The sequence below is a fragment of the Hyphomicrobiales bacterium genome (genome assembly GCA_002869065.1).
GTDB lineage: Bacteria > Pseudomonadota > Alphaproteobacteria > Rhizobiales > Rhodobiaceae > Rhodobium.
On the sequence record PKTR01000001.1, the window covers coordinates 573,532 to 804,217 of the forward strand.

At 62.2% G+C, this 230,686-nt stretch carries 189 protein-coding genes, 2 tRNA genes and 5 pseudogenes (2 of these 196 running past the window's edge); 96 read left to right on the forward strand and 100 right to left on the reverse strand.

From position 1 onward, the window contains the following. From C0606_02505 to C0606_02515, 3 genes are all read left to right on the forward strand, one after another. On the forward strand, nucleotides 1-497 hold the 3' portion of the coding sequence (locus C0606_02505; protein PLX39410.1) for a lactoylglutathione lyase. It extends 385 nt beyond the left edge of the window; the window shows 497 of its 882 coding nt (coding positions 386-882); its start codon lies off the left edge, out of view; it ends in the stop codon at nucleotides 495-497. Next, nucleotides 494-1,342: a 3-deoxy-8-phosphooctulonate synthase gene (locus tag C0606_02510; protein ID PLX39411.1), complete on the forward strand. Its 849-nt coding sequence runs from the start codon at nucleotides 494-496 to the stop codon at nucleotides 1,340-1,342. Before C0606_02505 ends, C0606_02510 begins: the two co-directional genes overlap by 4 nt. A gap of 187 nt (nucleotides 1,343-1,529) precedes the next feature. Then, a complete protein-coding gene (locus C0606_02515; protein ID PLX39412.1) occupies nucleotides 1,530-2,804 on the forward strand; it encodes a phosphopyruvate hydratase in 1,275 nt (424 codons plus the stop codon). 54 nt (nucleotides 2,805-2,858) lie between these two features. Here the strand turns inward: C0606_02515 and C0606_02520 are convergent, their stop codons facing one another. Genes C0606_02520 through C0606_02530 form a run of 3 tightly spaced genes read right to left on the reverse strand, consistent with a single transcriptional unit; the run spans nucleotide 2,859 to nucleotide 5,256 of the window. Next, nucleotides 2,859-4,232, reverse strand: a complete 1,374-nt coding sequence (locus C0606_02520) for a sensor histidine kinase (GenBank protein ID PLX39413.1) — start codon at nucleotides 4,230-4,232, stop codon at nucleotides 2,859-2,861. Further along, nucleotides 4,229-4,894 carry a DNA-binding response regulator gene (locus C0606_02525; GenBank protein ID PLX39414.1) on the reverse strand — a complete coding sequence of 222 codons (666 nt, stop codon included), beginning with the start codon at nucleotides 4,892-4,894 and terminating at the stop codon, nucleotides 4,229-4,231. Before C0606_02525 ends, C0606_02520 begins: the two co-directional genes overlap by 4 nt. Beyond that, nucleotides 4,891-5,256 carry a hypothetical protein gene (locus tag C0606_02530; protein PLX39415.1) on the reverse strand — a complete coding sequence of 122 codons (366 nt, stop codon included), beginning with the start codon at nucleotides 5,254-5,256 and terminating at the stop codon, nucleotides 4,891-4,893. Before C0606_02530 ends, C0606_02525 begins: the two co-directional genes overlap by 4 nt. A gap of 162 nt (nucleotides 5,257-5,418) precedes the next feature. Between C0606_02530 and C0606_02535 the strand changes: the two genes are divergently transcribed. Together C0606_02535 and C0606_02540 are read left to right on the forward strand one after the other, a co-directional pair. Beyond that, complete coding sequence (locus C0606_02535) at nucleotides 5,419-5,703, forward strand: PepSY domain-containing protein (GenBank protein PLX39416.1); 285 nt, start codon at nucleotides 5,419-5,421, stop codon at nucleotides 5,701-5,703. Next, nucleotides 5,703-6,260: a cytochrome B gene (locus tag C0606_02540; GenBank protein ID PLX39417.1), complete on the forward strand. Its 558-nt coding sequence runs from the start codon at nucleotides 5,703-5,705 to the stop codon at nucleotides 6,258-6,260. Before C0606_02535 ends, C0606_02540 begins: the two co-directional genes overlap by 1 nt. Before the next feature lie 79 nt (nucleotides 6,261-6,339). Here C0606_02540 and C0606_02545 read toward each other — a convergent pair whose 3' ends face one another. From C0606_02545 to metC, 3 genes are all read right to left on the reverse strand, one after another. Next, on the reverse strand, nucleotides 6,340-7,977 hold the full coding sequence (locus C0606_02545) for a BCCT transporter (protein ID PLX39418.1): 1,638 nt from the start codon (nucleotides 7,975-7,977) through the stop codon (nucleotides 6,340-6,342). A 90-nt stretch (nucleotides 7,978-8,067) separates the two neighbouring features. After that, complete coding sequence (locus C0606_02550; protein PLX39419.1) at nucleotides 8,068-8,481, reverse strand: universal stress protein UspA; 414 nt, start codon at nucleotides 8,479-8,481, stop codon at nucleotides 8,068-8,070. 259 nt (nucleotides 8,482-8,740) lie between these two features. Beyond that, nucleotides 8,741-9,919 (reverse strand): cystathionine beta-lyase, encoded by a 1,179-nt coding sequence (gene metC / locus C0606_02555; protein ID PLX39420.1) that lies wholly within the window; start codon nucleotides 9,917-9,919, stop codon nucleotides 8,741-8,743. A 248-nt stretch (nucleotides 9,920-10,167) separates the two neighbouring features. Between metC and C0606_02560 the strand changes: the two genes are divergently transcribed. The 5 genes from C0606_02560 (at nucleotide 10,168) to C0606_02580 (ending at nucleotide 15,412) form a co-directional block, all read left to right on the forward strand. After that, the gene (locus C0606_02560) at nucleotides 10,168-11,184 is read left to right on the forward strand and encodes an amino acid ABC transporter substrate-binding protein (GenBank protein PLX39421.1); all 1,017 of its coding nucleotides are present in this window, start codon (nucleotides 10,168-10,170) and stop codon (nucleotides 11,182-11,184) included. Between the two features lie 192 nt (nucleotides 11,185-11,376). Then, nucleotides 11,377-12,570, forward strand: a complete 1,194-nt coding sequence (locus C0606_02565) for an amino acid ABC transporter permease (GenBank protein PLX39422.1) — start codon at nucleotides 11,377-11,379, stop codon at nucleotides 12,568-12,570. Between the two features lie 12 nt (nucleotides 12,571-12,582). Continuing rightward, a complete protein-coding gene (locus C0606_02570; GenBank protein ID PLX39423.1) occupies nucleotides 12,583-13,920 on the forward strand; it encodes an amino acid ABC transporter permease in 1,338 nt (445 codons plus the stop codon). A 63-nt stretch (nucleotides 13,921-13,983) separates the two neighbouring features. Further along, nucleotides 13,984-14,778 carry an ABC transporter ATP-binding protein gene (locus tag C0606_02575; protein PLX39424.1) on the forward strand — a complete coding sequence of 265 codons (795 nt, stop codon included), beginning with the start codon at nucleotides 13,984-13,986 and terminating at the stop codon, nucleotides 14,776-14,778. A gap of 211 nt (nucleotides 14,779-14,989) precedes the next feature. Further along, a complete protein-coding gene (locus C0606_02580; protein PLX39425.1) occupies nucleotides 14,990-15,412 on the forward strand; it encodes a hypothetical protein in 423 nt (140 codons plus the stop codon). Between the two features lie 240 nt (nucleotides 15,413-15,652). Here the strand turns inward: C0606_02580 and C0606_02585 are convergent, their stop codons facing one another. The 3 genes from C0606_02585 to C0606_02595 form a co-directional block, all read right to left on the reverse strand. Beyond that, nucleotides 15,653-16,495, reverse strand: a complete 843-nt coding sequence (locus C0606_02585; GenBank protein ID PLX39426.1) for a 3-mercaptopyruvate sulfurtransferase — start codon at nucleotides 16,493-16,495, stop codon at nucleotides 15,653-15,655. 127 nt (nucleotides 16,496-16,622) lie between these two features. Further along, nucleotides 16,623-17,354, reverse strand: coding sequence for an Ala-tRNA(Pro) hydrolase (locus tag C0606_02590; protein PLX39670.1), 732 nt, complete (start codon nucleotides 17,352-17,354; stop codon nucleotides 16,623-16,625). 65 nt (nucleotides 17,355-17,419) lie between these two features. After that, the gene (locus C0606_02595) at nucleotides 17,420-18,454 is read right to left on the reverse strand and encodes a cysteine synthase A (protein PLX39669.1); all 1,035 of its coding nucleotides are present in this window, start codon (nucleotides 18,452-18,454) and stop codon (nucleotides 17,420-17,422) included. A 546-nt stretch (nucleotides 18,455-19,000) separates the two neighbouring features. Between C0606_02595 and C0606_02600 the strand changes: the two genes are divergently transcribed. From C0606_02600 to C0606_02610, 3 genes are all read left to right on the forward strand, one after another. After that, nucleotides 19,001-20,398 carry an exopolyphosphatase gene (locus C0606_02600; protein PLX39671.1) on the forward strand — a complete coding sequence of 466 codons (1,398 nt, stop codon included), beginning with the start codon at nucleotides 19,001-19,003 and terminating at the stop codon, nucleotides 20,396-20,398. Nucleotides 20,399-20,415: 17 nt separating this feature from the next. Beyond that, nucleotides 20,416-21,180, forward strand: coding sequence for a 23S rRNA methyltransferase (locus tag C0606_02605; protein PLX39427.1), 765 nt, complete (start codon nucleotides 20,416-20,418; stop codon nucleotides 21,178-21,180). A 140-nt stretch (nucleotides 21,181-21,320) separates the two neighbouring features. Further along, entirely contained in the window at nucleotides 21,321-22,823 is a 1,503-nt protein-coding gene (locus C0606_02610; protein ID PLX39428.1) for an IMP dehydrogenase, read from the forward strand. Between the two features lie 83 nt (nucleotides 22,824-22,906). Here the strand turns inward: C0606_02610 and C0606_02615 are convergent, their stop codons facing one another. The 6 genes and pseudogenes from C0606_02615 to C0606_02640 all read right to left on the reverse strand — a co-directional run bounded on the left by C0606_02615 (nucleotide 22,907) and on the right by C0606_02640 (nucleotide 29,875). Further along, nucleotides 22,907-23,653, reverse strand: coding sequence for an arginyltransferase (locus C0606_02615; protein PLX39672.1), 747 nt, complete (start codon nucleotides 23,651-23,653; stop codon nucleotides 22,907-22,909). A gap of 50 nt (nucleotides 23,654-23,703) precedes the next feature. Further along, the gene (locus C0606_02620) at nucleotides 23,704-25,503 is read right to left on the reverse strand and encodes an SLC13 family permease (protein PLX39429.1); all 1,800 of its coding nucleotides are present in this window, start codon (nucleotides 25,501-25,503) and stop codon (nucleotides 23,704-23,706) included. Nucleotides 25,504-25,610: 107 nt separating this feature from the next. Then, entirely contained in the window at nucleotides 25,611-26,114 is a 504-nt protein-coding gene (locus C0606_02625) for an RDD family protein (GenBank protein ID PLX39673.1), read from the reverse strand. Between the two features lie 89 nt (nucleotides 26,115-26,203). Further along, on the reverse strand, nucleotides 26,204-27,451 hold the full coding sequence (locus C0606_02630) for a threonine ammonia-lyase (protein PLX39430.1): 1,248 nt from the start codon (nucleotides 27,449-27,451) through the stop codon (nucleotides 26,204-26,206). Further along, nucleotides 27,448-28,839 carry a branched-chain amino acid ABC transporter permease gene (locus C0606_02635; GenBank protein ID PLX39431.1) on the reverse strand — a complete coding sequence of 464 codons (1,392 nt, stop codon included), beginning with the start codon at nucleotides 28,837-28,839 and terminating at the stop codon, nucleotides 27,448-27,450. The genes C0606_02630 and C0606_02635 overlap by 4 nt, the downstream gene beginning before the upstream one ends. A 19-nt stretch (nucleotides 28,840-28,858) precedes the next feature. Next, a pseudogene (locus C0606_02640) lies at nucleotides 28,859-29,875 on the reverse strand (porphobilinogen synthase). 223 nt (nucleotides 29,876-30,098) lie between these two features. On the opposite strand from C0606_02640, the gene C0606_02645 reads away from it, so the two are divergent. The 28 genes from C0606_02645 to C0606_02780 all read left to right on the forward strand — a co-directional run bounded on the left by C0606_02645 (nucleotide 30,099) and on the right by C0606_02780 (nucleotide 59,848). Continuing rightward, on the forward strand, nucleotides 30,099-31,238 hold the full coding sequence (locus C0606_02645; GenBank protein ID PLX39432.1) for an acyl-CoA dehydrogenase: 1,140 nt from the start codon (nucleotides 30,099-30,101) through the stop codon (nucleotides 31,236-31,238). A gap of 8 nt (nucleotides 31,239-31,246) precedes the next feature. Beyond that, the gene (locus tag C0606_02650; GenBank protein PLX39433.1) at nucleotides 31,247-31,618 is read left to right on the forward strand and encodes a hypothetical protein; all 372 of its coding nucleotides are present in this window, start codon (nucleotides 31,247-31,249) and stop codon (nucleotides 31,616-31,618) included. Further along, on the forward strand, nucleotides 31,615-32,670 hold the full coding sequence (locus C0606_02655) for a 3-hydroxyisobutyryl-CoA hydrolase (GenBank protein ID PLX39434.1): 1,056 nt from the start codon (nucleotides 31,615-31,617) through the stop codon (nucleotides 32,668-32,670). The genes C0606_02650 and C0606_02655 overlap by 4 nt, the downstream gene beginning before the upstream one ends. A 79-nt stretch (nucleotides 32,671-32,749) precedes the next feature. Beyond that, nucleotides 32,750-33,145 carry a hypothetical protein gene (locus C0606_02660; protein PLX39674.1) on the forward strand — a complete coding sequence of 132 codons (396 nt, stop codon included), beginning with the start codon at nucleotides 32,750-32,752 and terminating at the stop codon, nucleotides 33,143-33,145. Nucleotides 33,146-33,166: 21 nt separating this feature from the next. Beyond that, the gene (mmsB, locus tag C0606_02665) at nucleotides 33,167-34,054 is read left to right on the forward strand and encodes a 3-hydroxyisobutyrate dehydrogenase (GenBank protein ID PLX39435.1); all 888 of its coding nucleotides are present in this window, start codon (nucleotides 33,167-33,169) and stop codon (nucleotides 34,052-34,054) included. A gap of 166 nt (nucleotides 34,055-34,220) precedes the next feature. Then, entirely contained in the window at nucleotides 34,221-34,733 is a 513-nt protein-coding gene (locus tag C0606_02670; GenBank protein PLX39436.1) for a MarR family transcriptional regulator, read from the forward strand. A 336-nt stretch (nucleotides 34,734-35,069) separates the two neighbouring features. Continuing rightward, on the forward strand, nucleotides 35,070-36,425 hold the full coding sequence (locus C0606_02675; protein ID PLX39437.1) for a murein L,D-transpeptidase: 1,356 nt from the start codon (nucleotides 35,070-35,072) through the stop codon (nucleotides 36,423-36,425). Nucleotides 36,426-36,541: 116 nt separating this feature from the next. Next, nucleotides 36,542-36,742 (forward strand): serine hydroxymethyltransferase, encoded by a 201-nt coding sequence (locus tag C0606_02680; protein PLX39438.1) that lies wholly within the window; start codon nucleotides 36,542-36,544, stop codon nucleotides 36,740-36,742. Nucleotides 36,743-36,883: 141 nt separating this feature from the next. Beyond that, a complete protein-coding gene (gene glyA, locus C0606_02685) occupies nucleotides 36,884-38,167 on the forward strand; it encodes a serine hydroxymethyltransferase (GenBank protein ID PLX39439.1) in 1,284 nt (427 codons plus the stop codon). Between the two features lie 45 nt (nucleotides 38,168-38,212). Then, nucleotides 38,213-38,695, forward strand: coding sequence for a transcriptional regulator NrdR (locus C0606_02690; protein ID PLX39440.1), 483 nt, complete (start codon nucleotides 38,213-38,215; stop codon nucleotides 38,693-38,695). Nucleotides 38,696-38,706: 11 nt separating this feature from the next. Then, nucleotides 38,707-39,858: a bifunctional diaminohydroxyphosphoribosylaminopyrimidine deaminase/5-amino-6-(5-phosphoribosylamino)uracil reductase RibD gene (gene ribD / locus C0606_02695; GenBank protein PLX39441.1), complete on the forward strand. Its 1,152-nt coding sequence runs from the start codon at nucleotides 38,707-38,709 to the stop codon at nucleotides 39,856-39,858. 31 nt (nucleotides 39,859-39,889) lie between these two features. Further along, nucleotides 39,890-40,495: a riboflavin synthase gene (locus C0606_02700; GenBank protein ID PLX39442.1), complete on the forward strand. Its 606-nt coding sequence runs from the start codon at nucleotides 39,890-39,892 to the stop codon at nucleotides 40,493-40,495. Nucleotides 40,496-40,598: 103 nt separating this feature from the next. After that, nucleotides 40,599-41,051 carry a 6,7-dimethyl-8-ribityllumazine synthase gene (locus C0606_02705; GenBank protein PLX39443.1) on the forward strand — a complete coding sequence of 151 codons (453 nt, stop codon included), beginning with the start codon at nucleotides 40,599-40,601 and terminating at the stop codon, nucleotides 41,049-41,051. A gap of 5 nt (nucleotides 41,052-41,056) precedes the next feature. Continuing rightward, nucleotides 41,057-41,566, forward strand: a complete 510-nt coding sequence (locus tag C0606_02710) for a transcription antitermination factor NusB (GenBank protein PLX39444.1) — start codon at nucleotides 41,057-41,059, stop codon at nucleotides 41,564-41,566. After that, the gene (gene thiL, locus C0606_02715; protein ID PLX39445.1) at nucleotides 41,566-42,573 is read left to right on the forward strand and encodes a thiamine-phosphate kinase; all 1,008 of its coding nucleotides are present in this window, start codon (nucleotides 41,566-41,568) and stop codon (nucleotides 42,571-42,573) included. The genes C0606_02710 and thiL overlap by 1 nt, the downstream gene beginning before the upstream one ends. A gap of 28 nt (nucleotides 42,574-42,601) precedes the next feature. Next, nucleotides 42,602-43,249 carry a nucleoside/nucleotide kinase family protein gene (locus C0606_02720; protein ID PLX39446.1) on the forward strand — a complete coding sequence of 216 codons (648 nt, stop codon included), beginning with the start codon at nucleotides 42,602-42,604 and terminating at the stop codon, nucleotides 43,247-43,249. An 81-nt stretch (nucleotides 43,250-43,330) separates the two neighbouring features. Beyond that, nucleotides 43,331-44,548 carry an MFS transporter gene (locus C0606_02725; protein PLX39447.1) on the forward strand — a complete coding sequence of 406 codons (1,218 nt, stop codon included), beginning with the start codon at nucleotides 43,331-43,333 and terminating at the stop codon, nucleotides 44,546-44,548. A gap of 236 nt (nucleotides 44,549-44,784) precedes the next feature. Further along, a complete protein-coding gene (gene hppA, locus C0606_02730) occupies nucleotides 44,785-46,908 on the forward strand; it encodes a sodium-translocating pyrophosphatase (GenBank protein PLX39448.1) in 2,124 nt (707 codons plus the stop codon). A gap of 207 nt (nucleotides 46,909-47,115) precedes the next feature. Next, a tRNA-Lys gene (locus C0606_02735) sits at nucleotides 47,116-47,190 on the forward strand. Nucleotides 47,191-47,318: 128 nt separating this feature from the next. Then, nucleotides 47,319-47,912 carry a two-component system response regulator gene (locus C0606_02740; protein ID PLX39449.1) on the forward strand — a complete coding sequence of 198 codons (594 nt, stop codon included), beginning with the start codon at nucleotides 47,319-47,321 and terminating at the stop codon, nucleotides 47,910-47,912. Nucleotides 47,913-47,914: 2 nt separating this feature from the next. Beyond that, the gene (locus tag C0606_02745) at nucleotides 47,915-49,156 is read left to right on the forward strand and encodes a nitrate transporter (GenBank protein PLX39450.1); all 1,242 of its coding nucleotides are present in this window, start codon (nucleotides 47,915-47,917) and stop codon (nucleotides 49,154-49,156) included. A gap of 395 nt (nucleotides 49,157-49,551) precedes the next feature. Further along, nucleotides 49,552-50,919: a nitrate ABC transporter substrate-binding protein gene (locus C0606_02750; protein ID PLX39675.1), complete on the forward strand. Its 1,368-nt coding sequence runs from the start codon at nucleotides 49,552-49,554 to the stop codon at nucleotides 50,917-50,919. An 81-nt stretch (nucleotides 50,920-51,000) separates the two neighbouring features. Beyond that, the gene (locus C0606_02755) at nucleotides 51,001-52,089 is read left to right on the forward strand and encodes a nitrate ABC transporter permease (protein ID PLX39451.1); all 1,089 of its coding nucleotides are present in this window, start codon (nucleotides 51,001-51,003) and stop codon (nucleotides 52,087-52,089) included. 10 nt (nucleotides 52,090-52,099) lie between these two features. After that, nucleotides 52,100-53,875: a nitrate/sulfonate/bicarbonate ABC transporter ATP-binding protein gene (locus C0606_02760; protein PLX39452.1), complete on the forward strand. Its 1,776-nt coding sequence runs from the start codon at nucleotides 52,100-52,102 to the stop codon at nucleotides 53,873-53,875. A gap of 9 nt (nucleotides 53,876-53,884) precedes the next feature. Continuing rightward, the gene (locus tag C0606_02765) at nucleotides 53,885-54,304 is read left to right on the forward strand and encodes a hemin receptor (GenBank protein PLX39453.1); all 420 of its coding nucleotides are present in this window, start codon (nucleotides 53,885-53,887) and stop codon (nucleotides 54,302-54,304) included. A gap of 20 nt (nucleotides 54,305-54,324) precedes the next feature. Beyond that, nucleotides 54,325-56,772 carry a nitrite reductase large subunit gene (locus C0606_02770; GenBank protein ID PLX39454.1) on the forward strand — a complete coding sequence of 816 codons (2,448 nt, stop codon included), beginning with the start codon at nucleotides 54,325-54,327 and terminating at the stop codon, nucleotides 56,770-56,772. A 9-nt stretch (nucleotides 56,773-56,781) separates the two neighbouring features. Then, the gene (gene nirD / locus C0606_02775) at nucleotides 56,782-57,111 is read left to right on the forward strand and encodes a nitrite reductase (NAD(P)H) small subunit (protein PLX39455.1); all 330 of its coding nucleotides are present in this window, start codon (nucleotides 56,782-56,784) and stop codon (nucleotides 57,109-57,111) included. Nucleotides 57,112-57,151: 40 nt separating this feature from the next. Then, a complete protein-coding gene (locus C0606_02780; GenBank protein ID PLX39456.1) occupies nucleotides 57,152-59,848 on the forward strand; it encodes a nitrate reductase in 2,697 nt (898 codons plus the stop codon). 317 nt (nucleotides 59,849-60,165) lie between these two features. On the opposite strand, the gene C0606_02785 is transcribed toward C0606_02780, so the two are convergent. The 7 genes from C0606_02785 to C0606_02815 all read right to left on the reverse strand — a co-directional run bounded on the left by C0606_02785 (nucleotide 60,166) and on the right by C0606_02815 (nucleotide 68,239). Then, on the reverse strand, nucleotides 60,166-60,984 hold the full coding sequence (locus tag C0606_02785; GenBank protein PLX39457.1) for a phosphoribosyl 1,2-cyclic phosphodiesterase: 819 nt from the start codon (nucleotides 60,982-60,984) through the stop codon (nucleotides 60,166-60,168). Next, on the reverse strand, nucleotides 60,985-61,797 hold the full coding sequence (locus tag C0606_02790; GenBank protein PLX39458.1) for a LuxR family transcriptional regulator: 813 nt from the start codon (nucleotides 61,795-61,797) through the stop codon (nucleotides 60,985-60,987). It lies immediately after the preceding gene. Beyond that, complete coding sequence (locus C0606_02795; protein ID PLX39459.1) at nucleotides 61,797-63,353, reverse strand: methionine--tRNA ligase; 1,557 nt, start codon at nucleotides 63,351-63,353, stop codon at nucleotides 61,797-61,799. Before C0606_02795 ends, C0606_02790 begins: the two co-directional genes overlap by 1 nt. 39 nt (nucleotides 63,354-63,392) lie before the next feature. Then, nucleotides 63,393-64,478, reverse strand: a complete 1,086-nt coding sequence (locus C0606_02800; protein ID PLX39460.1) for a DNA polymerase III subunit delta' — start codon at nucleotides 64,476-64,478, stop codon at nucleotides 63,393-63,395. After that, nucleotides 64,475-65,137 carry a dTMP kinase gene (locus C0606_02805; GenBank protein ID PLX39461.1) on the reverse strand — a complete coding sequence of 221 codons (663 nt, stop codon included), beginning with the start codon at nucleotides 65,135-65,137 and terminating at the stop codon, nucleotides 64,475-64,477. Before C0606_02805 ends, C0606_02800 begins: the two co-directional genes overlap by 4 nt. 42 nt (nucleotides 65,138-65,179) lie before the next feature. Next, entirely contained in the window at nucleotides 65,180-66,391 is a 1,212-nt protein-coding gene (locus tag C0606_02810) for a D-alanyl-D-alanine carboxypeptidase (protein PLX39462.1), read from the reverse strand. Between the two features lie 147 nt (nucleotides 66,392-66,538). Then, complete coding sequence (locus C0606_02815; protein PLX39463.1) at nucleotides 66,539-68,239, reverse strand: septal ring lytic transglycosylase RlpA family protein; 1,701 nt, start codon at nucleotides 68,237-68,239, stop codon at nucleotides 66,539-66,541. Nucleotides 68,240-68,705: 466 nt separating this feature from the next. On the opposite strand from C0606_02815, the gene C0606_02820 reads away from it, so the two are divergent. Then, nucleotides 68,706-69,539: a nucleoside triphosphate pyrophosphohydrolase gene (locus tag C0606_02820; protein ID PLX39464.1), complete on the forward strand. Its 834-nt coding sequence runs from the start codon at nucleotides 68,706-68,708 to the stop codon at nucleotides 69,537-69,539. 123 nt (nucleotides 69,540-69,662) lie between these two features. On the opposite strand, the gene hflX is transcribed toward C0606_02820, so the two are convergent. From hflX to C0606_02875, 11 genes are all read right to left on the reverse strand, one after another. Continuing rightward, nucleotides 69,663-71,081: a GTPase HflX gene (gene hflX / locus C0606_02825; protein ID PLX39465.1), complete on the reverse strand. Its 1,419-nt coding sequence runs from the start codon at nucleotides 71,079-71,081 to the stop codon at nucleotides 69,663-69,665. A 12-nt stretch (nucleotides 71,082-71,093) separates the two neighbouring features. After that, nucleotides 71,094-71,339, reverse strand: a complete 246-nt coding sequence (locus tag C0606_02830) for an RNA chaperone Hfq (protein ID PLX39466.1) — start codon at nucleotides 71,337-71,339, stop codon at nucleotides 71,094-71,096. Between the two features lie 176 nt (nucleotides 71,340-71,515). Next, nucleotides 71,516-72,379 (reverse strand): D-amino acid aminotransferase, encoded by an 864-nt coding sequence (locus C0606_02835; GenBank protein PLX39467.1) that lies wholly within the window; start codon nucleotides 72,377-72,379, stop codon nucleotides 71,516-71,518. Nucleotides 72,380-72,557: 178 nt separating this feature from the next. After that, nucleotides 72,558-74,024, reverse strand: a complete 1,467-nt coding sequence (locus C0606_02840; GenBank protein ID PLX39468.1) for a hypothetical protein — start codon at nucleotides 74,022-74,024, stop codon at nucleotides 72,558-72,560. A 10-nt stretch (nucleotides 74,025-74,034) separates the two neighbouring features. Beyond that, complete coding sequence (locus tag C0606_02845) at nucleotides 74,035-75,411, reverse strand: Trk system potassium transporter TrkA (GenBank protein ID PLX39469.1); 1,377 nt, start codon at nucleotides 75,409-75,411, stop codon at nucleotides 74,035-74,037. Between the two features lie 176 nt (nucleotides 75,412-75,587). Then, nucleotides 75,588-77,564: a hypothetical protein gene (locus tag C0606_02850; GenBank protein PLX39470.1), complete on the reverse strand. Its 1,977-nt coding sequence runs from the start codon at nucleotides 77,562-77,564 to the stop codon at nucleotides 75,588-75,590. Nucleotides 77,565-77,915: 351 nt separating this feature from the next. Beyond that, nucleotides 77,916-79,280 (reverse strand): sigma-54-dependent Fis family transcriptional regulator, encoded by a 1,365-nt coding sequence (locus tag C0606_02855; protein ID PLX39471.1) that lies wholly within the window; start codon nucleotides 79,278-79,280, stop codon nucleotides 77,916-77,918. Then, nucleotides 79,273-81,525, reverse strand: a complete 2,253-nt coding sequence (locus C0606_02860) for a PAS domain-containing sensor histidine kinase (GenBank protein ID PLX39676.1) — start codon at nucleotides 81,523-81,525, stop codon at nucleotides 79,273-79,275. The genes C0606_02855 and C0606_02860 overlap by 8 nt, the downstream gene beginning before the upstream one ends. A 250-nt stretch (nucleotides 81,526-81,775) precedes the next feature. Further along, complete coding sequence (gene ntrC / locus C0606_02865; GenBank protein PLX39472.1) at nucleotides 81,776-83,218, reverse strand: nitrogen regulation protein NR(I); 1,443 nt, start codon at nucleotides 83,216-83,218, stop codon at nucleotides 81,776-81,778. Further along, a complete protein-coding gene (locus C0606_02870; GenBank protein ID PLX39677.1) occupies nucleotides 83,218-84,303 on the reverse strand; it encodes a two-component sensor histidine kinase in 1,086 nt (361 codons plus the stop codon). Before C0606_02870 ends, ntrC begins: the two co-directional genes overlap by 1 nt. A gap of 57 nt (nucleotides 84,304-84,360) precedes the next feature. Further along, nucleotides 84,361-85,401, reverse strand: coding sequence for a tRNA dihydrouridine synthase DusB (locus tag C0606_02875; protein PLX39473.1), 1,041 nt, complete (start codon nucleotides 85,399-85,401; stop codon nucleotides 84,361-84,363). A gap of 126 nt (nucleotides 85,402-85,527) precedes the next feature. On the opposite strand from C0606_02875, the gene ispDF reads away from it, so the two are divergent. Then, a complete protein-coding gene (gene ispDF, locus C0606_02880) occupies nucleotides 85,528-86,748 on the forward strand; it encodes a bifunctional 2-C-methyl-D-erythritol 4-phosphate cytidylyltransferase/2-C-methyl-D-erythritol 2,4-cyclodiphosphate synthase (protein PLX39474.1) in 1,221 nt (406 codons plus the stop codon). A gap of 11 nt (nucleotides 86,749-86,759) precedes the next feature. Beyond that, nucleotides 86,760-87,251 carry a damage-inducible protein CinA gene (locus C0606_02885; GenBank protein ID PLX39678.1) on the forward strand — a complete coding sequence of 164 codons (492 nt, stop codon included), beginning with the start codon at nucleotides 86,760-86,762 and terminating at the stop codon, nucleotides 87,249-87,251. 13 nt (nucleotides 87,252-87,264) lie between these two features. Here the strand turns inward: C0606_02885 and C0606_02890 are convergent, their stop codons facing one another. The 13 genes and pseudogenes from C0606_02890 to glmU form a co-directional block, all read right to left on the reverse strand. Then, the gene (locus C0606_02890; GenBank protein PLX39475.1) at nucleotides 87,265-87,738 is read right to left on the reverse strand and encodes a ubiquinone-binding protein; all 474 of its coding nucleotides are present in this window, start codon (nucleotides 87,736-87,738) and stop codon (nucleotides 87,265-87,267) included. Between the two features lie 14 nt (nucleotides 87,739-87,752). Beyond that, a complete protein-coding gene (gene lipA / locus C0606_02895) occupies nucleotides 87,753-88,721 on the reverse strand; it encodes a lipoyl synthase (GenBank protein PLX39476.1) in 969 nt (322 codons plus the stop codon). Nucleotides 88,722-88,832: 111 nt separating this feature from the next. Then, complete coding sequence (locus tag C0606_02900) at nucleotides 88,833-89,081, reverse strand: GlsB/YeaQ/YmgE family stress response membrane protein (protein PLX39477.1); 249 nt, start codon at nucleotides 89,079-89,081, stop codon at nucleotides 88,833-88,835. A gap of 119 nt (nucleotides 89,082-89,200) precedes the next feature. After that, nucleotides 89,201-89,659, reverse strand: a complete 459-nt coding sequence (locus tag C0606_02905; GenBank protein ID PLX39478.1) for a hypothetical protein — start codon at nucleotides 89,657-89,659, stop codon at nucleotides 89,201-89,203. 94 nt (nucleotides 89,660-89,753) lie between these two features. Then, nucleotides 89,754-91,169, reverse strand: coding sequence for a dihydrolipoyl dehydrogenase (lpdA, locus tag C0606_02910; GenBank protein PLX39479.1), 1,416 nt, complete (start codon nucleotides 91,167-91,169; stop codon nucleotides 89,754-89,756). A gap of 86 nt (nucleotides 91,170-91,255) precedes the next feature. Next, on the reverse strand, nucleotides 91,256-92,626 hold the full coding sequence (locus C0606_02915; protein PLX39480.1) for a pyruvate dehydrogenase complex dihydrolipoamide acetyltransferase: 1,371 nt from the start codon (nucleotides 92,624-92,626) through the stop codon (nucleotides 91,256-91,258). Between the two features lie 3 nt (nucleotides 92,627-92,629). Then, nucleotides 92,630-93,115 (reverse strand): hypothetical protein, encoded by a 486-nt coding sequence (locus C0606_02920; protein PLX39481.1) that lies wholly within the window; start codon nucleotides 93,113-93,115, stop codon nucleotides 92,630-92,632. 14 nt (nucleotides 93,116-93,129) lie between these two features. Then, nucleotides 93,130-94,533, reverse strand: a pseudogene (locus C0606_02925) (pyruvate dehydrogenase complex E1 component subunit beta). A 12-nt stretch (nucleotides 94,534-94,545) separates the two neighbouring features. Next, nucleotides 94,546-95,613: a pyruvate dehydrogenase (acetyl-transferring) E1 component subunit alpha gene (pdhA, locus tag C0606_02930; GenBank protein PLX39482.1), complete on the reverse strand. Its 1,068-nt coding sequence runs from the start codon at nucleotides 95,611-95,613 to the stop codon at nucleotides 94,546-94,548. A gap of 180 nt (nucleotides 95,614-95,793) precedes the next feature. Next, the gene (locus C0606_02935) at nucleotides 95,794-96,117 is read right to left on the reverse strand and encodes a septum formation inhibitor (protein PLX39483.1); all 324 of its coding nucleotides are present in this window, start codon (nucleotides 96,115-96,117) and stop codon (nucleotides 95,794-95,796) included. A 213-nt stretch (nucleotides 96,118-96,330) separates the two neighbouring features. Then, entirely contained in the window at nucleotides 96,331-97,095 is a 765-nt protein-coding gene (locus C0606_02940) for a hypothetical protein (protein PLX39484.1), read from the reverse strand. A gap of 130 nt (nucleotides 97,096-97,225) precedes the next feature. Then, nucleotides 97,226-99,052: pseudogene (glmS, locus tag C0606_02945) on the reverse strand (glutamine--fructose-6-phosphate transaminase (isomerizing)). Between the two features lie 165 nt (nucleotides 99,053-99,217). Beyond that, complete coding sequence (glmU, locus tag C0606_02950) at nucleotides 99,218-100,585, reverse strand: bifunctional N-acetylglucosamine-1-phosphate uridyltransferase/glucosamine-1-phosphate acetyltransferase (protein ID PLX39485.1); 1,368 nt, start codon at nucleotides 100,583-100,585, stop codon at nucleotides 99,218-99,220. Between the two features lie 257 nt (nucleotides 100,586-100,842). Here glmU and C0606_02955 point away from each other — a divergent pair, with 257 nt between their 5' ends. Together C0606_02955 and C0606_02960 are read left to right on the forward strand one after the other, a co-directional pair. After that, nucleotides 100,843-102,075 (forward strand): hypothetical protein, encoded by a 1,233-nt coding sequence (locus C0606_02955; protein ID PLX39486.1) that lies wholly within the window; start codon nucleotides 100,843-100,845, stop codon nucleotides 102,073-102,075. 162 nt (nucleotides 102,076-102,237) lie between these two features. After that, nucleotides 102,238-103,140 (forward strand): EamA/RhaT family transporter, encoded by a 903-nt coding sequence (locus C0606_02960; GenBank protein ID PLX39679.1) that lies wholly within the window; start codon nucleotides 102,238-102,240, stop codon nucleotides 103,138-103,140. A 75-nt stretch (nucleotides 103,141-103,215) separates the two neighbouring features. Here the strand turns inward: C0606_02960 and soxB are convergent, their stop codons facing one another. From soxB to C0606_02990, 6 genes are all read right to left on the reverse strand, one after another. Further along, nucleotides 103,216-104,916, reverse strand: coding sequence for a thiosulfohydrolase SoxB (gene soxB / locus C0606_02965; protein PLX39680.1), 1,701 nt, complete (start codon nucleotides 104,914-104,916; stop codon nucleotides 103,216-103,218). A 189-nt stretch (nucleotides 104,917-105,105) separates the two neighbouring features. Continuing rightward, a complete protein-coding gene (gene soxA / locus C0606_02970; protein PLX39681.1) occupies nucleotides 105,106-105,885 on the reverse strand; it encodes a sulfur oxidation c-type cytochrome SoxA in 780 nt (259 codons plus the stop codon). A 174-nt stretch (nucleotides 105,886-106,059) separates the two neighbouring features. After that, the gene (soxZ, locus tag C0606_02975; GenBank protein ID PLX39487.1) at nucleotides 106,060-106,386 is read right to left on the reverse strand and encodes a thiosulfate oxidation carrier complex protein SoxZ; all 327 of its coding nucleotides are present in this window, start codon (nucleotides 106,384-106,386) and stop codon (nucleotides 106,060-106,062) included. A gap of 35 nt (nucleotides 106,387-106,421) precedes the next feature. Continuing rightward, complete coding sequence (soxY, locus tag C0606_02980) at nucleotides 106,422-106,874, reverse strand: thiosulfate oxidation carrier protein SoxY (protein ID PLX39488.1); 453 nt, start codon at nucleotides 106,872-106,874, stop codon at nucleotides 106,422-106,424. A gap of 50 nt (nucleotides 106,875-106,924) precedes the next feature. Beyond that, entirely contained in the window at nucleotides 106,925-107,368 is a 444-nt protein-coding gene (soxX, locus tag C0606_02985; GenBank protein ID PLX39489.1) for a sulfur oxidation c-type cytochrome SoxX, read from the reverse strand. Nucleotides 107,369-107,536: 168 nt separating this feature from the next. Continuing rightward, nucleotides 107,537-108,085, reverse strand: a complete 549-nt coding sequence (locus tag C0606_02990; protein ID PLX39682.1) for a thioredoxin — start codon at nucleotides 108,083-108,085, stop codon at nucleotides 107,537-107,539. 174 nt (nucleotides 108,086-108,259) lie between these two features. On the opposite strand from C0606_02990, the gene C0606_02995 reads away from it, so the two are divergent. Next, nucleotides 108,260-108,988 (forward strand): hypothetical protein, encoded by a 729-nt coding sequence (locus C0606_02995; protein ID PLX39490.1) that lies wholly within the window; start codon nucleotides 108,260-108,262, stop codon nucleotides 108,986-108,988. A gap of 110 nt (nucleotides 108,989-109,098) precedes the next feature. Here C0606_02995 and C0606_03000 read toward each other — a convergent pair whose 3' ends face one another. Next, on the reverse strand, nucleotides 109,099-109,878 hold the full coding sequence (locus C0606_03000; protein PLX39491.1) for a cytochrome C biogenesis protein: 780 nt from the start codon (nucleotides 109,876-109,878) through the stop codon (nucleotides 109,099-109,101). A gap of 144 nt (nucleotides 109,879-110,022) precedes the next feature. Here C0606_03000 and C0606_03005 point away from each other — a divergent pair, with 144 nt between their 5' ends. Both C0606_03005 and C0606_03010 read left to right on the forward strand, forming a co-directional pair. Beyond that, nucleotides 110,023-110,397 (forward strand): hypothetical protein, encoded by a 375-nt coding sequence (locus C0606_03005; GenBank protein PLX39492.1) that lies wholly within the window; start codon nucleotides 110,023-110,025, stop codon nucleotides 110,395-110,397. A 276-nt stretch (nucleotides 110,398-110,673) separates the two neighbouring features. Continuing rightward, nucleotides 110,674-110,967 carry a transcriptional regulator gene (locus tag C0606_03010; GenBank protein ID PLX39683.1) on the forward strand — a complete coding sequence of 98 codons (294 nt, stop codon included), beginning with the start codon at nucleotides 110,674-110,676 and terminating at the stop codon, nucleotides 110,965-110,967. An 18-nt stretch (nucleotides 110,968-110,985) separates the two neighbouring features. Here C0606_03010 and C0606_03015 read toward each other — a convergent pair whose 3' ends face one another. From C0606_03015 to C0606_03035, 5 genes are all read right to left on the reverse strand, one after another. Further along, complete coding sequence (locus tag C0606_03015; GenBank protein PLX39493.1) at nucleotides 110,986-111,828, reverse strand: hypothetical protein; 843 nt, start codon at nucleotides 111,826-111,828, stop codon at nucleotides 110,986-110,988. Nucleotides 111,829-111,835: 7 nt separating this feature from the next. After that, nucleotides 111,836-113,173 (reverse strand): aspartate aminotransferase family protein, encoded by a 1,338-nt coding sequence (locus C0606_03020; GenBank protein ID PLX39494.1) that lies wholly within the window; start codon nucleotides 113,171-113,173, stop codon nucleotides 111,836-111,838. Nucleotides 113,174-113,261: 88 nt separating this feature from the next. Further along, on the reverse strand, nucleotides 113,262-113,690 hold the full coding sequence (locus C0606_03025) for a universal stress protein UspA (protein ID PLX39495.1): 429 nt from the start codon (nucleotides 113,688-113,690) through the stop codon (nucleotides 113,262-113,264). Between the two features lie 12 nt (nucleotides 113,691-113,702). After that, the gene (locus C0606_03030) at nucleotides 113,703-116,495 is read right to left on the reverse strand and encodes a C4-dicarboxylate ABC transporter (GenBank protein PLX39496.1); all 2,793 of its coding nucleotides are present in this window, start codon (nucleotides 116,493-116,495) and stop codon (nucleotides 113,703-113,705) included. 170 nt (nucleotides 116,496-116,665) lie between these two features. Next, on the reverse strand, nucleotides 116,666-117,631 hold the full coding sequence (locus C0606_03035; GenBank protein PLX39497.1) for a C4-dicarboxylate ABC transporter substrate-binding protein: 966 nt from the start codon (nucleotides 117,629-117,631) through the stop codon (nucleotides 116,666-116,668). 122 nt (nucleotides 117,632-117,753) lie between these two features. On the opposite strand from C0606_03035, the gene C0606_03040 reads away from it, so the two are divergent. After that, a complete protein-coding gene (locus tag C0606_03040) occupies nucleotides 117,754-118,680 on the forward strand; it encodes a hypothetical protein (GenBank protein PLX39498.1) in 927 nt (308 codons plus the stop codon). A 128-nt stretch (nucleotides 118,681-118,808) separates the two neighbouring features. Next, entirely contained in the window at nucleotides 118,809-121,022 is a 2,214-nt protein-coding gene (locus tag C0606_03045; protein PLX39499.1) for a hypothetical protein, read from the forward strand. Nucleotides 121,023-121,216: 194 nt separating this feature from the next. Here the strand turns inward: C0606_03045 and C0606_03050 are convergent. The 3 genes from C0606_03050 to C0606_03060 all read right to left on the reverse strand — a co-directional run bounded on the left by C0606_03050 (nucleotide 121,217) and on the right by C0606_03060 (nucleotide 127,764). Next, nucleotides 121,217-121,306 (reverse strand) — tRNA-Ser (locus C0606_03050). Nucleotides 121,307-121,450: 144 nt separating this feature from the next. Next, on the reverse strand, nucleotides 121,451-125,743 hold the full coding sequence (locus C0606_03055; GenBank protein ID PLX39500.1) for a hypothetical protein: 4,293 nt from the start codon (nucleotides 125,741-125,743) through the stop codon (nucleotides 121,451-121,453). Further along, nucleotides 125,743-127,764, reverse strand: coding sequence for a hypothetical protein (locus C0606_03060; protein ID PLX39501.1), 2,022 nt, complete (start codon nucleotides 127,762-127,764; stop codon nucleotides 125,743-125,745). Before C0606_03060 ends, C0606_03055 begins: the two co-directional genes overlap by 1 nt. Nucleotides 127,765-127,922: 158 nt before the next feature. Here C0606_03060 and C0606_03065 point away from each other — a divergent pair, with 158 nt between their 5' ends. The 6 genes from C0606_03065 (at nucleotide 127,923) to C0606_03090 (ending at nucleotide 134,905) form a co-directional block, all read left to right on the forward strand. Further along, nucleotides 127,923-129,389, forward strand: coding sequence for an amidase (locus C0606_03065; protein ID PLX39502.1), 1,467 nt, complete (start codon nucleotides 127,923-127,925; stop codon nucleotides 129,387-129,389). A gap of 73 nt (nucleotides 129,390-129,462) precedes the next feature. Next, nucleotides 129,463-130,554 (forward strand): spermidine/putrescine ABC transporter ATP-binding protein, encoded by a 1,092-nt coding sequence (locus tag C0606_03070; GenBank protein PLX39503.1) that lies wholly within the window; start codon nucleotides 129,463-129,465, stop codon nucleotides 130,552-130,554. Nucleotides 130,555-130,557: 3 nt separating this feature from the next. Further along, a complete protein-coding gene (locus C0606_03075; GenBank protein ID PLX39504.1) occupies nucleotides 130,558-131,490 on the forward strand; it encodes an ABC transporter permease in 933 nt (310 codons plus the stop codon). Continuing rightward, nucleotides 131,483-132,316, forward strand: a complete 834-nt coding sequence (locus C0606_03080; protein ID PLX39505.1) for a spermidine/putrescine ABC transporter permease PotC — start codon at nucleotides 131,483-131,485, stop codon at nucleotides 132,314-132,316. The genes C0606_03075 and C0606_03080 overlap by 8 nt, the downstream gene beginning before the upstream one ends. 26 nt (nucleotides 132,317-132,342) lie before the next feature. Beyond that, nucleotides 132,343-133,374 carry a putrescine/spermidine ABC transporter substrate-binding protein gene (locus tag C0606_03085; protein ID PLX39506.1) on the forward strand — a complete coding sequence of 344 codons (1,032 nt, stop codon included), beginning with the start codon at nucleotides 132,343-132,345 and terminating at the stop codon, nucleotides 133,372-133,374. Nucleotides 133,375-133,462: 88 nt separating this feature from the next. Continuing rightward, nucleotides 133,463-134,905, forward strand: coding sequence for an amidase (locus tag C0606_03090; GenBank protein PLX39507.1), 1,443 nt, complete (start codon nucleotides 133,463-133,465; stop codon nucleotides 134,903-134,905). Here C0606_03090 and aguB read toward each other — a convergent pair. The 3 genes from aguB to C0606_03105 all read right to left on the reverse strand — a co-directional run bounded on the left by aguB (nucleotide 134,869) and on the right by C0606_03105 (nucleotide 137,743). Next, complete coding sequence (aguB, locus tag C0606_03095; GenBank protein PLX39508.1) at nucleotides 134,869-135,750, reverse strand: N-carbamoylputrescine amidase; 882 nt, start codon at nucleotides 135,748-135,750, stop codon at nucleotides 134,869-134,871. The two genes, C0606_03090 and aguB, sit on opposite strands and share 37 nt — an antisense overlap. Further along, on the reverse strand, nucleotides 135,743-136,774 hold the full coding sequence (locus C0606_03100) for an acetylpolyamine amidohydrolase (protein PLX39509.1): 1,032 nt from the start codon (nucleotides 136,772-136,774) through the stop codon (nucleotides 135,743-135,745). The genes aguB and C0606_03100 overlap by 8 nt, the downstream gene beginning before the upstream one ends. Nucleotides 136,775-136,861: 87 nt before the next feature. Then, nucleotides 136,862-137,743 carry a MurR/RpiR family transcriptional regulator gene (locus C0606_03105; GenBank protein ID PLX39510.1) on the reverse strand — a complete coding sequence of 294 codons (882 nt, stop codon included), beginning with the start codon at nucleotides 137,741-137,743 and terminating at the stop codon, nucleotides 136,862-136,864. A 171-nt stretch (nucleotides 137,744-137,914) separates the two neighbouring features. Between C0606_03105 and C0606_03110 the strand changes: the two genes are divergently transcribed. From C0606_03110 to C0606_03140, 7 genes are all read left to right on the forward strand, one after another. Next, on the forward strand, nucleotides 137,915-138,391 hold the full coding sequence (locus C0606_03110; protein PLX39684.1) for a C4-dicarboxylate ABC transporter permease: 477 nt from the start codon (nucleotides 137,915-137,917) through the stop codon (nucleotides 138,389-138,391). A gap of 5 nt (nucleotides 138,392-138,396) precedes the next feature. After that, a complete protein-coding gene (locus C0606_03115; GenBank protein PLX39685.1) occupies nucleotides 138,397-139,674 on the forward strand; it encodes a C4-dicarboxylate ABC transporter permease in 1,278 nt (425 codons plus the stop codon). A 49-nt stretch (nucleotides 139,675-139,723) separates the two neighbouring features. Next, complete coding sequence (locus tag C0606_03120) at nucleotides 139,724-140,764, forward strand: C4-dicarboxylate ABC transporter substrate-binding protein (GenBank protein PLX39511.1); 1,041 nt, start codon at nucleotides 139,724-139,726, stop codon at nucleotides 140,762-140,764. Nucleotides 140,765-140,856: 92 nt separating this feature from the next. Beyond that, nucleotides 140,857-142,068, forward strand: a complete 1,212-nt coding sequence (locus tag C0606_03125; protein PLX39512.1) for a diaminopropionate ammonia-lyase — start codon at nucleotides 140,857-140,859, stop codon at nucleotides 142,066-142,068. Nucleotides 142,069-142,070: 2 nt separating this feature from the next. Then, nucleotides 142,071-143,306 (forward strand): Zn-dependent hydrolase, encoded by a 1,236-nt coding sequence (locus tag C0606_03130; protein ID PLX39513.1) that lies wholly within the window; start codon nucleotides 142,071-142,073, stop codon nucleotides 143,304-143,306. Between the two features lie 25 nt (nucleotides 143,307-143,331). Further along, nucleotides 143,332-144,252: an N-carbamoyl-D-amino-acid hydrolase gene (locus C0606_03135; GenBank protein PLX39514.1), complete on the forward strand. Its 921-nt coding sequence runs from the start codon at nucleotides 143,332-143,334 to the stop codon at nucleotides 144,250-144,252. Between the two features lie 92 nt (nucleotides 144,253-144,344). Then, the gene (locus C0606_03140; GenBank protein PLX39515.1) at nucleotides 144,345-145,664 is read left to right on the forward strand and encodes a 30S ribosomal protein S12 methylthiotransferase RimO; all 1,320 of its coding nucleotides are present in this window, start codon (nucleotides 144,345-144,347) and stop codon (nucleotides 145,662-145,664) included. A 5-nt stretch (nucleotides 145,665-145,669) separates the two neighbouring features. Here the strand turns inward: C0606_03140 and C0606_03145 are convergent, their stop codons facing one another. The 9 genes from C0606_03145 to C0606_03185 all read right to left on the reverse strand — a co-directional run bounded on the left by C0606_03145 (nucleotide 145,670) and on the right by C0606_03185 (nucleotide 156,920). Further along, nucleotides 145,670-146,890, reverse strand: a complete 1,221-nt coding sequence (locus C0606_03145; GenBank protein PLX39516.1) for a peptidase M20 — start codon at nucleotides 146,888-146,890, stop codon at nucleotides 145,670-145,672. Nucleotides 146,891-147,344: 454 nt separating this feature from the next. Then, nucleotides 147,345-148,415: a BMP family ABC transporter substrate-binding protein gene (locus C0606_03150; protein PLX39517.1), complete on the reverse strand. Its 1,071-nt coding sequence runs from the start codon at nucleotides 148,413-148,415 to the stop codon at nucleotides 147,345-147,347. Nucleotides 148,416-148,529: 114 nt separating this feature from the next. Then, nucleotides 148,530-149,444: an ABC transporter permease gene (locus C0606_03155; protein ID PLX39518.1), complete on the reverse strand. Its 915-nt coding sequence runs from the start codon at nucleotides 149,442-149,444 to the stop codon at nucleotides 148,530-148,532. Then, nucleotides 149,437-150,528 (reverse strand): sugar ABC transporter permease, encoded by a 1,092-nt coding sequence (locus C0606_03160; protein ID PLX39519.1) that lies wholly within the window; start codon nucleotides 150,526-150,528, stop codon nucleotides 149,437-149,439. Before C0606_03160 ends, C0606_03155 begins: the two co-directional genes overlap by 8 nt. Continuing rightward, complete coding sequence (locus tag C0606_03165) at nucleotides 150,518-152,278, reverse strand: ABC transporter (protein ID PLX39520.1); 1,761 nt, start codon at nucleotides 152,276-152,278, stop codon at nucleotides 150,518-150,520. Before C0606_03165 ends, C0606_03160 begins: the two co-directional genes overlap by 11 nt. A gap of 134 nt (nucleotides 152,279-152,412) precedes the next feature. After that, entirely contained in the window at nucleotides 152,413-153,390 is a 978-nt protein-coding gene (locus tag C0606_03170) for a quinone oxidoreductase (GenBank protein PLX39686.1), read from the reverse strand. A 146-nt stretch (nucleotides 153,391-153,536) separates the two neighbouring features. Then, a complete protein-coding gene (locus C0606_03175; GenBank protein ID PLX39521.1) occupies nucleotides 153,537-154,736 on the reverse strand; it encodes a hypothetical protein in 1,200 nt (399 codons plus the stop codon). 272 nt (nucleotides 154,737-155,008) lie between these two features. Next, complete coding sequence (locus C0606_03180; GenBank protein ID PLX39522.1) at nucleotides 155,009-155,725, reverse strand: phosphatidylcholine synthase; 717 nt, start codon at nucleotides 155,723-155,725, stop codon at nucleotides 155,009-155,011. A 253-nt stretch (nucleotides 155,726-155,978) separates the two neighbouring features. Beyond that, nucleotides 155,979-156,920 carry a metal-binding protein gene (locus tag C0606_03185; protein ID PLX39523.1) on the reverse strand — a complete coding sequence of 314 codons (942 nt, stop codon included), beginning with the start codon at nucleotides 156,918-156,920 and terminating at the stop codon, nucleotides 155,979-155,981. A 230-nt stretch (nucleotides 156,921-157,150) separates the two neighbouring features. Between C0606_03185 and C0606_03190 the strand changes: the two genes are divergently transcribed. From C0606_03190 to C0606_03200, 3 genes are read left to right on the forward strand one after another with little or no spacing between them, the layout of a single operon-like run. Continuing rightward, nucleotides 157,151-157,606, forward strand: a complete 456-nt coding sequence (locus tag C0606_03190; GenBank protein ID PLX39524.1) for a hypothetical protein — start codon at nucleotides 157,151-157,153, stop codon at nucleotides 157,604-157,606. Then, nucleotides 157,603-158,082: a hypothetical protein gene (locus C0606_03195; protein ID PLX39525.1), complete on the forward strand. Its 480-nt coding sequence runs from the start codon at nucleotides 157,603-157,605 to the stop codon at nucleotides 158,080-158,082. The genes C0606_03190 and C0606_03195 overlap by 4 nt, the downstream gene beginning before the upstream one ends. Nucleotides 158,083-158,130: 48 nt before the next feature. Continuing rightward, the gene (locus tag C0606_03200) at nucleotides 158,131-159,345 is read left to right on the forward strand and encodes a 2-octaprenyl-6-methoxyphenyl hydroxylase (protein PLX39526.1); all 1,215 of its coding nucleotides are present in this window, start codon (nucleotides 158,131-158,133) and stop codon (nucleotides 159,343-159,345) included. 33 nt (nucleotides 159,346-159,378) lie between these two features. Here the strand turns inward: C0606_03200 and C0606_03205 are convergent, their stop codons facing one another. Beyond that, complete coding sequence (locus C0606_03205; GenBank protein PLX39527.1) at nucleotides 159,379-160,497, reverse strand: CoA transferase; 1,119 nt, start codon at nucleotides 160,495-160,497, stop codon at nucleotides 159,379-159,381. A 121-nt stretch (nucleotides 160,498-160,618) separates the two neighbouring features. Continuing rightward, nucleotides 160,619-161,578, reverse strand: coding sequence for a malonate transporter (locus C0606_03210; protein ID PLX39528.1), 960 nt, complete (start codon nucleotides 161,576-161,578; stop codon nucleotides 160,619-160,621). Nucleotides 161,579-161,709: 131 nt separating this feature from the next. Here C0606_03210 and C0606_03215 point away from each other — a divergent pair, with 131 nt between their 5' ends. The 3 genes from C0606_03215 to C0606_03225 all read left to right on the forward strand — a co-directional run bounded on the left by C0606_03215 (nucleotide 161,710) and on the right by C0606_03225 (nucleotide 164,470). Beyond that, entirely contained in the window at nucleotides 161,710-162,666 is a 957-nt protein-coding gene (locus C0606_03215) for a lauroyl acyltransferase (protein ID PLX39529.1), read from the forward strand. Nucleotides 162,667-162,773: 107 nt separating this feature from the next. Next, entirely contained in the window at nucleotides 162,774-163,823 is a 1,050-nt protein-coding gene (locus C0606_03220) for a CoA ester lyase (protein ID PLX39530.1), read from the forward strand. 323 nt (nucleotides 163,824-164,146) lie between these two features. Next, nucleotides 164,147-164,470, forward strand: a complete 324-nt coding sequence (locus tag C0606_03225; protein PLX39531.1) for a DNA-binding protein — start codon at nucleotides 164,147-164,149, stop codon at nucleotides 164,468-164,470. 94 nt (nucleotides 164,471-164,564) lie between these two features. Here the strand turns inward: C0606_03225 and C0606_03230 are convergent, their stop codons facing one another. Then, nucleotides 164,565-165,194, reverse strand: a complete 630-nt coding sequence (locus tag C0606_03230; protein ID PLX39532.1) for an invasion associated locus B family protein — start codon at nucleotides 165,192-165,194, stop codon at nucleotides 164,565-164,567. A gap of 282 nt (nucleotides 165,195-165,476) precedes the next feature. Here C0606_03230 and C0606_03235 point away from each other — a divergent pair, with 282 nt between their 5' ends. From C0606_03235 to C0606_03250, 4 genes are all read left to right on the forward strand, one after another. Then, the gene (locus tag C0606_03235) at nucleotides 165,477-167,366 is read left to right on the forward strand and encodes an ABC transporter substrate-binding protein (protein PLX39533.1); all 1,890 of its coding nucleotides are present in this window, start codon (nucleotides 165,477-165,479) and stop codon (nucleotides 167,364-167,366) included. Beyond that, nucleotides 167,356-168,996, forward strand: a complete 1,641-nt coding sequence (locus C0606_03240; protein PLX39534.1) for an acid--CoA ligase — start codon at nucleotides 167,356-167,358, stop codon at nucleotides 168,994-168,996. The genes C0606_03235 and C0606_03240 overlap by 11 nt, the downstream gene beginning before the upstream one ends. A 195-nt stretch (nucleotides 168,997-169,191) precedes the next feature. Continuing rightward, nucleotides 169,192-170,526: a hypothetical protein gene (locus C0606_03245; protein PLX39535.1), complete on the forward strand. Its 1,335-nt coding sequence runs from the start codon at nucleotides 169,192-169,194 to the stop codon at nucleotides 170,524-170,526. A gap of 109 nt (nucleotides 170,527-170,635) precedes the next feature. Beyond that, nucleotides 170,636-171,343, forward strand: a complete 708-nt coding sequence (locus C0606_03250) for a disulfide bond formation protein DsbA (protein ID PLX39536.1) — start codon at nucleotides 170,636-170,638, stop codon at nucleotides 171,341-171,343. A 27-nt stretch (nucleotides 171,344-171,370) separates the two neighbouring features. Here the strand turns inward: C0606_03250 and mfd are convergent, their stop codons facing one another. Both mfd and C0606_03260 read right to left on the reverse strand, forming a co-directional pair. Then, nucleotides 171,371-174,799 carry a transcription-repair coupling factor gene (gene mfd, locus C0606_03255; protein PLX39687.1) on the reverse strand — a complete coding sequence of 1,143 codons (3,429 nt, stop codon included), beginning with the start codon at nucleotides 174,797-174,799 and terminating at the stop codon, nucleotides 171,371-171,373. Nucleotides 174,800-174,913: 114 nt separating this feature from the next. Continuing rightward, nucleotides 174,914-175,207, reverse strand: a complete 294-nt coding sequence (locus C0606_03260) for a succinate dehydrogenase assembly factor 2 (GenBank protein ID PLX39537.1) — start codon at nucleotides 175,205-175,207, stop codon at nucleotides 174,914-174,916. A gap of 173 nt (nucleotides 175,208-175,380) precedes the next feature. On the opposite strand from C0606_03260, the gene C0606_03265 reads away from it, so the two are divergent. The 5 genes from C0606_03265 (at nucleotide 175,381) to C0606_03285 (ending at nucleotide 180,610) form a co-directional block, all read left to right on the forward strand. After that, on the forward strand, nucleotides 175,381-177,486 hold the full coding sequence (locus C0606_03265) for an ATP-dependent DNA helicase RecG (GenBank protein PLX39538.1): 2,106 nt from the start codon (nucleotides 175,381-175,383) through the stop codon (nucleotides 177,484-177,486). A gap of 24 nt (nucleotides 177,487-177,510) precedes the next feature. Further along, a complete protein-coding gene (locus C0606_03270; protein PLX39539.1) occupies nucleotides 177,511-178,797 on the forward strand; it encodes a hypothetical protein in 1,287 nt (428 codons plus the stop codon). A 162-nt stretch (nucleotides 178,798-178,959) separates the two neighbouring features. Beyond that, entirely contained in the window at nucleotides 178,960-179,538 is a 579-nt protein-coding gene (nthA, locus tag C0606_03275; protein PLX39688.1) for a nitrile hydratase subunit alpha, read from the forward strand. Further along, nucleotides 179,535-180,203: a nitrile hydratase subunit beta gene (gene nthB, locus C0606_03280; GenBank protein ID PLX39540.1), complete on the forward strand. Its 669-nt coding sequence runs from the start codon at nucleotides 179,535-179,537 to the stop codon at nucleotides 180,201-180,203. Before nthA ends, nthB begins: the two co-directional genes overlap by 4 nt. Beyond that, nucleotides 180,200-180,610 carry a nitrile hydratase accessory protein gene (locus C0606_03285; GenBank protein PLX39541.1) on the forward strand — a complete coding sequence of 137 codons (411 nt, stop codon included), beginning with the start codon at nucleotides 180,200-180,202 and terminating at the stop codon, nucleotides 180,608-180,610. Before nthB ends, C0606_03285 begins: the two co-directional genes overlap by 4 nt. Before the next feature lie 22 nt (nucleotides 180,611-180,632). Here C0606_03285 and C0606_03290 read toward each other — a convergent pair whose 3' ends face one another. Genes C0606_03290 through C0606_03300 form a run of 3 tightly spaced genes read right to left on the reverse strand, consistent with a single transcriptional unit; the run spans nucleotide 180,633 to nucleotide 184,396 of the window. Then, entirely contained in the window at nucleotides 180,633-182,573 is a 1,941-nt protein-coding gene (locus tag C0606_03290) for a DUF1007 domain-containing protein (protein PLX39542.1), read from the reverse strand. Nucleotides 182,574-182,619: 46 nt separating this feature from the next. Next, nucleotides 182,620-183,531 (reverse strand): LysR family transcriptional regulator, encoded by a 912-nt coding sequence (locus C0606_03295; GenBank protein ID PLX39543.1) that lies wholly within the window; start codon nucleotides 183,529-183,531, stop codon nucleotides 182,620-182,622. Between the two features lie 4 nt (nucleotides 183,532-183,535). After that, entirely contained in the window at nucleotides 183,536-184,396 is an 861-nt protein-coding gene (locus tag C0606_03300) for a transcriptional regulator (protein ID PLX39544.1), read from the reverse strand. A gap of 112 nt (nucleotides 184,397-184,508) precedes the next feature. Here C0606_03300 and C0606_03305 point away from each other — a divergent pair, with 112 nt between their 5' ends. Further along, nucleotides 184,509-184,850 carry a hypothetical protein gene (locus tag C0606_03305; GenBank protein PLX39545.1) on the forward strand — a complete coding sequence of 114 codons (342 nt, stop codon included), beginning with the start codon at nucleotides 184,509-184,511 and terminating at the stop codon, nucleotides 184,848-184,850. Here C0606_03305 and C0606_03310 read toward each other — a convergent pair. The 8 genes and pseudogenes from C0606_03310 to C0606_03345 form a co-directional block, all read right to left on the reverse strand. Further along, complete coding sequence (locus C0606_03310; protein ID PLX39546.1) at nucleotides 184,832-185,362, reverse strand: DUF2937 domain-containing protein; 531 nt, start codon at nucleotides 185,360-185,362, stop codon at nucleotides 184,832-184,834. The two genes, C0606_03305 and C0606_03310, sit on opposite strands and share 19 nt — an antisense overlap. Before the next feature lie 89 nt (nucleotides 185,363-185,451). Then, nucleotides 185,452-186,423, reverse strand: a complete 972-nt coding sequence (locus C0606_03315; protein PLX39689.1) for a hypothetical protein — start codon at nucleotides 186,421-186,423, stop codon at nucleotides 185,452-185,454. 8 nt (nucleotides 186,424-186,431) lie between these two features. Further along, nucleotides 186,432-187,505 (reverse strand): annotated as a pseudogene (locus C0606_03320) (cobalamin biosynthesis protein CobW). 180 nt (nucleotides 187,506-187,685) lie between these two features. Next, nucleotides 187,686-188,687 (reverse strand): 2-oxoacid:ferredoxin oxidoreductase subunit beta, encoded by a 1,002-nt coding sequence (locus C0606_03325; protein ID PLX39547.1) that lies wholly within the window; start codon nucleotides 188,685-188,687, stop codon nucleotides 187,686-187,688. Further along, nucleotides 188,684-190,579 (reverse strand): 2-oxoglutarate ferredoxin oxidoreductase subunit alpha, encoded by a 1,896-nt coding sequence (locus tag C0606_03330; protein PLX39548.1) that lies wholly within the window; start codon nucleotides 190,577-190,579, stop codon nucleotides 188,684-188,686. Before C0606_03330 ends, C0606_03325 begins: the two co-directional genes overlap by 4 nt. A gap of 216 nt (nucleotides 190,580-190,795) precedes the next feature. Next, a complete protein-coding gene (locus C0606_03335) occupies nucleotides 190,796-193,063 on the reverse strand; it encodes a copper-transporting ATPase (protein ID PLX39690.1) in 2,268 nt (755 codons plus the stop codon). 99 nt (nucleotides 193,064-193,162) lie between these two features. Beyond that, a complete protein-coding gene (gene argE / locus C0606_03340; protein ID PLX39549.1) occupies nucleotides 193,163-194,308 on the reverse strand; it encodes an acetylornithine deacetylase in 1,146 nt (381 codons plus the stop codon). Between the two features lie 8 nt (nucleotides 194,309-194,316). Then, complete coding sequence (locus C0606_03345; protein PLX39550.1) at nucleotides 194,317-195,138, reverse strand: creatininase; 822 nt, start codon at nucleotides 195,136-195,138, stop codon at nucleotides 194,317-194,319. 170 nt (nucleotides 195,139-195,308) lie between these two features. On the opposite strand from C0606_03345, the gene C0606_03350 reads away from it, so the two are divergent. The 6 genes from C0606_03350 (at nucleotide 195,309) to C0606_03375 (ending at nucleotide 201,418) form a co-directional block, all read left to right on the forward strand. Further along, nucleotides 195,309-196,403, forward strand: a complete 1,095-nt coding sequence (locus C0606_03350; protein PLX39551.1) for a nitrate ABC transporter substrate-binding protein — start codon at nucleotides 195,309-195,311, stop codon at nucleotides 196,401-196,403. Next, the gene (locus tag C0606_03355; protein ID PLX39552.1) at nucleotides 196,400-197,206 is read left to right on the forward strand and encodes a nitrate/sulfonate/bicarbonate ABC transporter ATP-binding protein; all 807 of its coding nucleotides are present in this window, start codon (nucleotides 196,400-196,402) and stop codon (nucleotides 197,204-197,206) included. Before C0606_03350 ends, C0606_03355 begins: the two co-directional genes overlap by 4 nt. Nucleotides 197,207-197,218: 12 nt before the next feature. Then, on the forward strand, nucleotides 197,219-198,049 hold the full coding sequence (locus C0606_03360) for an ABC transporter ATP-binding protein (protein PLX39553.1): 831 nt from the start codon (nucleotides 197,219-197,221) through the stop codon (nucleotides 198,047-198,049). Nucleotides 198,050-198,140: 91 nt separating this feature from the next. Beyond that, entirely contained in the window at nucleotides 198,141-199,532 is a 1,392-nt protein-coding gene (locus C0606_03365) for an FAD-linked oxidase (protein PLX39554.1), read from the forward strand. A gap of 215 nt (nucleotides 199,533-199,747) precedes the next feature. Beyond that, on the forward strand, nucleotides 199,748-200,224 hold the full coding sequence (locus C0606_03370; protein ID PLX39555.1) for a MarR family transcriptional regulator: 477 nt from the start codon (nucleotides 199,748-199,750) through the stop codon (nucleotides 200,222-200,224). 300 nt (nucleotides 200,225-200,524) lie between these two features. Further along, nucleotides 200,525-201,418 (forward strand): EamA family transporter, encoded by an 894-nt coding sequence (locus tag C0606_03375; GenBank protein PLX39691.1) that lies wholly within the window; start codon nucleotides 200,525-200,527, stop codon nucleotides 201,416-201,418. A gap of 10 nt (nucleotides 201,419-201,428) precedes the next feature. Here the strand turns inward: C0606_03375 and C0606_03380 are convergent. Continuing rightward, nucleotides 201,429-204,140, reverse strand: a pseudogene (locus tag C0606_03380) (GNAT family N-acetyltransferase). A 197-nt stretch (nucleotides 204,141-204,337) separates the two neighbouring features. On the opposite strand from C0606_03380, the gene C0606_03385 reads away from it, so the two are divergent. Next, on the forward strand, nucleotides 204,338-204,787 hold the full coding sequence (locus tag C0606_03385) for a hypothetical protein (protein ID PLX39556.1): 450 nt from the start codon (nucleotides 204,338-204,340) through the stop codon (nucleotides 204,785-204,787). Nucleotides 204,788-204,823: 36 nt separating this feature from the next. Here the strand turns inward: C0606_03385 and C0606_03390 are convergent, their stop codons facing one another. After that, on the reverse strand, nucleotides 204,824-206,002 hold the full coding sequence (locus C0606_03390) for an aspartate aminotransferase (protein ID PLX39557.1): 1,179 nt from the start codon (nucleotides 206,000-206,002) through the stop codon (nucleotides 204,824-204,826). Between the two features lie 368 nt (nucleotides 206,003-206,370). Here C0606_03390 and C0606_03395 point away from each other — a divergent pair, with 368 nt between their 5' ends. Then, the gene (locus C0606_03395) at nucleotides 206,371-207,123 is read left to right on the forward strand and encodes an NAD(P)-dependent oxidoreductase (GenBank protein ID PLX39558.1); all 753 of its coding nucleotides are present in this window, start codon (nucleotides 206,371-206,373) and stop codon (nucleotides 207,121-207,123) included. Nucleotides 207,124-207,139: 16 nt separating this feature from the next. Here C0606_03395 and C0606_03400 read toward each other — a convergent pair whose 3' ends face one another. From C0606_03400 to C0606_03410, 3 genes are all read right to left on the reverse strand, one after another. Next, nucleotides 207,140-209,935, reverse strand: coding sequence for a hypothetical protein (locus C0606_03400; protein PLX39559.1), 2,796 nt, complete (start codon nucleotides 209,933-209,935; stop codon nucleotides 207,140-207,142). A 730-nt stretch (nucleotides 209,936-210,665) separates the two neighbouring features. Further along, nucleotides 210,666-214,208, reverse strand: a complete 3,543-nt coding sequence (locus C0606_03405) for a DNA double-strand break repair Rad50 ATPase (GenBank protein ID PLX39560.1) — start codon at nucleotides 214,206-214,208, stop codon at nucleotides 210,666-210,668. 2 nt (nucleotides 214,209-214,210) lie between these two features. Further along, nucleotides 214,211-215,485: a DNA repair exonuclease gene (locus tag C0606_03410; protein ID PLX39561.1), complete on the reverse strand. Its 1,275-nt coding sequence runs from the start codon at nucleotides 215,483-215,485 to the stop codon at nucleotides 214,211-214,213. 517 nt (nucleotides 215,486-216,002) lie between these two features. Here C0606_03410 and C0606_03415 point away from each other — a divergent pair. Beyond that, the gene (locus tag C0606_03415) at nucleotides 216,003-216,161 is read left to right on the forward strand and encodes a hypothetical protein (GenBank protein ID PLX39562.1); all 159 of its coding nucleotides are present in this window, start codon (nucleotides 216,003-216,005) and stop codon (nucleotides 216,159-216,161) included. A gap of 466 nt (nucleotides 216,162-216,627) precedes the next feature. Here the strand turns inward: C0606_03415 and C0606_03420 are convergent, their stop codons facing one another. Further along, nucleotides 216,628-216,942, reverse strand: coding sequence for a hypothetical protein (locus C0606_03420; GenBank protein PLX39563.1), 315 nt, complete (start codon nucleotides 216,940-216,942; stop codon nucleotides 216,628-216,630). Nucleotides 216,943-217,116: 174 nt separating this feature from the next. On the opposite strand from C0606_03420, the gene C0606_03425 reads away from it, so the two are divergent. Both C0606_03425 and C0606_03430 read left to right on the forward strand, forming a co-directional pair. Beyond that, nucleotides 217,117-217,986, forward strand: coding sequence for an integrase (locus tag C0606_03425; protein ID PLX39692.1), 870 nt, complete (start codon nucleotides 217,117-217,119; stop codon nucleotides 217,984-217,986). Nucleotides 217,987-218,829: 843 nt separating this feature from the next. Then, entirely contained in the window at nucleotides 218,830-219,228 is a 399-nt protein-coding gene (locus C0606_03430) for a hypothetical protein (GenBank protein ID PLX39564.1), read from the forward strand. Nucleotides 219,229-219,509: 281 nt separating this feature from the next. Here the strand turns inward: C0606_03430 and C0606_03435 are convergent, their stop codons facing one another. Continuing rightward, nucleotides 219,510-219,713 (reverse strand): hypothetical protein, encoded by a 204-nt coding sequence (locus C0606_03435; GenBank protein ID PLX39565.1) that lies wholly within the window; start codon nucleotides 219,711-219,713, stop codon nucleotides 219,510-219,512. Between the two features lie 1,573 nt (nucleotides 219,714-221,286). Here C0606_03435 and C0606_03440 point away from each other — a divergent pair. After that, on the forward strand, nucleotides 221,287-222,270 hold the full coding sequence (locus tag C0606_03440; protein PLX39566.1) for a hypothetical protein: 984 nt from the start codon (nucleotides 221,287-221,289) through the stop codon (nucleotides 222,268-222,270). A gap of 40 nt (nucleotides 222,271-222,310) precedes the next feature. Here C0606_03440 and C0606_03445 read toward each other — a convergent pair whose 3' ends face one another. Further along, entirely contained in the window at nucleotides 222,311-222,505 is a 195-nt protein-coding gene (locus C0606_03445) for a hypothetical protein (protein ID PLX39567.1), read from the reverse strand. A 45-nt stretch (nucleotides 222,506-222,550) separates the two neighbouring features. Between C0606_03445 and C0606_03450 the strand changes: the two genes are divergently transcribed. Further along, the gene (locus C0606_03450) at nucleotides 222,551-222,973 is read left to right on the forward strand and encodes a hypothetical protein (GenBank protein PLX39568.1); all 423 of its coding nucleotides are present in this window, start codon (nucleotides 222,551-222,553) and stop codon (nucleotides 222,971-222,973) included. 2,605 nt (nucleotides 222,974-225,578) lie between these two features. On the opposite strand, the gene C0606_03455 is transcribed toward C0606_03450, so the two are convergent. Then, on the reverse strand, nucleotides 225,579-226,157 hold the full coding sequence (locus tag C0606_03455; GenBank protein PLX39693.1) for an integrase: 579 nt from the start codon (nucleotides 226,155-226,157) through the stop codon (nucleotides 225,579-225,581). A 405-nt stretch (nucleotides 226,158-226,562) separates the two neighbouring features. Here C0606_03455 and C0606_03460 point away from each other — a divergent pair, with 405 nt between their 5' ends. The 3 genes from C0606_03460 to C0606_03470 all read left to right on the forward strand — a co-directional run bounded on the left by C0606_03460 (nucleotide 226,563) and on the right by C0606_03470 (nucleotide 228,806). Beyond that, a complete protein-coding gene (locus C0606_03460; GenBank protein ID PLX39569.1) occupies nucleotides 226,563-226,904 on the forward strand; it encodes a hypothetical protein in 342 nt (113 codons plus the stop codon). Nucleotides 226,905-227,607: 703 nt separating this feature from the next. Beyond that, nucleotides 227,608-228,462, forward strand: a complete 855-nt coding sequence (locus tag C0606_03465; protein ID PLX39570.1) for an integrase — start codon at nucleotides 227,608-227,610, stop codon at nucleotides 228,460-228,462. Beyond that, nucleotides 228,462-228,806: a hypothetical protein gene (locus tag C0606_03470; GenBank protein PLX39571.1), complete on the forward strand. Its 345-nt coding sequence runs from the start codon at nucleotides 228,462-228,464 to the stop codon at nucleotides 228,804-228,806. The genes C0606_03465 and C0606_03470 overlap by 1 nt, the downstream gene beginning before the upstream one ends. On the opposite strand, the gene C0606_03475 is transcribed toward C0606_03470, so the two are convergent. Then, nucleotides 228,803-229,357 (reverse strand): hypothetical protein, encoded by a 555-nt coding sequence (locus C0606_03475; GenBank protein ID PLX39572.1) that lies wholly within the window; start codon nucleotides 229,355-229,357, stop codon nucleotides 228,803-228,805. The two genes, C0606_03470 and C0606_03475, sit on opposite strands and share 4 nt — an antisense overlap. A gap of 10 nt (nucleotides 229,358-229,367) precedes the next feature. Then, on the reverse strand, nucleotides 229,368-230,686 hold the 3' portion of the coding sequence (locus tag C0606_03480) for a hypothetical protein (protein ID PLX39573.1). Its footprint extends 64 nt past the window's final position; only the last 1,319 of its 1,383 coding nucleotides appear in the window; its start codon lies off the right edge, out of view; its stop codon occupies nucleotides 229,368-229,370.

Below are 230,686 nucleotides of genomic sequence, written 5' to 3' on the forward strand. Positions count from 1 at the left end.
ACGAGACGACGATCGGTGTTCGTCTGGCTTTCGCCATCGACGAAAACGCGCCCGACGCCACGTTCTTTTCCTGCCAGCACATCAACACCGATGTATTCTGGCATGCGGACCGCACAACGCATTCCAACGGCGCGCTGGGGCTGGCCGAGATTATCCTGACGGAAGACAATCCGACGGATTTTCAGTATATTCTGCAGACCGTTACCGGTCAGCGCGACCCGCGCGTGTCGTCGTTCGGAATGCATTTCTCGCCGCCGAAAGCCGATGTCTCGGTGCTGTCGCCAGCCGGCTTTGAGGCCATCTATGGCGAAGCCGCACCGAACGCGGGCAGGGGCCTGCGCTTCGCTGCCTTCGTCGTTGGAGTGGAAAGCCTGTCGTCCGTTTCGGCCATTCTCGGCCTTGGCGATGTCGACCATCGTTTGAACAACGACATGATCGTCGTGCCGCCGGCGCCCGGCCAGGGCACGGCAATCGTCTTCAAGGAGGTCCGGCCATGACCAGTTCCCCGGAAGCCATCGTTTCGGTCGGGTCCGTCCGCTTCGCCAACACGCTGCCGTTCTCGCTGATCGCCGGGCCCTGTGCCATGGAAAGCCGTGAGCACGCGCTTGAAATGGCGACGGCTCTGAAGGAGATCACCGACCGGCTCGGTATCGGCTTCGTCTTCAAGACGAGCTTCGACAAGGCCAACCGCACCAGCCTGAAGAGCGCGCGCGGGATTGGCGTCGAGGCGGCTCTGCCGGTCTTTGCAGAAATCCGGGAGAGCCTCGGCATTCCTGTGCTGACAGACGTGCACGAGGCCGAGCAGTGCGCAATTGCCGCCGAGGCCGTCGACATCCTGCAGATCCCGGCCTTTCTCTGCCGCCAGACCGATCTGCTCATTGCCGCGGCCAACACCGGCTGCGTCGTCAACGTCAAGAAGGGCCAGTTCCTTGCGCCTTGGGATATGGCGAATGTGGTCGACAAGGTCGTCGGCGCGGGCAACAGCCGTGTCATGCTGACCGAGCGCGGCGCGAGCTTTGGCTACAACACGCTGGTCACCGACATGCGCGGGCTTCCTGTCATGGCCTCGACCGGCGCTCCGGTGATCTTCGACGCGACCCATTCCGTGCAACAGCCGGGCGGGCGTGGCGGCACCTCGGGCGGGCAGCGTGAGTTCGTTCCAGTGCTCGCGCGTGCCGCTATGGCGGTCGGTGTCGCCGGCGTCTTCATCGAGACCCACCAGGATCCCGATAGCGCGCCCTCCGATGGCCCGAACATGGTGCCGCTCGCCGAGATGGAAGCGCTGCTCGCGACTCTGAAGGCGTTCGATGCGGTCGCCAAGGCGAACCCGGTTTCGATCTAGCTTCAGCGACGATACGCAGCGGCGGTGACGCAGGGGCAGGGCATTCCGCCGTCTCCGCCCGCGACATTGCGCCGTTTCGCGCGAAAATGCCGGTCTTTGTCCTTTTGAGGGCTTCCACCTGACCCGGTCAGGGTCTAGAAGCCAAGGCAGTCCTTCCTCCACCAAGACCAGATGCGGGAGATCCCACATGTCCGCGATTATCGATATCACCGGCCGCGAAATCCTCGACAGCCGGGGCAACCCGACGGTTGAAGTCGACGTTATCCTCGAAGACGGTGCGTTCGGCCGCGCCGCGGTGCCGTCCGGCGCCTCGACCGGCGCCCACGAAGCCGTCGAACTGCGCGACGGCGGCACGCGTTACCTCGGCAAGGGCGTTCTCAACGCCGTCGACGCGGTCAATAGCGAAATCTTCAGCGCCGTCGGCGGCATGGACGCCGAAGACCAGGTCGCCATCGACGAGGCGCTCTGCACCCTCGACGGCACGCCGAACAAGGCGCGTCTCGGCGCCAACGCCATTCTCGGTGTGTCGCTCGCCGTCGCAAAGGCCGCCGCCGAGTCGGCCGGTCTGCCGCTCTATCGCTATGTCGGCGGCACCAATGCCCGCGTGCTGCCGGTTCCGATGATGAACATCATCAATGGTGGCGCGCATGCGGACAATCCGATCGACTTCCAGGAATTCATGATCATGCCGGTCGGCGCCGACACCTTCTCGGAAGGTCTGCGCATGGGTGCCGAGGTGTTCCACGCGCTGAAGAAGGCGCTGAAGGATGCCGGCCACAACACCAATGTCGGCGACGAGGGCGGTTTCGCTCCGAACCTCGCCTCCGCCGATGAGGCTCTCGGCTTCGTCATGAAGGCGATCGAATCGGCCGGCTACAAGCCGGGTGACGACATCATGCTGGCGCTCGACTGCGCCTCGACCGAGTTCTTTGAAGGCGGCAAGTACAACCTCGCCGGCGAGGGTCGCGTCCTGCCGCCGGTCGAGATGGCTGCCGTGCTCGCCGACCTCGTAGACCGCTACCCGATCATCTCGATCGAAGACGGCATGGCCGAGGATGACTGGGATGGCTGGAAAGTGCTGACCGATGCGGTCGGTAACCGCTGTCAGCTCGTCGGCGACGACCTTTTTGTCACCAACTCGGTTCGTCTCGCCGATGGTATTTTGCGCGGCGTCGCCAATTCGATCCTCGTCAAGGTCAACCAGATCGGTTCGCTGACCGAGACGCTGGAAGCCGTCGAGATGGCGCATAAGGCGAACTACACCGCCGTCATGTCGCACCGCTCGGGCGAGACCGAGGATTCGACCATCGCCGACCTCGCGGTCGCCACCAACTGCGGTCAGATAAAGACCGGCTCGTTGTCGCGCTCGGATCGTCTTGCGAAGTACAATCAGCTGCTGCGCATCGAGGACGGCCTCGGCCCGCAGGCTCGCTACGCCGGCAAGAGCATCCTCAAGGCCTGATTGTGCTGAAAAGTCAGGATTTGAAGAGGGCGCGGACTTCGGTTTGCGCCCTTTTTATGTGCTCTCGCCAGCGGACGGGAAGGTGAGGGTGATGCGTGCGCCACCCTCCGGCCCGTTGTCGAAGTGAAGTTCGACGCCGTAATTCGCCGCGATGTCGCGAACGATCGCAAGGCCGAGGCCGGACCCCGGAGCGCTCTCGTCGAACCGTTTGCCGCGTTCCCCAAGCCGGTTATGCGCCGCATCGGGAAAGCCCGGCCCATCATCCGACACCGTCAGGCGAATACCATCGGACCCGCTCTCCACGCCCACCGAAACCCGGCTCGCAGCCCATTTCGTCGCGTTCTCGACGATGTTGCCGAGCATTTCGGTCAGGTCGTTGCGTTCGAGCGGGACGATCAGCCCGGCAGGGCATGTCACCTGCCATGCAAGTGCCTCGCCCTGCGGGGTTTTCTGCACCGTGCGGACAATGGCGTTGAGCGTCTCGCACAAGGGGGCGGTACCCGGCCGGCCGCGATCGCGGGACTGCAGCCGGGTGAGGGCGAGCTGATGGTCGACATGGCGCTGCATGTCCGCCGCGAGTTGCGCGAGTTCCCGGCCTTCATCCGCCTGACCCTCATCCTCAAGTCGCTGTGCATGGCCGCGCAGCACGGTGAGCGGCGTTTTCAGCCCGTGCGCGAGATCGGCCGCGCGCGCCCGCGCGTGATCCATTGCCTTGCCTTGTTCGTCGAGCAGCGTGTTGACCTCGTGCACCAGCGGCATGACCTCTTCGGGAAAGGTTCCCGAAAGCCGCGTGCTCTTGTCCCCCCGGATCGCGGCAATACCCGCACGGATCGACTGCAGCGGTCGCAGACCGAGCGTTATCTGCGCCCATACGGCCGCAAGCAGAACCAGGCCGAGAAGCAGCAGCGAGGGCACCAGGTCGGCGGCAAACTGGTTGCGCGCCTCGATCAGGGCGGATCGGTTGAGCCCGACCGCGATCCGGATCAGGTGGGGGCCTGAGTCGGTCGGAAAGGCGATCTCCTGTTCGAGAGCGATGAGGGTGCCTCCTGCCGGATCCGGGAGAAGGTGCCGGTGGACTTGGTGCCGATCGATCACGTCGTCCGGAAAGTCGAGATCGCTGTCCCAAAGCGAACGGGAACGACGAACGACACCGCTCTTGGCGTCCGACGCGCGCCAGTAGAGCCCGCTCAGGGGGCGCTGGAAGCGTGGATCGGGAAGCAGGAGCTTGATTGCAAATGACGAGCCGTCCGGCGTCAGCACCACATTGCCGGCGATCTGGTTGACGTAGGTCTCCAGCTCGGCATCGATGCGACGCTCGACATGACGGGAAAACAGGAAGACGAGGCCGGCACCGGCGAGCGCAAGGGCGAGGGTGATCGAAAGCAACGAAACAAGAAGCAGGCGCAGTTTAAGCGACGTGCTTCTCATGCGGTCTCCTCACCGATGTAATAGCCGAAGCCGCGTTTGGTCTTGATCAGTTCGGCGCCGATCTTGCGCCGGGTTCGCCCGACCAGAACCTCGATCGCGTTGGAATCGCGTTCATAGTCCTGCGCATAGAGGTGTTCGGTCAATTCGATTTGCGAAACCACGCGGCCTTTCTGCATCATCAGATAGGCGACGAGCTTGTATTCCTGCGGCGACAGGGAGATCGGCACGCCTTCGACGGAGACGCGCATCGTGCGCGTGTCGAGGGATACGACGCCGTCGGAAATGACCGGCGTCGCGTGCCCGGATGAGCGTCGCACGATGGCGCGCAGCCGGGCGACCAGTTCCTCCATCTGGAACGGTTTCGGCAGATAGTCGTCGGCACCGGCCTCGATGCCCTCGACGCGTTCCGCCCAGGTGCCGCGGGCCGACAGAACGAGAATAGGAAAATCTCGCCCGTTGGCCCGCCACCGTTTGAGAACGGCGAGACCGTCCATGCTCGGCAGGCCGAGATCTAGAACGACAGCGTCGTAGTCCTCGGTGTCGCCGAGGAACCACGCTTCTTCGCCATCGCTCTCATGGGTAACGATGAAACCCTGCGCCTTCACGGCCGCGACCACATCGCGCGCGATACGCTTGTCATCTTCGACAACGAGCACTCTCATTCGTCGTCCTCGATCTTGATAATTTTTCCGGTGCGGGCATCGAGATAGATCTCGACGAGTCTCCCGCGCGGATTGATGAGTTTGATTTCGTAGACCGGAACGCCGTCGTCCTCTTCGTATTCGATCTCGGCGATCTTGCCGTCGAGGTGGTCCTTTGCGCTCGCGAGGATGGTCTGCAGCGGCAGGATGTCGCCGCGTTGGCGCGCGGCATGCGCGCGGTCGTGATCACTTTCGGCTGCTTCGTTCTCGCTCGCGAGGGCCCGCTCGAAGATGTTGCCCCCATGCGAGAGGGCGCCGGCGCCTGCGGCGAGAAGGGCGGCGACTCCAATGAACAGAAAACGGTTTTTCAGGCTGATTTGCATGAAGCTCATTCTGCGCGAAACAAACTGACAGATGCCTGACAATAGCACTCAGGATGCCGTCAGCCGCACCTCGCTATGGTCCGTGTCATCAACCCACCCGGGATGCCCGGGCAAACATGACACCCGCCCGGAGCTGCCGGGCAAACGACAAAGGACCACTTAATGCGCAAGATCGTTCTCGCCACCGTCGCCGCCTTCACCGTCATCGGCTCCACTGCCGCGTTCGCGTCGGGTGATGAAGCCAAGTGCACCTCTGCTCCCCGCGACCAGTGGATGAGCGAAGAAGCCGTCAAGGCGAAGGTTATGGAGATGGGTTACGAAGTCCGCCGCGTGAAGGTCGAGGACGGCTGCTATGAGGCCTATGCCATCGACAAGAACGGCGCGAAGGCCGAACTCTACGTCGATCCGATGACCGGCAACGTCGTCAAGTCGAAGATGGACGACTGATGTCTGCCGCCGAACTCGATGCCGGCCGCACGACGCGGCCGGCAACGGTGCGGGTCTGGGATCCCCTGGTCCGCATCTTTCACTGGGGCCTGGTTGCGACATTCGCCATCGCCTACATCACCGGCGATGAATGGCAGAAGGTTCATGAACCTGCCGGCTACGTCGTGATGGGTCTGATCGCGTTCCGGATCCTTTGGGGCTTCGTGGGAACACGCCACGCCCGGTTTTCAAAATTCGTCTATCGCCCGTCGACCGTGCTCGGCTTCATGAAAGACACAATTGGTCTCAGGGCAAAACGCTACATCGGTCACAATCCGGCCGGCGGTGCGATGGTGATCGCGTTGCTGATCGCCCTTGCCGCGATCTCCGCCACCGGCTTCATGATGACGACCGACGCTTACTGGGGTGTCGAATGGGTCGAAGAGGCCCACGAAGCCGCCGTCAACATCACGCTCGGCCTCGTCGTACTCCACGTGATCGGCGTTGTCGTCGCCAGTATCGAACATGGCGAGAATCTTGCTCGGGCAATGGTCACCGGCCGCAAACGCCCTGAGTGACTTTCATGGCGAGAAAAAAAGCGAAGGGGCGGGGACCTGTCTGGTTCCCGCCCCTTGCGTTTATCAAAGTGCCGTGCCGCTACGACCGCGGCTCGCTCGCCAGCCCTTTCAGGATCGCAAAGCAGGCGAGCAGCAGCACGATCGTGAATGGAAAGCCGGTCGAAACGGCCATCGCTTGTAACGCCGCAAGTCCGCCGCCAAGCAGCAGCGCAATCGCGACGAGGCCTTCGAAAACCGCCCAGAAGATACGCTGCGGCAGCGGTGCATCGACCTTGCCGCCGGCGGTGATCGTGTCGATGACCAGCGAACCGGAGTCCGACGATGTGACGAAGAACACGATCACAAGCGCGATACCGATGAACGAGGTGATCGACGTCAGCGGAAGAACGGCCAGCATCTTGAAGAGCTTCAGTTCCAGCGCCGCGTCCTGCACTCCCGTGTAGCCGTCGGCGATGATCTGGTGGATCGCGGTGCCGCCAAACGCTGTCATCCACAGCACCGACACCAGCGAGGGAATCAGCAGCACGCAGACGATGAATTCGCGAACTGTCCGGCCACGGCTGACGCGCGCGATGAACATACCCACGAACGGCGACCAGGAGATCCACCAGGCCCAGTAGAACGACGTCCAGCCCTGCGAGAAATTGGCGTCCTCGCGTCCAAACGGGTTCGACAGTCCCGGAAGATACTCGGCATAGGCGACCAGATTGTTGAAGAAGCCCGTCATGATAGCGAGCGTCGGCCCGACCGCGATGACGAACAGGAGCAGAAGCGCCGCCAGCACCATGTTGATTTCCGACAGGCGTTTCACGCCGGCATCGAGACCGGCGACGACCGAGGTCAGCGCAATGCCGGTAATGCCGAGGATCAGGAACACCTTGGTGGCGTCGGTGATTGGTACCCCGAACAGGAAATTCAGGCCCGCCGTTGCCTGCTCGGCGCCGAAACCGAGCGAGGTTGCGAGACCGAACAGGGTCGCAAAGACCGCCAGCGTATCGATGATGTGTCCGGTCCAGCCCCAGATCCGTTCACCGAAGATCGGGTAGAAGACGGAGCGGATGGTTAGCGGCAGACCCTTGTTGTAGGAGAACAGCGCGAGCGCCAGTGCGACGATGGCGTAGATTGCCCACGGGTGCAGGCCCCAGTGGAAGATGGTGGCGGCCATGCCGAGACGCTCGGCTTCCGCGGAGTTGCCGGCCGCTGCTCCAAGCGGCGCCCAGTCGGTCCGCGCGCCATTGTCGCCGACTGAAATTCCGCCCATCGACGACGAATAGTGCGAGATCGGTTCCGACACGCCGTAGAACATCAGCCCGATGTCCATGCCGGCGGCAAACAGCATCGCGAACCAGCCGGAGTAGGAGTAATCGGGCGTTGCGTCCTTGCCGCCGATGCGCACCTTGCCGTAGGGCGAGACGATCAGGAACAGGCACAGAAGAACGAAGATGTTCGCCGCGCCGAGGAAGAACCAGTCGAAGGTCGACGTCAGCCATCCGCGCATAGTGCCGAACAGCGGACCGACGCTGTCCTGAAATGCCAGCGTGAGAAAGACGAAGGCGACGATGGTCAAACCCGAGATGGCGAACACCGGGTTGTGGATGTCGAGGCCGAAGGGCCCCACGCTTACGGAAATATTGTCCTGGCCGATCTCGTAATCGGTATCGATGACGTTGGCCGGTCCCTCGGGTTCCGGAATGCCGGACGGTGACGTATCACTCATGATGTCCCCCTTGAAGCGCTTGGAGCCGGGTTCAAATGACCCGGGCAGGCGGTCGGCTTTTCCCCAAAAGCCGAAAATTACGTGCAAAAATCAGCGGATGAGGAAAACCGACGCTGTTGCGTGCTGGGCGATTTTCCCGCCATTCGACGGCCAGATGTAATCGACGACATTCGGAATATGCGTCGCCATCACGACCAGGTCCGCGCCGACCTCGTCGATCGCAGCCATCAGGGTTGCATCGAGATCACTGGTCGGATCGTGGCTGATATAGGCTTTCGCGCTTGTCTCGATGCCGTGTCGGGCGCCTTCGCTGGCAGCGTAAGCATCAAGTTTTTCAGCGTATTCTTCAGGTGTATGGCCAAGCTTGCCCGGCGCGGACGCCGATACACCAACAAAGCACAATGGAATTTTGTAGTGTTTGGAAAGGTCGTAGGCGGTGTTGATCGCCTTTTCCAGTTTATCCACGTGCGCAAGATCGATGGGCACCAGGATTTTTCTGTACATAAATGCCTCCCTCGCAAGTTCGGCGCCGTCAAAAGACGCTCTTTTTATCGTTTAGAAGAGGGAAGCGTGTTTCAACCGGCAGGGGCTGTCCCGGAACCGGTTTCCACAGGTCAATTTGCGACGGAATCGTCACTTTGCGACCAAATATATGGTCGAAAATGTAATTAGCCGGCAATAAACAGGCGCGAAGAAGGAGCGCCGGTCCCGGCAGCACCGGTGTGGCATACCGTCGTGAGTAGGGTGGCGGAATGAGCCGTCGTCAGGTATTTCGCAGCCGCTCGAAACCCGCATCGAGGTCGGCCATCAGGTCGTCCTTGTCCTCGAGCCCGACATGGAACCGGATGAGGGGACCCTCGGCCTTCCATTCGGTTGCGGTACGAATTCCTTCGAGCTGCGGAACGATGACGAGGCTCTCGAACCCGCCCCACGAGGCGCCGATGCCAAACAGCTCCATGCCGTCGACCATCGCTTCGACGGCCTCTTGCGAATACGGGTTCAGCACCACGCCCATCAGCCCGCAGGCGCCGGTGAAATCGCGCTTCCAGATCGCGTGGCCGGGATCGCTTTCGAGCGGCGGATAGAGCACACGCGCAACTTCGGGCCGCCCCTCGAGCCATTTCGCGATCGCAAGCGCGCTGACCTCATGCTGGCGGAGCCGTACGCTCATCGTCCGCAGGCCGCGCAAGGCCAGATAGACGTCATCGGGGCCGACATGAAGCCCGAGCGCAAGGTGAGTCGCCTTCAGTGCGGGCAGAGCTGCCTCGCTCGCGGCGACGGTGCCGATCATGACGTCGGAATGCCCGACGATATATTTCGTCGCTGCCTGGATCGACAGGTCGACGCCGTGGCCGATTGCATCGAAATAGAGCGGTGTCGCCCAGGTGTTGTCCAGGAGGACGAGGGCGCCGCGGGCATGGGCGACCTCGGCAATCGCCGGGATGTCCTGCATCTCGAACGTCAGCGAACCGGGCGCCTCGGTGAACACCGCGCGTGTATTGTCGCGGAAGAGATCGGCAATGCCGGCGCCGATGGTCGGATCGTAATAGGTCGTCTCGACGCCGAAACGCGCCAGTACGGTGTTGCAGAGACGACGGCTCGGGCCATATATCGAATCGGCAACGAGCAGATGATCCCCCGCCGACAGGCACGATTGCAGCGCAACCCCGATAGCCGCCAGACCGCTCGGCGCGAGCACCGTGCCGGCCGCGCCCTCAAGCGCCGTGATGGCTTCTTCCAGCGCCTCGCTGGTCGGCGTTCCCATACGTCCGTAGGCATAGCGGGACTTGTGACCGTGCATGTCCGCGATACTTGGATGAAGAACGGTGGAGGCATGGATCACCGGCGGGTTGACGAAGCCGTTGTTGTCCTGCGGGTGGCGACCGGCATGGGTGATGACGGTATCCGGCTTGTGGGGTGTTCCGCTCTTGTGCGTGCTCATTTTGTGATCTCTTCAAATCCGGTGATCGCAGCAAACACCGCTTGAAGCGCTTTTTTTCGTGACATTCAACCCCTTGACCCAGCCGGTTAAATGGCATGTGATGCTTGCCCGGGAGTTGGGTTTGCATCCGTTCATCGCGGTTTCGTTCGACAGGGAGGAGATGTCGGCGGGCCTGCGGCGGCGGAATATGGCGCCAACTTCAGAAAAAACACGATACTCACAGGGTAACAGAAAAGGCAGCATCTCTCATGAAAACCAAACTTATGCCCGTTCTCATCGGCGCAACGTTTGCCGCGTTTGCGACGACGGCTTCGGCTGCGACGCTCGACGACGTAAAGGCCAAGGGCTTCATCCAGTGCGGTGTGAGCCAGGGTCTCCCGGGCTTCTCGAACCCCGACGACAAGGGCAACTGGACCGGCCTCGACGTCGACTTCTGCCGCGCGATGGCTGCTGCTGTTTTCGGCGATGCGACCAAGGTGAAGTTCACCCCGCTGTCGGCCAAGGAACGCTTCACGGCTCTGCAGTCGGGTGAAATCGACGTCCTGCCGCGCAACACGACCTGGACCATGAGCCGCGACACCGCTCTCGGCCTGAACTTCGCCGGCGTCAACTACTACGACGGTCAGGGCTTCATGGTTCGCAAGTCGCTTGGCGTTGCCTCGGCTCTCGAGCTTTCCGGCGCCAGCGTGTGCACGAACACCGGCACCACCACCGAGCTGAACGTCGCTGACTACTTCCGCGCCAACAACATGCCGTACGAAATCGTCGCCTTCGAAAAGGCCGACGAAGTTGTGCAGGCCTATGACGCCGGTCGTTGCGACGTCTACACCACGGACGCCTCGGGCCTCTATGCGCAGCGCCTGAAGCTGACCAGCCCGGACGAGCACACCGTTCTGCCGGAAATCATCTCCAAGGAGCCGCTCGGCCCGGTCGTCCGTCAGGGCGATGACCAGTGGTTCAACATTGCCAAGTGGACCCTCTTCGCGCAGGTCAATGCCGAAGAAATGGGCGTCACCATGGCCAACGTCGACGAGATGAAGGGTTCCGACAACCCGAGCATCAAGCGCATGCTGGGCACCGAAGGTGCGTTCGGCGAGCCGCTCGGCATCGGCAACGACTGGGCCTACCAGATCGTCAAGCAGGTCGGTAACTACGGCGAGATGTTCGACCGCAACGTCGGTCCGGAAACCCCGCTCGGCATCGCTCGCGGCGTCAATGCGCTGTGGTCGAAGGGCGGCCTGCAGTACGCCCCGCCGATCCGCTAATCCGCGGCGATCCAACGGACTTCTCCGGGCGGGGAAACCTGCCCGGAAGAAGCCTCCGAGTGGGCGGCGGATAAATTCAGAACCGGACACGCTGTCATTTAGAAATAGCGCGCCGGACCAATCACTTGATCCGCCTCCTGCATAATCCACGACCCCGTCCAGGTGGGGCGGGTGTGGGCCGTGTGAGGGGATATGGCTGTGGCAGACAAACGGGGACAGGAAGATGTCCCGAAAGTCGCGTGGATCAACGATCCGAAGATCCGCGGCTTGCTCTATCAGGCGCTTCTCGTAATCGGGATCGTCTTCATCGGTTACAACATCGTAACCAACGCGATCATCAACCTCGAACGCCAGAACATCGCATCGGGGTTTGGATTTCTCGACAATACGGCCGGCTTCGCCGTTACGCAGTCGCTGATCGACTATTCCGAGGAATCGAGTTACGGCCAGGCATTTCTCGTCGGCTTCCTCAACACGCTGCTGATTGCCATCATCGGCATCTTCTTCGCCACCGTGTTGGGCTTCGTCATCGGCATCGCACGGCTGTCCTCGAACTGGGTGATCTCCCGTATCGCCTATGTCTACATCGAGGTCGTCCGCAACGTTCCTCTGCTTCTTCAGATCTTCTTCTGGTACTTCGCGGTTCTGCGTGCGGTGCCCAATCCGCGCAACAGCGTCGAGATTCCAGGAAGCATCTTCCTTAACAATCGCGGTCTGTTCATGCCGAGACCCGTCATGGGTGACGGCGCCGGCGTCGTCGGGATCGCGGTCCTTGTTGCGATAGCCATAATCATCGTGATGGCGCGCTGGGCTCGTAAACGTCAGATGGCGACCGGCCAGCAGTTCCATACCTTCTATGTCTCGCTCGGCATTCTGTTCGGCCTGCCGCTGATCGCCTTCTTCGCGATGGGCATGCCGATTACGCTCGATTTCCCGGCGCTCAAGGGCTTCAATTTCGCCGGCGGCATGAAGGTCATCCCCGAATTCGTCGGCTTGCTGCTCGCGCTTTCGATCTATACCGCGTCCTATATCGCGGAAATCGTCCGTGCCGGCATTCTCGCCGTCAGCCACGGTCAGACCGAGGCGTCCTATTCGCTGGGCCTGCGGCCGAGCCCGACGCTGCGTCTGGTGATCATTCCGCAGGCCATGCGCGTGATCATTCCGCCGCTGACCAACCAGTATCTCAACCTGACCAAGAACTCGTCGCTCGCGGTCGCGATCGCCTATCCCGATCTCGTCTCCGTGTTCGCCGGTACGGTTCTCAACCAGACCGGTCAGGCCGTCGAGGTGCTTTCCATCACGATGCTGGTCTACCTGGCGCTCAGCCTGCTGACCTCGTTGTTCATGAACTGGTTCAATGCCCGTATGGCATTGGTCGAACGGTAAGGGGGCGGAGTCATGTCGAATACCGATCTCAGCTACGTCCGAACCGAGTTCAGCGACAGCCTGCCGCCGCCGTCGACGCAAGTCGGCGTCATCGGCTGGATGCGCGCCAACCTGTTCTCAAGCGTGTTCAATACGGTCCTCACGCTGTTCGGCATTTATCTGATCTATCTGCTGGTGCCGCCGCTAATCCAATTCGCGCTTGTTGACGCGACATGGGAAGGCGACGGGCGCGAGTCCTGCCTTGCCAATCATGGCGCCTGCTGGGCCTATGTGGATGCGTATTTCTCGCAGTTCATCTACGGCCGCTATCCGGATCCGGAACGCTGGCGGGTGGACATCGTGTTCGCCTCGGGCATCCTGCTTCTGGTCCCGATGCTGATCCCGAAAGTCCCGTTCAAGCGGGAAAACGCGATCCTGCTCCTCGGCGTCTATCCGGTGCTGGCCTTTGTCCTGCTGACCGGAGGCAATCTGGACCTCGATGGCTTCCTGCTTCCCGACGCCGTGATGGCGCCGTCGACGCTGAAGTTCTGGGTCGATTTCCTGATCATTGCGGCCGCGGCCGTCGGTCTGACCAAGGTCATCACCAGAATGGCGGAGTCCGAGAGCAACGCTCCGGCAATCGCCATTGCGGTGATTTTCGCACTGATCGCCGTCGTCATGGTGGTCATCGATATCGACTTCGGCATGCGGACGGTTGAAACCGACAAGTGGGGCGGCCTGCTGGTTACGCTCGTCGTTGCCATTACCGGCATCACGGCGTCGTTGCCGCTCGGCATCCTGCTGGCACTCGGGCGGCGTTCCAAGCTGCCGGCCGTTCGTCTGTCCTCGGTGATCTTCATCGAGTTCTGGCGCGGCGTGCCGTTGATCACCGTGCTGTTCATGTCGAGCGTGATGCTGCCGCTGTTCCTGCCGGAGGGCGTGACCTTCGACAAGCTGTTGCGTGCACTGATCGGTGTCGCGCTGTTCTCGGCCGCCTATATGGCCGAGGTGGTGCGCGGCGGTCTGCAGGCGATCCCGAAAGGCCAGCATGAAGGCGCCCAGGCGCTTGGTCTGACCTACTGGCAGATGATGGGTCTCATCGTCCTGCCTCAGGCTCTCAAGCTGGTCATCCCGGGCATCGTCAACAGCTTCATCGCGCTGTTCAAGGACACCACGCTGGTCCTGATCATCGGCCTGTTCGATCTGCTCGGTCAGGTGCAGTCGTCGTTCACCGACCCGAAATGGTCCACGCCGTTCACCAGCCACACCGGCTACCTGTTTGCGGCGCTGATCTTCTGGGTCTTCTGCTTCAGCATGTCGCGCTATTCCATCTTCATGGAGAAGCGCCTGCACACCGGCCACAAACGCTGATTAACGACGGGCGCCGCTTCGAGCGGCGCCCGCTTCGCAAAAAGTTCAAGGGGAACCGAAACCATGACCGAACAAAGCGCGGAAGCGACCGGCGGCACCCGATCGAAATTGGAAATTTCCGAAACCGAAGTCGCCATCGAGATGGTCGACGTCCACAAGTGGTACGGCGATTTCCACGTGTTGCGTGATATCAATCTGAAGGTGATGCGCGGCGAGCGTATCGTCATCTGCGGCCCGTCGGGCTCTGGCAAGTCGACCATGATCCGCTGCATCAACCGTCTGGAAGAGCACCAGCGCGGCCAGATCATCGTCGACGGCATCGAGCTGACCGACGACCTCAAGCGGATCGATGAGATCCGCCGTGAAGTCGGGATGGTGTTCCAGCACTTCAACCTGTTCCCGCATCTGACCATTCTGGAGAACTGCACGCTGGCGCCGATCTGGGTTCGCAAGATGCCCAAGAAGGAAGCCGAAGACATCGCGATGCACTATCTGGAGCGCGTGAAGATCCCGGAGCAGGCGCTGAAATATCCTGGCCAGCTTTCCGGTGGCCAGCAGCAACGCGTGGCGATCGCCCGCAGCCTGTGCATGAACCCGCGCATCATGCTGTTCGACGAACCGACTTCGGCGCTCGATCCGGAAATGATCAAGGAAGTGCTGGACGTCATGGTCGGTCTTGCCGAAGAAGGCATGACCATGCTGTGCGTCACGCACGAAATGGGCTTTGCCCGCCAGGTCGCCAACCGCGTCATCTTCATGGATGCCGGCCAGATCGTCGAACAGAACGAACCTGAAGCGTTCTTCAACGATCCCAAGCACGACCGCACCAAGCTGTTCCTGAGCCAGATTCTGCACTAGCCGGAACAGGGGCGACTCGGACACACTGTCAGGCGGAGCGGCGCCATGCGTGCCGTTCCGGTAATTGCTGGGGGGCAATTGCAATAGGCCGGGCGAAGCGGCCCCGAAGGGGTCGGGGCACATTCCGTCGGGTCGAGGGACGGAAGGGCATACGGTGTCGAAAAGCTTCCGACTGAGCGGCTATGTCAGCCACGTAGGTCGCAAACTCGCCTTGGGCGTATCCGATGGCGACGTTTTCAATGCAGCGGTTCAACTTGACGAAACCATCGATGACGGCGCGGCCGTCACCCCGCTGATCGGCACCTATCCCGGTGCTCTTGAGTCGATCAATGTCGAGATCGGCAAGCTGCGCCTCAAGCTGCAGGCGACCCATCTCAGCAAGATCAGCAAACGCATCGACGAGCCTTACGCCTATATCCTGGAAGCCCAGCTCATCCATGCCGATGACGATGGCGCGCATATGCGCGGTACGCTAGAAATCATCCTGATGCAGCGCACCGACGCGGCGCCGCTGGACGACGACGACTCCCTCGCACCTCCGATGATTGCCCACTACAAGGACAAGCACTGGCGCATCTGGCTCGCCGTCGAAGGCGGCGCAACCGACAAGATCGAAGGTCCGCTGAACCTGTAACGCGCTTTCCCGAGGCGAAGGTGTTCGTCAGCGAAAAGTCGGCAGGCGGTTCGGATGCGAAAAGGCACGCAACAGGCCGACTCGCGGAGTCGCGTGGCCACATCTGTTTTTTAGAAACCGGGCAGGGCGCATAAACAATGCATGCGGGATGCATGTGTCGGCGCGCAGTGGTCGCTAACGCTGGCTCCGGCGTCTGCCCGCATTCGGCTGAAAACTAAGGGGAATCGGGAGGGGGGCTGCCTATTCGCCGGTTTCGATCGGCTTGCCGGCGACCACCCACTCCGTCCATGAGCCGTCGTACAGCGAATGGTCGTGGTGTCCGATCACTTCGAGCGCGAAGTTAAGCAGCGACGCGGTCACGCCCGATCCGCACGACGTGATGATCGGCTTGGACAAGTCGATGCCGGCCTCGGCAATGGCTGCACGGATACCGTCATTGTCCTTGAGCTGGCCGTCGATGGTCAGAAGATCGGCGCCGGGCAGGTTGATCGCGCCCTTCATGTGGCCGGACGCAACGCCCTCGCGCGGTTCGGGATCCTTACCGATGAACCGGCCGTGGGCCCGGGTGTCGACGACTTGCGCCGAGCCGGTCGCGAGCGCCTTTTCCACATCGTCCATGTCGCGCACGCCGCCATGATCGAAACGCGCCGTGAAGTGCCGTTCCTGGCGTTTGACGAGACCGAAATCGAGCGGGCGTTGCTCGTCGTCCCATTTCGGCAGGCCGCCTTCGAGAATGACCACATCGGTGACGCCCATCAGCCGGAACGTCCACCACACGCGCGGTGCGGAGATGTAGCCTTCGCCGTCATAGATGACGATTTTCTGACCGTCGCCGATGCCGAGCTTGCGCATCTTGGAAGCGAAAACGGTGGTGTTCGGCAGCATGTGCGGCAGCGTCGACGCGGTGTCGGCGATATCGTCGATGTCGAAATAGACCGCACCCGGCAGATGCTCTTCGAGGTATTCCTCGTAGCCGTTGCGCTTGGTGATTTCGAGATACCAGGACCCGTCGATCAGCACCACGTCGGGTGACTCGATGTGTTCAGCGAGCCAGTCGGTCGAGACGAGGTGCTTGCGCGTCATGTGGTATCTCCCTGAAATTGATGGCCTTGAGGCCATTCTTTCGCGGCCGTGCAGGAGGCCGCCTGTTGAACCCAAATGATATGGACCGGAGGGCAGGTGGGGGCAAGGGCTCAGACGACGCAGCCGATCAGGCGGTGTCGCCGGTCTCCTCGAGGCGGATGCGCACCCGGCGGTTCTGCTTGCCCTTCTTTTCGATCTTGGTGACGGAAATCCGGCCGATTTCCCCCGTGGCCGCCACATGCGTCCCGCCACAGGGCTGCAGATCGGCATCCTCGCCGACACGGATCAGACGAACCCGGCCGCTACCCATTGGCGGTTTGACGCTCATGGTCTTCACCAGCTCCGGCTGTGCGGCCATTTCCTCGTCGCTGATCCACTCGAACGACACCGGCAGGTCTTCGGCAATCAGTTCGTTGACCTTTTCCGTAACTTCGTCCTTGTCGATGCCCGCTTCGGGAATGTCGAAATCGAGGCGCCCGTCGCCGTCGCTGATCTGGCCGCCGGTTACGGGATAGGGCAGCACGGCCGACAACAGATGCAGCGCGGTGTGCACGCGCATATGTCGATAGCGGCGCGGCCAGTCCACATGGCAGACGACCTTCTCGCCCGCCTCCGGCATCGTCGAGCCTTCCGCCGGCACATGGACGATCTCTTCCTTGCTCTCACCATAGACCGTGGTCGCGATCGCAATCGTCGACCCGTCGGCGCGTTCGAGCGAGCCGCTATCACCCAGCTGACCGCCGCCTGTCGGATAGAAGATCGTCCGGTCGAGCACGATGCCGCCGCGATCATTGACCCCGACAACCGTTGCTTCGCACGTCGTCAGATAGGAATCTTCGCGGAAAAGCTGGGTCGTCACGCTGCTCATGGGAGGCCTCGAAAGCTGGACCGGGCGGGTCTTCCGCGGCGCGCGATGTGCCGCTGTCAGGCTGCCGGCTCGAACGGAATGGACAAGGCTTCCTTTGTCGCAAGCCAGTTCGGCACCGGCAACCCCTTTTCCGTCAGGAAGGCGGGGTTGAATAGCTTCGAGGCGTAGCGCGTGCCGTAATCGCAAAGGACCGTCACGATGGTGTGGCCGGGCCCGAGTTCCCTGGCCATGCGGATTGCGCCGGCGATGTTGATGCCCGACGAGCCGCCAAGGCACAGTCCTTCCTGTTCGACGAGATCGAAGATGATCGGCAGCGCTTCGTTATCGCCGATCCGATAGGCGAGATCGACCGGCGCACCCTCCAGATTCGCGGTGATCCGGCCCTGGCCGATCCCTTCCGTGATCGACGAGCCTTCCGAGGCGAATTCGCCGGTTGTGTAGTAGCTGTAGAGCGCCGCGCCCATCGGGTCGGCGAGGCCGATCTTGATCGCCGGATTGAACTCTTTCAGCCCCATGCCGACGCCGGCGAGCGTACCGCCCGTGCCAACCGCGCAGATGAACCCGTCGATCTTGCCGTCGGTCTGCTGCCAGATCTCCTTCGCCGTCGTGCGGATATGCCCGTCGCGATTGGCGACATTGTCGAACTGGTTGGCCCAGATCGCGCCGCCGGGCTCGCTGGCGGCAAGCTGTGCGGCGAGGCGGCCAGACACCTTCACGTAGTTGTTCGGGTTCTTGTACGGCACCGCAGGAACCTCAATCAATTCGGCGCCATAGAGCCGCAGGGCCTGCTTCTTTTCCTCACTCTGCGTCTCGGGGATGACGATGACGGTCCGGTATCCGAGCGCGCGCGCGACCATGCTGAGCCCGATCCCGGTGTTGCCGGCGGTGCCCTCGACGATGACGCCGCCCGGCTCGAGCTGTTTCTTCGCGATCGCGTCCTCGATGATGAACAGCCCTGCACGGTCCTTAACCGACTGTCCGGGGTTGAGAAATTCGGCCTTGCCGAGGATTTCGCATCCGGTCAGCTCCGAGGCCCGGTTCAGACGGATGAGGGGCGTGTTGCCGATTGTCTGAAGAACGTTGGCGGACACTTGCATGATGGTGAAATCCTCAATTGAAAACCGGCCACCGTCGTGGCCCTCGCTCCTAAAAGCTAGGACTCGGAAGGGGTTAGGACAAGAAATCTGATGCCCTTGATGGGCCTGTCTGCTGGTAGGATTATTCGCGAAACTCCCAATCTGTGAAAAGCGGATCGTTTCCGGCCCAAGTTGGTGCGGTGGAACGTTTCCACGCGGCGGAACAACGATGGCGAGCCGGCTCGATATTGCCGACATATGGTTCAACACGCTTGCCGCCAGCCGGGCACCTGCTAAACTTCTTTTCAAACGTGACTCTTTTTTGCCGCCAGGGCCGATCGGCCCGGCTGGCATGAGGACAGTGACTTGGACGATCGGCGTGACGAAACGGCGCCGGTTCGTGGTGACAAGTCCGGCGATGATGAGGCGCGCACGCACAACGATGCGCAGCCTTCGACGCCGGACAAAGGCGAAACCGGAGATCGGGTGCAGCACCAGTCTGCCTCGAAACGGTCGCGCCGCCGCCGCCGCCGGAAGAGAGGGAAGCGACACGGCGATGCCGTGGCGTCGCAGACGGTGACTGAAACAGGCGCCGGCGATGGCGCGTGCGCGCAACCAGGTTCCAAGGAAAACGCTCCGAATTCCGTGACGCCGAACGGCGGCGGCCAAGTTTCTACAAGCGCTGGGGAAGGAAACCCTGCCTCGGCACCGGCAAGCGGCCGCAAGCGGCGGACCCGGGCGCGCCGGCGTCGTGGCGGCAAGGGCAGCGCGCCGAAACCGCTGCAGACAACGGAATTGCCGAATACCTCGGCGCAGGAATTGGCCGCCGGACAGGCGGCGCCACAAGCACAATCGGCGCCGGAACAACAGAAACGCGATCCCGGAGCCGACGCACCGCAACAGGGCGCGCGTCGCGTTGCTGCGCCGGCGACACCGCGCCGCAAGCAGGACCTCTATGCAGCGCTCGATCTCGGCACCAACAATTGCCGTCTTTTGATCGCCGAACCGCTGGAGCGCGGTTTCAAGGTGGTGGATGCATTCTCCCGCATCGTCCGGCTGGGCGAGGGGATCTCGCATTCCGGCCGGCTGAGCGACGATGCCATGGACCGGGCGATCTCCGCCCTGCATGTCTGTCGCAAAAAGCTGAGCGACCGTGGCGTCGAACGCGCCCGGCTAATCGCGACCGAGGCCTGCCGTATCGCCGACAATGGCGAGGGCTTCATCACCCGTATCGAGGAAGAAACCGGGCTGGCGCTGGAGATCGTCAATCGCGAGACCGAAGCGCGCCTCGCCGTTGCCGGTTGCGCCACGCTGATCGATCGCGAGGCCGAGGGCGTCGTCCTGTTCGATATCGGCGGCGGCTCATCGGAACTGGTCTGGCTCGACCTGCGCAACCGCACCTATCAGCGCGGTGTGGCGCTGACCCGTTTCATCCGCTCCTGGATGTCTTTACCACTTGGCGTCGTCACGCTGTCGGAGCGCCATGGCGGGGTTCACGTAACGCCGGAGATCTTCGAGGAAATGGTGGCCGATGTCCTCGAGGCGCTCGAAGGCTTCGGTGAAGCGGAGTCGCTTGCCAAAGCGGTCGCGCGCGGGCAGGTGCATATGCTCGGCACGTCCGGTACGGTAACGACGCTCGCAGGCATTCACCTCGATCTCGCACGCTACGATCGTCGCCGGGTCGATGGAACCTGGCTTGAGGGCACCGCCATGACGGCAATGATCCAGAAACTGGTCGCCATGCCGTTCGAGGAGAGGGTCGCCAATCCTTGCATCGGCGCCGACCGGGCCGATCTGGTGCTCGCCGGCTGTGCGATCCTCGAGGCGATCCATCGTAAATGGCCCTGTCCGCGCCTGCGGGTTGCCGACAGGGGACTCCGCGAGGGCATTCTGGTCGAACTGATGGCCGCCGACGGCGTCTGGCGGCGGCGGCGTTCGCGCACACGCCGGCCTCGTTGAGAACAGGAGAGGACGCGATGAGCCAGAAATCCGGAGAACGCGGCAGCAGCGGACGCGGCAGCAGTGGACGGGGCATCAAGCAGCGCCTCAAGACCGCCAAGAAGCGCACGCCGTCGTCGCAACGCTGGCTCGAGCGACAGCTGAACGATCCCTACGTCGCGCGGGCAAAGGCCGAAGGATACCGGTCGCGCGCCGCCTACAAGCTGCTCGAGATCGACGACAAGCACAATCTGTTGAAGAAGGGCATGCGGGTGGTCGACCTCGGCGCCGCGCCCGGCGGCTGGTCGCAGGTCTCCGTCGCCCGCACCGGTTCGACGGACGACAACATTCTGGTCGTCGGCATCGACTATCTCGGCATGGAGCCGATCGCCGGGGTGACGCTGCTGGAAAAGGATTTCCTCGACGACGATGCACCCGACATGCTGCGCGACGCACTTGGTGGTCACAACGCCGATATCGTGCTCTCGGACATGGCAGCACCGACGACGGGCCACAAGAAGACCGACCACCTTCGCATCATGCATTTATGCGAAGTGGCGCTTGAATTCGCCCGCGAGGTGCTCGTGCCTGGCGGGGCTTTCCTTGCCAAGGTTTTTCAGGGCGGGACCGAGCACACGCTGCTTGCCGACCTGAAACGGGATTTCACCGCCGTCTTCCACGTCAAGCCGGCCGCGAGCCGCGCCGATTCCGCCGAGCTCTATGTGCTGGCCAAGGGGTTCCGTGGGCGGCGCGACGACGACCGCGGCGACCGCGACGAAATGAATATCAGCGAAGACGAATGAATATCGCCCGGCGGCTTTCCAAGTCGCCGGTCGCGTGATATTCACCACCGCCAATCTTTTCAGCCTGTGCCGATTCCATCGGGTGCCTCCATTTTTCGTGAGTCAGCCGGGTCGGCGGGCATTTTGTGCGGAGAATTGGCATGCCCGTCTTTTACGAACCGGCCCACAGCCGGGAAGCTCTCACCTTCGATGACGTCCTTATCCTGCCTGGTCATTCCGAGGTGATGCCCGGCGAGGTCGACATTCGTTCGCATGTTACCTCCACGCTCGATCTGAACCTTCCGATCATTTCCTCGGCGATGGACACCGTTACCGAAGGCAAGCTCGCGATCGCCATGGCCCAGGCCGGCGGTCTCGGCGTCATTCACCGCAACCTGACGCCGGAGCAGCAGGCCGAAGAGGTCCGCCAGGTCAAGAAGTTCGAATCCGGCATGGTGGTCAATCCGGTCGTCATCGGTCCCGACGCAACGCTCGCCGATGCGCTCGCGCTCATGAAGCAGTACGGGATTTCCGGCATTCCGGTGGTCGAGAACGGCGGCTCGGGCGCTCAGCAGCCGGGCCGGCTGGTTGGTATCCTCACCAACCGCGACGTCCGTTTCGCCTCCAATCCCGGGCAGCGCGTCTACGAACTGATGACACGGGAAAACCTGATCACGGTCAGCGACAACGTCAGCCAGGAAGAAGCCAAGCGCCTGCTGCATCATCACCGCATTGAAAAGCTGCTGGTGGTCGACGACAAGTACAATTGCATCGGCCTCATCACCGTCAAGGACATGGAGAAGTCGCAGCTCAACCCAAACGCCTCGAAGGACGAGCAGGGCCGGTTGCGCGTCGCGGCCGCGACCACCGTCGGCGATGACGGTCTCGAGCGCAGCGAGCGGCTGATCGATGCCGGCGTCGACCTGATCGTTGTCGATACCGCGCACGGTCATTCGGAACGCGTGCTTCAGTCGGTCACCAAGATCAAGGCGCTTTCGAACCGGGTGCAGGTGATCGCCGGCAACATCGCAACGCCGGAAGGTGCGCTTGCGCTCATCGATGCCGGTGCGGACGCCGTCAAGGTCGGCATTGGTCCGGGCTCGATCTGCACCACCCGCATCGTCGCCGGCGTTGGCGTGCCGCAGCTCACCGCCATTCTGGATACCGTCGAAGTCGCGTCCAAGCAGGGCATTCCGGTGATCGCCGATGGCGGCATCAAATACTCCGGTGACCTTGCTAAGGCGCTCGCCGCCGGCGCGTCCTGCGTCATGGTCGGCTCGCTGCTGGCCGGCACGGATGAAAGCCCCGGCGAGGTCTATCTCTACCAGGGCCGTTCCTACAAATCCTATCGCGGGATGGGTTCGGTCGGCGCCATGGCGCGCGGTTCGGCGGATCGCTACTTCCAGGCGGAAGTGCGCGATTCCCTGAAGCTCGTGCCGGAAGGCATCGAAGGTCAGGTGCCCTACAAGGGGCCGCTCGCCAGCGTGCTGCATCAGCTCGCCGGCGGCCTGCGCGCCGCGATGGGCTACGCCGGTGCCCGCGATCTCGAGGATTTCAGGAACAAGGCGCGGTTCGTGCGCATCTCGGGTGCGGGCCTGCGCGAAAGCCACGCACACGACGTGACCATCACCCGCGAAAGCCCGAACTACCCGAGCCAGAGCTGATCGCGCTACGACGCAGTGAACGAAAAACAAAAACCGCGGTCGAAGCAAATTCGACCGCGGTTTTTTGTTACCGAGATGGCGGTTCAGTCCTGCCGGATCCAGCCGTGCGCCGTCAGCATTTCCTGCGGCCGAAAGCGGGCCTTGTAGTCCATCTTGGTCGATCCTTCGACCCAATAGCCGAGATAGACATAAGGAAGGCCCATGCGCCGCGCTCGTCGGATATGTTCGAGGATCATGTAGGTGCCGAAGCTGCGCTCGGGCCGGCTGGTGTCGAAGAACGAGTAGACCATCGATAACCCGTCGGAGAGGATGTCGGTAAGCGCGACCCCCAGGAGCGGACCATCGCCGACACCGGTGATACCGCTGTCGACACCGCGCGGACGATATTCGACGATCATCGTGTCGACATGGGTGTCCTCGATCATCATCGCATAATCCTTGACGCTCATGTCGGCCATGCCGCCATCGGCATGACGCGCGTCGAGATAGTCGCGAAACAGATCGTATTGTTCAGAGGTTGGCTCCAGCGCCATTTCCGTTCCGATAATGTCGGTATTGGCAGCCTCGACGCGGCGGAATGACTTCGTTTCGTGAAAGGCATCGACGACGACACGCACTGAAACGCAGGACCGGCAGTTCTCGCAGGCCGGACGATAGGCGATGTTCTGGCTGCGGCGGAAACCACCCTGGGTGAGAATGTCGTTCAGCGTTGCCGCGCGTTCACCGATCAGGTGCGTGAACACTTTCCGTTCCATGCGATCCGCCAGATAAGGGCACACAGCAGGGGCGGTCAGATAAAACTGAGGATTGTCGATCATGTGCCGCGTCATGGCGGTCTGCGACTCCATCAATGCCAAAATATGATCTGATCACGACGACATCATAAACCATAGTATAGTGGCACGGTGATGGTGAAGACTATCCAGAGAAGTACGACCAAAGGGATGCCGGCAATGAGAAAATCGGCAAACCGATAGTTACCGGGACCCATGACCAAAAGGTTCGTCTGATAGCCGATCGGCGTCGCAAACGAACAATTGGCCGCCAGAATGACCGCCACCACGAAGGGCTCCGCCGGCAACCCGCCGCGCGCTGCGATACCAAGCGCGATTGGCGTGAAAAGAACCGCGGTTGCATTGTTCGACAAAAGGTTGGTCAGGATTGCGATCAACAGGAAAAACCCGGATATCAGCATCAGCGGAGGCTGACCTTCCATCAGCGCGACGACGCCATCGGCAATCGCACGCGCGCCGCCGGTCGCGTCCAGCGCGGCTGCATTGGCGATCGACGCTCCGACCATCATGTAGATCCGGCTGTCGAGGGCGCGCATCGCCTGGCGCGTGTTGATGCAGCCAGACGCGAGCATCGCGAAAGCGCCGACGATGGCGGCTGAAACGATCGGCACGAGGCCGCTGGCCGCGGCCGCCACGACCGCACCGAAGATAGCGAGTGCCCGAGGCGCGTTCGCCCGGCGCGGGACATCCGCCGTCGACCATTCCATGATCAGGATGTCGTGGCTGTTGCGCAGGGTCTCGATGTCGTCGTGATCGCCGGCCAGAAGCAACACGTCGCCGGCCTCGAGCAGGATATCCGACATCGCCATGCGCGGCATCCGCGAGCGGCGCTGAATGCCGAGCACCACGCAGCAGATCGTTGCCTGCAACCCGGCCTGAACGATGGTCCGCCCGATGAGGCGAGAACCCGGCGCGACGACCGCTTCGGCGAGCATCAGGTCGTCGCCGTCGACGGGGGAACGGGCCTCGGGCCGCATCGCCTGTGAGGCAAACACGCGGTGTTCGGCGAGCGCGTTGCGCAGTTGCTGGCGGGTGGCGGCGACGACAACACGATCACCCTCGGCAAGCGTCGTGCTGGCATAGGGCGGCAGGAACGGCGTTTCACCGCGCAGGATCAGGCGGACGGTCATATCGCCGAGTTCGTCGAACATGCCGGCGACCGGCTTGGCGCCGACCAGCGGATGACCCGGGCCGATTTCGATCTGGGCAATGAACTGCTTGCCGGACGGGCGGCTGGTATCGGTGACGGCGGCCCGGTTGCGCATCAACCATGGCACGATGAAAAGGGCGTACCCGGCGCCGGCGAGCGCAAGCGTTGTGCCGATCGGCGTGAAGGAGAAGAAATCGAGCGTGACCACACCCGATCCGGCGGCAACATCGGCGACCAGCAGGTTGGTCGAAGAGCCGATGATCGTCGTCATGCCGCCAAGAATGGTGATGAAGGACAGCGGCATCAGGATCTGCGACGTCGACCTGCTCTGCGCCTGCGCAAGCGCGGTTAGAACCGGCAGCGCCATCACCACGACGGGGGTGTTGTTGAGTAACGCGCTCAGCACGCCGGTCCCGAGCAGCAGGACATAGAGCACGATCGTGCCGTGCCGTCGGCCCCAGTCGGCGATCATCTGGCCGGGGGTTTCCAGTGCATCGGTGTGGAACAGTGCCTGTCCGATAACCAGCAGGCAGAGAATCGTGATGAGGGCAGGGTTGGCGAAGCCTGCGAGGAGGTCGCCAGGTCCCAGGGCCACACCGGACGGAGTTGTTGCCGGAAACAATGCGAAGATGACGATAAGAGACGCGACCGAACCAAGCGAGATCACCTCGATCGGCACGCGTTCCCACGCGTAGAGCACGATCGTCAAGGCGATCACGGCGAATGTCAGGACCATTGCGGGGTCCGGCATCGTGCTCACGGTTTTGGCTCCTGCCGTTCCTCACACGGGGAGGGCGGGCGCCGATCCCCATGCGTGGACCATCGACGGCAGGAAGCCCGGCGTCAATAGCTGCGTGAGAGAGCCGTCGCGTCGAGCACAACCGTACCCAGCACGATATCGTGCAGGCAGCGCTTGCGGTCGCTGATCAGCGAAACGATGAGCACCAGCGGCGTCAGAAAGGTGACCGACAGCCAATAAAGAATGGCATGAACGGCGGCCAGCAGCGGATACATCCGGCCGCCGTGCCAAAGCCGCATTTCAAGCCCCATCGCGCGCATGCCGGGCGTCGCCGAGGTCGGGCCGCCAAGCGTGAAGGCACTGTAGATGAGGGCGACCGCCTGCCACAGGAAGGCATAGAGCAGCCATCCGAGCCCGAAGGTGAACAGGCCGAGGAAGAACACGATGACACCGGACGCGAGGGTCAGGATCGCAATTGCGGCCACGTCGAGCAGGAACGCGAAGATGCGCCGACGGCGCACGTCGGAGAACAATTCCGGCTGATCGATCGGATCGAAAACGAAATCGCGCCCCTCGAGGCTTTCCGTGGTGTCGTGGCTATGGGTCATAGTGTCCTTGCCCTCCTGAACGGACAAAAACATGGGGATTATCGTCGGGATTTTCAATCCGCTGGCGCCCGGGCCTTTTCCGCTGCCGGTCAGAACTCGGTTTCGGCGACATCGAGCCGATGCACGATATGGCCGGCCGCCTCCAGCGCTGAAATGATCTCGGTCGCGTGCGCGGCATCGCGGGTTTCGATCGTGACGTCGACCGATGCCCCCTTGGCCGGGACATCGAGGAACATTCGATGGTGCGAAACGTCGAGAATGTTGCCACCGAGTCGGCCGATCAGTGTCGCGATCTCGCCGAGAATGCCCGGCCGGTCGGTGGTCAATGCGCGGATGGCAACGATACGGTCTTCTCGCGCCAGCTCGCGTACCATGATCGAGGCAAGCACACGCGGGTCGATATTGCCGCCGCACAGAACGAGCCCGATATGCCGTCCGACGAACCGGTCAGGTGCGGCAAGCAGCGCGGCAAGCCCCGCCGCGCCGGCGCCTTCGGCCATCGTCTTCTGCAAGGTCAGGAAGGCATTCACGGCCCGTTCCAGATGAGATTCGTCGACCAGAATGATGTCATCGACAAACTCCCTCACGATGGGTGCGGTCAGCTTGCCCACGGTCTTGACCGCAATGCCTTCGGCGAGCGTCAACCCGCCGCCGCGTGGTGGTTCGCCATGAAGAGAACACCACATCGAGGGATAGAGTGCGGCTTCGACGCCGATCACCTGAATGTCCGGTTTGATCGCCTTTGCCGCGATCGCCATTCCGGAAATGAGCCCGCCGCCGCCGATCGGCACGACCAGCGTGTCGATGGCGGGATCGTCTTGCAGCATTTCAAGCGCAATCGTGCCCTGGCCCCGGATCACGTCCGGATCGTCGAACGGGTGAACCCAGGTCAGCCCCTCGGCCTCGCGGATCCGTTCGGCCTCGGCGTGCGCCTCGTCGAGCGTTTCGCCGTGCAGGACCACCCGCGCCCCGCGCGACCGGGTTGCCGCGACCTTCACGAAGGGCGTTGCCGTCGGCATGACGATGGTCGCCGGAATGCCGAGCCGTTCGGCGTGGTAGGCGACGGCCTGCGCATGATTGCCCGCCGACATGGCGATGACGCCGCGTTTGGCCACAGCCGGGTCAAGCGCCGTCAGCTTGACCAGCGCGCCGCGTTCCTTGAACGCGTTGGTGACCTGCATGTTCTCGTATTTGACCGCGATTGTGGCGTGGGTCAGCGCCGACAGCTTCGGCGCGGCCAAGAGCGGCGTGCGTACCACTGCGCCGCGGATGATCTCCGCGGCCGCTTCGATGTCGGCGAGTGTCGGCGTCGGCTGCGGTTCTGACTTCGTATTCATGGACGGATTTCCTCGACTGCCGGTTTGACACCGAACACCCCCTCGGGCTTCAGGATCAGCACGACCACAAGCAACGATAGTACGGCGATATCGCGATAGGCGAGCGGCAAATAAGCCGACCAGAAGGTTTCCGCGACACCGATCAGAACTCCGCCGAGCGCCGCTCCGGGAAGCGATCCGATACCTCCGATAACCGCGGCGACAAGTGCCTTCAACCCGACGATCATTCCCATCGAGAAGCTGGTGCCGCCGTAGTGCAACGCGAACACCGCGCCGGCAAGGGCCGTGAGCGCGGAGGCCAGCGCGCCGGCCCGCACGATCACCCGGCCGGGATCGATGCCCGTCAATCGTGCCATCAACGGATCGTCGGAAGCCGCCCGCCACGCGCGCCCGAATGTGCCCCGCCGGATGGTCTGTAATACGGCGAGGATCGCCAGCGCGCACATGCCCGTCACGATCGCCTGCATCGGGGTCCCGACCACATCGAACGTGCCCCCAAACAGCCGAACTGGCGTGTTCAAAACCGGTTGGAGCCACCGTTCCTTGGTGCCCTGGGTCAGCCGCATCGTTTCCTGCAGAACGATCGCAAGACCGATTGTTGCGACGAGCAGCGCCTGATTGGTGCGTGGGAGCAGGGGCAGAAATACATGACGGGCGATCGCGGCCCCGGCGACCGCATTGACGCCAATAGCGACGCCGAACCCGAACAGCAGCGAAAGCACGATGCCGGGATTTCCGGTCATCAGGGATAGGGCGACACCGCTCAGCGCGCCATAGGCCCCGAGCATGGCGAGTTCGCCAAAGGCGAGGTTGATGCGACCCGTCAGCCCGTAGATGAGCGCATAGGCGAGGGCAAGCGTCGCGTAGACGGCGGCCGGCGCCGACGCGTTGATCCATTGCTGCACGAAATAGGCGGCGCCAACCGGGAGATCGGGTCCAATTGCCTTCGTATCTGCGGGAAGTTCAACGAGCCGCGCCCGGCCTTCAGCACTCGCTCCCAGTTCGCCCAGCCAGAAGCGATTGATCATGAAAAGGCGAACGCCACTGAACGGGCCGCCCGGTCCGAGCAGTGCCACCACTCGCCGGCGCGCCGGCGAAAAGCCGGTCCCGCCGAAGCGGCAAATGAGGAACTCGCGTCGCTCTGCCGTTCCGTCTGGAACCGAATAGGCGACCCGAACCGTGGGGCCCGATCCGTCGATGGCATTGATTGCCAACAACCGTATCTGCGGCGCGTCGAGCTCGACGGCCGGTACGATGTCGACGCAGATGCGCGCCTGCGCATGATCGAGTTCCGAACAGCCGGCAAGCAGCACGGCAAGTGCGAGAAACATGCCGGCGAGACCAAGTCGTGTCGCGATATGTCCTTCGCCTGGCGCCTGCTCTGCCATCACCCGTGCGTGGACAGCGTTAGCGCCCGGCCTTCAGCCGCTTTGCCACCTCAACCGCGAAATAGGTCAGGATGCCGTCGGCTCCGGCGCGTTTGAACGCAACCAAGCTCTCAACCATCGCCTTTTCGCCGTCGATCCAGCCGTTCTGCGCGGCGGCCTGGATCATCGCGTACTCGCCTGACACCTGATAGGCGAAGGTCGGCACCGCGAAGGCATCCTTCAACCGGCGCACGATGTCGAGATACGGCATGCCCGGCTTGACCATGATCATGTCGGCGCCTTCGGCGATGTCGAGTTCAGCCTCGTGGATCGCTTCGTCGCTGTTCGCCGGGTTCATCTGGTAGGTCTGCTTGTCGCCCTTCAGTGCGCCGCCGGAACCGATCGCATCGCGGAACGGCCCGTAGAACGCCGACGCATACTTCGCAGCGTAGGACATGATCAGCATGTGCTCGTGGCCGGCTTCCTCGAGCGCGCTGCGGATCGCACCGATGCGTCCGTCCATCATGTCGGAAGGACCGAGGATGTCGCAGCCGGCTTCGGCCTGCACCAGCGACTGGCGGATCAGACAGTCGACCGAGATGTCATTAAGGATTTCCTCGCCATCGACGATGCCGTCATGGCCAAGCGCGTTATAGGGGTCGAGCGCAACGTCGAGCATCACGCCGACCTGCGGCACGGCGGCCTTGATCGCGCGCGTTGCCTTGCACACCAGATTGTCCGGGTTCCAGGCCTCTTCGCAGCTCGGCGTTTTCGCGGCCGGGTCTGTGTAAGGGAACAGAGCGACGGCCGGAATGCCGAGCTAGGCGGCTTCCTCGACCGAGCGCACCGCCTCGTCGATCGACAGGCGTTCGACGCCGGGCATCGAAGCGACCGGCTCGCGGCGGTTTTCGCCGCTGACGATGAAGATCGGCCAGATCAGGTCGTCGACCGTCAGCGTCGTCTCGCGCACCATGCGCCGGACCCAGTCCGTGCGCCGGCGGCGGCGCATCCGCCGTCCAGCCAGGATGTCGGCAAGGACACCGCCCGATCCGGCCATCTCGAGCGAAAGGCCCTTCTGCCCCCGATTACCTTCGAAACCCATGGCAAGCACTCCACTTTGCTTGTTCTTCTGCGGCCCGCACCTCAAATCGCGGCGCACACTATCATGTCGCCCCGCGCCACTCCACACCGGCAATGCGTGGAGCGCGCCGCGAGTTGCGTTGACGGGTCCGGTTGTCACCGATAGACCTTCTGGAAAGAGAAAAGAGGAAACGCCGGCAATGGATTTCGCCCTCACGGAAGAACAAACGCTGATCCGCGAGATGGCGGCGAATTTCGCCGCTGCCGAAATGGAACCGCACGCCCGCGAGTGGGACGAAAAGTGCATCTTCCCCGAGGATACATTGCGCCAGGCGGCCGAACTCGGCTTCGGCGGGATTTATGTTGGCGAAGATGTCGGCGGCTCTGGTCTCGGCCGGCTCGACGCGGCGATCATCTTTGAGGAACTCGCCAAGGGCTGCACCTCGACTGCCGCTTACATCTCGATCCACAACATGGCCGCGTGGATGATCGATTCCTTCGGCGGCGAAGCGCAGCGGCACCGCTATCTGCCCGATCTGTGCACCATGCGCCGCTTTGCGAGCTACTGCCTGACCGAGCCGGGAGCGGGATCGGATGCCGCGAATCTTTCGACCAAAGCCGAGCGCGACGGCGAGCATTACGTGCTGAACGGCGCCAAGGCCTTCATCTCCGGCGGCGGGCGTTCCGACATCTATGTCGTCATGGCGCGCACCGGCGGCCCCGGACCCAAGGGCATCTCCTGCATCGTCGTCGAGGCCGACACGCCGGGACTGTCTTATGGAGCGCAGGAAGTGAAACTCGGCTGGAAGAGCCAGCCGACCGCGATGGTGCAGTTCGACAACTGCCGGGTGCCGATCGAAAACCGCATCGGCGAGGAAGGGCAGGGCTTCAAGATCGCCATGGCCGGACTCGACGGCGGACGCCTCAATATCGGCGCCTGCTCGCTCGGCGCCGGCCAGACCTCGATCGACCGCGCCATCGCCTACATGAAAGAGCGCAAGCAGTTTGGCAAACCGATCGCCGAATTCCAGGCGCTGCAGTTCCAGATCGCCGACCGTGCCGCCGAACTGGAGGCAGCCCGGCTGATGCTTCATCGCGCCGCGATCATGGTCGACGCCAAGGCGCCGGGCGCGACGACGCAGGCCGCGATGGCCAAGAAGCTCGCCACCGACGCAGGCTTTGCCGCCGTCAACGACGCTCTGCAGATGCATGGCGGCTACGGCTATCTGCGCGACTACCCGATCGAGCGCTATCTGCGCGATGTGCGGGTGCACCAGATTCTCGAAGGCACAAACGAGATCATGCGCGTGATCATCGCGCGCGATCTGTTCAAGAACTAAGGAGCGAGATGCGGCGGGGGCTCATCACCGGCCTGGTCGGCTGGCTCTTGGCAACAATCCTCTTTCGTATGATTGGCGCTCCGGTGCTTTCCGTCGGCGCGTACTTCTATACGTTCGCGGTCGGGGGGCTGGCCGTCGCGATCCTCGCTCTGGTCCTGTGCCGGCTGTTGTGCCAACCGGGCAAGGTTGCCCGCTTCGGCGCCGGACTGGTCATTCCCGGACTGCTCGGCGATGCAGCGGCGGTTCTTGCCTTCGGTTCGGTCTTCCCAACGGTGTCGCTCGAAAGGGCAGACGAATTCGGCGCTCTGATGCTGTGGGGTTACGCAATCATATTGGCAACGATCGTGTTGCTTGGAGACAAGGTAGTACGGCAGGCATGACAACCGACGAAATCCTTTTCGAACGCCGGGGCCGCACGGGCTTCGTCACGCTGAACCGGCCGCAGGCGCTGAACGCGCTGACGCACGGAATGGCGAGCGCCCTGCAGGCGCAGCTCGATGAATGGCGCAACGACCCCGAGATCGGCCATGTCGTCGTCGCCGGGGCGGGCGACAAGGCGTTCTGCGCCGGCGGCGACATCCGCCACATCTACGAACAGGGGATTGCCGGCGACCCGCATCAGATCGACTTCTTCCGCGACGAGTATCGGCTGAACGTAGATATCAAGCACTATCCGAAGCCCTACATCGCGCTGATCGACGGCATCGTGATGGGCGGCGGTGTCGGTGTGTCCGTGAACGGCTCCCATCGCGTCGGCGGCGACAATATCGGCTTCGCCATGCCCGAGGTCGGCATCGGCTTCTTCCCCGATGTCGGCGGCACCTATTTTCTGCCGCGCATGCCGGGCGAGACGGGGCTCTATTGCGGGCTGACCGGCGCGCGCCTGAAACAGGCGGACGCGCAATGGTCGGGCGTCACCACGCATGCCTTGCCGTCTGCCCGCTTCCCCGAGCTGATCGAGGCGCTCGAGTCCTCAACCGACGTCGATGCGACGCTCGATGCCTTCGCCTCCGATCCCGGCCCGGCGCCGCTCGCCGCCATGCAGCCGGTCATTGACGAGACGTTTGGCTCGTCGAATGTCGGAGAGATCCTCAAGCGGCTCGACGACATGACAGGCGAGCATGCCGAATGGGCGGCCAAGACCGCCAAGACCATTCGCAAGAAGTCGCCGACCTCGATCGAAATCGCCTATCATCAGCTTCGCCGCGGCGCGAAGCTCGACTTCGATCACTGCATGCAGCTCGAATTTCGCATTGTCAGCCGTGTTCTCAAGGGGCACGATTTCTACGAGGGCATTCGCGCGACGATCATCGACAAGGACAACACACCGCGCTGGCGTCCAGCCGATTTCGAACAGATCGAGGTGGTCGACATAGATGGACACTTCGCGGTTCTGCCGGATGGGGATCTGACCTTTCCGGCGCGGGATTGACGGGTAGGGACATGGCATGACTTTTCAGGCCGACCAAAACAGCGCGGTCGCTCCGACCCCGGAGACCAGGCAGAAATGGCTGCCGCCCTGGCGCATCACCCAAGTCTGGTACATGCGCATGATCGGGCTGCACATGCTCGGCGCCGGGGTCATTCACTGGGCGCGCATCGTCGGTTTCGTCGAGTGGCGCGGCAACTGGTTCTGGGAAATGTCGGTTCCCGATCAGACGGTGACCGTCTATTTCGGCGTCCTCGATCTCGTCTCCGCGATCGGACTTTGGCTCGGTGCTTCCTGGGGCGTCGTGATCTGGATGTTCCGCATCCTCACCCAGATCATTATGCACACCGCCTTCGCCGACCTGTTCGGCAAGCGTCCATACGAAATCGGCTTCTACATTCTCACGGTCGCGCTTTATTTCGTCTTCGCCTACCTGGCGCAGCGGGAACAGGAACTCGCGGAGCGCAATCCGCGGTAAAACAACAGGGAGTGAAATCTGATGGCAACGGTCGGTTTTATCGGTCTCGGCAATATGGGCGGTCCGATGGCTGCCAATCTCGTCAAGGCCGGCCACACGGTCATCGGCATGGACTTGAGTGCCGAAGCCGTGAAGAAGCTGGAAGAGGCGGGGGGCAAATCCGCGTCCAGCATCGCCGAAACGGTTGGCGAAGCCGAAGTTGTCGTCACCATGCTGCCGGCGGGACGCCATGTCGATGCGGTGTATCGCGGTACTGAGGGCATCCTCGCCCATGCCCGCCCGGGCACCCTGTTGATCGACTCGTCCACCATCGATGTCGCAACGGCCCGCGCTGTCGCGGCGTCCGCCTCGGAAGCCGGCATGTCGATGCTCGACGCGCCCGTCTCGGGCGGCGTCGGTGGCGCATCCGGCGGCACGCTGACCTTCATGGTTGGCGGTGAGGAAGAAGCCTTCCACCGCGCCGAGCCTTATCTCGCCGTCATGGGCAAGACCATCGTTCATGCCGGCGGCAGCGGCAACGGGCAGGCGGCCAAGATCTGCAACAACATGATCCTCGGCATTTCGATGATCGGCGTTTCGGAAGCCTTCGTGCTGGCCGAACGGCTCGGCCTCGATGCGCAGAAGCTGTTCGACATTGCCTCGAAGTCCTCCGGCCAGTGCTGGTCGATGACCACCTATTGTCCGGTGCCGGGTCCGGTGCCGACCTCGCCGGCAAACCGCGACTACGCGGCCGGCTTCACCGCGGCGATGATGCTGAAGGACCTGAAGCTCGCCCAGGAGGCGGCCAGCGTGTCGGGTGCCGCGACCCCGCTCGGCGCCGAAGCCTCCGCGCTCTATACGCTCTTCAGCAATGCCGGCAACGCCGACGTCGACTTCTCCGGCATCATCCGCTTCCTGCGCGGAGAATGATAAAATTTGCTCCCGCCGCAAAAGGATCAGTTAACCCTCGTTGCGGTGGGGGCATTTTAATGAAATTTTCATCGTCCCGCTTAAGCCGTTTTTAGACTCGGCCGTGTACTGTCTCCGAATAACAGGGATAAAACAGCTCCCAAGCGTAGACAGTGAGGCGGATAATATGATCAATGCTCAGCGGGCAGTCGAAGTACTTTCCGACGCTGAGGGCGATACTTCGATTAAGCCCCTTTACCTTGAGGCCCTGACGCTGGTCGAGCGCCTCCACCGTCGTTTGCTTGATGTGATCAAGGATGAATTCGACCGGATGGGCCGCAGCGACATCAATGGGGTCCAGGCGCTTCTTCTGTTCAATATTGGCGACAGCGAATTGACCGCTGGTGAACTGCGCACGCGCGGTTACTACCTCGGCTCCAACGTGTCGTACAATCTGAAGAAGCTCGTCGACACCGGTTTCGTGCATCACCAGCGTTCACGCGTCGACCGTCGTTCGGTCCGCATCAGCCTGACCGAGAAAGGCAAGGAAATCGCTGGCATTGTAGATTCGCTCTATGAGCGACACATCGGATCAATCGAGCAGGTTGGCGGAATCGGTGCGGGCGACTTCCAGCACCTCAACAAATCGCTGCAACGGCTCGAACGCTTCTGGACCGACCAGATCCTTTACCGGCTGTAGGCCCGGAAGCCGGCAAAAAATCGCCGGCAGGAAAACGCCCCGGTTTCACGACCGGGGCGTTTTTCGTTGCGATCACCGTTGCCGTCGCGGAAATCGGCTGTGTTGTGTCCTGCGATACACATTCGCTTTAGATTTATGATTAATCATCCCCGAACAGGCGGTACACAGCCCCGTCGCCAAGAAGCGGCCACATTGGAGTGACTAGGACTGGTCAGGCACATTGCCAAAGCACGCCGGTGTGACGTGCAAGCCAGCCGGGTCACGGTTTTGTGCGCCATTCTGGGCGGACCTGCGCGGCGCCTTATGTGTTATGTAATACGATGATTTCGGAACGGAATGCGTCGGAATCGGCGGTGGGGGCCGTTCGATGAAGAGGAAAAGACGGTGGTGCTGGTGAACTCGAAAACCTTCGGATTGGCGGCCGGGACGCGACTCTCGCGACGCGTCCTTCTGACCCTGACTGCAGGCGTCATCGGTGCGCTGGGCCTTTTGAGCCCGGCTGCGGCGGCTGAAGAAAGCCCGATCTCCGTGCTGATGAAATACAAGCGTCAGGCGGAATGGGACGACAAGTTCGATTCGACGCTGCGTGATCAGGCCCAGGTCAAATCCGATCAGCCGACACTTTCGACCGAAACGGCCGCCTATATCGAGCAAGCCATCCAGCGCTACGCGGGCATCGCCGCACAGGGCGGTTGGGGCAACATGCCTGGCGACAGCAAGAGCAAGATGCGCATCGGCGCGCGTGATCGCAACGTCATCTATTTGCGCAAGCGCCTGATGATGACTGGCGACCTGCAGCAGTCCGCGGGCCTGTCGGAAACCTTCGATTCCTATGTTGACCTCGCAGTTCGCCGCTTTCAGGTGCGCCATGGCATCATCCCCGACGGTATCGTGGGACCGGGTACCATTGCCTCGCTGAACGTGCCGGTCGAAGTGCGCCTGCATCAGCTCGAGACCAATCTCGTGCGTGTGCGCGCCATGTCCGGCTTCCTCGGAGACCGCTACGTGATGGTCAACATCCCGGCGGCCGAAATCGAGGCTGTCGAGAACGGCCGCGTGCGTTCGCGCCATACCGCGGTCGTCGGTAAGGTCGACCGCCCGACGCCGATCCTGAATTCCAAGATTTACGAGCTGAACTTCAATCCGTTCTGGCACGTTCCCGTCTCGATCATCCGCAAGGACCTGATCCCGAAAATGAACGAGGATCCGCAGTACCTCGCGCGTAACAAGATCCGCATCTACGATTCCAAGGGTGAGGAGCTGACCGCCGAGCAGGTCAACTGGCAGACCGACGAGGCCGTCAACTACATGTTCCGGCAGGACCCGGGTGAGATCAATTCGCTCGGTTCGGTGCGCATCAACTTCCACAATAAGCATCAGGTCTATCTGCACGACACCCCGTCCAAGACCCTGTTCGGCAAGGACTATCGGTTCCATTCCTCGGGCTGCGTGCGGGTTCAGAACGTGCGTGAGCTGGTTACCTGGATCCTCGCCTCGTCAGGCGAATGGAGCCGTCAGCAGGTCGACGACGTGATCCGTTCAGGCGAGCGTATCGACGTCAAGCTGAAGGATCAGGTGCCGCTCTACACCACCTACATTACCGCGTGGGCGACCCGCGACGGTGTCATCAATTTCCGTGACGACATCTACAATCGCGACGGCGGCGGCGACGTGGCGCTGACCACGCAGTAGGCCGAGCGCCGCAGCGTCGCCGTTTCAACGACGCAAAAAACCGGCTAATCAGAGGACGCGGACATTTCCGCGTCCTTTTCTTTTTCGATGCCGCTTCAGCGAGGCAGTAGAGCGACATGCGACAACGGGGCCGGGGCGAGATCTATCTCGAATTCACGCCGATCGGGCGTCAGGTCAAGGTCGCAGCGATCGACGCGGCAACCGGCGTCGAGGTCAGCATCTTCGGGCCTATTGGAACGCCGCAGGCCGAGCTGCAGCGGATCGCGGTCGCCAAGCTGAAACGCCGCCTCGCGATGGAGCGGCCGGAGCGGGGATAACGGCGCACGAAACTGCCTTCTTGCTTGGTTGAACCGGCGTGGTGTGCTAAGGGCGTTCGCCTGAACATGACCCGCGAGCCGGCATCGAGGCGCCGGTCGACCGGGTCGGACTTTCTCGAGCGAAGCGGACCCTTTGATCCCATGGCGAACACGGCTGACTTTTTCTCCCGCACGCTGGTCGAACGCGACCCCGACATTGCCAAGGCCATTGGCGACGAACTCGGTCGCCAGCAGCACGAGATCGAGCTGATCGCGTCGGAAAACATCGTTTCCCGCGCGGTTCTGGAAGCGCAGGGATCCGTGCTCACCAACAAGTATGCCGAAGGCTATCCGGGCAAGCGCTACTACGGCGGCTGCCAGTATGTCGACGTCGTCGAGAATCTTGCGATCGAGCGCGCCAAGAAGCTGTTCGGCTGCGAATTCGCCAACGTCCAGCCGAACTCCGGCAGCCAGATGAACCAGGCCGTGTTCCTGGCGCTGCTGCAGCCGGGCGACACTTTCATGGGCCTCGACCTGAATTCGGGTGGTCACCTGACGCACGGGTCGCCGGTCAACATGTCCGGCAAGTGGTTCAACGTCGTCTCCTACGGCGTGCGCGAGGACGATCACCTTCTCGACATGAACGAGATCGCCAAGGCTGCCGAAGAGCACAAGCCGAAGCTGATCATCGCCGGCGGCACGGCCTATTCGCGCATCTGGGACTGGCAGAAATTCCGCGAGATCGCCGACTCCATCGGCGCCTATCTGATGGTCGACATGGCCCACATCGCCGGCCTCGTCGCCGGCGGCGAGCATCCTTCGCCGATCCCGCACGCCCATGTGGTGACCACCACGACTCACAAGTCGCTGCGCGGTCCGCGTGGCGGCATGATCCTGACCAACGACGAAGCAATCGCCAAGAAGGTCAACTCGGCGGTCTTCCCGGGTCTGCAGGGTGGCCCGCTGATGCACGTCATCGCGGCCAAGGCGGTCGCTTTCGGCGAGGCGCTGCAGCCTGAATTCAAGACCTACGCGCAGAACATCGTCGCCAACGCAAAGGCGCTTGCCACGACGCTGCAGGAGCAGGGCCTCGACATCGTGTCCGGCGGCACCGACAACCATCTGATGCTCGTCGACCTGCGCAAGAAGAACGCCACCGGCAAGAAGGCCGAGGCGGCTCTCGGCCGCGCCAACATCACCTGCAACAAGAACGGTATCCCGTTCGACCCCGAAAAGCCGTTCGTGACGTCCGGCCTTCGCCTCGGCACCCCGGCGGCCACGACGCGCGGCTTCGGCACCGCAGAGTTCCGCGAGATCGGCATGCTGATCACCGAAGTGCTCGACGGTCTGATGGCCGCCAACAGCGAAGAGGGCAACGCCGCCGTCGAAGCCGCTGTTGCCAAGAAGGTCGTCGAACTGACCGGCCGCTTCCCGATCTACAGCTGACCCGCACCCGGATCGGCAATCCGGGTTCGGTAAGGAGAGACAAACATGCGCTGTCCGTTCTGCGGCGGAGAAGAAACACAGGTCAAGGACTCCCGCCCGACGGAAGACAACACCGCTATCCGCCGGCGGCGGATCTGCAGCACCTGTGCGGGGCGGTTCACCACCTTCGAGCGGGTGCAGCTTCGCGAACTCACCGTGATCAAGCGCAATGGCCGCCGCGTTCCGTTCGACCGCGAGAAGCTGATGCGCTCGGTTCAGGTCGCGCTGCGCAAGCGCCCCGTCGATCCCGAGCGCGTCGAGCGCATGGTGTCGGGTCTCGTCCGTCAGCTTGAGAGCGCCGGCGAGAGCGAGATCCCGGCAAAGCATGTCGGCGACCTTGTCATGGAAGCGCTCAAGACCCTTGACGACATCGCCTATGTCCGTTTCGCCTCGGTGTATCGCGACTTCCGTGAAGCGCGCGATTTCGAGGCGGTGCTTGACGAACTCACCAATGAAAGCGGCGAGGGGCCTCTGCCCGAAGATCGCTGATCCCGCGCGTTATGACCGTGCCGCCAAACCTGCCCATCCTCAAACCGGGACCGGAGACAGACCGGCGGTTCATGGCGGCCGCACTGGCCTTGGGGCGGCGTAATAGGGGAGCCGCTTGGCCGAACCCCGCCGTAGGCGCGCTCATTGTGCGCTTTGACGAGGCCGGCGCCCATGTGGTCGGCCGTGGCGCAACGGCGATCGGCGGACGCCCGCATGCCGAACGCGTCGCACTTGATGAAGCAGGCGCAGCGGCCCGTGGCGCCACCTGCTATGTCACGCTCGAACCCTGTTCGCACTACGGCCGCACGTCACCCTGCACCGATGCGCTGATTGAAGCCGGCGTTGCGCGTGTCGTCAGCGCGCTCGAGGATCCCGATCCGCGTGTCGCCGGCACCGGACATGCGAAACTGAAGGCGGCCGGCATCGAAGTCACGGTCGGCGTCGGCGCCGCGCAAGCTCGCCTTGCCCATGCGGGCCACACCAGCCGCATCGTTCAAGGGCGCCCCCATGTGACACTGAAACTCGCGGTGTCCGCCGATGGTTTCATCGGCCGCAAGGGCGAGGGTCAGGTCGCGATCACGGGAGCCGACGCCCGTCGTGCCACGCAGATCATGCGCATGGAACACGACGCGATCTTGATCGGCAGCGGAACCGCGCTCGCCGACGATCCGCTGCTGACCGTGCGCCTCGAAGGCCTTGAACACCGCTCCCCGGTCCGGGTGGTGCTTGACAGCCATGCCCGGCTGCCCATCAATTCCGCGCTCGTTCAAAGCACGGATGTTGCGCCGCTCTGGGTCATGGTGTCGGACGATGCATCCTGGCGCCCGCGTGACGCTCTCGCCGCGGCTGGCGCGACCATTTTGCCCGTTGTGCACGACGCCTGGGGCGGGCTTGATCTGAAACGCTCACTTCAGATGCTGTCTGACAAGGGCATCACCTCGGTACTGGTCGAGGGTGGGGCCACTCTGGCGAAAGCATTGTTTGCCGCTGATCTGGTCGATGAGGCGGCGATCTTTACCGCGCCGATGACCATTGGCGAGAACGGCATTCCCGTGCTTGAGGGCACCTCGCTAGATGTAGCGCTTGCAGCCAACGGTCTGACGGCGGAGCATAGCGTACGCCTTGGTGCCGATTGCCTGACCTGGTATCGCCGGGGTTCCTGACGGCCGGCGATTGCGATGAAAAGGACGAACCATGTTTACCGGACTGATCAGCGATGTCGGTGAAGTCGTTTCCCGAACCGAGCGCGAAACCGGCGTTCGCCTGCGCGTCGCGACGTCCTACGATCCCGCGACCATCGAAATCGGCGCTTCGATCGCCCATGCCGGTATCTGCCTGACGGCTATTGAAATCGGCCGCCTCGACGACGGTCGGGCATTCTTTGACGTCGAAGCGTCCGACGAGACACTTGATCGCACGACGCTCGGCTCGTGGCGGGCTGGCACGCGGATCAACCTCGAACGCTCGCTCGCATTGGGCGGAGAATTGGGCGGCCATCTCGTGACGGGCCATGTCGATGGTATCGCCGAGCTGGTCGAACGCATCGACGAAGCCGACATGGCGCGTTTCACCTTCAAGGTGCCGCAAAAGCTGAAGAAATTCATCGCGGAAAAGGGCTCCGTGGCTCTTGATGGCACTTCGCTGACGGTCAATACGGTCGACGATGACCGCTTCACCGTGATGCTGATCCCGCACACGCTCGCCGTCACCACCTGGGGCGGACGCAAGGCCGGCGATCTGATCAATCTCGAGGTCGACCTGATGGCACGCTATGCCGCACGCCTGATCGAGGCCGGCTGAGCCCTGTTTGGCGAATGCCCGCTATTCGGCTTTTCAGCTGGACAAACTGCTGTTGCCGTGTTTCCTCTGCCAGCCCATGACAGAGCTTCAGGATTGAACGCCAATGACAAATGCCGCGCCCACAATTCTCGTGATCGACGCCCGGTTCTACGACGACATCGCCGACGAACTGGTTCGCGGTGCGGCCGCGGCGATCGAGGCCGCCGGCGCGAAGATGCATCGCATTTCGGTGCCCGGCGTTCTCGAAGTGCCGACGGCGCTGTCGATGGCGCTTGAAGCGCGTGACAATGACCAGCTCGATTTCGATGCGGTGGTCACGCTCGGCTGCGTCATCCGCGGCGAAACCAGCCACTACGATATCGTTGCGGTGGAATCGGCGCGCGCGCTGATGGATCTTGCCGTCGCCGAGGGATTCCCGCTCGGCAATGGTATCCTGACGGTGGAAAATGGCGAGCAGGCCTGGGTGCGCGCTGGCGTCGACAAGAAAAACAAAGGCGCGTCCGCGGTCGAGGCCGCACTGGCGCTGTTCCGCCTTCGGGGCGAACTTGGAATCTGACGGACATGGCCGGACCTAACGAAAACAGCGGCTCAAACCGCGACGCCCGCCCGGCGAACAAACGCGGCGTCGCACGCCTCGCTGCCGTTCAGGCGCTCTATCAGATGGAAATCGCCGGCACCTCCGTCGACGAAGTGCTGTCCGAGTTCGAACGTTTCCGGCTCGGTCAGGAAGTCGACGGCGACCAGTATCTCGAGGCCGATGCCGGCTGGTTTCGGGACGTTGTCTCCGGCGTCGTGAAAGACCAGCGCGACGTCTACCCGCGCGTCGACCATGCTCTTGTTACCGATTGGCCGCTGAAGCGCGTCGACGCCACATTGCGCGCGATCCTGCGCGCCGGCGTTTTCGAATTGTTGCGCCGCAAGGACGTTCCGGCCCGGGTGGTGATCTCGGAATATGTCGACGTCGCCAAGGCGTTCTTCGATGGCGATGAGCGCAAGATGGTCAATGGCGTGCTCGACCGTATCGGTCACGAGCTGCGGCCCGATGAGTTCTCCCGCTCCGGAACGGCGTGATGGCGGAGGGCGGCCCGCGTCCCGGCGAGTTCGATCTCATCGCGCGCTATTTCGCGCCGCTCGCCCGCGACCCCGCCGCCCGTGGCCTCGTCGACGACGCCGCCGTTCTGATCCCGCCACCCGGCCGCGAACTGGTCCTGACCAAGGACGCGCTCGCCGCCAATATCCACTTCTTTTCCACCGACGATCCACAGGATGTGGCCGAAAAGGCGTTGTCCGTGAACCTGTCGGACCTCGCCGCGAAGGGCGCCGATCCACTCGGTTATCTGCTGGCGATTGCCTTGCCGTCCGAATGGACCGAGGAGTGGATTGCGGGGTTTTCCACAGGGCTTGCGGCAAACCAGGATCGTTACGGCTGGTCGCTGCTCGGAGGCGACACCATCCGCTCGCCGAATGGCCTGATGGTCTCCGTGACCGCAATCGGCGCCGTACCGACAGGGGAGTCGGTATCCCGCGCCGGCGCGCGCCCGGGCGATGTTCTTTTCGTCAGCGGCACGCTCGGCGACGCAGCCTTTGGCCTGAAACTCCGCGCCGAAGAGCCGGCCGCGGAAGCCTGGTCTTTGAGCGAAACGGACAAGACGTTCCTGATTGACCGCTACCTGCATCCGCAGCCGCGCGTCGCACTTGCTGCCGTTATCCGGGAATACGCCAGCGCCGCGATGGACATTTCCGACGGGCTGACGGGTGATCTCGCCCATATCTGCGAAGCGTCCGGCATCTCCGCCGAGCTTCGCCTCGCCGACATGCCGATTTCCGAAGCAGGCATGGCCGTTCTTGCTGTCGATCCCGATGAGATTCACTCGATCATCGCTGGCGGCGACGACTATGAGATCCTTGCAGCAATTCCGCCCGACCGCGCCGACCGTTTCAAGGCTGCCGCGGCTGAAGCGGGCGTTCCGGTGGCCGCAATCGGGACCTGCACCGAACAACGCGGCGATCACGTAACGTTCCTCGATAGCGGCGGCATGCCGGTCGAATTGGACGATACCGCGTTCCGTCATTTCTGAGCCGCGTGAAACGGGCAGGGGAGGAAGGATGTCTCGGCAAATCACCTTTCCCGATCTGGTCGACATACTGGCGCGACGCGGCGCTGCTTCCCGCCATATCACCGCGATTGCCGGCCCGCCGGGCGCCGGAAAGTCGACGCTCGCCGAGTGTCTCGTCGCGTCGTTGAACGAGCGCGACCCCGACAGCGCTGCCGTCCTTCCCATGGACGGATTCCATTTTGACGACACGATCCTCGATGAACGCGGACGTCGAACCCGAAAGGGCGCGCCGGACACTTTCGATGTCGGCGGTCTGTCGGCAATGCTGGCCCGTCTGCGCGCCAACGTGGAAACCGAGATCGCCGTGCCCGTGTTCGACCGGGAAACCGAGATCGCCCGGGCCGGTGCCCGGCTGATCGCCCGTTCCGTTCGCAATATCGTCGTCGAGGGCAATTATCTGTTGCTCGGCACGGCGCCGTGGGACGTGCTCCACCCGTTCTACGACACCACCGTGATGATCGAAGTTACCGAAGCCGAGTTGCGCCGGCGTCTCGAAATCCGCTGGCAGGGCTTGCCTGCCGCCACGCGAGTGGTAAAGCTGGACGGCAATGATCTTCCGAACGGTCGGTTGGTGAAAACGCACAGCGTGACGGCGGAGTTCTTCGTTCGCTCCACGGCGGAAAACGCGCTGGCCTGAGTCGGATCGGCGTCTATGTATTCATAAGCGGGCGTTCGCCCGTTTTCTTTTTGGCGCTCGTGTGCGGGCGAAGAGGTGGCAATGACGGCTGTTTCCCACGCTGACGACCACGTCGATGACGTGCTCGCGCGCCGCAATGCGCTGATTCTCGCCGTCGCGCAGGCGCTTGGTGGCGCCAACGCCACCATCGTCTTCGCCTCCGCCGCCCTCGTTGGGCACTATCTGCTCGGCGAGGACAAGTCGCTCGCGACCTTGCCCGTTACCGCGTACGTGCTCGGCATGGCCTCGTCGACCATTCCCGTTCAGCTTCTGTCGCGCTGGATCGGCCGTCGGCTGACCTTCATGGGTGGCGCCACGCTTGGCATCGCTTCCGGCCTCATGGCCGCGCAGGCCGTATTCGACGGCTCGTTCTTCCGGCTGTGCATCGCGACCTTCGTCGCCGGTTGCTATGGTGGCTTCACACAGGCCTATCGCTTTGCGGCGGCCGACACCGCAAGCGACGTGTTCCGCCCCAAGGCGATTTCCTGGGTGCTGATCGGTGGCGTTGCGGCCGCGTTCCTCGGTCCGCAGATCGTCATCCACACCAAGGACTGGTTCTCGCCGATCATGTTCGCGGGCTCGTTCCTTGCGCAATCCTGTGTCGCCGTCGTCGGTGTCGTTGTGCTTTTCTTCCTGCGCATCCCCAAGCCGCATCTCGCCGCCGGTCGTTCCGGCGGTCGCCCGCTGACCGAAATCATCGCCCAGTCACGCTTCATCGTTGCCGTCATTTGCGGCGTAACCTCTTACGCGCTCATGAGTTTTGTCATGACGGCCGCGCCGCTCGCCATGGTCGCCTGCCATCACAGCCCCGATGACGCCGCACTCGGCATCCAGTGGCATGTGCTGGCCATGTTCGCGCCGAGCTTCTTTACCGGCACGTTGATCAACCGCTACGGCGTCGAAAAGGTGACAGCGACGGGCCTCGTGCTGCTCGCCGGCTGCGGCGTGATCGCGTTGACCGGTGTCGAAGTGGCCCAGTTCTGGGCGGCGCTCGTCCTGCTCGGCGTCGGTTGGAACTTCGGCTTCATCGGCGCGACCACCATGGTCACCCAGACCTATCGCCTGGAAGAACGGAACAAGGTGCAGGCGACAAACGACTTTCTCATTTTCGGCCTGCAGGCCGTTGCGTCGTTTTCGTCCGGCAAGATCCTCGCCAATGTCGGCTGGGACGCGATCAACTGGGCGATCTTCCCGTTCATTGTCTTCGCGCTCGGCGCACTCGCCTGGCTTGTTCTTTTCGGTCAGCGCGAGGCCGCATAGGGCAGGGGTCCAGGCACATGCGTCGTCGGCCCAAATATCAGAAATTGCTTATATTATTCGGCTCTTTTGTCACGGGATTATACCCATTTCTGCCTTGACGCCGTAGTTGCGGACGATAGGTTGGCATGGGCTTTCGGTGGGGCAGGTACTTTTCCTTAGAATTCGGCTCGCCGGAACAAAAATCCCGTCGCCGGCGCGTGTGCGCCGTTCCGACACCAGAAGGACAGGAAAAGGGCATGGATCCGCTTTACATCGTTGTCCTGTGTGGTCTGCTTTCCATTGCTTACGGCATCTGGGCCATCACCTCGGTGATGGCTTCCGACGCGGGCAACAAGCGCATGCAGGAAATCGCCGGTGCCATTCAGGAGGGCGCCACCGCCTATCTGACGCGCCAGTACACCACCATCGCCATCGCCGGCGTGCTGATCTTCGCCATCGTCTGGTGGCAATTGTCGCTGATGGCCGCCATTGGCTTTGCAATCGGCGCCATTCTCTCCGCCCTGGCAGGTTTCATCGGCATGCTCGTCTCGGTCCGCGCCAATGTGCGTACCGCACAGGCCGCCAGCCAGAGCCTTTCCGCCGGACTCGGTATCGCCTTCAAGGCCGGCGCCGTCACCGGCATGCTGGTTGCCGGTCTCGCGCTGCTCGGCGTTGCTGTCTACTACGTGGTGCTGACCCGGTTCATGGGCTTTGAAAGCGCAGACCGGGCGGTGATCGACGCCCTCGTCGCGCTTGGCTTCGGTGCTTCGCTGATTTCGATCTTCGCCCGTCTCGGCGGCGGCATCTTCACCAAGGGCGCGGACGTCGGCGGCGATCTGGTCGGCAAGGTCGAAGCCGGTATCCCCGAGGACGACCCGCGCAATCCGGCGACCATTGCCGATAACGTCGGCGACAATGTCGGCGACTGCGCCGGCATGGCGGCCGACCTGTTCGAAACCTACGCAGTGACCGTGGTTGCAACCATGGTTCTGGGCTCGATCTTCTTTGCGGGCACGGCTCTTGTCGGTGACGTCATGCTTTATCCGCTGGCAATCGGCGCGGCCTGTGTCGTCACTTCGATCATCGGCACCTTCTTCGTGCGCCTCGGCGCCAACGGCTCGATCATGGGTGCGCTCTACAAGGGCTTCATCGCCACGGCCATTCTGTCGCTGATCGTGCTCTATCCGGTGACCCATATCGTCTTCGGCGGTATGGACACGGTGATGACAACGGTGCGCGGCATGACCTTCACGCCGCTCGACCTGTATGCCTGCGGTGTCATCGGTATGGTTGTCACCGGTCTCATCGTCTGGATCACCGAGTACTACACCGGCACCAACTTCCGCCCGGTTCGCTCGATTGCGACAGCATCCGTCAGCGGCCACGGCACCAACGTGATCCAGGGTCTGGCGATTTCGCTCGAAGCCACGGCTCTGCCGGCACTCGTCATCATCGCCGGCATTATCGTCACGTTTAATCTCGCCGGCCTGTTCGGCATTGCCATCACGGTGACGACCATGCTGGCGCTTGCCGGTTTCGTCGTTGCGCTCGATGCCTTCGGTCCGGTGACCGACAACGCCGGCGGCATTGCCGAAATGGCCGATCTTCCGCCGGAAGTGCGCAACACCACCGACGCGCTCGACGCGGTTGGCAACACCACCAAGGCCGTCACCAAGGGCTATGCCATCGGTTCGGCCGGTCTTGGCGCTCTGGTGCTGTTCGCGGCCTACACGGAAGACCTGAAGTTCTTCAGTGAACATCCGGATCAGTTCCCGTACTTCGCCGACATCGGTGCGCTCGAGTTCTCGCTCTCCAATCCGTATGTGGTGGTCGGACTGTTCTTCGGCGGCCTCCTGCCGTATCTGTTCGGCGGTATCGCCATGACCGCGGTTGGCCGCGCCGCCGGCGCGGTGGTCGAGGAAGTGCGCCGCCAGTTCCGCGAGAAGCCGGGCATCATGGAAGGCAAGGATCGGCCGGACTATGGCCGCGCCGTCGACATGCTGACCAGGGCTGCGATCAAGGAAATGATGGTTCCTTCATTGCTTCCGGTGCTGTCGCCGATCGTGGTGTACTTTCTGATCAACGCGATTGCCGGCAAGAACGCTGCCTTCTCCGCGCTTGGTGCCATGCTGCTCGGCGTGATCGTGACCGGTCTCTTCGTCGCGATCTCCATGACCGCCGGTGGCGGTGCCTGGGACAATGCCAAGAAGTACATCGAAGACGGCAATCATGGTGGCAAGGGTTCCGAAGCCCACAAGGCGGCGGTGACCGGCGACACGGTCGGCGATCCGTACAAGGATACTGCCGGCCCGGCCGTCAACCCGATGATCAAGATCACCAACATCGTGGCTCTTCTGCTGCTGGCGATCCTCGCGCACTAAAGCGTGTCTCCCAAAAGTGGATGCCGGTTTTGGGATAAAGACACGCGGCCAAGCAAAAAGAGCAAATTCCGACAAAGGGCCCCGGCGGCGGAAACGTTGCCGGGGCCTTCTTTTTGCCCAGCCGGTGCTTGACAGAACCGGCAGATATTCGTACCCCCCGCGGGTACCCGAACTCGCTGCGGCGGGGGAAGGGCGCATATATCTTCAGGGCGGGTAGCTCAGTGGTAGAGCAGCTGACTTTTAATCAGCTGGCCGTGGGTTCGATCCCCACCCCGCTCACCATATTTCCTCTATAATTCAATCAATTGCTCACAGTCCGTTCAGGCTGTGCAGTGCCGGGTTTGACCAATCCCGCTGCATGGCGCAGAATTGTGCATTGCAACATGCCGCCGAGTGTGCGCTGATATCCCATGCCACCGAGCCCTCTATCGATCCTGGTCATTGATGAAAACCAGATCCGCGCCTCGATCATCGAGACGGGGCTGAGAGAGGCCGGCCACGACCGGGTTACGGTGGTGAACGACGTCACCGGCATCGCGCGGCGTATCGCCGAAATCGCCCCCGATGTCATCGTCATCGATCTCGGCAATCCGAACCGCGACATGCTCGAGAACATGTTTCAGCTCTCGCGCGCGGTGCAGCGGCCGATTGCCATGTTCGTCGACCGCTCGGATCAGGCGTCGATCGAGGCCGCCGTCGAGGCGGGTGTCTCCGCCTATATCGTCGACGGGCTGCGCCAGGAGCGGGTCAAACCGATCCTCGACATGGCGATCAGCCGGTTCAACGCCTATTCCCGCATGTCCCGTGAGCTTGAAGAGGCGCGCGACGCGCTCGCCGGCCGCAAGGTCATAGAAAAGGCCAAGGGCATCCTGATGAAGACCCGCGGCATTGGCGAGGACGAGGCTTATTCGCTGTTGCGCAGCACGGCGATGAACCAGAACCGCAAGATCCATGAAATTGCCCAGAGCCTGGTTACGGCGGCGGGCCTGCTGGAGGGCCCCTGAGCATGCATGACGGCAACACGATCGTCGCCGGCTTCATCCCGCTGCTCGATGCCGCGATTCTCATCGCCGCGCGGGAGAAGGGTTTCGCCGCGAAAGAGGGGATCGACCTCGTCCTCGTGCGCGAAACGTCGTGGGCCAATATTCGCGACCGCATGGCCGTCGGCCATTTTGATGCCGCCCACATGCTCGCGCCGATGCCGATTGCGGGCAATCTCGGCCTCAATCCGCTTTCGTCACCGACGATCGCTCCGATGGCGCTTGGGCTCGGCGGCAACGCTGTGACCGTGTCGAACGCTCTTTGGCAGGCAATGGAAAGTCACGGCGCGCCCGACACGCTGGAGCCGTTGGCAACGGGCAGGGCACTTCGCTCGGTTGTTGCGGCCCGGGTAGAGGACGACCTGCCGCGACTCCGTTTCGCCGTCGTCCATCCCCATTCGGGGCACAATTACGAGCTGCGCTATTGGCTTGCGGCGTCCGGCATCGATCCCGAGACCGACGTCGAAATCGTCATCATCCCGCCGCCGCTGATGGCGGATGCCCTGTGTACCGAGAGCATCGACGGCTATTGCGTCGGTGAACCGTGGAATACGGCCGGCGTGTTTGCCGATTGCGGACGCATGGCAACCGTGAAGTCCGCCATCTGGAAATCGAGCCCGGAAAAGGTCCTTGGTGTCGGCACGGAATTTGCGGAGGAGAACCCGGAGCAGATCGCAGCACTGCTGCGTGCGCTCCACAACGCCGCGGTCTGGTGCGGCGAACCCGACAATCACGAGGAACTGGCATTCGCGATCGCCGACGAACGCTATCTCGACGTGGCGCCGAAGATGGTGGTGCCGGCACTCTCCGGTTCCCTGAAAGTCGGGCACGGCGAACAACGCCGCGTCGACGACTTCTTCATTCCCTATGCCAATGCCGCCACCTTCCCATGGCAGAGCCACGCCCTGTGGTTCTACAGCCAGATGGTCCGCTGGGGCCACGTCACACATACGGCGAAGAATGTCGAAGTCGCGCGCAGATCGTACCGACCAGACATCTATCGGGCCGCGCTGGCGCCTCTCGGAGTCGCTATCCCCGGCGCCAATGCAAAGGTCGAGGGCGCGTTCGAACGCCCGACTCCGGTGGGCGCCTCCGGCGGATCCCTCATTCTCGGCCCCGACGGGTTCTTCGACGGCACCGTCTTCGATCCCGATCATCTGGACGACTACCTCGCCAGCCAGCGCCCTGCAAAAACCGTCTCGAAGTAGTTCCCGCAATACATTCGAAAAAGCTAATTTATTGAGCGTCGCACCAGTGGATGTGCATTTGGTGCTGCAATTTTGTGCAGCGCACTAATTGGGGCAGATTCTCAATACGTTCCAGTCGCATTGAAAACATTAGAGAAAATGGTTTTCTGAATAACTGGCACACTCCGTGCAACACTTTCTGCGGTCTCACCAGGCCCTCTATATCGTGCCCAACGAGGGGCACCACAGGCAAAGCCGCCGAACGATCACGTACTCCCGCATTGGCGGGTGCGCGCATCGTTCGGCGGCTTTTGTTTTGCAGCGATCAAAGACCGTGATGCCGATCCTCCCAGCGGCTGAGCGGGAGAACAGGAAGGACGAAGCGAATGACCGGATTGCCGAACCTGACCCGCCGCATGGCACTCTGTCTTGCCGCCGGCGCCGGCATGCTTGCCGTTGTCGGCGGGGCCCATGCCGAAATGCTCGACGTCGAAAAGGACGAGCTGAAATTCGGCTTTATCAAGCTGACCGACATGGCGCCGCTCGCCATTGCCTATGAGAAGGGCTTCTTCGAAGACGAAGGCCTGTTCGTCACCCTCGAGCCGCAGGCCAACTGGAAGGTTCTGCTCGACCGCGTGATTACCGGCGAACTCGACGGTGCCCACATGCTCGCCGGTCAGCCGCTCGCTGCCACCATCGGATTCGGCACCAAGGCGCACATCGTCACCCCGTTCTCGATGGACCTGAACGGCAACGGCATCACCGTCTCCAACGAGATCTGGGAGATGATGAAGCCCAATATTCCGATGGAAGACGGCAAGCCGGTCCATCCGATCAAGGCTGAGGCACTGAAGCCGGTCGTCGACAAGTTCAAGGCGGACGGCAAGCCCTTCAACATGGGCATGGTTTTCCCGGTTTCGACCCACAATTACGAACTGCGCTACTGGCTCGCCTCGGGCGGTATCCACCCGGGTTTCTATTCGACCAGCGACATCTCCGGCCAGATCAAGGCCGATGCGCTGTTGTCCGTGACGCCGCCGCCGCAGATGCCGGCGACCCTCGAAGCCGGCACCATCTACGGCTACTGCGTGGGCGAACCGTGGAACCAGCAGGCCGTGTTCAAGGGCATCGGCGTGCCGGTCATCACCGACTACGAGATCTGGAAGAACAATCCGGAGAAGGTGTTCGGCCTGACCAAGGAATTCACCGAGAAGAACCCGAACACCACGCTGGCGCTGACCAAGGCCCTTATCCGCGCCGCCAAGTGGCTGGATGAGAACAACAACGCCAACCGCATGGAAGCCGTCGAGATCCTCTCGAAGTCGGAATATGTCGGCGCCGACGCCGAGGTCATCGCCAACTCGATGACCGGCACCTTCGAATACGAGAAGGGCGACAAGCGCGACGTGCCGGACTTCAACGTCTTCTACCGCTACTACGCGACCTACCCGTACTACTCCGACGCCGTCTGGTACCTGACCCAGATGCGCCGCTGGGGCCAGATCGCCGAAGGCAAGGACGATGCCTGGTACGACGAGGTCGCCAAAAGCGTCTACCGCCCGGACATCTATCTGAAGGCCGCGAAGATGCTGGTCGAAGAGGGCAACGTCGCCGAAGCGGACTTCCCCTGGGACACCGACGGCTATCGTGAGCCGACCCCGGCTGCCGACATCATCGACGGCATCGCCTACGACGGCAAGAAACCCAACGCCTACATCGACTCCCTGCCGATCGGCCTTAAAGGCAAGCAGGTCGTCGACGGCAGTGAAGTCGTCGGCGGCTAAGCCCCGCAGCACAGAACCCGGCGGGCAGGGGACTGCCGTGCCCGCCGGTATTCCCGGACCGAAGAAACGAGGAATCGACAGATGACGGACGCCACCGCCAATGACGCCGCCGCCGCAGAAGCTGCCCGCAGCGCGCGTAAGGAACGTCTTTTCGCCCGCATCAACAAGGCCGCCGCATGGCTCGATGCCCTCGGCTTCGGCTGGCTGACACCGATCCTGAAGATGGCTGCCGGTGACAACCCGCGCGAACAGCTCGGCGAGCTGAAGCGGGTGCTGGTGATCCCGCTGACCGGCATCCTGCTGTTCCTGGTCGCCTGGGGCATTCTAGCGCCCAAGATCCAGACCTCGCTCGGCGCGATCCCCGGACCCGTCGCGGTGTGGGAGCAGACGGTCAATCTGTGGGACGACCACAAGGCCGAGCGCGAAAAGGCCGCCGCCTTCTACGAGCGCCAGGACAAGCGCAACGCCAAGTTCGAGGCCGCCGGCAAGACCGACAAGATCAAGTACCGAACCTATACCGGCAAGCCGACCTATCTCGACCAGATCGCGACCTCGCTGTTCACGGTGGGGCTCGGCTTCCTGATCGGTACGTTGATCGCCGTTCCGCTCGGTATCGCCGCCGGCCTGTCACGCACCGTCAACGGCGCCATCAACCCGCTGATCCAGATCTTCAAACCCGTGTCGCCGCTCGCCTGGCTACCGATCGTCACCATGGTGGTGTCGGCGCTGTATATGGATCCGAGCGACATGTTCCCGAAGTCACTCGTCATTTCGGCAATCACCGTGACGCTGTGCTCGCTATGGCCGACGCTGATCAACACCTCGCTCGGCGTGGCGTCGATCGACAAGGACCTCGTCAATGTCGGCAAGGTGCTGCAGCTCTCGACCTGGACCACCATCCGCAAGCTGGTCCTGCCGTCCTCGCTGCCGTTGATCTTCACCGGCATGCGGCTGTCGTTAGGCGTGGGCTGGATGGTGCTGATCGCAGCCGAAATGCTCGCCCAGAACCCGGGCCTCGGCAAATTCGTCTGGGACGAGTTCCAGAACGGCTCCTCGTCGTCGCTCGCCCGCATCATCGTCGCGGTTCTCACTATCGGCATCATCGGCTTCCTGCTCGACCGCGTCATGTACGCGCTGCAGACGGCCTTCACCTTCTCGGCCAACCGCTAAGGGGACCGTCATGCCGTTTCTTGAAATATCCTCCCTGTCGAAGAGCTACGGCGACGGTGCGGATCGCACCGAAGTTCTCTCCGACATCAATTTGAAGGTCGAGGAGGGCGAGTTCATTGCCATCCTCGGGTTCTCCGGCTCCGGCAAGACGACGCTGATCTCGGCCATCGCCGGGCTGATCAAACCCGACACCGGCGGCGTCATCCTGCGCGGCAAGCAAATCGACGGTCCGGGACCCGAGCGCGGTGTCGTGTTCCAGTCCTACTCGCTGATGCCCTGGCTGTCGGTCTACGGCAATGTATCGCTCGCGGTCGATGCGGTGTTCGCAAAGGCTTCCAAGGCCGAACGCGAGGCAATGACCCGGAAATATATCGACATGGTCGGCCTGTCGCATGCGACGGACCGCAAGCCGGCCGAACTGTCCGGCGGCATGCGTCAGCGTGTGGCCGTCGCCCGTGCGCTTGCCATGCAACCGGAGATACTGCTGCTCGACGAACCGCTGTCGGCGCTCGATGCCCTGACCCGCGCCAAGCTGCAGGACGAGTTCGCCGACATTTCGCGGAAGGAAAAGAAGACCATCATTCTCATCACCAACGATGTGGATGAGGCAATCCTGCTCGCCGACCGGATCATTCCGCTCAATCCGGGTCCGAACGCAACGCTCGGCCCCTCGTTTAAGGTCGTGCTGCCGCGGCCGCGGGATCGCGGCGAGATGAACCACAACGACGACTTCATCAAACTGCGCGCCGAGATCACGGAATATCTGATGATGGTCGGTTCGGAACGCGGCGTCGAGGTCGAGAACGACATTACACTGCCGAATGTCGTTCCGATCACCCAGCGCGACCGCACAAACGCTAACGACAAGCTCCCCGACGCCTATGTCCGCGCCGCGAAATCGCCGATCGAGAAGGGCTTCGTCGAGTTCTTCGAGGTCAAGAAGGTCTACCCGACGCCGAAAGGGCCACTGACCGTCGTCGACGGCTTCGACCTGAAGATGAAGCAGGGCGAGTTCATCACCCTGATCGGACATTCCGGTTGCGGCAAGTCGACGGTGCTGTCGATGGTCGCCGGCCTCAACAAGATCTCCGGCGGTGGTATCGTGCTGGACGGCAAGGAGATTTCCGGTGCCGGCCCGGACCGCGCAGTGGTCTTCCAGGCCCCCTCACTGATGCCCTGGCTGACCGCTCGCCAGAACGTCGCCCTCGGCGTCGACAAGGTCTATCCGGACGCGAGCGCGGCCGAGCGCAGCGACATCGTCGACTATTACCTCTCGCGTGTCGGCCTCGGCGATGCCCGGGATCGCATGGCCGCCGATCTCTCCAACGGCATGAAGCAGCGCGTCGGCATCGCCCGCGCGTTCGCGCTATCGCCGAAGCTGCTCCTGCTCGACGAACCCTTCGGAATGCTCGACAGCCTGACCCGCTGGGAGCTGCAGGACGTGCTTATGGACGTGTGGAAGCGCACCAAGGTCACCGCGATCTGCGTCACCCACGATGTCGACGAGGCGATCCTGCTGGCCGACCGCGTGGTGATGATGTCGAACGGCCCGAACGCCAAGATCGGCAACATCATGGATGTTGATCTGCCGCGTCCGCGCTCCCGCAAGGAACTCCTCGCGCACCACGACTACTACGCCTACCGCGAGGAATTGCTCGACTTCCTCGAAGCCTATGAGGGTGGTGCCAATCCGTCGCCCGAGGCCTTGGCCGCAATCGCCGCCAAGCGCGAACACCGCATGTCTTCAACCCATTCGCAGCCCGCCGTGCTGGCCGCCGGAGAATAGGAGAACGCCATGACCCCCGAACAGATCGATCTCGTCCAGGCGTCGTTCAGACAAGTTGCGCCGATCTCCGAAACCGCCGCCGAGTTGTTCTATGGCCGGTTGTTCGAGATCGCGCCGGAAGTGCAGGTGCATTTCAAGGGCGACATGAAGAACCAGGGCCGCATGCTGATGCAGACGCTGGCGACCGTCGTCAACAGCCTGAAGGACCTCGAAGCGATCCTGCCGGCCGTCAAGGAGCTCGCCGCGCGTCACGTCGACTACGGCATCAAGGCCGAACACTACGCGCCCGTCGGCGCCTCGCTGATCTGGACCCTGCAGAAGGGCCTCGGCGACGACTTCACCGAGGAAACGAGACAGGCCTGGGTCGCGGCATATGACGCGCTCTCCCACGTCATGATCGAGACCGCCTATGGCGGCAAAACCGCCTGAGCCGAGAAGGGGACAGAACCATGAGCGAGAAACTGGTCGTTGTCGGCAATGGCATGGCCCCGGGCCGTATGCTTGAACATCTGCTCGAAAAGGCCCCCGGGCGCTACGAAGTCACGATCTTCAACGCCGAGCCGCGGGTGAACTACAACCGCATCATGCTCTCCCCGGTGCTCGCCGGCGAGAAGACCTACGAAGACATCATCACCCATGATGACGCCTGGTATGCGGATAGTGGCATCACGCTGCACCGCTCGGCGAAGGTCACGAATATCGACCGGGACGCGAAGACGGTGACGTCGGAGAACGGCATCACCGCCTCCTACGACAAGCTGGTGATTGCGACCGGGTCGTCGCCCTTCATCATTCCGGTCCCCGGCCATGAACTGCCCGGCGTTCTCGTCTATCGCGATCTCGACGATGTCGATGCGATGCTCGAAGCCGCGAAGCCCGGCGCCCGCGCCGTCGTCATCGGCGGTGGTCTGCTCGGGCTTGAAGCCGCCGCCGGCCTCAAGACGCAGGGGATGGAGGTCACCGTCCTTCATCTGATGCCGACGCTGATGGAACGTCAGCTCGACACCGCCGCCGGCTATCTGCTTGAGCGCGCCATCAAGGAACGCGGTATCGACGTCATCACCAAGGCCAACACCCACGCGATTGTCGGCGAGGACAAGGTCACCGGCGTCAGCCTCGATGACGGCACCATCATTCCCGCCGACATCGTCATCATGGCGGTCGGCATCCGCCCCTCGACAGCGCTTGCCAAGGAAGCGGGCATCGAGGTCAATCGCGGCATTCTCGTCGACGACGGCATGACAACCTCGGATCCCGCTATCTTCTCGCTCGGCGAATGTGTCGAGCATCGCGGCCAGTGCTACGGCCTCGTCGCACCGCTGTTCGAAATGGCCGGCGTGCTGGCAGATCGCCTTGCCGATGGGGACGCCGACTACACCGGCTCGGTCACCTCGACCAAACTGAAGGTCACCGGCATCGACTTGTTTTCGGCCGGCGACTTCGCCGAAGGCCCGGACCGCGAGGAAATCGTGCTGCGCGACGCCACGGCCGGCGTCTACAAGCGGCTGATCCTCAAGGACGAAAAGATCATCGGCGTCGTGCTTTACGGCGAAACCGCCGACGGTCCGTGGTTCTTCGATCTGATGAAGCGCGGCGAAGACATCACCGAGATGCGCGAGACGCTGATTTTCGGCCAGGCCTATCAGGGGGGTGCCCCTCTGGACCCTATGGCGGCCGTTGCAGCCTTGCCGGATGAAGCAGAAATCTGCGGCTGCAACGGCGTTTGCAAGGGAACGATCGTCAAGGCGATCACCGACAAGGCCCTGACCACCCTCGACGAGGTGAGGGCGCATACCAAGGCCTCGGGCTCCTGCGGCTCGTGCACCGGCCTCGTCGAACAGGTCATGGCGTTGACGCTTGGCGATACCTACGCCCCGGCGGCGGTCGCGGCCATGTGCGGCTGCACCGATCTCGGCCATGGCGATGTCCGCCGGCTGATCAAGGCGAAGGAGCTGAAGTCGATTCCGGCCGTTATGCAGGAACTCGAGTGGAAGACCTCGTGCGGCTGCGCCAAATGCCGTCCGGCGCTGAACTACTACCTCGTGGCCGACTGGCCGGGCGAGTACAGCGACGACTACCAGTCGCGCTTCATCAATGAGCGTGTCCACGCCAACATCCAGAAGGACGGCACCTATTCGGTCATCCCGCGCATGTGGGGCGGTATCACCAGCGCCGATGAACTGCGTGCGATCGCCGATGTCGTCGACCGCTTCAACATCCCGACGGTGCACGTCACCGGCGGCCAGCGGATCGACCTTCTCGGTGTGAAGAAGGAAGACCTGCCGGGCGTCTGGGCGGATCTCAACGATGCCGGCCTCGTGTCTGGTCATGCCTACGCCAAGGGGCTGCGCACGGTGAAGACCTGCGTCGGCAAGGAATGGTGCCGCTTCGGCACGCAGGATTCCTCCGGCCTCGGCGTTCAGCTCGAGAAGTTCCTGTGGGGTGCATGGACGCCGCACAAGGTGAAGCTCGCCGTCTCCGGTTGCCCGCGCAATTGCGCTGAAGCCACCTGTAAGGACATCGGCATCATCTGCGTCGATAGCGGCTACGAGATCCACTATGCCGGCGCCGCCGGTCTTGAAATCCGCGGCACGGAGAAGTTCGCCTCCGTGAAGACCGAGGAAGAGGTGATCGAGATCGCTGCTGCGATGATGCAGATGTATCGCGAGCAGGGCTACTACCTGGAACGGATCTACAAATGGGCCGACCGCGTCGGCCACGACACGATCCGCGAACAGATCCTCGACAACCTCGAAACGCGGCGCACCTATTACGACCGCTTCGCCAACTCCCAGAAGTTCGCCCAGATCGACCCCTGGTCCGAGCGCGTCTCGGGCAAGGACAAGCACGAGTTCACGCCACTGGCCGAATTCGGCTTCAGCCAGGCCGCAGAGTAGGAGGGTTCCATGAACTGGACCGAGATCGGCACGATCAACGATATCCCGCGCCGTGGCGCCCGCTGCATCAACACACCGTCCGGCAAGGTCGCCGTGTTCCGCACCATCGATGACGAAGTCTACGCCATCGAGGACCGCTGCCCGCACAAGGGCGGCCCACTCAGCCAGGGCATCGTGCACGGCGCATCCGTGACCTGCCCGCTGCACAACTGGGTGATCTCGCTGGAAACCGGCAAGGCGCAGGGCGCCGACGAGGGCAAGGTCAAGACGATTCCGGCCAAGGTCGAGAACGGAACCCTGTTCGTCTGCCTCGACGGGCTTGGACTGGCGGCAGCCTGACAAACGGGTAGGGGACACGTCCCCTCCCTCAGATCTGGGCATGGACACGCGTGCGGAAAAGGAAGTCGTAATGGGCGAGGCCAGAACTGTTCGGACCACCTGCCCCTATTGCGGTGTCGGGTGCGGGATCCTGGCAACGCCCGACGCCGATGGAACGGTCTCGATCAAGGGCGACCCGGACCACCCGGCAAACTATGTGCGCCTGTGCTCGAAAGGCTCAGCACTTGGTGAGACCTTCGGCCTTGAGGGGCGGCTGCTTGAGCCGCAGATCGATGGCCGCAAGGCGGGCTGGAACGAGGCGCTCGAACTGGTCGCATCCCGGTTCAACGATGCGATCGCCGAATACGGCCCGGATTCCGTAGCGTTCTACGTCTCGGGCCAAATCCTGACCGAGGACTACTACGTCGCCAACAAGCTGATGAAGGGCTATATCGGTTCGGCGAATATCGACACGAATTCAAGGCTTTGCATGGCCTCATCGGTGGCCGGTCACCGTCGCGCTTTCGGCACCGACACCGTGCCGGGTTCTTATGAAGATCTGGAACAAGCCGACCTGCTGATCCTTGTCGGCTCCAACCTCGCCTGGTGCCACCCAGTGATCTACCAGCGCATCGCAGCCGCCAAGAAGGCACGTCCGAACATGCGCGTCGTGCTGATCGACCCGCGCGCCACCATGACCGCATCGATTGCCGATACCCACCTCGCCATCAAGCCCGACGGCGACGCGGCGCTCTTCGTCGGCCTCCTGAACCACCTCGATGAGGTCGGCGCCATCGATACGGCTTATGTGCGCGACCACACCACCGGCTTCGTCGACGCCCTTCACGCCGCGCGGAACTGGCCGGTGGAGGCCGTTGCCGCGGCGACCGGCTTGCGGCCGTCGGAGATCGCCGAGTTCTACCGCCGGTTCGCGGCGACCGAAAAGGTCGTAACCGTCTACAGCCAGGGGGTGAACCAGTCGTCGATCGGCACCGACAAGGTCAATGCGATCATCAACTGCCATCTCGCGACCGGACGGATCGGGCAGGAAGGGATGGGGCCGTTCTCCGTCACCGGCCAGCCGAACGCAATGGGCGGCCGTGAGGTCGGCGGGCTTGCCAACATGCTCGCCTGTCACATGGATATCGAGAACCCGCAACACCGCGACACCGTCCAGCGCTTCTGGCAATCGCCGCACGTCCCCGACAAGCCGGGCCTCAAAGCCGTCGATCTGTTCAAGGCCGTCGGTGAGGGCAAGATCAAGGCAGTGTGGATCATGGCGACCAACCCGGTCGTCTCGCTGCCTGACGCCGATGCCGTCGAAGCCGCGATCAAGGCGTGCCCCTTCGTCGTCGTCTCCGACATTCTCGACACGACCGACACGATCCGCCATGCGCACGTCAAGCTGCCCGCCGCAGGCTGGGGCGAGAAGGACGGAACCGTCACCAACTCCGAGCGCATGATCTCGCGCCAGCGGGGAATCGTTCCGCTGCCGGGCGAGGCCCGTCCGGACTGGTGGATCGTCACCGAGGTCGCTCGCCGAATGGGCTATGCCGACGCCTTCGCCTTTGAAAGCGCCGCCGACATTTTCCGCGAATATGCGCAGATGTCGGCCTTCGAGAACGACGATACGCGCGACTTCGATATCGGCGCGCTCTCCTTCATCGATGATGATGCATTTGACGCACTGAAACCCTCTTTCTGGCCGTGGAAGGCTGGCGCGGACGAGGGTGCCACACGCTTCTTCGCGACCGGTGGGTTCTACACGCCCGACCGCAAGGCGCGCATGATTGCCGTTGAAGGCGTAGCCGCGACGCGGACGTCTACCGACTACCCCCTTGTGCTGAATACCGGCCGCGTGCGTGACCACTGGCACACGATGACGCGCACGGCATTGAGCCCGCGGCTGTCCTCACACATCGCCGAGCCATATGCCGAGCTCAATCCGGCCGACGCAGCTGAACTCGGTATCGCCCACGCGGACCTTGTTTCAGTCACATCGGTGCATGGCGATGTCGTCGTCCGCGCACTGATTTCAACGCGTCAGGCGAGGGGCTCCGTCTTCGTTCCCATGCACTGGAACGATGCCTACGCCTCACACGCTCGCATCGGTGCCGCCGTCGCCCCGGTCACCGACCCGTTTTCCGGCCAACCGGCGTCGAAGCATGTCGCCGCACGGGTCACCCGCTATCAGCCGGCGCTGTATGGCTTCGCCGTTCTCGCGGAACGTCCAACCAAGGTCAATGCGTCCTACTGGGCGCTTGCGAAGGCAAACAACGGATGGCGCCTGGAATTCGCGCTTGATGAACACACGAGCGACCCGGCTGCCTTCGCGCGTGAACTGTTCGGAGCAGGGGAAGGCGCCGAGCCTTTGGCCTATCACGATGGCCGCCTCGGCCACGAACGGATCGCACTGTTCGACGGCGCACGCCTCCTGGGCGCGCTGTTCCTGTCGCCCAATCCTGTGCCGGTCTCGCGCACAAGCGTCATTGGCGACCTCGGCAAGGATTTCGAGAACCGCCAGGCGCGCTTCCGCGTGATTGCCGGACGTCCCGGACAGGACCGGCCCGACCCGGGCGCGATCGTCTGTTCCTGCTTCGCCGTCGGTGTCAATCAGATCATCGAAGCGGTCCAGTCCGGCCGTTGCGCCACAGTTGACGACATCGGTACTGCGCTGAAGGCCGGAACCAACTGCGGCTCATGCAAGGCCGAGATCGCCGAGATCATCGCGACCCATCAGCTCCGCGCCGGCGAATAGAAGCGCCCGTTGCGCGCCACCAACCGAACGACCCGTAGATCAAGCCTTGGTCGATATGCGCGTAGTAACGCGGACGTGCGAGCAACGAACTCCGATCAGTGAGCGTCCGCGAGAGGCGCGCGCGTCAGAACCGAGAGGGGACGCTCAGCACGTATGAACCTGCGAAACACCACTCCCAGCACCGCACAAGCGGGATTCGCATAAGATAGATTATGGAATAACTTGGTTTAGCCAGACGGCAGAACGGACACGTACAAAACAGCATATCAGCATGCCAATTCAATATGATATGGCCGTTTCCGACTCCACTTGCGGCGTCAGAGTTCGTCTGCACCCTCTACCTGGAACGTCATGCCGTCATAGCCCGGCTCGAACCCTTCAGGCAGTCGTGCCTTCAGCGTCTCATAGTCGAGCGTATTGTGCATGTGGGTCAGGATCGTGCGCCGCGCGCCCATCTGCTCAGAAAGAGCGATCGCCTGATCCACCGACAAATGGCTCGGATGCGGCGTCTCGCGCAGTGCGCCGATTATCCACGTATCGAGCCCGCGCACGGCGTCGTGCGACTCTTCCGGCAGCTCGTGCAGATCCGTCGAATACGCAAAAGAGCCGAAGCGGAAGCCGAGCGAATGGATGCTGCCGTGCAGCTGACGGAAGATCTGCGCGGTGATCGGCCCACCGTCGCCGTCAATCGTCAGCGTTTCACCAACATGGATACGGTGATCATCGAGGATCGGCGGATAGTTGTAATTATGTGGCGAAACAAAGCAGTACTCGAACGCCGCCTGAACCCGTTCCGCCGTATCGGCGTCCATATAGACCTTCACGCGCTGTTTCCGGTTCAGCACGAAGGCGCGCAGATCGTCGATCCCGTGAATGTGGTCGGCGTGCGGATGCGTATAGAGCACCGCATCGACCCAATCGACATTCGCCGCGATCATCTGCTCGCGCATGTCCGGGCCGGTATCGATCAGCACCCGCGTGACCTTGTCCGGTCCGGCGCGGCGTTCGACCAGCAACGATGCGCGGCTGCGTTTGTTCTTCGGATTGGTCGGATCGCAGGAACCCCAGTCATTACCGATACGTGGCACGCCGGGCGACGATCCGCAGCCGAGAATGGTGACGTCGAGCGCCGCCATTTATTCACCGGCTCCAACTGCGGACATGACTTTAATATTCTGCGGAACCTTATTGAAAATTCGATAGAAATTGCCCGTTGTTAATGTTGCGATTTCGGCCGTATCAACGCCCCGAACATCGGCCAGAACGGACGCCGTATGTGCCACATAAGCCGGCTCGTTGCGCGATCCGCGCTTCGGCACCGGCGCGAGATAGGGCGCGTCGGTCTCGACCAGCAGCCGGTCGGCCGGAAGCTCGGCGGCGACGGCGCGAAGCTCATCCGCCTTTTTGAAGGTCAGGATGCCGGAGAACGACACGTAGTGCCCGAGTTCGACGGCAGCGAGTGCAAGCTCCCGCGTCGACGAGAAGCAATGCAGGAGGGCCGGGAAGGCCCCCTCCTCGCTTTCCTCACGCAGCATCGCGATCATGTCGTCGTCGGCATCGCGCGAATGAATGACGAGCGGCAACCCGGTCTCGCGCGCCGCATGGATGTGCTCGCGGAACTGACGCTGCTGCACCTCACGCGGCGAATGATCGTAGAAATAGTCGAGACCCGCTTCGCCGATCGCCACCACCTTCGGATGCTCCGCCATACGGACGAGGATGTCCGACGTCACGTCGGTTTCCTCAGCCGCATTGTGCGGATGCGTGCCGACCGAGCAGAAGATCGTGTCGAAGCGTTCGGCGACCGCGAGGATCTTGTCGAACTGCTTCACCCGCGTGCAGATCGTCACCATCCGTCCAACGCCGGCCTCCGTCGCACGGGCGACGACCTCGTCCAGCTCCTCGGCAAAGTCGGGGAAATCGAGATGGCAGTGACTATCGACGAGCATCAAGCCTCCGGCTCTTCTTCAACATAGCGCGGGAACACCGGTGACGGCTTCGGCAGCACGGTGCCTCCGGCCAGCCGGCCAGCGGCGCCGAGCTGAGCGAAGTCCCGCTTGTCGGTGTCGACGCCAAGCACGTCGAGCAGCTTCGCCGCGCTCTCCGGCATCACCGGCTGCGCCAGGATCGCCACCTGGCGGATCACTTCAGCCGTTACATAGAGCACGGTTCCCATACGGGCAGGGTCCGTCTTGCGCAGCGCCCAGGGCTCCTGCGCCGTGAAATAGCGATTGGCCTCGGCAACGGTCGCCCAGACGGTCGACAGCGCCTGATGGATCTCCTGCTTGTCCATCGCCTTGCGGCAGGTTTCGAGCATCGCGTCGGCCTGCGCCAGCATGGCGTTGTCCTCGGCCGAGAACTCGCCCGGCACCGGCAGCTCGCCGTCAAGGTTCTTGGCGATCATCGACAGCGAACGCTGCGCCAGATTGCCAAGATCGTTGGCGAGGTCGGCATTGATGCGATTGACGATGGCCTCGTGGCTGTAATTGCCGTCCTGGCCGAACGGCACTTCGCGAAGGAAGAAGTAGCGCACCTGGTCGACGCCATAGGCCGCGATCAAGGAATGCGGGTCGATGACGTTGCCGACCGACTTCGACATCTTCTCACCGCGATTGAACAGGAAGCCGTGCGCGAAAACGCGCTTCGGCAGGTCGATCCCCGCCGACATCAGGAACGCCGGCCAGTAGACGGCGTGGAAGCGCACGATGTCCTTGCCGATGACGTGGACATTCGCCGGCCAGTAGCGCTTGAACTTCTCGTTCTCCATGTCGGGATAGCCGACACCGGTGATGTAGTTGGTCAGCGCGTCGACCCAGACATACATGACGTGGCCCGGATGGCCCGGCACCGGGATGCCCCAGTCAAACGTCGTGCGCGACATCGACAGGTCGCGAAGGCCCGATTTGACGAAGCTCACAACCTCGTTGCGGCGCTCGTCCGGGCCGATGAAGTCCGGGTTGGCGGCATAGTGGTCGAGCAGCGGCTTCTCGTAGGCCGACAGCTTGAAGAAGAAGCTCTCTTCCTCGACCCATTCGACCGGCGAACCCTGCGGGCCGTAGCGCACGCCGTCTTCGCGCACCGTGGTCTCGGATTCCGCGTAGTAGGCTTCGTCGCGCACCGAGTACCAGCCGGAATACTTGTCGAGATAGATATCGCCCTTTTCCAGCATCTCGTTCCAGATCGCCGTCACCGACTTGTAGTGGCGCTCCTGGGTGGTACGGATGAAGTCGTCATTCGAACAATTCAGCGCCTCGGCCATTTTCATGAACAGCGGCGCCTGCTGGTCGGCGAAGTCGCGAACAGCGAGGTCCTTGCCCGCCGCGGTCTGCTGCATCTTCTGGCCGTGCTCGTCGGTGCCGGTAAGGAAGAAGACGTCGTACCCGTCAAGCCGCTTGAACCGGGCAAGCGCGTCGGTCGCGATAATCTCGTAGGCATGACCGATATGCGGCGCGCCGTTCGGGTAGGAAATCGCTGTGGTGATGTAGAATTTCTGTTTCTCGGTCATGACCGTGCCTTGCAAATGGCGACGCTTCGCGCGTCTGTCTTATGTTTGCTGCGGGGATAGCGAATTTCGCGCTGCTTCCGCAAGTGTGTGAAGGATATCGAAGACCGCCTGCTTGCGGTCGAGATTGAAAACGTCGGTTTCGCGTGCCACGCGCTCGACCTTCTCCCAGGCCTCGCTCCAGCCATAAAGGCCACCCGCCGCGACACCGCTTGCCGCGCCGTTGCGCACCTGCTCGGACAGCCAGTCGCGCACGAAGTCGACGAAAAGCGCGTAGGATTCCTCGGCGCCGCGCTCCGAAACCCGGTCGGCCAATGCGTGTACCGCGCGCCGATCGAGTGCCGGAAAGTGCCGCGTGACGGCTTCCAGCCCCGACCAGATCTCGACGCCGTTGGAGGCAAGCAGAACGAGGGCCCGACGCAGACTGCCGCGCGCCAATGCCGCAGCCCGGCTGACGGCATCGCCCTTGGCCGCCGCACCGACGGGTGTTGCAGCCGCCTGCTCGCGGATGTCGGCTTCGCCGAGCGAACGCAGCACCAGCTTGCGGCAGCGCGACCGGATCGTCGGCAACAGTCGGCCGGGCATGTGTGACAGCACCAGGAACAGCGCCCGAGGCGGCGGCTCCTCGAGGATTTTCAACAGCGCATTGGCGGCGTTCTGGTTCATGTCATCGGCTGCGTCGACGATGCAGATACGCCAGCCCCCTTCCCCGGCCGTGGTCTCGAACAGCGAGGTCGCGCGACGCACCTCGTCGACCGGCAGTTCGGTCATGAAGCGCTTGTTCTTCGGGTTCCACGGGCGGCGAAGGTGATAGAGATCGGCGTGGCTGCAGACCGCGACCTTGCGCGCAACCGGATGATCTTCCGGGATCGAAAGATCGTGGGCGTTCTGAACCTCGGGCGCCTTCGGATCGGGGTGCACAAGCACGAAGCGCGCGAAGCGAAATGCCAGCGTCGCCTTGCCGATGCCGCGCGGCCCGGACAGGATCCAGCCGTGATGAATGCGTCCGCTCTTGTAGCTCTGCAGCAGGTCTTCTTCGGCCTCGCGCTGACCGATCAGCTCGGTTTGCGCACGCGGCAGCACGATGTCGTCGAGCGCATCGGCTTCGCCGGGAACGGCGTCGGTCATTCGCTGCCCTCCCCGGATTTCAGCACGCGTTCGCGGACCACCTGCCAGATGCGCGCTGCAATGGCGTCTGCATCGTCATTGGCAGCAATCACCGCGCACCGCTGCGGTTCATCCTGCGCGATCTGCAGAAACGCCTGCCGCCGCGTTTCGTGAACGCTGTGATCGTTGCGCTCGAAGCGGTCGGGATCGGTATCCCCATTCGCCTTGGCCCGTTCGGCAACGCGCGCGAGGCCGATGTCCACCGGTACATCGAGAATGAGGGTCAGATCCGGGTGGCGCGATCCGACCGCAATCGCCTGCAGGCGATCGATCAACGCGGTATCCACGTTGTCGCCGGCACCCTGATAGACACGTGTGGAATCATAGAAACGGTCGCACAGAACCCAGTCGCCGCGCGCCAGAGCCGGTTCGATGGTTTCATCGATATGATCGGCCCGCGCCGCCGCAAAAAGCGCAGCTTCCGTTGCCGGGCCAAGCGCCTCGGCCGCACCCGAGAGGAGAACATGGCGAATGGCTTCGGCGCCGGCTGAGCCACCCGGCTCGCGGGTCACGACAACGGCAATGCCTTCATCGCGCAAACGCTCGGCAAGACGCCGGATCTGCGTCGATTTTCCCGCCCCTTCGCCGCCCTCGAAAGTGATGAATGTGCCGCGCACCACCGGTCCCCTCGCCTTTGCCCCGGTTATAGGCGAGGCGTGCGGTCAATACCACAGGCCGGCGAGCGCTTCGATCAGTCCATCCCGGGCTTTGTCGCCGAAGTCGCCGACAGGCATCGATTTCGCCGCATAAAGCGGGATGTTCTGGACGATCGCGCCCTCATGGGTGACCTCGAGATGCGCGATCTCGTCGCCTTCCTTCACCGGCGCCGGGATCGGTCCGCGATAGACGACGCGGGCCTTGTAGCCCTTGCGGGTTGCGAGCGGCAGATAGGCCTTCACCGCGCCGCGCCCGACGACGGGGACATAGGTTTCTTCTCCGCCGAACACGCGGACTTCACCCACGGTTTCGCCTGCGGCAAAGAGCTGAACGTCCCCGAAGGAAGAAAACCCCCATTCGAACAGGGCCTTCGCCTGCTTCTCCCGCTCTTTCTTCGACGGCAGGCCGTAGAAAGCGAGAATGAGCCGCCGTCCGTCCTTGACCGCAGAGGCCACGGCGCCGAGCTCCTTGATGCTCGCTCCGCCGACCATCAGGCCGTCAATGCCGAAATTGCCCTCGATCAGGCTGTTCTTGTTGCGCTGGTAGATGTCGTTCCAGGTGAAATCCGGCTGTGAAAACATCGGATAGAATTGCGGATACGTCTTGATGATGTGGTTGGCGAGCTCGGCCATTTCGCGCGCCGTGACGTTCATGCGCTCGTCTTCATAGCCCATCGGATTGGTGAAGCGGGACCGCCGCAAACCCAGTTCCGTGGCCCGCACATTCATTCGTTCCGTAAACGCCTGCTCGGAGCCGGACAGCCCCTCGGCAAGCGCAATCGCCCCGTCATAGGCAATGTGAACGATCACGCCGCGAATGAGGTCGATCACCGGGACTTCCGATTTCAGCTTCGCGAACATCGTCGTCCGGCCCGCCGGTGCACCGCCTGTGCGCCACGCATATTCGCTGATCGCGATCGTCTGATCCTGGGTGAGTTCGCCCTTCTTGAGAGCGTCGAACACCACTTCGAGCGTCATCAGCAAAGCCATAGACGCCGGCGGAAAAAGCTGATCGGCGTTCTTGGCGAAAAGAACGGCGCCGGTCTCGGATTCGATCAGGACCGCTTGCTTCGCGGCCGTCTCGAAGCCTTGCGCCTGCGCGCGTGGCAAGCTTGCCGATGCGCCGGCAATCACGCCGAGCGCGACAAGGAATAAATGCGCACAAAAGCGCACAGGACCGCGGACCTGCCGGCTCGATACTCTGAAATACACGTCCACCCTTCCGGCGAACCGGAAGCCTCCTCAACGTCCACCGGGTTTCCCAACCGACTCCCAAGGGTCGGCAGAGGTTCCGATTGGCGCAAAGCCGCATACGTCTCCGGCCCTCAGCCGCAAACGCTCCCCGACGTCAAGTATAGCGAGTAATCAGTTTCCGTCACGCACGATGCGCGCGCCACGCGCACCCAGAGCCTCGGCCGCGCGAACGGCATCGTCGGCACGGATCCCGGGTGCGAAAGCCGCCACGGTGACCGCCGTAAGCATTTGACCATTCATGGAAACCGGCCGGGATTCCACCGTGCCGAAGCGCGCCAGTTTGCGTTCGAGACGAGCAACATTGGCACTGTCGCCGAACACCCCGACCTGCACTTTTTCGTGAGACGGCGTGGCATTCGCGACACGCATCTTTTCCTGACGCTCGGCAAGCGCGCTCAGCGGAATGCTGTCGCTGGCGACACTGGCAACCATCTGGTGCGCAGCAGAGATGCGCTGGTTGGGCGCAAAGAACAGGGCGCCCGCGACCGTCGGAGACGAGGTCGAGCCGGAGCTGATCAGCACCATCGGGCCCTTTACAGAAGCACTCGATCCTACCGAGGCCGGCGGCAGCGGATGGAACGGTCCGCCGGTTCCGCCGACGGCGCTGGCCGGCAGCGTACCGAGATTGCGCGGCGGAGCGCCGACCGTTCGCACCGGTGCGGCTTCGACCGACGCAGTGCGCACGGTCTTCACGCTGACAACATCCGCGCGGGCGGGTTTGGCGGAAACCGGAGCGTTGATCGCGACGGTGCGAACGCTGCGCGCATCGACATCGGGACGCGGGCCCGCCGGAAGTTCAGGCTGGGAGAGCGTGTCGGGGCTGTAGGTGCTGGTCGCACTCGACAGACGGCGAGGTTCCTCCGGCTTTTGTGCCGCGGGCTCGTCAATTTTCGGAAGGGCAGACTCCGCCTCGCCGGCCATCTCGGCAGGCGCGGCGTTTTCAAGCGAGGCAACCATCACGCCCGAATTCGGGTTCGGCTGGCTGAACGCGGTCGCCGGATCGTAGGCAACCATGACGGTCTGCGCGGGCACGGTGAACGGCCGCATCGGCGGCATCGGCAGGCGGCCGGAATTTGCCGCAACCGGCGCCAGATCGTCTATCCGCGCAAGCATGGTGCCCGGCACCGTCGTGCCCGGTGCGGTGATACCCGCCGGCAGCTCGTCGCCGATGCTCCTCTGCCCCGGCCCCCGGTATGAAGCCACGAGGTATTCCGTGTCGCGGCCATGCAGCGGCGCCTTGCCAACATAGTCGACATGCACCTTGGCCACGCCCTTGCTCTTGTAGTCGAGCATCTCGGCCGCGCGCTTCGACAGGTCGATGACGCGCTTGCCGTGGAACGGTCCACGGTCGTTGACGCGAACCACGACCGAACGGTTATTGGCTAGATTGGTGACCCGCACGTAGGACGGCAGCGGCAGCGTGGGATGCGCCGCCGTCAGGCTGTTCATGTCGTAGACTTCGCCATTGGCGGTCAGACGGCCATGGAAAGCGGAACCGTACCATGACGCCCTGCCGGTCTTGGAATAGTTCGGCTGATGTTTCGGCCGGTACCACTTGCCGGCGACCTTGTAGGGCTTGCCGACATGATAGCGTCCACCACCCTTGCGCACTTTTTCGCCGGCATCGGCGACGCGCGGGCTGGCTTTGACGCCGTATTTCTTCTCAGAGAAATATTCCTTGGTGCTCGATCGGCTCGCCGTCTTCTTCGGCGTCGACGCGCAACCGGCAACGGCAATCACGGCAACCGAAGCGGCGAGCGCGAACGCAAGCTGCTTCAGAGACACACCACGCGTGGCGCGAGCCGGAGCCATGGAAGAAATGTTGGTGTCAGTCATACCGCCCTACTCGATACGCTTGTCGGCTTGATGCACCGGTGCTGTTCGTCGACTGCGTGACGGGCCAAAAGCTGTCCATGCGATGAATTCCAGACCGGTCGATGATAACCGCAAACGCCCCTTAAAGCGATCCTAGACAACCTCACCCATCGTCCAGTTCACAATTCGCCCGCGACCATTACAGCATCGTTAAGGATGCTTCGTTCGGATTCGAAGCCTCCGCTTAAGGTTACCGAATTATGACCAAATGCGGCAACAGTACGGCACTGCAGCATCCGCACGGGTTGCGAAACGCCGCACGCCCGAATTTCTCTCGATTTCCCACGATTTCTTCCTCGAAGCGCCAGCGACCTGTGGACCGTCGCCAAGGCGCCTCGCACTTGGCGCTACCCTTTGCTAGCTTCGCGCCACAGACTTCTTTCTCGCAACCCAGGACGATCTCATGAAGCCGTCGCGCGATATTGCCCGCCTCCTCGAAATCATGGCGGCGCTCCGCACCCCCGTCACCGGGTGCCCCTGGGATCTGGAACAGGACTTCTCGACCATCGCGCCGTACACGATCGAGGAGGCCTATGAGGTCGCCGACGCGATCCATCGCGGCGATACGGACGACATCTGCGACGAACTCGGCGATCTCCTGCTGCAGGTGGTTTTCCATTCCCGCATGGCCGAGGAAAAGGACATCTTCGATTTCGGCGATGTCGTACACGCCATCACCAGGAAGATGATCCGCCGCCACCCGCATGTCTTCGGCGACCAGAAGCAACACGAAGCCGGCATGTCGAAGGCAATCTGGGACGCCATCAAGGCCGAAGAGAAAGCGGAAAAGGCTGCCCGTCACGCCGCGCACGGCACAGCGGAACGGGCACCGAGCCTGCTCGATGACGTGCCGATCTCCCTGCCCGCTCTGATGCGCGCCGAAAAGCTTCAGCGACGCGCCGGTACCGTCGGCTTCGACTGGAACAGCGTTCCCTCGGTCATGGACAAAATGCACGAGGAACTCGGCGAAATCGAAGTCGAACTGAATGCGCCGGAGCAAAGCAAGGACCGCATCGAGGACGAGATCGGCGATCTTCTGTTCGTGGTCGCCAATCTGGCGCGCCATCTCCACATCGATCCGGAAAAGGCGCTGCAGCGGACCAACGAGAAATTCCGCACCCGTTTCCGCCACATCGAAACGCGCCTTGGAGAACAAGGCTCCACATTGCAGGACGCCAGCCTCGACGAGATGGAAGCGCTGTGGCAGGAAGCCAAGACGGCCCCAAAGGGCAAGTAAATACAGAACCTTGGTGGAGTTTTCTGCCTTAGAAAGCGCCCGGTACGCGTGCGCAACAGCCGAGAAGCCGGAAAGCTCATATATTAAATGAAGAAATTCCTATAACATACGAGCGCAAGGCAATTATTCGTCAACAAGAAATTCGTCTGTTGTAAGGTAGGACGAAAACCGTTGCCGGAACTCGCCGGCCTGTCGCTTCGACACGCGAACACGCAAATGCAGGTCGAGGTCCTCTTCCACCCGCTCGACCACTTCGGTGTGCCGGTACAGCCAGGCAAGCATCGCGCCCTCGCTGACGGGCAGCGTCAGATCGACCGAGATGTGGTCGGCTGTCAAACGCTCGTCAATAGCCGCGACAAGGGCGTCGATCCCCTCGCCCGATACGGCCGATACCGCAATGACCGAAACGCGCCCCGGCGTCTCCTTCGACGCCTGCTCAAGCAGGCGGTCGTGTTGCTCGGGATCGAGCCGGTCGATCTTGTTCCAGACTTCGATGACCCGCTTGCTGTCGCGGCTGTCGATATCAAGCAGCGCCAGCGTCTCGGCAACGTCATGCGCCTGCGCGGCGTTGTCCGGATGACTGATGTCGCGGACATGGAGAATGATGTCGGCTTCGACGACCTCTTCAAGCGTGGCGCGGAAGGCCGCAACCAGATGGGTCGGCAGGTCGGACACGAAACCGACGGTGTCGGACAGGATAGCCTCGCCACCATGCGGCAGAGCGACCCGCCTCAGCGTCGGGTCCAGCGTTGCGAACAACTGATCCTGCGCCGTGACCTCGGCGCGTGTCAGCGCGTTGAACAGCGTCGACTTTCCGGCGTTGGTGTAGCCGACCAGGGCAACCACCGGCTGCGGCACCTTCTTGCGCGCCCGCCGGTGCAATGATCGGGTGCGGCGAACCTGCTCGAGATCTTTCTCAAGCCGCGCGATGCGCTCCTGGATCAGCCGCCGGTCGGCCTCGATCTGTGTTTCGCCGGGACCGCCCATGAAACCGAAACCGCCGCGCTGGCGTTCCAGATGGGTCCATGAGCGCACCAGCCGGCTCTTTTGATAATTGAGGTGGGCGAGCTCGACCTGCAGGCGCCCTTCCTTGGTCCGCGCACGGGCACCGAAGATTTCCAGGATAAGCGCGGTCCGGTCGACGACCTTGGCGCCCCACGCCTTTTCCAGATTGCGTTGCTGGATCGGCGTAAGCGCATGGTCGACGACCACCAGCGAAACCGACTCGACCTTGATGATCGCGCCGATGTCCTCAACCTTGCCCGAGCCAAACAGCGTCGCCGGGCGCGGCGCGGAAATTCGCACAAGCTGGGCTTCGACGATGTCGAGATCGATGGCGGAGGCAAGACCGACGGCTTCCTCGAGCCGCGCTTCAGGCGCACGCTCAACGTCTGTCCCGTCTGCGTCGGTCTGGATTGCACCGTGCTGCCGCCCGGTCAGGATCGGGACGAGTACAAGCGCGCGCGTAGCACCACCCTCACCGTCGGAAATTTCTTCCGACGGCACATCGTGGTCCGAGACAGGCCGATCAGTCGGCTTCAATCAAACTCAGTCCTACTCGCCAGCCTCGTCACCGGATTCAAACAGCTGAACCGGCTGGTTGGGCATGATGGTCGAAATGGCGTGCTTGTAGACGAGTTGGGAGTGCCCGTCGCGGCGAAGCAGCACGCAAAAATTGTCAAACCACGTAACCACACCCTGCAGCTTCACGCCATTGATGAGGAAAATGGTGAGGGGGATCTTGTTTCTGCGAACGTGGTTGAGAAAGGTGTCCTGGAGGTTTTGCCCGCGGTCCGCCATCTGATTTTTTTTCCTAATTTTGTTCGTTTTGTTTTTCGAACTTCCAGCCTGTGCGAGCCCTGCCCCTGAACCCGCGTACATTGGCATCCTATGTACATCAGGCACCGGCTTTCGAAATCATACGCAACACGTACGCGGAAGGAAACTCCCCCCGACGCAAATGACCGTCACCCCGATCATAGCGGCGTCTGCTCAACATTGTCATGAAAATGCTGGCGTAAACTAATTGTGATCGACCCTGGTTGCCCGTTACCAATGGTCGCATCGTCGATCTGAACAACCGGCATGACGATCGTGCTGGCAGCCGTCATGAAGGCTTCGCGCGCGCGCTTGGCCTCTTCCACGGTGAATGCCCGCTCCTCGACCGCAAGCCCCAGCTTTGCCGCCATATCAAGGACGCCTGTACGCGTGATGCCCTTCAGGATGCCCGTATCCGCCGGCCGCGTGACCAGGACGCCATCCATAGTCACGATCCACGCATTCGTCGAGCCGCCCTCTGTGACATACCCGCCGGCATCGACCAGCCACGCCTCGCGCGCACCCGCTTCCCGCGCCGCCTGTTTGGCAAGCACGTTTGGCAACAGACCGATCGTCTTGATGTCCACCCGCTCCCAGCGATTGTCCGGGCGGGTAATGACGCGCACGCCTTCAGCCGCAATCGCCTCGGCCGCGGTCCGGTTTCCGGGCTGTGCCGTCATCACAAGACTAGGACGCACCGGCTTGGTTGGAAAATAGTGATCGCGCGGCGCGACCCCCCTCGTGACCTGGAGATAGACCGAGCCGTTGCGGACTCGATTCCTACGCACGACCTGATGCAGAACCATCGAAAGCGCCTTGCGCTCCATTGGCATGGCGATCCGCAATTCCCGCAAGGACCGCTCGAGCCGGTCGAGGTGGCGGGTCTCGTCCACGACCATGCCGTCGCGAATCTCGCACACCTCATAGACCCCGTCGGCAAACTGGTAGCCGCGGTCCTCGATGTGCACCACCGCCTGGCCATGCGGCACGTAGCGCCCGTTCACATAAGCCGTACGGGTCATTGGATCCTCACATCATTTTCATGACGACCCGGTGAGACAGGCCGTGCTGGACACCGCCACCCTGACGTTCGACAAGGTGCCGGTCCGCTTGGGAGACGTCGCATCGTAGCGCGTATCCGGGCCGCGCGAAAAGACCGAAACGCAGCACACGATCGCCTTCATCGCGGCCATGCTCGGTTTAGCGATGGTACCAGTAGGTTCGGTTGATTGCGCCGAAAAGGGCAAGGATCTCAATGCGGCCAATGATCATCAGAAAAATCGCAAAACCTTTTTCCCAGCTTTCGAAGGCGCCGAACAACGGCCAGGTGCGAATGCCTTCCTGCCAAGCACTCTCATAGATCGGCCCGCTGTTGCTGAGCAGCGCGACAGCGGCGAGGATTCCCCCTTCCGCGTCCGGCATGTTGAGCGACAGAATGATCGCGGAAATCAGAACCACGCCTGTAAGGACGGCAAAGGAACTCCAGACCGCCTTCATCATCTGGATATCGTAGGCCTGGCTGCCGAAGCGCGCCGGCCTGATCCCGTGCGGATAAAGAATCCGATCGAGTTCGCGGAAGGCCTGAACCAGCATGCCGCCAAAGCGATACTGCTTGAGCCCGCCGGCGGTTGAAAACGCACCGCCACCAATCATCGCGATGAAAAGAACGAGCGGGAATGCGAGTACGGCAAAACCGCCTTCGCGCACCTCGAAGCCGGTTGTCGAGACCAGCGACACCGCCGTGAACACCCCTTCGCGCAACGCGGTCAGCGGCGGCAGCACGTCGGCTGAGCCGGCGGCGCGGAACAACACGAAGGCATACACCACCCCGAGCACCAGCGCGGTCCCGATCACGAAGTAGCTCTCCCGGTGCTGCAGCAACATGTGCCAGCGGCGTTGCACGAGCATGCTGTGCCAAAGAACGCTGGTTGCCCCGATGATCATGAACAGGCAGAGCCACAGCTGCGCGCCAGGCCCCGCAGTGTCGGCGATGGTGCCGTCATGCGGCAGGAAACCGCCGGTCGACACGGTGGTGAAGGTAAGGCATAGGGCATCGAATATCGGCAGGCCGGCAACCATCAGCCCGACGAAGCAGGCAAGCGAAACAGCGCCATAGCCGATTGCCGTTTCCTGCAGCAGGTGTTCGATGCGCCTGTCGTCCTGGCGTCCCGAGGCTTCCAGCAAGCGAATGTGGCGGTTCGGCAGGCCGCCCACCCCGGCCGGCGCCAATATCATGAGGATCGACAGAAGCGTCAGAAACCCGCCGAGCCATTGGAGTTCGCAACGCCAGAAAATCAGCGCTTTCGGCAAACTCTCAACGCGCGTGACGACGCTCGCGCCGGTGGTCGTCAGGCCCGACACAGCGTCGAATAGGGCGTCGATGAAGGAAAGCTCCGTCGCCACCACCATCGGCAGCGACGCAATCAACGGCGTCGCGACCCAGATGACGACGATCAGCGAATAGCCGCCGGCATTCGCAAGCCGCCGCCCTTGCCCCGACAACGCGAAAGAGGTTGCCCCGGCAACGAACACCGTCAGCGTCGCCACCAGCGCGAAATCCTGCATCACACGCATTTCGCCGAACGACGCTGCGACGAACACCGGCAACAGCATGGCGACGGAGAGCCCCGCGAGGATGCTGGCGAAATAGTAGAGGATGCCGGTCATCGCAGACGGCCTAGAAGAACTCGAGGCTGACGCGGAACATCTGCTCGACCTGCCGCACGCGCCCGGCGACGGCAAAGATCACCACGCGGTCGCTCGCCTGAATCTGCGCGTCGCCGCGCGGAATGACCACCTTGCCGTTGCGGTAGATCGCGCCGATGCGGATGCCGTCCGGCAGATCGAGATCGCGCAGCGGATGACCGACCAGCGGCGACGTCTCCAGCGCCTCGGCTTCGATCACTTCCGCGCCGCCATTCTGCAATGAGTGAACGCCGCGGATGCGGCCACGCCGCACATGGCGCAGCACCTTCGACACGGTCACTGCGCGCGGGTTGATATGCGCGTCGATGCCAAGCGCATGCGCGAACGCATGATAGCTGGTGTTGTTGATGAGGCAGAGATTGCGCCGGCAGCCGAGTTTCTTTGCCATAACACTGGTGAGGATATTGACCTCGTCGTCGTTGGTCACGGCGATCATGGTGTCCGACTCGTGGACGTCCGCCTCACGCAGGATCTCCTGATCGAGCGCGTTGCCGTGCAGGATGACCGTGCGCTTGAGCTGGTCCGCAATGCCGATCGCGCGATCGCGCGACGCTTCGATGATCTTGACCTTGGCCCGTGCCTGACGCTGTTCCAGCGCGCGCGATACGTAGAGACCGATATTGCCGCCGCCGGCGATAACGACCCGGTTCGCCTCCGGTTCCTCATGCCCGAAGATTCCGAGCGTGCGGGCAACCTGGTCACGCCGCGCGACCACATAGACGAGGTCGCCGATTAGCATCGTGTCGTTGATGCGCGGCACGAACAGCCGCTGATCGCGGAAGATGCCGACGACAACCGCGCCGAGATCGGGGAAAAGCTCCGACAATTGCCGTATCGGCGTATCGATAACCGGGCAGTCCTCATCGCACATGATGCCGACCACGATGACCTGATCATCTGCGAAACGCACCGTCTCGACCGCCCCCGGCAATGCCAGCCGACGCAACACCATCTCGCCCACTTCGATTTCCGGCGAAATGATCACATCGATCGGCAGGTGGTCGCGCGAAAACAGATCTTGCCAGTGCGGCTGCAGGTAGCTTTGCGAGCGCACACGGGCGACCTTGGTCGGCACGTTGAAGAGCGAGTGCGCAACCTGGCAGGCGACCATGTTGACCTCGTCATACAGGGTCACCGCAATCAGCATGTCTGCCTGATCGGCGCCAGCCTGATGCAGCACATCAGGATGCGCGCCGTGCCCGACAAAGCCGCGCACATCGAGATTCTCTCGTACCGCATTGATCAGATCCGGTGAGGAATCGATCACCGTGACGTCGTTCTGTTCGGCCGAAAGTTTCTCGGCGATACCGTAACCAACCTGCCCGGCGCCACAGATTAAGACCTTCATGAAGATCCCTCTTGCTTCGTTGCCGCTGTTTTACCGCGCCGCCGAACAAACGCAAACCGCGATCTTGGCAGCTTCGCGAAAAGGCGTCTTCGGAAGACTTCCCCGATCCCATCACGAACGAAAAAGGGCGAAACGTTTCCGCTCCGCCCCTCGTCCCGGAATGCGACAACCTGACCCTACCCTTCGAGGTAGCGCTTGAGGATGTCCTCGGCGATCGGCTTGTCGAACTTCACACCGCCGCTGATGCCGTCCGACCAAACCGCCGTGCCGGTGATTTCCCCTTCATCATCGAGTTGCACCTGCTTGCCGACATCGTCCTTGGTCAGACCGGTAACGCCCGCCCCGCCACTCGACATATTGCGCAGTTCCAGTTTCTTTTCGGCGTCGCCGACACGGGTCTTCAGTTCTCCTCGGGCAACCTTTCGCCGATAGGTGCGACGATCGATATGCGCCAGTTCGCCGAACAGCATGTCGGAGAGTTCATCGAGAACGGACAGGACTTCGCTGCTTGCCTCGTTGAGGACGTTGAGCCCAGCCATCGAGGCTTCCTTGTCGCCGCGCGCATGCGCATCGAGCGTTTCTCGCGCGGCATCATGCAGGCGGCGATGCGGTGCGGCGAGTTTCGCGAACGCCGGAAGATCCCGGACTTCGCTGTCTTTGATCGATTCGTACCAGCGGCCCAGATTGCAACTGATGTGATCGGGCAAGCCGGCACCGTCGAGCGTCTCGGTACCGAGCAGAATGTCGACCACGCGCTTCTTGAACATCACGTGGTCGATCTTGGCCATCTCGCAGGTGGCGCGATGCGAATCCGTCTTGAACCAGTACTTTGCACTCTCGGAGAAGCGCTGGTTGCTGCTGTGCAGTTTGCCGGCCATGCGCACCAGCCGCTCTTCGTTTTCCGATGCCGTATCGGCGACCCGGTCAATGCTTTGCGATATTTCGACACTGGAGTCCTTCTGCTGCTGCAGAATACCGGCAATATCGCTCATCTTGACCGAGACATTGCCGACCTGTTCGGCGATCTGGTCGATCGTCGAGGCCGCGTCCTGAATGGCATCCTGGCCGGCAACCACCGCGTTTTTCGACTGCTCCATCGTTGAGAGGATCGCATTCATACCGGTGCGAAGCGAGGAGACCCGCCGCGCGATATCTTCCGTGGAGCGCGAGGTCTGGGTCGCGAGGCCCTTCACTTCCGACGCAACGACGGCAAATCCCTTTCCCGCCTCGCCGGCCCGCGCCGCTTCAATCGTCGCGTTCAAGGCAAGCAGATTGGTCTGCGCGGCAATATCCTCGATAACCGTCAGCACCTGGCCGATCTGTTCGGAAGCCTTGGAAAGCTGATCGACGCTTTGCGCGGTCTCGTCGACGGCTTCGGCGATATTGGCAATAGATTCAGAGACTTTCGAAACCGCGTTCCGCCCGGCACTGACCGTATGATCGGTCTCACTGGCGTCCGCCGCCGCCCCTTCGGAGTTGCGGAAAATCTCCTCAACCGAAGCGACCAGCTCGCTCGCCGCCGCCGAGATCGTCTGCGAGTTGACGCTGACCTCACGGCTGTTGCCGGACAGATAGGCCAGATCGAGCGCCACCTCGTTGACATCCGAAACCGTATTGGCGAGGTTTTTCAGGTTGTGCAGGTCGCCCTCATGCTCGACCTCGTTCGCCTTCTCGGCAATCACGCCATCCTCATACGCACTGTTGGACAGGATCATGTCGTAAAACGCGCGGTAGATCAGAGTCTTCAGCGCCTGATTGAGCTTCTTCGGGCGCATCCGATACTTCTCGGTCAGCACTGGAACGAAGCGGATCAAAAGCCAAGCGTAGGCCGACATATACCACGTCGAGTTGACCCCGATCCGGGTGTGTGTGTTCCCGATATTGACCGCTCGGCGTCGATATTCTTCGGTAAGTTCATCCTGAAACAGCAAGGACCAGTGATTGATCTGCGCCTTCTTCAGGGTCTCGACGTCATTGTGGTCGGAAATGATCTTCGAGAGTTCGGGAAATTTCTGCAGTTCGTCATAGAAATCCGCAAGGTCCTTCTGAATATCCCTCGACAGGTCACCCCAGACCGTTTGTGCGTTCTCTTCCCCAAGACCCGCGGTGCGAATAAATCCTGCGACCTGCTCCGACTTCGCACTCATCACCATTCTCCCTGCCACATCGAGACCCCAGCGACTCGCGCGCTTCGAAGGAAAGCGGACGAGTTGCCAGTATTGATTGCGTGGAAGTGGTTAACGCCAAGTTATAGTGCGGAATATTTGCCCAATATCCGTTAGGGGTTGAATCCTAGGTGCTGCAAATACGGAATCTCGAACAAAATAACCTTACGTAATGTGTGGTTTTCGAACTATTTAGCAAAAACGACGCATTAATACATTACGTATACGCCCTAATTTGGTGCGCATGCCTACTATTCCCAGCCGGACGCCGGCACAGGTCAGCTTTCGTGGATGAAGCGCCGCATCGGTTTCGCGGCGATGAATGGCGCGGAGGCGCCGTTAGCCGAGGCCCAGCGACTTCAGCTTGCGGTGCAGCGCCGAACGCTCCATGCCGACGAATTCCGCGGTGCGCGAGATATTGCCTCCGAAGCGATCGATCTGCGCCTTGAGATAGTCGCGTTCGAAAATCTCGCGCGCTTCGCGAAGTGGCAACGACATGAGGTGGTCGCCACCACTGTTCGAAGACAGCGACGGCAGCATCGCGCCGATCTCCGCCGGCAACAGATCTGCCGTGATGGTCGCGTCGGGATCGCCGCGTGTCAGAATCAGCAGCCGTTCGACATTGTTGCGAAGTTGGCGAATGTTGCCCGGCCAGTCGTGCGCCTGCAGCACCGCCATTGCGTCATTGCCGATATTGCGCACCGGCATCCCGGTCGAACCTGACACCTGCTGCATGAAGAACTGCACCAGCTCGGGCACATCCTCCCGCCGTTCCGACAGCCCCGGAACTCGCAGCGGCACGACGCTCAGACGATGAAACAGGTCCTCGCGGAAACGGCCGTCGGCGATCTCCGCCTCGAGGTTTCGCGCACTCGAAGAAATTACGCGAACATCGACATGAACCCGTGTCGACCCGCCGACGCGCTGGAACTTCTGTTCGACCAGAACTCGCAGGATCTTGTTCTGCGTTTCGCGCGGCATATCGGCGATTTCGTCGAGATAGAGCGTCCCGCCATGAGCCTCTTCAAGCGCGCCGACTCGCGCGACGCCGCCCTCGGTTTCGGTGCCGAACAGCTCCTCTTCCATCCGGTCCGGCGTGATGGCGGCGGCATTCAGCGCGACGAAGGGACTGCTGTCGCGGTGTGACAACGCGTGGATCGTGCGCGCGACGAGTTCCTTGCCGGAACCCGACGGACCCGAAATCAGAATTCGGCTGTTGGTCGGCGCCACGCGCTCGATGGTTTGGCGCAGCTGGTTCATCACCGACGACGAGCCAACCAGTTGTCGCGCCTCACCGCTACGCTGGCGAAGCTCCTTGACCTCGCGCTTCAGCATCGAGGCTTCGAGCGCACGTTCCGCGACCAGCACCAGCCGGTCCGCCTTGAACGGCTTCTCGATATAGTCATACGCCCCGCGGCGGATCGCCGACACCGCCGTTTCGATATTGCCGTGGCCGGAAATCATCACGATCGGCAGGTCCGGGTGCCCGGCCTTGATCTCGTCGAGCAACGCCAGGCCGTCGAGCCGGCTGCCCTGCAGCCAGATATCAAGGAACACCAGAGACGGTCGCCGTTCGGCGATGGTCGCAAGCGCCGAATCCGCATCGCCTGCAACCCGCGTCCCGTGCCCTTCATCATCGAGAATGCCCGCGACCAGTTCGCGGATATCAGCTTCGTCGTCGACTATGAGAATATCGCTAGCCATCGTTTTCCGACCGTTCTTCTGGGCGTTGCTGATTGTCTTCGGAGTCTGCGTTGACGTCGTGCGCGGCAAGCAGCAGCCGCACCATCGCACCATGCCCGCCTTCGGCGACCGCGGGCGCGTCGAGCAACTCGATGCAGCCACCATGCTCTTCCATGATCTTGCCGACGATTGCCAGGCCAAGGCCCGTGCCCTTCTTGCGCGTCGTCATATACGGCTCGAGCAGACGTCGCCGGCTTTCGACCGGCAGCCCGATACCGTTGTCGATTATGTCGACGACGAAGAAATCCCCGTCGCGATAGGTCCGGACATGAATCTTGCCCGGCCGCTGCTCTTCCGCCGGAACCGCCTCAACCGCCTCGGTGGCGTTCTTCACCACATTGGTCACGGCCTGTGTGATCAGCCGGTGATCGAACGTCGCCGGCATCGGCTTTTCGGCAAATTCCGTCGTGATCTCGATTTCCGGGTTGCCGACCGTCTGCAGGAACACCGCTTCCGAGACCGCCTCGGTAAGGTCCCCAGGCGTGATCGCCGCTTTCGGCATGCGGGCAAAGGCGGAGAACTCGTCCACCATGCGACCGATATCGCCGACCTGGCGGATAATCGTGTCGACACATTGATCGAAGACCGCCGTATCGTCCTCGATCTTGCGCCCGTAGCGGCGGCGCAGGCGCTCGGCCGAGAGCTGGATCGGTGTCAGCGGGTTCTTGATCTCATGCGCGATCCGCCGCGCGATATCGGCCCAGGCCGAGGCACGTTGCGCCGAGACCAGATCGGTAATGTCGTCGAGCGTGACCACGATTCCGTGTTCTTCGCTCGGCGACCGCTCGTTGGTGGCCCGCACCGAAATGATGCGTTCCCGCCCGTCGCGTAAAAGCGTGATCTGCTCGAGACGTTCCCGTGACGTGTCGCTGCGCGCCTCTTCCACGATGTGCCGCAGTTCCGGCACCGTATCTTCGATCGGATGGCCGATAAGAAGCGCTTCGTTGACTTCCAGAAGCTCCACCGCGGAGCGGTTCGCAAGGGTCACCGATCCGCCCTCGTCGATACCGAGAACACCGGCCGTGACACCCGACAACACGGCCTCGGTGAAGCGACGCCGACGGTCGATCAGTTTGTTTGCCGCAAGCAGCTCACCACGTTGATGGCGAAGCTGGCCTGTCATCGTATTGAACGTCGAACCGAGCCGCGCAAGGTCGCCCTCACGCCCGTTGATCGGCAAGGTGACGTCGAGATTGCCGCGCGAAATCTGGTCGGCGGCACCAATCAGCCGACGGATCGGCGCAACCAGCCGGTTTGCGAAGCCAAGCCCGATCCAGATCGAGACGAGCAACAGAACCAGCGCGACGCCGATATAGACCAGCCCGAACGCGACCTGCACGCCGAACCGGTTTTCTTCCATCTGCGAGTACTCGTCGGCGTTTTCCTTGGCCAGACGCAGATATTCGATCACCCGCGGGTCGAGCATGCGCACGACATAGAGATAGGTGTCCTCATAGGCCGCAAGCTTCACGACGCCGCCGACGAGATTGGACGGCCCGGGCGCGATCAGGACCGGTTTGCCGACAGCCGACTGGCTGATCGCCTGCGGAGGCGGCATCAACACGTTCATTTCGGGGTTGAGGACCGCGCTGGTGATCACCTTGCCGTCAGGGCCAACGAGATAGGCCGCCGGCAGCAGACGCAGCGACGCCTGTGTCTGAAAGAACGTGTCGAACCGGCTCGGCTCGTAGTCATAGAGCTGCTTGGCACGGTCGACATCCGCACCCATGGCGATCAGGTCGCCGCGAAGCACATGGGCGTGTTCCTGCAGATAGGCATTGGCCACCGTCAGCGCGTTGGAAACGATGCCCCGCGTTCGGTCCTGAAACCATCTGTCGAGACCCTGGTCGAGCGTGATCGACGCTGTGATCGCCACCACGATCGCCGGGAATGCCGCGATCACACTGAACAGCGTGACAATGCGCACATGCAGCCGCGCCGCCGCACGACCGCGCCGACGCGCCCGCACCAGGCTGAGAATCTCCCAGCCGATGGTGCCGATAAGCACGACGGCAAGGATCCCGTTGATCGCCATCGCGACCCGCACGACGGTCTTGGTCGGCGGTATCGTCGTCGACCCCGTCAGGATCAGGAAGGTGATCGCCAACGACACCAGCGTGACGATGACAATGACGAGACCGAGCGACCTCACGCTTAGCCAGCGTTTGGCTGGCCGCGAATCCTCGTCGTCACTATCTCCCGGCAGCGGCGGATTCTGATGCGGGACTATTTCGTCCACGAGGCAATCCCTGCAGATTTGCTATGACATGCCGGCGACTGGCGGGAGCCAATCGGCATTTCGGCACAAGAAACACGCCCCAGTTCCGCCGGCGAAGGGCGCCGCGAATCCGAAGCGATGCGTAGCAATCTTACAACATTGTTGCGAAAATGAGACAGCCGAATTCCGACCTCACCGGACAAAAAGTCCAGCGGGGTCGCGTGGTACGAGTTAGTGGTCAGCGCATGCCGCGATAGACCTGGATATCGAGATCGCGGATCTTCTTGCGCAGCGTATTGCGGTTGACGCCCAGCAGTTCCGCCGCCCGGATCTGATTGCCGCGCGTCGCCGCAAGCGAAGCCGTGATCAGCGGGTATTCGACGTCGCGCAGGATCCGCTGCAACAGGCCCGGAGGCGGCAGATCATCGCCGAACTGATTGAAATACTTGGCGAGATACTGCTCCATGAAGCCCGGAAGGTTGTCCGCCTCGGCAACCGGCTCGCCGGCCGGCACCATGACGGGCCGCTCCAGTTCCTGGGCGATGTGGCTTGCCGTGATCGTGTCGTCGGGACAGAGCGCCGCGAGACGGCGCACGAGGTTTTCAAGTTCGCGAACGTTACCGGTCCAGCGATAGCGCTTCAGCATCTCGACGGCGGCCGGCTCCATCTGCTTGGCGCCGAGGCCTTCGCGTTCCGCCTGCGAGAAGAAATGGCGCACCAGATCCGGGATGTCATCGGCGCGTTCGCGCAACGGCGGAATCCGGATCGGCACCACGTTGAGGCGGAAGAACAGATCTTCGCGGAACAGGCCCTGATTGATCAGCACCCGCAGATCCTTGTTGGTCGCCGCGATGATCCGCACATCGGTCTTGATCGGCGTGCGCCCACCAACCGTGGTGTATTCGCCTTGCTGCAGCACGCGCAGAAGCCGCGTCTGTGCTTCCATCGGCATGTCGCCGATTTCATCGAGGAACAGCGTGCCGCCCTCGGCCTGCTCGAAGCGACCGGCTGAACGGTTCTGGGCGCCGGTAAACGCGCCCTTCTCGTGGCCGAACAGCTCGGACTCGATCAGATCGCGCGGGATCGCCGCCATGTTGATGGCAACGAACGGCCCGTTCCGCCGCTTGCCGTAGTCATGCAGCGCGCGCGCGACCAGCTCCTTGCCGGTGCCCGACTCGCCGTTGATCATCACCGTCAGGTCGGTCTGCATCAGCCGGGCGAGAACCCGGTAGATCTCCTGCATCGCCGGCGAACGCCCGACGAGCGGGATCGTATCGGCCCCTTCGCCGCCCTCATCGGCCTTGTGGGAGCGCTTCGGCTCGGCGAGCGCACGCCCGACGATCGCAATCAGCTCCTTCAGGTCGAACGGCTTCGGCAGATAATCGTAAGCGCCCTTTTCCGAAGCCCGAATGGCTGTGATGAAGGTGTTCTGCGCGCTCATGACGATGATCGGCAGGTCGGGTCGCAACCGCTTGATCCGCGGCAGCAGATCGAAGGCGTTTTCATCCGGCATCACCACATCGGTGATGACCAGATCGCCGTCGCCCTCGCTCACCCAACGCCATAGCGTCGCCGCGTTGGACGTCAGCCGGACTTCGTAGCCGGCGCGCGAAAGCGCCTGGTTGAGCACGGTGCGGATGGCGGTGTCGTCGTCGGCGACGAGAATTTTTCCAAGAGACATCAGCTTTCCTCCGCCACGGTGGGATCGTCGCCGGCCTCACCCGTATAGGCCGGCATGAGCACACGAAAGACCGTGCGGTTGGGTTGGGAGTCGCATTCGATGACGCCGCCATGGTCGTTGACGATCTTGGCGACGAGCGCGAGACCGAGGCCGGTCCCGTTGATCTTGGTGGTGACGAACGGATCGAACAAATGCGGGAGGATGTCCTCCGACACGCCGGGCCCGTTGTCGCGCACGCAGAATTCAAGCGGCAGGCTGACCTTGTCGCCGCCGCCCGGCACCGACAGGCGGATGCCGGGACGGAACGCAGTCGACAGGATGATCTCTCCGTCCGGCCTGTCGCCGATCGCCTCGACCGCGTTCTTCACAAGATTGAGGAACACCTGAATGATCTGGTCCTGATTGCACAAAACCTGCGGCAGCGAAGGGTCGTATTCCTCGACGAAACGGATATCGCGCCCGAAACCTGATTGGGCGATGCGCTTCACCCGGTTCAGAATGACGTGGATATTGGCCGGCATACGATCCGTCGGACGGTCATCGGAGAAGACCTCCATCCGGTTGACCAGTTCGACGATCCGGTCGGCCTCTTCCATGATCAGCCGGGTCAGTGCCCGATCGCTGTCATCCGCCGATTGTTCGAGCAACTGCGCGGCGCCGCGAATACCTGAAAGCGGGTTCTTGATCTCATGCGCCAGCATCGCGGCAAGACCGGTCACTGAACGCGCGGCATTTCGGTGCGTAAGTTGACGGTCGATCTTGTCGGCCATCGAGCGCTCTTGCAGCATGACGACGACCGCACCGGCTGGCGTCGGCATCGGCGCGGCATGAATGTCGACGACGCGTTCGCTGCCGATCCGCGGCGAGCCGATGTCGACCCGGTATTCGTTGACCGGTGTGCCGCGCCGGCGCACTTCCTCGACCAGCGCCAGAAGCGGGCTGCCGAACGGCACGAACTGCCGCAGGCCGTGCCGCGTGAGGAACGTCGAGCTGACCTGGAAGAAGTTCTCGCCGGCGCTGTTGCACGCCGCGACACCCATGTCGCCGACGATCAGGATCACCGGATGCGGCAGCGCGTCGAGCATTGCCTGCGCAATCTCTCCACACGGCTGGTTCTGTCCTTTGGCCATATCGCTTGCCATTCACGCGACCTTTCGTTCGCTCTCGAACCAACGGTCGAGATAATCGTGGACCCGTTCCGGGTCGGTTTCCGTCAGGATTGTCCGCCTGAGCGCCTTCGCGCCTGTGTCGTCGAGCGGCCAGCCATCCATGTACCAGCCAAGATGCTTGCGGGCGTTGCGGACGCCGAACGGCAGGCCGTAATGCGTGACAACCGCGTCGTAGTGTTCGTGAATGAGGTCCAGCAATTCCGCGCCCGTTGGTTCGGCCTTGCGTTCGCCGGTGGCGAGGTAGTGCGCCACATGCCCCGGAAACCAGGGGCGGCCATAGGCGCCTCGCCCAATCATGATTCCGGCGGCGCCCGAAGCGGCGAGCATCGCATCGGCCTCGTCGAACCCGGTGCAGTCGCCATTGGCAATGACAGGGATGGAAACGCTTTCGCGCACCGCGCCGATTGCGTCCCAATCGGCCTTCCCCTTGTAGAACTGGTTGCGGGTGCGCCCGTGCACGCTGATCATTTTGACGCCGGCGTCCTGCGCGCGGCGTGCCAGGTCCGCGGCGTTGAGGCAGCCTTCATCCCAACCGAGCCGCATCTTGACCGTCACCGGAACCGAAACGGCGCCAATCACCGCCTCGATCAGCTCCAGCGCCTGATCGAGATCGCGCATCAGCGCCGCGCCTGCATAGCCGGTGGTCACGCGCTTCGACGGACAGCCCATATTGATGTCGATGATGTCGGCGCCCGCGCCTTCGACGATACGGGCAGCTTCGGAAAGCCAGGGCGCTTCGCGGCCCGCAAGCTGCACCATGTGGGGAAAGATGCCCTCGCCCTCCATGCGCATCTGCGCTTCGGCCCGGCCGGTGACAAGCTCGCCGCTCGCGACCATCTCCGACACGACGGCACCCACGCCAAATCGCGCCGCGATGCGACGGAACGGCAGGTCCGTGATGCCGGCCATCGGCGCAAGGAAGACGGGGTTTGCGAGCGAGACGTCGCCGACGCGAAACCCTTCTGTGCAAGCTTGGGACACCGAATTGCCTACAGGATAAGCAGAGTCATTCATTGCGTAGATATTAGACAACTCGATGCCGCATCGCAACGCGAATAACGTCGTAGTGCACGAAAGCTCATCGCTTGGTTATCGCGGTCATCGTGTTACAAGAGGCCTGAAAACACGGTCATAGGCGATATGTCAGAAACGCACATCTTCCAACCCCTTGTCGCCGCAATAATTGTTGCCGGAGGCCGCGGATCGCGCGCCGCAGACCCGGCTGACGACCGCCCGAAGCAATACCGGACCCTGGCGGGAAAACCGGTTATTGCCCGGACATTGTGCAGCTTTCGTGACCATCCACGCGTCACGCGTATCGTGACCGTCATTCATCGCGACGATGCAGATGCATTCGCCGATGCGGTGTCGGCTATCGGCGGACCGCACGAGTCGGCCTTCGGCGGTGCGACCCGCCAGGCATCCGTACTTGCCGGTCTCGAAGCACTGGCCGGCGACCCGCCCGATATCGTGTTGATTCACGACGCCGCCCGCCCTTTCGTATCGGCACAGACAATCGACCGCGTGGTCGATGCGCTTGCCGAAGCCGATGGCGCGATCGCCGCCCTGCCCGTCGTCGACACGTTGAAGCGTCAATTGGACTGCGGCACCGAGATCACCGAGACCATTCCGCGCGCGGGGCTTTGGGGGGCGCAGACGCCGCAGGGCTTCGACTTCGCCAAGATCCTCACCGCACACCGGCGCGCCGCTACGGAGTCGGCGAATGAGTTCACCGATGATGCGGCCGTCGCCGAATGGGCCGGCCTGACCGTGCGCCTGGTCGAGGGCAACACCGAAAACACCAAGCTGACCACCGCCGAGGATTTGATGACCGCCGACACACGCCTGCGCCGGGAAGACTGGACGCGCCTTGCCGACATTCGTGTCGGCACCGGCTACGACGTACACGCCTTTGCCGACGGCGACGCCGTCACGCTCGGCGGCGTCGCGATACCGCATACGGCGAAACTCGCCGGCCACTCCGATGCCGATGTCGGCCTGCACGCGCTGACCGACGCTCTGTTTGGCGCACTCGGCGAAGGCGATATCGGCAGCCACTTCCCGCCGTCCGATCCGCAATGGAAAGGCGCGCCGTCCGATCTGTTCCTGAAGGAAGCGGTCGCCTCAGTGACACGGCGCGGCGGCATCGTTGCTCATCTCGATCTCACCCTGATCTGCGAGGCGCCGAAGATCGGTCCACACCGCGAGGAAATGCGCGCCCGCATCGCCGAGACTTGCGGCATCGCGGCCGACCGGGTTTCAGTCAAGGCAACGACGACGGAAAAGCTCGGCTTCACCGGCCGCCGTGAAGGCATTGCCGCGATGGCGAGTGCGACGGTACGCCTACCTCTGGAGGATTGACCGTGACCGATCTGACGCCTCTCCTGCCCCGCGCCGAAGCCCTGCTCACCCTGCTGCGCGGCAAGGGACTGATGGTCGCGACTGCGGAATCCTGCACCGGCGGCCTGATTGCCGGCACGCTCACCGCCATTGCCGGTTCGTCCGACGTCGTCGAACGCGGTTTCATCACCTATTCCAACGAAGCGAAGTCTGAATCCATCGGCGTTCCGGGTGAACTCGTCGAAACCCATGGCGCGGTGAGCGAACCCGTCGCCCGCGCGATGGCTGAAGGGGCGCTCGGCCATTCGCGCGCCCAGATCGCGGTGGCTGTCACCGGCGTTGCCGGCCCTGGCGGTGGCAGCGTGGAAAAGCCAGTCGGCCTCGTCCATCTGGCAGCAGCGCGCGAAGGCTTTCCGACCGTTCACCTCGAACGCCGCTACGGCGATCTCGGACGCACGGGCATCCGCCTCGCCACGGTCGAAGACGCGCTGGCGCTCATCGAGCGGATTGCATCCGAGGGATAAGCCGGTCGGGCCTTCAGCTCTTCACCAGCACGTCACCCTTGCCATAGATCTGGTCGGCACGTTTCTCGAAGGCCTCGGAGAATTTCCCGAACACCAGCCCGAACATCGTGCCCATCAGCGAGCCAAGCAGCCGCGAGCGAAACTCGTAATCGATGTAGAAATGAACGTCGCACGTCGCATCATCGACCGGGTCGAAACGCCAGCGATTGTCTAGATGGTGGAACGGGCCGTCGAGATAGGAGACATTGATTTCCATCTTCGGCCGGTCGAAATGCGCCCGGCTGGTGAAGGTTTCGCGCACCAGCTTGTAGGCGACCGTCATGTCGGCAACGATCATCTCGCTGCCGTCGCCGAGGTCCTTACGCCCGCGAACCGCTGTCGATTGGCAGAGCGGCACGAACTGCGGATACTGCTCCACGTCGGCGACCAGCGCGAACATATTTTCCGCGCTGTGCTGAACGCGATGCTTGGTCTCGAAGCGGGCCATGACGTACCTGGAGATTAAAAGCCTTTGGCCTTGGCGCGTGCATCGCGCAGCCGGCGGAAATCATCGCCCGCATGATGCGAAGACCGGGTCAGCGGGCTTGCCGACACCATCAGGAAGCCCTTGGAATAGGCCATCGACTCGTAGGCCTTGAACTCGTCAGGCGTGACGAAGAATTCGACCGGATGATGCTTGCGGGTCGGCTGCAGGTACTGGCCGATGGTGAGGAAGTCGACATCGGCGCTGCGCAGATCGTCCATGAGCTGGAGGATCTCGTTCCGCTCCTCGCCGAGCCCGACCATGATGCCCGACTTGGTGAACATCGTCGGATCGAGTTCCTTCACCCGCTGCAACAGCCGGATCGAATGGAAGTAACGCGCACCCGGGCGCACCGTCAGATAGTTCGACGGCACCGTCTCGAGATTGTGGTTAAAGACGTCGGGCTTTGCCGCGACGACGACTTCAAGCGCGCCATCCTTGCGCAGGAAGTCCGGCGTCAGAACCTCGATGGTCGTCTCGGGTGATGCGGTGCGGACCGCACCGATGACGGCGGCGAAATGCGCCGCGCCACCGTCGGCAAGGTCGTCGCGATCGACCGAGGTGATCACCACATGATCGAGCCCCATCTGCGCGACAGCAGCCGCGATGCGTTCCGGCTCGCCAGCGTCGAGCGGATCCGGCATGCCGGTGCGCACGTTGCAGAAGGCGCAGGCCCGCGTGCAGGTCTCGCCCATGATCATGAAAGACGCGTGCTTCTTCGACCAGCACTCTCCGATATTCGGGCAGCCGGCCTCTTCGCACACCGTCACGAGCCCGTTGTCGCGCACGATCGACGTCGTTTCACGAAACACCGGCGAGCCCGGCGCCTTGACGCGGATCCAGGCCGGTTTGCGCGCGACCGGCTTGTCCGGCTTATGCGCCTTTTCCGGATGACGCGGCCGTTCCGGCTTGTCGCGCTCACTCAGCGTGTCGATCAGAGTGACCATGTTTCGGGTCTCTTGTTGGCCGGCGGCGGACAGTCCCGCCACGCGGCTATTTAGACGATGATGCGGAGATTTCAAACCAACCCCGCAGCTGGCGCCAACGCGCTGCGAGCCTCAGGCGATAAAGCGCGCAATCAGCACGACGATGATCGCGCCGGCCGTCGAGATCAGGATCTGCTCAAGGATCACGCTGCCGAGATTGAGGCTGATATTGAACTGCTTGGCGAGAAAACCGCCGACGAACGAGCCAACGAGGCCCCAGATCAGATAGCGGATCAGACCGCCGCCACCGACGACGAAGCTTGCCAGCCAGCCGGCGACCACACCGATGACGATCCAGATAATGAGTGAACGACCATCCATGGCTTGTCCCTTTCGCTCGAAAACTTCGGCCCCGCGTCATCCTAGCCGAATTTGCGGCCAAGGTCAGGCAACCGGGTGCCGCACCGTGCGGACTTGGATCGCCATGCGCCGATCAGGTGTCAGTAGCTGCTGACCGTCTCGTCGAACCACCCCGGATCGACGAGATCGAGCGGTTTCAACTCCCAACCAACCGGGCCGACAATCGAGTGCGAGATGCCCGACAGCGTGCCCTCGGCGGTGATCTTCATCGTCGCGCGGCAGTTACACGCGATATCGAACAGCTTGAAGCTCGCCGGCCCCGATTGGCGAATATCGCGGCCGAGCGGCTGACCGGTATCTGCATCGAAGCTCCGGCTGCCGCGAATGGAGATCACGGTGCCCTTGCCGCGCAGCCGCCAGGTTCCGTCAATCGGCGATTGCGCCTCACCGGCAACCAAGATCAGACCTTCCGCCGGAAATGGCTCTGCCAATGCGGCCGGCGCGGTCGCAACCAGTCCCGAAAGTGCGAGGGCAACGACGACACCCGAACCGGCCGTTCGGACGGCCGGTCCTGCGAGATTTCCGAACCAATGAACCATTCTAGTTCCTCCGCTAAAACAAGCGAGAAGCCATCATCACATGCATGCTTCAGGCATTGTGTTGCGTTGGTTCGAACCCGTCGCCGAACCGCGCTCAGATATGGATGGCGCGCCCGTATGCGTCGAGAACGCTCTCATGCATCATTTCCGACAAAGTCGGATGCGGGAAGACCGTGTGCATCAATTCTTCTTCAGTGGTCTCGAGGTTCATCGCAACCGCGTAGCCCTGGATCAGCTCGGTCACTTCGGCGCCTATCATGTGCGCACCGAGAAGCTGGCCGGTCTTGGCATCGAACACGGTCTTGATCAGGCCATCCGGCTCGCCGAGCGCGATCGCCTTGCCATTGCCGACGAACGGGAAACGCCCGACGCGAACCTCATGGCCCGCCTCCTTCGCCTTTCCCTCCGTCAGACCGACGGAGGCGACCTGCGGCTGGCAATAGGTGCAGGCCGGGATTTTCAGCTTGTCCATCGGATGCGGCTTCAGACCGGCGATGGCCTCAACGCAGATGATGCCCTCATGCTCGCCCTTGTGCGCGAGCATCGGCGGGCCGGCGACGTCGCCGATGGCATAGACGCCCGGCACGTTCGAGCGGCCGTACTCGTCGATAACGACACAGCCGCGCTCGGTCTTCACGCCAAGCGCTTCAAGGCCGAGGTTCTCGACGTTGCCGACGACACCGACCGCCGAAATCACCCGGTCGACGGTCAGCTCCGTCGACTTGCCGGCCTTGTCGGTGAGCGTCGCCGTCACGCTGTCGGCCTTCCGGTCGAGCTTCTCGACCTTGGTTTCCAGATGGATCTTGAGACCGGCCTTTTCGAGGCCCTTCTTAGCGAGCGCCGAGATCTCCGCATCCTCGACCGGCAACACCCGGTCCATCACCTCGACGACCGTGACGTCGACGCCAAAGGCGTTGTAGAACGACGCAAACTCAATACCGATCGCGCCGGACCCGACGACCAGCATTGATTTCGGCAGAGCCTCCGGCACCATCGCCTCGAAATAGGTCCAGACCAGCTTGCCGTCCGGCTCCAGACCGGGCAGCGTGCGCGGGCGCGCACCGGTCGCCAGAATGATGTGCTTCGCCTGATAGGCTCCGCCGCCGAGCGCACCCTTCGGCGCGCCGTCCGCCGCCTCGACCGAGATCGCACCGGCTGCGGTCAGCTTCGCCCGGCCCCAGATCACGTCGACCTTGTTCTTCTTCAACAGGAAGCCGACGCCGGTGTTGAGCCGCGAAGAGACGCCGCGCGAACGCTTGACGATGGCCGCCAAATCGAACCCGGCGCCCTCGACCGACAGGCCATATTCCTTGGCGTGCTGCATATGCGTGTAGATCTCAGCGGACCGCAGCAGCGCCTTGGTCGGGATGCAGCCCCAGTTGAGGCAGATGCCGCCGAGGTGTTTCGCCTCGACGATCGCCGTCTTCAGCCCGAGCTGTGCGGCGCGGATCGCCGTGACATAACCGCCGGGGCCGGCGCCGATGACAATGACATCATAGGAAGTGGACATGGCTTTCCTCATTGTCCGGAAATTGTGCGCCTGTCACCGGCAAAGCCGGGCCGCGCAAAACATCAAACCGCGTAAGCCGGCGCTGCTCAGACCAGCATCGCCATCGGGTTTTCGATCAGCCGCTTGAAGGCGCCGATGAGTTCCGCGCCGAGCGCCCCGTCGACGGCGCGATGGTCGGTCGACAGCGTCACTGTCATGACGGTCGCAATCTTCAGCTCGCCATCCTTGACCACCGGCCGCTGCTCGCCCGTACCGACCGCGAGGATCGTCGCGTGCGGCGGGTTGATGACGGCGGAAAAGTCCTTGATGCCGAACATGCCGAGATTGGAAATCGCGGTGGAGCCGCCCTGATACTCTTCCGGCATCAGCTTGCGCTCGCGGGCGCGCTTGGCGAAGTCCTTCATCTCGTTGGCAATCGTCGACAACGTCTTCTTGTCGGCATCGCGAACCACCGGCGTGATCAGCCCGCCCGGAATGGCGACGGCAACGCCGACATCGGCACTCTTGTGCTTCAACATCGCCGTTTCGGTCCAGGTCGCGTTGGCATCCGGCACCGCCTTCAGCGCGAGCGCCTGCGCCTTGATGATCATGTCGTTGACCGAGACCTTGTAGGCCGGCTTGCCATCCTTGTCTGTCGGCGCGGCGGCGTTGATCTGCTGGCGCAGGGCAAGCAGCGCATCGAGATCGCAATCGACGGTCAGATAGAAATGCGGAATGGTCGATTTCGATTCCGTCAGACGCCGCGCGATGACCTTGCGCATGGAATCATGCGTCACTTCCTCGAACGAGCCTTCAGCGAATATCTGCCGGATCGCGGCATCAGACATCGAGGGTTGCGGCGCCGCTTTCGGTGCGGCCGCCGGCGCGGGCGCAGCAGCCGGTGCTGCCGCAGAAACCTTCGGCTTCGTATCCGGATGGCCGGCGAACTCGCCAACGGCGTCGACATCGCGCTTGACGATACGCCCCTTCGGACCGCTGCCGGTGAGGCGAGAAATGTCGATACCCTTGTCCTTGGCGATGCGGCGGGCAAGCGGCGAGGCAAACACCCGGTCGCCCTGCGCACCCTTGCCGTTGACATCGGCCGGGTTGCCCGTCACCGGGCTCGGGCCGACGGAGCCGGTATCGGGTTCGACGCCCAGGTCGCCTTCCTTCTTTGCAGCAGCAGGAGCCGGCTTCGGCGCGCTGCCGGCACCTTCCAGCGCCAAGGCATCCTCGCCCTCTTCCAGCAGCAGCGCGATCACCTGATTGACGGGAACATCGGTGCTGCCCTCGGCAACGACGAGCTTGCCGACAGTTCCTTCATCGACCGCCTCGACTTCCATCGTCGCCTTGTCGGTCTCGATCTCGGCGATCACGTCGCCAGACGACACCGTATCGCCCTCCTTCACCAGCCATTTGGCCAGATTGCCGGACTCCATGGTCGGCGACAGGGCGGGCATCAGAATTTCGATGGGCATGTCTCAACTCCCGTCAGTATCTTGGGCGCCTGCCCGCGCTTCGGCATAGGCACGCAAATTTCGCAAATGCTGCGTCCATCCGGCAGTGTGGGCGCGCATCAATCTTTTCTGCTCGTCGCCCGCTCTGTCCCATCCCGAATGGACGAGGTGAATGCGGGTACCGCTTGTTTCCGCGGCAAGGCTGATATTCAGAACCGTCTCGAAGCCCCAGTTCGGCTCCGCCCACGTCGCGATCAGTTGCCGGGGCGGATCGAACGAGAGCATCTCGCCGGTGACCTGTTGTTCTGTCCCGTCGCGATCCGTCCAACGCTCTTCGAGCGCGCCGCCCTTGGCATGCTCGAATTGCAGATGCTCCAGACCCCATTCCGCCCGATGTGCGCCGTCGACCAGGCAGTCCCAGACGATTTCGGCTGACGCGTCGCACTCGGCTTCGAGCCGGATATAGCCGGCATAGGAAAGATCGCCGATGCCGCGCTTGCTATCCTGCATCGCCGCCGCCCGCGTCAGCGGTAGGTGACCGCTTTGACCGCCTCGATCACCTCGGCGACGGACGGCTTGGCCAACACTTCGAGATTGGCGGCGTAAGGCATCGGCACGTCCTTGCCGGTCACACGAAGCACCGGCGCGTCGAGCCAGTCAAAGGCATCGCTCTGCACCCTGAAGGCGATCTCCGAGGACACCGAAGCAACCGGCCAGCCCTCTTCGACGGTGACGCAGCGGCCGGTCTTGCGGACCGAGGCGAGCACCGTGTCGATATCGAGCGGGCGCAGCGTGCGCATGTCGATGACTTCCGCTGAGATGCCCTTGCCGGCGAGTTCCTCCGCGGCCTTCACCGCATAGGTCATGCCGATGCCCCACGAGACGATGGTGACGTCGGTGCCTGCGCGCACGATCTTCGCCTTGCCGATCGGCAGCACGAAATCGTCCATCACCGGCACGTCGAACGCCTGCCCGTAAAGGATCTCGTTTTCAAGAAAGACGACCGGGTTCGGATCGCGGATCGCGGCCTTCAAGAGACCCTTGGCGTCCGCAGCCGACCACGGCTGGATCACCTTCAGGCCCGGGATCTACGCGTACCACGCCGCATAGTCCTGGCTGTGCTGGGCCGCCACGCGGGCCGCCGCGCCATTTGCGCCACGGAACACAATCGAATTGTGGATCTGGCCGCCCGACATATAGAGCGTCTTCGCCGCCGAATTGATGATCTGATCGATCGCCTGCATGGCGAAGTTGAAGGTCATGAACTCGACGATGGGTTTGAGCCCGGCAAGAGCCGCGCCGACGCCAAGGCCGGTGAAGCCGTGTTCGGTGATCGGCGTATCGACCACGCGGTCGGCGCCGAATTCCTGCAACAGGCCCTGGGTCACCTTGTAGGCGCCCTGATACTCGGCGACTTCCTCGCCCATGACGAAGACATCGCCGTCGCGGCGCATCTCTTCGGCCATGGCATCGCGCAGCGCCTCGCGAACGGTCGTGCGCGCCATTTCCGTGCCGGCCGGAACTTCCGGATCGTCGGCGATATCGGTCGCGGGCTTGGCCGGAACCGATGGCGCCACAGCCGCCGCAGGTTCTTCCGCCGGAGCGGGTTCAGCTGCAGGTGCTGCCTCAGGGGTCGGAGCCGGTGCGGGAGCCGATGCCGCGGCATCGAGTGCATCGGCACTTTCGCCTTCGCCAAGAAGCAGCGCGATCGGCGTATTGACCTTGACGCCTTCGGTGCCGGCATCGACCAGAATGCGCCCGATGGTGCCCTCGTCGACGGCTTCGATTTCCATCGTCGCCTTGTCGGTTTCGATTTCGGCGATCACATCGCCGGCGGTCACCGCGTCGCCCTCGGCCTTCAGCCATTTGGCGAGCGTGCCCTCTTCCATGGTCGGCGAGAGGGCGGGCATGAGAATTTCAATCGGCATCGCTCACCCTCCTCAGCGCGTGATATCGGTCCAGAGCTCCGACGGATCGGGCTCCGGGTCGGTCTGCGCGAACTCGGCGGCTTCCGCCACGATTGCCCGCACTTCCTTGTCGATGTCCTTCAGGCTCGCCTCATCGGCAAAGCCGCTGTCGAGAAGCCGCGCGCGGACCTGCTCGATCGGGTCCTGCTCGGTGCGCATCTTCTGCACCTCTTCCTTCGAGCGGTATTTCGCCGGGTCCGACATTGAATGGCCGCGATAGCGATAGGTCAGCATCTCAAGGATGTAAGGCCCGTTGCCCTCGCGGCACCAGGCAACCGCCTTGTCGCCGGCGGCCTTCACCGCGCGCACATCCATGCCGTCAACCTGCTCGCCGGGGATCAAGAACGAAACGCCGCGCTGCGAAAAGTCGGTCTGCGCCGAGGAGCGATGGACCGACGTCCCCATCGCGTATTTGTTGTTCTCGATGATGTAGATGACCGGCAGCTTCCACAGGGCCGCCATGTTGAAGCTTTCGTAGACCTGGCCCTGATTGGCCGCACCGTCGCCGAAATAGGCAAGAGCGACGTGCTGGTTCTTCCGGTAGCGGTTGGCAAAGGCGAGCCCGGTACCGAGCGAGACCTGCGCGCCGACGATACCGTGACCGCCGTAGAAGTTCTTCTCGGCGGAGAACATGTGCATAGAGCCACCCTTGCCGCGCGAATAACCACCACGCCGGCCGGTCAATTCCGCCATCACGCCTTTCGGGTCCATGCCGCAAACGAGCATATGGCCGTGATCGCGATAACCGGTGATCACCTGATCACCCTCGCCAATCGCCATCTGCATGCCGACGACGACCGCTTCCTGGCCGATATAGAGGTGACAGAAACCGCCGATGAGGCCCATGCCATACATCTGGCCGGCCTTTTCCTCGAAACGCCGGATCATCAGCATTTCGCGATAGGCCGCGAGTTCCTCATCCTGAGAGAAGGTTGCCGGTTTGGTCACCTTCGGTGCCGGCTCCGATTTCCGCGTGCTTCTGGAGCGCGTGGTCGATTTGGTTGCCGGTTTAGCGCCGGATTTGCCCTTCGGTGTGGCCATGCGTCTTTCGCCTCCGTTCCGCCGAACTGACGCGAAAGATACAACAGGAATCCGGAACCACAAAGATCAAACGGGCTTACACAAAGATGTGATAATTATAATAACATACTGATTTTACATTATATTTCTAACTTAACTGAATTACGATTAATCAAAAATTCAACTGAATTCAGATTAAACTCAACGTTGGCCGGCAGGCATATAGAGGACCAGATCACCCGGCTTTGTGTAGCTGAGATTGGCCCGCGCCAGCTCGTCCAGCATGTCGGCGTCGAGGCTTTCCGGGCGCAACATAGAGACCCGGGAAGAAAGCGCCGCACGTTCACCGGCCAGCCGGTCAAGCTCGCCCTGGAGCGCAGCCTTCTCTCCTTCCAGCCGCGCCTGCGCCAGAAGTCCGTATTCACCGTGGAACGCGTGGTAGGCGAAATAGCCCAAAAAGGCGGCGGTCACCGTCGGCATGATCAGTCGGCGGGCAAAGGTTTTCCGGCGCTGTCTGGTAGCCATTGTCTTACGCGATACTCGTACACAGGGCGGGACTGAAACGACGCTCCCTCATTGCCGGCTATCGTCGCCGATCAACCTTAATGGACGGTTTCCGTAGATCCGGAAAACCGGTTTCAGGCAGCATCGGGGACCCGTGCGAGAACGCGTCCTTCTGCAAATGCGCAAGGAAATCGCGGTACCCGTAGAACGTGGCTTTGGTTCGGCGGAAGATCCTCAGACAGTCGGCGCGTCGGACCCCGTCGCCGCATCTGCCTTGCCCGAAGCAGCCTTTGCTTCTTCCGCCAGCTCATTGGCCTTCTGCTGGTATTCCGGCGTCACGAGACCGGCCGAAATCACCAGCTTGGCGGCGTCCTCGACCGACATATCGAGCTCGATAATGTCCTTGCGCGGTACAAAAAGCAGGAAACCGGATGTCGGGTTCGGCGTCGTCGGCAGGAACACACTGACGAGGTCATGATCCTGCGGAACCTTGTCGGCGACCTCTCCCTTGGTTTTCACCGCCATGAATACGATCGCCCAGAGGCCGCGCCGCGGATACTCGATCAGGGCTGCCTTCTGGAAGCTCGTGCCCCGTGCGGACAGGACCGTCTCGAAGATCTGCTTCAAGCCGCGATAGAGATTGCGCACGAACGGCATACGGTCGAGCATCATCTCGCCGAACGATACAATTGATCGGCCGGCGATATTCGCGGTCAGAAAACCAAGCAGGATCAGCGCCAGGATCGCGACGATCAATCCCATACCAGGAACCGCGAACGGCAGATAGGTCTCGGGATTGTAGACAGAGGGAATGAACGGCTTGACCCAGCTGTCGATCCATTTGATGAGCGACCAGGTCAGGTAGACGGTGATGCCGATCGGGCCGGCAATGATCAACCCGGTCAGGAAATAGTTGCGCAGGCGCGCGGCCGCACTCAGGCGCACAGGAGATGTGCGGCCCTTCTCATTCGGGTCGGGATCAGTCACTTTCAGGATCATCGTTCGTCGCCACCGATGAATGTTGCAGGGTGAGCCACACCGCCGACCCCGTTATCCCGTTGCACCGCATCATGCGCAAGTCACAATCGCACCGCATCGTCTAACGAAGTGAATTTGGCGTTGGGTCGCCCTATTCCACCGTTACCGATTTGGCGAGATTGCGCGGCTGATCCACATCCGTCCCCATGAAGACGGCGGTGTAATAGGCGAGCAACTGCACGGGGATGGCGTAGACCATCGGCGTGATCGTCGCCGGCATTTCAGGCAACACGATGGTCTGCAGCGTTTCGACGGCAGCGGCATCCGCCCCCTTCGGATCGGTGATGAGAATGATCCGCCCGCCCCGCGCGGCCACTTCCTGCATGTTCGACACGGTCTTGTCGAAAACCCGGTCGTACGGCGCGATCACGATCACCGGCATGGTCTCGTCGATTAGCGCGATCGGCCCATGCTTCAGCTCACCCGCGGCGTAGCCCTCTGCGTGGATATAGGAGATTTCCTTCAGCTTCAGCGCGCCTTCCATGGCGAGCGGATAGCTGGTGCCACGACCAAGATAGAGAATGTCGGTGGCCTTCGAGAGGGTCTTGGCAAGCCCTTCGATCTGATGCTCGAGCTTCAGCACCTCGAGTGCGAAGCGCGGCATTTCGGCAAGCGCACGAACGAGCTTGCGCTCATCGTCACGGTTGAGGTGGCCGCGTTTGACGCCGGCCGCGACAGCCAGGGCAGCGAGTACCGAGAGCTGAGCCGTGAACGCCTTGGTCGAGGCGACTCCGATTTCCGGCCCGGCGAGCGTCGGGAACACCACATCGGATTCCCGCGCAATGGTCGACTCCGCGACGTTGACGATGGAGGCGATGTGCTGGTTTTCCTGCCGGCAGTAGCGCAAGCTCGCCAGCGTGTCGGCCGTCTCGCCTGACTGCGAAATGAACAGCGCTAGACCGCCCTCTTCCATCGGCATTTCCCGGTAGCGGAACTCCGAGGCGATATCGATGTCTACCGGCAGCCGCGCGAAACGCTCGAACCAGTATTTGGCGATGAGACCAGCATAAAACGCTGTGCCACAAGCCGAAATCGACACACGGCTCAGCTTGGCGAAATCGAACGGAAGATCGTCCGGCAACCGCGTCGCTTCCTCGTTGAGGTCGATATAGCGCGCGATCGTATGACCGATCACCTCCGGCTGCTCATGGATTTCCTTTGCCATGAAATGCCGGTGATTGCCCTTGTCGACCATCATCGCGGTCGTCGAGGATTGCTGGATCGGGCGCTCGACCGGCGCACCGCTCTCGTCGAAGATCTCGACGGAGGTCCGCGTCACCACGGCCCAGTCGCCGTCTTCCAGATAGGTGATTTTGTCGGTGAAGGGCGCGAGCGCGATGGCGTCCGAGCCGATATACATCTCACCGTCGCCATAGCCGACAGCAAGCGGGCTGCCGCGCCGGGCGGCGATCAACAGATTGTCTTCGCCGGAAAACAGGAAGGCGAGCGCGAACGCGCCCTCAAGCTTGCCAAGGGACTCGGCAACGGCCTCCTTCGGCGAAAGGCCCCGGTCCATGGCGGCCGTGACGAGCCGCGGCACGACCTAGGTGTCGGTGTCGGTATCGAACGCGATACCTTGCGCCTTGAGATCTTCACGCAGGGCACGGAAATTCTCGATGATGCCATTGTGAACGACGGCAACCCGCGGCGTCGCGTGAGGATGCGCATTGCGTTCGGTCGGTGCGCCGTGTGTCGCCCAGCGGGTGTGGCCGATGCCCTCATGCCCGGCACGCGGGCTTTCCGTCAGCCGCTTTTCCAGATTGCGCAGCTTGCCCTGGGCGCGAAGCCGTTCGATATGCCCGCCTTCCAGCGTCGCAACGCCGGCCGAGTCGTAGCCCCGGTATTCGAGCCGCTTCAAGGCATCGACCAGCAACGGGGCAACCGGCTCATTTCCGAGAATACCGACGATTCCGCACATACCTTCGTCCCTCTTCGTTCAACGCACCCGCAACCCGTCAGCCGCGTCCTGCATAGCCCGAAGAACGGAAGGAACCGAAATCACACTTGATGTCGTTTCTTTGCGAAGACCGTCCGGGAGGCAGCGGCGCTTTGGCAGGCACGGCCACCTTAACCGTCAACCGTTTCAATCTCGTTTCTTGATCGGCTTGCCGGTTTCTGCAGACCGGCGTTCCCGGAAATCCGCTGCCCAGCCGGGCTTTGTCGCCTGCTTTCCACGTCCGACCGCGAGCGCATCCGGCGGCACGTCGTCGGTGATCACGCTGCCGGATCCGATGTAGGCACCGTCGCCAATGGAGACCGGCGCGACGAGCGCCGAATTCGAGCCGATGAAGCTGTCGGCGCCGATATCGGTGTGGAACTTGCCGAAGCCGTCATAATTGCAGGTGATCGTGCCGGCGCCGACATTGGCGCCCGCGCCGACGCGCGCATCGCCGATATAGGTCAGATGATTGACCTTTGCGCCTTCTTCCACATTCGCGTTCTTGATCTCGACGAAGTTGCCGACCCGTGCGCCTTCGGCGATATTCGCGCCCGGACGCAGGCGGGCATAGGGCCCGATATCGGCACGACCCGCAACGCTCGCCCCCTCAAGATGCGAGAACGCCTTGATGTGCGCCGCATCCGCGACGCTGACGCCTGGACCGAACACCACATTCGGCTCGACGATCACATCGCGGCCAAGCGCCGTGTCGTAGGAAAAGAACACCGTCTCCGGCGCCACCAGCGTGACGCCCTCGCGCATCGCCGCCTCGCGCATGCGCCGCTGGAAGATCGCCTCGCATTGCGCGAGCTGTGCACGGTCATTGACGCCGAGCACCTCTTCTCCATCACCGATTTCCGCCACCACCGAAAGGCCACGCGCATTGGCAATCTCGACCGCATCGGTCAGATAGAACTCACCCTTGGCGTTGTCGTTGCCGATCGCTTCGAGCAGCGACAAGAGTTGCGCGCCACGGAAACCCATGATGCCGGAATTACAGAGGGTCACCTTGCGCTCCTCGTCGCTGGCATCCTTTTCCTCGCGGATCGCAACGAGACGGTCGCCCTCGCGCAGCAGGCGCCCATAGCCGGTCGGCGCCTCGCTCTCGAAGCCGAGCACCACGACATCGGCGCCAGCAGCCAGACGCGACCGAACCTTGTTGAGTGTTTCAGGCCGAACCAGAGGCGTATCGCCGTACAAAACCAGCACGTCGTCGGCGGCACGTTCGAGCGACGCCCGCGCGGCCAGAACCGCATGTGCCGTTCCGTGCCGTTCGGTCTGCACCGCCGTCTCCGCGCCGGGAGCTGCCTTGGCGACGAGGTCCGCGACTTTTTCCATATTCGGACCGACGACGACCGCGAGCCGCTCTGCGCCCGCTTGCTGCGCGGCGGCGATCACATGGCCGACCATCGCCCGCCCACCAATGCCATGCATGACCTTCGGCAGTGCAGACTTCATCCGCGTCCCCTCGCCGGCGGCAAGAACGACAACAAGGCACGAGCGTTCGGACATGGTGTGACCCTTCGAAAAACGGCAGTTCGCGGCCAATCAAGGCGCCGGCGCAGGTGGCCATGTGAGGACCGCAACGTCAAGTCGGCAGGCAAACCACGCCGTCATCCGCAGGAAATACGGCGTCATTGCGCTCTTTGCCGCCACAAGGCTTGCTGCGAATCTCATTTCCGGGTCACATGATTACAGAACCCATTAAGAGATTCGCTCCCGATTGGGGGAACAAGCGCGTGGCGGCGAAGCGCAGCATATTGCAGCAAATGTTGGCGGACGAAGAACGCGGTCCCGACGGGCTGGCGCTCGCCGGCTGGGGATTCTCGGCCGTCGTCGCGTTCCTGTTTGCCGCCGCGGCCTGGCAATTCGGCGACGCCGGACAGGCCGGCACGCGCAACCGCCTGCCGGACGCGGGTTCGGTGGAAATCACCGGCAGCATCGACGGCAACGGCAAGATCGGCGTCTACGGTGCCCCCGGCGGTATGAAGAAGCCCTCGGCGATGGAGCGTCTTCTGACCGAGGATATGTCCGCGCTGAAGCGCGACCTCGTGGCCCTGCGCCGTTCGGAATCGGTTGCCCGCGAGGCCAATGCAGCCCTCACCTCCCGGATCTCCGAACTGGAAAACCGGATCGCCAGCATCGGCCAAAATGTCGAGAACACGCGAACGCAACTCACCGCATTGGCAGCGCCCATGGCCGGTCAGCCGCTGCCGCCAAGCCGTGTGACGGCGGAGGCCGACCGCAAACCGCTGCCCGTCGTCGTCCAGTCGCGTCCGCTCGACCCGAACGCGCCGGCAATGCGGGAACTTGCAAGCCAAAGAACACCCGACGAGACCGTTGCCGCTGCACCGGACCTGAAACCCGACACCACGATCACCGGCTCAATCCCGAAGAGCGCGCGCACCGAACCGGCTCCGACGCGCCAGCCGCAGACCGCCATTCGCCGCGTGGACCGCACCAACGAACAGGCAACGATGCCGTCGCCGAATGCCGGCAGCATTGCTCGGCGCAACGGCGAACAACCCGCGAAACCTGCCAAGCTGCGCATCGACGAACCGCTGCCTCCGATCGACGCCGAGCCGAAACCGGCACCGGGTGATCGCACGGCCGGCAAGGCCCTGCCGCGTGCGAAACCGCAGACTGCAGCACAACAACAGGCCGCCGCGCAGACTGTGCCTGCACCCTCCTCGCAAGCAGCACCCGGGACAGCCGACGCCGCGCTGTCCCGCTCCGAGTTCGGCATCGACCTTGGCGGTTTCGCGACAATGGCTGCCCTGCGCAAGCATTGGGACGCGTTCGCCGCCGAGCATCCGGATTTGCGCGACGCGCTCGAACCGCGCGCCGGGATCAGCGAAAAGGACGGAACGCTGGAGGTCCGCCTGATCGCCGGTCCGTTCATCAATGCCGCCGATGCGATCGTGCTGTGCGCCAAGGTCGGAGCGAAAGGCGCCGCCTGTCAGCCGGCCCTGTTCTCCGGCCAGCCGGTACCCATGCCGTAATCACGGGCGACCATGCACACGGCGCAATTGTTCTCTCCCTCGCCTTCCCCTAGGGTTGCGCGCTGACGCCGGGGCCGTTTCCCGGTTCCCGAGACACGAGATCCTGCCCCGATGCCCGATTCCGGCCGCTCCCATGCGTTTGCCTATGGTGTCCTGTTCCTGATGCCGCTGTTCTTCTCGTCCAACCTGATTTTCGGGCGGGTCGCGATTTCGACGGTCGAACCCTGGACGTTGGCGACGCTACGCTGGACGCTTGCCTTTTTAGTGCTGCTGCCATTTGCCTGGCGCGGCATCATCGAGCACCGACAGGTGTTTCGCGATAACTGGACGATGATCGTCATGCTTGGCCTGCTCAGCATGTGGATCTGCGGCGCGCTGGTGTATTTCGCCCTGCGCTACACCACCGCAACCAATGGCACGCTGATCTATACCTCCTCGCCGGTTCTCATCGTCCTTCTGGAATGGGCGTTCCGCGGCCGCCGGATTTCGCCGCGCGAAGCGCTCGGCATCGTGACGGCGCTGGTCGGCGTCGTCATGATCGTGGTGAAGGGCGATCTCGATACCCTGCTCGGCTTGCGCTTCAATGTCGGCGATATCATCTTCGCAATCGCTGCGATCTCCTGGGCGGCCTATTCGGTGCTCTTGAAGCGCGGCGAGTTTAGCAGCGTCCCGACCCTGTCGATGTTTGCCGTCATCGCGGCGGCCGGCGCGGCGACACTGTTTCCCTTCATGATCTGGGAGAGCATCGAGGTCGGCACTTTCCCGACCGACGCCGGCTCCTGGTCTTCGATCGCCGGCATCGTGATCTTCTCCTCGGTGCTCGCATTCTCGTGTTTCCAGTACGGCATCAAGGTCGTGGGCCCGGCGATCACCGGAATGTTCATGTATCTGCTACCACCCTACGGCGTCATGATGGCCGTCCTGTTTCTCGGCGAAACCCTGCGTCCGTTCCACTTCGCAGGCTTCGTGCTGATCATGACGGGGCTGCTGCTCGGAACTTTGCCCAAGGACATCATCCGCCGCATCCGCAACTTGTTCGGTAACGTGGCGCGCTCGCGCGGCTGACATCACTCGCACTTCGCCCAAACACAAAGGGCGCCCAAAAGGGCGCCCTGATCCGTTCCGCAAGTCATCCGGCAACTACATACCGACGACCTTGACGCTGCGGTTTTCCTCGAGCTTGACGGTCCCTTCCTTGCCGATATGGGACTCGACGACATCCCAGATCGGCGGCCCCTCGGTGCCTTCGTTGACGCTCGCCCAGCCGGAAACCACGTAGTCCTTGCCCGGATCGATGGTTTCCCCGGTCGCCAGCAGCGTCATCTCGGAGATGCGCGAGCCGATCGCCTTCTTCGGATCGATCGTGTAGCCGAGGCCGCCGACGCGAACCATATCGCCGCCTTGCTGGTAGTAGGGGTCCGGGTTGAACAGATTGTCGGCAACGTCCTCAAGAATATCCTTGATGAGCTTGCCGTTCATGGTCGAGCGATAAGCCTCCGGATACGACATGCCGGTCGCGGTGAACAGATCGTCGATCGTGACGTCCTGACCCGGTAGCAGCGATGTGCCCCAACGGAAGCCCGGCGACAGCGCGATCTGCGCGTCGCGCTCCGACAGCAGCGCCTGACAGATCAGATCGTCGAACGTGCCGTTGAAATTGCCACGCCGGTAAAGCAGGGACTCGGTCTTGCCGAGAACCCGGTTGAGTTCGCTCTCGTAAGGCGCGCGCAACCGGTCGATCATCGACGCGATTTCGGGGTCCGGCTGGATGATGTCGGAGAAGATCGGGATCAGCTTGTAGCGGAAATCCTTCACCTCGCCGTCACGCACATCGAGATCGAGGCGCGACACGAACTTGCCGTTCGACCCTGAAGCGACCAGCAGCGTATTGCCGACCTTGACCATGTCCGGCAACGCATCGTGCGTATGGCCGGTCAGGATGACATCGAGCCCGGTGACCCGCGAGGCGAGCTTGCGGTCGACGTCGAAGCCATTGTGCGACAGCAGAACAACCACCGCGGCACCGGCGGCGCGCGCCTCGTCGATGTTCTTCTGGACGTCTTCCTCGCGGATACCGAACGACCACTCCGGGAACATCCAGCGTGGATTGGCGATCGGCGTATACGGGAAGGCCTGACCGATGACGGCGACCTTGACGCCACCCTTTTCGAAGAAAGCGGTCGATTCAAACGCCGGCTCGTCCCATTCCGTGTCGCGGACATTGCCGCAAAGGAACGCGAAGTCGAGACTTTCAACGATTTCCTTGACCCGATCGGAACCGAAGGTGAATTCCCAGTGCGCGGTCATCGCATCCGGCTTCAGCGCATTCATGACCTCGACGACATCGGCGCCATTGGTCTGCAGCGAGGTGTAGCTGCCCTGCCATGTGTCGCCACCGTCGAGGAACAGAACCTTGTCCTCGCCGCGCTCGGCGCGAATGTTCTTCAGCACGGTCGCGACGCGGTCCATGCCGCCCATGCGGCCATAGGACCTGGCGAGCGAGACGAAATCCTCGCTGGTCAGCGCGTAGGCCGCCGGCGTGCCTGCCGCAATGCCGTACTTCTCGAGGAAGTCCTTGCCCGTCAGGTGCGGCGGCAGGCCGGAAACCTCACCAACGCCGAGATTGATCGACGGCTCGCGGAAATACACCGGCTTGAGCTGCGCGTGCAGGTCCGTCATGTGAACCAGCGTCACATTGCCCATCGGATCGAACGAAAAGACATCCTTTTCGGTCAGAGCCTGCTGCGCCATCAGCCGCGCCCAGGGCATACCACTGCTCGCGCCCGTCAGGGCTGCGGTCGCCATGGCAATCTGCAGAAACTCACGCCGGGAGGTTCCCATCAGCATGCGCATACTCCGTAATTTGCGTCATCGTTTCGGCGGCTGCGCCGTCAGCGGTAGACCCCGCGCGCGCCACCCGATATGCCGGCCAAAACCGGGGAAAAAGAAGGCTGCGGCCGCCGCATAGCGCCCGCAGCCTGAAATGTGAAACCGGCTGAGAAATCCCCAGCCGGTTCCCGTACCGTTGTTCTACTGGCGAACCGCCGGCGTCTCGACCGAGAGACCGGTGCCGCGCCAGGCAACGTAGACCTCAAGCGCCAGAAGCTCGTCCGACATCGGCTTGAACGGAACCGCGCGGGTGTCGCGGACGCAGCCCTTGAAGCGGGCATGGGTCAGCACGATACCCTGGCTCTTCAACCGATAGGTCGGGAAGCCGTTGATCTGGCCCTGGCTGAGATGGTCGGCACGAATGTACTTGCCGTAGTTGATCTCATGACAGCTTGCGCATGACAGTTCGAGCTGGCCGTAGCGGGTGTAGTAGATGTCCTTACCCTGATCCCACCACTTCTGCATCTCGCCCTTTTCCAGGTCGAGCGTGACCGGCATGCCGCGCGACTGATGCCGCACATAGGTCACCATCGCCTTCTGATCGCCGGAGTTGAACTTGTAGGGCTTGGCACCCATCCGCTCCGTACGGCAGAGATTGATCTGCATTTCCAGATTCACCGGCTTGCCGGCACCCTCGTTCCACTTCGGCATGGCGGCACCGACGCCCTTCATGCTCTCCGAAGCGTCACCGTGGCACGACTCGCAGGACTTGCCCGCGTCGCCGTCAAACTTCGACCAGAGTTCTTCGCCCTGTTCCACCGCCAGCATACCCGGGTTCTGGAAGTCGTCCAGCTCCAGAGCCTGGGTCTCGCGGGTGCGGTATTCGAAGCCCGAAATCACTTCGTCGAGCGGATGCCCCTTCGGCGACTTCGTATGCGTGGTGATCGGGCCGTGGCCCTCGATGCTCGGCAGACCCGGCATGCGCTTTTCGTCGTGGGCAGCCTGGGCGACCGTAACGGCACCCGCAATGATGCCGGCAGCCGCAAGAGCCGTCACGCCCCAGAAAGTCCGATTGGTTTTTTTATCATTCATTGTGTGCGCTCCTCCCCCCTCGATGCAGCGCTTGCGATCGAGGGCCTTTCGCTAACGGCTTTCTCAGTTGACTTCGATCGCCTGCTCTTTGGAGTAGACCGTTCCATCGTCGTCCACCCAGCTGAACTTGAAGGTACCGGACTCTTCGACCTTGACGGAGAATTCGATGTACGGATTCGCCGAAACCGCCGGGTCCAGATCCGCCGAGAACACCGGGGTGCCGTTGAACTCGCACGTGAACTTGTTGATGATCTTGCGCGGGATCGGCGAACCGTCCTTGTTCTTGCGCTGGCCGGACTCCATCTTGTGGCTGATCAGCGTCTTGATCGTGATCACCTCACCCTTGGAAGCCTTCTTCGGCACCTTGATACGCGGCTTTCCGTCTGCCATTTGCGTTTCCCTCTGAAAATTCTGTGTTGTTCTGTTTAGCCGCCGCAGCCGCCGATCGTGACCTTCACGGTCTTGGCATCCATGTACGTCGAGCCGTCCTTCATCTTCGCAATCGCGATGACGCGCTGGGTCTTGGCCAGACGAATACGGGTCGAGGCGTTCGCCGAACCGCTCATGGCGGAGAAGTTGAAGGTCGCAACCGCCGGGCTCGGATTGCCCTCGGCGAGAACCATGACGGCCGCCACGTGGTCATCAGCAGTCATCGGGCTGTCGACGGTGAACGACACCGGCACAGTGTTGCCGTTCTCGGCGATTTCCGGAGCGTCGAGCGTGACCTTGCCGGTCGCCGGTTCGGCACCGCCGGTGAACGCCTTGATCATTTCGTCAGCCTTGCCTTCGGCAAAAACGACCGGAACCGAGCCGATCATCGCCAGCGAAGCCGCACCGGCGCCCAGCAGAAGCGCCTGACGTCGCGTGAAAGTGGTCATGAGATATCTCTCCTCTTTGAGAAGTCGTTCAGTGCCGTGCAAATGCACGCCTACTTGAGGGTTTTCAGGAAGGCGATCACGTCCTCGACCTGCTGCGGGGTCAGGATCGACTTGCCTTCGAGATCTTCGCGCACCCGGATGAAACCGGACGTCTTCATGAAGGACGGCATCACCGTGCCTTCGAAGATCTGCTTTGCGTCAGTGACGATGAGACGAAGCTGCTCTTCGCTGTAACGCTCGGCAACACCGTTGAGCGCCGGGCCGACCTCGCAGTGGAACGGCTGGTCCTGGAGCACGGACACCGCATGACAGGCAAGACAGTTGCCCAATTTGCGGTTGACCATGATCTTGCGACCTTCGTCCGCATTGCCCGCCTGCTCGGTGTGCGGCTTTGCGATGCCATGATCGACGACTTCGTAGGCCGCATTGGCACCCGACATCGCACCGAAAGCCATCACCCCGGCCGCGACAAGTGTTTTCCATGTAGATTTCATCGGCGCTTTCCTATCCCCTCTGATTTCCTCGTGTTTTCACGATTGTTGCCGATCCTGCTGCGCCGCTCCGCAGCGTGCCGTTCAAATTTGGTCCGCCCTTATACTTATCTCACGTTCCGAAATCCAGACAATCACGTGTTTTTTATCTTTGCGTATTTTCGAATATTCTTAACTACGCGCTCGTCTGACATATTTTCGGAAGCTCTCCGCCTCATACGCTTTTTCTTGTACGTACCTGAACATCGCCAGGAAGTGCGGCGGCTTGAGGTACCCTGCCGCCCGCGTGACCTCCCGATCGCCCGCCGCCTTGTCCGCCAGTCCGTCCGCGCTTTCCGGAAAAAACTGGAACGTCGGCGTGAAACGGATGCCGTATTTCCGCGCCAGGTCCTTTTCCGACAGGACCTCGCCGTCGAAATCCGTGACCCGCTTGGACCCGATGATGTTGAGCTGCAGCACGTCGAAGTTCTCGCGCACGAAGCGATTGATCTCCGCGTCGGCAAAATTTACGAAATGCGTTTCTTTGCAGTATGGGCAGCCTTTCAGCTCCCACATGATCGCGAACCGTTTTCCGGCATCCGCAGCCGTGCTCAAATCGTCGGCCAGTTCCAGGAAACTCTCCAGGAACCATGGCTGACGATGCAGACCATCTTCGGTAAGTGTCGGCGGCTCGATTTCCGCGGCCCATAGAGATGGCGCAGAAAACAGCGAAAAAGCCATTGAGCCGAGCACTGCCTCACGGCGCGTGATCACTCGTTTCCCCCTCACGGAACCGGTTTCGGCTTACCGCCATTTTTTCCGGTCGTTTGTTCTCATATGTTAAAACACTGATATATTATGTCGCAGGACGCAAGCCCCAAGACCAAATTTATCGCCAAACGAGGAACGCCAGTCATGAAATTACCAACGCTCGCCGCCCTCGTGTTCGGCTCCGCCATACTAGCGGCGGCTCCCGCCCATAGCGGTGAAACCGGTGACTTTCTCGATGGCATCGAAGCCGCTTTCGCCAGCTACCGGGAAGCCGCAAGCTATCTGAGGACCGGCAACGTCGATCTCGCCGCCCTGCAGCTGGAGGACATGGCCGAGACCTGGTCGGCGCTGCGCGAACGATTCGAAAAGACCCCGCCGGAGAGCTTCGTGGACAATCCGCTTTTCGCATCGACAATCGCTGATACCGGCACGGCGATCAAGGCCGCACTGAACGCCATCGACACCGACGACGCCAAAGCGGCGGCGAAAGCACTCGCCCCCATTCCGACGTCGATCGGAGGCATGCGTCGCGCCAGCGGTTTTTATCGCATGGGCGACTGCATCGCCGACGCTGGAAAGGCGATGGACGCGTTGTTCGTGCACAAGACGACACCGCCCGACCTGACCGATCGCACCGTCGCGGCCGACGTCATCGCCAAGGGTGCCGTCTACGCCTATGTGCTGAAAAAATGCGACGCGATGGCGCCGCAAGCGATGCGCGGCAATGACGAGTTCCGCCGCCTGTTCGATGGTGCCGACGCCAGCCTGGCGCGCATCCCCGAAGCCGCGAACACCGAAAACGGCAACCTTCTCTACAGGCTGCTGATCGAGCTGAAATCCTTCGATCGACTGATCTTCTTCCGCTTCGGCTGAGACACCGCTCGCACGGGCGTAGCGGGAAGCCCGATCAAGCTGCGCCAGCCCAACGAAAAACCGGCCCCCATAGGAGGCCGGTTTTGTTGTTTCAGGCCTGTTCGGACGGACTATTCGCCGCCGAAGATCCCGAGCATCTTTTCTTCGAACTGCTGAATCCCCGGGAAGGTCTCCAGCATCCAGGCACCTGCCTCGGCGCTCCACTGGAAGAAATCGCCGGTGAGGAACAGGATGCCGACGATGATCAGGAAGGCGCCGACGACCTTCTCGATGATTCCCATATGCCGGCGCAGACCCTTCATCATGCCGAGGAAGTAGTTGGTGAACCAACCCGACAGGATGAACGGAATACCGAGGCCCGCCGAGAACAGCGCAAGTAACAGCACCCCTTCCCAGACAGAATCCTTCGTTGCGGCCAGGTTGAGGATCGTCGCCAGAACCGGACCGACGCAGGGCGACCAGGCGAAACCGAAGGCGAGACCGACGAGATAGGCACCGACATAGGTCGCCTGCCCCGTATTGACGTTGAGGCGCGCTTCCTTGGCGAGAAACCCGATGCGGAAAATGCCGAGGAAGTGCAGGCCCATCACGATGATGATGATGCCGGCGATCATCTCGAACATGCCGCGATAGGCCTGAATCATCTGGCCGAGCGCGGTGGCCGTCGCCCCCATCAGCGTGAAGATCGTCGAGAAACCGAGCACGAAAAGGAGCACCGAAAGGAACACCTTCTTGCGCGAAACCTTGACGTCCTCGTTGGTCGTCAGCTCGTCGAGCGACACACCCGCGACGTAACACAGATACAGCGGCACAATCGGCAGAACACAGGGCGACACGAAGGCGATCAGACCGCCGAAAAATGCCCCGAGATAGCTGACGTCAAATCCCATTCCGTCGTTCCTTTTGCACTTGGCCTCGTCCGGACGATACCGATCGCGGCCCCCTCCCCAGGGTGCGTTTCTCGCATTTCATAACCTGTTCGGCTATAGCATGACACTACTTTTGGATAGCAATGACGTGAGCGAGCCTCGCCGATGATACGACACCTGATTGCCGCAGCGATGATGGTTTCAGCGCTCGCCCTGCCGGCCCGCGCAGCAGAGCTCGTCATGTTTGAGCGCGACGGATGCTGGTGGTGCAAACGCTGGCATCAGGACATCGGCCCGATCTACCCGAAAACCAGGGAAAGCTGCATCGCGCCGCTGCGCCGCGTCGACATCACCCAGCCGATGCCCGGGGACCTTTCCGGAATCGCCCATGGCGGCCTGACCCCAACCTTCGTCCTGGTCGACGAAGGGCGCGAGGTTGGCCGGATTCGCGGCTACCCCGGCGATGAGTTCTTCTGGTTCCTGCTCGGCGAATTGCTCGAGAAACTCGACCCGGCAACGTTAGCCAAGAAGGCGTGTTGACGGTTGATTCTGTAACCGTTGCGGCAGTATGACTGCCTCAGGCTGACCCGGGTTCTCCCAAACCGGCGTCGCCTGAAAACCCCATTGCCGCCGCCCACCATTTCGCGGTGGCCATGAAAAAGAGTAAAGTGACAGCCGATTGCCGTCCGTGCCGATCGGTTGGTCTTTTTTGAAGAGGCTGCACCACCCGGCGTGGCCTGCCTTTTGTTTTGGAGAAGAACCGTGACCGAAACCGCGCTCAAAGAGCAGGTCATTACGCCGAAACTGCGCCGCATCATGACGAATGCGCGCGAGGCAACGGACTTCCTGAAAGCGCTTTCTCACGAGAGCCGCCTTCTGATTCTCTGCTTCCTCGCCGACGGCGAAAAATCGGTGACGGAACTGGAAGAAATCCTCGAACTGCGCCAGCCGACGGTGTCGCAGCAGCTCGCTCGCCTGCGCATGGACCGGCTGGTCACGACGCGGCGCGAGGGCAAGACGATTTATTACAGCCTTGCCGGCGACGAAACGCGGACAATTATCAACGCGATCTACGAAGTGTTCTGCTGCACCGAGGACCTGAGCCGCTAAAACGAAGGCAAAAACCGCCTATTCCGGCATGCCGAGAATACGCCGGGCGTCTGCCCCTTTGGCCGCCGTCAACCCGATCGTCTCGCGCGACTGCGCCGCCAGCGACACCAGCGCCGCGTTGTCCGCGGCCACCGACCCATCCGCCAGCCAGAGATTGTTCTCGAAGCCGACGCGGACATTGCCGCCAAGCGAGAGTGCGGCTGCGGCGACCGTGGATTCGGCTTGTCCGAAGGCGCACACCATCCAGCTCAGCCGCTCGCCTTCCGGCATTTCGTGCAGAACTTCAAGAAACGGCCGCAGTTCATTCGGATCACTCTGAAAGTCTTTTGAATACCGGCCGAGCACAAAGAGCGTAGACCAACGGTCTCCCGGAATGATCCCGCGCCGGCTCAGCTCGGCGAAGCGGCGCAGATCCTGATCCGAATAAAGGATGTACTGCGCCGCGATCTTTTCGTCATGACACCATGCGAGAAACGCCGCGCCATCCTTTTCCGCCGCCGTATCATCCTGCGGAAAAAGCTCACGTACCGCGACGCTGAACGCTTCCGGCTTCACCGCGCGGACGACCGCCATCTGCTCTGGCGGCTGATAGCGACCGACCGCTTCGGTCGTGATCTGAACGACGAAATCGGGCGAGGTCTCGCGCCGAACAGCGGCCGTCGCTTCTTCATAGAGGCCGGCATCGAGGATGTGCGTGCCATCCGGCGCGCGGACGTGGAGATGGATCGCCCCTGCTCCCGCCTCCTCGCATGCGCGCGCGGTCGCGCCAAGCGCCGCCGCCGTCATCGGCAAGGCCGGGTGATCTGCCGTCGTGCGCCGCGCCCCGTTCGGCGCGACCATGATGAGTGCCTGCTCCATCATCACAGTCCTAGGCGCTCAGAACGCTGTCGACGGCCTTGCCGAGCCGGTCGACGATCTCGCCGACATGGTCGTCGTCGATAATGAACGGTGGCGCGAGCAGGATATGATCGCCGGTGCGCCCGTCGACCGTGCCGCCCATCGGATAGCACATCAGACCGTTGGCCATGGCCGCCGCCTTGATGCGTCCGTTGACCTTTTCGGCCGGATCGAACGGCTCCTTGCTGCCCCGGTCGGCAACGATCTCAAGGCCGAGGAACAGGCCCCGTCCGCGGATATCGCCGATATTGGGATGATTGCCGAAGCGCGCGGTGAGTGCTTCCTTCAGCTTCGCCCCTTTGTCGCGAACATTCGCCAGCAGGTTGCGGTTCTCGATCGCATCGAGCACGGCAACCGCGCCGGCCGACGCCGTCGGATGGCCAAGATAGGTATGGCCATGCTGGAAAAACCCAGACCCCTGCTCGATCGCGTCATAAATCGTCGCCGAGCAGAGCATCGCCGAAATCGGCTGATAGCCGGCGCCGAGCCCTTTTGCGATGGTGATGATATCCGGGCGGACATTGTCCTGCTCGCACGCGAACAGCGTCCCCGTGCGCCCCATGCCGCACATGATCTCGTCAAGAATCAGCAGCACGCCGTACTTGTCGCAAATCTCGCGAATACGGGTGTAGTACCCCTCGACCGCGGGCACCGCGCCCATCGTCGCGCCGACAACCGGCTCGGCAATGAAGGCGGCAACCGTATCCGGTCCGAGTTCCAGGATCTTCGCCTCAAGCTCGTCGGCGACCCTGCGGCCGTATTCCGCGTTGCTCTCGCCCGCCTCTTTCCAACGATAGGCGTGACACGGCGCGATGTGATGCATCGCCGGCACCAGCAGCGGCTCGAACGGCGTACGGCGCCAGCGATTGCCGCCGGCCGACAATGCGCCGAGCGTATTGCCGTGATAGCTCTGCCAGCGGGCAATCACCTGCGACCGCTTCGGCTGACCGATTTCGAGGAAATACTGGCGGGCAAGCTTGATCGCCGATTCCACCACTTCCGACCCGCCCGACAGGATGTAGACCCGGTCGATGCCTTCCGGCGCCTTGTCGACAAGCTTGTCGGCAAGCGTCTCGGCGGCATCGGTGGTGAAGAACGAGGAATGCGCGTATGGCAGCTTGTCGAGCTGATCCTTGATCGCGTCGACCACCGACTTGTCGGAATGACCAAGGCAGGAAACCGCGGCTCCGCCGCACGCGTCCAGATAACGCCTGCCCTCGCTGTCGATCACCCACACGCCGTCACCCGCGACGGCGGTCGGAAGTGCGGCCTTGCCGCGCGGAAAGACGTGGCTTTTTGCCCGTGTCATGATGTGCCCCTGCTGTCGACAAGCAAAACGGCGACCCCCGGGGCCGCCGCCGAATGCGCATTCCACCCCGTTTGCGGCTAATTGATGGTCAATCCCGGACGACCAGAACCGATTGTTTCGCGTGCCGCACCACGCGCGCCGCATTGGGACCGAGCAGATAGTCCTGCAGCTCCGGCCGATGCGAGCCGACGACAATCAGATCGCAATTGGTCTTGTCGGCGACGTGGATGATTTCCTCGTAGATCGTGCCGTGCCCGACATGAACCTTGACCGGCACGCTTTTGTCGACGTGGGACGCCACGAACGACTTCAGCTTCTCCGCCGCGTCGACGAGCGCCTGTTTCTCGAAGTCCTTCGGAAAATAGTTGCCGACGATCGACATGCCGAAATCCGGCACGACCGTCACCGCGTGAAGAGACGCGCCCATGCTTTTCGCCATGCTGGCCGCCACCGGCAGCGCCTTGGTCCATGAGCTTTCGTGATTGAGGTCGATAGAGACGAGAATGTTCTTGTACATGAGCTTCCCTCCCTAGGCCGCAGCCGTTTGCCGCCGTGTGGTGCCGGCCCGCGAGCGCTGCAGCCAAACCACAAGCGCAAGCACGAGCAGCGCCGGGATGAACATAAGATATTTGGTTGGCTGGCTGACCGGCTTCAAGACCTTCAGCACCTGCTGGTCCCAGTCGAGTCCGGCTTCCTTGGCCGCCGAATTGAAGGCAGCGTCGTCGATCAGGATCTTGTCGCCATCGGTGCGCAGCGTGAGGCCCGCCTTCTCGATACGTTCCTCACCCGTCGCCAGGCTGGTATCGACGGGCAGCACCGCGACGAACTCGATCGGGTCGCCGACATCGTTGAGGCCGCTGACCCGCAATCTCAGCTTCTCGCCCTCGGGAACACCAGCCGCCGCTTCCGTGATCATCGCCGGCGCAACCTCCTCAAACGGTGGCGCCATCATGTCCATCCAGAAGCCCGGACGGAACAGCGTGAAGGCAACGAGCAGCAAGGCGATGGATTCCCAGATCCGGTTCTTCGTCAGGAACCAGCCCTGCGTCGCGGCGGCGAACAATAACATCGCCACCGTCGCGACGATGAAGATGCCAATCCCCTGCACGATGCTGACATTGATCAGCAGCAGATCGGTGTTGAAGATGAACAGGAACGGCAGCGCGGCCGTACGCAGCGAATAGAAGAACGCCACGAAGCCGGTGCGGATCGGGTCGCCGCCCGAAACAGCGGCCGCCGCAAAGGATGCCAGCCCCACCGGTGGCGTCACGTCCGCCATGATGCCGAAATAGAACACGAAGAGATGCACCGCGATCAGCGGCACTATGAGCCCGTTCTGCTGGCCGAGCGTGACGATGACCGGCGCGAGCAGCGCCGAGACGACGATGTAGTTCGCCGTCGTCGGCAGACCCATGCCAAGGATCAGCGACAGGATCGCGGTCAGGAACAGGATGGCGAGGATATTGCCACCCGAAAGCACCTCGACAACTTCGGCAAGCGCCGAGCCGACGCCGGTCTGGCTGACCGCGCCGACGATGACGCCGGCGGTCGCGGTCGCGATGCCGATGCCGATCATGTTGCGCGCGCCCGAAATGAGCCCGTTGAAAAGATCGGTGAAACCGCCGCCGAACTCCGTGCCGAGATCGCCGCTCTTGCGGAACATCGCCATCAACGGTCGCTGCGTCAGCAGGATCACGATCATGAACGCCGTCGCCCAGAAGGCGGAAAGGCCGGGCGACAGACGGTCGACCATCAGCGCCCAGATCAGCACGATCACCGGCAGGAGATAATGCAGGCCGGCACGGGTCGTCGGACCCGGCTCGGGCAAGGTCAGGATCGGCGCGTTCGGATCGTCGAGCTCGAGCGGCGGCTGCTTCGACGCCACATAGAGCAGAGCGAGATAGACCGCGAACAACAGCGCGAAAACGATGTAGCCGGCGGTATCCGGGAACGCGGTCCGGATCCAGCCCATACCGTAGTAGACGCCGAACGACAGCACGCTGACCACCACGATGCCGAACACGAACCCGACCAGGCGCTGCACCCAGGGCTTCGGCGCGACCGCGCGCGGCAACCCTTCCATCCCGGCCTTCGAGGCCTCCAGATGGACGATATAGACCAGCGCGATATAGGAGATCAGCGCCGGCAAGAACGCGTGTTTGACGACGTCGAAATACGGAATGCCGACATATTCCACCATCAGGAACGCGGCAGCACCCATCACCGGCGGCATGATCTGACCATTGACCGAGGATGCGACCTCGACGGCACCGGCCTTTTCCGCCGAAAAACCGACTCGCTTCATCAGCGGAATGGTGAATGTGCCGGTCGTCACCACATTGGCGATCGACGAGCCGGAAATGAGCCCGGTCGCGCCCGACGACACCACGGCGGCCTTCGCCGGTCCGCCTTTCATGTGTCCCATGAACGCGAAGGCCACCTTGATGAAATAGTTGCCAGCACCGGCGGTATCGAGCAACGCGCCGAACAGAACGAACAGGAAGACGAAGCTTGTCGACACGCCAAGCGCGATGCCGAACACGCCTTCCGTCGTAACCCAGTGGTGGTTGATCACCTCGCTCAGGCTGTTGCCTTTGTGCGCGATAATGCTCGGCATGTAGGGCCCGAGGAAAGTGTAGACCAGGAACGCGGTGGCCACGACCATCAGCGCCGGGCCGAGCGAGCGCCGCGTCGCTTCCAGCAGAATCATGATGCCGACGACACCGACAATGAGGTCCTGCATGATCGGCGCGCCGGGACGTTCGGCAAGCGCCTCGTAGAAGGTGAAGAGATAGGCCGCGCAAAAGGCACCGACGATGGCAAGCGCCCATTCCCAGGGCGGAATGCTGCGATGGGGCGAGCCGAGCAGAATCGCCGCGATGAGGCCAACCACCGGGATGGCGATTATCCAGACGGGAAGGCTTCCTTCGGCACCAACGCCGAACAGGATGCCGAGCACAATCGGAACGCCGATACCCAGCGCAAGCTGCACCGGGGTGCGCGCGGCCGGATAGGCGAGAAATGCGAGAAAGACTGCGAAGGCCAGATGAATGGAGCGCGCCTCGGTGTCGTTGAAGACGCCGATGCCGACCATGAACGGGAGCGGCGAGGCAAACCAGAGCTGGAACAGCGACCAGGCGAGCGCGACAGCGAGAATAAGCTTTCCGGTCAGGCCCGGCGGGGTGCGTGCACCAGTATCAGCGGATGCGACGATGTCGTCGAGCTCGTTCTGACTCAAACCGCCGTGGCCGGAGCCTTCCATTTCAACGCGCGCGGCCTGTTGCTGAATGCTGTCGTCGCGATTGTCGTCACCATTCGCCATTTTGCCCTCCCCGGCAAAACCCGTTGCCCGCGATCCGTACCGTCCTGTTCCCCAACGTAGACGGAAGGATCACTGAAGTCCCAATGCGTGTGCGGAAGCTTCCGCGAAAGTCAAAACTGGAAAGAAGAAAGGACGGGCGGAGCAACGCCCCGCCCGTCGAAGGGAAGGACTTACATCCAGCCCTTTTCCTTGTAGTACTTGACAGCGCCGTCATGCAGCGGAGCCGACAGCGACTTCGAGATCATCTCGGCTTCGTTGAGGTTGCCGAACGCCGGATGCAGCTTCTTGAAGCGACCGAAATTGTCGAACACAGCCTTGACGATCTGGTAGATCGTGTCTTCGTCGGTGTTAGTCGACGACACGAAGGTCGCGCGCACACCGAACGTTTCGGTGTCGGCATCCGAACCCTTGTACATGCCACCCGGAATGACGGCCTTCGAATAGAACGCGTTGTCGCCGACCAGCTTGTCGACTTCAGCGCCGGTCACAGAAACCAGAACCGCGTCGCACGAGGTGGTGGCTTCCTGGATCGAACCGTTCGGATGGCCGACGGTGAAGACGATGGCATCGACCTTGTTGTCGCACAGCGCCTGCGCCTGCTCCGACGACTTCAGCTCCGAAGCGAGCGCGAAATCGTCCTTCGTCCAGCCCTTGGCTTCCATCAGAACTTCCATGGTGCCACGCTGGCCCGAACCCGGGTTACCGATATTGACGCGCTTGCCCTTCAGGTCGTCGAAGGTCTTGACGCCGGAATCGGCGCGCGCAACGACGGTGAACGGCTCCGGATGGACCGAGAACACCGCCCGCAGGCCTTCGAACTTGCCGGCATCGGCGAACTTCGAGGTGCCGTTATAGGCGTGGTACTGCCAGTCCGACTGGGCCACGCCCATGTCCTGGTCGCCCGCCTTGATGGCGTTCAGGTTGGCCACCGAGCCACCGGTCGACGGCGCGGTGCATTTGATGTTGTGCGTGCCCGTGCCGCGATTGACGAGCTTGCAGATCGACTGACCGACAACATAGTAGACACCGGTCTGCCCGCCGGTGCCGATGGTGACGAATTTTTCTTCGGCGTTGGCGGCCGAGATGGCGCTTCCAAGCGTAAGCGCGAGTGCGGCGGCCAGAACACGTTTCGACATAAAGTCCTCCCTCAAGGAAAATACCCATATACGGAAGTCGCATTCCATACACATGTTCGGAGCTTGTCAATCACATGAAACATTTGTTTTATTTTGGCGTATAATGTTTCGCTTTCCAGCAGATGGCAGGTTCAAGGCGAGCGGGGATCGTCAACATGGCGCAAGGTTCTGAAAACCCGAACTTAATCTCTCTTGACGGTTTGCGCCGTGCACTTCGCGATAGGTTGCACCTGCTCAGCCCGCAGGTCCTTCGAGCGGCCATTTTCGTCCTGGAAAACCCCGCACGTGTTGCGTTTTCTTCCGTACGCGGTCTTGCGGACGAGGCCGGGGTCAATCCGGCGACCATCGTTCGCCTGGCGAAAATCGCCGGTTTCGAAACCTTCAAACCCTTTCGCGATGTCTTCCGTGAAGCCGTGGGATCGAACGAGGTACATTACGGCGAGCGCGCCGCCGCCCTGCTCGGCCCGACCAATGCCGCAGAACCCGATCTCGCGATCCGCATTGGAGAAACGGCGATCGGCAATATCGGCACGCTGTTTCAGCCCGAGACACGCCAGACGATTCGCGATGCGGCCCGCGCGCTCGTCGGTGCGAGGCGGATCTTTGTCGCCGGCTTCCGCAGTTCCTACGCCCTTGCCTATTACTTTGCCTACGCCGGCCGCATGGCTTTTCCCGGCATCCGGCTCGCGCAGGCGAGCGGCCTGCCGATCTCCGATGAACTGGCCGAAATGGAAACCGGTGACGCGCTCTTCATCGTCACTTTCAGCCCCTACTCGCAGGAGGCCTTGAAGGCGACCGAGCTGGCACGAACCCTCGGCGTGACCGTGGTTATCGTCTCAGACAGTTTCACCGCGCCGGTGACGCGCGGCGCCGGCCACGTCATCGAAGTGCCCATGGCCGGTCCTCAATATCTGCCGTCTCTGGTTGCCGGCACGGCAGCCTGTGAGGCGCTTCTGGCTGAAATGGTGCAAATCGCCGGAGACCCGGCGATCACAGCAATCGAAGCCTTCGAGAAACGCGTGCGCGCAGTCGGCAGCTACACCGAGTGAGGCAGCGAATTCGCCGTTCTTCACGACGGTCATTCGGCAAAGGCGCACGTCGCCCGCCCTTGTCGCCGACAGAACGAAACCCGCTGTGCCGAAATGCAGCCTGACGTCGCGTCATCGAGTTTGCTACTGTGGGTGAAGGTCGTTCATCTGTTCCGGCCACTCGCGTTTGCGCCAAGGCGGATTGTTCCGTGTTTCCCGATCTCTCGCCACATCCCGACGCCCCCCTCGAATGGTGGTTCTGCCACGGGTCGCTGGGCGGCGACGCGGTCGAGCGCATCGACTTCATGCTCTCGCTCTTCCGCCACAACTCGGCGAGCGACGGCGACGATGGGCATATGCTCATCATCTCGGTGTTGAATGACGGGGATGATCGCTCGTCGTGGCGCAGCGAGGTCTCCCCACGCCTGATCGAGAGCTTCATTGCCGACACGCCGCAAGACTACGGCACTCTCCCCGGAACGCGCCATCTGGTCCAGGCGCTGGTCGATGAAATCGCGGCCAACGGAATTCCGACGCCTTTCAAGGATGCCGGTAAACCAACCCGCTGTGACGTCGAACGCCTTTCCATACGCTGGAACGATTTCGCGCTCCGCGAAGACGGCAACGAAATTGCGATCGGCTTCGACCTCCCCGGCGCTCAGCAACACTGTTCGCTCCGTCTGACCCCACATTCGCCATGGCTTCTCGAACCCGGTGACGGAGCCTTCCGCTTTGGGTCAATGGCCTACGAAAGCTGCCCACGCCTGACACTCCACGGCGATATTGACGGCGCGGCGATCACCGGCGAAGCGTGGTTCGATCACCAATGGGGCGAGCTCTCCTGGACGCATGGCGAGGGAGACGAACCGCAGACATTGTCATGGGATTGGCTCGGCGCACGCTTCGACGACAGTTCCGCGCTCATCGCCTGGCAGAGAAAAGCTCGCCAGACCGGAGAGATTGTTCACAGCAAGGCAATTTTGTTCGAGCCGGGAAAGGCGCCAGTCACATTCGACGATGCCGTGATGACGCCCGAGCGCCAATGGCGCAGCACCGCGAGCATGATCGACTATCCGGTCGAGATGCGTGTCGAGGTTCCCGCGCTCGGGCTAGATGTCGTATTCGCACCCACAATCGACGCTCAGGAAATCCCCGTCTTTGGCGTCATGGCGGCGATCTGGGAGGGCACCGGCCGCGTCGCGGGCACCCGTGTGGGCACATCTGTGTCCGGCACAGGCCGGCTTGAATTGCAGGGATACGGCAATCTCCTTGATGTTCGAGAAACGCAGAAACGCTGGGTCGAGCGGATCGATGCAACGCTGCGCGCTTTCCTGCCGGAAAAACTGTCCGAGCAGAGCCTCACCGAGATCGCCGGTGCGCCACGCTGGGCGTACGACCCCCACGCGCAAACTGCGATGCTGTCGGAGCCGGTGTGGGACCTGCTCAATCGCGGTGGCAAGCACTGGCGGCCGATTTTCGGCTTCCTGCTGCTCGATGCCCTCGGCACGGACCCGACGCCTTACGAAACCCTCGTGTCGGTCATTCCCGAGCTAATTCACAACGGCTCGGTGATCATCGACGATATCGAAGATGGGTCCGACACCCGCCGGGGCGACGCGACCTTGCATCGGCGCTACGGCGTGCCGACCGCGATCAACGCCGGCAACATGCTCTATTTCCTGCCGCTTCTTTCTCTGGAGGAACACCCGCATTTGTCGGTCGACCAACGCGAGGAAATCTACCGCGTTCTCGTCCGCACCTTTGTCCGGGCTCATATCGGACAGGGGCAAGATCTCTACTGGTCCCACCCCGAGCACTCCAAGGACCGCGATTTTTGGCTCGCCCCGGAACTTGGACCGCAGATCCTGCAAGCCCACGCGTTCAAGACCGCCGCGCCGCTCAGCGCCATTTCCGAAATTGCCTGCATCATTGCGAGGGCGCCTGCCGATACGCGTGCGGCCTGCGCTCGCTTCGCGGAAAATCTCGGCGTCGCCTTCCAGATCGTCGATGACGTCAACAATTTCACCACGCGCCCCGAATGGGGAAAGGTGCGCGGCGAAGACATCGCTGCCGGCAAGGCCTCCTACGCGATCTTCAAGGCGATAAGCCTGTTGCCGCCCGCCGAGCGCGACCGGCTCGTCAAACTTCTCTCGGACACATCCGAACGCACGTCACCCGATGGCCTCGCCGCAGGTCTCGACCTGATGGAACGGTCGGGCGCCTTCGACGCTTGCCGGAACGAGGCCAAAGCCCTGGTCGAAGAGACGTGGCCGGCGTTCTCCGCTGCCGTCAACCAGACCCAGGGCAAGGTCGTCCTGCGGCTGCTGATCACCAACCTGCTGAACCTGCCGCTCGAGATGTAGTGCGCTTTGGCAAGGCCAAACGCGCAAGGCCCCGACTGAAGCGAAGCCCGAAGGGCGGCAGCGTGAAGTCAAACAGTGGCGAAAGCGTTCACGCACCCCGAACCCGCAGGGTTCGCAAGGCCGACGGCCGCCCGAGCCAATGCGAGGCCCCGACTGGAGCGAAGCCCGAAGGGCGGCAGCGTGAAGTCAGATAATGGCGGATGGGGTGGGATTCGAACCCACGGTAGGCTCTCACCTACGCCGGTTTTCAAGACCGGTGCCTTAAACCACTCGGCCACCCATCCCGCCTGCCGCTGAATGCATCAGCAACGTGTTCGCGTTTATAGCGCTTTCCCAAAAAGTTGACAGACTTTTTGGATGAGAAAACGCGCACGAACAGAGCGCGGCGCACCCGTCAACCGAGCTGACCCAATTGCGGCACTGACCCCCTAATATTCGGATTCGTAGAAGATTCCGACACCGGAATCCGTCTGCCCCGCCTGCCCCTTCAGCTTCAGCCCCTTGGTGATGTCGAGATTGATCGAAACCGAGGACTCCTCGCCCGCCTGAACGCCGAGATAGACGTTGTCGCTGAGATAGGTGCCGGCCTTGACCGCAGCCTTGCCGTTCTTGTCCTCGACCACATCGAGATCGTCGAGGCCGGTGCCCTTGCGGATCTTGTCGAGCACACCCGACACACCGCCACGCCCGCTGAGCTGCGCCGCCGCATCGGCCAGCCGGGCAAGCTGGAAGGCGGAGAGTTCATCGACACTGCGCCCGAACAGAAGCTGCGCCAGCACCTCGTCCTGCGGCAGTTCCGGCTCGGACGAGAACACGATATCAGGGTCGGACGCCGGGCCGGTGACCGAGATGGTGACGGTCAGACCGTCGCGCCGCGTCGTCGCGACAAATTGCAGATAGGGGTCGAAATCACCGGCCAGCGTCACCTCGCCGCTGGTGAATTCGACACGCTTGCCGAGCATGTCGATGCGCCCGCGCACCATGGTGAACCCGCCTTCGGGAACCAGGTCCGTGTCGCTGCCGCGCAGCCTGATGCTGCCGCGCATTTCCGCATCGAGCCCGCGCCCGCGAATGAACAGCCGTGCCGGGGCCTCGATCACCAGATCGATGCTCGCGCCGATCCCGCGCTGGCCCCGCGCCTTGTCGCCAAGCAGACCCGCATTGGCGAGCGTACGGCGCACATCCGCCGGTGTATCGGCGTGGCGGACATCGATCATCGCCGCCCCGCCGGGCAGCGATTTCGGCACCATGATTTCGGTACGTTCCAGAATGATCCGCCCACCGATCACCGGACCGCGCAGCAATGCGCCGCCCAGCGTCAGCGTGCCGCTGGCGGTCGCCGCAGCCAAATCCCCGTCGGTGTAATGGGCGTTCTGCAGGTCGAGCCGGAGATCCGCCGGCAACGTCAACGCGTCATCGATCTCAAGCGACCCGGAGAGCGTCGCCGTCCCCTTGCCGAGCCGCGCCCGCACCGTCTCAAGCCGCAGCCGCCGCCCCGCGACGCCGATGCGGATATCCATGTTACGCAGGTCGATCCCGGTCGCCGGATCGCTGAAGGCAACGCCCTGCCCGCGGATCGAGCCGTTCAGATCCGGGCGTTGCAGCGGCCCGGTGACCGTTACGTCCAAGGTAAGCGTACCCGACAGCCACGCTCCGCGCGGATCGAGCCAGCGCTTGGCAAGCGACAGCGGCACCGTGCCCCGAACCGGCACCGACAGCGAGCCACCGGTAAGCGGAATGGTTCCGCTCGCCGCCAGTTCCAGACCATTCCCCGAAGCGCTCGCGCGTTCGAGTGTGACAGTGTTCTGCCGATGAACGCCCTTGGCACTGACGCCAAGCGGACCGACGCCGGCCTCCGCAAGCGCCGCAGCCGACACGCCGCTCGCCTTGATATCGAAGCGCGTCTCCGGGTCTCCGCTCGGTCCGCTGACAACGACCGCACCGGTCGCACTGCCCTTGAGGCCGAGCGAGGGCGCAAACGCATTGGCGAGCGCCAGCGGCAGATCCCGGATATTCGCCGTCACATCGATGCGCTCACCCGATGTCCCGCTGACCACCACGCGCCCGGCGCAGGCATGCAGTTCGAGCGGATCGATACTGATCTTGTCACCGGCGACCGTCAGCGTGCTTGGGCGGACGAGCTTCACATCGGCGACGCCGCGCGTCAGGCTAAGCTTGTCGAGCCCGACCCTGTAGCCGCCGTCGACGGCTGCGAGAACCGCATTGGCGCTGAGATGTCCCGCTACGAGATCGGCCTCAAGACCGAACCGCGTCGCGCCGTTCTCCGGCTGCGCCTTCAGCGTGCCCGAGCGAACCACGATGCTGCCGGCGCGGAGATCGGCGAAGGCGACGTTGCCCGCAACCTCTGGCACGGCATTAAGCCGGTCGAGCGTGACATTGCCCTTGGCAGACCCGACCCGTGTGTCGCCAAAGGCGAGCCTTGCCGCGTCCAGTGCGATTTGCGCGCGCTGGTCATTGTCGGCGCGCGAAAGCTCCACCGTCGCATCAAGCCGCCCGGACATTTCGGTCATGGCGAGGGCCGCGACATCGCGCAAATCCGGCGCGACCACGTTCAGCGTGCCCGATGCGATGTCGTCACTATCCAGTTCGACGCCCCCGCGAGCGCCGGCACTGCCGACATTAGCCACAATATCCCGTACGGCGCGCACGCCCTCGGCGCTTTGTGAAAGTTGCGCGGTCGCGGAGACGAGTTCGCCAGCAAGCCGCCCGCGCAGATTGACGTCGCCGGCAAAGGCGTCGTTCTCAAGCCGCCCGTGCAGCGTCGCCGTCGCCTCGTTGAACGGCTTCCCGGCAAGCGTTAGCGCCTCGCCGAGCACAACGACGGAGATATCCGCCGCCGATCCCGGTCCCTTAACGCTGCCCTGCAGGTCCGCGGCGCCACCGAGGCGCGGATCGAGCGCGGACGCATCGGCCAGTCGCCCGCTGAAAGCGAGATCGGAGCCCGCCTTGCCGGCGGAGCCATTTGCTTTCAACGAAAGCTGCTTATTGGTGAGCGTGAAATCGCGGAAGCCGATGAGGTCCTCCGTCCGCTCGACCGAGCCGCTGAGCTGGGTCTCGCCCTTGAACAGGCCCGGCACGGCGCCCGGGTTCAGATCGCGGGCGCGCCCGTTGACGAGGATCGCAACATCGCTGCCGTCAAAGGCGATCTTGCCACGCGCAGCGAGCCCCAGCGCGCCGCCGAGCGACCGGCCCGCGAGCGCGGAAAATGCCGAAAGATTCCCGGAGCTGAATTGATAGGTTCCATCCGTGGAGTCACTTGCGATGGAACCCTTGAAGCCCGCCTCGAAGGCTTTGCCGCGAACCCCCGACGCCATGATTTTGACCGGCCGGCCGGCACTCCAGCCACCCATGGCCGACAACGCCGGGCTGTCGCCGAACGCCTCGGCAATGGCCGCATCCGGCGTGGCGAGGCCGGTTGCCTGGCCACGAATATCGAAAGTGATCCCGCGCCCCTGCGGATCGGACAGGTCACGCGCCATGCCCGCGCCGGTCACGGTCAGATTGCCGAGTTGCAGCGTTCCGCTCTCCAGCTCGTCGAGCTGTGCCGACAGCGTCCAGTTGTCACTGCCTTCTCCGAGCCTGAGCGCGATCGAGCCACGGCGAACGGTAACATCGTCGCCGGCAAGCGCGACCGGCCGGTCTTCGCCGGTGTCGAGTTTCGCGTCCGCAACGATCCTGGTTGGGAAGCCGTCGGTCGCGGTGGCAACATCGGCGTCGAGTGCAAGCACGCCGGACTGAAGGTTGACGTCCGCATTCGTCTTGCCGTCGCTCGCCCGAGTGGCATCAACCTTCAGGCGTGAGCCACCGGCAAAGAGATCGCGGTAGTCGTCGGGGATCAGCGGCTGAAGATTGCCGTCGAGATCTGCCACGACGCGCATGCCACCATCCGGCCGGCTGAGGGCCACCTTGCCGGCAAGGAGCCGCTGACCCGCCGCATCAAGCGTGATATCGGCGGAGAAATCCGCAACCGGCCCCTCGCCCCTGGCGGAGAAATCGAGTGCCGGACGCCCCTCGATACCGAGCAGGTTCGACAGCAGCCCGTTCTGATCTTCGTGAACGCGGATATCGGCGTTGATGTAGTCGCGGCCCTTGTCATAGCCGAGCTTCAGCGCGATCTCGGCGGGCACATCTAGTCGGCGGATCGCCAGATCGCTGGCAAGCGACCCGTCTCCAAGCGAAAACGACCCGGCAAGGTCCAACGCCGCCGCAATCCCTGCGACCGGCTCGCCGAGTTCGATACGCTTTAGCGTCAGCTCGCCGATGTTGATGGCGACCGGTGTGTCCGGCAGGGCGAATTCGCCATTTTCCGGTATATCGGGTGCTTCGGCCTTGTCCATTTGCGGACGGCGCCGCATCGAAACCCGATCCGCCGTGAGACTGTCGACGTCGAGCCTTCCGCGCAACAGCGCCAGCCGGCTCCAGACAAGGTGCGGGTTCTCGATGCGCAGCCATACGCCGCTGCGGTCGGCAATGGTGATTTCCGAAAAGCGCACGTCGGACGACAGCGCGCCGTCGATCTGACCGAGCCGGATCTGCATGTCCGGCGTCGAAATCTGCTCCTCGATAAAGCGCTGGAAGCGGCCGGTCTCGTCGTCATCGGCAAAGGTCAGCGCGCCAAGCACCGCAAGGGCGGCGAAAAACACGCCCGCAAACACCGCAATGGCTTTGAACCGAAGAGGTTTATGGACGAACGCAACCATCAGAATGCCTGCCCCAGTCCGATATAGACGCCGAAACTCGGATCGCCGATTTCCGGGTTCACCGGAACCGCGACATCGACCCGAAGCGGTCCAAGGCCCGTATTGTAGCGCAGGCCGACACCTGCGCCGAATTTGAGTTCTTCGGAGAAGTCAGGCGTTGTCGAGGCGAACGCCGCACCCGCATCGATGAACGGCACAATGCCGATCGTGTCGGTCACCTGCGCCCGCAGCTCGAGCGAGGAGTCGAAATAGGACCGCCCGCCGACCACGTCACCGTTCGCGCGCCGTGGCCCGATATTGCGATAGGCATAGCCGCGCACCGAGTCGCCGCCGCCAGCATAGAACAGCCAGCTTGCCGGCATCTCACGCGCCCTCGCCCCGACCAGCGAGCCGACTGTTGCCCGCCCGGCAAGCACGAACCGGTTGGTCGGCCCGAACCCGTAATAGGCCGAGCCGCGAACGCGGCTGAGCACACCGGAATTGGCAAACTTGAACTCGTGGAAAGGCGACGCCGACGCCAGCACGTGGACACCCTCGGTCGGGTTCAGCTTGTTGTCGCGCGTGTCGTATTCAAGCGTTGCCGGCAGACTGGCGATCAACGTGTCGCGCTTGCCAAAGGCGTCTTCCGTCTGGCTCCAGGCTCCCGCCACGCCACCGGACACTTCAAGCTGTTCCGAATAGCGGTGCGACAACACCAGGCTGCCGCCCGTGCTGCGTTCTAGATAGGTATCCGGCGACTCCTGTTCGGCGAATATCCGCGCCCGGAAATCCGTATAGGGCGTGAAGACGCCCGGCTTGGTGAAGGTCGTCGCCGCAAGGAAGTTGAAATCCTCGGGGTCCGTGCTGCCGATACCGCTGACACGGCCCTCGACGCGCAGCTTCTCCGCCTTGCCGAACAGGTTGCGGTGCTGCCAGTACCCCTCGAGCCCGGCGCCGTCGATCGTGTAGTAGGACGCGCCGACGCCAAACGCCCGGCGCGGCCGTTCCGCGACCTGGATGTCGATCGGCAGGCTGCCATCGGCTTCAATCGCCTCGGCCTCGACAAGCCGCGCCGATTTGAACACTTCGAGCCGACGCATTTGCGCCTTCGCACGGTTTAGCGCGTCGGGATCGAACGTCGTTCCGGGTTCCAGGCCAGAATACCAGGCGACGAAATCCGCGTTCATCCGCTCCGTGCCGGAGGCCGTCACACGCCCGAACGTCGCCTGCGGGCCCGGCTCGACCTTCATGCGCACGTCGAGCGTTCCATCGCGATGATGCGCGGTGACATCGCGCGCCGACACGACCGCCTTGGGGTGTCCGAGATAGCGCCAACGGCCGACAAGCGCCGTCTCGCTCGACAGAACCAGCCCCGAGAACGCCGGCTTGCCGGATTGCAGACCCAGCTCCGCCGGGTCTTTCGGCACGGCTTTTCCGGGAATGGCATCAGGCGGCCGGTTCTCGATATCGACGCGGCCGAAACGGAAACGCTCGCCCGGTTCGACCTCGATCGCAACCTGCGGCGATGACGGCAATACAGCATCGGGCGCCAACCGTTCGACGGCGCGGCCGTCGACAGTGATGCGGATAACGCCGCCATAGTAGCCGGCGGCGTAGAGCGCAGCCGTGATACGCGCATAATCGTCACGTCCGCGCGCCGTCAAAACCATTGGGCTCTGCGGCACCTTTTCCTGATCCGAAACCAGCGACGACGCGTCCCGCAACCGTTCCTCGAGATCGTCGTCTTCGAGCCCTGAAACCGTCAGCGTCACCTCGTAGGGAGTGGCGTCGGGGCTCGGCGGCTCGGCGCCCTCGCGCTCGCCCCACAGCGTCTTGCCGAACAATTCGAATGCGGGTGCGGATGAGGCGAAACTGGCGGCAAGGAACATCGCGAGCGCTGCCGTTGCCAGCCTCGTTGTCCAGTTCCCTCTCGGCTGTGAAACCGTGTCCGCCATCAATACTCTCGAATATGGCCCGCGACGACCGGCTTTCAACCTTCGCGATACCGGAGGCTCAGCCATCACGACGCCGGTCGGGACCACCCCAAACAACGTTTGTAGTTGGGTTAATTATACATGGAAAGTGCAACTCAAATCTGAACCCCACGGCGGCGCGAACCGTTGCCGGAATGCGTCACAATTCGATGGTCGCCAATCCCCCCCGCTGCTAGTCTCGGCGCAGTCAGACAAGCAGGTGGCCCATGTCGATCCGTGACCTCTATGAAACCCGGGATGCCGTCGGCCTCGCCGCCCTCGTCGCCAACGGGGACGTCCACCCGAACGAGTTGCTCGACGAGGCGCTTACCCGCATTGAAGCGCTCAATCCGAAGCTGAACGCGGTGACCATGCTGCGCGAGGATGTGGCCCGCCAAACCATCGCCGCCGGCCCTGCGGGGCCACTCGCCGGCGTTCCCTTTCTGCTCAAGGATCTCGGCGCAGAGGCAATCGATTTTCCGACCAATAACGGGTCGCGGTTACAGGCGAACACCAAATATTTGATGGATTCAGCGATCTACCAGCGGATCGCCGGTTCCGGCGTCGTTGTCTTCGGGCGCACCACGGCGCCTGAGGGTGGCGTCGGCCCGGTGACCGAAGCCGCTGTCTATGGGGGGCCGACCCGCAATCCATGGAACCTCGATCGCACGCCGGGCGGTTCGTCGGGCGGAGCCGGTGCCGTCGTCGCAGCCGGCATCATACCCGCGGCCCATGGCTCCGATGGCGGCGGGTCGGTGCGGATTCCGGCGTCCTCCTGCGGCCTGTTCGGCTTCAAACCGACCCGCGCCCGCCTACCAGACGGCCCCTATGCCGGCGAAGGCTGGGCCGGCATGGCCATCGACGGCTTTCTGACCCGCTCGGTGCGCGACAGCGCTGTCCTTCTCGACGCCTGCAGCGGACCCGACCTCGGCGCACCCTATGTCGCCCCGCCGCTGGCGGACGGCTACCTTGCCGCGCTCGACAAAACCTCGGCCCCGCTGCGCATTGCGGTTGCAACGACGACGCTGTCCGGCGACCCGATCCACCCCGATTGCCGTACTGCCGTCAAGGAAACCGCGCGCCTGCTCGACTCCATGGGCCACCATGTCGAGGAAGCTCTGCCCAAGGCCGATATCGACGGCATGATGTCGGCCTGGACGACCATCGTGGCCTGCGGCACCGCACTGTGGGTTCGCAAGTCGCTGGAAAAGGCCGGGCGGGCATTGGCCGATCTGCGTGACGACGAGGTCGAGGCCGTCTGCCGCGGTGCCTGCGCATTCGCCAGCACGGTCAGCGGCGACGCCTACCTCGAAGCCGTCGGCAAGATCCACCATTTCGGACGCCAGATGGCAGCGTTCTTCAACGACTACGACGTCGTCCTGTCGGCAACCCTCGCCGAGCCGCCGGCACGGATCGGACGCTTCGCGCACGACCGCAGCGACGACTTCGTGTCCTACCGCATGGGCGCCGACGGGGTCTTCGCCTATTCGCCGTTTACGGCCATCTTCAACGCCTCCGGGCAGCCTGCCGTTTCGGCTCCCCTGCACTGGAACGACGAAGGTTTGCCCATCGGCATTCACCTTGCCGCGGCCTATGGCGATGACGAGCGTCTGATGACGCTGTGCGGCGATCTGGAACGCGCCCGGCCGTGGTTTGGTCATCGTCCGCCAATCCGTTTCGGAGCACTTGCATAAAAACCCGTCTTGCTGTCACTCTAGTCAAAACGTCCGACGAAAATCGCACGGACAACAGTGGGGACAGAACAGATTGACTGGGCAGACCGCCGTCGAAGCCGTTGGCGTTTCGAAAGTTTTTCACTCCGCGGGACAGGATGTACGCGCACTCGACGACGTCTCCGTAGCGATCAGGAAAAACGAGTTCTTCACGCTGCTGGGACCGTCCGGTTGCGGCAAGACAACCCTGTTGCGAATGATCGCCGGCTTCGAAGCGCCGACCGCCGGAACGATCCTTCTGGACGGTGCCGACATCACAGACAAGCCGCCTTTCCGGCGCCCCGTCAACACGGTTTTCCAGAGCTACGCGCTGTTCCCGCATCTGACCGTCGCGCAAAACATCGCCTTTGGCCTGGAGATGCTGTCGCGGCCGAAATCCGAAGTCGAGGAAGCCGTCGCGCGCACCCTCGCGCTGGTGCAGATGGAAGGCATGGCCGGGCGCAAACCGGGTCAGCTTTCCGGCGGCCAGCAGCAACGCGTCGCGCTTGCCCGCGCGCTTGCGCCACGCCCCTCCGTCCTGCTCCTCGACGAACCGCTCTCGGCACTCGATTTCAAGCTGCGCAAGGAAATGCAGGTTGAATTGAAACGGCTGCAGACCGAGACCGGCATCACCTTCATCTTCGTGACGCACGATCAGGAAGAAGCGCTGACGATGTCGGACCGCATCGGCGTCATGAGCAGCGGCAACATCCTGCAGATCGGCTCGCCGCGCGAGATCTACAACCACCCTGCCAACCGCTTCGTCGCCGACTTCATCGGCGAGTCCAATTTCCTCGATGGCGTCGTCAAGTCGATCTCAACGGATGCGGCAACGATCCAGCTGCCCGGCGGTCACATCACCGAGGTTTCGACCGAGGCAACCCTGGCGCCGAACGCCAAGGTGACGCTGGCAATCCGCCCCGAGCACATTCAGGTCAAGCCCGCAGGCAGCGAGGCGGCCTTGCCGGCAACCATCGCCAATCTGGTCTATTTCGGCACCGACACCCACTGCTATCTCGACATCGACGGCGGCGGAACGGTCGTCGCGCGGCTGCAAAACTCGCTGTCCGGCGAAGTCGGGCTGAACACTGGAACCAAGGTCGGTGTCGCCATAGCCCCCGGCGCCGCGCAGATCCTGAGGGACTGAGCGATGGCGTCCTCAGCACCATCGCCGGCAACCGAAAGCGAAGCCCGCGCCGAGCGCGCCCGCGTCAAGCACAACTGGCTCCTGTCGCTCCCGGCGGTGCTGTTTCTGCTCGTCGGCGCGTCGGGCCCTTTGCTGATCGTGCTCGTCTACTCGTTCCTCGAACCCGGCGAGTACAGCGGCGTCATCTGGAAACCGTCGTTCGATGCCTGGTTCAACATCATCTTCACGGTCGACATTTTCGACGAGACGGTGCGCCTTGCCGATGCCCATCTCTCGATCTTTTGGCGCTCTGTGAAGCTGTCGCTGCTGACCACGTTGATCACCTTCGTCTTCGGCCTGCCGACCGCCTATTTCATCGCCACCCGTACTCCGGCGAAGCGCGCCTTCTGGCTGTTCCTCATCACCATCCCGTTCTGGACCAACCTTCTGGTGCGCACCTTCGCCATCATGGAAGTGATCCGCAACGAGGGCATCCTCAACACCTGGGCGATGCGTTTCGGCCTGATCGACACGCCGATCCAGCTTCTCTACACCGACACCGCCGTGTTGATCGGCATGGCCTATGTCTACCTGCCGCTGATGGTGCTGCCGCTCTACGCCTCGCTCGAACGGCTCGATTTCACCCTCGTCGAGGCCGCCTACGATCTCTACGCCAATCGCTGGCGCGTGCTGCGGCGGGTGATCCTGCCCTTGATCAAACCCGGCATCGTCGCCGGCTCGATCCTCGTCTTCGTGCCCTCGCTCGGCGCCTATGTGACGCCGCGCGTGCTCGGCGGTGGCAAGAACATGATGATCGGCAATTTCATCGAGCTGCAATTCGGCCAGGGCCGCAACTGGCCACTCGGCTCGTCCCTGTCGATGATGCTGCTCGTCGTCGTCGCAATCGCACTGCTGGTCTATGTGCGCGCAGCAACGAAGGACAGCGCCGATGGCTGAGACCGCTGAATCCGTTCGCCGCAAGCCGTTCTCGGTCCGCCGTCTGCCGGGCTTTACGGCGATCGCGCTGACCTGCTTCGCAATCCTCTACATGCCGATCCTGACCATGGTCGCCTACTCGTTCAACGACGCCAATTCGGTGGCGATCTGGGGCGGCCTGTCGTTCAAGTGGTACGGCGCCGCCTGGCAGAACACGGCGGTGCAGGAAGCAACGCTGCGCTCGCTCATCATCGCTTCCATGGCCGCCGGCATTTCGACCGTGCTTGCGACGATGGCAGCCCTTGGCACCACGCGCACCCGCGCGTTTCCGGGCCGCACCGCGATCTATCTCATGATCAACCAGCCGCTGATGGTGCCCGAAATCGTCACCGCCGTCGCGCTGCTGATCTTCTTTGCCTCGATCAAGGTCGCCACCGGCTACTCTGGCCTCGGCTATCTGATCCTCGCACATTCGGCATTCTGCATTCCCTTTGCCTATCTGCCGATCCGTGCGCGGCTCGAAGGCATGGACACGACGCTGGAAGCCGCCGCCAGCGACCTCTACGCAACGCCGTGGCGGGCTTTCAGGCGGGTCACCCTGCCGCTGATGGCGCCGGGCATCGCGGCCGGTTCGATGCTCGCCTTCGTGATTTCGCTCGACGACGTGATCATCACCGAATTCGTCAAATCCGCCGGCCAGGACACCCTGCCGACCTACATGCTCGGACAGCTGCGACGCGCCGTGACGCCGGAGGTCAACGCGATCTCCACCGCCCTTCTGGTTCTGACAATTCTGCTGCTGACTGCATTTTTCATCCTGACCAGGAGACAGAACAAGGTTTCCTGATAACCCGCAAGAAGAGGAAGACGACTATGCGCTTGAAAATGCTTGCACTATCCACGGCCGCCTTGCTCGGCTCCGTGGCAGTCGCCAACGCTGCCGGGGAACTGAACATCTACAACTGGGGCAACTACACCAACCCCGAGCTGATCAAGAAGTTCGAGGAGAAGTTCGACGTCAAGGTGACCGTCACCGACTACGACTCCAACACCACCGCGCTGACCAAGGTCGAAGCCGGCGGCCACGGCTTCGACATCGTCGTGCCGTCCGCCAACTACGTACCGGTCTTCGTCTCCAAGGGTCTGCTGCTCGAGGCACGTCCTGACGAGATGGAGAATTTCAAGAACGTTTCCGAGCGCTGGCGCGATGTGCCGTGGGATCCGGGCCGCCACTACACCGTGCCGTGGCAGTGGGGCACGACTGGCGTCGCGGTCAACACAAAGGCCTATTCGGGCGACCCGAATACCTCGTCGATCTTCCTCGATCCGCCGGAAGAACTCGTCGGCAAGGTCAATGTCGTTCCCGAAATGTCGGACGTGATGGGCCTCGCGATCCTCTATGCCGGCGGCGAGCCGTGCACCGAAGACAAGACCGTGCTGAAGAAGGTCCGCGACATCCTGATGGCCGCCAAGCCGAAGTGGATGTCGATGGACTACGGCATGACCGAAAAGCTGTCGAACAACGACGTCATGGCGTCGGTCAACTGGAACGGCTCGACCTTCCGCGCCCGTCTCAACAACCCGGACGTCGTCTACGGCTATCCGAAGGAAGGCTATGTCGTGTGGATGGACTCCGTTGCCATCCTCAAGGACGCCAAGAACGTCGACAATGCCAAGACCTTCATGAACTTCATCATGGAGCCGGAAAACGCCGCGATGATCTCGTCGTTTGCGCGTTATGCCAACGGCATCGACGGTTCGGACGCCTTCATGCCGGACGACATGAAGACGGCGCCTGAAATCAACGTTCCGGCCGAATTCGCCGCCGCCGGCACGTTCCTGCCGACCTGCAGCGCCGACGCCCAGAAGCTCTACACGGCGATCTGGACCGAACTACAGAAGTAACGACGAACAAACGGCGGATCCCAAACGGGGTCCGCCACCTCTTCGGGCGGCCCCTTGCGGGCCGCTTGCGCTTTCCGGACGAAAAACGATGACGGCGATCACCGATCTCGACGCAACAGCGCTCTCTGAAGCACTTGCTACGGGAAGGCTTTCCTCGGTCGAGGTGATGACGGCATTCCTTGATCGGATCGAGGCGGCAAACCCGACGGTCAACGCCATCGTCAGCCTGCGCGAGCGCGACGCGCTGATCGCCGAGGCCGCCGCCGCAGACCGTTCCCCGCGCAAGGGCTGGCTGCACGGCATACCGGTGGCGATCAAGGATCTCGTCGAAACCGCCGGCATCCGGACCACCCACGGCTCACCAATCTTCGCCGACAACATTCCGACGGCGGATGACGTCCTCGCCGCCCGCATCCGTGCCGCCGGCGCGATCCTGATCGGCAAGACGAACGCGTCTGAATTCGGCCTCGGCTCGCACAGCTACAACCGGGTGTTCGGCGTCACGCGCAATCCCTACAACCCGGCAAAAAGCGCCGGCGGTTCGAGCGGAGGCGCCGGTGCGGCTCTCGCCTCGCGCATGGTCCCGGTCGCCGACGGATCGGACATGATGGGATCGCTGCGCAACCCGGCCGCCTTCAACAATGTCTACGGCTTTCGCCCGACCTATGGCCTTGTCTCGGCCGATCCGGTCGGCGAACTTTTCCTTCACCAGCTCTCGACCGACGGACCGATGGCCCGTTCTGTGCACGATCTTGCTCGCCTGCTCGACACCGTCGCAGGCCCGCATCCGCAGGTGCCGCACTCGCTCCCGCGTGTTGCGCCCTTCGCAAACCGCCTCGACGGTTCCATCGCCGGAAAACGCATCGGCTGGCTCGGCGACTGGGCGGGTCACTATCCCGTCGACCCGGAAATCCTCACGCTCGGCCGTGCCGCCGTCGGCGTCTTCGAAGAGCTCGGCTGCGCCGTCGAGGAAATCGTGCCCGACTTAGATCCGACCACCCTCTGGTCGTCATGGCTGACCCTGCGCAGCTTCGCGGTGTCCTCGTCGCTCGGCGTCCACTATGACAACCCGGCGCAGCGTGACCTGCTGAAACCCGAAGCGATCTTTGAGACCGAGACGGGACGGGCCCGCAGCGCGGACGATATCCGCCGCGCGAGCCTGATGCGCTCGCAGTGGTACGCGACGCTCGCCCGCCTGTTCGAGCGCTACGACGCGCTGGTGCTGCCGAGCGCGCAGGTGTTCCCCTTCGACGCGGATATGACCTGGCCGAAGAGTGTGTGCGGCCGCTCCATGTCGACCTATCACCAATGGATGGAAATCGTCGTGCCTGTCTCTCTGGTCGGCGTCCCCGCGCTCGGCCTGCCGGCAGGGTTTGGATCATCCGGCCTCCCGGCCGGCATCCAGCTGTTCGGGCCGAAACACGCCGACGCGGCGATCCTGCAGCTCGGCGAAGCCTACCACCGGGCAACCGACTGGCCCGGCAAACGTCCGCCTCAGCTCGTGCCGTCGAGGGAGCCGAGCGGGCTGTAGAGTTCCGGCCGGCGATCGCGGAACAGGCCCCAGGAGCGGCGGAAGCGGGCAATCTCGTCGAAGTCGAACGTCGCGATCCGCACCTCTTCCTCGTCGCGGCTTGCCCGCTCGATGACCTTTCCCGTCCAGTCGGCAATGAACGACGATCCATAGAAAGTGACGCTGGTCCCGTCCGGCGACGTCTCAGAGCCGATCCGGTTCGAGGCTGCGAGCGGCATCAGATTGGCGCCCGCATGGCCGCACATCACCCGCTCCCAATGGGGCTGGCTGTCATAGCCCGGCGCCGGCGGCTCGGAGCCGATCGCCGTTGGATAGAGCAGCAGTTCCGCCCCCTGCAGCGCCATGGCGCGTGCGGCTTCCGGGAACCATTGATCCCAGCAGATCCCGATGCCGATCCGGCCATAGGCCGTGTCGAACACCTTGAAGCCGGTATCACCCGGCGAGAAATAGTACTTCTCCTCGTAGCCCGGCCCGTCCGGGATATGCGACTTGCGATAGAGCCCAAGGATGGCGCCGTCCGCGTCGATGGCCACAAGGCTGTTGAAATGGGCCTGGCCCGTCCGTTCGAAGAAGCTGAACGGGATCACCACCTTCAGCTCGGCGGCAAGGCGTTGAAACCGCGCAATGGTCGGATTGCCCTCGACCGGCATCGCCAGATCGAAGAAGTCGGGAAGTTCCGTCTTGCAGAAATACGGCGTCTCGAACAGCTCCTGCAAAAGCACGACCTGCGCGCCCATGCCGGCGGCCTTGCGCACAAGCGCTTCGGCCCGATCGATATTGGCCGCCCGGTCGTCGCCGCACGCCATCTGCGTCACGGCAACCGAGATCTTGCTTCCCTCAGCCATTCTCGAACCCCTCGAGTACGTTGACCGTGTTGATACCGAGCGCTTCGACCGAATAGCCACCTTCCATCACGAAGACGGTCGGCAGGCCCATTTTGGCAATCCGCCGGCCGCAGTCGAGATAGTCCTCGCTCTCCAGCTTGAAGAAGCTGATCGGGTCGTCCTTGAAGGTATCGAGCCCCAGTGACACGACGACGGCTTCGGCGCCGGCCTTGTGGATCCGTGCAATTGCGTCGTCGAGTGCTTCCGCCCATCGGGCGTAGGTCGTCCCTGGCGCCAGCGGATAGTTGACATTGGCGCCCTCGCCCGCGCCTTCCCCTTTCTCGTCGGCATAGCCGAGGAAATACGGGTACGCATCCTCGGGCTGACCGTGCAGCGAAACGAAGAAGATGTCGCCGCGCCGGTAGAAGATGTCCTGCGTGCCGTTGCCGTGGTGAAAGTCGATATCGAGGATCGCGACCTTCTCCGCGCCATTCATGCGGAACATTTCCGCGACCACGGCCGCGTTGTTGAGAAAGCAGAAGCCCCCGAACAGATCGCCGGCAGCGTGGTGCCCCGGCGGACGGCAAAGCGCGAAGGCCGACCGAGCGCCCGCCGCCACATGACGCTGTGCGGCCTGCGCCGTCGCGCAGGACGAAAGCGCCGCTTCCCAGGTGCCCGCCGTGATAGCCGTTTCGCCGGAAGTCGCGTAGTAGCCGACCTTGCCGTCGATATTGCGCGGCGGCGGCCGTTTCGGCGTTCGCTGCAGCGGGAAGCTTGTGGCAAACACCTCGCCGCCAAAGCCTTCGGCCTTCCAGTCCGCCCACGCCGTTTTCAGAAACTCGAGAAACCCTTCGTCGTGGACACGGCTGAGCGGACCGAAGTCGACGTCGCCCGGATCGACCGGGCGCTCAAACCCGCGCTCGTTCAGCCGGTTGAGGACATATTCGACGCGCGAAGGACGCTCGAACGGCGTCACCAGTTCGCCGGCGAAGAACTCGCCCTGCGGGAAATGCAGCCTGTGCTTTTCGCTGAAAAACGTCTTCATTCAGTCCGCTCCAACGTAACGATTTTCGTCTTCTGTTGGACGGACTGTACGCGGGCACGATCCCGGCCGACAAGCGCAATTACGCGGTCACGATTCCAGTTCACCGAGCGCTTCGTGCAGCATCTCGACGGACTCCAGATGGCGCCGGCCAACCTCACCCTTGAGACGCACCACCGACACAGCGATCAGCCGGATAACGGCCATGGCGGACGCGTAGGAATCGAACAAGACGCGGGTCTCCGTCTCGCAAACGACGGTCTCTCGCGCAAGCGCCGGCAGTCCGCGCGCCGTCGGGTCGGTGATCAACACGACCGGCACGCCGAGCCCATGCAACGCCGTCATCGCCTTTTCCAGCGGCGCTACCCGCCGCCGCATGCCGACAACGATGACCAGATCGTCCCCATTCAACCCGGCAAGGCGGTCGCCCGGCGTGTCGCCACCATTCGGCACCAGCTCCACATTGCGCCGCATCTGGGCCAACAAACCGCGCATATAGGCAGCGAGATGATGGCTGTTGCGATAGCCGAGAACCACAACATTGCGCGCGTCGACGATGGCACGGGCAATCCGGCCAATGGACTCGGGATCAATGCGTCCAAGGGTACGGGCGATAGCGTCAGTCTCATCGCGAAGAAACAGGGCGATGTCGTTCTCATCGCCCTCGCTCCGGTCGGCACCCGACGACGCCAGGTAAACCGGCGAGCCGGCTTCGCGCGCGTCCCGCGACACCCGTCGCGCCTCCTCGAAGGTCGGGAATCCCAGCCGGCGGAAAAACCGGCTCACCGTTGCCTTCGACACGCCGGCCAGTTCCGCCAGCTCCGTCGCCGAATAAGCCGCGAGATCCCCCGGGAATTCCAGAACCAGGTCGGCAAGACGTCGTTCATTCGGCGTAAACCGCCCATAAGACAGATGAATTCGTCGTTCGATCGGCTGATCGGCTCCGCCGCCCATAATGATCTCCGCCCCCATCGTTCCAGCCTTTCGCCCAAAAAACCGGCGCACACCGCCTAAGAAATTTGCATTTCATCACGATTGACTTAATGAAACGACAATTTCAATATGAAGGCAACGGCATTGCGTCCCAGATGGGGGGAACCGATGGGCAACGTCGCGTCTTTTTCGCTGAAGGCCAGCCGGTGGATGAACCGCTGGGTCGAACGCGCCTGCGTCTTCCTGCTCGTCATCCTCACCCTCGATGTCTGGTTGGGTATCCTTGCCCGCTACGCCATTCCCTACCCGCTGACCTTCACAGAAGAACTCGCCCGCTACCTGATGATCTGGATGGCGCTGCTCGCGGTGTCCTGCGGCATCTCCCGGCGCGAACATATCGGCGTGCTGCTCCTGTTCGAACGCTTCCCGCCGACGGTCCGTAAATGGCTGGCGATTGGCATCGACGTCATCGCCTTCGTCTTCTTCGCCTTCCTCTTCGTCTACGGCATCGGCTTCGCCGAGCGCGGCTTCAGCCGGCTGACGATGATCTACGACATTCCCAAGGGTTATCCGTTCCTCGTTGTGCCGATCGCCGCGCTGCTGTGCTGCATCCAGCTCGCACTCGTCGCAGCGCATGACTTCTTCTCCGCCGACGGCGTGACCGCGGCAGACCGGGTGGACATCTGACCATGATCCTCGTCGCAGCCACCTTCTTCGCTCTCCTCGCAATCGGCATGCCGGTCGGCTTCGTGCTCGGCCTCGCCGGCCTCGTCGGCATCTGGGACATGGGCGGCGGGCGCTTCTTCATGATGGTGCCCGACCGGTTCTTTGCCGGTCTCGACCTGTTCCCGTTCCTCGCCATGCCGTTCTTCATCATGGCCGGCGAGATCATGAACCGCACCGGCATCACCGACTCGCTCGTGCGCCTCGCCTCCGCGCTGGTCGGCTGGATGCGCGGCGGCATGGCCCATTCCAACATGGTCGCTTCCGTGCTGTTCGCGGGCATTACGGGATCGGCGACGGCGGATGCGGCCGCCTTCGGCAACACGCTGGTGCCGGCCATGGTCAAGGGCGGTTACACCAAGCCCTATGCCTGCGCGGTGACCGCCGCCGGTTCGATCATCGGGCCGACCATTCCGCCCTCGACGCTCGCCGTCATCTACGGCTCGATCATGGGCGTCTCGATTGCCGGCCTGTTCGCCGCCGGCATACTCCCGGGCCTGCTGATCTGCGGCGTCTGCATGGTCGTCATCGCCGTCTCGGCAAAGCGCAAGAACCTGCCCGCCGGCGAAGGCCGCCCGTCGGTCATCGCCATTGTCCGCGCCTTCCGCAAAAGCATCGCCGCCGTCGTTCTGCCGGTCTTCATCCTCGGCTCGATCCTCGGCGGCATCGCCACCCCGACCGAGGCCGCTGCAATAGCCGTTGCCTATTCACTGTTCGTCGGCGGCGTCCTTTACCGCGCCCTCGACTGGAAGACGCTCTACGAGATCATGGCCCGCACCGCGCGGTTGACCGGCATCATCTTTCTGGTGATTTCGTCGGCCTCGATCATGACCTGGTGGATGGCCTTCAATCAGGTCCCGCAGGCGATCGCCGAGACGATGCTGACGATCTCCGACGACCCGAACGTCATTCTTGGCCTGATCATTCTGCTGTTGCTGGTGATCGGCCTGTTCATGGACATCACCGCGACGCTGATCATCCTTGCGCCGGTGCTTGCGCCACTGACGCTCGCCATCGGCATCAACCCGGTGCATGCCGGCATCATCATCATCCTCTCGCTCAACATCTCGCTGATGACGCCACCCGTCGGCGCCTGCCTCTTCGTGCTCGCCTCGGTCACCCGAGAGCGCATCGAGGCGATCGCCCGCGAGTTGTGGCCGTTCATCCTCGCCGAAGTCTCGGTGCTCGTTCTGATCGCCTACTGGGAAGACCTCGCCCTCGTCGTCCCAAGATATCTAGGCCTCTAAGGAGAACCCGGCGCAACGTCGCCGCGAGGGCAAACAAACGGAGTGGAACATGAAACTGGTATCGAAATTGGCCAAGTCGGCCGCCGCCCTGTCGGCTGCTGTCCTCCTGACGACGTCGGCCTTCGCCGCCGACGTCACCATCCGCATCGGGCACCTCAACCCGGAAGACCCGTTCCAGAGCCATTCGGGCGCCATGACCGCAGTGTTCAAGTCGCTGGTCGAAACCGCGTCGAACGGTGAAATCGAGGTCAAGCTCTACGCCAACGGCCAGCTCGGCAAGGACAATGAAGTGATCGATCAGGTCCGCAACGGCCTCGTCGAATCCTGCATTTCATCCGCCGGCGGCGTCGCCCAGCACTACCCGCTGGTTGGCGTGTTCGACCTGCCCTTCGCCTTCCCGAACATCGACGTTGCCTCCAAGGTGATTTCGAAGGACAGCGCCTTCGGCCAGAAGTTCATTGCCGACATGGACGGCAAGACCGGCCTGAAGACGCTCGGCCTGATCGATTCCGGCGGCTTCTTCGTCTTCTCGAACTCCAAGAAGCCGATCAAGACGGTCGAGGACATGGAAGGCCTGCGCATCCGCACCATGACGCTGCCGACCCATGAGACGATCATTTCCTCGCTCGGCGGCAAGCCGACCGCTCTGCCCTGGGCCGAGGTCTACACCGCGCTGCAGACCGACACCGCCGACGGCCAGATGAACCCGATCCCGATCATCGCCTTTGCCAAGTTCGACGAAGTGCAGAAGTACCTGTCGATCTCGAACCACGTCATCACGCCGTATGTCTGGTTCATGAACAAGGAATTCTACGACGGCCTGAAGCCCGAGCATAAGGCGATCGTCGACTGGGCGTCCGAAGTCGCGACCGAATCCGGCCGCTCCATGTCCCGCATCATCGAGGCCTCGCAGAACGGCCTGCCGAAGCTCGCCGAGAAGATGGAAGTCAACGCCATCTCGCCGGACGAGCTGAAGAAGTTCGCCGCCGCCTCCCAGCCTGCCGTGCGCAAGCTGATCGAGGAGAAATACGGCGACGAAGGCAAGGCCATGCTCGACGCTCTGCTCGCGGATATCGCCGCGAACATGTAATCAGGCATTCGCCGGAACGGATCTGCGGCGGGCATCCCCCGCCGCAGGCTTCCGGGTTCGGCGCAACAAAAACTAACAGGGAGAGAAATCGCATGCCCCATTCGGTGAGCGATTACACGATTTGCCTCAACAGCCATGCCGACCGCGCCGCCCCTTACGGCCGGGTGCAGAGCGACGTGTTGAACGACGACGCCTTCGCTGTCGCCCGCGCGACCATTTCGGCCTGGCCGGGCTACGCAACAACGCCGCTGGTCTCTCTCCCCGGCATTGCCGCGGCCGCCAATGTCGCCGCTCTCCACTACAAGAACGAAGCCTCCCGTTTCGGTCTCGGCAGTTTCAAAGCTCTCGGCGGCGCCTATGCCGTTTGGCAGGTCCTTGCCCGTAGCGCTGCCGAACGCGGCATCACGCCCTACGACAAGGAAGCCTTCGCCAAGCACGCCGCGGGCATGACGGTGACCTGTGCCACCGACGGCAATCACGGTCGCTCGGTCGCCTGGGGCGCGCAGACCTTCGGCTGCCGCTGCGTGATCTTCATCCATGCGACGGTCAGCGAGGGCCGCAAGCAGGAAATCGAGAAATACGGCGCCGAAGTCGTTCGCTGCGCCGGCAACTACGATGACAGCGTGCGCGAAGCACAAGCGACCGCCGACCGTGAAGGCTGGATCGTCGTCTCGGACACCTCCTACCCGGGCTACACCGAGATCCCCAAGGACGTCATGCAGGGCTACGAGCTGATGGCCGCTGAAGCCATCGAGCAGTGGCCGGGATCAACCCCGCCGACCCATGTCTTCCTGCAAACCGGCGTCGGCGGTATGGCCGCGGCCGTTGCTGCCCAGTTCTGGCGCAAATTCGGCGCGGACCGCCCGACCATCGTGCTCGCCGACCCGCTCAACTCCGCCTGCTGGCTCGAAACCATCAAGGCCGGCGAACCGACCGTGGTGCATGGCGATCTCGATACGCTGATGGCCGGGCTTGCCTGCGGCGAGATCTCCGCGCTCGCCTGGCGCATTCTCGAACAGGCCGCCGACGCGGTGATCGGCATTTCCGATGAAGCCGCCGTCGAGGGCATGAAGCTGCTCGCCGAGGGCCGCTACAACGACCCGCCGCTGGTTGCCGGCGAGTCCGCCGTTGCCGGGCTGATGGGTCTTGTGGTCGTCGCCGACGACGCCGATGCCCGCGGCAAACTCGGTCTCGACGCGACCTCGCGCGTCCTCGTCTTTGCCACCGAAGGCGCCACCGACGAAGCCGTTTACACCGACCTCGTCGGAAAGACGCCCGCCGAGGTCGAAGCAGGAGCCGCCTGACCATGCCGCCGAACCTCAAGATCGATATCGATCGGCTGATGAACCGCATCCGTGCGCTCGGGCAGATCGGCGCGTTGTCCGGTGGCGGCGTCTGCCGCCTTGCACTGAGCGAAGAAGACGGCGCCGGCCGCGATCTCGTCACCGGCTGGATGCGCGAACTCGGCCTTGCCGTCTCCATCGACCGTATCGGCAATGTCTGGGGCATCCGCCCCGGCAGCGAGAACGGCCCGCCGGTGATGCTCGGCTCGCATATCGACACGGTCGCGACCGGCGGCCTCTATGACGGCAATCTCGGCGTCCTCGCCGGCCTCGAAGTGATCGAAACGCTGAACGACGCCGGGCTCGAAACCCGCTTGCCCGTCGCCGTTGCCTTCTTCACCAACGAGGAAGGCGCCCGCTTCGCCCCCGACATGATGGGCAGCGCCGTGCACCAGGGTACCCTCTCGCTCGATGCGGCACTCGCAACGACCGGCATCGACGGCACCACTGTTGACGACGATCTGGCGAAGATCGGCTATGCCGGCGATGTGGAGCCGGCAACGCTGCTCCCGCGTGCCTTCCTCGAACTGCACATCGAGCAGGGCCCGGTGCTGGAGCGTGAGAACATCGAGATCGGCGCCGTCACAGGCGTGCAGGGCATTTCCTGGACCGAATACACCGTCAGCGGCGTCTCGAACCATGCCGGCACGACACCGATGGATCAACGCTGCGATGCCGGTGTCGTCGCGGCAAAGGCCATCGTCGCGGCGCGCGACACCGCGCTCAGTTTCGGCGGCAATCAGGTCGCGACCGTCGGTGCGCTGTCGTTCGAACCGGGGCTCGTCAATGTCGTGCCACGCAAGGCGGTCTTCACCGTCGATCTGCGCAATACCGACGAAACCCTGCTGCAAAAGGCCGAAGCCGAAGTGGCTGCGGCCATCGATGCAGCAGCCAAGGCGGAAGGAGCCAGCGTCACGTCGCGCACCCTCGCCCGCTTCGAGCCCGTCATCTTCGACGACGCCATCGTGTCATTGATCGAGCAACGCGCAACCGAACGCGGCAACAGCGTCAAGCGCATGCCGTCAGGCGCGGGCCATGACGCGCAGATGTTCGCGCCGCACTGCCCGACGGCAATGATCTTCGTTCCGAGCCGCGACGGCCTCAGCCACAACATCCGCGAATACACCGCGCCGGAACAGATCGAAGCCGGCGCCGACCTTCTGCTCGACGTGGTGCTGCGTCTGGCGAACGCCGACTGACATCAACAGCGAAAAGAGACCGCGAATGTCCCGATCCCTTATCATTGCCGCCGCCCAGCTCGGCCCGATCGCCAAGGACGAACCGCGCAGCTCCGCCGTCGCCCGCATGGTCACGCTGATGGAAGATGCGGCCACGCGCGGCGCCAATCTCGTTGTGTTCCCCGAACTGGCGCTGACCACCTTCTTCCCGCGCTGGTTCATGGAGGATCAGGCCGAGGTCGACACCTATTTCGAGACCGAAATGCCGTCTACCGAGACCCGCCCGCTTTTCGAGGCAGCAAACCGGCTCGGCGTCGGCTTCTATCTCGGCTACGCCGAAAAGACCGTCGACGACGACGGCAACACCCGCCGTTTTAACACCGCCATCCTCGTCGGCCCCGACGGCGCGATCCTCGGCAAATACCGCAAGATCCATCTACCTGGACACCGCGAGAACGAACCCTGGCGCGCCTTCCAGCATCTCGAAAAGCGCTATTTCGAGCGCGGTGATCTCGGTTTCCCGGTTTACGAGGCGCTTGGCGGCCGCATCGGCATGTGCATCTGCAACGACCGCCGCTGGCCGGAGACCTACCGCATGCTCGGGCTGCAGAAGGCGGAACTTGTCCTGCTCGGCTACAACACGCCGGTGCACTACCCGCTCGCACCCGAGCACGACCATTTGCAGGACTTCCACAACCACCTCGTCATGCAGGCCGGCGCCTATCAGAACGGGGCGTGGATCGTCGGCGTCGCCAAGGCCGGTTGCGAGGAAGGCTGCGATCTGATCGGCGGCTCCTGCATCATCGCCCCGACCGGCGAAATCGTCGCTCAATGCACCACGCTCGGCGACGAGATCGTGCTCGCCGAATGCGACCTCGACCGCTGCCGCGAGATCCAGGACAACATCTTCAATTTCAGCGTCCATAGGCAGCCCGACCAGTATCGCCTGCTCTGCAAAGCGGACTGACCGGCGACCTTCTCAGCCGCAAAGCGCTTGATCCCGCCGGCGCAAACCGCTAGCGACACGATCTGAAACCACCCATTTGCACTGGACCGCCGATGTCGAACGACGCGCCCCGCATCTCCTTTGTCAGCCTCGGCTGCCCCAAGGCGCTGGTTGATTCCGAGCGGATCATCACGCGGCTGCGCGCCGAAGGCTACGAACTGACCCGCAGTCACGCCGGCGCCGACGCGGTCGTCGTCAACACCTGCGGCTTCCTCGACAGCGCCAAGGCGGAGTCGCTGGAAGCCATCGGCGCGGCACTCGCCGAAAACGGCAAGGTCATCGTCACCGGCTGCATGGGCGCCGAGCCGGAACAGATCCGCACCGTGCACCCGAACGTTCTGACGATCACCGGCCCGCAGCAATATGAAAGCGTCATGGCCGCCGTGCACGAGGCCGTGCCGCCGGCGCACGACCCGTTCCTCGATCTGGTGCCGCCGCAGGGCGTCAAGCTGACCCCGCGCCACTACGCCTATCTGAAGATCTCGGAGGGCTGCTCGAACCGCTGCAGCTTCTGCATCATCCCGAAACTGCGTGGTGATCTCGTCTCGCGGCCGGTCGATCAGGTGCTGCGCGAAGCTGAAAAGCTGGTCGATGCCGGCGTCAGGGAACTGCTCGTCGTCAGCCAGGATACCAGCGCCTACGGGCTCGATCTGAAATACCAGAGCGCGACCTGGCGCGACCGCGAAGTCCGCACCCGCTTCTACGACCTTGCTGAAGCGCTCGGCGAGCTCGGGGTGTGGACCCGCCTGCACTACGTCTACCCCTATCCGCATGTCGACGAGGTCATCCCGCTGATGGCCGACGGCAAGGTGCTGCCCTATCTCGACATTCCCTTCCAGCACGCCTCACCGAAGGTGCTGAAGGCGATGCGCCGCCCCGGCGCGCAGGACAAGACGCTGGAGCGGATCCGCAGCTGGCGCGAGATCTGTCCAGATCTCGCCATTCGCTCGACCTTCATCGTCGGTTTTCCGGGCGAAACGGACGAAGATTTCGAGATGCTGCTCAACTGGCTCGACGAGGCAAAGCTCGACCGCGTCGGCTGCTTCAAATACGAGCCGGTCGCCGGTGCCCCGGCCAACGATCTCGCGTCCCCCGTCCCCGACGAGGTCAAGGAAAGCCGCTGGAACCGCTTCATGGCCCGCCAGCAGAAGGTCAGTGACAAACTGATGCGCCGCTCGCTCGGCAAACGCATCAAGGTCATTGTCGACGAGGCAAACGGCACGACCGGCACCGGCCGCTCGATGTGGGATGCGCCGGAGATCGACGGCGTCGTGCATCTGACCAGCCGCCGCCCGCTGCGTGTAGGTGATATCGTCACGGCCAAGGTGGAAGCCACCGATGCCTACGACCGCACGGCCGTCGTCGTCGGTTGATCTTGCTAGCCCTTCGGCGAAAGCAGATCGACCAGCGTGCGCGCGACCACCTCGGTCGCGGCCTTCAGATCGCCAAGCTTGAGATGCTCGTCGCTGCTGTGGCTGCCGGTGGCAAACAGCGACTTCGGCCCGGCGCCATAGAGAACCGTCGGAATGCCCGCCGACGCATAGTGGCGCGCGTCGGTGAACAGCGGCGCGCCGCCGACCACGACTTCCTCGCCGAACACCGCCTGCGCATGATGGCGCAAGGTCTCCGAAAGCCGCGCCGCGCCCGGATTGGGAACCAGCGGCTCGGCCAGCATGAGCCGCCGGCATTCAACGGTCACCCCTTCAATCGCCGGCGCGGCATTCTCGATCAGCGCGATCAGCTCCGCCTCGACGACGTCACCGTCTTCTTCCGGGATCATGCGTCGGTCGATACGCAGCTTTACCCGGTCCGGCACCACATTGGTGTGCACACCACCCGAGATCGTCCCGACCGTCAGCTTCGCCGTCCCGATGCCGGCAATGGCGCTCTCGCGGGTGGATATGCGCTTGCGCTCCTCATAGAGCGCGGCAAGGATCGGCGTCGTCGCCTCCAGCGCGTCGGCCCCGGTGTCGGGCATCGCCGCATGCGCCTGCTGACCGCGCACCACGACCTCGAGGTGCAGACAGCCATTGTGCGCGTTGATGATGTTGTAGGAAAAGCCGTCGCAGATCGCGAGATCGGGTTTCGTTACCCCAGTTTCAAGCAGCCATTTCGGCCCGACGAAACCGCCGAGCTCTTCGTCATAGGTCAGATGCAGCTCGACGGTTCCCGCAAGCGCGCGCCCTGACCGCGCAACAGCGAGCAGCGCGAACACATAGGCGGTGAAGTCGCTCTTGGCATCGACGGCACCACGACCGTAGATCACATCGCCGGTAATCTCGGCACCGTACGGGTCGACCGACCACCCGTTTCCCGGCGGCACCGCGTCGCCATGGGCATGCAGCGCAATCGTCGGCCCCTCGCCGTCGCCAAAAACCCGCCGGACGATCAGATTGGTCACCGACTTCATTCCGTTCTGACGCACGAACGGCTCCGGCACGGGATGGTGTTCAACGGAAAAGCCAAGCTCTTCCAGCAACTCCGCCGTCATGATTGCGTGTTCGTCGCAGTCGCCCGGCGGATTGTCGCTCGGTGTCCGAATGAGTTCTTGCAGGAAGGCGACTTCGCGCTCGAAATTCTCTTCGATCACGGTTTTCATTGCGGATGGTCCCCAGGCGCAGCCGGATACCAATGGCGGACAGGCAAATGCCCCGTGGCCGAACGCTGAAAAGCGGCCACATCGTCCAGGGAACCGGAATGGAGCGAGTTGGTTGCGGTCATGATACGACCGCCGGTGTCGGGCACGCGCCGGAGGCTGAGCCTATCGTCGCTCCTGCGGGTGCCTTCGTTCGAGGAGGAACCGGATCGTCCGTATCGGCGGACAATGCCGCCGCATCTGCGTGACTACTCGGGACGTCGTTCACCGTTCCGGCCTTTGTTTCCTCTACCGCAAGCGTCGAGCGCGATCAGATCGCCGCCGCGATTGCCGCCCCAATTTATCCCCATTGCGGCGGCTGTCACAATCCTTTTTGCAGGCACAAGGATGCCTTAAACGACAAACCGGGCGGCTGCAGCAGCAACCGCCCGGTCTTTTGATCGCGAAGTGCCGGCGTTTATTGCGGCAGCTTGTCGTCGATGCCCTTCACGTACCAGTTCATGCCGAGCATGGTGCCGTCGTCGAGGTTCGCGCCCTCGCCGATGACCTCGGTGCCGTCCTGCTTGACGATCGGGCCCTTGAACGGATGCAGTTCGCCGGACTCGATCTTGGCCTGGACGTCCTTCGCCGCGGCGACGACGTCTTCCGGCAGATTGGCGTACTCAGCCATCACGACGAGGCCGTCCTTCAGGCCTTCCCAGCTCGCCTGCGACTTCCAGGTGCCGTCGATCACGGCCTGGATGCGCCTTGCGTAATACGGTCCCCAATGATCTTCGATCGCGGTGTACTGGGCCTTCGGCGCGAACGACGACATATCATGCGCCTGACCGAAACCATGCAGGCCGCGTTCCTGCGCGATCTGCAGCGGCGCCGGGGAGTCGGTGTGCTGGGTGATGATGTCGGCGCCCTGGTCGAACAGGGCTTTCGCCGCGTCGCCTTCCTTGCCCGGATCGAACCACGAATTGACCCAGACGATCTTGATCTTGAAGTCCGGATTGACCGACTGCGCACCGAGCATGAAGGCGTTGATGCCCATCACGACTTCCGGGATCGGGAACGACACGATGTAGCCGGCAACGCCGCTCTTCGACATCTTCGCCGCGATCTGGCCGATGATGTAGCGGCCTTCGTAGAAGCGGGCGTTGTAGGTGGTCACGTTGTCGGCGGTCTTGAAGCCGGTGGCGTGCTCGAACTTCACGTCCGGGAACTTCGCCGCGACCTTCAACGTCGGGTCCATGAAGCCGAACGAGGTCGTGAAGATGATGCCGCAACCGGAACGGGCAAGGCGCTCGATGGCGCGCTCGGCGTCCGGGCCTTCCGGCACGTTCTCGACGTAGCTGGTCTCGACTGCGTCGCCGAGCTTTTCCTGGGCGTAGAGGCGCCCGGTGTCGTGGCCCTGCGACCAGCCGCCGTCATTGTGCGGACCGACATAGACGAAGCAGGCTTTCAGCGGATCGGCCGCATTGGCGCCGCCGGCCATCAGGCCGAGAGCGACAAACGCGCCCGCGAGGGTGAGGCTTTTGCGCATTCAGTAGTCTCCCTGTTTCGGCGTGCCGCGCATGGCGCGCCGGTGTTTGACGTGCAGACGTCGACCGGCGCCAAGAGTGCGTCAGCCGACGATACGGTACAAGTGCGGACCCGATCAGCGGTCCGGCACGAAGGACTGGCCCAGACAGGCCGGCGTATTGACCCGCATCAGCGTACGGTCGCGTGAAATCACGACGAGCACGATGACGGTGGTAAGGTAAGGCAGCATCGACAGGAACTGCGAGGGAATGCCGATACCGAACGCCTGGGCGTGCAGCTGCAGGATACTGACGGCACCGAACAGCACCGCGCCAATCGCCAGCCGTGACGGCAGCCAGGACGCAAAGACGACGAGCGCAAGCGCGATCCAGCCGCGCCCCGACGTCATGTTCTGCGTCCATTGCGGCGTGTACACGAGCGACAGATAGCCGCCGCCGAGTCCGGCGCAGGCGCCGCCGAAGATCACCGCGAGGAACCGCACGCGAATGACGTTGTAGCCAAGCGAATGGGCCGAGACGTGATTGTCGCCGACCGCACGCAGGACGAGCCCGGCGCGACTGCGGAACAAAAACCACGACACGGCCATCGTCAGAAAGACGGCGAGATAGGTCAGCGGATCGAGGCCGAAGATAATCGACCCGGCAACCGGCAGATCGCTCAAAACCGGGATATCGAGTTTCGGTAGGCCAAGCCCCGGAATGCCGACAAAGGCATCGCCGATCAGCGCCGAAAGCCCCAGTCCGAACAGGGTGAGAGCGAGACCCGACGCCACCTGATTGGCCACGAAAACGAGGGTGACGACGGCAAACAACGAGGCCATCAGCGCACCCGCGACCGCAGCCGCCAGAATGCCGACGACCGGCATGCCGGTCAGATGCGCCGCCGCGAAGCCGCACACCGCGCCGACCGCCATCATGCCCTCGACGCCGAGATTGAGAACGCCGGAGCGCTCGGTCACCAATTCGCCGATGGCCGCGAACAACAACGGCGTCGCGGCCGTAATGATGGTCAGGAGGATGCCTTCAAACATTCCCATGACGCGCCTCCCCTGCCTTGGACGACCACACGATGCGGGCGCGATAGAAAATGAAGGTGTCGCATGCGAGCACGAAGAACAGCAGCATGCCCTGGAACACACGGGTGATCTGGTCCGACAGGCCCATTTCGATCTGCACGCCCTCGCCGCCCATGTAGGACAGCGCCAGCAGCAGGCCGGCAAACACGATGCCGATCGGATTGAGCCGACCGAGGAAGGCCACGATAATCGCGGTGAAGCCATAGCCCGGCGACACCGAAATGCGCAGCATGCCGATCGGACCCGCCGCTTCGCTGATACCGGCAAGGCCGGCAAGCCCGCCCGACACGAGGAAGGCGAGCAGCACCATCTTGTTGCGGCTGAACCCGGCAAAGGCGCCCGCGCGCGGCGCCTGGCCAAGCACCGTGATCTGGAAGCCGGTAATCGTGCGGTGCAGGACAAACCAGGCCGCAAGGGCAATCACCACGGCAAACACGGCATTGAGCCGAACACTGTCGCCGAAGGTCACCGGAAGAAGCTGATCGCCATCGAACGGCCGGCTGTCGGGGAAGTTATGCCCCTGCGGATTGCGCCAGGGCCCACGCGCCAGCCAGTCGACCAAGAGCTGCGCGACATAGACCAGCATCAGGCTGGTGAGGATCTCGTTGGCCCCGAACCGGGTCTTCAACAGCGCCGGGATCGCGCCATACACCATGCCACCGAGAATCCCGAGCGCGAGCATTAGCGGCATCACCAGCGGGCCCTGGAAGTCCGGGAACAGGATCGGGACCGAGGACCCGAAAATCGCCCCCATCACCAGCTGCCCCTCGGCGCCGATGTTCCATGTATTCGAATAGAAGCAGAGCGAAAGGCCAACAGCGACGATGATGATCGGCACCGCCTTCACGATCAGCGCCTCGATCGACCACATCGCCGTCAGCGGATCGATGAAATAGATGTAGAGCGCGCGGAACGGGTCGACACCGATGGCGGTGAAGATGAGAAACCCGGCAATCACGGTCAGCGCGATCGCGATGATCGGCGACAGCAGCGCCATGGCCGCGGAGCGGGTCGGGCGGCGGATCAGTTCAATGCGCATGATCGCCCTCCACGGCATCCTGAACCAGGCGGCTGCCGCGTTCGGCCCCGCCGCCCATCAGCAGGCCGATGCTTTCACGCGTGATGCCTTGCGCGTCCTGCGGCGGCGACAGATGACCTTTGGATATCACCGCGATGCGGTCGGAAATCTCGAGGATTTCATCGAGGTCCTGGCTGATCACCAGAACCGCGGAACCTTCCCGAGCCAGATCGATCAGCGCCTGACGGATGATCGCCGCAGCGCCCGCATCCACGCCCCAGGTCGGCTGACAGACGACCAGCACGCCGGGCTTGCGATCGAATTCCCGCCCGACAACGAATTTCTGCAGATTGCCGCCTGATAGCGACGCCGCTTCCGGGTCCGGCGTTCCCTTGCGCACATCGAACATCTCGGTCACTCGCCCGACGATGGTCTTTGCCCCGCCGAACGATACGATGCCGGAGCGCACCAGCCCCTCGCCCGTGCCGTGCCGGGTCAGCAGCACATTCTCCGACAGGGTGAGACGCGGCACCGCGCCATGCCCGAGCCGTTCTTCCGGCACGAAGGCAGCGTTCAGCCGCCGCCGCGCATTGACGCCCTTGCGCCCGCACGGCTTGCCGTCGATCTCGATCGCCGCGTTGGTATTCGCCGCCGTTTCTCCCGACAGGGCATCAAACAATTCGTCCTGGCCGTTGCCGGCAACGCCTGCGATGGACACCACTTCGCCGCCCCGCACCTCGAGCGAGACCTCGTCGAGCGCAACTGCGAACTGATGCGGCGCCGGCAGTGTCAGGTCATGGACCCGGAGCCGCACCGGCGCCCGTTCATCCACGGCAGTGGCGGCAACCAGCGGCCGGACATCGGCACCCACCATCATGCGTGCCAGCTCACCGGCGGTGACTTCCTGCGGATCGCATTCGCCCACCACCTTGCCATGCCGCAGGATCGTTGCGTGATGGCAGATCTGCTTCACCTCTTCGAGCCGGTGACTGATGTAGAGCACCGAACACCGCTCGGCGGTCAGCCGCTGCAGCGTGACGAACAGATCGTCAGCCTCCTGCGGGGTGAGCACCGATGTCGGCTCATCCATGATGATGAGTTCCGGCTCCTGCAGCAGGCAGCGCACGATCTCGATGCGCTGGCGCTCACCGACCGAAAGGTCGGCCACCAGCGAGTTCGGGTTGAGCGGCAGGCCGTACTCCCGCGAAACGGACGAAATCTTGTCCTTCAGCTCGGCGAGCGGGGTATCGCCGGACAGCGCGAGCGAGATGTTCTCGGCGACCGATAACGCGTCGAACAGCGAGAAGTGCTGGAACACCATGCCGATACCGAGTTGGCGCGCTGCTGCGGGATTGGCGATGTGAACCGGTTCGCCTTTCCACAACACCTCGCCCGATGTCGGCTGCAACGCACCATAAAGGATTTTGACCAGTGTCGACTTGCCGGCGCCGTTCTCGCCAAGCAGCGCGTGGATCTCGCCCGGCATGATGGAAAAGTCGATGGAGTCATTGGCTGCAAGGGAGCCGAACCGTTTGGTGATCGAGCGCGCTTCGAGAAGCGGAACAGAGTCGCGGCCTTCGATGCGGCTCACCCGTTCTCTTGCAGTCGGTTCCTCGGCACTCACGCGACCCACCCCCCAATCAGTCGATCCACGACAACCTGATGCACGTACCGTGCCGGTCGCAACAGGTGAGAGTATCGCGTGATCGCGGTGAGGTCTTCCCTTGATTCGCGAGTTGGCGCGGTTCTGCGGTCGTTTTGCGACGATCATCCACAAGAAATGGACGGACTAAATTCCGCTCGCGCGCAGGCGCTGAAAAAACAGGCGGCAACAGACTGAAAACAAGGCAAAAAGGCACCGCAACCGGGCCGGCCGCGATGCCTCTGAAATATCGACTGTTCCGCTTAGACCGTGAACACCGACGAACCCGTCGTCCGCCGGCCTTCGAGGTCCTGATGCGCGGTGACCGCATCCGCGAGCCGGTAGGTCTGGTTGATCTCGATCTTCACCGCACCCGATTGCACGACGTCGAACAGATCGGCCGCCGTCGCGTCCAGTTCGGCGCGCGAAGCGATGTAGGTGAACAGCGTCGGGCGGGTCGCAAACAGCGAGCCCTTCTGGCCGAGCAGCCCGAGATTGAAATCGCTGACCGGACCTGAGGAGTTACCGAACGACACCCACATGCCGAGCGGCCGAATGCAATCGAGCGAGGCCGGATAGGTGTCCTTGCCGACGGAGTCGTAAACGACATCGACGCCCTTGCCGTCTGTCAGCTCGCGCACCCGCTCGACGAAATTCTCCTCGCGGTAGTTGATGACGTGCGTATAGCCGTGCGCAAGCGCGAGCTCGGCCTTTTCCGCCGAACTGACCGTCCCGATGATCTTAACACCGAGATGCTTCGCCCACTGACCCGCGATCAGGCCGACGCCCCCGGCAGCCGCATGGAACAGCGCCGTGTGCCCCGGCTCGAGGCGGAACGTGCGGCGCAGCAGGTATTGCGCCGTCATGCCTTTCAGCATCATCGCCGCCGCCGTCTTGTCGTCGAAGCCTTCGGGCAGCACCACCAGCCGATCGGCGGCCACGATGCGCTCTTCGGCATAGGACCCGATCGGACCGACATAGGCGACCCGATCCCCCGGTTTCACGTCGGTGACGCCCTCGCCGACCGCGACGACCTCACCGGCCCCTTCGTTGCCCGGCGTGAACGGCGTTCCGGCGGGCGCAGGATAGAGACCCGAGCGGAAATAGCAGTCGATGAAGTTGAGACCGACGGCCGTATGCCGAATGCGTGCTTCGCCCGGACCCGGATTTCCCGGATCGAAGCTTTCCCACTTCATCACTTCGGGACCACCCGGCTCATAAACCCGCATGCCATGCGACATCGTCATCACCCTGTTGTTCGAACGAAACCGATTGCGCCGACGGCGCCTGATGCCACGGTAGCGATCCGGCGCCGCCACGCAAGCGCCGAATACGCAAACGCCCCGCCAACCCGGCGGGGCGCCTGCAAACCTGTCGACGGTGCCCGTTACACAAGGATGAAATCGGCGACCGTAATGTTCGGAATATTCTCGAAGATCGCGACCTGTATCGGCAACGCCGCTCCGTTGCCTTCCGGGTAGTAGACGAGACCGCCATCCCCGGTGTCGTAGGTCAGGGTCGGCTCGCTGGTCACCGGATTGCCATCGATGATGAAGTTGTGATCGTTGATCAGCAATTCGATCTGGAAGCCAGCGATCGACAGGCAGATCAGATCTTCGGTGGGGTCGAAATCGGTGACGTTGTCCGGCCCCTCTCCCGGCGCGTTGAAGCCGAGCGAGTCGTTGCCCGCCCCCAGCGTGATCCGGTCGAGGCCGGGTCCGCCAAAAATCTTGTCATTGCCGGTATTTCCAAGCAGCGTGTCGTTTCCCGCGCCACCGTAGATCCGGTCATGCAGGCTGTTGCCGCTGAACCGGTCCGCCTGATTGCCGCCAATCAGCCGATCGGACCCATCACCGCCCAGAATGGTGTCGGCACCGTCACCACCCTGGATCGTGTCGCGTCCGCCCTCGCCGAGAATGCGGTCGTTGTTGGCACCCCCGGCGATGGTGTCGTTGTCGTTGCCAGCGAAGATCGTATCGTTCCCGGCACCTCCGGCGATGAACTCCTTGCCTGTCGTGCCGCCACGGATCAGGTCGTGCCCGTCACCGCCGAACAACGTGTCGTCGAGCGTGCCGCCGAGCAACGTGTCGTCACCTGCTTCACCGGACAGTCTGTCTGATCCGGCATCGCCGCGCAGGAGATCGTTCCCGCCACCGCCGAAAAGCGTGTCGTTCTGCAGGCCGCCAAACAGCTTGTCCGGCGAGTTGTCTCCACCGCCTCGCAGCAGATCGCGGTCATTGCCGCCATAGAGGGAGTCGCGCCCGTTTTGGCCGAAAAGCCGGTCATTGCCGGATCCGCCGTAAAGTTTGTCGTTGTGGAAACCACCCTCAAGCGTATCGTTACCCGTACGCCCAAAAAGCTGATCGCGCCCGCCAAGTCCGTCGAGGAAGTCGTTCCCGCCCAGACCTCGAATGGTATCGTTCCCCGCGGTGCCGATCAGAGCCGGATTGGCAACACCGTCGTCGTTGCCAGCCGTGCCATTTATCACGGCAGCAAGGTCGATCAGATCGCTCGTCCCGACCAGTCGAAATAAATGTGAATATTCACTGGAAAGCCCGAGCCTTCCAACAACATCATTATCTGCCATGACTCCCCTCCCTGGCCGTCTTTTATTTCCATATATTTCCGCATACCGTAGGGGAAGCGCGGGTACCGAGCCACAACCAGAGAGTATTTCTCACGCCATTGTGAGAAATTCCAAGTTCTCCGTGAGCTTCTATTCACGGGAATGTTTGCAAGTCTGGAAATTACGTGAAAGCGCGGAAAAAAGGGATCGATGCCGTCGAACATCAGGACGACGCGGCGGAAATCAGGATCGTCACGATCCCGCACACGCAGCAGCGATCATGGAGCGGTGCCTTAGCGGACTTCGCGCCGGTTGTACATCTGGATGATGAAGCCGATGACCGAGAGATAGGCGGTCGTCACCAACAGGCCCCAATAGGCCCACGGATCGGGCTGCATATCCTGCAGCAGAGCGACGGCGCAGAACACCGCCCAAAGCGCCGTCACCGTCAGCGTCAGCGGCCGCCACCGCTTCACGCGCACCGGATGCACGAAATGGATCGGCGCGAATGTCAGCGCGGCAAGCAGGATAAGGATGGAGAAGGTAGCGATCGCACCGAGGTCAGCGACAAGAAGGTCGAACACCGCCACGTTCCACACCGCAGGAAATCCCCTGAACGAGGAATCCGCGGTCTTCATCTGGGTATCGGCGAAATACAGCGCGCCGGAAACCACGATGAGCACGGCAGCGATGATGTCATAGGGTGACGGCAGCACCCCGGCCGCGATCAGGATCAGCGCCGGCAGGAACACATAGGTCGTGTAATCGATGACGAAATCGAGCGCGGCACCGGACCAACGCGGCAACACTTCGCTGATCGCCAGACGACGCGCCAGCGGTCCGTCGACGCCATCGACGAACAGCGCAACGCCAAGCCAGGTGAAGGCCATGACGATATTGCCCTGCATCAGCGCGAGACCGGAAAGAAGCGCAAAGGCCGCCCCCGAGGCCGTCAGCAAATGGACGGAAAACGGGACCGAAAGAAACGGCTCGACCTTTTTTCGGGACATATGACCGCTCACGAACCGCTCCAATCAAGTCGGCACAGTGCACTCGACCGGCCGGCGAAGTTCCAGTTGCGCCCCAACACCCGGACTCGTCTTTTACCAGTCCGGCAAACAATACTATCGGAAGCAATCCAGTAGTCCGAATTGCCCGCCCTTACAAGCTCTTCGCCGTTTTTTCCTGTCAACGGCACCGCCGAATCGCCGTCTTTTTGCCTAACCGGATACCGCTGATTCCCCGACGTCACCCGCAAGAGCATCAAAGACCGATGGCGCGCCGAATCGGTTCCGCCATCAACAGAACGGCCGCGCCCCACACCAGGAACGTCACCCCGATGGCGCGCGGGATCCACGGATTGATGACCATTTTCTCGATCGACATGAGGACCCCCAGCACGGCGATCCAGACGATGTTCATGACGCCGACGGCGAACATCACCGTCATCAGCGCCCAACAGCAGCCGAAGCACAAAAGCCCCTGATCGACACCAAGCCTGAACACGCCGGGAAAGTCGCCGCGCCAGTTTGTGTAGAAGAACGGCAGCGGCGTCTGGCAACGCGTGAGACAGGCATTTTTCGCCGGCGTGAACTGGTAGATGCCGGCGGCCATCAGCGTCGTCCCGGCGAGAACCAGGCTTGCCGGCGCCATCATCGGCGTCATCACCCGCAATTCCGTCAGCCCCCATTGGGCAAACGTTGCGACAACTCCGAAGACGCTCCACACGCTCAGATATCCAAGCCCGAGCACGACCACAGGCGCGGCCTCCTCACCCTTGGCGCGCGCCTTCTGGGCAAGGTCCGCATAGGTGGCGAGCATCGGCGCCGCCGTCGGCAGCATCATCGCGAACGCCATCATCACCCACATCAGGAAAACGAGCGTCAGATCGATGATGCCCCAGGATCCCGTTGCCGGCATGCCGAAACTCGCCGCCGTCCCGGGCGAGCAAAGCGCCACCAGCGCCGCGCGCGCCGCCGCGTCGAGGCCCTGAAAATTGTTGAAAGCGTTGAAGATACCCATGCCGGGGCCGAGTGCGGCCATGTCCATGTCGGGCACCATGACCGCAACCATGATGGTCAGATACGCCCAGCCGATCCCGGCGGTCAGCACCACCAGAAGGGTGACGATCAGCTTCGGCCGCCGCGCGAACCACGCAAGACCGCGGTCTGCGGCGCCGAGATGCGAGTATCCTTCCGGGTCCATATGTCCCGCCACCTGTTACCGAGGAAAAGCCATCGCCCCCGAATTCGGCAATTCCGCGTCTTTCGTCAAGGGCGGCATGCAGAAAGGACCGTTTTCCCAGCCCGCGTGCGACATCACGCCCGGCCCGTGCGACCAAAAGTCAGCACGGGTTCAGACGTTTCTTTCGCCATACTTGGGAAAAACACCACCATATCGATCGAACCGGTTCGCCTTCTCTTTTGGGGATGGGTATGGAGTCGCAATTCGGCCTTACGGTCTCCGATGTTATTGTCGCCGGGATTTTCCTCGGCGCAGGCGCTGTCTGCTTCTGGTTCATTCTCGGACGCGGCTTCGGGATCGGAGACGTTATTCCGGCCTTCTCAAGCCGCCTGCGCTGGTCGCAACGCTGGCCGCGCCTGTTGTTTGTCGTCGGACTTCTGATCGGCGGCGGGATCGGCTTGTGGTTCGGCTCGCCCGATGTCGACCTAGACGAATTGGCCGGCAGCCCGACGCCTTTGCTCATTGCCGCCGGCGGTCTGCTGACCGGAATCGGTTTGCGGCTGATGCGCGAAGGGCTTGCCGGCCACCTGATCTTCGGTCTTGCCAAGCAATCGCAGCGCTCGACCGTCGCCGTCGGCGCCGTGTTCGCCACAGCGCTCGTCACGGCCATCGGATCCGCCGTCCTCTTCGGCGGGGCCGCGCAATGAGCCGGTCGCTCTTGCTCACCGCGACTGGTGTGCTTGCATCCGGCATCCTGTTCGGCGTCGGCGCCGCGCTTTCAGGTCTGACGGACCCGGATCAGATGGTCGCCTTTTTCGATCTCGGCCGGATTCCGGAAGGAACATGGAACCCGCTACCGCTCGCCGCTCTCGTAATCGCCCTGATCCTGTCGATGGCCGCGATCCGCCTCAGCTATCGCCGGCATCACCGCGACCCCGAAGGCCATGCCGCCCCCATTCGGTTCACCAACAGGATCGACGGCAAGATGCTGCTCGGAGCTGTGCTGTTCGGCGCCGGTTGGGGCATTTCGGGCCTGTTGCCCGAAGCGGCCATTGCAGCGTTTGCCGGCTCGCCGGGCAATGCAACGCTGTTTCTCGGCGCAATGGCGGTCGGCTTCGTGGCGGCAAACGCGGGAATGGCGTATAGAAAACGCGATACGTCACCGCCGGACCCGTCGCCATAGGGCGCAGAGCGAACGGCGGACGGAAAGAACGAGCAGGACCCAAGCAATATGGCATCAGCGCTGCCCTCATCCTTCGACGTCGCCGTGATCGGTGCAGGCCCCGCCGGCATGTTCACCGCACTGGTGTTTGCCCGCGAAGGCTTCGATACCGCGCTGATTTCCCCGCGCCGGGTTGTCGACGACGCCCGCACCACCGCCCTGCTCGACGCCTCTGTGCAGATGCTCGCGGCCATCGATCTTTGGCCTGAAATCGCGCCGCACGCAGCCCCCTTGCGCATCATGCGGCTGATCGACGACACCGGCCGGCTCATTCGCGCACCCGAAACCGCCTTCGACAGCGGCGAACTCGGGCTTGAAGCCTTCGGCTACAACATCGCCAACCGCGACCTCAACGCCGAACTGACCAAGGCTGTCGAGGTCTCAGGTCTGACCTGGATCGACGCCAGCGTCAGCGCCATCGACCCCGCCGACGACAAGGTCACCATCACACTCGACAATGGCGGCAGCGTTGGCGCAAAGCTCATCGCCGGCTGCGACGGCCGCAAATCACCGAGCCGCGAAGCTGCCGGCATCGAAGTTCGCCGCTGGTCCTACGATCAGGCCGCGCTCGTCGCGAACTTCACCCACGAGGCCGCGCACAACGACACGTCAAGCGAGTTTCACACGCCGACCGGCCCGTTCACGCTCGTGCCGCTGCCGGGCAAGCGCTCGAGTCTCGTCTGTGTCGAACGTCCTGACCGGGCCGAAGCCCTTGCCGCCCTCGACGACGATGCGCTGTCGGCCGAAGTCGAGCGCCGCGCCCACGCGATCCTTGGCGGCATGCGCATCGATGGGCCCCGCCAGGTGTTCCCGATGTCCAGCATGGTCGCCAACAGCTTTGGCGCCAACCGCATCGCGCTCATTGGCGAAGCAGCTCACTATTTCCCGCCGATCGGCGCACAGGGGCTCAATCTCAGCCTGCGCGACGCGGCAGCCCTGTGCGAGATCAGCGCTTCAGTGAAGAAACAGGGCGGTGATATCGGCGGTCCCGACGCCCTCACCCGCTACGACCGCACCCGCCGCCCCGACGTGTGGTCGCGCACTGCCGGTGTCGACATGCTCAATCGCGCATTGATGAGCGACTTCCTGCCGGTTCAGCTCGTACGCGGGTTCGGGCTCTATGCCGCCGGCAAGATCGGCCCGCTTCGCCGCCTGCTCATGCGCGAAGGCATCACGCCGCGCCTCGGCACGCCGCGCCTCGCCCGCCGCCAGCAAAACGGCTGACAGGGACCGAGCCCGAGCCACAGCGGCGCGCGTTCACGCCAGAAAGCGATCGTTGTCGGCCCCGAGCGGTGGCACCGCGCCGTCGGTTTCGGCTGAGCGGAACTGCGGCGCGACCGGAACCACGGCCGCGGGCAACGTCTCTCCCGCCGCATCCGTCACCGTGTAGTCGAACAGCCCGCGCCCGCGGAAATGCGGATCCTGCATCGCCGCTTCGAGCGATTCCACGATGGTCACGCAACAGTCGGCCTGCTTGAACACCGGCGCCCAATGGGAGGCCGGCTTTGCGCGGATGATCGCGGCAATGGCATCGCGGGTCGCAAACCGGTCGCGGCTGTCGTCCCGAAACTCCTCCGCCAGATCGATCGCCGCACAAAGAACCGTCCAGAACCTGTCTTCGATCGCCGCAACCGCGACGAGACGCTCGTCCGACGTCGGATAGAGCTGATAGCGCGGCGACCCGCCGGTCAGAAGCCAGTCGCCCGGAAGCGGGAAAGTCCCCGTACCGGTTCCCTGCGCCTGCGCATAGAGGGAAAAGGTGAAGTTCGTATCGACCATGGCGATATCGAGATAGGTGCCGACCCCGCTCTTTTCCCGCCCGAGCAACGCCATCAGGATGTTGCTGACGGCCGGAAACGTGCCGCCGCCGATATCGGCAATCAGCGCCGGCGGAACCACCGGCTTGTCGATCGGACCATGCGCCATCGCCAGCAGCCCGGTGGACCCGACATAGTTGAGATCGTGGCCGGCCTCGTTCGCCCTCGGCCCGCTCTGGCCGTAACCGGTGATCGAGCAATAGACGATGCGCGGATTCATTGCCTTCACCGCTTCATAGCCAAGCCCGAGGCGCTCCATGACGCCCGGCCGGAACTGCTCGACCAGAACGTCGGCGCGCTCCAGCAACGGCCGCAGGCGCTCGACCGCATCGGCAGCCTTGAGATCCAGCTCGACGCTCCGCTTGCCCCGATTGAGCAGGGCGAACGGTGCGGAATCCGTGCTCCAGCGCGGCGGATAGCGGCGCATGTCCTCGCCGCCCGGCTTCTCGACCTTGATCACCTCCGCGCCGGCCTCGGCCAGCATCAGCGTCGCCAGCGGCCCCGGTAGCAAGGTGGTGAAATCGACGACGACGTATCCCTCAAGCGGTTGCCCCGACACGCGCTTCCTCCCTCATATCCCCTCACGCGTGCGGTTCTTGATGCCGCCGCGTTATTTTTTTCGATGATAGCATTCCGCAAGCCGCTGTCGCCTGAAACCTTGGCTGCCGGGCTGCGGGCGTTCAGAAATTCAGAACCGGCAAATGCCCGGATTTGATCAGGTAGAGAATGCCGGTGACGGTGAACACCGAAACCACCGTCCCGATCAACACCGCGCTCGAGGCGCGCTCCACATAGACCTTGTACTGCTGGGCGATGACGAAGACGTTCGCCGCCGGCGGCAGGCATGCCATCAGCACCGCCGTCGCGATCCAGATCGGGTCAATGCCGCCGACCCAGGACAACAGCAGGAACACGATGATCGGGTGCACGATCAGCTTGATGAAAAGGATTCCTGGCAGTTCGATCGGCACCCGCTTCACCTTGCCGAGCGACACGGTGACCCCGAGCGCGAACAGCGCGCAGGGCGCTGCCGCCGAGCGCAGATAGGTCAGCAGCTGATCGACCGCTGCCGGCGGACGGAAATCGATCGCCGCCGCGGCAACGCCGGCGATGGTCGCCAGGATGAAAGGATGCGTGAAGATGCGCTTCAGAACCAGCAGCGCCGCCTTGCCGATGCTGCGGTCATCGCTGCCGTCAATCGCCATCATCAGCGGCGCGAGCGTGAACAGGAGCGTATTGTCGAAACAAAAGATCAGCGCGGTCGGAACGGTCGCGACCGGCCCGAGCGCGGCGAGCGTCAGACCCGGCCCCATATAGCCGATATTGGAATAGGCCCCGACCAACCCCTGAATGGTCGCTTCGGGAATGTTGCCCCGGGTCACGACAACGCCGATGCCGAAGGCGAGCGCGAAGGCGCAATAGGTTGCAAAGGTCGTCGAGGCAACGAAGGCGAAATTCGCCAGCTCCTCGATCGGCGTGCGCGACAGGAGCTGGAAGAACAACGCCGGCAACGCGATATAGATCACGAAGAAATTCAGCCAGGCCAGGCCATCGGCCGGTATCTTGATGAATTTGCCGGAGAAATAGCCAAGGAAGATGAGGCCGAAAAACGGCATCGCGAGCGACAGAACTTCTTCCATAAATTCTGTCCCCTGCCCTTCCCGGTGGTCCTCGCCTGTCGCGGGGATTGCAACGCTCCCCGGCCGTCTTTATTGACATTCGCCTATCGGCTATCGCCGCGCCGGTCAATTGCCGTCTTCGCATAGCCCGTATGAATGCCGGAATGCACATTGTGAAAAGCGAGCAACCGCGCCCGCCACGTCTGGTCCATTACATTGAATATGTGGCGCTTCGCGCCATGTTCTGGCTCGTGCGCGCGCTGCCGCTCAACATCGCAAAGTCGATTTCCGAAACCGGCGTCCGCAAGATCGCGCCGCTGACCCGTCGCCATACGCGTGTTCTCGACCATCTGCGCCACGCCCTGCCGGAACGCACTGAAACCGAACGCAGAAAAATCGCCGATGAGATGTGGCGCAATGTCGGCACCATTGCGATCGAGACACTCGTGCTCGATCGCCTCGCCGCCGAACCTGACCGATTTTCCTTCGAGTACAACGGCGTCGACGAGGTTATCCGAGCCGCGCCGAACGGCTGCATCTACGTCGCTTGCCACTACGGCAACTGGGAGGTGCTCCCGCTCGCGGCCCACGACCTGAAGCGCTCTCTGGCCGGGGTCTATAAACAGCTCAGCAACCCGCTTTCGGAGCACTTTCTGAAGGAACTGCGTGAGCCGTTCTATCAGGGCGGCCTCTTTCCGAAAGGCTACACGACGGCCCGCCAGGTGCTGTCGCTGGCCAAGCAGGGCAAGGACATCGCCGTCCTGGCCGATCTGCGCGACACTCGCGGCGTCGAGGTACCGTTCTTCGGTCGCAACGCCTGGGCGACCCCTTTCCCGGCCCTGATCGCCCGCACCTACGACCGGCCGTTGATCGCCGTTAGGCCCCGACGCATCGGCCCTTCGCGCTTCCGCTTCGAACTGGAACAGATCGACGTTCCCCGCACCGACGATCGCGCGGCCGATATCAAGGCCGCAACGGCCGCGGTCCATGCCGTGTTCGAGCGCTGGATTCGCGAATGCCCCGACCAGTGGTTCTGGACCCACCGCAAGTGGGACTACGCCACCAACCCGCCCGAATCCGGCCCCGAGAATTCGTCAGAACCCGCCTGACCCGTCGCCTCATGCGACTTGATGGTTATTGCACTGCACTCACGGAGCGTTAGAACAGGCGCACGATTTCTCTCTCGCCTGTGCGCCGGCCGCAAAGGAGATTTTCCATGAAAACACCTCGCTCCTTCTACAAACCGCTCGCCATCGGTGCGCCGCAGCCGCTGCGCGACATGCCGGTCCGCCTCGAGCGGATGATTCACTTCATCCCGCCGCATCTGGAAAAGGTTCGCGCCAAGGTGCCGGCGTTGATCGACCAGGTCGACGTCCTGCTCGGCAATCTCGAGGACGCCATTCCCGCCGAACACAAGCTCGCCGCGCGTGAGGGTTTCATCCAGCTCGCCAAAGACAACGATTTCGGCAACACCGGCCTGTGGACCCGCATCAACAGCCTCGACAGCCCGTGGGCGCTCGACGACATCGTCGAAGTGGTCAGCGCGGTCGGCAACAAGCTCGACGTCATCATGCTGCCGAAGGTCAACGGCCCGTGGGATGTGCACTATCTCGACCAGCTACTGGCGCAGCTTGAAGCCAAGCACGGCATCGAGAAGCCGATCCTCATCCACGTCATTCTGGAATCCGCCGAAGGCGTGAAGAATGTCGACGAGATCGCCTTCGCCAGCCCGCGCCTGCACGGCATGAGCCTCGGCCCCGCAGATCTCGCCGCCTCGCGCCAGATGAAGACCTCCCGCGTCGGCGGCGGCGATCCGGCCTATGTCGTGCTCTCCGATGCCGATGCCGCCGCTCCCGAAGCGCCCCGCACCGGCTTCCAGCAGGATTTGTGGCACTACACGCTCGGCAAGATGGTCGATGCCTGCATGTCTGCCGGCATCAAGCCGTTTTACGGCCCGTTCGCCGACTTCTCGGACCCGGCCGCCTGCGAAGCCCAGTTCCGCGGCTCATTCGTTCTCGGGTGCCTCGGCGCCTGGTCGCTGCATCCGAGCCAGATCGACGTCGCCAAGCAGGTCTTCAGCCCGCGCCCCGACGAAGTATCCTTCGCAAAGCGCGTTCTCGAGGCCATGCCCGACGGCACCGGCGCCGTGATGATCGACGGCAAGATGCAGGACGACGCGACCTGGAAGCAGGCCAAGGTCACTGCTGACCTCGCCGCGCTCGTCGCCGAGAAGGATCCGAACCGCGCCGCGGCCTACAATCTCTGAAGCTTACACGCTTCACCAAGACTTCCGGCAAAACCCGCCAATGCTTGACATCGGCGGGTTTTCCATGCCCTTTAGCGCCGCCTCGCGCACTTTCCCGGTGCGCTTGGAGCGCATTGCCTGAGCGTTTCGCCGGCCTTTGCATGCGGCGGCATTGCCGCTGGACAAACGATCGATCTGCGCTTGAATTTGGGTTTGAAAGTTCGGTGCCGTGGCGGTTAGATAGCCGCTGTGCGCGAAAAATTGTGTGCGCACCGACCCGAAGCCGAGTGGTCCGGCCACCTTCCAGGCAGTGACCGGCGCTCCGCTCAGGATGATGGAATACAATGCGACAGGCGAAATTCATGATCGGTCAGGTCGTCCGCCATCGGATCTACCCGTTCCGCGGCGTGATCTTCGATGTCGATCCGACCTTCAACAACACCGAGGACTGGTGGGAAGCCATTCCCGAAGAGGTGCGCCCGAAGCGGGATCAGCCGTTTTACCACCTGCTCGCGGAAAACGACGAGACCGAGTACATCGCCTATGTCTCGGAGCAGAACCTCGTTATCGACGACAGCGGCGAACCCGTGCGCCATCCCCAGGTCGATGAACTGTTCGATACGCTGATCGATGGTCAGTATCGCAGCCGCGAAACCCGTATGAACTGACCCGGACCAATCCGGTCACATCGCCAGAAACGCAAAACGGCACGCCAACCCGCGGTTGACGTGCCGTTTCGTATTCTGCGTCGAAGCGCGAGGCTTACTGGTTAGCCGCCTCGCTCGCCTTCTTCTGCTCTTCGATGAGCTTCTGACGGGCTTCCTCGGCACGCTTCTGCAGCTCGGCCTGAAGCTCTTCCTGCTTCTTCTTGAGCTGAGCGGCATCGACCGGATCGCCGTCATAGGTCGCGGTGAAACCGGACAGCGACATCTTGAACGGAACCGGCTTGGCCTGCTGGTTCAGCGCGGTAATGGTCAGGTCGCTACCCTTCTTCATCGTGTTGATGAGGGTGTCGTTGATGACCAGTTCCGCATAGCACGCGTTCGGGAAGCAGATGCTGTACTTCGCCGTCTCGGCCTTGTTCTTGTCGACCTGGATGCGCAGGCCCGGCTGCAGCAGCATGCCCGACGGCACCGCGACGAGCAGCGTCTTGCGGGCTTCACCACCAAGTTCGCGGATCGCCACCGAGGTCAGGAACTGACCCGTGTTGGTGCGCAATTCCTGCGTGATCAGGCAGATTTCCTTCTTGGTCTTCGGATCGGTGTTGCAGATCTTGACCCACGGCGTGTCCTTGCCGCCATCCTGAGCCAGAGCCGATCCGCCAAGCGCAACAAAACTCGCCGCAGCAAAAGCCAGACCGTGGCGGCCCACCGTTTCCCATCCCGATTTCATGTCTGACCGCTCCTTCATATTCGCTGTCATTCCTTGGTCCTTGATCTGACGCCAGGTCCACTTCGATCACATGACCGAGCGGCAAACTCTAGACCTGCCCCGGTGTCATGGCGAAAGCATCCCTGCCGTGCAATTTCGGCAATATAGAGGCCTTCCGCGACGTCGTTGCCCGCATCCTTACCTGTTCGGCGCCCGGATTTCTACCCGCGAGGCGCGAAGCTCATTTTCCCAGTGGGGTATGCTACGATGAATGCGATAGAATCAAGGCACAGTGTTACCAAAATGGTACGGTCGACCGTGGGAGACGACGCATCTAAGGACACCCAGCCGCCACACCGGCGGCGAGGCGTTCGCGTATGCGCGCGCTATCTCACACTCGGGATCGCCACACTGTTCGCGGCTCTCACCCTCATCGCAGCGCAGGTCGCATCCGCCGAGCCGCGCCACGGCATCGCAATGCATGGCGAACCCGCCCTGCCCGCCGGAACATCGCTCCCTTATGTCAATCCGCAGGCCCCCAAGGGCGGTGTACTGACCTTCGGCATCGTCGGCAGCTTCGACAGCCTCAATCCGTTCATCATCAAGGGCGCCGCGGCTCGCGGCCTGCGCGATTCGGTCTTTGGAAACAACGTGTTCGAAAGCCTGCTCGAGCGCAGCTACGACGAACCGTTCTCGCTCTACGGCCTGCTCGCCGAAACGGTCGACATGCCCGACGACCGGTCCTGGGTCGAGTTCACGCTCAACCCGAAAGCCCGGTTTTCCGACGGCAACCCCGTCACCGTCGACGACGTGATCTTCTCCTTCGAGGTCCTTCGCGACAAGGGTCGGCCGAACAATCGCAGCTACTACGGCAAGGTCGCGACCGTCGAACGCAAGGGCGAACATGGCATTCGCTTCAGCTTTCCCGACGCCAACGACCGCGAATTGCCGCTGATTCTCGGCCTGATGCCGATCTTGCCGGCGCACAAGTTCGACCGCAAAACGTTCGAGCAGACCACGCTCGAGCCGCTCTTTTGCAGCGGCCCCTACACGGTCGCCGAAGTCGAACCCGGCTCGCGCATCGTCCTGCAGCGCAATCCGGACTATTGGGCCGCCGATTTGCCGATCAAGGCCGGCATGCACAATTTCGATACACTGCGGTTCGACTATTTCCGCGACCAGACCACCCTCTTCGAAGCCTTCAAGAAGGGCCTCGTCGACGTCATGCCCGAAAGCGACCCCGGCCGCTGGGCGAGCGGCTACGACATTCCCGCTGTCGCCGATGGCCGCATCATCAAGGAAGGCTTCGAGACCGGCACCCCGAAGGGCATGTTCGGGTTCGTCTTCAACACCCGCAGGACGCAATTCGCCGATGCCCGTGTCAGGGAAGCCTTTGGCTACCTGTTCGATTTCGCCTGGGTCAACACCAACCTCTATTTCGACCTCTACAAGCGTACGACCAGCTATTTCGAGGGTTCCGAACTTGCCTCGACCGGCCGCGCCGCCGATGAACGCGAGCGCGAATTGCTTGGGCCCTTCGACGGCGCCGTGCGCGCCGACATCCTTGAAGGCAAATGGCTGCCGCCGACCACCGACGGGTCCGGCCGCGACCGCAAGGCGTTGCGCGAGGCCGTGCGGCTGCTCGGCGAGGCCGGCTGGCGCATCAAGGACCGCAAGCTCGTCAACGAGGCCGGAGAGCCCTTTTCGTTCGAAGTGTTGATCGCCACACGCGACCAGGAACGACTCGCGCTGGCCTTTTCCCGTACCCTCACTCTGATCGGCATGGAGGTGAACGTCCGCTCGGTCGACTCCGCCCAGTATCAGCGCCGGGTGCAGGTTTTCGACTACGACATGATCCTGACCACCTGGTACGCATCGCTGTCGCCGGGCAACGAGCAGAGCTTTCGCTGGAGCGTGGCAAGCGCCGATCAGGACGGCACTTTCAACTTCGCCGGCGCCCGCGAACCCGCCCTCGACGCAATGATCGCCGCCATGCTTTCGGCGCGCGCGCGCACTGATTTCGTCAGCGCCGTCCGGGCCTTCGACCGCGTATTGCTTTCCGGTTTCTACGTCGTACCGCTGTTCCATCTCCCCGACGCCTGGGTCGCGCGCTGGCGCACGATGGAACATCCATCCAAGACTTCCCTGTACGGAAATCGCTTTGACACATGGTGGCACGGCGATGACAGATGACGGACGTTCACAAGACATGATCCTCGTCAGCAAATCCCGTATCGCAACCTTCTCCGCCAGCGGCGCCTGGGGGCGCGTAACCCTGGACGGGCTGTTGCGAAAGAACGCCAAGAGCCGGCCAGATGCGCTTGCGCTCGCCGACGCGCCCGATCGTGAGGAATGGACCGGCGGCGCTCCGCGCCAACTGACATTTGCCGAGCTCGACGCCGAGATCGACGCCGTCGCCGGCCTGTTCGGCGCGCTCGGCGTAGACGTCGGTACGGTGACCGGCCTGCAGGCACCGAACACCACCGACACGCTGATCACCTTCTTCGCCGCCCTGCGCGCCGGTCTCATCGTCACACCTTTGCCGCTGACCTGGCGCGAGACCGACCTGATCGCAGGCCTCGACATTCTCGGCGCCAAGGCGGTCATCGGCGCCGACCGGCTGGAAAGCCAGCGGCTCGCCGAATACTGCCGCAATGCCGCCACAAAGCTGTTCGGCATGCGCTATGTGCTCGGACTGAGCGGCGATTTGCCGGATGGTATCGTCTCGCTCGCCGGACTGCGCGCCGAGACCGGCGACCTGCCGCCGCCGGAGGCCGCCGTCACCGCCGACTACGTTGCCACCGTCACCTGGGCGACGCCGCTCGGCGGCGATCCCGTGCCGCTGCCGCGTTCGCACAATCAATGGATTGCCGCGGGCCTGATGCACATGCTGGAGGCCCGCTTCGAACCGGGTATGCCGATCCTCAACCCCTATGCGCCGACCGGCCTTGTCGGTCTTGGCGCGGCGATCGCCCCCTGGCTCCTGTCCGGCGCCGAGATGCACCTGCATCACTTCCGCGGCCTCGACGCAATGGCCGAACACGCGGCGAGCGCAGGCATCCGTCACATCATTGCCCCGGCCTCGCTGGTGGACCCGCTGGCGACCCGGCTCGATAGCCGCGACGGCGACGCCGTGCGCATGACAGCCGTGTGGTCGAACGGCCATCCGAAGAACAACGGCCCGCTCGTTGCCAAACGCGGCGACCTCGACCTCAGCAATATTGGCGACTACGCGTACGTCGTTGCTCCCCGCGCCGAAGCGACGCCGTCCGCCCTGCCGCTCGGCATGCTGTCGACCCCGTCGGCAGGCAAGGCCGCTCCGGTACTGGTCGAGAGCCGCATCGTCGACGGCCATTTCGCGCTTGCCGGCCCGATGGTGCCCGACGTCAGCTGGCCGGGAAATCGCGTCAGTCCGATCCCGCTGACCGATGACGCCTATGTGCTGACGGGTGTCCCGGCGGAAGAATACGACGAGGGAGCGAATCTCGCCCATCCCCGAGCCTACTCGGGAAGCCGCTTCTTTGCCGGCGGCGCGACCATCGTCCCGCACGCGCTCGATCTGGTCTATTCCGAATGCCCCGAGGTCGACGAAGGCGCCGCCTTCTTCATCGACGATCCGGTGCTCGGCGCCCGTATCGGCGCGGCGCTTGCCGCCGCCGAAGGCGAAACCCCGACCGCCGAGGCGCTGCGTATATTTCTTGAGGAAATGCGTGTTGCGATCGACAAGCACCCCGCCAAGGTGATCCTTGTCGATCAGGTCCCGCGTGAGGTCGACGGTACGGTCGATCGCGAGGAACTGGCGGAGCTGGCCAAGGGCTTCTAGCACATTCGCCGCCCGAACGGCTTCGGCGGCACGGTCGCCAGACATGACACCTCGACGTGAATTCTCGCGGTTTTCCGGTTTTTTTACTCCCCGCAGGCATAGTGCAGGCTGAGTGTACCGTCCGCAGGCCAAAGATCCCGCCATTTGTGACGGCACCTCTGTGTTCGGGTTGGGCAATCATCGGGGAACAATCGAATGTCGTCAGCCAAACGTCTGCTTTTCGTCGCGCCGGACGGCGCCGGACCCCATCCGCTCGATTTCGACGATCATTTGCGCGCATCGGGTTTCGATCTACGCCAGATCGACGATAGCAATCCCGATCTTTCGAAAGAAGCGCGCCTCGCCGACGCGATCCTGCTTGGCGATCTTTCGCAGCCCGGGCCATTTGCCTTCGAACTCGCCAATGCCGCACGCAGCCTTCGCAGCGCCCTGCATGGCGGCCGCCAGCCGATCATCGCGGTCGCGACCGACGGCGATGCCAGCGACGGCGACGCCCGCCAGATCGTCGACGACGTCATCGAGCCGCCTTTCGACATCAGTCAGCTCGTCTCCCGCATTGCCGCGCTGCAGCGCCTTTCGACCATGCGCGAGGAACTCGGCCGCCGCCGCGCAACCGCCGCCGACTATGGCCTCGACCTGCCCGAACCCGATGGCCAGGGCGAAGCCGGTACGCCGTCGATCCTGATCGTCGGAAGCGGCCCCCGTTTCGGCCGTCTCGAAACCCTGGTTTCGAGCGCCGGCACCGTTGTCGGCTCCCTGTCGAGCGAAAGCGCGATCGATTATCTGCTCTATCATCCGTTCGATCTCGTGATCGTCGACATGCCCGACGCGGAAGCCGCCAATTTCGTTGCCGATATGCGTCGCAACCCGCGTTTTCACGATTTGCCGGTCGTTATGGTCGCCGACGGTCTGGAAACCGAGGAGATCACGGCCCTTTACGCGCTCGGCCTGACCGACATGCTGGCGCTGAATGGTCACGAGACCGCTTTCCTCAATCGCGCCGCCACGCTGATCGGCGAGCACCAGCTTCGCGAAAAGCTGCGCGCCAGCTACCGTGCCGCCCGCCATCTTGCGACCAGCGATGCCCTCACTGGCCTTTACAGCCGCGGCTTCCTGCTCGACCACCTGACACGCATGGTCGGCGACGCGGAACGCCACCACGAACCGCTCGCCGTCGCCGCCTTTCGTATCGGCAATCTCGGCGATGTGAACACCGATCTCGGCTATCCCGCCGGCGACCGTATCATCCGCCAGGTCGGCGACATGCTGATCAATCTGGTGCGCGGCGAGGACCTTACCGCCCGCTGGGGCGGCGGAACCTTCATCGTCGTGTTGACGGCAACCCGGCCGGAAGATGCCGTTACCGCGATGCGCCGCCTGTCGGCGATCATCGAGGCAACGACCTTCTCGCTCGACGGGCTCGAGCAAACCGTGAAGATCGACATGCGCCAGGCGCTCGTTGAGTTCACCCCCGGCGAAAGCGCGGAACACCTCGTGCGGCGCGCAATCCTGATCACCGAAGAAGGCTGATCCAACCCGGCATTTCGCCAATCGCGCGTCTTTGTCTTGGCGCTGTGGTCATTAGCGCGCACACTCCGCGAAGCGAATCTTCCCGAGAGTGACGCCCGAAAGCAGCGCAATGACCGCAGAACCGAACTCCACACCGCGACCCGTCACCATCGACATCGTGTCCGATGTCATGTGTCCCTGGTGTTTCATCGGAAAACGACGCCTCGAAAAGGCCCTGGCGCTCGCCGCCGACGTTCCCGTCAACATCCGTTGGCAACCGTTTCAGCTCGACGCCACGCTGCCGAGTGGCGGCAAGGATCGACAGAAATATCTCGACGAGAAGTTCGGCGGACCTGAAAAGGCCGAGCAGGTGTATGCCCGCATCCGCGAGGCCGGCGACGGCGAAAACATCCCGTTCGCCTTCGACAAGATTACCCGCTCGCCGAATACCTTCGATGCGCATCGGCTGATCCTCTGGGCCGAGGCCGGCGGTCATCAGGACCAAATCGTCGAAGCGCTGTTCCAGGCCTATTTCATCGACGGGCGCGACCTGACCAAGACCGAAACGCTGGTCGCGATTGGCGCTGCGGCCGGCATGGATGCCAAGCATCTCATGATGTCGCTCACCTCCAACCGCGACAAGGACACAGTCTCGCGCGCGCTCGAAACCGCCCGCTCACTCGGCATCTATTCGGTTCCGAGTTTCATCATCGACAACCGGTTTCTGGCGCAGGGCGCACAGCCACCCGAGATGCTTGCCGACGCGCTTCGCCGCGCCTATGCGGACCGGCTCGCCAACCACCCCGACACCAAGGACGCCGGTTCGGCCTTCCCCTGACGGACCGGACAGGACAGCGGGAGGTGATCAGCTCTCGCGCGACAGCCGTACAAGCTTCGCTAGGATCGTCGCGACGCCTTTCAGGCGCTCGTCCTGCTCCGGCCAGTTGCGGACGAACACGACCTTCTGGTCGGGCCGGATCTTGGCCAACACGCCCTGCTCGGTAATCAGCCGCACGAGACCCGCCGGATTGGAGAATTCGTTGTTGCGGAAAGCGATCACGATACCCTTGGGACCAGCGTCGACTTTTTCCACATTCGCCTTGCGGCACAGCCCCTTGATGAAGACGATCTTCAACAGCTGCTCGACCTCGTCCGGCAGCCGGCCGAAGCGGTCGACCATCTCGGCACCGAAGGCGTCGATCTCGTCGGCCTCGGTAAGATCCGCAAGCCGCCGGTAGAGGCTGAGGCGAAGCTGAAGGTCGGGCACGTAGCTTTCCGGGATCATCACCGGCGTGCCGAGCGCGATCTGCGGCGACCACTGGTCCTCACCGACGCCATCATCGCCATCGCGAAGCTGCGCGACCGCCTCTTCAAGCATCTGCTGGTAGAGCTCGAAGCCGACTTCCTTGATGTGGCCGGACTGCTCTTCGCCGACGAGATTGCCGGCGCCGCGAATGTCGAGGTCGTGGCTCGCAAGCTGGAAGCCGGCGCCGAGCGTGTCGAGCGATTGCAGCACCTTCAGCCGCCGCTCCGCCGTCGGCGTCAGCTTGCCATCCGCCGGCACCGTGAAGAGCGCATAGGCGCGCAGTTTCGAGCGCCCGACGCGCCCGCGCAGCTGATAGAGCTGGGCAAGGCCGAACATGTCGGCGCGATGCACGATCAGCGTGTTGGCGCGCGGAATATCGAGGCCTGACTCGACAATGGTCGTCGACAGCAGCACATCGTACTGGCCGTCATAGAAGGCTGTCATGATGTCCTCGAGCGTGCCCGGCGTCATCTGCCCGTGGGCGACGGCGACCTTCACCTCCGGAACGTTGTGGTCGAGGAATTCCTTCGTCTCGGCGAGATCGGAAATGCGCGGGCAGACATAGAACGACTGGCCGCCGCGATAACGTTCGCGCAGCAACGCCTCGCGCACCACCAGCGGATCGAACGGTGAAATGAACGAGCGCACCGCCAGGCGGTCGACCGGCGGCGTCGCGATCAGCGAGAGTTCGCGCACACCCGTCAGTGCCAGTTGCAGCGTGCGCGGGATCGGCGTCGCCGTCAGCGTGACGATGTGGACGTCCGACTTCAGCTCCTTCAGCCGTTCCTTGTGCTTGACGCCGAAATGCTGCTCCTCGTCGATGATGAGAAGCCCGAGGTCGCGGAACTGAATGCCCTTGCCAAGCAGCGCATGCGTGCCGACCACGATGTCGATGGACCCGTCGGCGATACCCGCCTTGACCCGGTTGACCTCTTTCGTGCCGACGAGCCGCGAGGCCTGCGCCACCTTGACCGGCAGTCCCCGGAAACGTTCTTCGAAGGTCTTGTAGTGCTGGCGGGCAAGTAGTGTCGTCGGCACGACGACGGCAACCTGCCGCCCCGACATCGCCACCATGAAGGCCGCGCGCAGCGCCACTTCCGTCTTGCCGAAGCCGACATCGCCGCACACCAGACGATCGGTCGGATGGCCCGACGACAAATCCTCGGCAACCGCCGTAATCGCCGCAAGCTGGTCCTCGGTTTCCTCATACGGGAACCGCGCGGCGAATTCGTCGACGAGGCCTTCGGGCGTATCGATCACCGGCGCGGTCTTCAGCGCGCGCGCCGCGGCCGTCTTGATCAGCGCGTCGGCGATCTCGCGGATGCGGCTCTTCATCCGCGCCTTGCGCGCCTGCCAAGCTCCACCGCCAAGCTTGTCGAGCGCGGCTTCGGTGTCTTCCGACCCGTAGCGCGTCAAAAGCTCGATGTTTTCGACCGGCAGATAGAGCTTGTCGTCGCCGGCGTAGCGGATCTCGAGACAGTCATGCGGCGCGCCGGCCGCCTCGACCGTCTTCAGCCCGACGAAACGGCCGATGCCGTGGTCGATGTGAACGACCAGATCGCCTTGTGCGAGGCTCGACGCCTCGGTGATGAAGTCCTGACCCTTCTTGTGCTTGCGCCGCGCGCGCACCAGACGGTCGCCAAGTACGTCCTGCTCGCCGACGACGACGAATTCGTCGGTCTCGAAGCCACTCTCGATGCCGAGCACGACAAGCGCGGCGACACCCTTCGGCAGCGCCGTCACTTCCGCCCAATTGTCGGCTTCCTTGACCCGGTCGAGGCCGTGATCGTCGAGCACCTGCCGCAACCGGTCGCGGCTGCCGTCACTCCAGCAGGCGATGATCGCCCGCCGTCCCGACTTCCGCACCTCGCCGACATGGCTGATCAGCGCGTCGAAGACGTTGATGTCGCCGGCAGCCCGTTCGGCCGCAAAGCTGCGCCCACCACGCCCGCCGAGATCGACGTTGGCCGCAAGGCCGTCATCGGGTGTCGCAAACGGCGTGATGCGCACGGTGCGCTCATCGACGAGCGCCAGCGTCAGCTCGTCCTTGCCGAAATAGAGCGCTTCCGGTTCGACCGGCTTGTAGACCGTCGCGCCCGACAGCCCCTTGCCACCGGAACTCTGGATCTCGGACGCCTCGCGCCGCGCGTCGTAGTGCTCATGCACCTGCTCGATACGCTCACGGATCGCTTCGTCGGCGAGCGGATCGAGCACCAGCGGCGCACCGCCGGTAAACGCGAACAGCGGGTCGAGATGATCGTGAAACAGCGGCAGCCAGTGCTCGAGGCCGGGATATCGCCGCCCCTCGCTGACCGCCTGATAGAGCCCGTCGTCGCGCGTCGTCGCGCCGAAGCGGGAAACATAGGACTGGCGGAACCGGCTGATCGCTTCCGGCGTCAGCACGATTTCGTTGGTCGGCACCAGTTCGAGCCGGGTCATCTGCCCGATCGAGCGCTGGCTCTCGACATCGAAGGGCCGGATCGATTCCAGCGTGTCGCCGAAGAAGTCGAGCCGCACCGGCTGATCCGTTCCCGGCGCAAAGAGATCGACGATACCGCCGCGCACGGCGAACTCGCCCGGCTCGCGCACGGTAGCGCTGCGCTGGAAGCCGTTCGATTCAAGCCAACGGGTCAGATCGGTGAGGTCGAGGCGATTGCCCGGCGCGACGGAAAGGCTCTGCGCGGCGACCCAATCGCGCGGCGGCGCCCGCTGCACCAGCGTGCCGACCGTCGTCAGAAGCACGACCGGCTTGTCGCCTTTTTGAAGATGGGTGAGCCGGGCAAGCGCTGCCATGCGCAGCGCCGAGACGACCACATTCGGCGAAACGCGGTCATAGGGCAGACAGTCCCAGGCCGGCAGCTGCAGGGTTTCGACGTCCGGCGCGAAGAAGGCGAGCGCCTCACGCACTGTCGCCAGCCGTCCCGCATCGCGCGCCACATAGACGAGCGACAGCGCGCCATCCTCGGCGAAGCGATCGCGCGCCAGCATGCCGATGACGAGGCCCTCGAGCCCGTCGGCGACGCTCGACAGCGTTAGCTTTTCGGTACGGCCAATGAGACCGGTCAGCGCCTTCACGGGGTTTGCTCCGGGATCCTGCGGAAATCAGCCGCGCTTCAGCAGATCGCCGTGAAAGGCGAGCAGCGTGTCGTAGATCGGCAAGCGGACATCCTCCGGCATCTCCTTGGTGCCGGTGATGTAGGAAAAGAGGTCCTGATCGGGGATATCGAGCAGCGCCTCGAACTGATCGAGCTCCTCCTCGCTCATATCGCCCAGCCGGGCTTCCGCGAAAGGACCCATCAAGAGGTCCATTTCCCGCATGCCGCGATGCCAGGCCCGATAGAGATTGCGCTTTCGGCGAACGTCGAGGCCGGCGCTCGTACCTTCTAGTCCTGTCATCGTGCTGGTCCTTCGGAATGCCGTTGAAGCGGCATCGTGTATACCCGCCCATACCGTCCTTGTCAGCCTTTCGCCGACGGCGTTTTCACAGAACCCATCCCACACCCGGCTGGTCCCGGCGCAGCGGCCGTGGCACAAAGGATCAAACGATCACCGGAGCCCGCCGCAGTCCGATGCGCCCCGACATCCTCAATCCCCTGTTCCGGCCCCTGACGAGCCTCGACGGCATCGGACCGAAGCTCGACAAGCTGTTCCAGAAATTGCTCGGCGGCGCCCGGGCGGAACAGCCGGCGCGGATCGTCGACCTGCTGTTTCATCTCCCCGTCGCCCTGATCGACCGTCGCCTGCAGCCGGGCATCGCGATGGCGCCCGAAGGCGCCGTGGTGACGCTGAAAGTGCGCGTCGACCGCCATCAGCCGACGCCGCAATCCTCGCGCGCGCCCTATCGCGTCTATTGCACCGACGAGACGGGTGAAATCGCCCTCGTCTTCTTCCATCCGCATCGCGACTGGCTGGCCCGCGCGCTGCCCGTCGACGAGACGCGCTTCATCAGCGGCAAGGTCGAGTGGTTCAACGGCCGCCCGCAGATGGTCCACCCGGACTACATCGTCGCCGAACATGAGTTCTCCACCCTGCCGCTGGTCGAACCGATCTACCCGATGACGGCGGGCCTTGCCGGCAAGACCTTGAGAAAAGCGATTGCCGGCGCCCTCGAAGCCCTGCCCCAGTTGCCCGAATGGCTCGACGATGCCTGGATGGAAAAATCCGGCTGGACGTCGTTTGCCGAAGCGCTGGACGTGCTGCACCACCCCGAGGATGCCGCCGACATAGCGCCGGACAGCCCGTCCGTGTCGCGCCTTGCCTATGATGAATTGCTGGCAAGCCAGTTAGCGCTGGCATTGGTGCGCAAACACATGCGCCGCACCGCGGGTGAACCGCGCATTGCCGGTGGCGCGCTGAAGGCGAAGCTGCTCGCCGCGTTGCCCTTTTCGCTGACCGCCAGCCAGACCGAGGCGATCCGGGAAATCGAGGAAGATCTCGCCCGCCCCGACCGTATGTTGCGCCTGCTGCAGGGCGATGTCGGCTCCGGCAAGACGGTCGTCGCACTGATCGCCATGGCCTCCGTGATCGAAGCCGGCGCGCAGACGGCCATGATGGCGCCTACCGAACTGCTCGCCCGGCAGCATATGCGCACCATCGAGCCGCTCGCCGAGGCGGCAGGTCTCACCGCCGCCGTTTTGACGGGCCGTGAAAAGGGCAAGGCGCGTGAAAAGGTTCTCGCTGGCGTCGCCGACGGTTCGATCCACATCCTGATCGGCACGCACGCCCTGTTCCAGTCCGATGTCGCCTTTCATCATCTGGCGCTTGCCGTCATCGACGAGCAGCACCGCTTCGGCGTCCACCCGCGCTTCGCGCTGACCTCCAAGGGCACCGGCACCGACGTGCTTGTCATGACGGCGACGCCGATCCCGCGCACGCTGGTGCTGACCTATTTCGGCGACATGGATGTTTCCAAGCTGACTGAGAAGCCCGCCGGTCGGCAGCCAATTGAGACCCGCACGGTTTCTCTTGATCGTCTGTCGGAGGTCGTCGAACGGCTGCGCACCGCGACCCACGACGGCGCCAAGATCTACTGGGTCTGCCCGCTGGTCGAGGAATCGGAAGTCTCCGACCTCGCCGCCGCGGAAGATCGCCACGCAACGCTGAAATCGGAACTCGGCGACCTGGTCGGCCTCATCCACGGACGCATGAAGGCGGCGGAAAAGGATGCGGCGATGGAAGCCTTCCGCGCCGGCGAGACCCGCATCCTCGTCTCCACCACCGTGATCGAGGTCGGCGTCGACGTGCCCGACGCGACCATCATGGTGATCGAACACGCCGAACGCTTCGGGCTCGCCCAGCTGCATCAGTTGCGCGGCCGCGTCGGGCGTGGCGACAAGCCCTCGACCTGCCTGCTGCTCTACAAGGGGCCGCTCGGCGAAACGGCGCGCGCCCGCCTCGCCATCATGCGCGAGACCGAGGACGGTTTCCGGATCGCCGAGGAAGATCTGCGGCTGCGCGGCGAAGGCGAAGTACTCGGCACCCGCCAGAGCGGCACGCCGGGCTTTCGCATCGCCCACATCGAAAGCCACGGCGAATTGCTCGAGGCGGCCCGCGACGACGCCCAGCTCATCCTTGCCCGCGATGCAGACCTCGCGACCGAGAGAGGCGTTGCACTTCGGGTACTCCTCTACCTTTTCGGCCGCGATGAGGCTGTCCGGCTCTTGCGCGCCGGATGAAGCCGGACTACCCATGCGCGGAACATGGGCGCGCCTTGCACTTGTTGCGCGAACGCGACAGACTTTGCACCGGGGTATACGGCCCGGCGGAATCCCCGTAACCGACGAGACGGCAGCAGGCATCAGAGCATCATGAACACTGTTGCGGCCAGCAATGCGATCTTTCAGCGTTTTGCGCTTGCGCTAGCAGCCGTCTTGGCGCTCGCATTGTCGGGTTGCGCCTCCATCGTTCCGCCCGAGCGCGCTCTGGCAATTTCGACCGCGCAGGCTTCCGGGGCCGAGGTCCACCGCCTTTTCGTGGCGACCACCCGTGAAGAAGCCGAAACCGATCTCGAAATGTTCAACGGCGAGCGCGGCGACGAGACGAGTTTCGCGACACTCGACATCTCCGTTCCCCCGACCCATCAGGTCGGCTCGATCGAATGGCCGTCGACCGAAAACGGCGACCCGCAGCGCCACTTCGTGACTCGCGACCGGCGTCAGATCGAAAAGGCAACCTTTCGCGACGCGATCCGCCGCGACATCGCCTCCAAGCCGCGCGGACAACGCAGCGTGCTGATCTTCGTGCACGGCTACAACACCAAGTTCGCCGAGGCCGTCTATCGCTTCGCCCAGATCGTCCATGACGGCAACTACGCCGGCACGCCAATTCTGTTCACCTGGGCGTCGCGCGGCCACCTCGTCGACTATGTCTATGACCGCGACAGCGCGACCGCTGCCCGCGATTCCCTCGAGGACCTCATCGTGCTCGCCCGCAACGCCGGCGCCGAACGGGTCAACATCGCCGCCCACTCGATGGGGAGCTGGGTCCTGCTCGAGGCGTTGCGCCAATCGGAAATCGCCGGCCACGCGCGCAAGGGAGCCCCGTTCGGCGCGGTCGTTCTCGCCTCGCCCGACGTCGATGTCGACGTCTTCAAATCGCAGATGAAGCACCTGAAGAGCCAGCACCTGCCGATGACCGTGATCGTCTCGCGCGACGACCGGGCGCTGACGCTGTCGCAGAAGCTCGCCGGCAACAAGCCGCGCGTCGGCATCTACGAAGACGACAAGGAATTGGCCGAACTCGGGGTCGTTGTCGTCGACATCACCGATATCAAGGGCCAGGGCGGTCTCAACCACACCAAGTTCGCCGGCTCGCCGGAAGTCGTCCAGCTGATCGGCCCGCGCCTCAACGATACGGCGGCCATGGACGGCAAGCGCGTCACCGTCGGCGACCGCATTGGCACGATCACCCGCAATGTCGGTGGCGTCGTGGGTGCAACGACCGGCATTGTGGTCACCGCCCCCTTATCGATCCTCGGACGACCCTGACCAACCCCGGCCGTCCGACCGCACCACGAGCGGACTGGCAACCGCGTCCACCCATGCTATCCTCCCGGCCGCGACGCATTCGCAACAGGGAGGCAACCGGGCTTGGCGCACGATCACTCACACGGTCATGACCACGATCACGATCACTCGCATCTCGACGACATGGCGCTGCGCATCCGAGCGCTGGAGACGATCCTGACCGAAAAAGGGTACATCGACCCTGCCGCTCTCGACGTGATCATCGAGACTTACGAGAAAAAGGTCGGACCGCGAAACGGGGCCCGCGTCGTCGCCCGCGCCTGGAGCGATCCCGACTATCGCGCACGGCTTCTCGATGACGGCACGGCAGCGATCGCCGAACTCGGCTACAGCGGCCGCCAGGGCGAACATATCGTCGTCGTCGAAAACACGCCGGACGTCCACAACATGGTAGTCTGCACGCTTTGCTCCTGTTACCCGTGGTCGGTGCTCGGCCTGCCGCCGGTCTGGTACAAATCCGCGCCCTATCGCTCCCGCGCCGTCAACGATCCCCGTGGCGTACTTGCCGAGTTCGGGGTGACACTGCCCGCGGATACCGAGATCCGCGTGTGGGATTCGACGTCCGAGATGCGCTACCTCGTGTTGCCCATGCGCCCGGCCGGCACCGAAGGACTCGGTGAAGAAGCCCTCGCCGATCTCATCACCCGCGATTCGATGATCGGCACAGGATTGGCCCTTGAGCCAGCGGGGTCACCGGCATGACCACGATCCACGACATGGGCGGCGTACATGGTTTCGGAACCGTGGTGCCCGAGGCCGACGAACCGATGTTCCACGCGGAATGGGAAAAGCGCGTTCTCGCCGTAACGCTTGCCTGCGGCGCAACCGGCAGCTGGACCCTCGACGCCTCGCGCTTTGCCCGCGAAAGCCTGCCGCCGGCGCAATACGTCACCTCGAGCTACTATCAGATCTGGTATGCCGCCCTTGTCGAACTGTTGAAGGCGAACGGGCTCATCAGCGAGGACGATCTTGCCGCTGGCCACGCCGTCACCCCGGCGAAGCCCGTGACACGGATCCTGAAAGCCGATGCGGTCGAAGCCGCCCTCGCCAAAGGTGGCCCCGTCGACCGGCCCGCAACCGCCGAGCCGCGTTTCGCCGTCGGCGACCGGGTGCGCACGCGCGTGACCAATCCGGCAACCCACACGCGCCTGCCGCGCTATGCGCGCGGCCGCGTCGGCATCATCCACCGCCGCAACGGCTTCCACGTCTTCCCCGACAGCAATGCGGTCGGCACCGGCGAAAACCCGCAATGGCTCTACAACGTCCGCTTCGAGGCGGAAACGTTGTGGGGCGCGGATGCCGAGCCGCGCTCCGCCGTCCATATGGATCTTTGGGAAAGCTATATCGAACCGGAGCAGGCCGAATGACATCGTCGTCCGATACCGCACCGATCATCATCACCACGGCAACACAGGCCGCGCTGGACGCGATTCCCTCACTGCCGCGCGACGATAACGGACCCATCTTTGCTGCCCCCTGGCAGGCGCAGGCCTTCGCCATGACGGTCGCGCTGCACGAGGCCGGCCTGTTCACCTGGCCGGAATGGACCGAAACCTTCGCCGCTGAAATCAAGCGCGCGCAGGCCGAGGGCGATCCCGACCTCGGCGACACCTATTATCTGCACTGGCTCGCGGCGCTTGAAACCATCGTCACAGACAAGGGCGCGGCGACCGCCGAAACGCTCATGGAAGTCAAGGACGCCTGGGACCGTGCCGCGCATGCGACGCCGCATGGCCAGCCGATCGTGCTCGGCGCCGACAAGCGCCAACAATAGGCAATTTACGCCCGGCGGCAGATCAGATCGGTGTCGTCGCGCCGAAGGACGCCACGAACAACAGCGTCCCGATCACCAGCACGAAGACCGCGGCCACCACCTCGAGACCTGCCGTAAAATAGCGCGCCCGTCCGCTTTCCACGCCGAGCAGCCGTTGCGCCAGCCCCTTGCTGGTCACCGCGATGATCGCCAGCGTCGACACGGTGATCGCGGTGCCGAGCGCCATCACGAAGGCCGAGGCAACACCGACCCAATAAAGGTCGAGCGACAGCGCGAAGACGAGCACGACCAACGCCCCGGAGCACGGCCGCATTCCGATCGAAAGAACGGCGGCGGCAGCCTCTTTCAGCGACAGTTTCTTGGAGGCCAGTTCGGCATCCGGCAAATGCGAATGCCCGCAGCCGCAATCAGGGCCATAAACGTGATCATCATGGCTGTGCGCATCCATATGACTGCCGTGCTCGTGTTTATGAGATCCATCATTGTGATCATGACCGCTATGATAATGATCATGGCCGTGATCGTGCGCGGAGCCGCCGAACATCATACGCACCAGCGACCGCCCCTTGGTCCAGGTCAGCCAAGCGCCGAGCAACGCCACCAGCAGGAAGCTGCCACTCTCGAACAGCCCGAGCGTACTCTGCATGGCGATGCTGGTGCCGTGCAGGAAAAGCGCGATCACCGTGACGATAGCGACGGCCGTGAGGCCCTGAACGAAGGCGGCGGCAAGCGCCAGCCCCACGCCGCGCTTCACCGTCGCCTCGTTGGCGAACATGTAGGACGTGATCACCGCCTTGCCGTGCCCCGGCCCGGCGGCGTGAAATACGCCATAGGCGAAGCTGAGGAAAAACAGCAGCCAGGCAGCCTTGTCGTCGGTTTTGAACAGCCGCAGCGCCGAGACCATCTTCTTGTAGAAGGCCGACTGCATCTGGCTGATGCGTCCGAGAATGCCGGAGAACCATCCGCCACTAAACGACCACGGCTTTGCCGCCTCCGGGTCCTTGACCTCCTCGGTGGAGGCTGTGATCCGCGTTGTCGTCACCTTTTTCGCGGCCTCATCACCCTTGGCGGCGAGCGCGTTGACCGCATCGAGGGCGCTCGTCGGCGCCTCGGCTTCTCCCGTCGTCGCCGCCGCGACCGCAGCATCGCCACAGGTGATGATCATCTGATTGACCAGATTTTTGGTCTTTTCCATCAGTTCCGGAGGCAGGTCGCGAACCTCCGGCCCGATGGTCGCGAGACGGGCCGCCGTCTCGTCATCGAGCGGCTCCGGCGCCTTGGTCTCGACCCGGCACTTTCCCGGTGAATTGCGCAGCGTCACCGCGTCCGCGCCGTCGGCGAAACGGAAGTCGACATAGTAGGTCGGATCGTAGACATCGAAGGTCACCGCCTTGTCGTGGCCGACCGGCTCCTTCAGCGGCAACGTGAAATGCAGCTCCAGCAAGGTCACCTCTTGCGGAACCTCACCGCCTTTTTCCTTCTCTTCGGCAATCGCCTGGCGGTCCTCATCCGAGATCGCCCAATACGACAGGTATTCGACCTTCTTGGCTTCCAGCCAGTAGTCGGCGGTCGGTTCCTTGAAGTCGATCTCGACGCGGGTGTCGTCACCGAAAGTGAAGAAGCCGAAATCCTTCAGCGAGTCGATGTTGATCTTGGCGAGCTCCTGCAGCTCCTCCCGGCTGAATTTTCCATCTCCGTCCGTATCGAGTCCCTGCAGCGCATAGACCGAGAACGCGTCGTCGAACTGCCAGACATGATCGATCGCGACCACCTGCCCCTGGTCGTCATAAACGACGGTTGCCCGTGCCTGCACGAAGACATGCGGATGCGCCGCCGCCGGCATGGCCCCCGCGAGGACGGCGAGAAACAAACCGGCGAGAACAACCAGGAAAGAGCGTAGAGACGTCATACAGATATCCGGATTCGAGCCCGCGGAAAGGCGATGAAGGGACGCGGCGAACATGGCAAAAGGATGGAAGCACGCCACGTTTGCCAACCTGCCGCACGCGTCATTGCGGCTCGCTCCGCGCCCGTCGGCCGCGCGCGAACCATTCAACGAGAAAATCGACGAAGACGCGCACCTTGCCCGACAAATGCCGCCGGTGCGGATAGACCGCGTGGGCGCCCATCGTCGGACGCTCGAAAGCCTCCAGCAGGGGCACCAGTCTGCCGTCGCGCAGATCGTCGGCAATCACGAAGGACGGAATGTTGCCGATCCCAAGCCCGGCAACCGCCGCCTCACGGGCAACGACCGGGCTGTTGACCTCGATGACGCCACTGACCGGCACCGATATCCGCCGTCCGTCCAGCTGAAATGGCCACGTCCCCGGGGTGCGCAGATTTGTGTCGACGATGCACGGCAGATCCGCGAGGTCGCGGGGATTCTGCGGCGCCGGGATGCCCTTGAGCAGGGTCGGGCTGGCGCAGACGATCGTGCGCATGGACGAAAGCTTGCGCGCAATCAGGCTGGAATCTTCCAGTTCCGACATGCGGATCGCCAGATCGTATCCCTCGTCGACCAGATCGACGAAGCGATCGTCGAATGACACCGACATGCGGATCTTGGGTTGCTCGTTCAGGAACTCGATCAGCGCCGGCCCCAACACCGTTTCACCGAACGCCCGCGGCGCGGTGACGCGAAGCAGGCCGCGGGGTTCCGCATGGCTATCGCCGACCGCTTCGTTCAACTCCTCGATGCGCTGAACGATATCCGCGGCCTCGCGATAATAAGCGGTACCGACCTCCGTCAGCGAAAGCTTGCGCGTCGTACGATTGAGCAACCGAACACCGAGTTCGTCTTCGAGCTCGCGAACATATTTCGAGACCAGCGCCTTGGAGCGCCCGAGATCGCGTCCGGCCGCCGAAAAGCCTCCTGAGTCGACCACTTGAACGAATGTCCGAATGCGGGTCAGCGTGTCCAAAGTATCATTTCCCGTTGTCGGGCAGAACCTCGCCCAGACTGCGCACATAAGCGGCGAAACCATCCGCCTGTATCGTCGCCGCGCGCACCAGACCGTCGAAATGCCCCTGGAAGAACCGCACATGCGCGCTGGCCGTAAACACCAGATAGCGCTGACCGAGATAGAGCACAGCCCTCTGCGGTCCGAACACCGCAAAAGGCGCCGAATAGTGCGTCGCCAGATCGAACAGATACACTCTCAGGCGCGGATAAAGCTCGTCGGCGATATCCGCCATGTGGAAAAACTGCCGCCGCCGTTCCCGCGACGACAGGCGTCCCCACAGGGAGCTGCCCGCGCCGAAATCCGCAAGCGCCTGAAGCGACATGCAGATCTCCATATCGATTTCGGTTTCCCGGCTGTGTTCGAGTTTGGCCGTCGCATCGGCCACCGCCTGATCGCCGCTGCGGCCTTCCCCCGGTCCGTACTCGAGCCGCAACACGGCTTCCGTCTTGAACAGGTCGGGAAGACTGGCGGGAACGTAACGCACCTTGTAACCGAGGGCCTCGCGGTGCCAGGCGAGGATATTCTCGTCGACCGGATGCCGCGGCGCCTCCGCCACCTGCACTGTTCGATCGAGAATATCGGCAGTCGCGCCGCGCTGCGCCGTCAGGCCGATCAGCCAGTCCGCGCTTTCGCCGATGACCTCGGCGATTTCCCCAAGAGCATGCGAGTTCGGCAGCCGCGGCGTCGCGCCCGAGAGCAGTTGGCTGACGGTGGACCGGTCGATTCCTGCATCGCGCGCGAGCGTGCTTTGCGACATCCCGCGCTCTGTCAGAGCGAGCGTAAGACGTTCCTGAAACAGTTGGGCGCGGGCGCGTTTGTCCATGCCTTGAGGCTAACATGCTTGTTGATTTTCCCAAACATGATTGAAATTTCAAAATTTCCGCCTGCACTTTTGGACAACCATCTCGTTGCCAGAAGCGCCGTTCCGATGCTGAATGCGACCACCAGAATTTCTCCGCAAGCAGTTGAAAATCATGCTGGAAACACGAGCCCGAAGTGCCGCCAAGGCAATCTCCTGGCAGATCATCGGATTCATCGCGACGAGCCTGTTCACCTATCTGATCACTGGCTCGCTCGCGGAGGCGAGCGGCTACGCCCTGGCAATGACCACGACCGCCCTGTTCGTCTATCTGATCCATGAAAGGGTCTGGAATTCTATCGCGTGGGGTCGGTCCCGAGCACCCGATACGCTGCCGCTCGCACCACCTGCACCGACGACAAATTCCGTCGACACACCAGCGGCGGGCTCCCCGTTGGGTCACGCATCGGGGATCTGATCGCTCGGCTCCAGTCGTCCCCTGCGCCTCTTGCGAACAGCGCCAACCGCCGCCCGCGTCGCCCCGCCGCCGAACAGAGCCAAAACGAAGCCGATTGCCGCGGCTACCAGCCCTTCGATGGTGAGCGGAACGGCCGGCTCGAAATCCTCATAGGCGGCGACACCGATCTCGCTGTCGAAATCCTTCGCCAGCGCCGTAACGCGGGTAAACGCCCCGGCATCTTCCATCACGTCGTTCTGGTGCTTCAGACGATCGAGCCGCTCGACCGTTTCACCCATACGCTCGCCGCGCTGTGCCGCAATGGGATCGCTGTTCGCGCGCAGCCGCGCGAGCGCTTCGGTGCGCTGCAGCCCCTGCTTCAGCACATCGGCATCGAACACCTCGACGATCTTTGCCAGTTCGTCGATCGCGCCGCCGAGCCGCTGGCGGTATTGCTGCGCGTATTCCGGCACCTGCGAAAACAGGGCGGCAAACAGCGCGCCAAACGCCAGCGTCAGGATGCGTCCCACCATCAGTCAGTCTCCCAAGGACGACCGCCCATAGTCGGACAGCCCGAATCGGCCCCTGACGGAAAGCATAAGGTGTCCTTGCCCGAATTGCCCTACAGGGCCACTGCGACAAGTCCGGCCTTGCCAGCGTCCGTTCCGAACGCAAAGCGCTCGCCCTTGCCATCGAAGGCAATCGTCGTGATCGGCGAACCGCCCGGCGCGACCACCTCGATCTGCTCGTCGTCGTCGAAGCGCGCCAGCACCACCGAGCCGTCTTCATAGCCGACTGCGACGATGTCCTTCTTTGGATGACATGCAACTGCCGTCACCAGCATCTCTTTCGGCGCGATCTGCAGCGGTGCCTTGCCGGCAGGCCCGCCGGAAATGTGGAACGGCCACATGATCGCCGCTCCTGCCCCCGAGGTCGCCAGAAAACGGCCCTTTGCCGACCACGACCACGACTTCACCTTGGACGGATAGCCGGCCATGCGGATGTTGTCCTTGTCGGCAAGCCGCCAACCGTGCAGTTGCGGCTCCTGCATGGTCGTCATGACGAACTTGCCGTCCGGCGAGAAAGTCACACCGAGATGAGCGCCCTTCCAGTCGAGCGTCTGCGGCGCGCCATCCGTGTTCGGCCACCACAGCGTCACCCCGTCGACATGGGCAACGGCAACCCGCATGCCCTTCGGCGCAAAGGCGAGCCCGCCGATGCCGCGCTTCAGTTCAAGGCCGCGCTCGCTGCCGTCGGAAAGCCGCACCCAGGCGGTACGGCCCGACGCAAACGCAACCGCACCGTTCGGGCCCGTCGCGATGATATCGATCCACTTGCGCGGTTTTTCGGCGAGCGTCTCGACCGAACCGTCCGCGCCGACCCGCGCGATGCGCCCGTCGTCGCCACCGGTAACCAGGCTTTTGCCGTCAAAGGAAGGCACGGCGGCCAGTACCGAACCCGCATGGACCCGCACGGGCTCCTCGCTGTCGGCAAAGCGCACCGTCCCATCGCCGAGCGCGAAGGCGGCCCGCCCGCCGAGAAACGTCACGGCAACCACATAGGCCTCGAAGTCGAAGGTCTGGTTTTCCGTCATCACCGGCCTCACACCGCGCAGGCGGCAAAACCGCTCGACAGTTTTTCCGCATCCAGCTTGCGTCCGATGAAGACGATACGGCTCTTGCGCTCCTCGCCCTCGCGCCACAGTCGCTGGTGGTCGCCCTCGATCAGCATGTGAATGCCCTGCACCACGTAGCGGTCCTCGTCGCCCTTGAACGACAGAATGCCCTTTAGGCGCAGGATATTCGGCCCGTCCTCCTGGGTGATGCGATCGATCCACGGGAAGAACTTCTGCGGATCGAGATCGCCGCCGGACAGCGCGATGCTGTGTACCGCATCGTCGTGCCGCGGCTTGTGCCCATGCCCATGGTGATGGCCATGATGGTGACCATGCTCATGGTGGTGATGGTGGCCGTGATCGTGATCGCAATCCGGGCCGCAGACGTGATCATCCTCGGCATCGAGGAAATGCGGATCGAGATCGAGGATGCGGTCGAGATCGAACGACCCGCGCTCGAGAACATCGCTCAGCGGCAGCGCGCAGCGCGACGTCCGATGAATGACGGCACCGGGATTGATCGAGCGAATGGTTGCCTCGATGGCGTCCAGCTCGTCCGCGCTCACCAGATCCGTCTTGTTGAGCACAATGACGTCGGCAAAGGCGATCTGGTCCTCGGCTTCCGGACTGTCGTCGAGCCGCAGCGCCAGATGTTTCGCATCGGCAACGGCAACGACCGCATCGAGCGCTGCAGCGGCGCGAACGTCGTCATCCATGAAAAAGGTCTGCGCAACCGGCGCCGGATCGGCGAGGCCCGTCGTCTCGACAACGATGGCATCGAAACCGCCGCGCCGCTTCATCAAATTCTAGACGACGCGGATCAGATCGCCGCGCACCGTGCAGCAGATGCAGCCATTGTTCATCTCGTAGATTTCTTCGTCAGACTCCACGAGCAGATCGTTGTCGATGCCGATCTCGCCGAACTCGTTGACGATCACCGCGTAACGCCGGCCATGGTCTTCCGACAGGATGCGGTTCAGCAGCGTCGTCTTGCCCGCACCGAGGTAGCCGGTGATCACCGTCACCGGGATTTTCGCGGACGTCGTGGTTTCAGTCGTCATGGCTTTCCCAAATCTTCCTCGCGCCGACAGGATCATCCGGGCGCAGCGAGCTTAGAGGCTACATAGTCCCTGCCCCCGCCCTGCTTCAAGAGCGCGCGCGCCGTTCAAGCCGAAACCCAAAAGAAAACGCCGGCGATTGAACCAACCGCCGGCGTCCTTTCAAGCACCGAAATGCTGTCCTTACGAAACGGTCCAGGTGTGCCCGGCCTGCATGGCCTTCTGCAGCCGCGGCATCACGGTTGCCGCGTCATGTTCGGCCGCGACCTGGCGTCCGACGAAGGTTTCGTCCGGCGCCGCATAGATCACGCCGACCGGCAGCGGATCGAACAGCCGCGAAAGTAGCGAGGCGAGCGTCAGATTGGTCTCGTCATGCACGAGGATATCGTCCTCGCTGACACCGTCTTCGCCGATCTTGACCACTTCGAGCGTCAGGCTCTTGGTGTTCAGCCGGATGCCTTTGTCGTTCTCGGCGCCGAACCGCATCGGCTCACCGTGATGCAGCCGCAGCAGCGTTTCGGAGACGCGCTTCTTGTCTTCGACTTCGGCGAACACACCATCATTGAAGACGAGGCAGTTCTGCAGCACTTCAATGAAGCTGGTGCCGCGGAACGCGTGGCCGCGCGAGATGGTCTCGAACAGCAGATCCTGCAGCGCGTCGACCGAGCGGGCGATGAAATGCCCGCCGGCGCCGAGCGCGAACGCGATCGGATGCACCGGCTCGTCGAGCGAACCGTTCGGCGAGGTCGGCGAATGCGTGCCCTTGCGCGAGGTCGGCGAGGTCTGGCCCTTGGTCAGACCGTAGATCTCGTTGTTGAGCATCAGATAGTTGACGTCGACATTGCGGCGCAGGAGGTGCAGCAGATGATTGCCACCGATTGCCAGGCTGTCGCCGTCACCCGACACGACCCAGACGTCGAGATGGGGCTTGGCCTGCTTCACACCCGTCGCCACTGCCGCCGCGCGGCCGTGGATCGTGTGGAAGCCATAGGTTTCCATATAATAGGGAAAGCGCGACGAGCAGCCGATACCCGACACGAACACCGTGTTTGCCGGATCGGAGCCATCCTCGGCCAGCGTCTTCTGCACCGCCTTGATGACGGAGTAGTTGCCGCAGCCCGGGCACCAGCGCACTTCCTGTGCCGAGGCAAAATCCTTCGGCTTGAGAGCAGCTTCAGCAGTCATGCCTTCACCTCCTCGAGGGCGCTACGGATCGCCGCCTCGATTTCGCTGACCAGGAACGGCTGGCCAGCAACCTTGGAAACCAGTTCGGCCGGAATGAGATATTCCGCCCGGATCATGTTGACGAGCTGACCGGTGTTGAGTTCCGGCACCAGAACCTTCTTGAAGCCCTTCAGGAGCTCGCCGAGATTGCTCGGGAACGGCACCAGATGGGTCAGATGGATATGGCTGACCTTCTCGCCCTCGGCGATCAGGGTCTCCACTGCGTCGGCGACCGCGCCATAGGTCGAACCCCAGGCGAGAACCGCGATGTCACCCTCGTCCGCGCCATTGGTGACGCTCTGCTCGGGAATGAAATTGGCGATGCCGGCGATCTTCTTCGTCCGCAGGTCGGTCATGACCTGATGGTTTTCCGGATCGTAGGAAACCTCGCCGCTGACATTCTTGCGTTCAAGACCGCCAAGACGATGGATACCGTCCTGGGTACCCGGAATGATCCACGGGCGCGCCAGCGTCTCGGGATCGCGCGCAAACGGCTCCAGCGAGCCGTCGATATCGCGCATAACGGTATCGCGCGGCAGATCATCGAGGTTCGGAATGCGCCAGGGTTCCGAGGCATTGGCGATGTAGCCGTCGGTCATGATGACCACCGGCGTCATGAATTTGACAGCGATCTGAACGGCTTCGACCGAAACGTCGAAGGCGTTGTCGGGTGAGCGAACGGCAATCACCGGCATCGGCGAGTCGCCGTGGCGCCCATAGGCCGCCTGGAACAGATCCGACTGCTCCACCTTGGTCGGCAGACCCGTGGACGGACCGCCACGCTGCACGTTGATGACGACGAGCGGCAGCTCAGCGCCGACCGCAAGGCCGAGCGCCTCGCCCTTCAGCGCCATGCCGGGGCCGGACGTACCGGTAATCCCGAGGCTGCCCGCATAGGACGCACCGATCGCCGCACAGACCGCAGCGATTTCGTCTTCGGCCTGGAACGTCTTGATACCGACGCCCTCACCGAGCTTGGCGAGCGCGTGCAACATCGTCGTTGCCGGCGTGATCGGATAGGAGCAGTAGACCGGATCGAGATCGAAAGTGTGTGCACCGGCAACGACGCCGTAGGCGATCGCTTCACCGCCGGTAACTGTCCGGTAGAGCCCCGGCTCCGCCTTTGCCGGCGGAACGGTCACCAGTTCGATGCCGGACGGAAGCTGCATGGTCGCGCCGAACGCGTAACCCGCCTCCACGGCGGCCCGGTTCACCGAACGCACGACCGGCTTCTTGGCGAACTTCTTGTCGATCCATTCGAGAGTCGCGTTGCGGTCGCGGCCGAACAGCCAATAGACCACACCGAGCACCCACATATTGCGGGCCTTCAGCGCGTCTTTCTTCGAGGATACGTCTATGTCTTCGAGCGCGGCGACCGTTTCCTTCGTCATCCTGGTGATGTCGATGGCGAGCACGCGATAGGCGTCGAGGGTGCCATCCTCGAGCGGATCATTCTCGTAGCCGGCCTTCTTCAGCGCACCGGCCCGGAACGCCCCTGTATCGACGATCAGCATACCACCCGGCAGCAGGTCCTTTTGATGGACGACAAGCGCCGCGGGATTGAGCGCGACCAGACAGTCGAGCTTGTCGCCCGGCGTATGAATCTCATGCGCGGAAAACTGGATCTGGAACGACGATACGCCGCCCGGACTGCCGGCCGGCGCGCGAATCTCGGACGGGAAGTCCGGGAAGGTCGCCAGGTCGTTGCCGCCGAGCGCGGCTTCCAGGCCGAACTGCGACCCGGCCGATTGGATGCCATCGCCGGAGTCGCCGGCAAAACGGATAACGACGGATTCGCGCCTGGAGCGGCTTTCCTCAGGCGAAGTCGTTTCGGGAACGCTTTGGATATTCATGGTGGTTTCCGGTGGTCTGCCCCTCAGCGCAACACGCGCTTCCTCGAAAGAGGGATATCAGGAGAATCTTTCCATTGCACAAACAGCGGGCACATTGCTTGATTTGAAGCAAAACAAATACCGCTTTTTTAAGGCGGCGTATATTCGCCGTTTAGGTAGGCAGGCCAGTGTCAGGAATCCATACGTAGTCGACCACAAATTGGCAGCGTTCACAGATCAGTGATCGATTTTTGCGCGCCAGCGCTTCAAGAGCGCCGCATTGCTGACCACCGAGATCGAGCTCATCGCCATCGCCGCCCCCGCGATCTCCGGCGACAGGAAGCCGAACGCGGCGAGCGGGACGCCAATGACATTGTAGATGAACGCCCAGAAAAGGTTCTGGTAAATCTTGCGCGTCGTTGCCCGCGAGATATCAAGCGCCGCCGGCACGAGGCGTGGATCAGGACGCATCAAAGTGATGCCGGCGGTCTCCATGGCGACCTCGGTACCCGTCCCCATGGCGATACCGATATCCGCGGCTGCAAGCGCCGGCGCGTCGTTGATGCCGTCCCCGACCATCGCGACCGTGTGGCCGCCGGCTTTGAGCGCGGCAACCGCGTCGGACTTGTCCTGCGGGCGTACCGGACCGCGCCAGCTGTCGAGGCCGAGTTCGCCGGCGACGGCTTTTGCAACCGGCGCCGCGTCGCCGGTCAGCATCGAAGTACCGATGGACGCGCGTTTCAGCATGTCGACCGCCTGGCGGGCTTCCTCACGCACCGGATCGGCCAAGCCGATAACGCCGAGCGCTGTGCCACCACGCGCAACAATCACCGCCGTCCGCGCTGCGCCCTCTTCCTCCGTATAGGCTGCCTCGACTTTGGAAGCGTCGACGCCTTCCTGCTCGATCAGCGCGCGATTACCGATGACGACCCGGTCTGCGCCGACCCGCGCGGTCACGCCAAGCCCGGCCAGCGCCTTCAGGTCGCTGGAGGCAGAGAGCGCGAGCCCCTTCTCGGCGGCGGCGGCCACCATGGCCTTGGCCAGCGGATGTTCGCTCGTCTGGTTGGCCGAGGCCGCAAGCGCGAGCACCGCGTCCTCATCGCCATCGGCCGCATGAACGGCCATCACCGACGGCGTCCCCGCCGTCAGCGTACCGGTCTTGTCGAAGATCACCGTGTCGACCCGGTGGGCGACTTCAAGCGCCTCGATATCCTTGATCAGAATGCCGGACCGCGCTGCCGAGCCGGTGCCGGCGACAAGCGCCGTCGGGGTCGCAAGACCAAGCGCACACGGGCACGCGATTACGAGCACCGAAACGGCAGCGACAAGCGCCGGCTCGAACGTCCCGCCAAGGAAATACCAGCCGGCGAAGGTGATGACGGCGATGACCAGAATGGTCGGCACGAACACCGCCGCGACCTTGTCGACGAGCCTCTGAACTGGTGCCTTGCCGGCCTGCGCGTGTTCGACAAGCCGAATGACTCGGGCGAGCGTCGTGTCCTCGCCAACCGCGCCGGTGACGATCTCGATCGCAGCCGCACCATTGACGGTGCCGGCCGTGACCTTGTCGCCGACCCGCTTGGCAACAGGGATGCTCTCACCGGTGACGAGCGACTCATCCAGCTCGCTTTCGCCGGCTTCGACCGTGCCGTCGACCGGCACCCGTTCCCCGGGTCTCACCAGCACGATATCGCCGCGCCGAACCTGCTCGACCGGCACGGTCTCCCAGCGCCCGTCGACCTGGCGCGTCGCCGTTTCGGGACGAAGCGCCATCAGCGCGCGCACAGCCGCCGTCGTCGAGCGCTTGGCGCGCGCCTCGATCAGCTTGCCGAGCAATACCAGCGTGAGAATCACCGCGGCCGACTCGAAATAGAGTTCGCCGGCGACATCGTCGCCATACTGGATCACCAGCCAGAACGAATAGAGATAGGCAGCGGACGTACCGAGCGAAACAAGCACGTCCATATTGGCGGACCCGCCGCGCAGCGACTTATAGGCGCCGCGATAGAACCGCGAGCCTGCCAGCGCCTGAACGCCGGTTGCCAGGATCAGCTCCACCTCCGGCATGAAGTGCCAGCCGAGATCGAACGGCATCGCCGCCATCTGAAGCATGAATGGTGCGGTGAGAATGGCGGATACGAAGAAGGTGAATGCGAGCCAGCCGTCCTGCGCCTTGCGTTCGGCCTCAGCCGCCACCGCCGCCGCACGCCGTTTGGCAGCATCACTCTCGGTTCGTTTCGCCGTGAACCCGGCCTTCTCGACAACCGCGACCAGTCGCTCCGGATCCACATCCGGTCCGGCGACCACCTCCGCCTTTTCCATTGCCAGATTGACGCTTGCCCCCTCGACGCCGGGAACCCGCTTCAAGACGCGCTCGACGCGCGCCGAACAGGCCGCACATGTCATACCGCCGATATCGAAGGTGATTGGATCGTCGTGCGCTACACCGGCTGCGACAGGCGCGGGCGGGTCTTGCGGTTCGGGTTCTACAGCAGCAACAGTCATGGCGAAGCCTTCCCGGCACATAGCCGGATTTGGGTGCATTGCTGCCTAGATAGGTATTCCAGTGACTGGAAGGTCAAGGGATGGCCAATCGCCGAGCCCTCAGGACAGATAGCCGATCAGCTTGCGCGTGAAGGCGGTGCCAGCTTCGAGCTGCGAGATCTCGATGAACTCGTCCGGCTGATGCGCCTGGTCGATCGAGCCCGGCCCACACACCACCACCGTATAACCCGCCTCCTGAAACTGGCCGGCTTCCGTCGTGTAGGAAACGGCGTGGGAGGCGTTGTCACCGGTCAGCAGCCGCGCCAGGTGCTCCGCCTCGCTGCCCGGTTCCGGCGAGAAACCCGGCACGCGCGCATGCACATGGATCGAGACGCCGCTTTCCGGCGCAATCCGTTTCATCGCCGGCTCCACCTCGTTGCGGATGTGCTCCTCGAAGCGCGCGAGATAGGCGTTCGCGTCCTCGTCCGGCAACGCACGGATATCGGTGACGAAGCTGCAGTCGCTCGCAACGATGTTGTGCGCCGTGCCGCCATTGACCTGGCCGCAATGGATGGTCGTGAAGGGCGGCTCGAACGGACAGCCATGCGGCACCTTTTTCGCCGCGTCACGCATCATCTCATCAAGGAACACCATCAGCCGGGCCGCCACCATATTGGCGGAAACACCGCGATGAATCTGGCTCGAATGCACGGACTTGCCGCGCACCGACGTCTCGAACACGAGAATGCCCTTGTGCCCGGTGACGACCTTCATCGAAGTGGGCTCGCCAACGATCACGGCCTTGACCGGCGGCAATTCCTCGACCATGCGCGCGATCAGATGCGGCGCGCCGAGACAGCCGATTTCCTCGTCATGCGAAAAGGCAAAATGGATCGGCCGTTTCAGCCCCGCGCGCTGCATTTCCGGCACCAGCGCCAGCGCAATCGCGATGAAGCCCTTCATGTCGGACGTTCCACGCCCGAACAGCTTGCCGGCCCGCTCGGTCAGCGTGAACGGATCGCTGGTCCAGTTCTGACCATCCACCGGCACGACGTCGGTGTGTCCCGACAACACGACGCCGCCATCGACATTCGGCCCGATGGTCGCGTAGAGGCTCGCCTTCGAGCCGTCTTCATTCGGAACAAGCCGCGACGGCACCCCGTGTCCGTTCAGATAGTCGACGACGAAATCGATCAGCGCCCGGTTCGAAACCCGTGAAACCGTGTCGAACCCAACGAGGGTCTTCAGCATGTCGCGGGGGTCCATGGATATCGTCACGCGTCGCTCTCCTCGTCGTCGCAATCTTGGCCGCAATCCGTCCCGGATGCGGGTTCCCACAAATCGGCGAGGTCGAACCGCCGAATATCGTCGATGAGTTCAATAAAGCCGCGCGCCGCGTGGTCGATCAACGCCTCTCCGGTCGAGGCTTCCGCGCCGGCAGCCGCACCAACGACGCCGGCCGGATTGAGGTCCTCGATCCGCCAGCCGAACGACGCCGGCCGGCCATAGGCCTTCAAATGCTTGAATTTGCCGATGAAATCACTCTGATCCGATGGGAAATCGGCAAGGTGTTCCGTCCGCACCAGGTCCGGCCGCGCGGCAAGCATCACAGATGTCTCGGCAAGCCCGCCATGAATACCGAAAGCGCGCTCGTCCGCATCGATCAGCCCCTCCGGCGCACCGAAGCGGCTCCACGATGTGGTCGCGGCGAGCATGTGATGGCGCAGGCGAAGCTGCTGCACGACCACGTCGAGGATCGGCGAATTTCCGCCATGCGAGTTGACCAGCACCAACTTGCGGATACCGGAAGCAGCGACGCTGTCGCCGAGTTCGGTCAGCACCTTGATCAGCGTGTCGGCGGTGAGCGTCAACGTCCCGGCCGCTGAGTGTTCCTGCGACCAGCCATAGGCCTGCACCGGCAGAAAGATGATCGGCGCGTCAGCCGGCAGCAATTCCGCCACGCGCGCGACATGCGCCTCGGCAATCGCGGTATCGGTGCCGAGCGGCAGATGCGCGCCATGCTGTTCGATCGCGGCAACCGGCAGCACCGCGATCCAGGTGTCCGGATCGCAGTCACCGAAATCGCGCGCACTCATATCGTGCCAGAAACGTCGGACCGGCAAGGTTGACTATCCTCGTTGGTGATCTCGCCGGCACGCTACGCGAGGTGCCCAAACCCGGCAAGGCCTCTTGTGACCGACAAACACGGCGTAATTGTCGTCAATTGCCGTCGCCAAGAGAATTCCCACATGTGGCAAAGACGACTATGGTGCGCCGCGAACACGGCGGATTCCACCGTCGAAGACTTCTCCGACCGGGACCAGAGGGAGACCGAAGACCCGTGATTCAGCCCCGCATCCTCGCCGGCCTCGCAGCCGCCCTCGCAGCCCTTGCCTCCATCGCCCCTGCCGCGGCACTGGAAAAGGTCCGTTTCGGCACCAACTGGCTCGCTCAGGCCGAACATGGCGGCTTCTACCAGGCGCTCGCCGAAGGCCGCTATGCGGGTTGCGGGCTTGAGGTCGAAATCGTCCAGGGCGGACCGCGCGTCAACAACCGCGCGCTGCTGGCCGCCGGCAAGATCGATTTCTACATGGGTGGCAGCCTGCTGCACGCCTTTGCCGCGGTCGAACAGGGCATCCCGACCAAGGTCGTCGCGGCGCTGTTCCAGAAGGAACCGCAGATGCTGATGACCCATCCCGGCGTCGGTCTCGACACCTGGGAGAGCCTGAAAGGCATCAACCTCTATCTCAGCGATTCCGGCTACCATTCCTTCTATCAGTGGATGATGTCGGAACACGGCTTCAGCCCGGACAAGCGCAAGGTCTACACCTTCAACCCGGCGCCGTTCCTTGCCGACAAGACCGTCGGCCAGCAGGGTTATGTGACATCGGAACCGTTCGCCATCGAAAAGGCCGGCGGCTTCAAGCCGAACATCTTCCTCATCGCCGACTACGGCTTCGACACCTATTCGACGACCATCGAGGTGCGCGAGGACGCGATCAGCGACCGGGGCGAGACCGTCGCCTGCTTCGTCGACGCCTCCATCGAGGGCTGGGTCAGCTACCTCTATGGCGACCCCGATCCGGCCAATCGCCTGATCACCGAAGCCAACCCGGAGATGACCGACGAGCAGCTCGCCTTTTCCATCGAGAAGATGAAGGAGTTCGGCATCGTCGATTCCGGCGACACAGAGACGCTTGGCATCGGCGCCATGACCGACGAGCGCTTCGCCAGCTTCTTCGGCAAGATGGTCAAGGCCGGCATCGTCAAGGAAGACGTCGACTACAAGGCCTCCTACGTGCTCGACTTCGTCAACAAGGGCGTCGGGCTGGAGCTGAAGAAAGAACTGACCGCACAGTGAACACCGCCCCGACCACGGCCGCAAACAAGGTGAGCGCTGCCCCGGCCGTCAAGCTCGACGGCATCGGCAAGACTTTTGCCAACGGCACGACCGCATTGCGCGACGTGTCGCTGACCGTGCGCGAGGGCGAATTCCTCAGCCTGCTCGGGCCGTCCGGCTGCGGCAAGACGACGATTCTGCGCCTGATTTCCGGGCTTGCCGATCCGACCGAGGGCACGCTCTCCGGCAACGACATCGGCGCCCGCCGGCGCGGGGATATCGGCTACGTGTTCCAGGAGCCGACGCTGATGCCCTGGGCCACCGTCTTCAACAATGTCTGGCTGCCGTTCCGGCTGCGTGGCGCCTCGAAGGCGGAAGCCCGCAACACCGTCATGGAAGCGCTCGAACGGGTCGGCCTTGCCGACTTTGCCGAAGCCTTTCCGCGCGAACTATCCGGCGGCATGAAGATGCGGGTGTCGATCGCGCGCGCGCTTGTCACCCGCCCGCGTTTGTTGTTGATGGACGAACCCTTCGCCGCGCTCGACGAGATCACACGCTTCAAGCTCAATGACGACCTCATCGAGCTGTGGCGCGAGGCCGGCTGGACCGTCATCTTTGTCACCCACTCGGTCTTCGAGTCGGTCTACCTGTCGAACCGCATCGCCGTCATGACCTCCAATCCCGGCCGCATCGCCGGCGAGATCGGCATCGACGCGCCCTACCCGCGCGGACCCGAATTCCGTACCTCCGCCGTCTACAACGAGTATTGCCGGGTCGCGTCCGACATGCTGCGGCTGGCAATGACTGCTGGAAACGGAGCCTGACGGACGCCCGCGATGACGACGCCGGACACCGCTCCCCGCACGCCCTCCTCGACCGGGCTCGCCGACCGCCTGGCGCGCTGGCTGCTGCCCGCCGCCGTGATGATCGCGGCCATCGTGCTGTGGGACCGCATCGTCGTGTGGAACGCCATTCCGCCCTACATCCTGCCCGGTCCGATGCTGGTCGCGAAGACGCTGATCGCCGACTGGCCGGTGCTGTCGGTCGCGCTCGGCAACACGCTGATCATCACCGTGCTGGCGCTCATCGTCGCCATCATCGGCGGCGTCGGGCTCGCCATCCTGTTCTCCCATTCGAAATGGGTCGAATACTCGTTCTTCCCCTTCGCCGTGGTCCTGCAAGTCACGCCGATCGTAGCCGTCTTCCCGCTGATCAACATCTATGTCGACGACGCGACGACAAAGCTTCTGCTGTGCGCCTGGATCGTTGCGTTCTTCCCGATCCTGTCGAACACCACGCTCGGGTTGAATTCCGCCGACTACAATCTGCGCGACCTGTTCGAGCTCTATGGAGCCAGCCGCTGGCAGACGCTGCTGCTGCTGCGCCTGCCCGCCGCGATGCCATACTTCTTCGGCGGCCTCAGAATCGCAGGTGGGCTCGCGCTAATCGGCGCCGTCGTTGCCGAATTCGTTGCCGGCGCGAGCGGTTTCGGCTCGGGCCTCGCCTTCCGTATCATCGAATCCGGCTACCGGCTGAACATTCCCCGCCTTTTCGCCGCGGTCATTCTCGTTTCCGTCACCGGCATCATCATCTACCTCCTGCTCAATGCCGTGTCGCACTACGTGCTGCGCCGGTGGCACGAGAGCGCCGCCGATCGGCAGCGCTGACCCGCGCCATCGCGGCCCTTGCCTTCCCGACCCACTGGGGTCATCGTGAACCAGGCAGTCGCAACAGCGGATTGCAGCGAGGAGGTGCGCGATGACCGATTTCACCGCCCTGAAAGCCGAACTCGAAGGCCTCGACTTCGACGACACACCCGTCGTCCTGAAGCAGAAAAGCCGCGATTTCTTCTGGTATTCGCCGATCCTGAAGCGCCATCTTGATCAGGCAAGCGCCGATCTGGTCGTCAAGCCGCGGTCGGAGCAGGAAATCATCCGCATTCTGGCCGCCTGCTACCGGCACGAAGTGCCCGTCACGGTACGCGGCGCCGGCACCGGCAATTACGGACAGGCCGTCCCGCTGGCCGGCGGCGTTGTGCTCGACATGTCGGCCATGACCGGGATCACCGCGATCCGGCCCGGCTCGGTCCACGTCGAGCCCGGCGCGCTGATGGCCGATATCGACGAGGCGCTCCGCCCGAGCGGACAGGAACTGCGCATCGTCTCCTCGACCGTCAAGACCGCCACCGTTGGCGGTTTTGTTGCCGGCGGTATCGGTGGTCTCGGTACCGTGCGCTGGGGCGGGCTGCGCGACCTCGGCAACGTGATCGGCGCACGCATCGTCACCATGGAAGCCGAGCCGCAAATCATCGAACTGCACGGCGCGCAGGTCCTCGACATTGTCCACGCCTACGGCACCACCGGGGTGATCACCCGGCTCGAAATGGCGGTGACCGCTGCCTATGACTGGGTCGACGTACTGATCGGCTTCGATTCCCTCATGACCACGGTGCGCTTCGCCGACCACCTCGCCACCATGGACGGTATCCTGCTCAAGGAGCTCGGCGTCGTCGCCGCTCCGCTCCCCTATGAGGGATTCCTGCGCTACCAGCACTGGATCCCGCGCGACATGAACGTCGCCACAATCATGGTCGCGCCGCATGCGCTCGCCGCCCTAGAAAGTGTAGCGAGCAACGCAGGCGGCGCGGTCCTGTTCCGTTCCGATACTGTCGGCGAGAACGATCGCGCCGAGCTGCCGCCGGTCGCAGAACTGGTCTGGAATCACACGACCTTGCGCGCCCTGCGCACCGATCCTTCCCTGACATATCTGCAGGTGCTCTATCCGCCCGGCGACCATCTGAAAAAGATCGAAACCCTCCTCGGCGTGTTCGGCGACGAGCTGCTCACCCATCTCGAATTCGTACGCTTCGACGGCCGCGTTGCGGTCTACGGGATTCCCGTCGTGCGCTACACCACCGAGGAGCGGCTGGACGAGATCATCGCCATATTCGAGGAGCACGGCTGTCCGGTGTTCAATCCGCATCGCTGCACGCTCGAAGAAGGCGGCATGAAGGAGATCGACCGCGACCAGCTGGCCTTCAAACAGCGCACCGACCCGAAGGGGCTGCTCAACCCCGGCAAAATGATCGGCTGGGACGAGCCCGACTACGATTTCAGCCGTCCCTCGATGTATCTCTTCTCGAAAAGTTGAGGAAAGAAGACCTTACATAGCTGAAATACTTTGATTGTTTTCCGGCTTAGCAACGTCATCGCACTGTCATGGAATTTTGTTACTCGACTAAACGAAATCGGGACCCGAATCATCGATAGTTCGGAACTTGTTGTGCCGGGGGACGTTTCAACCGCAGGAACGGCGCACACACGGTAATCCGCCCGGTGAAGCGGATGGGGCATGGGCAGGGCGATATGGCTTTCAATTTCAAGAAAAGCATTACCTTTCATCTGACGCAGGCCGCTAAGGCACAGCGCGCACGTTCGGGCATGTATCTCGGGCGCATCGGGCTGCACCCCGGCCAGGAATCGGTGTTGAAAATGCTCGCCGACGAGGACGGGCAGACCATGACGCAACTCGCGGCCGGTCTCGGCGTTCAGCCGCCGACCGTGACCAAGATGGTCACCCGCCTGTCCGGCCAGGGTCTCGTGCGCCGCGCTGCGTCCGAAGCAGACGGGCGTCTCGCCCGGGTACATTTGACCGACGAGGGCAAGGCTCGCATCGCCCAGATCGACAAGTCCTGGAAGCGCCTCGAAAAGGAAGCGCTCGCCGGCCTCGACGACAAGGAACGCAAGCGCCTGCGCCGCCTGCTGAAGCAGGTCGAAAAGAACCTCGCCAGTTCCGCCGTGCTTGGCGAGCCTGACGAACTGGACGACACCGGCGACGTTTGACGGCACCAACGACAGCGTAGAACGTTGAACGGGATCGAGCGCCTATGCATATCCCGCACGGCGCCATGCAAAAAACGCCGTTCTCTGCATCCTGCCGCGCTCGTTACGCTGTGCGACGCGTTGTGCACCGGTATCGGTCGGCGCAGGGGTGAACCAGGGCGCCACCGGATATCGCTTGAGATAGCCGTACCGTTTCCCGCCATTCCCTGCTTCAGGTGACCTCGAACTGCACCCATGACGCTGCCGGACATGCCCCGCATGCCCGGCTTTGCTGTATTGGCCGCCAACCGGATCGCATGCATGTCGACAACGTCTTCGGAAAATCTGGACCGCTCCGCGCTCGGCGGCATCCTGCTCGCCTGCGCCGCGTTCACCTGCTTTTCCTGTCTCGACACCACGGCGAAATTTCTCAGCCGCTCGCTGCCGATCTACGAAATCGTCTGGCTGCGTTTCGTCGGCCACGTCATCCTGACCGGATTTCTGTTCCGCGTCTGGTCGCGTCCGCACCTGATCGTGCCGCGCCGCGCACTGCTGCAGTTCGTGCGGGCGCTGTGCATGCTCGGCGCGACCGCGTTCAACTTCCTGGCACTGCGCCATCTGCAGCTCGACGAAGCCGTCTCGATCATGTTCGCGACGCCCTTCGTGGTCACAGCTCTTGCCGGACCGATCCTCGGTGAATGGGCCGGACTTCGGCGCTGGATCGCCATTCTGGTCGGCTTTCTTGGTGTCCTGATCGTCACCCGACCGGGTTTCGGCGACATGCACTGGGCGGCGATCTATTCCGTCGCGGCCATGACCAGCTATGCCTTCTACACGCTGACGACGCGCATGCTGACGGCGACAGAGACGCCGCAATCGATGCTGATGCTGAGCGGGATCATTCCGGCGATCGCCATGGCGCCGCCTGCCCTGTCGACCTGGCAGACGCCGGCAGACTGGCAGACCTGGGGCCTGCTTGCCGTCACCGGGTTCTTCGGATCGTTGGGCCACTGGCTGCTGATCAAGGCCTACACGCGCGCGCCAGCACCGGTTATCGCACCGTTCATGTACACGCAGATCGTGTCGATGGTCGCGCTTGGCCTGATCGTCTTCAGCGACGTGCCGGGCTTCTACACCATTCTCGGCTCTTCAGTGATCATCTCATCCGGCCTGTACCTGCTCTATCGTGAGCAGATACGCAAAAAGCGCACCTGACCCTGTCGGCTCACTTCTCGACTTCAGCCGGCGTCAGCGGGCCTTTGACCTTGAACGTCACACGGCGAATGCTCGGATCGAGTTCGTGACCCTTCACCTCGAAGCCGAGGCTGCGGCACATATCTAGCATCGTCGCATTGGCATTCAGCACGTCGCCGACGATCTAGCTCACGCCCTCGACGCGGGCGAACTCGATCAGCTTCTCCATTAGCATCCAGCCAAGGCCCTTGCCCTTCAGATCCGAGCGCACGAGAACAGCGTATTCGCCGACTTCGCGGTTCGGGTCGAGCATTAGGCGTGACACGCCAAGCATCTCTTCACCATCCGGGGTCAGCGCGATGAACGCCATCGAGCGGTCGTAGTCGATCTGCGTCAGCCGGGCGATGAACTTGTGCGACAGCTCACGGATCGGCGCAAAGAAGCGCAGCCGGATGTCTTCCGCCGAGAGATTGTCGAAGAACGCCTGATAGAACCGTTCGTCGGCCGGCATCACCGGGCGGACCTGCACTTCGAGGCCGCCGCTGGTGCACTCCGACGTCACCCACTCGTCCGGATACGGCCGGATCGCGAAGCGCCGGCGCGGATCCTCGCCCTCGGGGACTTCCCGCGCCATGATACGCGCATCGAGCGCGACAACGCCGTCTTCGTCGGCAAGAAGCGGGTTGATGTCGAGTTCGCCGATCTCCGGCACCTCGACGATCATCTGCGACAGCGTCACCAGAGTATCGGCGATCTTGTTGCGGTTGGCCGCAGGCCGGTCGCGATAGCCGGCGAGCAGTTTCGACACCCGCGTGGCGTCGACCATGTCACGGGCGATCAGCCGGTCGAGCGGCGGCAGACCGACAACCCGGTCCTTGACAACCTCAACCGCAGTGCCGCCGGCGCCGAACAGCAGGATCGGCCCGAACAGCGGGTCGCTCGCAACACCGGCGATCAACTCGACGCCGTGTTTCTTGTCGATGATCGGCTCGACCGTGAACCCGTCGATCCGCGCGTCAGGCAACAATGACGTGGTCCGTTCCAGAATAGCGATCGCCGATTGCCGCGCTTCCGCCGCGCTCTGCAGGCCAAGACGAACACCGCCGACATCGGACTTGTGGGTGATGTCGCGCGACCGCACCTTGACCGCGACGGCCTTGTTGGTCTTCAGCAATTCGGCGGCGATTTCCGCCACGCCGTCCGGCGTCGTCGCAACCTGCGCCGCGGCAACCGGAATATTGTACGCAGCCAGCACCGCCTTCGCCTCGTCGGCGTTCAAGGTCGAGCGACCTTCCAGCAGCGCGCGATGAACGATCGCCCGCGCCGTATCGCGATCCGGTTCGCGTCCTCCGGCAACCGCCGGCGGGGTCCGCATCAACAGGTCCTGGACCTCGTTGTAACGAACGATATGGCGGAAACCGTCGACCGCAGCAGCTGGGGTCGCGTAGCTCGGAACGCCCGCGTCAGCCAGCTTGAGGCGCGCTTCGGTGGCAGCACCGTCGCCCAGCCAGCAGCCGAAAATCGGCTTCTTGCGCTTGTTTTCACGCCACGCGGACAGCGTCGCGTCCACCGCATTGGCCGACGATGCAAGCGCCGTCGGGCAGTTCATAACCATGACGGCGTCGGTGTCGGGATCGTTCAGCGCCGCCGAAACGGACGCCCGATAGCGCTCGGCATCCGCGTCACCGATGATGTCGATCGGATTGCCATGCGACCAGGTAGACGGCAGCGCGCTGTCGAGGGCCTCGAAGGTTTCCGGCCGCAGCTTGGCGAGCGCGCCACCGTGATCTTCAAGCGCGTCCGCAGCAAGCACGCCCGCACCGCCGCCATTCGTGACGATCGTCAGGCGCTTGCCGTAGAACGGCTTGACGTGGGTCAGCGTCTCCGCCGCCGTAAACAGCTCGTTCAACGAGAACACGCGCAGGACACCTGCACGGCGCAGTGCCGCATCGAACACGATGTCGGACGCTGCGAGAGCACCGGTATGCGAGGCAGCAGCTTCCGCAGCCGAGGTGTTGCGTCCCGCCTTGATCGCCCCAACCGGCTTCGAGCGGGCCGCGACACGCGCCGCCGACATGAACGAGCGCGCGTCCTTGATGGATTCCAGATAGATCAGGATCGCCCGCGTCTTCACGTCGGAGGCGAAATAGTCGAGCAGATCATTGACGTCGACGTCGAGCATGTCGCCGAGCGACACCACCGAGCGGAAGCCGATCCCGTGCGACGCCGCCCAGTCGACAACCGCGGTTACGAGAGCGCCCGACTGCGACAGGAACGTCAGGTCGCCCTTCTCCGGCATGATGTGGGAGAAACTCGCATTGAGCCGTGCCCAGGGCGCGATCAGGCCGATGCAGTTCGGGCCCATGATTCGCATCTTGTAGCGGCGCGCGATCTCCATCGCCTCTTCGCCGAGGCTACCTTCGCCGCGTCCGAGGCCGGCAGTGATGACGACAACGGCCTGCGTGCCCTTCTGGCCAAGCGCCTCAAGCGTCGAAGCGACGACCGAAGCCGGCACCGTGACGACGCCGAGTTCCGGCACCGAGGGAAGCAGCGCAACATCGCTGTAGCAAGGATACGGCCCGATATGGTCGTACTTCGGATTGACTGGCCAGACGGGACCGTCGAATCCTGCTTCCATCAAATTTTTCAGAACGGTAAGTCCGACAGAACCAGGCTTTGGACTCGCGCCGACAAGCGCGATGGAACGCGGCGTGAAGAAGGATGAGAGATACTTCACCGACATGGGACACCCGATTCGTTGTGCAGATGCGCAGAGTTATATTGCGCTGCACAATAGATAGTTTGACCGAGCGCAAATTTCCACAAAAAAAGTCAACATGCCTGCCGTAACGGCATCCATAGAGCGCTGAAAGCGTTAACCTTTCGTTAACTGCTGCAGCGCACCCTTTTGCCGGGATGACGTAAATCGGGAGGTCTTCCATGGCTTTCACCCGCGTACGGTTCCTTGCCCTCGCCGCGTTCGCCGGCACGCTTTCCCTGCAGCTCGCGCCGTCTCACGCGGCCACCGAGAACGCAAACGATGCGCTCCGCTTCGCCGGAGGTTGGGTCATGGCGGATGAGTTGTCGGGCCGGGGCTGCGCACTGATGCTCGATCCGGCCCCGACGGGGCGCGGGCACCGAATCGACGGCCTGTCCGGCTGCGCGAAAGCGTTCCCCATCCTCTCCAGGGTCGCGGCATGGATGCCCGGCACAGGCGGCGGCATCGCTTTTGTCGACGGCAAGGGCACAGTCGTTGTCGACTATGGCATCGGGGAAACGGATGGACTGCAGTCGGTCGCCCCGCAGCACGTGTTCTACAGCCTGACCGCGGCGGCGCCCTATGCGGATCCGACCCCGGTCGGCTCTATCGGCAAGACCCGCCGCGACTGAGATCGCTTCGGCGAACGCCGGCGACAATCCTTATGGCTAGCGCTTGTTCGCGGTGAGGAATTCGCCCATGCGGCCCATGGCGCGGCGGATATTGTCTTCCGAATTGGCGTAGGAGATGCGGATATACCCCTCGCCGCAAACGCCGAAATCCGGCCCGCCGATGCTTGCGACGCCCGCATCCTCAAGCAGCGCCGAGGCCAGCGGCTTTGCCTGCCAACCCGTCTCGCTGATGTTCGGAAACGCATAGAATGCGCCGAGCGGCGTCCGGCAGCTGAGCCCCGGCAAGGCATTCAGCCCCTCGACGACCAGCTTTCTGCGCCGATCGAACGCAGCGACCATCTCGGTTACCGCATCCTGCGGCCCGGTGAGCGCGGCAAGTCCCGCCCACTGCGTCGGCGCGTTGACGCATGACCAGGCGTTCACGGCAAGCTTGCGCACCTTGTCGAACAACGCCTCCGGCCAGACCGAGTAACCGAGCCGCCAGCCCGTCATCGCATAGGTCTTCGACCAGCCGTCGAGCAAGATCAGCCGGTCGCGGAGCTCCGGGAAACTCAACAGCGAGACATGCTCACAGCCATCGTAGGTCATCTGGCCATAGATCTCGTCGCTCATGACCGCGATGTCAGGGCGTTCGGCGAGGCCCGCGACCAGTTTCTCGATCTCCGAGCGCGGCGTCACTCCGCCCGTCGGATTGGCCGGCGAATTGACGATGACAAGGCGGGTCTGCGGCGTCAGAAGGCCGAGCATCTCGTCGGCCGAAAAGGCGAAATCGTTTTCCTCGCGGATCGGCACGGGAACCGGACGCGCCCCGGTGAACTCGATCATCGAGCGATAGATCGGAAAGCCCGGATCGGGATACAGGATATCGACGCCGGGCGCGCCGAACATCAGGATTGCGGCGAACATGGTCACCTTGCCACCCGGCACGATGACGACATGCTCAGGCGACACGCTGACGCCGAGGCGCTTGTCGATGTCGGCGGCGACCGCTTCTCGCAGCGGCAGAATTCCCGTCGCCGGCGTATAGCCGTGCTGGCCGTCGCGCAGAGCCTTGACCGCCGCCTCGACGATGTGGTCGGGCGTGCGGAAATCCGGCTGGCCAATCCCCAGATTGATGATATCGCGGCCTGCCGCGGCAAGCTCGGTCGCCCGCGCAAGTACGGCAAAGGCGTTTTCCTCGCCGATACGGTCAAACCCGGAAATCGTCTGCAGCATCTGTCGCCCCCGAACGGATCGTCTCTTCGTCTTGAACAACCTGCCTTGTGCCACACTTGCCGCGATCCCGGAAGGGATCCGCCCGCCCGGGTGGGCATGCGAAGCCCGCTGTGCTACAAGAGCGCCTCGAATTGAAGGCCTGCAACGACAGGCCTCGCGCGCCAGTCGGGAATCACCCGCTTCGACCACGTCGGCCGTCGCGGCGTCCCGCATTCAGGCTTTCGCCGAAGCCCGCGTGGCCCTGCCACGCCATCCAGCCGGGTTCCGCAACCCGCATTCTGGCCGCGCCAATCACGGTGAACACGAGTTCCGGGCCCGTTCGCGCGGTAGCCGGTGCTCGCCTGACAGGGTAACCCCGGGAGTTGATCATGAACGGACGTCTGTCCGGCAAGAAAGCCGTCGTCACAGCAGCCGGCCAGGGAATCGGCCGCGCCACGGCACTGGCCTTCGCCCGCGAAGGCGCCGAGGTGATTGCGACCGACGTAGCGCCTGAAAAACTCGAGGATCTGGCGGCGGCCGGCATCGCACGAACGGCAACCATCGATGTCACCGACACCTCGGCCATCTACGGCCTTGCCGACGAGGAACACGGCGTCGACATCCTGTTCAACTGCGCCGGCTACGTCCACCACGGCACGGTGCTCGACTGCGACGAGTTCACCTGGGATTACTGCTTCGATCTCAATGTGAAGGCCATGCACCGGGCGATCCGCGCGTTTCTGCCGGGCATGATCGAGCGCGGACACGGCGCGATTCTCAATATGTCGTCGGCAGCCTCTTCGATCAAAGGCACCCCGTCGCGCTATGTCTACGGGACGACCAAGGCAGCCGTGATCGGCCTGACCAAGGCAATCGCCGCCGATTTCGTCAAGGACGGCATCCGCTGCAACGCGATTTGCCCGGGCGTGGTGAGGACCCCCTCACTTGAGGGCCGCGTCGCCGAACTCGCCGACGAAATGGGCGGCACCGAAAAGGCATGGGAGTGGTTTTTGTCCCGCCAGCCAGGCGGGCGCATCGCCGAACCTGAGGAAATCGCCTCGCTCGCGGTCTATCTCGCGTCCGACGAAGCCACCTTCGTAACCGGCACGACCGCCGTCATCGACGGCGGCTGGACGCTCTGATCCGGACGGCTCGCCTTCAGCGCGCGATGTCGCGGCGTCCGCCCTCGATGACCTCGGCCGGAAATCCCTTGCGAACCGAACGGTTCCAATCCGCCCGCATCTTCGCGGCAAACGATTTCAGGATGTAGAGATTGACCTCGTCGCGCAGCATCGGCCGGGCGAAGTAGAACCCCTGCCCGCGATCGCAGCCGAAGGACTTCAGCATCTCGAGCTGCTCTTCGGTCTCGATCCCTTCGGCGACCACGACCTTGTCCAGTTCCTTGCACAGCTTGACGATCGTCTCGACGATCGCCTGGCTGACCCGGTTGGTCATCAGATCGAAGACGAAGGACCGGTCGATCTTCACGCGGCTGACCGGCAGCGTCTTGAGATGGGTCAGAGAGGCATAGCCCGTGCCGAAATCATCAAGCGCGATTGCGATACCCGCATCGGAAAGCTGTTCCAGCGTGCCGGCGACCGAATTGAAATCGCTGCCGAGGAACGCCGTTTCCGTGACCTCGATCTGCAGGCGGTCTTTCGGCAACCCCTTGTCGCGCATCATCGACAGAACACGCTCGGCGTAGTCGCCGCTCCACAGCTCGCTGTTCGAAGCGTTGACCGCGATGCGCCCGACATCGACGCCATGGTCGAGCCAGTCCCTGATATCGTTGGTGACCAGATCGAGCATCCGCTGGTCGATCTCAGCCAGGAGTTCCGGCTCGTCGAAAGCCTCGATGAACGAACCCGGCGAGTTGATTTCTCCGTCGGTATCGCGGATCCGCACCAGCGCCTCGAACCCGACCAGGGCACCCGTCTTCAGGCAGACCTTGGGCTGATAGGCAGGAACGATCCGGTCATTCTTCAACGCGGAGCGCACAAACGACACCGCCTCGTAGCGGATTTCCGTCTCGCGCAGCAGGTCGACGTCGAACATGAAGGACCGATTGCGGCCGTTTTTCTTGGCGTTGTAGAGCGCGATATCGGCACTGCGGATCAGCTCCGGCGCCGTCAGCCCGTGTTCCGGGAACGACGCGATACCGATGCTGCCCTGGCAATAAAGGGGCTGTCCGCGATAGACGATCTTGCGGCGAAGCGCGCGCAGGATCCGGTCGGCGACCCGCATCAAACGCGCGCGCGAGGTCATGCCGCGAATGACAAGCGCGAACTCATCACCGCCAAGGCGCGCGATGAAATCGCCGTCCCGGATGCACCGGCTCAGCCGTTCGCCAACCTGCGCGATCACCGCATCGCCGGCGACATGGCCGAACACATCGTTGATCGCCTTGAAATTGTCGAGCCCCACGAGCAGCAATCCGAATTCCTGCTCCCGACCACCGCTGCCGCGCAGATCGCGGATGAATTCATTGAGGTAGCTTCGGTTCGGCAGGTTCGTCAGCGGATCGTAGTTCTCCGCCCGCCAAACCACGGTCGCAGCGTGTTTGCGCTCAGAAATATCTTGAACAATCAACCAGGTAAGGTCGACGTTGTTGCCTTTCATGGCCAACAGGCCGGTCGCGATAACGCTGACCGGGGTGCCGGATTTTCCAACCAGCTCGATCTCGACCGGACCGAACAGACGCGACTCTGTCCCGCCATCGATCTCCGCCTTGAATGCCGGCCAGCTTTCCGCCGTCACCAGCTCTTCAAGCTCCACGTTGTGCATATCGACCTTTGAGCGGCCGAGCATCTTCTGGAATGCCTGATTGCCGTCGATCACGCGCCCGTCGGGGCTGCACATGGCAATTCCGGTCGGAGCCAATTCGTACAGCGAGCGGAACTTTTCTTCACTGCTGCGCAGCGCGGCTTCCGTGCGTTTTGCCTCGGTCACGTCCGTCCACAAGCCAACGATCCGGCCCGACGGTGCCCGCCGCTCCTCAACCTGCACCCACCGATCGTCCGGCAGACGCTGCAGGAAACAATGATCCGCCTGGCGGTGAACCTCGAGACGCTGCTGGATCCAAGCTTCGCGGCTTTCCTCCGTCTCACCGGCGTCGACCACCTGCGAGTGCGCGATGCCGTGGCGGATCATGTCTTCGAACGAGATCCCCTGGTGAATCGCCGAATGTGTGCGCCGGTAGACCTTTCCGAGTGCCCCGTTACTCAACATCAGCCGGTCTTCCGGACTGAAGACCGCGAACCCTTCCGGGATCGTCTCGATAGCTTCCCGCAGAATCTCTTCCGCGACCTGCCGTTCGGCGGCAACCCGCATCGATCCGATGATCGTGCCGCAGGTGCGCGCGAGAGCGTTCAGGCTCTCGACCATCGCGTCACCATAGCCGCCGGGACGATTGGCGAGACCGATCATACCGACCAGTTCGCGACCGAAATGCAGCGGAAGGCTCAGGAACGCGTGCACCGGCGGATGACCGCTCGGAATTTCGTAGCCGTCTTCCTTGGCCGGATTATTGGAAATGAAGAAGGTGTCCGTCTTGATCGTGGTGCCGAACAACGCATCAAGATTGTGGAACTCGAGGCCATCGGCAACGAAACTTGCCTGCCGGCTCGGCGGCAAATGCCTCAATACGTTTTGCGACATCGAATAACATTTGAGGAACTGATGCCCGTCATCGGCACTCAACACCTCGCCGATGAACCCGAATTCGCTCTCGGTCAGCGAAACGACGCGCTCCAGCATGTCGTCAAATGCCGCGCGCATGTCGCGCTCCTGCGCGAGATTGCCCTGAAGCTCGTCGATGACGGCAAGCACGGCGCTGGTTTCGACACCGATGCACTCGGTGCGAGCATCGCGCTTTGCGCGCTCAGCCGCCCGCCTCGTAGAGGTCGTCTTGCTCGTGCGACGCGCGGTCTTTTCTTGTTCTTTATCGTTCGACATCTTGTAGCAGCACTCACCCCTGCGAGCCTGAATTCTTTGCAGGCCCTTGCACAGTACTGCTGCAATATCGGGCAAATTCGTAAATTCCTTATAAAATTCAACTCCATAAAATTTTGGGGAAAAGCACAATCAAAAATACCCAGTCATAACCCCCTGGTACCAATGAATATATTCAGATAACACTCACGCTCGTCGGGACAAGAAATTGTTGTATTCCCGAACATGACGCCCTGCGCCTGCGGATATAAACCCTTCGCCGGTTCAAATTTACCTTAGGGAAGACAGTCCTTGCCTCCCCCGCACCCGAGTGGCCGCACGAAGTGACTTCACCCGCGCGCCAGCGAGTTGCGCGGCTACACAGCGCCACAGGACAGAAAAAAAGGGAAAGAGACGATGGCGACCCCGGCAGGATTCGAACCTGCGACCTACGGATTAGAAGTCCGCGATAGTTTTGAATAACTATTTGTTATTTCTTGTTTATTAACATCTCCTAGAAAGATTGTGTGAGTATCGTGTGAGTCTGGAACCTTAACAGAGACGTACCTTCGGACCATAAAAAGTCCGTGCGAATTCTGCACCTACGGAATTGAAGCCGGCATTCAGATTGGTGAATTGGTATTCCTCATCATCAAGCGGCCCGGCACGAGCATGTCGACGTGTTCAGCGGAATAACTCGCCAACGGCCAAGTGTGAGCTGCGGAGAAGGCAGGTATGTTGAAGTTTGTGAACGTTACGCCGCTTTGACGCTTTCGTTGGACAAACTCACCAGACTGACGGATGCTCCCAATGTCTTTTCCGCGATATCGACAAGGTGCTGGTGATGAGTGAAGAACAGCACCTGCGTCGTCTGGCTCAGTTCGCCCAATAGCTTGAAGCCAGCCGCTGCGCGATCGTCATCGAAGTTGATAAACAGGTCGTCCGCCACAAACGGTAATGGCTCCGCCCGCTTCAGGTAGTCTTCGATCGCTGCAACCCTTAGCGCCAGATAGAGCTGGTCGGCCGTGCCTGTGCTCATGCCTGACACAGGGACAACGCTGCCATCGTGCCGTTCGCCTGTCAGATAAGCGTTATCCTGGTCGTCAAACGCGATCTGAAGGCTGGTGAATGAATCTCCAGTGATGATCTGGAACAGTTCGCCCGCGCGTTTTAGCAAAGGCGCCTGCTTTTCCCTCCGGTAACGTTCAATCGCCCACCGGAGAAGTATGGCCGAAGTCTGTACGCGCACATACCTTTCGGCAACTTCCCGCATTTCGGCGAGGGCTTCTTCCTTTGCCGCCGCTGCTTGAGCAGCCGCATCGTCACCGCCGATTGCCTGAAATGCCTCGCGCGCTCGGGATCGCTCTTCTGCGGCGGCAGTCTGCTGAGCTTGAAGGTCTTCCAACTCAGCCAGAATCGAAGCTTCGTCCGCTGCAACCTCATCAATAAGGACGTCCTTGCACTCATTCTCAAGCTCCGTAGCAGCTTTACCGTCGCCGTCCTGCTGGAGTTTCTCGATAACTTTCTCGTACTCCTCCGTAAGAGACCGTTGCCGATCCGAGCGAGCGATGGCGTCCTTGAGCGCTTCTTTCGTCTCAACGTTGGCCGCCGTCTTCAGGTGGGATATTGATGCCGCCAATTCCCGCCGTTTGTCTTCAAGTCCACTGATTTGTGTGGTCAGCTCTTCGAGTTGTTCAACCGCCTTTTCCCGAAGCCCCTGGATACGCTCGGCATCGGCCAATCGCTTTTCAAGCTCCAGCACGGCATCTTCAGCCGGTTGATCGACCGAATCTGTTGCCAATTCCTTTGTCAGTTTTCCGACAACCTCTTCAAAGTCCGTCACGTCGCGGTTGATCTTGTCTATGCGGTCGTGCCGCAGCGATCTGATACGCCCTGTCGTCTCCCGCATCCTGTCTATCGTGTCGATTTGCGAGCTGACCGACTCCGGCGGAGCGTCCTTAGCCAGCCCAAGCTCGTCAAGCGCCACCTCCCATTTTCCCTGCCACTGCTCCAAGGCCTCACTGGCCTGTTGAAGCTCCCGCTTGCGCCGTGCCACCTCCTTGGCTGCCGCCTGGACTTTCTCGGTTAACTCGTCCTTCCGGGCTGCCGCTGATTCATGCTGACGCTGTTCGTCTGCCGCTCGCTCTATGATCACGCTCAGACCGTCATTTTCCAGCGCGGCTACATCAACGCCGAGTGCAGTCAGCTCACCAAGAATCTGTTCCTTGCCCGCGCGTTCTTCGCCTTTACATGTATCCAGTGTGATTTCGGCATCCGCTCGTCCGTCAATGGCCTCCAGCACTTCTTCACGGGCATCGAGCCATTCCAGCATCGCTTCCGCAGCCAAAGCATCAAAGGGAGCCGTTTCCCACATCGATGACCACTCGGCTTTCAACTGCTCGCCTTCCCGAACGAGTTCGGTCTCGCTTTCCTGAGCCTGCTCCAGTCGTGTTTCCAGGTCTCCGATAATTCGGTTGATTTCTGTGATCCGCCCTGCGGCCTCAGCGTGATCAAACCTTTGATCGGCAAGTTGATCCACGCTAGCCATGGCAGGCTCGAAGGCGGCGGGCAAGTCCGCTAACTCTTCGCCAAATTCCTTTGCCTGATCTTCAGGAATTGACTTGCCGTCCACATGCCTGATTTTGACCAGGGCCCACAAAGCATCGCGACGGCGGCGAGCCTCGTCTAAGGCTTCCGGCGTGATCGTTTGTTCATCCCGTACTGTGCGCTCCAATGCGGCGGTCGCAGCTTCCTTTTCCTGCTGAAGGGATGCAATCTTTTGCTTAAATTCCCGTACGCGCCGTTTCCAGTCCTCCTCGCGGTCCCGATACGATTGAACCTGCGCCCGCGCCGGTACGGCCGCGTCCACAAGTTCTTTTTCCTTTCTGACACCTGGCTTAAGCACGTCGAGCCGACGCTTCGCACGCTCCTGTGCTTCTCGCATCGCTTTTTCGGCGTTTCGAACGCGACCATGAATGTCGCCCTGTTCGCGCACTGTCCTGATCGCTATAGCCAGACTGGACACGTCGGCGGGATCGCCGCTCTTATCTAACCGTTCCTTTAGATCGTCGTGGGCCTCCTGCGCCTCTTGCAGTAGGTGGGTCTGATTGGTGACATCAGCCTCACGCTCACCCTTCTGATTCAGGAGCTGACGCACCACGCCAGCCTCGGTGCGCGAGGGAATGCGTTTGGCGAGCACATCTATGTCGGTCTCTGTCCAGGCAAGTTCACGTGCGTCGGCGCGTAGATCTTCCTCAGCGGCATTGAGTTCCGCTTCGCGTTTCGGCAGGTCAGCCTTTTCACCACGTATCTCAATCCGTCTTTCATGAAGTTGCCGAATATCTTCGGCCCGCAGGATAAGCGTCTCGTCAAAGCTCAGCTTTTTAAGGCTCTCCTCGGCACGTTTCAGTTGCTCCTGTAGCGTCGCGATGCGTGTCTCCGCCTCCGCATCCTTGCGTTCTGCTTCCTCTACCACTTGCGCAGCATCATCTGGCAGCGCAGCCGCTTCGCCGAGGTCCGCAAACTCACCGTCGAGTTCCTGTTTTCTACGCACGTCTCGAAATACACGGCGGATGCGGCTCAGACGATTGCGTGTCGCGGTACGTTCTTTGATGTTGTTATCGATCTCCGAATATGTTTGCTCTGCGTCGTCATAGGTCCGCTTGAGGTCCCGCCAGTTATTTGCGGTGAGTGTCAGGTCCCGCAGCGCCTTTTGGGCTTCCGAAAGCTTGTCTTCAGCGATGTAAAACTTGCGATGCTTGGCGCGCCGCGCACCCCATAATTCGTCCGCTTCACCAGCGAGCTCTCCGAGGCGCTCTCTCAACCCGCCAATGCCGGCGCCCGCTGAAAACAACATCTGCCCCACATCGTCCCTGGCTTCCAGAATTGCGCGGCCCCCATCGCCAAGGCGCACGTGATCCAGACTGAACATCCGCTCAAAGAACGGCCGATCCGCACCGGCGAGATAGGGAATCAAAACACTCTCGCCGCCGGGAACGGGCGAACCGTCCAGTTCTAGCAACGTGTCTTTGTTTCCTTTGCGCCGAAGCACCTGCAGCAAAGCGCTTCCGTTTTCGAGAACCGCCCCGATCCGCATGTCGGCGTAGTCGTGGAGGAAATTGTACGGCGAGTGCATCGGTATGCCGAACAGTAGATCCTCGATCGCGGCCAGCGCCGTGGATTTACCAGCTTCGTTCGGGCCGAAAACAATGTGGAAATCTGACTTGCCGGCAGGCAGATCAAACGACCGATCCGTGAAATGTCCATATCGCAACAGATCAAGTCGTCCGAGCCGCATGCCTAATCCTCCCGCGCAATCAGGCGCGCTGAAAGGTATGGTGCGACACCATCAATCAGAGCGGCGTATTCACCTTCCACGGCCGACTTCAAAACGTGATCTTCAATACCCGCTCGAATATCGTGGGGCAGGCGCCGCACCAACGCGCCGATATCTTCTTCAATTTCTGAAAGTAGCGTTTCATCGCTCATGGCTGTCTGCAACATCTGCTGCAACGCCCCGATCGCATCCTCACGCCGCGCAAGGGTTTCTGTATCAATGGTCGCCTCTGTAGCAATGGCAACCTTCTCGACCCAGGCAACTTCATCCCCAAGGCCAAGCGCGCAGGCGCGGGCCTCGGCCAGAACCTGTTCTTCCGAAGCGATAAGCTGGGCGTGAACCTCTGTGCGGCCTTCCAACCGAATACGGCAGGCGAGCAATCGGCCGTCGGCATGATTGGCGACCGCAGCTTCCAACGCTTCCCGAACAGCGTCGGTCACATCCCCCAAATTGGCCGCACCATTCAGGGGTACCAACAGCACTGCCCAGCGCACAACATCACAAGGTAACGCTTCGAGATCGACAATCTCGCCGTCTTCTACTGTGATCAGATACGCGCCTTTAGCGCCGGTTTCCCGTACATGGCGCCCCTGCAAATTACCGGGGAATACAATGTGCGGCTGCTCGTGCAGCACATCCGCCTGATGTACATGCCCCAGCGCCCAATAGTCGTACCCCTTGTTTACAAGCTCATCGAGAGAACAAGGTGCGTAGTTGGCGTGTTCGCCCATACCGCCGAGCCCGGTGTGCAGCACGCCGATATTAAAGACGTCCGATACCGGCGTCGGGTAATCTGGAACCAGATTTTCGGTCACGTCACGCTGCCGGAAGCTCTGGCCGTGAAGCGCTACATTTAGGTCCTCCAGCGCAAAAGTCTCCGGCTTACGCGTCCCAAAAACATGGACATTCTCCGGGAGGTCGAGCCGCCTGGTAATCTGGCTTTCCGCGTCGTGATTACCGTGCAGCAGGTAGACGGGAATGCCCGAAGAATTGAGCCGGCCCATCTGCGCCGCGAAAAACAGGCCTGTTTTGTAATCGCGCCAGTCGCCGTCGTAGAGGTCCCCGGCGATAATAAGAAAATCGACTTGTTCTTCGATCGTCAAACTGACGAGTTGGTCAAAGGCCTCCCTGGTCGCAGCACGAACGCGCTTGGCGGCGTTGCCATCCTGGCCGGCAAGGCCTTTGAGAGGGCTGTCGAGGTGAATGTCCGCCGCATGCAAGAAACGAAAGGAAGCCACTATTGCGCCCCATCCGCATTGCCTTCGTTTCTCCCTGTTGTTTCCGCAGGAAAAATTACATTTGCACACCGCCACCGCATCGCGGATAGGCTCTTAGTATTTGAAACACCTATTGACACCACTATCTGCCGCTCTTCCTCGCTCCCCTCGGTCATTTGGATTTGGCAAAAGCAACCCATGTCCGTTCCCTACCTCTTTGTGAACCCAAAAAGCCAATTTCATCTAGCGCGACCAGAAAAAGCACACTCATTTGTTTTCTTTCAGGTTACGCTGCTGGATTGCCCAAAAACAAATATCAAAAAACATTCTATACCACCTATAAGTGTTTTCAAATAGAAACGAAGGGAATAATGGGGTGGATTGCCCCCCTATTTCGACCGGATAGTCGGGCGTAAGCAAGAAGAATTGGGGATATCTCCAAGGAAAGGCTTATATCTGACGACTATCAGCGCATTGAAATGATCACTGGAACTCCCCGACGGCGGTAGACTGCGGGGTCGTAGCAAAACCTCGGGTCATCGACGAAAGCTTAAACAGCGGGGGCAGCGTCTCGGAGGTGGCAAGACGCAATGGCATCGCCCCGAACCTGTTGTGCGTTTGGCGCCGCCTGATGGCCGAGGGAGGAACGGCTGCCGTGGATTCGGACGACGGTGTGATCGCCGCAGTCGTTACATGACTTTTGTTGCCGGGTAAGCATTTTCGTAACCATATGATTTTTTCGGCGCCAACGAGACATTCAAACTTCCATCCTGCGCATTACCAATGCCTCAGTAGTGGCAACATACCCTCGCATCTATCCAAATTCAGCGCATAAGAATGTATTCCTGCGTCCCGCGACTTAGCTGCCTATGGTTTCGATAAGCGAGTTACACAATCGTTACATGGTTTTTACATGAAGCTTTTTGATGGCGGGGCGGTTATCTAACCTGTTGAAATATATGGTGCCAACGAGAAGATTCGAACTCCCGACCTACGCATTACGAACCAAGAAACAGCATACAACCCTCGCATTACTGATATAACTTAAATCATTGTAATTATTGCGGATGCTCCGCACTACATGTTGCTTTATTCTTTACAATATCCAATTTTTCGACTACATTTTGTTACATAGGCGTTACATAGATTTGGCAAAAATATTTTTAACAGACACATTTGTCAGGGATACAAAATGCCCGGACGGCAAAGATCAGGAGCTTTATTGGGACCATCCTCAAGGGTTGGATGGAATTGTCCGCAATGGCGCTCAAAAGGGTCTCGCCCTCCGCGTCACCGCCCTGGGCAATAAGGCATTCGTGCATGGCTACCAATTTGATGGGAAGCGGCAACGCGTCGTGCTGGGTGACGCAACCCGTACGACTGTCGGCAGTGTCCGTCTGTTGGTTCAGCAACGCTGTGCCCAACTCGACCGCGGCGAGGACCCCAATGCAGGCGTGATTGATTACCGCCAGAAGCACACCTTTCTGGTCAACGATCTGGTGGAGCAGTATTGGCGTGAGCACATCGCAACCAAATCACCGAAGTACCAAAACCAGTACTGGCGATACGTTGGAGCGGCAACGCGACCGCAGCCGACCCACACCAACCGCCGCGGCCGCAACAAAGCCTGCAGCTATCGCGATTTCGGAACGCTGTTCGGGAAGCGCGAAGTGACGTCAATCAAGCCGACTGATGTCGCGAAATTTTTGGACCAGTTCGAATCCCCGGGCACCTGGAACACGGCCTTTCGCCATTTGAAAGCGGTGTTCAACTGGGGCATTCGGATGCAAGTGGTCGATATGCGCAATCCTTGCACCCCACTGCGGCAACGCACCGTGCTGCGACAGCGCCGGGAATACACCCCGGAGCAGATCAAGGCGATCGCCCGGCATGTGTTTGAGCCAACACTGGAGGCCCCTGCCCCGACAACGCATCTTGCTGGCGACGCCAAGCGCATGACGGCATTGGCTAACGGCCGCCTTGCTGTTCAGAACGCGCAAATGCTGGAGCTGTGCCACTACATGGGCATTCTGTTTCTGACGATGGCGAGGCCCACCGAGCTGGTGCACGCGGAATTCGAGCACTTCGATCTGGAGCGCCTCATCTGGCACAAGCACAACACCAAAGGCATCAAGCTATCGCGGGCCGTCTATGAGTATGCATATCGGTCAGTGCCGATCCATCCGAGGGTCGCCGAGTTGGTGCGACGGCAGCGGGATCGCTGGCCAGAGAGCAAGCTGGTGTTTCCGTCTCACACGGACCCGACGCAACCGCGTGACAATTTCCGCAAACCGCTGGCGCGGTTCAAAGAGCTGGAGGGGGTTCCGAGCTACTTTCAATTGTATGACCTTAAGCGCATCGCGATTTCGCTGATGCTGGTGGGTCAAGGTGTGCGCCGCGAGGACGTGAGTCACTATGCGGATCACAAGGGAAACCTCGAAACAACAATGATTTACGACCTCGGTTTTGTTGATCCGATGCGGCCAGTTATCGACAAGCTGGGGACAATTCTCGGCGTATGACCGCATAATTCAAGCGCGCTTGCAATCTGCTACCTTTTGTCTATAAGGATTCACTCCACATCCTTACCGAGCGGAGACTGGAATGGCTGAGTGTGAGCGCTGCAGAGGTACCGGTACAAATGAATGTCCCGAGTGCGGAGGGTCCGGCCACTACAACAAAGACGGTGAAATCGTTGACTGTTTGAACTGTGGTCGTGACGGTCAACCCGCAGGGTACATTTGCTGTCCGTATTGCGATGACGGTTGGGTTGCAGACTAAATAGCCCCGCTAATTATTTTCGCTATTTCAGCGTTGGCAACCTCCGCATCGAATTGATTTCGATAGATGCGGAGGTGGCGAATGCGAGGACGACCTTCGGGAACATCCCAAACTATACACCCTGCGTGTTGAACTGTTTCAACAACCGAGAACGGGTACACAATCCAGCGATCATCTAGTGGTGCCTGGATATCCGGCTTCCATTTTCCCTGGATTGAATATTGCCTTTCAAAGAACCTTGCCAAGTGCTCCCAAACCCGTGACTCATAAAATTCCACCTGAATACTCACTGATTTATACGCCTGTGCCGCAACTGCTTTAGGGTTGGCTACTATACCGCTCTCAAAAAATTTAATTTGCGGAGGAACGTCAATTTTTTCAAAGTTTATGTTCATGACACTACGATAGTGCGCTTAATTACTAATAATTTCAAAGTTTATTATTTTGTTATTGCAAAACATTTCTTGACTTCCGCACCCACCTGTGGTTTTCTACCAAGGTCCGGCGGAGGTGGAAGAAGTGCCGGTGTGAGCGTCCCGAGAGGGGCGTTTTTTTGTGTCTAAATCCCAAGGAAAGCGAGGAATATGGAAGCAATCCCAGCCATTGTGCTGAGCAAAGACGTTTTGGAAGAAATGCTAACGGAAGCGGGTCGTCGCGCGGCGGAGCTGACGGTTGAGAAACTGCAGGCGCAGTTGGTTCAGGACCCACGGGAGCGACATCTGCGGTTACTGCGCAGCTATTTGCTCGATCGCTCTGAGGTCGAGAAGCCCCGCGACATGTGGGCCAGCAGCCATGATATTCGGCGGATTGAGCTGAGCGCGAAGGGTAAGCCGAAATCGACGACCTGGTTTCAGCGGTTTAAGCGGGAGTCGGGCCTGGCAGAATGCGTCTCCCGGCCGAGTGCATCGCATGGACGGCTGCAGGAATGGACCTTTGAGGACATCGCCAATGCCTGGCAGAGGTTTTATGCATTGCGGTGGTAGCCGTCGGATCTCATCCGACAAAGGGGCATTTGCCCCTTCCCGAGCCAAAGGTGCGGCTGTGCGCAGGGGTCAAGGCCGCAGCCGCCGCCCGCGGCGGTGGCCTTGGTCAGCCTTGAGGCCGGAGCGCAGTCCGCGCCACAACTTTTACTTATGAATCCAACAAATAAAGGTTGGGACCATATCCTCTATTTAGCGCGCCTTAATTCCAGATATTTCTCAAACAGCCGCAATCGATCTCGACCGACCTTCAATTAACCACCCTAAGCGCCAGACCACTATCTTTAAACGTAGACAAGAACGAGTTCAACTAGCTTATGAAGCATCCGCAACAACTCATATATATTTCCGTAGGCCAGGAACACAAAACCCAACATCAACGCGACGAATACCACGATACCTGTAATATGATCAACATATGCCAATCTCCAAGAAAACAGCTCGACATTATATCTGCTTATACCACCTTCTTTCTTTGCTTCCCGCATGATATCTCGGCGAATTTTTCGTCTAACAGCGACTGGAACGAAAGACGAAACACCACCCATGACGGCGAATACCAGGTGCCCGATAGTCGGAACAAAGGTACTCAGCATCATAAATATAAACCAGCCACCAAACCCAAATGGATCCGCTTCAATTGAACTTACAAGTTCTTTTGTATTAATGACCGCTGAGCCATTTTCCACAATTGAGCGAATTTCATATAGCCGAAAAATATATGTAAGCGACATCGCGAGCAAACATATCAAAAGAAACGCAACGACTATATCTAGAAATAGCCAAAACACAGCGTTTGAATGCTCATTTTTTAAAATGCGAGCTGCAAACAAACGACTCGACGTCCACGTGGCAAAATCGAAAATGGAGTTTACGAAGGGAAAAACCACCCAAAATATAAGAGGTCCTGACCATGTTGAAAAAAAATCAGTTATACTTGCGTTATACAACGTAATTGACACGGCCGACAAAACAAAAAATATCACAAAACCCGACCCGGCCAACGTTTTGGCACCGGCAAGAAATATAGCAGATGTTAGCAGCACCGCTGCCACGACAGACACGTCGTCTGCGCCTACTTTGCCGAGTAAAATCGGGAAAAACGCTGCGAGCGATACGGCCAAACAAAACCCGGGAAAATTGTTAGCAATATACAATCCCATTGAAATCGCGGGGCGTGACCAGACAGGAGTTTCCAAAAAAGAACCGCTGGACTTCCGCGCACCTGCGTACGCAGTGGCACCGCTCAACAGGGAAACGAGTGCGACAATTGCAATCGTGGCAAAAACAGGTGTCTGGGTCGCCTTACCCGCGATCAAAGAGAAAATCACTATGAAGAGAGCCGTCGGGCCAAACGATGCATTAAAGGCGAGTTTGATGCGCGACCTCGATAAAAGGTACTCCTCACTACGTCGCACATTAGAAAGAAGAATCGGACCAACAGAAAATAAAATAACAACAAAAGAGAAATATCTATTTCCCGCAAGAAAGTATATTGAAAACGCTACCACGCTTGTAGCCAACGCTGAAAGGACGGCATACCAAATTAATGATGCAGGAAGCCGAGAAATTCTCTCTTCGTACACGCTTGCACCACGTTTTGCGAGCAAGAAGCATGCGAAAAATAAAACCAGAATGCCAATGAATATCAACTTTCGAATCCACGGCTCAGGCATTTCATTGGTACTCGACACCATGAATGTCGACACCTTTTGGCCATGTGTCCAGTATAACAAAAATAGGAATGACGAATAAATCAAAGCCACAAATAGAAGCGCAAAATAAGTAAATGCACCCCTTTGCAGAAGGCGATCAACCAGACGTACTCCTCGGTTCAAGTACTTTCGATACGTTCTGGGTGGCGCGTCCAGATCCCCAATTATCTGCTTGCGGGAAGCCTCATCGTTGAGCCCCGCAGCTATATCGATCTTGCGAGCCCAAACAATTGTAACGATCGAAGCTACGAGTGCAAAAAATGATATCATCGACAAACGGTTCCGACACCGTCAGAATCAGAATATGAAAAACTCGCATATTTAGTGGGAAGAGTACAACGCCAAGATGCTTGATCACATCAACATATACGGAAGCAACCCTTTGGAGGTACTCGCCGTCCTTATGGACCGACGCGAAGGCAACTCCGACCCAAATTGCAAAGTTGGCCTTGTCCTTGAGGGCGGTTCACTGAGAGGTGTCTTTAGCTGTGGGGCTGCTCACGCCCTAAACAAACATGGGCTCGCCAATTCCTTTGACGTAATCATCGGAACCTCTTCCGGTGCGCTCAACGGACTATATTTTCCCGGCAACGATGAAATTCTTGCGTCAACGATTTACGAGGAAAACGCCACTGATCCGAGGTGTCTGAATATATGGAACTTTCCAGAGGTGCTTGATGTTAGATGGATGATTACTGAATGGATACTTGATAAGAAACGATTCTCGGACCAAGCGGTTTATGACGGCCACCATGAGATCTTCATATCAACAACCGATACGGAATCGGGTGAAACACGTTGGTTTTCGAGCAAAAAAGATTCACGGAAAAATTTCGAAAAATCGATCTGCGCAACGGCATACACTCCGATTGTTTGCAGCCAGTTGGAAAATATTGACGGTCGCCATTACAATGACGGCTACGTAAATGCCGCTCTCCCAATTAAAAAAGCGCTCGACGAAGGCTGCACTCATGTTGTTGTAGTTCCTACCCAGCCATGGGGATATAAGAAAACGCGACCCGGGAGATTATCGGGGTTATATAATTCTTGGCGAATCAGAAAACTCGGCAACGGATACAAGCAACATTTTGCACGTCGATACGATAGCTACAATGAGGCACTACGACTTGCAGAGTTCGGCTCGGAGAAATTCCATACCCTTGTGCTTGCACCTCGTACCAAACAAGACATTGTCGGGAATCTTGAATCCAATCCCAAGCGAGTGCGCGAAGCATTCGAGGCATCGACTGAACTTAACTATCAACGAATTTCTGAGGCGCGAAAAACACTCACGTCCATACCACCATCTACGGAAGGCGACATAGGTTAGATGTCCGGACGGAGTGACCGAGAACCGATTGTGTGGAGTGTCACGGGTCGCACATCCTGCGACTGAAACGTCGGACGGCCCGCCGTTTGCGGGGCCATGGGAAGGTCGACTGTCCTACTACCGGATCGATCTGACAGAATTCCAAAACCTTCCGGCCACCCTCCCCCTTCGCCTGATCACCGAAACATATGAGGCGGAGCTTCTCGCGGAACTGTCTGAGGATGAACCTCGGCATTACCCATTTGCTCGGTACGGCAGCGCTGTGCGACCAAACCAGGGCATGTACCTGTCGCGGGCAACACCGAGATTAATTCAGCTCATAACCGCCGCCTATGGGATCGAAGTTGCGGCAACAGAGCCGGCGGCTCCGAGTGCTTCATCTGAAGCGCAACGGGAATTTGCGGAAGGCCAGAGGCACAAGCGCGAGCGCTACTTTTTCAGCCGCAACCCGCGCCTGGTCGCTGCCGCAAAGGAGAACCACGGCTATCGGTGCATGGTTTGCGGCTTCGATTTCGAGGCGACATACGGAGAGCTCGGCAAGGGATATATTGAATGCCATCATGTCGATCCGTTGTCGGAGCGTGCTGAGCGCGATTGGTCAGACGGACTTAAAACAGACATCGATGACGTTGTGGTGCTGTGCGCGAACTGCCCCACCGAATGGTCCTCCGTCAACGCCCCGCGCTGCCCATCGAGGCGTTGAAGCAAGCGATTCAGAAAAAATGATCGATGGCCTGACCCGATGCGATCCTCAATGCTAGCGGTGGAGTTTGCCCTTTGGTCGTGCATTAATAGCGCACTGAGTATCATCGCGTGTGTTATCGAGGTGTGGGGCGTTGAAGGGCAAGACGCTACTGTTGTGGGTAGTGGGTGGCTGGATCGCTTGGGCAGCGCTGACCGGCGACGATAAACCAAAGACACCGCGTCCCGCTGATCCGGCACGCCCTATCTCAGTGCCAGCGACTGCGCCGGATGTCCAGGAAGGTCCGCCCGCATCAACACCAACTCAGGCGCCTGAAATTCGGACACGCGTCGTCGCTCGCCCGGTGGCAAAACCGATCTCCAGAACAGATCTTCCGCCGAAGCCTTCGAAGCCGGTTCGTACTCGGAAGCCGGTCGCAGTCGTCTTTGTCCAAGGAACGCGGGTTCCGCTTTTCGCAGGCCCCGGCAAGACATTCGCGATCCAAGATCGCCTCAACAAAGGGGCCGCCGTCGATTTGCTGGAATCAGGCCCGCAGTGGTCTCGTGTTCGGGCCCGGCTCACTCAGCGAGAGGGTTGAGTGGCAAGTCACTTGATTACCGAAAACTGGCTTCGGCAGACGAGACAGACCACCACCCCGCGCGCACCACCGTCAACGGCAACGCCGATAAAACCGAAACTCTCCCGACAAGCGATTGTCAAAGCGATCATTGCGGAGTCGATCGCGAACTATCCGGGCTCGTGCCCGTGCCCATACAATGTTGACCGCGGGGGCCGACGGTGCGGACGACGTAGCGCGTACTCACGCCCTGGCGGCTATGCTCCGATCTGTTTCGACCGCGACGTTACAGCGTCGATGATTGCGGCATTTCAGACCCGATGACGGTCCCGACCGAAAGTAGATAACTGCGGTAATTGAGCAGACATTGGTCAAAAAGGCTAATTTTAGAACACATCCCGCAGTCAGAATCGCCACGGGGCGCCTCATTTCCACCTATTCCTATTTTCGCGAAACGCCTGAACCATTTTACGCAATTAAGACAGAAGCTGTTTCACAAAGCATCGGAATATTAATGGTTCGGACATCACTCGCATCCGACACCAACAAGACCGCCCCACCTGTAACTAGCCCTCGGGCGCGACCTAAACCGATTGTATTTTTCATTGCCCAACCCCCTAAATTGTAGTACCAAATCAGAATCTTAAGTTGGCCAATTTTTTCGGGTACATTATGATTATTCATAGGCTCGAAAAGGGAGGTGCGCCTTCGTTCTGGACGGATTTTCAATTTTCCTGGCATTTTCTTTCTTGGCGATGGCGGCATACCGGCATTGGCGAGCAACGGCGAAATCTGGCCTAAATGTCCTAAATTTCATTGTTGGCAATCATCGCGTATTTGACGTTCGCCACTTCGCATACCGTGATGTTGCCCGCAACCTTTCAAAACGTGTCCTTTCATATGAATCGGTCGCAACAATCCACCTGACGATCTTTGCCTTTTTTTTACTTGAATCAAAATTTGATATACTTCCTATTATTAATAAAAAGGATGTCATTGATACTGTGAGCAACTACTTTGGGCGCATAGGGGTTTTTTTTGCTACCGTCGCCGCTTTATTAGTGTTAGACTTCACCGCAAGTCGAGTGATATTAACCTTTAGAGACCATCCTTCCGTTTTACACTTATTTGGCAGGGGAGCCGATTTCACAAAATCGGGCGCCCCCGAGAACGAGATTGGCCTCCTTCCAGAGGAGCGCACAATGCATACATTGGCAGATATGCACGGCCAACTTACTGCCGAGGACATTCTAGGCCTCATGGACGAACCAAAATATAAAAAAATCATCGCAAAGCGACGTCAGGAATTGGCAGAATGGTCGAGCGATGTGGATCCGTCGGACGGAGGACCAACCGACGAAGCGATCCTTGCCGAACTTCTTGCTGAACGATTCCGATAAAGTGGGGCTGCAGCCCCACTTTACTTGTATGATGAATAGAATTGGGATTTTTTTCATTGCTATTAATCAACTGTTACCACGGAACAACGTCTAGCCGAGCGGAAAGCATCCTAAAAAACGGCTTTAAGGCCTCAACCGCACCGCGGATGTGGTTGGGAACGGGCGTTTATTTTTTTCAAGAAGGATTTGACCTCTGCTGCGAGTGGGCTCGGAAATCCTGCAAACGACCAAACGCAAAGGCTACAGATACCCCTGTTGTCTTGCATGCACAAATTAATATGGAACATGGGATTGATTTAATCGCAAATAGAAACTGGCCGACACTTCGGAATATTTATAAAGCGAACTACGTTAATCTAAAATCTCTCAAACAAAACGGAATAGACACACTTGTAAGGCCGATGACGGTAGCTGAAAAAAAACTAGATTTCGATCACCCGCTTGATCATGTTTTAATTGACCGACTGGTTGACGCTGAAACGACAGCTCGTGCTTACAATGGTTTTCCCGGTCCAACACTTGTTCGAGCTGCCTTTGTTGAAGGGGAGACGGTGGACCCACGTTCGTGGCTCTTTGACAGAGCGGCAGTAATAGTATCCGTTGTTGATCGTAGCTGCATTTTGTCCGTTACACCGATTAAGTGCTAGGTTTAGGTTGAGCTAGATTTGTTGACCAACAACTGCCCCCACATCCGTTTAGCTATCTCTAGTTCTTCGCAACCGGTTACATTGGCGTAAATCGCTGTGGTGGCCATATCGGCGTGCCCGAGCCATTTCTGGAGCATATTGAGCTGCACGCCCGACCGAATGGCATGAACCCCATAGCCGTGCCGTAAACCTTTCGGCGTCGCATGTCGTCCCGAGATCCCCGCCGCCGTCATCACGGCCTTCACGTGCCGCCACGCGGTTGACCGGCACCAAGGCCAGATACGCTCGCGTTCCGGCAGCGCTGCTGCGAAGTGTATCAGCTCGGCGGTGAGCTCCTCGGGCACGGGGATTTCTCTCATGATATTTCGCCCCCGCTTTTTCAGGGAGCGAACCGTGATGATGCCCGACTGTACCCCCGCTCGCGTCAACGCAAGCGCCTCGGACAAACGACAACCCGTCAATGCCAAGGTTAGGCACAGCAACCGCACCGCGGCCGGCGCGACCGACGCCGCTGCGAAAAACCGCGCTCGTTCGTCGGCATTTATATAGAGACGCTCGCCCGTAGGGGCGTAGAGGCGCATTTCGCTGGATTGCACGCCACTCTGCACTAATGCCGCCTCCTGTTTCGTCTTGTCGATCTCCTCACACGGCATCCTGCTGCCGACCCCGGCTGCGACAGAATTACCAATTGTGTTGCAGGGTGAAGTTTCGTCGCAGCATCAATGCGTTAGCCGCAACATTGTTCTTGAATAGCCTGGAAATACGGCGCAATCAAGTCAAAAATACGTATTGAATCAATAAACTAAACACAATTGGTAATATTGTTGCATCGACGACGCTAGCTCATCGCTCAAAAACACCGAACAAAAGCTTCGGATCAAAGTAAATGAGCGATAAAGACGCTGCAACACACCAGTGTACCAGGGTGATCTTCGGCAAGTCCGCGGGCCGGTATTGAACCGCCCGTATTCCAGGAGGATAGACACATGGACATTCGGACCGCCAACATCTTGGCGATTATCGGACTGGTGGTGCTGATCGTAGCGGTCGTGCTGCCCTACCCGGCCAACCTTGCGCTGTTGGTGATCGGCGCACTGCTGGCGTTCACGGGGGCATTCTTCGGAGGCGCCGTGTTTGCGTCGGTGGCGGCGGTGATACTGATCGCTCAGGGTTTCATCTCGCCGGTGGCGGCGGGCCATATCGGCACCCTGTTCGGGTGGGCTGACTTCGATGCCGCGGTTGGCGCGGGCATCACGGTCTTCGTCGGCGTCGCGGCGATGATCATCACGACGGCGGTGTTCGCGCCTGCGAAACGCAAAGCGGCGTGACGCCCGCTCTCTGTCGGACTGGTGCACCGAGCGCCGGACCGACGGGAGCGATCGCCGCAAGGCGATAGGAGCGAGAGGATCGGAGAGCGCAGCGTCTCCGGTCGCCAGGGCGACTGGCCCAGGGGATAAGGGGGAGCGGCCGAGAGCATCCCCCATTGGCCGACGACGGTCGACCCGATTGTCGGACAATTCAGCAGCCGGGAGGCTGCCGTCACTGGCGAGTGAGCTCGGTAGTGACGGCAGCGGCAACCCGGCTCCCACCCTCGATTTGCACACCTTGTTTCGCGTGATGGCGACGTGCCAGCCGGACCGGCTGCACAACATAGATACAACTTTTGATTGACTTCGCTCCGCAATCTATGGTAGTTTTTACCCATGCTCGGAGGAGGTCCGAGCTATATGCAACATCTCAACGGCAACCATTTTCCAAGGGAGACACCGCCATGGTAATCCGTTTACCCGGCTGCACGTAGATCAGCAGCCCCAGGCATTGCGCATGACCCACGGTCCCAGCGCGTGCAGCCAATTCTGGCACGATGTCGATTGAGCCCCGAGGGGGCTTTTTTTTGTGCCTGCAATGCAGCCCCAGGAACGAGAGGAGCAATGACATCCGGCCCATGCGCACCTGCTGGTGCGGACTGTCCGCGGCTACGGCCCGACATGTCGGCCATCAACACTAACCAAGACAATGAAAGAAGACCCTATGAACGATCTCGCGATGGCGCTCACACAGCTATGCCGCCGCAATCGGGACGGGTCGCAGGCAACTCAGGCGAACCGCCTGAACGGACTAAAGGCAATGGCCGCCGAGCTGTACCAGCTCGGGTTTCGCTTGCCGGCCGCGGCATCGCTCAAACCGAAGCATGTGGCGGCGCTGATAGCGGCGTGGGAAGCGCGTGAGCTAAGTCCGGCGACGATGAAGAACCGCCTTGGCTGGCTTCGCTGGTGGGCGGAAAAAGTCAACAAAGCGTCGGTTATTCCGAGGGAGAATGCCGAGCTAGGCATCGCGACGCGTACGAACGCCGGCGGCAACCGCGCTTGGCAATTGGAACAGGTACGCGCCCTCCCCGACACGCTCATGCAGATGTCACTTCAGCTCATGGCAGCGTTCGGATTGCGGATGGAAGAAGCCCTCAAACTGAAGCCACGCCAAGCCGACGCAGGTCACGCCTTGCGACTGCAAGGATCGTGGACGAAGGGCGCGCGCGCGCGGGACATTCCGATCCGGACGGATGAGCAGCGGCAATTGCTTGCCGCCGCAAAAGAGCTCGTCGGGGGCAACTCGCTGATCCCAACGGGACGCAGTTATATCCAGCATCGAAAGGCATTTGAGCATCAGACGCTGAAACACGGTCTGACCAATCTCCACGGCCTGCGGCACGGCTATGCCCAGGCCCGCTATCGTGAGCTCACGGGCTGGCCCTGCCCGAAAGACGGCGGTCCAGCTCAGAAAGAGCTCATCGGCCACGCGCGTGCGCTTGATCGCCATGCCCGGCTCATCGTGGCTGAGGAGCTCGGCCACAGCCGGATCAGCATCACCACAACCTATCTAGGATAATGAAAGACAGAACAATGGAATTGAAGGACGTCGTGACGGTACGACGCCAACAGCGGAGCGCGCTTGAGACGTACGCGTGGGAGGTGTTTGACCAGGCGGCAATTGCCCGCCTGATTGACAAAGCAACCGCAGAAGGACGGCAGCAGGTGCGCGTGCTTCAGGACGTACCCGTCAACCTGTCAGAGACCGAGGCCGCGAAGGCGCTGGTGCTACGGCTCGCGCAACTTGGTTACCGCGCCATCTGGGAATCCGCTGGCCAGCGGGAGGTAATCGGCAAGCGCGAAACCGGGAGGGTAGCTCGCTACAGCGAACTCATCATCGCGTGGGATGGGGAGGTTATCTAGGGGTCACGTTTTGACAGATTCCATTGATATGTATCTGACAAATCCTCCCACATCGTCATGACCTTGTTCGCCAAGTCAGAGAACTCGCGATCATTGCCGTTCGGGCCTGCGAGCATCACCCGTGCGCCCCCTCCATAGGGACCCATACCAAATCCGCCTTGGCCATACCCAGTGGTTTGGACGGACGTATTGGCTGCATGAATGGGAGAGTTCGCACTCCGACCTGGACGTGTGAGCGAAAGGTGTTTCGATGCATTCGCAATTCCGCGAATAAGTTCGAACTCCTCACAGTTGTCCCCGAGAGCATTCGCGAATGTGGGCACGCTGTCCACCGGACGGTCCTGTTGCGACGCGTCCTTAAAAGTAAATGTTCCATCTATGGCGCTCTTGTGAGCAACATAAATCCAGTCTGCCAAATGAAGCAGCGAAACCGACAGATGGAACGCACGCCGGATATCATCCAAATGCGCGAAGAAATCGGTATAATCGGGTTTCACGATCTTTTCCCAATAATCCTCGGATTCTTTAACTCGTTGAACGTTCTGCACCATCTCACCCCCCCTAATTTATTTCATCCTGATCCGTTGCAGAAACGGCAGGAACAACGATCGTGAACTCGACATCCAATGTATTCGCCTCTTCGTATCTGCGAACCTCAACGTGAATTTCGTGAAGACCATCGCCGTCAAAAGCGTTATCCAAGGCACGTATTGCGCGGCGTATCCGACCAGGCATCTCAGCAAGCGAAGTGGCTTTCGACGTTAGCAAGTCGGCGGCTTCTTCGATGACCTGCAGCCCCTCAATCGGCGTTGGACTGATCGGCAAACGGGCAGTGAGCTTGAGTGTACTAGCGGCGTTCGCATTCCCTTTGATGACATAGTGCAGTGTTTCCGTCGGAAACCGCCGCCCGAGCTGACGAAGACTCGACTCGGCAAGCCATTCGTCATCAAATCCTGAGAAATGGTAGTCATTGGTGGCAAGCTGCGCAGCACTTAGGAAGAGTTCTGCTTGATATGGGCACCATCCAAGGTGAGGCTCAATTGTCGGCGGGGTACGTTTCAGCCGTTCGTATTCTCGCACGCCAGCAATTATTTTGACGATATCGTCTTCGCTCTCAGCAGGAAGTATCTGAAATTGCCTGACAGCCCGATTGAATAACGGCGGACGGAGAAAAAACGCACGAAAGAATTTCCGACGCGCCATACGTTTAAGCTCGTCCGATTGATATGTTTTCACCCCCAGTCGGATATCGAAAGTCTCCCAGGCAGAATAGCAGTAGGCGAGATAGAAAACCGGGACCGACAGGATGCTCAGCTCGATGGGCACCAGAACTCCCCGTAACGTCGCAATTGAAAAAATGTCGCCTCCATCATTGATGGTCTGGTGCACAAAGTGCCACACCAAGCCTACCGCTATCGCTAAGAAAATATATTCAATGGGACGCCTTGCCGAAGTGTACTTTTCTTCCAGCTCGGCAAAAGCATATAGCGAACTCAGAACGACTATCAGCGGAACAAATAATAGTTCAGCGAACAAAGAGAACGAATAAGCTGCGCCAACGAATTCAACAACGACAGTAACGCGGAAATTGTCGAAAATAATACTACGAAAGAACGATGTATCCGGTTGGCTTTTATCGGAACGACCTCGATGTTCTATCGACCTTGCAAGAAGCGCCAATCCGGAGAACAAATACCACAGAACAGTGGCCTTGAGCTCAGATATTGTCCAAAGACCAAACCAAGCCAGAAAAAAAGAGAGGAAGCCAACCCATACAGCAAAAGCAGCAAACAGAAACAATAGCTTCGGCGCAAAAACTGCCCGCAGAACACCAATGAAAGCGCTTCGCACATCGGCATTAAAATTGACAAATAACAAGC

What these genes read in the sequence shown, in the direction of transcription:
- C0606_02510 (PLX39411.1), top strand. Translation starts at nt 494, where the DNA reads ATGACCAGTTCCCCGGAAGCCATCGTTTCGGTCGGGTCCGTCCGCTTC.
- C0606_02515 (PLX39412.1), top strand. Translation starts at nt 1,530, where the DNA reads ATGTCCGCGATTATCGATATCACCGGCCGCGAAATCCTCGACAGCCGG.
- C0606_02520 (PLX39413.1), bottom strand. Translation starts at nt 4,232, where the DNA reads ATGAGAAGCACGTCGCTTAAACTGCGCCTGCTTCTTGTTTCGTTGCTT.
- C0606_02525 (PLX39414.1), bottom strand. Translation starts at nt 4,894, where the DNA reads ATGAGAGTGCTCGTTGTCGAAGATGACAAGCGTATCGCGCGCGATGTG.
- C0606_02530 (PLX39415.1), bottom strand. Translation starts at nt 5,256, where the DNA reads ATGCAAATCAGCCTGAAAAACCGTTTTCTGTTCATTGGAGTCGCCGCC.
- C0606_02535 (PLX39416.1), top strand. Translation starts at nt 5,419, where the DNA reads ATGCGCAAGATCGTTCTCGCCACCGTCGCCGCCTTCACCGTCATCGGC.
- C0606_02540 (PLX39417.1), top strand. Translation starts at nt 5,703, where the DNA reads ATGTCTGCCGCCGAACTCGATGCCGGCCGCACGACGCGGCCGGCAACG.
- C0606_02545 (PLX39418.1), bottom strand. Translation starts at nt 7,977, where the DNA reads ATGAGTGATACGTCACCGTCCGGCATTCCGGAACCCGAGGGACCGGCC.
- C0606_02550 (PLX39419.1), bottom strand. Translation starts at nt 8,481, where the DNA reads ATGTACAGAAAAATCCTGGTGCCCATCGATCTTGCGCACGTGGATAAA.
- metC (PLX39420.1), bottom strand. Translation starts at nt 9,919, where the DNA reads ATGAGCACGCACAAGAGCGGAACACCCCACAAGCCGGATACCGTCATC.
- C0606_02560 (PLX39421.1), top strand. Translation starts at nt 10,168, where the DNA reads ATGAAAACCAAACTTATGCCCGTTCTCATCGGCGCAACGTTTGCCGCG.
- C0606_02565 (PLX39422.1), top strand. Translation starts at nt 11,377, where the DNA reads ATGGCTGTGGCAGACAAACGGGGACAGGAAGATGTCCCGAAAGTCGCG.
- C0606_02570 (PLX39423.1), top strand. Translation starts at nt 12,583, where the DNA reads ATGTCGAATACCGATCTCAGCTACGTCCGAACCGAGTTCAGCGACAGC.
- C0606_02575 (PLX39424.1), top strand. Translation starts at nt 13,984, where the DNA reads ATGACCGAACAAAGCGCGGAAGCGACCGGCGGCACCCGATCGAAATTG.
- C0606_02585 (PLX39426.1), bottom strand. Translation starts at nt 16,495, where the DNA reads ATGACGCGCAAGCACCTCGTCTCGACCGACTGGCTCGCTGAACACATC.
- C0606_02605 (PLX39427.1), top strand. Translation starts at nt 20,416, where the DNA reads ATGAGCCAGAAATCCGGAGAACGCGGCAGCAGCGGACGCGGCAGCAGT.
- C0606_02610 (PLX39428.1), top strand. Translation starts at nt 21,321, where the DNA reads ATGCCCGTCTTTTACGAACCGGCCCACAGCCGGGAAGCTCTCACCTTC.
- C0606_02615 (PLX39672.1), bottom strand. Translation starts at nt 23,653, where the DNA reads ATGACGCGGCACATGATCGACAATCCTCAGTTTTATCTGACCGCCCCT.
- C0606_02620 (PLX39429.1), bottom strand. Translation starts at nt 25,503, where the DNA reads ATGGTCCTGACATTCGCCGTGATCGCCTTGACGATCGTGCTCTACGCG.
- C0606_02625 (PLX39673.1), bottom strand. Translation starts at nt 26,114, where the DNA reads ATGACCCATAGCCACGACACCACGGAAAGCCTCGAGGGGCGCGATTTC.
- C0606_02630 (PLX39430.1), bottom strand. Translation starts at nt 27,451, where the DNA reads ATGAATACGAAGTCAGAACCGCAGCCGACGCCGACACTCGCCGACATC.
- C0606_02635 (PLX39431.1), bottom strand. Translation starts at nt 28,839, where the DNA reads ATGGCAGAGCAGGCGCCAGGCGAAGGACATATCGCGACACGACTTGGT.
- C0606_02645 (PLX39432.1), top strand. Translation starts at nt 30,099, where the DNA reads ATGGATTTCGCCCTCACGGAAGAACAAACGCTGATCCGCGAGATGGCG.
- C0606_02650 (PLX39433.1), top strand. Translation starts at nt 31,247, where the DNA reads ATGCGGCGGGGGCTCATCACCGGCCTGGTCGGCTGGCTCTTGGCAACA.
- C0606_02655 (PLX39434.1), top strand. Translation starts at nt 31,615, where the DNA reads ATGACAACCGACGAAATCCTTTTCGAACGCCGGGGCCGCACGGGCTTC.
- mmsB (PLX39435.1), top strand. Translation starts at nt 33,167, where the DNA reads ATGGCAACGGTCGGTTTTATCGGTCTCGGCAATATGGGCGGTCCGATG.
- C0606_02670 (PLX39436.1), top strand. Translation starts at nt 34,221, where the DNA reads ATGATCAATGCTCAGCGGGCAGTCGAAGTACTTTCCGACGCTGAGGGC.
- C0606_02675 (PLX39437.1), top strand. Translation starts at nt 35,070, where the DNA reads ATGCGTCGGAATCGGCGGTGGGGGCCGTTCGATGAAGAGGAAAAGACG.
- C0606_02680 (PLX39438.1), top strand. Translation starts at nt 36,542, where the DNA reads ATGCGACAACGGGGCCGGGGCGAGATCTATCTCGAATTCACGCCGATC.
- glyA (PLX39439.1), top strand. Translation starts at nt 36,884, where the DNA reads ATGGCGAACACGGCTGACTTTTTCTCCCGCACGCTGGTCGAACGCGAC.
- C0606_02690 (PLX39440.1), top strand. Translation starts at nt 38,213, where the DNA reads ATGCGCTGTCCGTTCTGCGGCGGAGAAGAAACACAGGTCAAGGACTCC.
- ribD (PLX39441.1), top strand. Translation starts at nt 38,707, where the DNA reads ATGACCGTGCCGCCAAACCTGCCCATCCTCAAACCGGGACCGGAGACA.
- C0606_02700 (PLX39442.1), top strand. Translation starts at nt 39,890, where the DNA reads ATGTTTACCGGACTGATCAGCGATGTCGGTGAAGTCGTTTCCCGAACC.
- C0606_02705 (PLX39443.1), top strand. Translation starts at nt 40,599, where the DNA reads ATGACAAATGCCGCGCCCACAATTCTCGTGATCGACGCCCGGTTCTAC.
- C0606_02710 (PLX39444.1), top strand. Translation starts at nt 41,057, where the DNA reads ATGGCCGGACCTAACGAAAACAGCGGCTCAAACCGCGACGCCCGCCCG.
- thiL (PLX39445.1), top strand. Translation starts at nt 41,566, where the DNA reads ATGGCGGAGGGCGGCCCGCGTCCCGGCGAGTTCGATCTCATCGCGCGC.
- C0606_02720 (PLX39446.1), top strand. Translation starts at nt 42,602, where the DNA reads ATGTCTCGGCAAATCACCTTTCCCGATCTGGTCGACATACTGGCGCGA.
- C0606_02725 (PLX39447.1), top strand. Translation starts at nt 43,331, where the DNA reads ATGACGGCTGTTTCCCACGCTGACGACCACGTCGATGACGTGCTCGCG.
- hppA (PLX39448.1), top strand. Translation starts at nt 44,785, where the DNA reads ATGGATCCGCTTTACATCGTTGTCCTGTGTGGTCTGCTTTCCATTGCT.
- C0606_02740 (PLX39449.1), top strand. Translation starts at nt 47,319, where the DNA reads ATGCCACCGAGCCCTCTATCGATCCTGGTCATTGATGAAAACCAGATC.
- C0606_02745 (PLX39450.1), top strand. Translation starts at nt 47,915, where the DNA reads ATGCATGACGGCAACACGATCGTCGCCGGCTTCATCCCGCTGCTCGAT.
- C0606_02750 (PLX39675.1), top strand. Translation starts at nt 49,552, where the DNA reads ATGGCACTCTGTCTTGCCGCCGGCGCCGGCATGCTTGCCGTTGTCGGC.
- C0606_02755 (PLX39451.1), top strand. Translation starts at nt 51,001, where the DNA reads ATGACGGACGCCACCGCCAATGACGCCGCCGCCGCAGAAGCTGCCCGC.
- C0606_02760 (PLX39452.1), top strand. Translation starts at nt 52,100, where the DNA reads ATGCCGTTTCTTGAAATATCCTCCCTGTCGAAGAGCTACGGCGACGGT.
- C0606_02765 (PLX39453.1), top strand. Translation starts at nt 53,885, where the DNA reads ATGACCCCCGAACAGATCGATCTCGTCCAGGCGTCGTTCAGACAAGTT.
- C0606_02770 (PLX39454.1), top strand. Translation starts at nt 54,325, where the DNA reads ATGAGCGAGAAACTGGTCGTTGTCGGCAATGGCATGGCCCCGGGCCGT.
- nirD (PLX39455.1), top strand. Translation starts at nt 56,782, where the DNA reads ATGAACTGGACCGAGATCGGCACGATCAACGATATCCCGCGCCGTGGC.
- C0606_02780 (PLX39456.1), top strand. Translation starts at nt 57,152, where the DNA reads ATGGACACGCGTGCGGAAAAGGAAGTCGTAATGGGCGAGGCCAGAACT.
- C0606_02785 (PLX39457.1), bottom strand. Translation starts at nt 60,984, where the DNA reads ATGGCGGCGCTCGACGTCACCATTCTCGGCTGCGGATCGTCGCCCGGC.
- C0606_02790 (PLX39458.1), bottom strand. Translation starts at nt 61,797, where the DNA reads ATGCTCGTCGATAGTCACTGCCATCTCGATTTCCCCGACTTTGCCGAG.
- C0606_02795 (PLX39459.1), bottom strand. Translation starts at nt 63,353, where the DNA reads ATGACCGAGAAACAGAAATTCTACATCACCACAGCGATTTCCTACCCG.
- C0606_02800 (PLX39460.1), bottom strand. Translation starts at nt 64,478, where the DNA reads ATGACCGACGCCGTTCCCGGCGAAGCCGATGCGCTCGACGACATCGTG.
- C0606_02815 (PLX39463.1), bottom strand. Translation starts at nt 68,239, where the DNA reads ATGGCTCCGGCTCGCGCCACGCGTGGTGTGTCTCTGAAGCAGCTTGCG.
- C0606_02820 (PLX39464.1), top strand. Translation starts at nt 68,706, where the DNA reads ATGAAGCCGTCGCGCGATATTGCCCGCCTCCTCGAAATCATGGCGGCG.
- C0606_02830 (PLX39466.1), bottom strand. Translation starts at nt 71,339, where the DNA reads ATGGCGGACCGCGGGCAAAACCTCCAGGACACCTTTCTCAACCACGTT.
- C0606_02835 (PLX39467.1), bottom strand. Translation starts at nt 72,379, where the DNA reads ATGACCCGTACGGCTTATGTGAACGGGCGCTACGTGCCGCATGGCCAG.
- C0606_02840 (PLX39468.1), bottom strand. Translation starts at nt 74,024, where the DNA reads ATGACCGGCATCCTCTACTATTTCGCCAGCATCCTCGCGGGGCTCTCC.
- C0606_02845 (PLX39469.1), bottom strand. Translation starts at nt 75,411, where the DNA reads ATGAAGGTCTTAATCTGTGGCGCCGGGCAGGTTGGTTACGGTATCGCC.
- C0606_02850 (PLX39470.1), bottom strand. Translation starts at nt 77,564, where the DNA reads ATGGTGATGAGTGCGAAGTCGGAGCAGGTCGCAGGATTTATTCGCACC.
- C0606_02855 (PLX39471.1), bottom strand. Translation starts at nt 79,280, where the DNA reads ATGGCTAGCGATATTCTCATAGTCGACGACGAAGCTGATATCCGCGAA.
- ntrC (PLX39472.1), bottom strand. Translation starts at nt 83,218, where the DNA reads ATGTCTCTTGGAAAAATTCTCGTCGCCGACGACGACACCGCCATCCGC.
- C0606_02870 (PLX39677.1), bottom strand. Translation starts at nt 84,303, where the DNA reads ATGCTCGACGCGCTGCCGCATCCGGTGATCCTGATCGTCGGCGACATG.
- C0606_02875 (PLX39473.1), bottom strand. Translation starts at nt 85,401, where the DNA reads ATGAATGACTCTGCTTATCCTGTAGGCAATTCGGTGTCCCAAGCTTGC.
- ispDF (PLX39474.1), top strand. Translation starts at nt 85,528, where the DNA reads ATGTCAGAAACGCACATCTTCCAACCCCTTGTCGCCGCAATAATTGTT.
- C0606_02890 (PLX39475.1), bottom strand. Translation starts at nt 87,738, where the DNA reads ATGGCCCGCTTCGAGACCAAGCATCGCGTTCAGCACAGCGCGGAAAAT.
- lipA (PLX39476.1), bottom strand. Translation starts at nt 88,721, where the DNA reads ATGGTCACTCTGATCGACACGCTGAGTGAGCGCGACAAGCCGGAACGG.
- C0606_02900 (PLX39477.1), bottom strand. Translation starts at nt 89,081, where the DNA reads ATGGATGGTCGTTCACTCATTATCTGGATCGTCATCGGTGTGGTCGCC.
- C0606_02905 (PLX39478.1), bottom strand. Translation starts at nt 89,659, where the DNA reads ATGGTTCATTGGTTCGGAAATCTCGCAGGACCGGCCGTCCGAACGGCC.
- lpdA (PLX39479.1), bottom strand. Translation starts at nt 91,169, where the DNA reads ATGTCCACTTCCTATGATGTCATTGTCATCGGCGCCGGCCCCGGCGGT.
- C0606_02915 (PLX39480.1), bottom strand. Translation starts at nt 92,626, where the DNA reads ATGCCCATCGAAATTCTGATGCCCGCCCTGTCGCCGACCATGGAGTCC.
- C0606_02920 (PLX39481.1), bottom strand. Translation starts at nt 93,115, where the DNA reads ATGCAGGATAGCAAGCGCGGCATCGGCGATCTTTCCTATGCCGGCTAT.
- pdhA (PLX39482.1), bottom strand. Translation starts at nt 95,613, where the DNA reads ATGGCCACACCGAAGGGCAAATCCGGCGCTAAACCGGCAACCAAATCG.
- C0606_02935 (PLX39483.1), bottom strand. Translation starts at nt 96,117, where the DNA reads ATGGCTACCAGACAGCGCCGGAAAACCTTTGCCCGCCGACTGATCATG.
- C0606_02940 (PLX39484.1), bottom strand. Translation starts at nt 97,095, where the DNA reads ATGATCCTGAAAGTGACTGATCCCGACCCGAATGAGAAGGGCCGCACA.
- glmU (PLX39485.1), bottom strand. Translation starts at nt 100,585, where the DNA reads ATGTCCGAACGCTCGTGCCTTGTTGTCGTTCTTGCCGCCGGCGAGGGG.
- C0606_02955 (PLX39486.1), top strand. Translation starts at nt 100,843, where the DNA reads ATGTTGGCGGACGAAGAACGCGGTCCCGACGGGCTGGCGCTCGCCGGC.
- C0606_02960 (PLX39679.1), top strand. Translation starts at nt 102,238, where the DNA reads ATGCCGCTGTTCTTCTCGTCCAACCTGATTTTCGGGCGGGTCGCGATT.
- soxB (PLX39680.1), bottom strand. Translation starts at nt 104,916, where the DNA reads ATGGGAACCTCCCGGCGTGAGTTTCTGCAGATTGCCATGGCGACCGCA.
- soxA (PLX39681.1), bottom strand. Translation starts at nt 105,885, where the DNA reads ATGCCGGGTCTGCCGAGCATCGAGGGCCACGGCCCGATCACCACGCAT.
- soxZ (PLX39487.1), bottom strand. Translation starts at nt 106,386, where the DNA reads ATGGCAGACGGAAAGCCGCGTATCAAGGTGCCGAAGAAGGCTTCCAAG.
- soxY (PLX39488.1), bottom strand. Translation starts at nt 106,874, where the DNA reads ATGACCACTTTCACGCGACGTCAGGCGCTTCTGCTGGGCGCCGGTGCG.
- soxX (PLX39489.1), bottom strand. Translation starts at nt 107,368, where the DNA reads ATGAAATCTACATGGAAAACACTTGTCGCGGCCGGGGTGATGGCTTTC.
- C0606_02990 (PLX39682.1), bottom strand. Translation starts at nt 108,085, where the DNA reads ATGGCTTTTTCGCTGTTTTCTGCGCCATCTCTATGGGCCGCGGAAATC.
- C0606_02995 (PLX39490.1), top strand. Translation starts at nt 108,260, where the DNA reads ATGAAATTACCAACGCTCGCCGCCCTCGTGTTCGGCTCCGCCATACTA.
- C0606_03000 (PLX39491.1), bottom strand. Translation starts at nt 109,878, where the DNA reads ATGGGATTTGACGTCAGCTATCTCGGGGCATTTTTCGGCGGTCTGATC.
- C0606_03005 (PLX39492.1), top strand. Translation starts at nt 110,023, where the DNA reads ATGATACGACACCTGATTGCCGCAGCGATGATGGTTTCAGCGCTCGCC.
- C0606_03010 (PLX39683.1), top strand. Translation starts at nt 110,674, where the DNA reads ATGACGAATGCGCGCGAGGCAACGGACTTCCTGAAAGCGCTTTCTCAC.
- C0606_03015 (PLX39493.1), bottom strand. Translation starts at nt 111,828, where the DNA reads ATGATGGAGCAGGCACTCATCATGGTCGCGCCGAACGGGGCGCGGCGC.
- C0606_03020 (PLX39494.1), bottom strand. Translation starts at nt 113,173, where the DNA reads ATGACACGGGCAAAAAGCCACGTCTTTCCGCGCGGCAAGGCCGCACTT.
- C0606_03025 (PLX39495.1), bottom strand. Translation starts at nt 113,690, where the DNA reads ATGTACAAGAACATTCTCGTCTCTATCGACCTCAATCACGAAAGCTCA.
- C0606_03030 (PLX39496.1), bottom strand. Translation starts at nt 116,495, where the DNA reads ATGGCGAATGGTGACGACAATCGCGACGACAGCATTCAGCAACAGGCC.
- C0606_03035 (PLX39497.1), bottom strand. Translation starts at nt 117,631, where the DNA reads ATGTCGAAACGTGTTCTGGCCGCCGCACTCGCGCTTACGCTTGGAAGC.
- C0606_03040 (PLX39498.1), top strand. Translation starts at nt 117,754, where the DNA reads ATGGCAGGTTCAAGGCGAGCGGGGATCGTCAACATGGCGCAAGGTTCT.
- C0606_03055 (PLX39500.1), bottom strand. Translation starts at nt 125,743, where the DNA reads ATGGTTGCGTTCGTCCATAAACCTCTTCGGTTCAAAGCCATTGCGGTG.
- C0606_03065 (PLX39502.1), top strand. Translation starts at nt 127,923, where the DNA reads ATGTCGATCCGTGACCTCTATGAAACCCGGGATGCCGTCGGCCTCGCC.
- C0606_03075 (PLX39504.1), top strand. Translation starts at nt 130,558, where the DNA reads ATGGCGTCCTCAGCACCATCGCCGGCAACCGAAAGCGAAGCCCGCGCC.
- C0606_03080 (PLX39505.1), top strand. Translation starts at nt 131,483, where the DNA reads ATGGCTGAGACCGCTGAATCCGTTCGCCGCAAGCCGTTCTCGGTCCGC.
- C0606_03085 (PLX39506.1), top strand. Translation starts at nt 132,343, where the DNA reads ATGCGCTTGAAAATGCTTGCACTATCCACGGCCGCCTTGCTCGGCTCC.
- C0606_03090 (PLX39507.1), top strand. Translation starts at nt 133,463, where the DNA reads ATGACGGCGATCACCGATCTCGACGCAACAGCGCTCTCTGAAGCACTT.
- aguB (PLX39508.1), bottom strand. Translation starts at nt 135,750, where the DNA reads ATGGCTGAGGGAAGCAAGATCTCGGTTGCCGTGACGCAGATGGCGTGC.
- C0606_03100 (PLX39509.1), bottom strand. Translation starts at nt 136,774, where the DNA reads ATGAAGACGTTTTTCAGCGAAAAGCACAGGCTGCATTTCCCGCAGGGC.
- C0606_03105 (PLX39510.1), bottom strand. Translation starts at nt 137,743, where the DNA reads ATGGGGGCGGAGATCATTATGGGCGGCGGAGCCGATCAGCCGATCGAA.
- C0606_03110 (PLX39684.1), top strand. Translation starts at nt 137,915, where the DNA reads ATGAACCGCTGGGTCGAACGCGCCTGCGTCTTCCTGCTCGTCATCCTC.
- C0606_03120 (PLX39511.1), top strand. Translation starts at nt 139,724, where the DNA reads ATGAAACTGGTATCGAAATTGGCCAAGTCGGCCGCCGCCCTGTCGGCT.
- C0606_03125 (PLX39512.1), top strand. Translation starts at nt 140,857, where the DNA reads ATGCCCCATTCGGTGAGCGATTACACGATTTGCCTCAACAGCCATGCC.
- C0606_03130 (PLX39513.1), top strand. Translation starts at nt 142,071, where the DNA reads ATGCCGCCGAACCTCAAGATCGATATCGATCGGCTGATGAACCGCATC.
- C0606_03135 (PLX39514.1), top strand. Translation starts at nt 143,332, where the DNA reads ATGTCCCGATCCCTTATCATTGCCGCCGCCCAGCTCGGCCCGATCGCC.
- C0606_03140 (PLX39515.1), top strand. Translation starts at nt 144,345, where the DNA reads ATGTCGAACGACGCGCCCCGCATCTCCTTTGTCAGCCTCGGCTGCCCC.
- C0606_03145 (PLX39516.1), bottom strand. Translation starts at nt 146,890, where the DNA reads ATGAAAACCGTGATCGAAGAGAATTTCGAGCGCGAAGTCGCCTTCCTG.
- C0606_03150 (PLX39517.1), bottom strand. Translation starts at nt 148,415, where the DNA reads ATGCGCAAAAGCCTCACCCTCGCGGGCGCGTTTGTCGCTCTCGGCCTG.
- C0606_03155 (PLX39518.1), bottom strand. Translation starts at nt 149,444, where the DNA reads ATGTTTGAAGGCATCCTCCTGACCATCATTACGGCCGCGACGCCGTTG.
- C0606_03160 (PLX39519.1), bottom strand. Translation starts at nt 150,528, where the DNA reads ATGCGCATTGAACTGATCCGCCGCCCGACCCGCTCCGCGGCCATGGCG.
- C0606_03165 (PLX39520.1), bottom strand. Translation starts at nt 152,278, where the DNA reads ATGATCGTCGCAAAACGACCGCAGAACCGCGCCAACTCGCGAATCAAG.
- C0606_03170 (PLX39686.1), bottom strand. Translation starts at nt 153,390, where the DNA reads ATGTCGCATGGCATGCGGGTTTATGAGCCGGGTGGTCCCGAAGTGATG.
- C0606_03175 (PLX39521.1), bottom strand. Translation starts at nt 154,736, where the DNA reads ATGGCAGATAATGATGTTGTTGGAAGGCTCGGGCTTTCCAGTGAATAT.
- C0606_03180 (PLX39522.1), bottom strand. Translation starts at nt 155,725, where the DNA reads ATGTCCCGAAAAAAGGTCGAGCCGTTTCTTTCGGTCCCGTTTTCCGTC.
- C0606_03185 (PLX39523.1), bottom strand. Translation starts at nt 156,920, where the DNA reads ATGGACCCGGAAGGATACTCGCATCTCGGCGCCGCAGACCGCGGTCTT.
- C0606_03190 (PLX39524.1), top strand. Translation starts at nt 157,151, where the DNA reads ATGGAGTCGCAATTCGGCCTTACGGTCTCCGATGTTATTGTCGCCGGG.
- C0606_03195 (PLX39525.1), top strand. Translation starts at nt 157,603, where the DNA reads ATGAGCCGGTCGCTCTTGCTCACCGCGACTGGTGTGCTTGCATCCGGC.
- C0606_03200 (PLX39526.1), top strand. Translation starts at nt 158,131, where the DNA reads ATGGCATCAGCGCTGCCCTCATCCTTCGACGTCGCCGTGATCGGTGCA.
- C0606_03210 (PLX39528.1), bottom strand. Translation starts at nt 161,578, where the DNA reads ATGGAAGAAGTTCTGTCGCTCGCGATGCCGTTTTTCGGCCTCATCTTC.
- C0606_03215 (PLX39529.1), top strand. Translation starts at nt 161,710, where the DNA reads ATGAATGCCGGAATGCACATTGTGAAAAGCGAGCAACCGCGCCCGCCA.
- C0606_03220 (PLX39530.1), top strand. Translation starts at nt 162,774, where the DNA reads ATGAAAACACCTCGCTCCTTCTACAAACCGCTCGCCATCGGTGCGCCG.
- C0606_03225 (PLX39531.1), top strand. Translation starts at nt 164,147, where the DNA reads ATGCGACAGGCGAAATTCATGATCGGTCAGGTCGTCCGCCATCGGATC.
- C0606_03230 (PLX39532.1), bottom strand. Translation starts at nt 165,194, where the DNA reads ATGAAATCGGGATGGGAAACGGTGGGCCGCCACGGTCTGGCTTTTGCT.
- C0606_03235 (PLX39533.1), top strand. Translation starts at nt 165,477, where the DNA reads ATGGTACGGTCGACCGTGGGAGACGACGCATCTAAGGACACCCAGCCG.
- C0606_03240 (PLX39534.1), top strand. Translation starts at nt 167,356, where the DNA reads ATGACAGATGACGGACGTTCACAAGACATGATCCTCGTCAGCAAATCC.
- C0606_03245 (PLX39535.1), top strand. Translation starts at nt 169,192, where the DNA reads ATGTCGTCAGCCAAACGTCTGCTTTTCGTCGCGCCGGACGGCGCCGGA.
- C0606_03250 (PLX39536.1), top strand. Translation starts at nt 170,636, where the DNA reads ATGACCGCAGAACCGAACTCCACACCGCGACCCGTCACCATCGACATC.
- mfd (PLX39687.1), bottom strand. Translation starts at nt 174,799, where the DNA reads ATGCTGGCGCGCGATCGCTTCGCCGAGGATGGCGCGCTGTCGCTCGTC.
- C0606_03260 (PLX39537.1), bottom strand. Translation starts at nt 175,207, where the DNA reads ATGACAGGACTAGAAGGTACGAGCGCCGGCCTCGACGTTCGCCGAAAG.
- C0606_03265 (PLX39538.1), top strand. Translation starts at nt 175,381, where the DNA reads ATGCGCCCCGACATCCTCAATCCCCTGTTCCGGCCCCTGACGAGCCTC.
- C0606_03270 (PLX39539.1), top strand. Translation starts at nt 177,511, where the DNA reads ATGGGCGCGCCTTGCACTTGTTGCGCGAACGCGACAGACTTTGCACCG.
- nthA (PLX39688.1), top strand. Translation starts at nt 178,960, where the DNA reads ATGGCGCTGCGCATCCGAGCGCTGGAGACGATCCTGACCGAAAAAGGG.
- nthB (PLX39540.1), top strand. Translation starts at nt 179,535, where the DNA reads ATGACCACGATCCACGACATGGGCGGCGTACATGGTTTCGGAACCGTG.
- C0606_03285 (PLX39541.1), top strand. Translation starts at nt 180,200, where the DNA reads ATGACATCGTCGTCCGATACCGCACCGATCATCATCACCACGGCAACA.
- C0606_03290 (PLX39542.1), bottom strand. Translation starts at nt 182,573, where the DNA reads ATGTTCGCCGCGTCCCTTCATCGCCTTTCCGCGGGCTCGAATCCGGAT.
- C0606_03300 (PLX39544.1), bottom strand. Translation starts at nt 184,396, where the DNA reads ATGGACAAACGCGCCCGCGCCCAACTGTTTCAGGAACGTCTTACGCTC.
- C0606_03305 (PLX39545.1), top strand. Translation starts at nt 184,509, where the DNA reads ATGCGACCACCAGAATTTCTCCGCAAGCAGTTGAAAATCATGCTGGAA.
- C0606_03310 (PLX39546.1), bottom strand. Translation starts at nt 185,362, where the DNA reads ATGGTGGGACGCATCCTGACGCTGGCGTTTGGCGCGCTGTTTGCCGCC.
- C0606_03315 (PLX39689.1), bottom strand. Translation starts at nt 186,423, where the DNA reads ATGACGGAAAACCAGACCTTCGACTTCGAGGCCTATGTGGTTGCCGTG.
- C0606_03325 (PLX39547.1), bottom strand. Translation starts at nt 188,687, where the DNA reads ATGACTGCTGAAGCTGCTCTCAAGCCGAAGGATTTTGCCTCGGCACAG.
- C0606_03330 (PLX39548.1), bottom strand. Translation starts at nt 190,579, where the DNA reads ATGAATATCCAAAGCGTTCCCGAAACGACTTCGCCTGAGGAAAGCCGC.
- C0606_03335 (PLX39690.1), bottom strand. Translation starts at nt 193,063, where the DNA reads ATGACTGTTGCTGCTGTAGAACCCGAACCGCAAGACCCGCCCGCGCCT.
- argE (PLX39549.1), bottom strand. Translation starts at nt 194,308, where the DNA reads ATGGACCCCCGCGACATGCTGAAGACCCTCGTTGGGTTCGACACGGTT.
- C0606_03345 (PLX39550.1), bottom strand. Translation starts at nt 195,138, where the DNA reads ATGAGTGCGCGCGATTTCGGTGACTGCGATCCGGACACCTGGATCGCG.
- C0606_03350 (PLX39551.1), top strand. Translation starts at nt 195,309, where the DNA reads ATGGTGCGCCGCGAACACGGCGGATTCCACCGTCGAAGACTTCTCCGA.
- C0606_03360 (PLX39553.1), top strand. Translation starts at nt 197,219, where the DNA reads ATGACGACGCCGGACACCGCTCCCCGCACGCCCTCCTCGACCGGGCTC.
- C0606_03365 (PLX39554.1), top strand. Translation starts at nt 198,141, where the DNA reads ATGACCGATTTCACCGCCCTGAAAGCCGAACTCGAAGGCCTCGACTTC.
- C0606_03370 (PLX39555.1), top strand. Translation starts at nt 199,748, where the DNA reads ATGGCTTTCAATTTCAAGAAAAGCATTACCTTTCATCTGACGCAGGCC.
- C0606_03375 (PLX39691.1), top strand. Translation starts at nt 200,525, where the DNA reads ATGTCGACAACGTCTTCGGAAAATCTGGACCGCTCCGCGCTCGGCGGC.
- C0606_03385 (PLX39556.1), top strand. Translation starts at nt 204,338, where the DNA reads ATGGCTTTCACCCGCGTACGGTTCCTTGCCCTCGCCGCGTTCGCCGGC.
- C0606_03390 (PLX39557.1), bottom strand. Translation starts at nt 206,002, where the DNA reads ATGCTGCAGACGATTTCCGGGTTTGACCGTATCGGCGAGGAAAACGCC.
- C0606_03395 (PLX39558.1), top strand. Translation starts at nt 206,371, where the DNA reads ATGAACGGACGTCTGTCCGGCAAGAAAGCCGTCGTCACAGCAGCCGGC.
- C0606_03400 (PLX39559.1), bottom strand. Translation starts at nt 209,935, where the DNA reads ATGTCGAACGATAAAGAACAAGAAAAGACCGCGCGTCGCACGAGCAAG.
- C0606_03405 (PLX39560.1), bottom strand. Translation starts at nt 214,208, where the DNA reads ATGCGGCTCGGACGACTTGATCTGTTGCGATATGGACATTTCACGGAT.
- C0606_03430 (PLX39564.1), top strand. Translation starts at nt 218,830, where the DNA reads ATGGAAGCAATCCCAGCCATTGTGCTGAGCAAAGACGTTTTGGAAGAA.
- C0606_03435 (PLX39565.1), bottom strand. Translation starts at nt 219,713, where the DNA reads ATGCGGGAAGCAAAGAAAGAAGGTGGTATAAGCAGATATAATGTCGAG.
- C0606_03440 (PLX39566.1), top strand. Translation starts at nt 221,287, where the DNA reads ATGCTTGATCACATCAACATATACGGAAGCAACCCTTTGGAGGTACTC.
- C0606_03445 (PLX39567.1), bottom strand. Translation starts at nt 222,505, where the DNA reads ATGCCGAGGTTCATCCTCAGACAGTTCCGCGAGAAGCTCCGCCTCATA.
- C0606_03450 (PLX39568.1), top strand. Translation starts at nt 222,551, where the DNA reads ATGTACCTGTCGCGGGCAACACCGAGATTAATTCAGCTCATAACCGCC.
- C0606_03455 (PLX39693.1), bottom strand. Translation starts at nt 226,157, where the DNA reads ATGCGCCTCTACGCCCCTACGGGCGAGCGTCTCTATATAAATGCCGAC.
- C0606_03460 (PLX39569.1), top strand. Translation starts at nt 226,563, where the DNA reads ATGGACATTCGGACCGCCAACATCTTGGCGATTATCGGACTGGTGGTG.
- C0606_03465 (PLX39570.1), top strand. Translation starts at nt 227,608, where the DNA reads ATGAACGATCTCGCGATGGCGCTCACACAGCTATGCCGCCGCAATCGG.
- C0606_03470 (PLX39571.1), top strand. Translation starts at nt 228,462, where the DNA reads ATGAAAGACAGAACAATGGAATTGAAGGACGTCGTGACGGTACGACGC.
- C0606_03475 (PLX39572.1), bottom strand. Translation starts at nt 229,357, where the DNA reads ATGGTGCAGAACGTTCAACGAGTTAAAGAATCCGAGGATTATTGGGAA.